General features: G+C 51.5%; 191 protein-coding genes, 1 other RNA gene, 1 pseudogene, 2 riboswitches and 1 other annotated feature (2 of these 196 running past the window's edge). Of the genes and pseudogenes, 173 read left to right on the top strand and 20 right to left on the bottom strand.

All coding sequences use genetic code 11. From position 1 onward, the window contains the following. From ACTQ3K_RS01795 to ACTQ3K_RS01770, 6 genes are all read left to right on the top strand, one after another. On the top strand, positions 1-37 hold the 3' portion of the coding sequence (locus ACTQ3K_RS01795) for an ABC transporter permease subunit (protein ID WP_441565146.1). Its footprint begins 1,004 nt before the window's first position; 37 of the gene's 1,041 nt are visible here — the last part of the coding sequence; its start codon lies off the left edge, out of view; it ends in the stop codon at positions 35-37. Between the two features lie 2 nt (positions 38-39). After that, positions 40-1,314 (top strand): ABC transporter permease subunit, encoded by a 1,275-nt coding sequence (locus ACTQ3K_RS01790; protein WP_441565144.1) that lies wholly within the window; start codon positions 40-42, stop codon positions 1,312-1,314. 83 nt (positions 1,315-1,397) lie between these two features. Further along, positions 1,398-2,507, top strand: a complete 1,110-nt coding sequence (locus ACTQ3K_RS01785) for a M24 family metallopeptidase (RefSeq protein WP_441565142.1) — start codon at positions 1,398-1,400, stop codon at positions 2,505-2,507. 459 nt (positions 2,508-2,966) lie between these two features. Beyond that, on the top strand, positions 2,967-3,845 hold the full coding sequence (locus tag ACTQ3K_RS01780; RefSeq protein WP_441565140.1) for a LysR family transcriptional regulator: 879 nt from the start codon (positions 2,967-2,969) through the stop codon (positions 3,843-3,845). 234 nt (positions 3,846-4,079) lie between these two features. Further along, positions 4,080-5,228, top strand: coding sequence for a trans-sulfuration enzyme family protein (locus tag ACTQ3K_RS01775; RefSeq protein ID WP_441565138.1), 1,149 nt, complete (start codon positions 4,080-4,082; stop codon positions 5,226-5,228). A 32-nt stretch (positions 5,229-5,260) separates the two neighbouring features. After that, a complete protein-coding gene (locus ACTQ3K_RS01770; protein WP_441565136.1) occupies positions 5,261-6,442 on the top strand; it encodes a MalY/PatB family protein in 1,182 nt (393 codons plus the stop codon). 137 nt (positions 6,443-6,579) lie between these two features. Here the strand turns inward: ACTQ3K_RS01770 and ACTQ3K_RS01765 are convergent, their stop codons facing one another. Further along, complete coding sequence (locus ACTQ3K_RS01765; RefSeq protein WP_441565134.1) at positions 6,580-6,933, bottom strand: hypothetical protein; 354 nt, start codon at positions 6,931-6,933, stop codon at positions 6,580-6,582. A 264-nt stretch (positions 6,934-7,197) separates the two neighbouring features. Here ACTQ3K_RS01765 and ACTQ3K_RS01760 point away from each other — a divergent pair, with 264 nt between their 5' ends. From ACTQ3K_RS01760 to ACTQ3K_RS01735, 6 genes are all read left to right on the top strand, one after another. Further along, positions 7,198-7,611 carry an RrF2 family transcriptional regulator gene (locus tag ACTQ3K_RS01760; RefSeq protein ID WP_441565132.1) on the top strand — a complete coding sequence of 138 codons (414 nt, stop codon included), beginning with the start codon at positions 7,198-7,200 and terminating at the stop codon, positions 7,609-7,611. 59 nt (positions 7,612-7,670) lie between these two features. After that, on the top strand, positions 7,671-9,554 hold the full coding sequence (gene cooS, locus ACTQ3K_RS01755; RefSeq protein ID WP_441565130.1) for an anaerobic carbon-monoxide dehydrogenase catalytic subunit: 1,884 nt from the start codon (positions 7,671-7,673) through the stop codon (positions 9,552-9,554). 10 nt (positions 9,555-9,564) lie between these two features. Then, entirely contained in the window at positions 9,565-10,011 is a 447-nt protein-coding gene (locus ACTQ3K_RS01750) for a 4Fe-4S dicluster domain-containing protein (protein WP_441565128.1), read from the top strand. 2 nt (positions 10,012-10,013) lie between these two features. After that, positions 10,014-11,237, top strand: coding sequence for an NAD(P)/FAD-dependent oxidoreductase (locus ACTQ3K_RS01745; RefSeq protein ID WP_441565222.1), 1,224 nt, complete (start codon positions 10,014-10,016; stop codon positions 11,235-11,237). 102 nt (positions 11,238-11,339) lie between these two features. Next, a complete protein-coding gene (locus ACTQ3K_RS01740) occupies positions 11,340-13,841 on the top strand; it encodes a cation-translocating P-type ATPase (protein WP_441565126.1) in 2,502 nt (833 codons plus the stop codon). Between the two features lie 82 nt (positions 13,842-13,923). After that, a complete protein-coding gene (locus ACTQ3K_RS01735; RefSeq protein ID WP_441565124.1) occupies positions 13,924-15,108 on the top strand; it encodes a pyridoxal phosphate-dependent aminotransferase in 1,185 nt (394 codons plus the stop codon). 95 nt (positions 15,109-15,203) lie between these two features. Here the strand turns inward: ACTQ3K_RS01735 and aroA are convergent, their stop codons facing one another. Then, positions 15,204-16,466 (bottom strand): 3-phosphoshikimate 1-carboxyvinyltransferase, encoded by a 1,263-nt coding sequence (gene aroA / locus ACTQ3K_RS01730; RefSeq protein ID WP_441565122.1) that lies wholly within the window; start codon positions 16,464-16,466, stop codon positions 15,204-15,206. A gap of 46 nt (positions 16,467-16,512) precedes the next feature. Further along, positions 16,513-17,610 carry a prephenate dehydrogenase/arogenate dehydrogenase family protein gene (locus ACTQ3K_RS01725; protein ID WP_441565119.1) on the bottom strand — a complete coding sequence of 366 codons (1,098 nt, stop codon included), beginning with the start codon at positions 17,608-17,610 and terminating at the stop codon, positions 16,513-16,515. Positions 17,611-17,935: 325 nt separating this feature from the next. Here ACTQ3K_RS01725 and ACTQ3K_RS01720 point away from each other — a divergent pair, with 325 nt between their 5' ends. Both ACTQ3K_RS01720 and ACTQ3K_RS01715 read left to right on the top strand, forming a co-directional pair. Next, the gene (locus ACTQ3K_RS01720; RefSeq protein ID WP_441565117.1) at positions 17,936-20,014 is read left to right on the top strand and encodes an elongation factor G; all 2,079 of its coding nucleotides are present in this window, start codon (positions 17,936-17,938) and stop codon (positions 20,012-20,014) included. A gap of 147 nt (positions 20,015-20,161) precedes the next feature. Then, positions 20,162-22,198, top strand: coding sequence for a clostripain-related cysteine peptidase (locus ACTQ3K_RS01715; RefSeq protein ID WP_441565115.1), 2,037 nt, complete (start codon positions 20,162-20,164; stop codon positions 22,196-22,198). A 98-nt stretch (positions 22,199-22,296) separates the two neighbouring features. On the opposite strand, the gene ACTQ3K_RS01710 is transcribed toward ACTQ3K_RS01715, so the two are convergent. Beyond that, positions 22,297-23,007 carry a LytR/AlgR family response regulator transcription factor gene (locus ACTQ3K_RS01710; protein ID WP_441565113.1) on the bottom strand — a complete coding sequence of 237 codons (711 nt, stop codon included), beginning with the start codon at positions 23,005-23,007 and terminating at the stop codon, positions 22,297-22,299. A 184-nt stretch (positions 23,008-23,191) separates the two neighbouring features. Between ACTQ3K_RS01710 and sigK the strand changes: the two genes are divergently transcribed. Genes sigK through ACTQ3K_RS01695 form a run of 3 tightly spaced genes read left to right on the top strand, consistent with a single transcriptional unit; the run spans position 23,192 to position 24,976 of the window. Then, complete coding sequence (sigK, locus tag ACTQ3K_RS01705; RefSeq protein ID WP_441565111.1) at positions 23,192-23,833, top strand: RNA polymerase sporulation sigma factor SigK; 642 nt, start codon at positions 23,192-23,194, stop codon at positions 23,831-23,833. 45 nt (positions 23,834-23,878) lie between these two features. After that, complete coding sequence (locus ACTQ3K_RS01700; RefSeq protein WP_441565109.1) at positions 23,879-24,430, top strand: phosphatase PAP2 family protein; 552 nt, start codon at positions 23,879-23,881, stop codon at positions 24,428-24,430. 24 nt (positions 24,431-24,454) lie between these two features. Then, positions 24,455-24,976 carry an NAD(+) diphosphatase gene (locus ACTQ3K_RS01695; RefSeq protein WP_441565107.1) on the top strand — a complete coding sequence of 174 codons (522 nt, stop codon included), beginning with the start codon at positions 24,455-24,457 and terminating at the stop codon, positions 24,974-24,976. Between the two features lie 40 nt (positions 24,977-25,016). Here the strand turns inward: ACTQ3K_RS01695 and ACTQ3K_RS01690 are convergent, their stop codons facing one another. Both ACTQ3K_RS01690 and pyrB read right to left on the bottom strand, forming a co-directional pair. Then, complete coding sequence (locus ACTQ3K_RS01690; RefSeq protein WP_441565105.1) at positions 25,017-25,439, bottom strand: aspartate carbamoyltransferase regulatory subunit; 423 nt, start codon at positions 25,437-25,439, stop codon at positions 25,017-25,019. Between the two features lie 38 nt (positions 25,440-25,477). Beyond that, on the bottom strand, positions 25,478-26,398 hold the full coding sequence (gene pyrB / locus ACTQ3K_RS01685) for an aspartate carbamoyltransferase (protein WP_441565103.1): 921 nt from the start codon (positions 26,396-26,398) through the stop codon (positions 25,478-25,480). Positions 26,399-26,797: 399 nt separating this feature from the next. Between pyrB and ACTQ3K_RS01680 the strand changes: the two genes are divergently transcribed. From ACTQ3K_RS01680 to aspS, 9 genes are all read left to right on the top strand, one after another. Beyond that, complete coding sequence (locus tag ACTQ3K_RS01680) at positions 26,798-28,207, top strand: VanW family protein (protein WP_441565101.1); 1,410 nt, start codon at positions 26,798-26,800, stop codon at positions 28,205-28,207. Positions 28,208-28,247: 40 nt separating this feature from the next. After that, complete coding sequence (locus tag ACTQ3K_RS01675) at positions 28,248-28,811, top strand: TetR/AcrR family transcriptional regulator (RefSeq protein WP_441565099.1); 564 nt, start codon at positions 28,248-28,250, stop codon at positions 28,809-28,811. 170 nt (positions 28,812-28,981) lie between these two features. Continuing rightward, positions 28,982-29,548, top strand: a complete 567-nt coding sequence (locus tag ACTQ3K_RS01670) for an HdeD family acid-resistance protein (RefSeq protein WP_441565097.1) — start codon at positions 28,982-28,984, stop codon at positions 29,546-29,548. Positions 29,549-29,569: 21 nt separating this feature from the next. Further along, positions 29,570-31,651, top strand: coding sequence for an efflux RND transporter permease subunit (locus tag ACTQ3K_RS01665; RefSeq protein ID WP_441565095.1), 2,082 nt, complete (start codon positions 29,570-29,572; stop codon positions 31,649-31,651). Between the two features lie 20 nt (positions 31,652-31,671). Further along, positions 31,672-33,810 (top strand): hypothetical protein, encoded by a 2,139-nt coding sequence (locus tag ACTQ3K_RS01660; protein ID WP_441565093.1) that lies wholly within the window; start codon positions 31,672-31,674, stop codon positions 33,808-33,810. 186 nt (positions 33,811-33,996) lie between these two features. Further along, positions 33,997-34,362 carry a VOC family protein gene (locus ACTQ3K_RS01655; RefSeq protein ID WP_441565091.1) on the top strand — a complete coding sequence of 122 codons (366 nt, stop codon included), beginning with the start codon at positions 33,997-33,999 and terminating at the stop codon, positions 34,360-34,362. Positions 34,363-34,406: 44 nt separating this feature from the next. After that, positions 34,407-34,491, top strand: a riboswitch (ZMP/ZTP riboswitch). 61 nt (positions 34,492-34,552) lie between these two features. Then, positions 34,553-36,109, top strand: coding sequence for a bifunctional phosphoribosylaminoimidazolecarboxamide formyltransferase/IMP cyclohydrolase (gene purH / locus ACTQ3K_RS01650; RefSeq protein ID WP_441565220.1), 1,557 nt, complete (start codon positions 34,553-34,555; stop codon positions 36,107-36,109). A gap of 34 nt (positions 36,110-36,143) precedes the next feature. Beyond that, positions 36,144-37,538 (top strand): alanine/glycine:cation symporter family protein, encoded by a 1,395-nt coding sequence (locus ACTQ3K_RS01645; protein ID WP_441565089.1) that lies wholly within the window; start codon positions 36,144-36,146, stop codon positions 37,536-37,538. Between the two features lie 30 nt (positions 37,539-37,568). Then, positions 37,569-37,797: a binding site (T-box leader), on the top strand. Between the two features lie 231 nt (positions 37,798-38,028). Further along, a complete protein-coding gene (aspS, locus tag ACTQ3K_RS01640; protein ID WP_441565087.1) occupies positions 38,029-39,774 on the top strand; it encodes an aspartate--tRNA ligase in 1,746 nt (581 codons plus the stop codon). Positions 39,775-39,835: 61 nt separating this feature from the next. On the opposite strand, the gene ACTQ3K_RS01635 is transcribed toward aspS, so the two are convergent. After that, positions 39,836-41,212 carry an MATE family efflux transporter gene (locus tag ACTQ3K_RS01635; RefSeq protein ID WP_441565085.1) on the bottom strand — a complete coding sequence of 459 codons (1,377 nt, stop codon included), beginning with the start codon at positions 41,210-41,212 and terminating at the stop codon, positions 39,836-39,838. Between the two features lie 178 nt (positions 41,213-41,390). Between ACTQ3K_RS01635 and ACTQ3K_RS01630 the strand changes: the two genes are divergently transcribed. The 7 genes from ACTQ3K_RS01630 to ACTQ3K_RS01600 all read left to right on the top strand — a co-directional run bounded on the left by ACTQ3K_RS01630 (position 41,391) and on the right by ACTQ3K_RS01600 (position 48,691). Beyond that, positions 41,391-41,798: a hypothetical protein gene (locus ACTQ3K_RS01630; RefSeq protein ID WP_441565083.1), complete on the top strand. Its 408-nt coding sequence runs from the start codon at positions 41,391-41,393 to the stop codon at positions 41,796-41,798. After that, positions 41,786-43,042, top strand: coding sequence for a M16 family metallopeptidase (locus tag ACTQ3K_RS01625; RefSeq protein WP_441565081.1), 1,257 nt, complete (start codon positions 41,786-41,788; stop codon positions 43,040-43,042). The genes ACTQ3K_RS01630 and ACTQ3K_RS01625 overlap by 13 nt, the downstream gene beginning before the upstream one ends. Beyond that, a complete protein-coding gene (locus tag ACTQ3K_RS01620; protein WP_441565079.1) occupies positions 43,039-43,968 on the top strand; it encodes an insulinase family protein in 930 nt (309 codons plus the stop codon). Before ACTQ3K_RS01625 ends, ACTQ3K_RS01620 begins: the two co-directional genes overlap by 4 nt. Positions 43,969-44,171: 203 nt before the next feature. Further along, positions 44,172-45,062 (top strand): YitT family protein, encoded by an 891-nt coding sequence (locus tag ACTQ3K_RS01615; protein ID WP_441565077.1) that lies wholly within the window; start codon positions 44,172-44,174, stop codon positions 45,060-45,062. A gap of 184 nt (positions 45,063-45,246) precedes the next feature. Beyond that, on the top strand, positions 45,247-46,248 hold the full coding sequence (gene dhaK / locus ACTQ3K_RS01610) for a dihydroxyacetone kinase subunit DhaK (protein ID WP_441565075.1): 1,002 nt from the start codon (positions 45,247-45,249) through the stop codon (positions 46,246-46,248). Positions 46,249-46,269: 21 nt separating this feature from the next. Further along, on the top strand, positions 46,270-46,914 hold the full coding sequence (dhaL, locus tag ACTQ3K_RS01605; RefSeq protein ID WP_441565074.1) for a dihydroxyacetone kinase subunit DhaL: 645 nt from the start codon (positions 46,270-46,272) through the stop codon (positions 46,912-46,914). Positions 46,915-46,981: 67 nt separating this feature from the next. Next, a complete protein-coding gene (locus tag ACTQ3K_RS01600) occupies positions 46,982-48,691 on the top strand; it encodes a sigma 54-interacting transcriptional regulator (protein ID WP_441565072.1) in 1,710 nt (569 codons plus the stop codon). Positions 48,692-48,883: 192 nt separating this feature from the next. Here the strand turns inward: ACTQ3K_RS01600 and ACTQ3K_RS01595 are convergent, their stop codons facing one another. Beyond that, a complete protein-coding gene (locus ACTQ3K_RS01595) occupies positions 48,884-49,393 on the bottom strand; it encodes a hypothetical protein (RefSeq protein WP_441565070.1) in 510 nt (169 codons plus the stop codon). Between the two features lie 223 nt (positions 49,394-49,616). Between ACTQ3K_RS01595 and ACTQ3K_RS01590 the strand changes: the two genes are divergently transcribed. The 22 genes from ACTQ3K_RS01590 (at position 49,617) to hflC (ending at position 73,816) form a co-directional block, all read left to right on the top strand. Continuing rightward, on the top strand, positions 49,617-50,621 hold the full coding sequence (locus ACTQ3K_RS01590; protein ID WP_441565068.1) for a deoxyguanosinetriphosphate triphosphohydrolase: 1,005 nt from the start codon (positions 49,617-49,619) through the stop codon (positions 50,619-50,621). A 13-nt stretch (positions 50,622-50,634) separates the two neighbouring features. Further along, a complete protein-coding gene (gene dnaG, locus ACTQ3K_RS01585; protein WP_441565066.1) occupies positions 50,635-52,392 on the top strand; it encodes a DNA primase in 1,758 nt (585 codons plus the stop codon). A gap of 46 nt (positions 52,393-52,438) precedes the next feature. After that, positions 52,439-53,530 carry an RNA polymerase sigma factor RpoD gene (gene rpoD, locus ACTQ3K_RS01580; RefSeq protein ID WP_441565064.1) on the top strand — a complete coding sequence of 364 codons (1,092 nt, stop codon included), beginning with the start codon at positions 52,439-52,441 and terminating at the stop codon, positions 53,528-53,530. 95 nt (positions 53,531-53,625) lie between these two features. Beyond that, on the top strand, positions 53,626-54,366 hold the full coding sequence (locus ACTQ3K_RS01575) for a tRNA (adenine(22)-N(1))-methyltransferase (RefSeq protein ID WP_441565062.1): 741 nt from the start codon (positions 53,626-53,628) through the stop codon (positions 54,364-54,366). After that, positions 54,353-55,153, top strand: a complete 801-nt coding sequence (locus tag ACTQ3K_RS01570; protein WP_441565060.1) for a Nif3-like dinuclear metal center hexameric protein — start codon at positions 54,353-54,355, stop codon at positions 55,151-55,153. Before ACTQ3K_RS01575 ends, ACTQ3K_RS01570 begins: the two co-directional genes overlap by 14 nt. 71 nt (positions 55,154-55,224) lie before the next feature. Next, positions 55,225-56,880, top strand: coding sequence for a nucleoside kinase (locus ACTQ3K_RS01565; protein ID WP_441565058.1), 1,656 nt, complete (start codon positions 55,225-55,227; stop codon positions 56,878-56,880). A 94-nt stretch (positions 56,881-56,974) separates the two neighbouring features. Next, positions 56,975-57,322: RNase P RNA component class A (gene rnpB / locus ACTQ3K_RS01560), an RNA gene on the top strand. Positions 57,323-57,501: 179 nt separating this feature from the next. Further along, positions 57,502-58,179 carry a YkgJ family cysteine cluster protein gene (locus ACTQ3K_RS01555; protein WP_441565056.1) on the top strand — a complete coding sequence of 226 codons (678 nt, stop codon included), beginning with the start codon at positions 57,502-57,504 and terminating at the stop codon, positions 58,177-58,179. 120 nt (positions 58,180-58,299) lie between these two features. Beyond that, positions 58,300-58,812, top strand: a complete 513-nt coding sequence (locus tag ACTQ3K_RS01550) for a deoxyuridine 5'-triphosphate nucleotidohydrolase (RefSeq protein ID WP_441565054.1) — start codon at positions 58,300-58,302, stop codon at positions 58,810-58,812. A 74-nt stretch (positions 58,813-58,886) separates the two neighbouring features. After that, a complete protein-coding gene (locus ACTQ3K_RS01545; protein WP_441565052.1) occupies positions 58,887-59,756 on the top strand; it encodes a DegV family protein in 870 nt (289 codons plus the stop codon). Position 59,757: 1 nt separating this feature from the next. Beyond that, a complete protein-coding gene (locus tag ACTQ3K_RS01540; RefSeq protein ID WP_441565050.1) occupies positions 59,758-60,630 on the top strand; it encodes a tetratricopeptide repeat protein in 873 nt (290 codons plus the stop codon). Between the two features lie 60 nt (positions 60,631-60,690). Beyond that, positions 60,691-61,932 (top strand): GTPase HflX, encoded by a 1,242-nt coding sequence (gene hflX / locus ACTQ3K_RS01535; protein WP_441565048.1) that lies wholly within the window; start codon positions 60,691-60,693, stop codon positions 61,930-61,932. Positions 61,933-61,945: 13 nt separating this feature from the next. Next, positions 61,946-62,776, top strand: coding sequence for a thymidylate synthase (gene thyA, locus ACTQ3K_RS01530; RefSeq protein ID WP_441565046.1), 831 nt, complete (start codon positions 61,946-61,948; stop codon positions 62,774-62,776). 8 nt (positions 62,777-62,784) lie between these two features. Next, positions 62,785-63,276, top strand: coding sequence for a dihydrofolate reductase (locus ACTQ3K_RS01525; RefSeq protein WP_441565044.1), 492 nt, complete (start codon positions 62,785-62,787; stop codon positions 63,274-63,276). Between the two features lie 73 nt (positions 63,277-63,349). Continuing rightward, positions 63,350-64,369 carry a phosphate acyltransferase PlsX gene (gene plsX, locus ACTQ3K_RS01520; RefSeq protein WP_441565042.1) on the top strand — a complete coding sequence of 340 codons (1,020 nt, stop codon included), beginning with the start codon at positions 63,350-63,352 and terminating at the stop codon, positions 64,367-64,369. A 34-nt stretch (positions 64,370-64,403) separates the two neighbouring features. Then, positions 64,404-64,634, top strand: a complete 231-nt coding sequence (gene acpP, locus ACTQ3K_RS01515) for an acyl carrier protein (RefSeq protein ID WP_441565040.1) — start codon at positions 64,404-64,406, stop codon at positions 64,632-64,634. 113 nt (positions 64,635-64,747) lie between these two features. Then, positions 64,748-65,461: a ribonuclease III gene (rnc, locus tag ACTQ3K_RS01510; RefSeq protein WP_441565038.1), complete on the top strand. Its 714-nt coding sequence runs from the start codon at positions 64,748-64,750 to the stop codon at positions 65,459-65,461. Then, the gene (gene smc, locus ACTQ3K_RS01505; protein WP_441565036.1) at positions 65,452-69,006 is read left to right on the top strand and encodes a chromosome segregation protein SMC; all 3,555 of its coding nucleotides are present in this window, start codon (positions 65,452-65,454) and stop codon (positions 69,004-69,006) included. The genes rnc and smc overlap by 10 nt, the downstream gene beginning before the upstream one ends. Positions 69,007-69,170: 164 nt before the next feature. Then, on the top strand, positions 69,171-70,103 hold the full coding sequence (ftsY, locus tag ACTQ3K_RS01500; protein ID WP_441565034.1) for a signal recognition particle-docking protein FtsY: 933 nt from the start codon (positions 69,171-69,173) through the stop codon (positions 70,101-70,103). 90 nt (positions 70,104-70,193) lie between these two features. Further along, on the top strand, positions 70,194-71,420 hold the full coding sequence (gene ilvA / locus ACTQ3K_RS01495; protein WP_441565032.1) for a threonine ammonia-lyase: 1,227 nt from the start codon (positions 70,194-70,196) through the stop codon (positions 71,418-71,420). Between the two features lie 461 nt (positions 71,421-71,881). Further along, entirely contained in the window at positions 71,882-72,862 is a 981-nt protein-coding gene (gene hflK / locus ACTQ3K_RS01490; protein WP_441565030.1) for an FtsH protease activity modulator HflK, read from the top strand. Between the two features lie 87 nt (positions 72,863-72,949). After that, positions 72,950-73,816: a protease modulator HflC gene (gene hflC, locus ACTQ3K_RS01485; protein WP_441565028.1), complete on the top strand. Its 867-nt coding sequence runs from the start codon at positions 72,950-72,952 to the stop codon at positions 73,814-73,816. A gap of 19 nt (positions 73,817-73,835) precedes the next feature. Here the strand turns inward: hflC and ACTQ3K_RS01480 are convergent, their stop codons facing one another. Next, positions 73,836-75,584, bottom strand: a complete 1,749-nt coding sequence (locus ACTQ3K_RS01480) for an Rqc2 family fibronectin-binding protein (RefSeq protein ID WP_441565026.1) — start codon at positions 75,582-75,584, stop codon at positions 73,836-73,838. 222 nt (positions 75,585-75,806) lie between these two features. On the opposite strand from ACTQ3K_RS01480, the gene ACTQ3K_RS01475 reads away from it, so the two are divergent. From ACTQ3K_RS01475 to ACTQ3K_RS01405, 15 genes are all read left to right on the top strand, one after another. Continuing rightward, positions 75,807-76,685, top strand: coding sequence for a YicC/YloC family endoribonuclease (locus ACTQ3K_RS01475; RefSeq protein ID WP_441565024.1), 879 nt, complete (start codon positions 75,807-75,809; stop codon positions 76,683-76,685). A 58-nt stretch (positions 76,686-76,743) separates the two neighbouring features. Then, entirely contained in the window at positions 76,744-77,025 is a 282-nt protein-coding gene (locus tag ACTQ3K_RS01470) for a DUF370 domain-containing protein (RefSeq protein ID WP_441565022.1), read from the top strand. Next, on the top strand, positions 77,018-77,650 hold the full coding sequence (gene gmk, locus ACTQ3K_RS01465) for a guanylate kinase (protein ID WP_441565020.1): 633 nt from the start codon (positions 77,018-77,020) through the stop codon (positions 77,648-77,650). The genes ACTQ3K_RS01470 and gmk overlap by 8 nt, the downstream gene beginning before the upstream one ends. A gap of 4 nt (positions 77,651-77,654) precedes the next feature. Beyond that, a complete protein-coding gene (gene rpoZ, locus ACTQ3K_RS01460) occupies positions 77,655-77,930 on the top strand; it encodes a DNA-directed RNA polymerase subunit omega (RefSeq protein ID WP_441565018.1) in 276 nt (91 codons plus the stop codon). A 90-nt stretch (positions 77,931-78,020) separates the two neighbouring features. Then, positions 78,021-79,361: a 30S ribosomal protein S12 methylthiotransferase RimO gene (gene rimO / locus ACTQ3K_RS01455; protein ID WP_441565016.1), complete on the top strand. Its 1,341-nt coding sequence runs from the start codon at positions 78,021-78,023 to the stop codon at positions 79,359-79,361. Next, entirely contained in the window at positions 79,348-79,887 is a 540-nt protein-coding gene (gene pgsA, locus ACTQ3K_RS01450; RefSeq protein WP_441565218.1) for a CDP-diacylglycerol--glycerol-3-phosphate 3-phosphatidyltransferase, read from the top strand. Before rimO ends, pgsA begins: the two co-directional genes overlap by 14 nt. Continuing rightward, positions 79,888-81,141: a competence/damage-inducible protein A gene (locus tag ACTQ3K_RS01445; protein WP_441565014.1), complete on the top strand. Its 1,254-nt coding sequence runs from the start codon at positions 79,888-79,890 to the stop codon at positions 81,139-81,141. It abuts the gene before it with no gap. Then, entirely contained in the window at positions 81,131-81,499 is a 369-nt protein-coding gene (locus ACTQ3K_RS01440; RefSeq protein WP_441565012.1) for a hypothetical protein, read from the top strand. Before ACTQ3K_RS01445 ends, ACTQ3K_RS01440 begins: the two co-directional genes overlap by 11 nt. A 20-nt stretch (positions 81,500-81,519) precedes the next feature. Further along, a complete protein-coding gene (locus ACTQ3K_RS01435; RefSeq protein ID WP_441565011.1) occupies positions 81,520-82,686 on the top strand; it encodes a DUF2953 domain-containing protein in 1,167 nt (388 codons plus the stop codon). Positions 82,687-82,709: 23 nt separating this feature from the next. Further along, positions 82,710-83,126 carry a GerW family sporulation protein gene (locus tag ACTQ3K_RS01430; RefSeq protein ID WP_441565009.1) on the top strand — a complete coding sequence of 139 codons (417 nt, stop codon included), beginning with the start codon at positions 82,710-82,712 and terminating at the stop codon, positions 83,124-83,126. A gap of 98 nt (positions 83,127-83,224) precedes the next feature. After that, positions 83,225-83,374 carry a hypothetical protein gene (locus ACTQ3K_RS01425; RefSeq protein ID WP_441565007.1) on the top strand — a complete coding sequence of 50 codons (150 nt, stop codon included), beginning with the start codon at positions 83,225-83,227 and terminating at the stop codon, positions 83,372-83,374. A 56-nt stretch (positions 83,375-83,430) separates the two neighbouring features. Further along, entirely contained in the window at positions 83,431-83,622 is a 192-nt protein-coding gene (locus ACTQ3K_RS01420; protein ID WP_441565005.1) for a hypothetical protein, read from the top strand. A gap of 134 nt (positions 83,623-83,756) precedes the next feature. After that, entirely contained in the window at positions 83,757-84,965 is a 1,209-nt protein-coding gene (locus tag ACTQ3K_RS01415) for an NADP-dependent isocitrate dehydrogenase (RefSeq protein WP_441565003.1), read from the top strand. A 123-nt stretch (positions 84,966-85,088) separates the two neighbouring features. After that, positions 85,089-85,994: a S8 family peptidase gene (locus ACTQ3K_RS01410; RefSeq protein WP_441565001.1), complete on the top strand. Its 906-nt coding sequence runs from the start codon at positions 85,089-85,091 to the stop codon at positions 85,992-85,994. Positions 85,995-86,095: 101 nt separating this feature from the next. Next, positions 86,096-87,517, top strand: a complete 1,422-nt coding sequence (locus ACTQ3K_RS01405; RefSeq protein ID WP_441564999.1) for a DUF6612 family protein — start codon at positions 86,096-86,098, stop codon at positions 87,515-87,517. Positions 87,518-87,575: 58 nt separating this feature from the next. Here ACTQ3K_RS01405 and ACTQ3K_RS01400 read toward each other — a convergent pair whose 3' ends face one another. Next, positions 87,576-89,507, bottom strand: a complete 1,932-nt coding sequence (locus tag ACTQ3K_RS01400) for an ABC-F family ATP-binding cassette domain-containing protein (RefSeq protein ID WP_441564997.1) — start codon at positions 89,505-89,507, stop codon at positions 87,576-87,578. Between the two features lie 215 nt (positions 89,508-89,722). Between ACTQ3K_RS01400 and ACTQ3K_RS01395 the strand changes: the two genes are divergently transcribed. The 22 genes and pseudogenes from ACTQ3K_RS01395 (at position 89,723) to feoB (ending at position 114,025) form a co-directional block, all read left to right on the top strand. Then, the gene (locus ACTQ3K_RS01395; RefSeq protein WP_441564995.1) at positions 89,723-90,361 is read left to right on the top strand and encodes a redox-sensing transcriptional repressor Rex; all 639 of its coding nucleotides are present in this window, start codon (positions 89,723-89,725) and stop codon (positions 90,359-90,361) included. Positions 90,362-90,416: 55 nt separating this feature from the next. Then, complete coding sequence (locus ACTQ3K_RS01390) at positions 90,417-91,952, top strand: NAD(P)H-hydrate dehydratase (protein ID WP_441564993.1); 1,536 nt, start codon at positions 90,417-90,419, stop codon at positions 91,950-91,952. Between the two features lies 1 nt (position 91,953). Next, positions 91,954-93,138, top strand: a complete 1,185-nt coding sequence (gene alr / locus ACTQ3K_RS01385) for an alanine racemase (RefSeq protein ID WP_441564991.1) — start codon at positions 91,954-91,956, stop codon at positions 93,136-93,138. Between the two features lie 91 nt (positions 93,139-93,229). Next, complete coding sequence (locus ACTQ3K_RS01380) at positions 93,230-93,580, top strand: type II toxin-antitoxin system PemK/MazF family toxin (RefSeq protein ID WP_441564989.1); 351 nt, start codon at positions 93,230-93,232, stop codon at positions 93,578-93,580. Positions 93,581-93,617: 37 nt separating this feature from the next. Next, entirely contained in the window at positions 93,618-94,988 is a 1,371-nt protein-coding gene (locus ACTQ3K_RS01375) for a hemolysin family protein (RefSeq protein ID WP_441564987.1), read from the top strand. Between the two features lie 90 nt (positions 94,989-95,078). Continuing rightward, entirely contained in the window at positions 95,079-95,807 is a 729-nt protein-coding gene (locus ACTQ3K_RS01370; RefSeq protein WP_441564985.1) for a YebC/PmpR family DNA-binding transcriptional regulator, read from the top strand. Between the two features lie 118 nt (positions 95,808-95,925). Then, positions 95,926-97,380 carry an IMP dehydrogenase gene (gene guaB, locus ACTQ3K_RS01365; protein WP_441564983.1) on the top strand — a complete coding sequence of 485 codons (1,455 nt, stop codon included), beginning with the start codon at positions 95,926-95,928 and terminating at the stop codon, positions 97,378-97,380. 152 nt (positions 97,381-97,532) lie between these two features. Continuing rightward, positions 97,533-98,807, top strand: a complete 1,275-nt coding sequence (locus tag ACTQ3K_RS01360; RefSeq protein WP_441564981.1) for a diaminopimelate decarboxylase — start codon at positions 97,533-97,535, stop codon at positions 98,805-98,807. Next, positions 98,795-99,529, top strand: a complete 735-nt coding sequence (locus tag ACTQ3K_RS01355) for an HAD family hydrolase (RefSeq protein WP_441564979.1) — start codon at positions 98,795-98,797, stop codon at positions 99,527-99,529. Before ACTQ3K_RS01360 ends, ACTQ3K_RS01355 begins: the two co-directional genes overlap by 13 nt. A 147-nt stretch (positions 99,530-99,676) precedes the next feature. Further along, complete coding sequence (locus ACTQ3K_RS01350; protein WP_441564977.1) at positions 99,677-100,939, top strand: AI-2E family transporter; 1,263 nt, start codon at positions 99,677-99,679, stop codon at positions 100,937-100,939. 49 nt (positions 100,940-100,988) lie between these two features. After that, on the top strand, positions 100,989-101,864 hold the full coding sequence (locus ACTQ3K_RS01345; protein WP_441564976.1) for a YARHG domain-containing protein: 876 nt from the start codon (positions 100,989-100,991) through the stop codon (positions 101,862-101,864). A gap of 24 nt (positions 101,865-101,888) precedes the next feature. Then, entirely contained in the window at positions 101,889-102,896 is a 1,008-nt protein-coding gene (locus ACTQ3K_RS01340) for a hypothetical protein (RefSeq protein WP_441564974.1), read from the top strand. Between the two features lie 24 nt (positions 102,897-102,920). Continuing rightward, complete coding sequence (locus tag ACTQ3K_RS01335; RefSeq protein ID WP_441564972.1) at positions 102,921-103,880, top strand: FHA domain-containing protein; 960 nt, start codon at positions 102,921-102,923, stop codon at positions 103,878-103,880. A 67-nt stretch (positions 103,881-103,947) separates the two neighbouring features. Beyond that, on the top strand, positions 103,948-104,904 hold the full coding sequence (locus ACTQ3K_RS01330; protein WP_441564970.1) for a zinc-ribbon domain-containing protein: 957 nt from the start codon (positions 103,948-103,950) through the stop codon (positions 104,902-104,904). Between the two features lie 20 nt (positions 104,905-104,924). Next, entirely contained in the window at positions 104,925-106,112 is a 1,188-nt protein-coding gene (locus ACTQ3K_RS01325) for a hypothetical protein (RefSeq protein WP_441564968.1), read from the top strand. A gap of 368 nt (positions 106,113-106,480) precedes the next feature. Beyond that, positions 106,481-107,368, top strand: a complete 888-nt coding sequence (locus ACTQ3K_RS01320; protein ID WP_441564966.1) for a sulfide/dihydroorotate dehydrogenase-like FAD/NAD-binding protein — start codon at positions 106,481-106,483, stop codon at positions 107,366-107,368. Continuing rightward, entirely contained in the window at positions 107,368-108,750 is a 1,383-nt protein-coding gene (gltA, locus tag ACTQ3K_RS01315; RefSeq protein WP_441564964.1) for an NADPH-dependent glutamate synthase, read from the top strand. Before ACTQ3K_RS01320 ends, gltA begins: the two co-directional genes overlap by 1 nt. Before the next feature lie 9 nt (positions 108,751-108,759). Beyond that, a complete protein-coding gene (locus ACTQ3K_RS01310; RefSeq protein ID WP_441564962.1) occupies positions 108,760-109,065 on the top strand; it encodes a Dabb family protein in 306 nt (101 codons plus the stop codon). A gap of 184 nt (positions 109,066-109,249) precedes the next feature. Then, a complete protein-coding gene (gene araD, locus ACTQ3K_RS01305; RefSeq protein WP_441564960.1) occupies positions 109,250-109,939 on the top strand; it encodes an L-ribulose-5-phosphate 4-epimerase in 690 nt (229 codons plus the stop codon). A 151-nt stretch (positions 109,940-110,090) separates the two neighbouring features. Beyond that, positions 110,091-111,563 (top strand): spore germination protein, encoded by a 1,473-nt coding sequence (locus ACTQ3K_RS01300; protein WP_441564958.1) that lies wholly within the window; start codon positions 110,091-110,093, stop codon positions 111,561-111,563. A 102-nt stretch (positions 111,564-111,665) separates the two neighbouring features. Continuing rightward, positions 111,666-111,875, top strand: a pseudogene (locus ACTQ3K_RS01295) (FeoA family protein); the annotation flags it as partial. 131 nt (positions 111,876-112,006) lie between these two features. After that, on the top strand, positions 112,007-114,025 hold the full coding sequence (gene feoB, locus ACTQ3K_RS01290) for a ferrous iron transport protein B (RefSeq protein ID WP_441565216.1): 2,019 nt from the start codon (positions 112,007-112,009) through the stop codon (positions 114,023-114,025). Between the two features lie 94 nt (positions 114,026-114,119). On the opposite strand, the gene ACTQ3K_RS01285 is transcribed toward feoB, so the two are convergent. After that, positions 114,120-115,175: a PTS transporter subunit IIC gene (locus ACTQ3K_RS01285; RefSeq protein ID WP_441564956.1), complete on the bottom strand. Its 1,056-nt coding sequence runs from the start codon at positions 115,173-115,175 to the stop codon at positions 114,120-114,122. 264 nt (positions 115,176-115,439) lie between these two features. Between ACTQ3K_RS01285 and ACTQ3K_RS01280 the strand changes: the two genes are divergently transcribed. The 28 genes from ACTQ3K_RS01280 to ACTQ3K_RS01145 all read left to right on the top strand — a co-directional run bounded on the left by ACTQ3K_RS01280 (position 115,440) and on the right by ACTQ3K_RS01145 (position 159,365). Beyond that, the gene (locus ACTQ3K_RS01280) at positions 115,440-116,558 is read left to right on the top strand and encodes a DUF3048 domain-containing protein (protein WP_441564954.1); all 1,119 of its coding nucleotides are present in this window, start codon (positions 115,440-115,442) and stop codon (positions 116,556-116,558) included. Between the two features lie 179 nt (positions 116,559-116,737). Then, positions 116,738-117,844, top strand: coding sequence for an alanine racemase (locus tag ACTQ3K_RS01275; RefSeq protein ID WP_441564952.1), 1,107 nt, complete (start codon positions 116,738-116,740; stop codon positions 117,842-117,844). Between the two features lie 10 nt (positions 117,845-117,854). Next, on the top strand, positions 117,855-118,514 hold the full coding sequence (locus tag ACTQ3K_RS01270; RefSeq protein WP_441564950.1) for a helix-turn-helix transcriptional regulator: 660 nt from the start codon (positions 117,855-117,857) through the stop codon (positions 118,512-118,514). Next, a complete protein-coding gene (locus ACTQ3K_RS01265) occupies positions 118,511-118,891 on the top strand; it encodes a RidA family protein (protein WP_441564948.1) in 381 nt (126 codons plus the stop codon). The genes ACTQ3K_RS01270 and ACTQ3K_RS01265 overlap by 4 nt, the downstream gene beginning before the upstream one ends. Positions 118,892-118,901: 10 nt before the next feature. Then, positions 118,902-120,002, top strand: coding sequence for a threonine synthase (locus ACTQ3K_RS01260; protein WP_441564946.1), 1,101 nt, complete (start codon positions 118,902-118,904; stop codon positions 120,000-120,002). Positions 120,003-120,130: 128 nt separating this feature from the next. Further along, positions 120,131-121,603, top strand: coding sequence for a stage IV sporulation protein A (gene spoIVA, locus ACTQ3K_RS01255; protein WP_441564944.1), 1,473 nt, complete (start codon positions 120,131-120,133; stop codon positions 121,601-121,603). Positions 121,604-122,166: 563 nt separating this feature from the next. After that, positions 122,167-123,906, top strand: coding sequence for a MutS-related protein (locus ACTQ3K_RS01250; RefSeq protein ID WP_441564942.1), 1,740 nt, complete (start codon positions 122,167-122,169; stop codon positions 123,904-123,906). Next, positions 123,906-124,379 (top strand): ribonuclease HI, encoded by a 474-nt coding sequence (gene rnhA / locus ACTQ3K_RS01245; protein WP_441565214.1) that lies wholly within the window; start codon positions 123,906-123,908, stop codon positions 124,377-124,379. The genes ACTQ3K_RS01250 and rnhA overlap by 1 nt, the downstream gene beginning before the upstream one ends. A gap of 263 nt (positions 124,380-124,642) precedes the next feature. Continuing rightward, positions 124,643-125,296, top strand: coding sequence for a response regulator transcription factor (locus ACTQ3K_RS01240; RefSeq protein WP_441565212.1), 654 nt, complete (start codon positions 124,643-124,645; stop codon positions 125,294-125,296). 1 nt (position 125,297) lies between these two features. Beyond that, positions 125,298-126,677: a sensor histidine kinase gene (locus tag ACTQ3K_RS01235; RefSeq protein WP_441564941.1), complete on the top strand. Its 1,380-nt coding sequence runs from the start codon at positions 125,298-125,300 to the stop codon at positions 126,675-126,677. A 40-nt stretch (positions 126,678-126,717) separates the two neighbouring features. After that, positions 126,718-127,848 carry a hypothetical protein gene (locus tag ACTQ3K_RS01230; protein ID WP_441564939.1) on the top strand — a complete coding sequence of 377 codons (1,131 nt, stop codon included), beginning with the start codon at positions 126,718-126,720 and terminating at the stop codon, positions 127,846-127,848. A gap of 117 nt (positions 127,849-127,965) precedes the next feature. Beyond that, positions 127,966-128,159: riboswitch (cobalamin riboswitch) on the top strand. A 274-nt stretch (positions 128,160-128,433) separates the two neighbouring features. Then, the gene (locus ACTQ3K_RS01225; RefSeq protein ID WP_441564937.1) at positions 128,434-129,276 is read left to right on the top strand and encodes a leucine-rich repeat domain-containing protein; all 843 of its coding nucleotides are present in this window, start codon (positions 128,434-128,436) and stop codon (positions 129,274-129,276) included. A 296-nt stretch (positions 129,277-129,572) separates the two neighbouring features. Further along, on the top strand, positions 129,573-133,187 hold the full coding sequence (locus ACTQ3K_RS01220) for a cadherin-like beta sandwich domain-containing protein (protein WP_441564935.1): 3,615 nt from the start codon (positions 129,573-129,575) through the stop codon (positions 133,185-133,187). Positions 133,188-133,266: 79 nt separating this feature from the next. Next, a complete protein-coding gene (locus tag ACTQ3K_RS01215; protein ID WP_441564933.1) occupies positions 133,267-136,986 on the top strand; it encodes an outer membrane protein assembly factor BamB family protein in 3,720 nt (1,239 codons plus the stop codon). A gap of 113 nt (positions 136,987-137,099) precedes the next feature. Continuing rightward, the gene (locus tag ACTQ3K_RS01210; protein WP_441564931.1) at positions 137,100-138,401 is read left to right on the top strand and encodes an N-acetylmuramoyl-L-alanine amidase family protein; all 1,302 of its coding nucleotides are present in this window, start codon (positions 137,100-137,102) and stop codon (positions 138,399-138,401) included. Positions 138,402-138,403: 2 nt separating this feature from the next. Then, positions 138,404-139,423 carry a hypothetical protein gene (locus ACTQ3K_RS01205; protein WP_441564929.1) on the top strand — a complete coding sequence of 340 codons (1,020 nt, stop codon included), beginning with the start codon at positions 138,404-138,406 and terminating at the stop codon, positions 139,421-139,423. Positions 139,424-139,533: 110 nt separating this feature from the next. Next, the gene (locus tag ACTQ3K_RS01200) at positions 139,534-141,825 is read left to right on the top strand and encodes a hypothetical protein (RefSeq protein ID WP_441564927.1); all 2,292 of its coding nucleotides are present in this window, start codon (positions 139,534-139,536) and stop codon (positions 141,823-141,825) included. Between the two features lie 55 nt (positions 141,826-141,880). After that, positions 141,881-142,816, top strand: a complete 936-nt coding sequence (locus tag ACTQ3K_RS01195) for an AAA family ATPase (protein WP_441564925.1) — start codon at positions 141,881-141,883, stop codon at positions 142,814-142,816. A 16-nt stretch (positions 142,817-142,832) separates the two neighbouring features. Next, complete coding sequence (locus ACTQ3K_RS01190; protein ID WP_441564923.1) at positions 142,833-144,005, top strand: DUF58 domain-containing protein; 1,173 nt, start codon at positions 142,833-142,835, stop codon at positions 144,003-144,005. A gap of 84 nt (positions 144,006-144,089) precedes the next feature. Then, positions 144,090-146,519: a transglutaminase-like domain-containing protein gene (locus ACTQ3K_RS01185; protein ID WP_441564921.1), complete on the top strand. Its 2,430-nt coding sequence runs from the start codon at positions 144,090-144,092 to the stop codon at positions 146,517-146,519. 48 nt (positions 146,520-146,567) lie between these two features. Then, positions 146,568-151,514 (top strand): hypothetical protein, encoded by a 4,947-nt coding sequence (locus ACTQ3K_RS01180; protein WP_441564919.1) that lies wholly within the window; start codon positions 146,568-146,570, stop codon positions 151,512-151,514. A 24-nt stretch (positions 151,515-151,538) separates the two neighbouring features. Next, positions 151,539-153,011 (top strand): hypothetical protein, encoded by a 1,473-nt coding sequence (locus ACTQ3K_RS01175; protein WP_441564917.1) that lies wholly within the window; start codon positions 151,539-151,541, stop codon positions 153,009-153,011. 6 nt (positions 153,012-153,017) lie between these two features. Next, positions 153,018-153,623 carry a DUF4430 domain-containing protein gene (locus ACTQ3K_RS01170; RefSeq protein ID WP_441564915.1) on the top strand — a complete coding sequence of 202 codons (606 nt, stop codon included), beginning with the start codon at positions 153,018-153,020 and terminating at the stop codon, positions 153,621-153,623. Then, positions 153,620-154,486 carry an energy-coupling factor transporter transmembrane component T gene (locus ACTQ3K_RS01165; protein ID WP_441564913.1) on the top strand — a complete coding sequence of 289 codons (867 nt, stop codon included), beginning with the start codon at positions 153,620-153,622 and terminating at the stop codon, positions 154,484-154,486. Before ACTQ3K_RS01170 ends, ACTQ3K_RS01165 begins: the two co-directional genes overlap by 4 nt. After that, entirely contained in the window at positions 154,474-156,207 is a 1,734-nt protein-coding gene (locus ACTQ3K_RS01160; protein ID WP_441564911.1) for an ABC transporter ATP-binding protein, read from the top strand. Before ACTQ3K_RS01165 ends, ACTQ3K_RS01160 begins: the two co-directional genes overlap by 13 nt. After that, on the top strand, positions 156,200-157,057 hold the full coding sequence (locus ACTQ3K_RS01155) for an ECF transporter S component (RefSeq protein WP_441564909.1): 858 nt from the start codon (positions 156,200-156,202) through the stop codon (positions 157,055-157,057). Before ACTQ3K_RS01160 ends, ACTQ3K_RS01155 begins: the two co-directional genes overlap by 8 nt. 191 nt (positions 157,058-157,248) lie before the next feature. Continuing rightward, on the top strand, positions 157,249-158,226 hold the full coding sequence (locus ACTQ3K_RS01150; RefSeq protein WP_441564907.1) for a sugar phosphate isomerase/epimerase family protein: 978 nt from the start codon (positions 157,249-157,251) through the stop codon (positions 158,224-158,226). Continuing rightward, on the top strand, positions 158,223-159,365 hold the full coding sequence (locus ACTQ3K_RS01145) for an adenosylcobinamide amidohydrolase (protein ID WP_441564905.1): 1,143 nt from the start codon (positions 158,223-158,225) through the stop codon (positions 159,363-159,365). Before ACTQ3K_RS01150 ends, ACTQ3K_RS01145 begins: the two co-directional genes overlap by 4 nt. A 171-nt stretch (positions 159,366-159,536) precedes the next feature. Here the strand turns inward: ACTQ3K_RS01145 and ACTQ3K_RS01140 are convergent, their stop codons facing one another. After that, positions 159,537-159,989, bottom strand: coding sequence for a hypothetical protein (locus ACTQ3K_RS01140; protein WP_441564903.1), 453 nt, complete (start codon positions 159,987-159,989; stop codon positions 159,537-159,539). Between the two features lie 161 nt (positions 159,990-160,150). On the opposite strand from ACTQ3K_RS01140, the gene argS reads away from it, so the two are divergent. The 9 genes from argS to ACTQ3K_RS01095 all read left to right on the top strand — a co-directional run bounded on the left by argS (position 160,151) and on the right by ACTQ3K_RS01095 (position 173,023). Continuing rightward, complete coding sequence (gene argS, locus ACTQ3K_RS01135) at positions 160,151-161,920, top strand: arginine--tRNA ligase (protein ID WP_441564901.1); 1,770 nt, start codon at positions 160,151-160,153, stop codon at positions 161,918-161,920. Between the two features lie 17 nt (positions 161,921-161,937). Then, positions 161,938-165,186: an SNF2-related protein gene (locus ACTQ3K_RS01130; protein ID WP_441564899.1), complete on the top strand. Its 3,249-nt coding sequence runs from the start codon at positions 161,938-161,940 to the stop codon at positions 165,184-165,186. Next, positions 165,161-166,303, top strand: a complete 1,143-nt coding sequence (locus tag ACTQ3K_RS01125; protein WP_441564897.1) for a dipeptidase — start codon at positions 165,161-165,163, stop codon at positions 166,301-166,303. The genes ACTQ3K_RS01130 and ACTQ3K_RS01125 overlap by 26 nt, the downstream gene beginning before the upstream one ends. 74 nt (positions 166,304-166,377) lie before the next feature. Then, positions 166,378-166,758, top strand: coding sequence for a hypothetical protein (locus tag ACTQ3K_RS01120; RefSeq protein WP_441564895.1), 381 nt, complete (start codon positions 166,378-166,380; stop codon positions 166,756-166,758). Between the two features lie 352 nt (positions 166,759-167,110). Then, entirely contained in the window at positions 167,111-168,283 is a 1,173-nt protein-coding gene (locus ACTQ3K_RS01115) for an iron-containing alcohol dehydrogenase (protein ID WP_441564893.1), read from the top strand. Positions 168,284-168,310: 27 nt separating this feature from the next. Next, positions 168,311-169,417, top strand: coding sequence for a hypothetical protein (locus ACTQ3K_RS01110; protein WP_441564891.1), 1,107 nt, complete (start codon positions 168,311-168,313; stop codon positions 169,415-169,417). Between the two features lie 32 nt (positions 169,418-169,449). After that, on the top strand, positions 169,450-170,619 hold the full coding sequence (locus tag ACTQ3K_RS01105; RefSeq protein WP_441564889.1) for an iron-containing alcohol dehydrogenase: 1,170 nt from the start codon (positions 169,450-169,452) through the stop codon (positions 170,617-170,619). Between the two features lie 100 nt (positions 170,620-170,719). Continuing rightward, positions 170,720-172,006 (top strand): O-acetylhomoserine aminocarboxypropyltransferase/cysteine synthase family protein, encoded by a 1,287-nt coding sequence (locus tag ACTQ3K_RS01100; RefSeq protein WP_441565210.1) that lies wholly within the window; start codon positions 170,720-170,722, stop codon positions 172,004-172,006. A 108-nt stretch (positions 172,007-172,114) separates the two neighbouring features. Then, the gene (locus ACTQ3K_RS01095) at positions 172,115-173,023 is read left to right on the top strand and encodes a C40 family peptidase (RefSeq protein WP_441564887.1); all 909 of its coding nucleotides are present in this window, start codon (positions 172,115-172,117) and stop codon (positions 173,021-173,023) included. On the opposite strand, the gene ACTQ3K_RS01090 is transcribed toward ACTQ3K_RS01095, so the two are convergent. Further along, on the bottom strand, positions 173,004-173,588 hold the full coding sequence (locus tag ACTQ3K_RS01090; RefSeq protein ID WP_441564885.1) for a DUF4397 domain-containing protein: 585 nt from the start codon (positions 173,586-173,588) through the stop codon (positions 173,004-173,006). The two genes, ACTQ3K_RS01095 and ACTQ3K_RS01090, sit on opposite strands and share 20 nt — an antisense overlap. A 226-nt stretch (positions 173,589-173,814) precedes the next feature. Here ACTQ3K_RS01090 and fba point away from each other — a divergent pair, with 226 nt between their 5' ends. From fba to ACTQ3K_RS00980, 22 genes are all read left to right on the top strand, one after another. Continuing rightward, on the top strand, positions 173,815-174,753 hold the full coding sequence (gene fba / locus ACTQ3K_RS01085; RefSeq protein ID WP_441564884.1) for a class II fructose-1,6-bisphosphate aldolase: 939 nt from the start codon (positions 173,815-173,817) through the stop codon (positions 174,751-174,753). 101 nt (positions 174,754-174,854) lie between these two features. Continuing rightward, positions 174,855-175,268 carry a hypothetical protein gene (locus tag ACTQ3K_RS01080; protein WP_441564882.1) on the top strand — a complete coding sequence of 138 codons (414 nt, stop codon included), beginning with the start codon at positions 174,855-174,857 and terminating at the stop codon, positions 175,266-175,268. Positions 175,269-175,521: 253 nt separating this feature from the next. Beyond that, positions 175,522-179,106 carry an ABC transporter ATP-binding protein/permease gene (locus ACTQ3K_RS01075; RefSeq protein ID WP_441564880.1) on the top strand — a complete coding sequence of 1,195 codons (3,585 nt, stop codon included), beginning with the start codon at positions 175,522-175,524 and terminating at the stop codon, positions 179,104-179,106. 281 nt (positions 179,107-179,387) lie between these two features. Continuing rightward, on the top strand, positions 179,388-180,536 hold the full coding sequence (cbiD, locus tag ACTQ3K_RS01070; protein ID WP_441564878.1) for a cobalt-precorrin-5B (C(1))-methyltransferase CbiD: 1,149 nt from the start codon (positions 179,388-179,390) through the stop codon (positions 180,534-180,536). 99 nt (positions 180,537-180,635) lie between these two features. Then, positions 180,636-181,331, top strand: a complete 696-nt coding sequence (cobI, locus tag ACTQ3K_RS01065) for a precorrin-2 C(20)-methyltransferase (RefSeq protein ID WP_441564876.1) — start codon at positions 180,636-180,638, stop codon at positions 181,329-181,331. Further along, positions 181,324-182,079: a precorrin-4 C(11)-methyltransferase gene (cobM, locus tag ACTQ3K_RS01060; protein WP_441564874.1), complete on the top strand. Its 756-nt coding sequence runs from the start codon at positions 181,324-181,326 to the stop codon at positions 182,077-182,079. Before cobI ends, cobM begins: the two co-directional genes overlap by 8 nt. 1 nt (position 182,080) lies before the next feature. Further along, on the top strand, positions 182,081-183,232 hold the full coding sequence (locus ACTQ3K_RS01055) for a cobalt-precorrin 5A hydrolase (protein ID WP_441564872.1): 1,152 nt from the start codon (positions 182,081-182,083) through the stop codon (positions 183,230-183,232). Further along, positions 183,225-183,968 (top strand): precorrin-3B C(17)-methyltransferase, encoded by a 744-nt coding sequence (gene cobJ / locus ACTQ3K_RS01050; RefSeq protein WP_441564870.1) that lies wholly within the window; start codon positions 183,225-183,227, stop codon positions 183,966-183,968. Before ACTQ3K_RS01055 ends, cobJ begins: the two co-directional genes overlap by 8 nt. A 15-nt stretch (positions 183,969-183,983) precedes the next feature. After that, a complete protein-coding gene (gene cobK, locus ACTQ3K_RS01045; RefSeq protein ID WP_441564868.1) occupies positions 183,984-185,972 on the top strand; it encodes a precorrin-6A reductase in 1,989 nt (662 codons plus the stop codon). After that, positions 185,969-187,375, top strand: coding sequence for a cobyrinate a,c-diamide synthase (locus ACTQ3K_RS01040; protein WP_441564866.1), 1,407 nt, complete (start codon positions 185,969-185,971; stop codon positions 187,373-187,375). Before cobK ends, ACTQ3K_RS01040 begins: the two co-directional genes overlap by 4 nt. Before the next feature lie 43 nt (positions 187,376-187,418). Then, a complete protein-coding gene (gene cobT, locus ACTQ3K_RS01035) occupies positions 187,419-188,573 on the top strand; it encodes a nicotinate-nucleotide--dimethylbenzimidazole phosphoribosyltransferase (protein ID WP_441564864.1) in 1,155 nt (384 codons plus the stop codon). A gap of 15 nt (positions 188,574-188,588) precedes the next feature. Beyond that, on the top strand, positions 188,589-189,140 hold the full coding sequence (locus ACTQ3K_RS01030; protein ID WP_441564862.1) for a bifunctional adenosylcobinamide kinase/adenosylcobinamide-phosphate guanylyltransferase: 552 nt from the start codon (positions 188,589-188,591) through the stop codon (positions 189,138-189,140). Continuing rightward, positions 189,137-189,889 carry an adenosylcobinamide-GDP ribazoletransferase gene (locus ACTQ3K_RS01025; RefSeq protein WP_441564860.1) on the top strand — a complete coding sequence of 251 codons (753 nt, stop codon included), beginning with the start codon at positions 189,137-189,139 and terminating at the stop codon, positions 189,887-189,889. The genes ACTQ3K_RS01030 and ACTQ3K_RS01025 overlap by 4 nt, the downstream gene beginning before the upstream one ends. A gap of 66 nt (positions 189,890-189,955) precedes the next feature. Continuing rightward, positions 189,956-190,288: a bifunctional adenosylcobinamide kinase/adenosylcobinamide-phosphate guanylyltransferase gene (locus ACTQ3K_RS01020; RefSeq protein WP_441564858.1), complete on the top strand. Its 333-nt coding sequence runs from the start codon at positions 189,956-189,958 to the stop codon at positions 190,286-190,288. Between the two features lie 27 nt (positions 190,289-190,315). Next, positions 190,316-190,915, top strand: a complete 600-nt coding sequence (locus ACTQ3K_RS01015) for a histidine phosphatase family protein (protein WP_441564856.1) — start codon at positions 190,316-190,318, stop codon at positions 190,913-190,915. A 1-nt stretch (position 190,916) separates the two neighbouring features. After that, positions 190,917-191,888, top strand: a complete 972-nt coding sequence (gene cbiB, locus ACTQ3K_RS01010; protein ID WP_441564854.1) for an adenosylcobinamide-phosphate synthase CbiB — start codon at positions 190,917-190,919, stop codon at positions 191,886-191,888. Between the two features lie 93 nt (positions 191,889-191,981). Continuing rightward, a complete protein-coding gene (cobD, locus tag ACTQ3K_RS01005) occupies positions 191,982-193,040 on the top strand; it encodes a threonine-phosphate decarboxylase CobD (protein WP_441564852.1) in 1,059 nt (352 codons plus the stop codon). After that, positions 193,025-194,506, top strand: a complete 1,482-nt coding sequence (locus ACTQ3K_RS01000) for a cobyric acid synthase (RefSeq protein ID WP_441564850.1) — start codon at positions 193,025-193,027, stop codon at positions 194,504-194,506. The genes cobD and ACTQ3K_RS01000 overlap by 16 nt, the downstream gene beginning before the upstream one ends. Positions 194,507-194,588: 82 nt before the next feature. Further along, the gene (locus tag ACTQ3K_RS00995) at positions 194,589-195,122 is read left to right on the top strand and encodes a cob(I)yrinic acid a,c-diamide adenosyltransferase (RefSeq protein WP_441564848.1); all 534 of its coding nucleotides are present in this window, start codon (positions 194,589-194,591) and stop codon (positions 195,120-195,122) included. A 9-nt stretch (positions 195,123-195,131) separates the two neighbouring features. Continuing rightward, entirely contained in the window at positions 195,132-195,776 is a 645-nt protein-coding gene (locus ACTQ3K_RS00990) for a precorrin-8X methylmutase (protein WP_441564846.1), read from the top strand. Positions 195,777-195,797: 21 nt separating this feature from the next. After that, positions 195,798-197,249 (top strand): DUF6612 family protein, encoded by a 1,452-nt coding sequence (locus ACTQ3K_RS00985; RefSeq protein ID WP_441564844.1) that lies wholly within the window; start codon positions 195,798-195,800, stop codon positions 197,247-197,249. Between the two features lie 200 nt (positions 197,250-197,449). Then, entirely contained in the window at positions 197,450-197,662 is a 213-nt protein-coding gene (locus ACTQ3K_RS00980; RefSeq protein ID WP_441564842.1) for a hypothetical protein, read from the top strand. Between the two features lie 48 nt (positions 197,663-197,710). On the opposite strand, the gene ACTQ3K_RS00975 is transcribed toward ACTQ3K_RS00980, so the two are convergent. Together ACTQ3K_RS00975 and ACTQ3K_RS00970 are read right to left on the bottom strand one after the other, a co-directional pair. Continuing rightward, complete coding sequence (locus ACTQ3K_RS00975; RefSeq protein WP_441564840.1) at positions 197,711-198,040, bottom strand: DUF1648 domain-containing protein; 330 nt, start codon at positions 198,038-198,040, stop codon at positions 197,711-197,713. 105 nt (positions 198,041-198,145) lie between these two features. Continuing rightward, the gene (locus ACTQ3K_RS00970; protein ID WP_441564838.1) at positions 198,146-198,931 is read right to left on the bottom strand and encodes a sirohydrochlorin cobaltochelatase; all 786 of its coding nucleotides are present in this window, start codon (positions 198,929-198,931) and stop codon (positions 198,146-198,148) included. 283 nt (positions 198,932-199,214) lie between these two features. Between ACTQ3K_RS00970 and ACTQ3K_RS00965 the strand changes: the two genes are divergently transcribed. From ACTQ3K_RS00965 to rpsA, 16 genes are all read left to right on the top strand, one after another. Then, entirely contained in the window at positions 199,215-200,519 is a 1,305-nt protein-coding gene (locus tag ACTQ3K_RS00965) for a D-alanyl-D-alanine carboxypeptidase family protein (RefSeq protein ID WP_441564836.1), read from the top strand. A gap of 197 nt (positions 200,520-200,716) precedes the next feature. Continuing rightward, the gene (locus ACTQ3K_RS00960) at positions 200,717-201,934 is read left to right on the top strand and encodes a hypothetical protein (protein ID WP_441564834.1); all 1,218 of its coding nucleotides are present in this window, start codon (positions 200,717-200,719) and stop codon (positions 201,932-201,934) included. Positions 201,935-201,965: 31 nt separating this feature from the next. After that, positions 201,966-202,808 (top strand): DUF5685 family protein, encoded by an 843-nt coding sequence (locus ACTQ3K_RS00955; RefSeq protein ID WP_441564833.1) that lies wholly within the window; start codon positions 201,966-201,968, stop codon positions 202,806-202,808. After that, positions 202,795-203,454: a DnaJ domain-containing protein gene (locus ACTQ3K_RS00950; RefSeq protein ID WP_441564831.1), complete on the top strand. Its 660-nt coding sequence runs from the start codon at positions 202,795-202,797 to the stop codon at positions 203,452-203,454. The genes ACTQ3K_RS00955 and ACTQ3K_RS00950 overlap by 14 nt, the downstream gene beginning before the upstream one ends. 332 nt (positions 203,455-203,786) lie before the next feature. Next, positions 203,787-205,241 carry an acyl-CoA carboxylase subunit beta gene (locus ACTQ3K_RS00945; RefSeq protein ID WP_441564829.1) on the top strand — a complete coding sequence of 485 codons (1,455 nt, stop codon included), beginning with the start codon at positions 203,787-203,789 and terminating at the stop codon, positions 205,239-205,241. A gap of 15 nt (positions 205,242-205,256) precedes the next feature. Then, positions 205,257-205,583 (top strand): OadG family transporter subunit, encoded by a 327-nt coding sequence (locus ACTQ3K_RS00940; RefSeq protein WP_441564827.1) that lies wholly within the window; start codon positions 205,257-205,259, stop codon positions 205,581-205,583. 23 nt (positions 205,584-205,606) lie between these two features. Next, positions 205,607-205,978, top strand: coding sequence for a biotin/lipoyl-containing protein (locus ACTQ3K_RS00935; RefSeq protein WP_441564825.1), 372 nt, complete (start codon positions 205,607-205,609; stop codon positions 205,976-205,978). A 62-nt stretch (positions 205,979-206,040) separates the two neighbouring features. Continuing rightward, on the top strand, positions 206,041-207,165 hold the full coding sequence (locus ACTQ3K_RS00930) for a sodium ion-translocating decarboxylase subunit beta (RefSeq protein WP_441564823.1): 1,125 nt from the start codon (positions 206,041-206,043) through the stop codon (positions 207,163-207,165). Positions 207,166-207,188: 23 nt separating this feature from the next. Continuing rightward, the gene (locus ACTQ3K_RS00925) at positions 207,189-208,595 is read left to right on the top strand and encodes an oxaloacetate decarboxylase subunit alpha (RefSeq protein WP_441564821.1); all 1,407 of its coding nucleotides are present in this window, start codon (positions 207,189-207,191) and stop codon (positions 208,593-208,595) included. Between the two features lie 336 nt (positions 208,596-208,931). Continuing rightward, positions 208,932-210,224 (top strand): M16 family metallopeptidase, encoded by a 1,293-nt coding sequence (locus ACTQ3K_RS00920; protein ID WP_441564819.1) that lies wholly within the window; start codon positions 208,932-208,934, stop codon positions 210,222-210,224. Further along, complete coding sequence (locus ACTQ3K_RS00915) at positions 210,206-211,771, top strand: response regulator transcription factor (RefSeq protein ID WP_441564817.1); 1,566 nt, start codon at positions 210,206-210,208, stop codon at positions 211,769-211,771. Before ACTQ3K_RS00920 ends, ACTQ3K_RS00915 begins: the two co-directional genes overlap by 19 nt. A gap of 112 nt (positions 211,772-211,883) precedes the next feature. Next, positions 211,884-217,901: an InlB B-repeat-containing protein gene (locus ACTQ3K_RS00910; RefSeq protein ID WP_441564815.1), complete on the top strand. Its 6,018-nt coding sequence runs from the start codon at positions 211,884-211,886 to the stop codon at positions 217,899-217,901. A gap of 112 nt (positions 217,902-218,013) precedes the next feature. Next, positions 218,014-219,267 (top strand): NAD(P)/FAD-dependent oxidoreductase, encoded by a 1,254-nt coding sequence (locus tag ACTQ3K_RS00905; protein WP_441564813.1) that lies wholly within the window; start codon positions 218,014-218,016, stop codon positions 219,265-219,267. A 29-nt stretch (positions 219,268-219,296) separates the two neighbouring features. Then, positions 219,297-219,968, top strand: coding sequence for a (d)CMP kinase (gene cmk / locus ACTQ3K_RS00900; RefSeq protein WP_441564812.1), 672 nt, complete (start codon positions 219,297-219,299; stop codon positions 219,966-219,968). Between the two features lie 10 nt (positions 219,969-219,978). Beyond that, positions 219,979-220,842 (top strand): 4-hydroxy-3-methylbut-2-enyl diphosphate reductase, encoded by an 864-nt coding sequence (ispH, locus tag ACTQ3K_RS00895; protein WP_441564810.1) that lies wholly within the window; start codon positions 219,979-219,981, stop codon positions 220,840-220,842. Continuing rightward, a complete protein-coding gene (rpsA, locus tag ACTQ3K_RS00890) occupies positions 220,823-221,905 on the top strand; it encodes a 30S ribosomal protein S1 (protein WP_441564808.1) in 1,083 nt (360 codons plus the stop codon). Before ispH ends, rpsA begins: the two co-directional genes overlap by 20 nt. A 109-nt stretch (positions 221,906-222,014) precedes the next feature. Here rpsA and ACTQ3K_RS00885 read toward each other — a convergent pair whose 3' ends face one another. From ACTQ3K_RS00885 to ACTQ3K_RS00875, 3 genes are read right to left on the bottom strand one after another with little or no spacing between them, the layout of a single operon-like run. Next, complete coding sequence (locus ACTQ3K_RS00885) at positions 222,015-222,932, bottom strand: TlpA family protein disulfide reductase (RefSeq protein WP_441564806.1); 918 nt, start codon at positions 222,930-222,932, stop codon at positions 222,015-222,017. A gap of 33 nt (positions 222,933-222,965) precedes the next feature. Beyond that, positions 222,966-223,880, bottom strand: a complete 915-nt coding sequence (locus ACTQ3K_RS00880) for a 4Fe-4S binding protein (RefSeq protein ID WP_441564804.1) — start codon at positions 223,878-223,880, stop codon at positions 222,966-222,968. Further along, positions 223,873-224,013, bottom strand: coding sequence for a CD1871A family CXXC motif-containing protein (locus ACTQ3K_RS00875; protein ID WP_441564802.1), 141 nt, complete (start codon positions 224,011-224,013; stop codon positions 223,873-223,875). Before ACTQ3K_RS00875 ends, ACTQ3K_RS00880 begins: the two co-directional genes overlap by 8 nt. A 92-nt stretch (positions 224,014-224,105) precedes the next feature. Here ACTQ3K_RS00875 and ACTQ3K_RS00870 point away from each other — a divergent pair, with 92 nt between their 5' ends. Then, the gene (locus tag ACTQ3K_RS00870; RefSeq protein ID WP_441564800.1) at positions 224,106-224,795 is read left to right on the top strand and encodes a response regulator transcription factor; all 690 of its coding nucleotides are present in this window, start codon (positions 224,106-224,108) and stop codon (positions 224,793-224,795) included. Between the two features lie 5 nt (positions 224,796-224,800). After that, positions 224,801-225,946 (top strand): sensor histidine kinase, encoded by a 1,146-nt coding sequence (locus ACTQ3K_RS00865; RefSeq protein WP_441565208.1) that lies wholly within the window; start codon positions 224,801-224,803, stop codon positions 225,944-225,946. Between the two features lie 80 nt (positions 225,947-226,026). Here the strand turns inward: ACTQ3K_RS00865 and ACTQ3K_RS00860 are convergent, their stop codons facing one another. Both ACTQ3K_RS00860 and ACTQ3K_RS00855 read right to left on the bottom strand, forming a co-directional pair. Beyond that, entirely contained in the window at positions 226,027-226,506 is a 480-nt protein-coding gene (locus ACTQ3K_RS00860; RefSeq protein WP_441564798.1) for a hypothetical protein, read from the bottom strand. A 139-nt stretch (positions 226,507-226,645) separates the two neighbouring features. Continuing rightward, entirely contained in the window at positions 226,646-227,743 is a 1,098-nt protein-coding gene (locus tag ACTQ3K_RS00855; RefSeq protein WP_441564796.1) for a ribonuclease H-like domain-containing protein, read from the bottom strand. 149 nt (positions 227,744-227,892) lie between these two features. Here ACTQ3K_RS00855 and ruvA point away from each other — a divergent pair, with 149 nt between their 5' ends. The 4 genes from ruvA to ACTQ3K_RS00835 all read left to right on the top strand — a co-directional run. Further along, positions 227,893-228,510 carry a Holliday junction branch migration protein RuvA gene (ruvA, locus tag ACTQ3K_RS00850; protein WP_441564794.1) on the top strand — a complete coding sequence of 206 codons (618 nt, stop codon included), beginning with the start codon at positions 227,893-227,895 and terminating at the stop codon, positions 228,508-228,510. Between the two features lie 19 nt (positions 228,511-228,529). Next, on the top strand, positions 228,530-229,528 hold the full coding sequence (ruvB, locus tag ACTQ3K_RS00845; RefSeq protein WP_441564792.1) for a Holliday junction branch migration DNA helicase RuvB: 999 nt from the start codon (positions 228,530-228,532) through the stop codon (positions 229,526-229,528). Positions 229,529-229,715: 187 nt separating this feature from the next. Then, complete coding sequence (gene zapA / locus ACTQ3K_RS00840) at positions 229,716-230,099, top strand: cell division protein ZapA (protein ID WP_441564790.1); 384 nt, start codon at positions 229,716-229,718, stop codon at positions 230,097-230,099. 163 nt (positions 230,100-230,262) lie between these two features. Continuing rightward, positions 230,263-230,686, top strand: the 5' portion of a protein-coding gene (locus tag ACTQ3K_RS00835) for a peptidase U32 family protein (RefSeq protein WP_441564788.1). The gene runs 1,850 nt beyond the window's last position; the window shows 424 of its 2,274 coding nt (coding positions 1-424); the start codon lies at positions 230,263-230,265; its stop codon lies off the right edge, out of view.

Here is a 230,686-nt window from a genome sequence, read left to right as displayed (position 1 = left end):
CGTCTATGCACTGACGAAAATCAGACGGGAGGTGTAGTCATGGAACAGAAAAAGAAATTAACAGTCGTGGCTGCACTGAAAAAGAATCAGGTCATTCTGTTTTTTGTGGTGTTGGCAGCGGTGTTTTATGTGGTGTCCGGTGTGGCTCCTTCTGTATTCTTACAGGAGATCGCGTCCCGGTTCTGCCGTAATACCTTCCAGGTACTGGCACTGATCATTCCGGTGGCGGCAGGCCTCGGATTAAACTTCAGTATTGTGATCGGAGCCATGGCAGGGCAGATGGCGATCATACATACGGTTGGCTTTGGAATCACAGGCTTTCCGTCGTTCCTGGTAAGCATACTTATCAGTACGCCTCTGGCGATCCTGTTCGGATTTCTGGTGGGCAAGGTGCTCAATAAGACCAAAGGAAATGAGATGATCACCTCCATGATCCTTGGTTATCTGGCAAATGGTATTTATCAGTTTATTTATCTGATCCTCATCGGAACGGTGATCCCTTTTCCCAACAAGGACATGATGAATGATTCCGGAATCGGAATCAAGAGTTCCCTGGGCTTTGAGGGAACCTTTAAGTATTCCCTGACCAATGTCTGGAATATGAACCTGGCAGATTTTGTTCTGGTGGCAGCAGGAGTCATGATTGTTTTCGTGATCGCTTTTGTGATCCGGGCGCTTCTTCGGAACAAAAAGAACGGCGAAGCCATTCAGAAGACCTTCTGGGCAAAAAGCGGTTTTGTGCTTCTGGCGGCGCTGGTGCTGATCTATCTTTCCTGGTTTAGCGCATCAGCAGGGAGAGTCATGCTGGCAGTAACGTTTCCGGTTTCGGCACTGGTGTGCATTCTGCTGTTATGCCTGTTTAATACCTGGATCTTTAAAACGAAGCTGGGGCATGATTTCCGGGCGGTTGGCTTAAACCAGCAGGTAGCCATGGTTTCCGGCATCAATGTGGATAAGACCAGAATCATCGCCATGATCTTTTCTACGGTGTTTGCAGCCTGGGGCCAGATCATCCGTCTTCAGGATATCGGAACCATGAATACGTATTCCGCTCATGAGCAGATCGCGCTTCTCGCGGTTGCAGCGCTCCTGGTAGGCGGTGCATCGGTTACCAGAGCCTCCAATAAAAATGCAATCCTCGGAATCATTTTATTCCATGCCATGTTTGCGGTGTCTCCTCAGGTAGGAACAGCACTGTTCGCGGACAGCCAGATCGGTGAATACTTCCGTGTATTCCTGGCCTACGGAATCATTTTTGTGGCACTTGCCATGAATGCGGTTCAGCAGACAAAAGGCAGGAAAAGCAGGAATTGACCGGAAAACAGCAGTGAATGATGGCCTGTCTGCTCCGCAGAAGAGAGCAGACAGGCCGGTTGAAAAGAAAGGTGGTAACGATTATGAAAGCATCGGTATATTCTTCCCGTGCCGCAAGAATGGAGGAGATCCTGAAAAAAGAGGGAATCGACTGTTTCCTTGTGACACCGTCCTCGGATATGAAATATCTCTGCGGCTATTCAATCCACGGAGATGAGCGCTTTCTGGCACTGGTGCTGGCACCGGGCCATGAGCCGTTCATCATTGCAAATATTCTTTATGAGCTTCAGGTGACAGAGACTCCGGTGGAGGAGTTCACCTACTGGCCGGATGGGGATAATCCCTTTGCATTATTAAAGAAAGAGCTTTCGGCCCGCGGGATTAAAACCGATACGATTGCGGTAGATTCAGCGATGCCGGCGCTTTTTACCATTCAGTTAAAGGATCTTTATCCCGAGGCAAGGCTGGTAAACGGAAGCCCTCTGGTTCAGCCGCTTCGAATCTACAAGGACAGCACGGAGCTGGAGCTGATGCGGGAGGCAACGAAGCGTGCTGACATTGCTCTGAAAAAGTGCATGGACCGGGGAACCTACTGGATCGGAAAGACGGAGTCCGAGTTCCGGGCACAGCTGGTTTATGAGATGACCTGTCTTGGAATTCCGGATTGCGGCGGAATGGCTGCGGTCGGTGCAAACGCGGCAGTTCCTCATCATAACCCCGGTGATACGGTCATTGAAATGGGAAAATGTCTCCTGATCGACTTCGGAGGAACCTACAAAAATTATAACACTGACATGACGAGAACGTATCATTTCGGCGAACCCTCTGACAAGTTCAAGGAGGTCTATCATATCGTTCTGGAAGCAAACCTGGCAGGTGAGGAGGCGGCGAAGGCCGGAAACGCGCTTCAGGATGTGGACCGCGCAGCCCGTGCTGTGATCACAAAGGCAGGCTACGGCGATTACTTTATCCACCGCACCGGCCACGGGATCGGCATTGACTGCCACGAAGGCCCCTCCGCCGGAGAGGGCGAGTTAACTGAGATCCGCCCCGGCATGGCATTCTCCTGTGAACCGGGTATTTATCTTCCCGGTGAGTTTGGTGTCCGGATCGAGGATCAGGTCATGATCGAGCTGGACGGAACAACGACCGTGCTCCATAAGCTGCCGAAGGAATTAACGGTGATCAAATAGGACGGACTTTCCTGTGAAATAAGAGAGCATCGAAAAAGGACGCCTTTCAGCGTCCTTTTTCGATCCAATTCTAATATTATCACAACATGAGATGAGAATATGTCTGTTTCGTGTCCGGGCGGTTATTTATCCAGACCTACGGAGAAACTTGCATAATATTCTTCTAAGAACACGTCTAACTTTTCTAACATCTTCTTCATGATAATTCCTCCTTTTAACAGTTAAGATTGTCTGAAACAGGGCCCGTTCCGTTTTTGGTTTCTGTTTTCTCTTGATGGCTTAAGTATAGCGCAGCGGGGAGAAAATGTGAAATACATATAATGAATGAGAAACAATACCTTAAAGGTATTGAAAAACATCCGGTAATAACATAAAATGGATAAAAAACAAAGTGTTATGTGCTGCAGCTTCTGTAAAACAGAAGAAAGTCAGAAGTAGAAACGGAAAGGAGAGAAGCCTATGGAGCTGCGTCATATCCGCTATTTTCTTACGGTGGCGGATGAACTGAATTTTACCAGAGCGGCAGAAAAGCTCTGCATTGCCCAGCCGCCTCTGAGCCGCCAGATCCAGGCCCTGGAGGAGGAGCTTGGCGTAAAGCTGTTTCTTCGGAAGCCCCATGCACTGCATCTGACGGAGGAAGGCGAAGTATTCCGCCAGTATGCCGTTCAGGTGCTGGAGCTGGTGGACCGGGCGGCAGCCGATGTGCGGGAGCTGGAGCAGGGACTGACCGGAACGATCGATCTTGCTACGGTGGAGGGATATGGTCCCCATCTGTTTGCTCAGTGGATGGCCGGATTTCATAAGAAAAATCCCCATGTGGGATACAATCTCTGGAATGGTAATTCAGACGATGTGGTAAATCGGATCATGAAAGGTTTATGTGATCTTGCCATCATCACAGAGCCCCATAATGCCGAGGGTGTCGAGGCGCTTCCAGTCTACCGTGAGCCGTGGGTGGCAGTGCTTCCGCCGGATCACCCATTGGCAGAGAGTACCGGAGACGAGGTAGAGCTGGGAGCCCTGGCGCCCTACGAGCTGATCATTCCGTCCCGCAAATCCAGGCTTCAGGAAATCGAGGGCTGGTTTGCCACCATCGGACTGCATCCGACGGTACGGTGCCGGATCGCCAGCATGATCAATGCCTATGAGCTGACAGAGCAGGGGCTTGGGATTGCCATTTTCCCCGCATCGGTGGGGCGGATCGGAATCCGCAGGAGAAGCGTGGTGCGGCGGATCGTCAATCCGGAGGTGGAAGCCACCTATATTCTGATCTGGAATAAAAACCGCCAGCTTCCAAAAGCAGCGGCTGAGTTCCTTGCTTATATTCAAGAACAGTAAGATATGTGTGTGTTTGCGGATCCACTGCCCAGACCAGCCAGAGGCAACTTATGTATGTGCCGGTTGGCTGGCCTGGGTGGAGCCGCAAAAGAAGCAAATGTTTGTTCTTGGTTGACAGAGAAAGAAAACAGGTGCTATAATCCTACTAATCAGCTATGAATTATATGCGGACTTATTGCAAAAACAAAAATATGCAGGCTTATTGCAAAAACAAAAGAATCGAGGACAGGAATTATGAATTATTGGGATGATACTCTTTGTTGTCATGGTGTAACGGATCTTGTAGGGGAACATTCCTACGGGTCTGTCAGTGTGCCGATCTACCAGACGGCAACCTTTGCTCATCGTGGAATCGGAGAGTCCACCGGTTATGACTATACAAGACAGAGTAACCCAACCAGAACGGAGCTGGAAACCGTCGTGTCTGCACTGGAGGGTGCGGAGGATACGGTAGCCTGTGCGTCCGGCATGGCGGCAATCTCTCTTTGCCTGGAGCTGTTTGACAGCGGTTCGCATGTTATCTGTACGGAGGATCTTTACGGCGGTTCTGTCCGTGTGTTCAAAGAAGTCGGCGAGCGCCGCGGCATGGAATTTTCCTATATCAATACGGCAGATGCAGATGCCGTTGAGAAAGCCATCAGGAAAAATACAAAAGCACTTTATATCGAGACGCCCAGCAATCCTACCATGCAGGTGACGGATCTGGCAAAAATGCGGGAGCTGGCGGATCAGTATCATCTGCTTCTGATCGTGGATAATACGTTTTTAAGCCCTTATTTCCAGAAGCCGATCAAAGAGGGCGCTGACATTGTGCTTCACAGCGGAACAAAATATCTTGGCGGACATAATGATACCATCGCAGGGTTTGTCTGCACGAAAACACCGGAGCTGGCCGAGCGTGTCCGTTTCCTGTACAAGACCACAGGCGGCTGCCTGTCACCGTTCGACAGCTTTCTGATTCTCCGCGGAATCAAGACCCTGTCTGTCCGTATGGAGCGCCATCAGGAAAATGCCATGAAGATTGCGCCCTGGCTGGAATCCCAGAAGAAGATCAAAAAGGTTTATTATGTGGGACTTCCCGATCATCCCAGCTATGAAGTCAGCAGGCGTCAGACCACCGGTTTCGGCGGTATGATTTCCTTTACGACTGATACGGAGGAGACAGCAAGAAGGATCCTGGAGCGGGTGAAGCTCATCATCTTTGCAGAGAGTCTTGGCGGTGTGGAATCCCTGATTACGTATCCCATGCTTCAGACTCACGGTGATGTGCCGGTGGAAACCAGAGAGCGTCTGGGGATTACAGAAACATTCCTGCGTCTGTCAGTGGGGATTGAGAATTGTGAGGATCTGATCAAAGATCTGGATCAGGCGATCAATGGTTAAAGCTACAGCATATGATACAGGAGGAAAAACCGATGAAGTTTGATTTTGATGCGCCGGTGGATCGTCATGGAACCGGCTGCTTAAAATATGATTTTGCGGTGGAGCGGGGGAAGCCGGCGGATATTCTGCCGCTCTGGGTGGCTGATATGGATTTCCGGACAGCTCCGGGAATCATCGAACGCCTTCAGAAAGCGGTTTCCCATGGGATTTTTGGATACAGCGACAGCAAGCAGGATTATTTTGACGCACTGAACGGCTGGTATCAGAAGCATTTTGATTTTACGCTGGAGCCGCAGTGGCTGGTGAAAACGCCCGGTGTGGTATTTGCACTTGCCATGGCGGTAAAGGCTTATACGAACGAGGGGGATGGCGTGCTGATCCAGCAGCCGGTCTACTATCCGTTCAGTGAGGTGATCGGTGCCAACAACCGCCGCCTCATCAACAGCCCGTTAAAGCTTCTGGACGGTCATTATGAAATGGATTTTGAGGATCTGGAGGAGAAGATTATAAAGGAGAACGTGAAGCTCTTTCTCCTTTGCAGCCCCCATAATCCGGTGGGCCGTGTCTGGACGGAGGAAGAGCTCCGAAAAGCCGGAGAGATCTGCATGAAGCACGGTGTTACCGTGGTCAGCGATGAGATCCATAATGATTTTACATATCCCGGTCATAAGCATCATGTCTTTGCATCCCTGTCACCGGAGTTCGCGAAGCATTGTGTGCTCTGCACAGCTCCCAGCAAGACGTTCAATCTGGCGGGACTGCAGGTGTCCAACATTTTAATTCCCGATGACGGGCTTCGGGAGAGGTTCCTAAAGGAAATTGAGGCAGCAGGCTACAGCCAGGTCAATGCTCTGGGACTGGTGGGCTGCCAGGCGGCATATGAGACCGGTGAAGAATGGCTTACTCAGTTAAAGGAATATCTGGCCGGAAACCGGGATTTTGTCCGAAACTTTTTAAAGGAGCAGCTACCTCAGATCAGGATGATCGAGCCGGAAGGAACCTACCTGTTATGGCTGGACTTCCGGGCGCTGGGACTTCCGGAAGCAGAGCTGGAGAAGCTGATCATCGAGAAAGCCGGTCTGTGGCTGGATTCCGGCGCCATTTTCGGTGTGGACGGCGAGGGCTTTGAACGGTTTAATATTGCCTGCCAGAGATCCACCCTGGAAAAAGCCTTCGGAAAATTAAAAAAAGCAGTTGACAGCTTAAATAAATAAGAATTCTGCCTGCAGGATTCTCTGCTGAGAGAAAAAGAAACGTGCCGCAGGGTCATCAAAGTCGATGACTCTGCGGCACGTTCAATCTATCGCTTTCTCACGTTTCCCCCATGGAAAGTGATATCCTGACCCACCGGCTACTGGCCGATGGTGTTTGATACATCATCCTTGACTGCGGCTACCCAGTCCTTGACACTTCCGAACCATTCGATCATTTCGTCATACTTCTCATCGGAAATTTCGTCTTTGCCGTTTAACAGATCGGAATATTCATTGAGAACAGAGGACATATCCTGGCAGGCAGTGATCACTTCCGCATCCAGGAGATCCTTGTTTTCGTTGATCATGTTCGCCACTTCGTTGAAATCCTTGCTGACAGAGTTGAAGGCGTCAACCGCTTCCTGCTTTTTCTTGTTTCCGCCGCAGCCTGCGAGGCAGAGCAGGGAAAGCACCATCAGGACAGATAACAGAATCGAGAGTTTCTTTTTCATACAAATTCCTCCATAAAGATATAATGATTGCGGATTGATTCTCACAGGGTGCGTCTCAATCAGATCATTATAATATCAGATAATAAGACAAAAAAATGGAATTTTCGCGAAAGGCATGTTTTTCGGAGTGAACTGTGGAAAATGAAGAACGGCATTGAGAAACCGTTTTTCTCCGGGATAATGAAAAAAGATACTCATTTAATCTTGACTAAAATGGTATAGTATGTTAAACTGTTGTCAAGTTGAGAACAGGAGGAAAGCGTCATGCTGATGACAAGGGAATGTGATTATGCTGTTCGGATTCTGCGGGCGCTGGCAGACGGAGAGATGAAAAGTGTGGCTCAGATCTGCCGATCAGAGGATCTGAAAACCGCCATTGCCTATAAGCTGACAAGAAAACTGGAGCAGGCTGGGATCTTAACGAGCTGCAGAGGGGCCGGGGGCGGTTATGCTGCGGTGAAGGATCCGGGAGAGCTTAACCTTTATGAAATCTGCCGGGCGGTGGATAAGGACCTGTTTTTAAACGACTGTATGAAAGAGGGCTACGTATGCAGCAGGAATCCGGCGGATACCCCCTGCATGGTACATAAAGAGCTTTGCCGGATCCAGGCGATCCTGGTGAAGGAATTAAGGAGAAAAACGCTGAAAGATATTCTGACGGCAGAGAACGGTGTATGAACCGGTGTCGGATATGTTCAGCCCGGAAACCAATCAAGGAAGATATAGGAGGAAATGAAATGAATCAGTGTTATGGCTGCAATACCTGCAAAAGCGCGGACAAGCCTCTGGAGGGCTATATTAAGAGCCTGCCTCTGGAGACATCTCATCATCGGGTGGATACTCAGAAAACAAAATGTGCCTTCGGGCTTCAGGGCGTCTGCTGCCGGCTCTGCTCCAACGGCCCCTGCCGGATCACGCCGAAATCTCCCCGCGGGATCTGCGGCGCCAATGCAGATACGATCGTGACAAGAAATTTTCTCCGTGCGGTTGCGTCCGGCTCCGGCTGTTATATCCATGTGGTGGAAAATACGGCTCTGAATTTAAAGAAGACGGCGGAAAGCGGCGGAGAGTTAAAGGGTTTAAAATCTCTGGATCGTCTCTGCAGGATGTTCGGAATCGAAGAGAAGGACGATCATAAGCGTGCAGCGATGGCGGCAGATGCAGTTCTGGCGGATCTCTACAAGCCGGAATATGTGCCCATGGAGCTGACCGAAAAGGTGGCTTATGCACCCCGGATCAAGCGGTGGAAGGAGCTTGGGATCATGCCCGGCGGAGCCAAATCCGAGGTGTTCAAGGGCGTGGTGAAATGTTCCACCAACCTGAATTCCGATCCCGTGGATATGCTGGTGGACTGTCTGCGCCTTGGAATTTCCACCGGTGTTTATGGTCTGACCTTAACCAATCTGTTAAACGATGTACTTCTTGGTGAGCCGGAGCTTCGGCTGGCCCCGGTGGGACTTCGTGTCATCGACCCTGATTATATCAATATCATGATCACCGGCCATCAGCATACGATTTTTGTGGATCTCCAGGAGCGGTTAAAGAGTCCGGAGGCGGTCGCAAAGGCACAGGCAGCCGGAGCAAAGGGCTTCAAGCTGGTGGGCTGCACCTGTGTGGGCCAGGATCTTCAGCTTCGCGGAAGCCATTACACCGAGATTTTTGACGGTCATGCGGGAAACAATTATACCAGTGAAGCAGTTCTGGAGACAGGAGCCATTGATGCGGTACTGTCTGAGTTTAACTGCACGCTGCCCGGAATCGAGCCCATCTGCGATGCGCTGAAGATCAAACAGATCTGCCTGGATGATGTGGCAAAGAAGGCCAATGCAGAGCTGATGAAATTTGATTTTGAGAACCGTGCGGCACAGAGTGAAGAAATCATTGATAAGATCGTGGAAGCCTACAGGGAGCGCCGCGGTCAGGTAGAACTGAACCTCTTCCCTGAGCATGGAAACGACCGGACCCTGACCGGTGTAAGTGAAGGCTCCTTAAAGGATTTCCTGGGCGGAAACTGGAAACCGCTTATTGACCTTCTGGTATCGGGCGATATCAAGGGAATCGCCGGTGTGGTCGGCTGTTCAAACCTGACGGCAGGCGGTCATGATGTACTGACGGTGGATCTGACGAAGGAGCTGATCGCCAGGGATATCCTGGTGCTGACAGCCGGATGCTCCTCAGGAGGAATTGAAAACTGCGGTCTGATGACGCCGGAAGCTGCAAAATACGCCGGACCGAAGCTGCGGGCTGTCTGTGAAAAGCTGGGAATCCCGCCGGTACTGAACTTCGGTCCCTGCCTTGCCATTGGCCGTCTGGAAATCGTGGCAACGGAGCTGGCAGAAGCAGTCGGTGTGGATCTTCCGAAGCTGCCTCTGGTGCTTTCTGCAGCACAGTGGCTGGAGGAGCAGGCGCTGGCAGACGGAGCCTTCGGACTGGCACTCGGACTTCCGCTTCATCTTGGACTGCCGCCGTTCATTACAGGAAGCCCCGTGGCGGTGAAGGTACTGACTGAGAACATGAAGGAGCTGACCGGCGGACAGGTGATCATCAATTCGGATGCAAAGGAAACGGCAGATATCCTGGAGCAGATCATCATGGAGAAGCGTGCTGGTTTAAATATTTAGGAGGTGCGTCATGAAACGGATTATGATCGACGCAGAGAAATGCGACGGCTGCCGGAACTGTGAAGTGGCCTGTATGCAGGCACACCGGAACGATACCGGAACCATTTATGACCTGGATCTGACAGATATCCGAAATGAATCACGGAACCATATCGTGCGGATGGAGGATGGGAGCTACAAGCCCATCTTCTGCCGCCACTGTGATATGCCGGAGTGTGTCATGTCCTGCATGAGCGGGGCGCTGACGAAGGATCCGGAGACCGGGCTTGTTTTGTATGAGGAGAAGCGCTGCGGTTCCTGCTTTATGTGTGTCATGAACTGTCCCTACGGAACCCTGAAGCCGGATACAGCGACCAGAACGAAGGTCATCAAGTGTGATTTCTGCATCGGAAGCGGCGGAGAACCCAGCTGTGTCAAGGCCTGTCCCAAGCAGGCCATCTATGTGGAGGAGGTATGACGATGAAGCATGTGATCATTGGAGTCGGTGCAGCTGGAATTACGGCGGCAAAGACCATTCGGAAGCTTCAGCCGGAGGCAGAGATCGTCATGATCTCCCAGGACGAGGCAGTTCATTCCCGGTGCATGCTCCACAAGGTACTGAGCCATGAGCGGGATGCGGCCGGGATCAATTTTGTGCCGGAGGATTTTTTTGAGAAGAACCGGATTACCTGGATCAAAGGAACAACGGTGGAAAATATCTGGACGGCGGCAAAAAATGTCCAGCTGGCGGATTTTGAGACCGTGTCCTATGACAAGCTTTTAATTGCCACAGGAGCCAACAGCTTTATCCCGCCGGTGGGGGATTTCCCTACAGCAAAAAATGTCTTCGGTCTTCGCCATTTGTCGGATGCCCTTGCCATTGACCGGATGGCAGAGCAGGGAGAGCGCGTGCTTATCGTCGGTTCCGGTCTGGTCGGCATGGATGCGGCATATGCGCTTCTGGAGCGGGGAAAACAGGTAACTGTGGTGGAAATGGCAGACCGGATCCTGCCGATCCAGCTGGATGAGACGGCGGGGGCGGCCTACAAGAGGCTGTTTGAACAGGCCGGCTGCCGGTTTATCCTGGGAAGAAAAGCATCGGAAACAAGGATGGACGAAACTCAGATGATCCGAAGCGTGATCCTCGATGACGGAACCGAGCTTCCCTGCGATCTGGTCATCGTGGCAGCAGGTGTCCGTCCGGCCATCAGTCTCGCCGGAGACGGAAAGATCAAGGCCGACCGCTTCATTGAGACCGGTGTCTATATGCAGACTACTGCGGCAGATGTCTATGCCGCCGGAGATGTGACCGGACGCTCCGGAATCTGGCCCAATGCCATGAAGCAGGGTGAAACTGCCGCTTATAACATGTGCGGACAGCCGATCCAGTACCTGGATACCTATGCCATGAAAAATACCATGAACTTTTACGGCTTAACGACTCTTTCCCTGGGCCGCGGTGTTGCCGAGGAAGGCGACGAGGTTCTGGTGCGCGAGGATCAGAGAAATTACCGGAAAGCGATTCTGCGGAACGGAAGGCTGGACAGTATTCTGTTCCAGGGTGACATTGATTACACCGGGATCTACCAGTATCTCATTAAGAACCAGGTGGATCTGAGTCATAAAAAAGAAAAGATTTTTGATCTGTCCTTTGGGGATTTCTACGGAATCTGGGATGACGGACAGTATGATTATCAGATTTAACATCGGTATTCCATTAAAAGTTTAAGATAATCTTCACAAAATACTTATAGAAGAATGCAGAAGACCATCGTATAATAAAAAAGATACGGAGGTCTTTTGCTTATGAAGGAAATGAATGAGGAATGGATGGAAATACCGGTAAAGCAGACGGACTGGCGGACGGGGCTTTCCCGGGACGAGGTCATGGTACGGATGGAGAACGGCCTCGGCAACGAGCCGGTGGATTCGGCCTCGAAAACCGTGGGACAGATCGTACGGGAAAATGTGCTTACATACTTTAATCTGATCTTTCTGATTTTGTCGGTGCTGCTGATCATTGTGGGATCCTTTCGGAACCTGACGTTTCTTCCGGTGATCCTTGTCAATACAGGAATCGGAATCTTTCAGGAGATCCGGGCACGGAATGTTCTGGAAAAGATGACTATGATGAATGCGCCGAAGGTGACAGCGGTGCGGGACGGAAAGCGCTGGAGCGTTGCCTCGGAGCAGCTCGTGCGGGACGATATCGTGATCTTTCACGGCGGCGGGCAAATTCCGGCAGATGCCGTGGTCGTGGCAGGGGAGGTTCAGGTCAATGAGTCTCTTTTGACCGGGGAATCCGATGAGATCACAAAAAAGCCGGGGGACCGTCTGATCTCCGGCAGTTTTATCGTGTCCGGTGCCTGTCATGCAAGGCTTACGGCGGTGGGAGAGGATTCCTATATTTCCAGGCTGACCCTGGAAGCCAAGGCCATGAAAAACGAGGAGCAGTCGGAGATGATCCGCTCCCTGGACAAGCTGCTTTTGGTGGTCGGCATTGCGCTGATCCCCATAGCGCTGATTTTATTTGTCCAGAGCTTCTGGTTCAATCATGCGTCCTTTGCGGACAGTGTGACGTCTATGGTGGCGGCGGTCATCGGCATGATCCCGGAGGGACTGTACCTGCTGACCAGCGTGGCACTGGCGGTAAGTACCATGCGGCTGGCAAAAAGCGGCGTTCTGCTCCATGACATGAAGAGTATCGAGACCCTGGCGCGGGTGGATGTGCTCTGCGTGGACAAGACGGGAACTATTACAGAGAATACCATGTCGGTTTCCGATGTGATCCCGGTTGCGGGAACGAAGGAGGAGGTTTCCGGAAAGCTGGGTGATTTTGCCCTCGCCATGAGTAAGGATAATATTACCATGGAGGCACTGAAGGAATATTTCAGGGAAGGCACCGGGGCTGCGGTTCAGAAGGTAATTCCCTTTTCGTCCACGGTGAAATACAGCGGTGTGATCCTGTGGGAGCGTTCAGCTGTGCGGCCGGCGGATGCGCAGACAGAAGCGGAGCCGGATCAGAGAATAAAACAGGGAACGGGAGTCTGTTCCTATGTTCTGGGGGCACCGGAGTTTGTGCTCAGAGAGAATTTTCCGGCCCATCGGGAGGAAATCGAGGAGCATACGGCGAGAGGCTATCGTGTCCTGGTATTTGCCTCCTATGACGGGGAGCCGGACGGAAAGCCGCTGACAGAGAAGGCAGAACCGCTGGCCTATGTACTGCTGTCCAATCCCATCCGAAAGGAAGCCCCGGATACCTTTGCTTACTTTGCCGAGCAGGGCGTGGAGGTTAAGGTTATTTCCGGTGATAATCCGCTGACGGTTTCCGAGGCGGCGAAGAAGGCCTGTGTGGCGGGAGCAGAGCGGTATGTGGATGCGGCGACGCTGAAAACCGAAGAGGACATGGCAAAGGCCATGAAGGAATATACGGTATTCGGACGGGTGACGCCGGAGCAGAAACGGAAGTTTGTTCAGGTATTAAAGAGCCAGGGACGGACGGTAGCCATGACCGGAGACGGCGTCAACGATGTGCTGGCCTTAAAGGATGCGGACTGCAGCGTTGCCATGGCGTCAGGGAGTGAAGCTGCGGCACAGGCATCCCAGGTGGTACTGCTGGATTCAGACTTTTCCTGTATGCCGTCGGTGGTACTGGAGGGACGCCGGGTGGTCAATAATATCCAGCGTTCGGCCAGCCTGTTTCTGGTCAAGAATATTTTTTCGTTATTACTGGCACTGTTCTCCGCAGTGCTGATGATCAATTATCCGCTGGAACCGGCGCAGATCTCTCTGATCAGTATGTTTACCATCGGAATTCCGGCGTTTTTCCTGGCCCTTCAGCCAAACAGAGAGCGGATCAGGGGACATTTCCTGTCCAACGTGTTATTGAAAGCGCTGCCGGGCGGACTGACCGATGTGATTGCCGTTGGTGCGCTGGTATTATTTGGACAGGTATTTGAAGTGGAAGCGGAGGACATTGCCACAGCAGCCACAGCGCTTTTAGCTGTCGTGGGCTTCATGCTTCTGTTCCGGATCTGCCGTCCCTTTAATTATCTGCGGATCGCCATCTGGATCGGCTGTGTGATCGGATTCCTGGCGGCAAGCTTTATTATGCCGGAGTTGTTTGCATTGACAAGGATGTCCGGAAAGTGTATCATGCTTCTGGCAGTCTTTTCCATTGCCACAGAACCGGTGTTCCGGTATCTGACCATGCTTCAGGAGTGGCTCCAGGAGAAGTTGAAACGGCTTCGCCTCAAAGCGGCCGCGAAGCGCGCCGAACGAAGCAGGGGATATGGAAGAAGAATGTAAAGGAAAGATCTGTCTGTGGTTTCCACAGGGGGATAGATAAAAGATAAGAGCATGCAAGTAAAGATAAAGAGAGGAACAAGCTATGCCAGCATTAAGTGACCGGGTATCAACCTTTACCGATTCGGTGATCCGCCGAATGACCAGAATCAGCAACCGATACGGAGCCATCAATTTATCCCAGGGATTTCCGGATTTTGATCCGCCGAAGGAAATGCGGGATGCGCTGGCAAGGGCAGCCGATGTCGGACCGCATCAGTATTCCATCACCTTCGGAGCCAAGAATTTCCGTGATGCTCTGGCCAAAAAGCAGGGAAAGACCATTGGGCGCACCATCGACCCGGAGACGGAGATCGTCGTGACCTGCGGCGGAACGGAGGCCATGATGTGTGCCATGATGACGATCTGCAATCCGGGCGACAAGGTTATGGTGTTCTCTCCCTTTTATGAAAATTACGGGGCAGATGCGATCCTTTCCGGGGCAGAGCCCATTTATATCCCGCTGGTTCCGCCGGAATATGATTTTGATCTGTCGCTGGTGGAGCAGGGGTTTCGGGACGGAGCCAGGGCGATCATCGTCTGCAATCCTTCCAACCCATGTGGAAAGGTATTCACCGAGGAGGAGCTTCTCGCCATCGGAAGGCTGGCAGTCCGGTACGATGCCTTTGTGGTGACCGACGAGGTGTATGAGCATATGGTTTATGCGCCGTATCATCATACCGCCATGGCATCGCTTTCGGGCATGTATGAGCATACGATCACCTGTAATTCCCTTTCTAAGACGTATTCCATCACCGGCTGGCGGCTTGGCTGGCTTATCGGGCCTGCACCGGTCATTGAGGCAGCAAAAAAGGTCCATGATTTCCTGACCGTGGGAGCGGCGGCGCCTCTTCAGGAAGCGGCGGTGACCGGCCTGCGCTTCGGGGAAGAATATTATCAGAAGCTTCTGGAAACCTATACGGAGAAGCGTGCCTATTTTCTTGCCGGTCTGGACCGGATCGGATTAAAGCATAACATTCCCCAGGGAACATATTTTGTTCTGGTGGATATCAGTGAATTTCTGGAGCTGCCGCAGTTTAAAGGCTGGAGCGATCTGCAGTTCTGTGAGTGGATGGCGGAGCATATCGGCGTCGCTGCCGTTCCGGGCTCCAGCTTCTTCCGCGAACCGGTCAATAACCTGGTCCGGTTTCACTTTGCCCGGGGAAAAGATGTGCTGGATGAGGCACTTGGGAGACTGGAAAAGCTGAAAGAGCTGAAGGCGGAAGTATAAAGAAGGGATTACTCGGCCCCACCCCTGCTTCCCGGCCGGCACATATCAGAGCTGCCGCCGGGAAGCAGGGGTGGGGCGCGTAGAACAGACCGTTTTTACATACGCTCCAGATCCTCATAGAAGCTGGGGTAGGAGATATCCACGCAGTCCTTCCCCTTGATGTCGGGCATGTCACCGCAGATCAGCCCGGCGATGGTGAAGCTCATGGCGATGCGGTGGTCGAGGCGGCTGTCGATCTTTGCGGCATGGAGCGGTTTTCCGCCGCGGATGATCATGCCGTCGTCAGTTTCTTCGATGTCGGCACCCATGGCGGAGAGGTTTTCCACCATGACGGCGATCCGGTTGGATTCCTTGACCTTTAGCTCAGCTGCATCCCGGATGATGGTGGTTCCCTCGGCGAAGCAGGCAGCCACGGCGATGACAGGGAGCTCATCGATCAGAGTCGGGATCACGGAGCCGCCGATGGTGATACCGTGGAGCGGAGCAGATCTGACGAGAAGATCGGCACTGCGTTCACCGGAATGAAGCACTTCATTTACCAGGGTGATATCGGCCCCCATTTCCCGATAGACACGTATGATTCCGTCTCTGGTGGGATTGATCCCAACGTTTTTAATGAGAAGCTCGGAGCCGGGGATCAGGGCTGCCGCCGTGAGAAAGTAAGCGGCGGAGGAGATATCGCCGGGAACGAGAATATCCTGGGCAAACAGTTCTTCAGGCGGTTCAATGGAAGCAGTGGTTCCTTCGGTGGAAACTGCTGCGCCGAAGCCCTTTAACATGAGCTCGGTATGGTTTCTGGAAACGTAAGGCTCGGTGACGCTGGTGGTTTTGTCGGCATAAAGACCTGCCAGCAGGATTGAGGATTTCACCTGCGCCGAAGCAACGGGAGATTCATAATGAATTCCATGGAGCGGGCCGCCGCAGATCCGCAGAGGCGCACAGCCGTTTCCGGCCAGGCTTTCGATGTCTGCACCCATGAGAGAGAGCGGTTTTATGATCCGGCCCATGGGACGCTTCCGGATCGAGGCATCGCCGGTAAGCTCCGTGGTAAAGGGCTGAGCGGAAAGAATTCCGGAGATCAGCCTGGTGGTGGTTCCGCTGTTTCCGCAGTCGAGGCGGTGGGAGGGAACGGTAAGGCCGTGGAGGCCTTTTCCGTGAACCAGGATTTCCTCCCGGTCTGAATCCACGCGGATTCCCAGGGCGCGGAAGCAGTCGATGGTGGAAAGGCAGTCTGCGCCGCGCAGGAAGCCGCGGACTCTGGTAGTGCCTTTTGCCAGGGCACCGAACATAATACTTCTGTGAGAGATGGATTTATCTCCGGGGACGGTAATTTCCCCGTGTAACGGTTTGATGGTCATAGTCAATTCCTTTTCTTGACTGCGAAAGCAGTCTGTGCGCTGATTTTTATTTCCGGTAAATGGTATAACGGCACTGGGTCAGAAGCTCCACCGCCGCATTGACTGCCGCTTCATCGTAAAATTCAATCTTTAATACACCTTCCTCAAATTCCCGGTTGTGGATGATGCCGATGTTCTTAATACTGATCTGATGAGCGGCAAGGATTGTGGCGATGGTGGCAATCGCACCGGCTTCGTCCACAATGTCACAATAGAACGCATATTCTTTTTTGATGGGACCGGATGAACGGCTGGGAAGGGAATTCCGGTATTCCCTGGAGGTGTCGAACAGGTTATAGATCGCGGCACCGTCACTGGTTTCCACATCGGTCTTTACCTGCCTTAACAGATCAATGTAATCGCCCAGGATCGAAGCAATATTTTCTTTGTTGGTCAGACAGATCTGCTGCCACATGACCGGTGAGGAGGAGGCGATTCTTGTAATATCCTTAAAACCTCCGGCGGCCACCAGCCTCATGATCTGCTCCGGCGTGTCCTTGTCCCGGACCAGGTTTACCAGGCTGGAGGCGATCAGATGGGGCAGATGGCTGATCCCGGCCACGATGTAATCATGCTGATGATAATCCAGGATCAGAGGCAGAGCCGAGAGGGAGAGGGCAATCTCCCGAAGCTCATCGACCTTTCCGGCAGGAGAAGCCTTTGTCGGCGTGATCACATAGTAGGCATTTTCCACCAGATGGTCAGTGGAATACTGATAGCCGCTTTTTTCGGAGCCGGCCATGGGATGTCCGCCGATGAAGTTGGCTTCCATGCCAAGACGCTCCACGGCTTCATGGATATTGGTTTTGACACTTCCCACATCGGTGAGGATTGCATCCTTGCGCAGATAGGGACGGATCGCCGTCAGATATTCTTCATTAAAGGAAACCGGGGTACATAAGAAAATATAATCACAGGCGGAAAGCCGTTCTCCGATTCCGTCCAGTGCTTCGTTGATGGCGCCGTCCGCAAGGGCTGCATCCAGGGTCTCCCGGTGGCGTGCATAAGCCATAATATAGTGGTTTGGATTGGCGCGCTTCAAGCCTTTTGCGATGGAGCCGCCGATGAGTCCGAGCCCGATAAAACCAAAGGTCATGTCTTTCATATCGATTCCCCTTTTGTGTTCGATAAAGTCCTGTTTTTTGTGAAATCTTTATTCAGATAGAAAAAATCCATTGTTATTTTAGGACAGAATGAGCTACTTGTCAACACTTCCCCACTTTAACGCGAAAAAGAATAAAGAATATTATACAATTTTGATATTTTTGTTGCTATTATTGGAATTTTTTAGTACAATATACCTAAGTCATGGAACACCGACATCTTGCTGCCGAGGGTAAAAAGACGAAGAAATCGGAAAAAGAAAGAGAAGGATTGTCTGATTCTGACGGCGGCTGGGAAGACTAATAGCGAAAAGGGAGGAAGTATCTATGAATGTGTTTGAGTCAGAAAGAATTCGTAACGTGGTTTTACTGGGACATGGAGGAGCCGGAAAGACAACTTTAGTTGAAGCTATGGCACATGTGACCGGAATTACCTCCCGTCAGGGAAAGATCACCGATGGAAATACCATCAGCGATTTTGATAAAGAAGAGATCCGCCGTCTGTTTTCTGTTTCCACAACAGTTGTACCGATCATGTGGGAGGGCGTAAAGATCAATTTCTTAGATACCCCCGGTTATTTTGATTTTGTCGGCGAAGCAGAGGAAGCCTTAAGCGTGGCAGACGCCGCTGTGATCGTAGTAAACGGAAAAGCAGGTGTGGAGGTCGGAACCCAGAAGGCATGGGACTTCTGTGAAAAGTACAATCTGCCCCGGATCATGTTTGTCACCAATATGGATGATGATAATGCAAGCTACCGTCAGGTGATCGAGGATCTTCAGGGCTTATACGGAAAACGGATCGCGCCGTTCCATCTTCCCATCCGTGAAAACGAGCGGTTTGTGGGCTTTGTAAATGTTGTAAAGATGAAGGGCAGAAAATTCTTAAGCCTCAGTGATTATGAGGAATGCCCGATTCCTGATTATTCCATGAAAAACCTGGAGATGTGCCGTGAAGCCCTTATGGAGGCTGTGGCAGAAACCAGTGAAGAATATATGGACCGGTATTTTGCCGGTGATGAATTTACTTATGATGAAATCTCTATCGCACTGCGCCAGCACGTTATGGACGGAACAATCGTTCCCGTTCTGATGGGCGCCGGCGTCAACGGCCAGGGCACGACCATGCTCCTGCAGGCGATTGAAAAATATTTTGCTTCTCCCGAAAAGCTGGAGGTTATGGGAACGAATCTGGAAACAGAGGAACCCTTCGAGGCCAATTATCAGGATGCAAATCCGTTAAGCGTCAAGGTATGGAAGACGCTTGTGGATCCCTTTATCGGAAAATATTCCTATGTAAAGGTATGCTCCGGTGTGCTCCGTGCCGACAGTGTGTTATATAATACTTCAAAAGAGGTGGAGGAAAAGATCTCCAAGCTGTATGTGATGCGCGGAAAGGAAGCCATCGAGGTTTCTGCGCTGCGAAGCGGAGATATCGGTGCGATCCCGAAGCTGACCGTAACGGGAACCGGTGACACTCTTTCCACCAAGAAGGTGCCGATCGCCTATGACCGTCCTGAAATTTCCAAGCCCTATACCTATATGGCATACAAGGCAAAGAACAAGGGCGATGAAGATAAGATCGCAAGCTCTCTCAGTAAACTCATGGAAGAGGATCTGACTCTGAAGAGCGTCAATGACAAGGAAAACCGCCAGACCCTCCTTTACGGTATCGGCGATCAGCAGCTGGAGGTGGTTGTAAGCAAGCTGTTAAACCGCTATAAGGTAGAGATTGTTCTGGAGAAGCCCAGAATCGCATTCCGCGAGACCATCCGGGGCAAGGTAAAGGTTCAGGGCAAGCATAAGAAGCAGTCCGGCGGCCATGGCCAGTACGGTGATGTTGTGATGGAATTTGAGCCCTCCGGAGATCTGGATAAGCCTTATGTATTCGAGGAAAAGATCGTTGGCGGCGTGGTTCCGAAGAATTACTTCCCCGCAGTGGAAAAGGGAATCCAGGAATCCGTGCTCAAGGGGCCGCTTGCGGGCTATCCCGTTGTAGGCCTGAAGGCAACTCTGGTTTACGGTTCCTATCACCCGGTAGATTCTTCGGAAATGGCATTCAAGATGGCAACGATTCTTGCCGTAAAGAAAGCCTTTGCGGAGCCGGATGCAAAGCCGGTGCTCTTAGAGCCTATCGCGTCCTTAAAGGTAGTTGTTCCTGATCGGTTTACCGGTGATATCATGGGCGATCTCAACAAGAGAAGAGGCCGTGTTCTTGGCATGAATCCTGATCATAAGGGCAACCAGATCATCGAAGCAGACATTCCCATGTCCTGCCTGATCGGATATTCTACGGATCTGCGTTCCATGACCGGCGGTATTGGTAATTTCTCCTATGAATTCGCCCGCTATGAGCAGGCACCCTCTGATGTTCAGGCAAAGGAGATTGCGGCAAGAGCGGAAGAATAAATAAAACCTGAAATGAAAACAAAAAAGGAGCGTCCGTTTCCGAAGAAGGAAAGACGCTCCTTTCCATGTTCCGGCAGCTGCCAGAGAATGAGCTTCGAAGGCTGTCACTGCCGGAGATGAAATGATGATCCAAGGGGGTAACACAGAATGAGAAAGCAAACGTATGAGAAGCATCAGAAATCGAAGAGAAGCCTGCGGCGGATCGCTTCCGGTCTTCTGGCCGGTGTCCTGGCAGTTTCGCTTTTTACAGGCTGCGGAGGGGCGGATGATTCAGGCGGAACGGCTCCATCGGTGAAGGAAACGGAAGCAGCAGAGACAAAAGAAACAAACCCCGTCGGGGATGAAAGCTGGGCCGTGTACTGGTATCTTTGCGGAAGCGACCTGGAATCCGGCGGAGGATTCGCCACCACTGATCTGCAGGAGCTGATGGAGGTGGAGCTTCCGGAGAACGTGCAGGTGGTCATCGAGACCGGCGGTGCGTCTCAGTGGCAGAATGAAATCGTCGATGCGGAAAAGCTGCAGCGCTGGGTCTATGACAGCAGCGGATTATCTCTGGTGGAAGAACTTCCCTCTGCCAGCATGGGCGAGGCCGATACGCTGGCCGATTTCCTGTCCTTTGCCAGAGAATCCTATCCGGCGGACAAAACGGCAGTGCTGTTCTGGAACCACGGAGGCGGTTCTGTTTCGGGAGCGGCTTTTGATGAGATCTATGGCCTGGATTCTCTGACCGTTGATGAAATGTATGAGGCGTTTACCAGAGTTTGGGATCCGTCCTTCGGCGAGCCGCCCATTGAGCTGGTCGGCTTTGATACCTGCCTCATGGCAACCGTGGATGTAGCCTATACGTTCTCGGATCTGGCACATTATCTGGTAGCATCGGAGGAAACAGAGCCTGCCAACGGCTGGCTGTACTCAGAATGGGTTGGTGCTCTGGCGGAGGATCCCTCCATGGACGGAGAAGAGCTCGGAAAGGTGATCTGCGATGCGTATTACAAGGGCTGTGAAGCCGTGGAGACCCAGGACGACGTAACACTTTCCCTTACGGATCTGTCAAAGATCGGCGAACTTCTGGATGCATATGAAGCCTTTGGTGAGGAAGCACTGTTATCAGCGTGCGAGGATCCGGCGTTTTTCTCCCGGTTCGGCCGTACAGCGGCAAAAAGTGAAAATTACGGAGGAAATACCAGAGAGCAGGGCTACACCAACATGGTGGATCTGGGGCATCTGGCGCGGCAGAATGCCGATACCATGGAAAGTGCCGCGGCAGTGTTGGATGCATTGGAAAGCTGTGTGCTGTACCGGGTAAACGGCCAGTACCGTACAGAGGCTACCGGCCTGTCCTGCTACTATTCCTACAACGGAGATCTGGACGATTATAACAGCTACGCATGGCTGGGTGCAGGAACAGCCTTCAAATATTTTTATGAGTATCAGCTTACCGGAGAACTCAGTGCAGGGGGCATGGATTATCTGGCAGAGAGGAGTGTCACCGAGCTTCCAAAGGTGGAGAATCTCCTGACGGCAGGATGGGAGGGAGCGCCGCTTGATGTCAATGAAGAAGGCTCTTCGTTTATGACTCTTGGGCCGGATGCAGACCGGATCCTGGCCGGGATCGGAATTTCTTTATACTATGTAGATGAAGAAAATGATCGGATGATGTTCCTGGGAACAGACAACGACATGACAGCAGACTGGGAAAACGGCGTGTTTTATGATAACTTCCGCGGTGTATGGGGAAGTCTGGACGGGCATCTGGTTTATATGGAGCTGAGCTTCGAGGGTGAGGATTATAATATCTATTCCGTTCCGATCCTGTTAAACGGAGAGGAATACAATCTTCAGGTTGCCTATGATTTTACGGAAGAAAAATGGAATATTCTCGGCGCCCGCCAGGGAATCGACGACAGCGGTATGGCCGATAAGGAGCTGCGGTTTTTAGAGACGGGAGACACGGTTTCAACGATCTGGTATCTGACCTCCTATTCCAGTGAGGATGAGTTCGAGGCGTATGCGGCAGAGTCCTTTACGGTGACACCGGATACGGCGTTTTATGAATCGGAGCTGCCGGACGGAGAGTTTGCCATGTTCTTTGATATGTGGGACGCCATGGACAATACCGCCAGCTCCGCCCCGGTTTTCTTTACCTGCGAGAACGGAGCGATCACGACAACGGTGTGTGAATAAATACGGATCGGATTGATTAAAAATTCCCCATGACAGGCTCAAAACGGACATGTCATGGGGAATGGTACGTGAGGAAATCCTGATAGATGGAATGGGGTCTAGCGGTTCTGCCGCCGCATGGTGTCAAACCGGAAGTTAAAGTATGCCTCCAGTACCTCCTTGGATTTTCGGCGGCTGATGGGAATAGGACTGCCGTCCGACAGGCGGATCATGTCGGGGGTCAGGGATTCAACCTCATGAAAATTTACGATAATGCCCTTAAAGGGACTGATAAAGCAGGGATAGGCACAGAGCAGTGCTTCCACCTCGGAAAACGGAGAGGCCAGAAGCCGGTTCTCACCATCCTTGCAGTGAAGGGTGACCCGACGGGAGGCAAAATCGGCATAGATGATCTGCCGCAGGACCACGCGGCTTCCGTCGGGGAGCCTGATAGTCCGCATCCGTTCCATTTCCTCCAGGTTCAGCCGGTCTAACATGGACCGCAGCTGATCCGTTCCGTAGGGCTTCTTCAGATAGTAACAGGCGTTCACCTCATAGCTTTCGCTGGCAAAATCGTTGCTGGAGGTGGAAAACACGATCCGCACAGTCTGATCGGATTCACGGATCTTTCTTGCGGCATCCATGCCCGTAATTTCCTTCATAAAAATATCAAGAATGATCAGGTCAAAAAGTCCCGGTCTATAAGAAGCGAGGAACGCCTCGCCGCTGGGAAAGCAGATTATATTCGCATCATCGCCCAAAAGGTCAGACAGGTTTGTGTGAAGCTGCGTGGACATTATGGGGTCATCATCAACAATAGCAATATTCAAAATGATACTCCTTTTCTTTTGTGCTTATTATTTCTAGTTTAGCAGACTGGGGCGATTTTACAAGAGGAATCCGCATTTCTTTTATCGGAGATCGCATTTCTTTTATCGGAGAAAAAATTGTAAAAGCACAGGAAAAGCTGCTTTGGCATAAGGTAATAGAAAGACCTGTCGGAGCAGCTTTTTTATGGAGACTTTCTTGAAACCCCTGACCCTTGCAGAAGAACGGCGCTATGTGGAAATGCTGAGAGCGGGACAGAAAGAGGCCAGGGCTGTTCTGGTGGAGCGGAATATGCGGCTGGTGGCCCATGTGGTGAAGAAATACAGCCAGTCGGAGCGTGATATGGAGGATCTGATCTCTATCGGTACCATTGGCCTGATCAAGGCGGTAGACACCTTTGATCCGGAGCGGGCCAAAAAGCTGGGAACGTATGCAGCCAAGTGCATTGACAATGAGGTGCTGATGTTTCTGCGGGCCGAAAAGAAGCGGGGGCGGGATGTTTCGCTGTACGAACCGATCGGAACGGACAAAGAGGGAAATAAGATCAGTCTGGTGGAGGTGATCGAGGCGGAGACGGCAGACGTGATGGAGAAGATTTCTCTGTTACAGGATATCCGGCGGCTGTATGAGGGATACCGCACGGTGCTCGGCGGGCGGGAAAAGCAGGTGATCGCCATGCGCTACGGACTGTTCGGCAGACGGGAGCATACCCAGCGGGAGGCTGCCGCCATGCTGTCCATCAGCCGTTCCTATGTGAGCCGGATCGAAAAAGGGGCCCTCCGGAAACTCAGAGAGTATCTGGACACTTGCGCAACCCCGGGAAAATAAGGTATAATGATCACATAAAACGGAAAAACACGGGAGGAACTGACGATGGCCTGGGAGCATTCGTTTTTATTGTTTGTTCAGAATCATCTGCGCGCGGGATGGCTGGACGGTATCATGAAGGCGTTTACCTTTCTGGGAAACGGCGGCTGGTTTTTTATTGTTCTGGGAGTTGTGCTTCTGGCATATCCGAAAACGAGAAGATATGGGGCAACGGTATTGCTGTCGCTGCTGGTGAGTTTTCTGATCTTAAATCTTGGGATCAAGCCGATAGTGGCACGGATGCGGCCTTATGACCGGTATTCGGATCTGATCCCGTTAGTGGGACCGGAAAAGGATTTTTCCTTTCCGTCCGGGCATACCGGCTGTGCCTTTGCGGCGGCAGGAGCGCTTTTCTTTTCGCTTCCGAAAAATCGGAAGGGAATCAAAGCAGGAGCACTGTTATTTGCAGCATGGATCGGCTGGACAAGGCTGTATGTGGGAGTGCATTATCCGACCGATGTGCTGACAGGGGCAATTATCGGTTTTTTAAGCTCGGCACTGGCGGCCCGGGGGCTAAACTGGTGGGAAAACCGACGGGATGACAGGAAATCTGAATAAAAATCTGGGGAGGAAACGTGGAATATGAAACACTGTATGGAATGCGGAAGGGAACTGACGGAAAAATATCTGGAAAACGAGGGAATGATCCCTTACTGTGAAAACTGTAAGGCCTTTCGGTTCCCCATGTATAACGTGGCGATCAGCACCATGGTCTACAGTCCGGACGGAAAGAAGATCCTTCTGATCAAGCAGTATGGGCGGGACCGGAATATTCTGGTGGCCGGTTATGTTAATAAGGGAGAAGCGGCGGAGCATGCGCTGGCCAGAGAGGTCATGGAAGAGATCGGCCTGACGGTGACAGAGTGCTGCTTTAATAAGAGCGAGTATTTTGAAAAGAGCAATACCCTTATGTTGAACTTTGCCTGCCGGGCGGATTCCGATGATCTGAGTCATAAAACGGATGAGGTGGACGAAGCAGCATGGTACACGCCGGAGGAGGCCAGAAAAGCAATCTGCCACGACAGCCTGGCAGAGCGGTTTTTACTGGCCTGGCTTGGCAAGCGGGAATATTATGATCCTGTGTTTGATACTTGTCAGTTTTAGAAAAAGTCCCAACGCAGGCCTGCTGCGTTGGGACCGTATTTTATTTGTGTTTTTCTTCGCAGTACAGGCAGCGATAGGTCTGCTGTTCCTCATCGGCCAGGAAGAAAATGTGTGGAAGCTCCTGCTCGATGGAGGTGATACAGCGGGGATTCTTACAGTGGATCACATTGGTGAGACGCTTGGGAAGCTTGACCGTTTTCTTTTCCACGATCTGCTCGTCTTTGATGATGTTAATGGTGATGTTATGGTCGATGTAGCCAAGCACATCCAGATCCACCACATCGAGATCACCCTCGATCTTTAAGATATCCTTTCGTCCCATCTTGTTGCTGCGGGCATTTTTGATGATGGCAACCTGGCAGTCCAGTTTGTCTAACTTCAGATATTTATAAATGTCCATGCTTTTTCCGGCCTGGATATGGTCGAGGACGATTCCGTTTTTCAGTCCGCCGATATTTAACATATTGATTATCCTTTCTATCGAGATCGAATACAGTAGTGTCAGTCTACATGAATATCCAGCAGCGTGAGGATCAGAGCCATGCGGGCATAGACCGCATACTGAACCTGCTTGAAGTATGCCGCTCTGGGATCGTCGTCCACCTCCACGGAGATCTCATTGACACGGGGCAGGGGATGGAGGATATACATGTCCGGCTTTGCAGAGGCAAGCTTGGCCATATCGAGAATGTAATAATCCTTCATGCGGATGTAATCTTCCTCGTTGAAGAAGCGCTCCTTCTGCACACGGGTCATGTAGAGGATATCCAGCTTCGGCATGGCGGTTTCCAGATCGTTGACCTCTTCATAGGGAATATGGTTCTTATCCAGAACTCCCTCCCGGATATAGCTGGGAACACGCAGCTCCTCAGGAGAGATCAGAACGAACTTCACACCGGGATAACGCACCAGGGCATTGATCAGGGAATGGACAGTACGACCGAATTTCAGGTCGCCGCAGAGACCAACAGTGATATCATTCAGGCGTCCCTTCAGGGAACGGATCGTTAAGAGATCTGCCAGGGTCTGGGTCGGATGCTGATGACCGCCGTCACCGGCGTTGATCACGGGAATGCCGGATTTGCTGGCGGCAACCATGGGAGCTCCCTCCTTGGGATGGCGCATGGCACAGATGTCAGCGTAGCAGGAAATAACCCGGATCGTATCAGAAACACTTTCGCCTTTGGAAGCAGAGCTGGAAGAGGCAGAAGAAAAACCAAGAACACTGCCTCCGAGATTCAGCATTGCGGCTTCAAAGCTCAAACGGGTGCGGGTGCTTGGTTCATAAAACAAAGTGGCTATTTTCTTACCCTCGCATGCGTGGGAATATTTTGACGGGTGGGCTTCGATATCATTGGCCAGATCCATAAGCTGATCCAGCTCCTCAACCGAGAAGTCCAGAGGACTAAGCAGATGTCTCATGAAAGAATCCTCCTTTTCGAAATGAGTGATGTAATTGCATAGTTTTGTACAAGTATATACGAAAAAGGAGAAATACGCAACCGAAAAATGCACCAGATTGATCTGCATGCCGTCCCGGCATATCGTTGCTGCGGAAATTCGCATTTCGCGGCTCCACCCAGGCCAGCCAGCCGGCACATATAGAAGTTGCCTCTGTTTGGCCTGGGCAGTGAATCCGCGAAGAAATGTGAATTCTGAACAGAATATATGACCGGGACGGCTGGCAGGCTGTTTGCTAAGCCGCCGATTATAGAATTGACATAAAATTGAAACACAGATGTTATGGACAAAAATCAGAAAATTTTATATGATAAATAGAACAGGGGTTGTTGGTTAATTGGAAATAACAGGGGGAATGACATGATCAGTAAACAGCCTGACTGGAGAAAAAAGAGAAAACGATTTAATTTGTGGGAGCGGGCGCCGATCTTCTGTATGGCGGCAGCTGCAATCCTGGTGGTGCTTCTGGTGATCACTGTGTTTCGGGTAAAAAAATCAGCGGAGCACAGAAAAATTCTGGCCAACCAGGAGACCTTCTGTGAAGGGATTTATGTGGAAGCCATTCCGCTGGGCGGGCTTACCATGACGGAGGCAAAGGCCCGGGTGGAGGAAAGCGTTTCGGCGCGGAATACCTGGGGTATGACCGCAGACTGCGGTGGAGAGATCTATGCGGTGGAAAATATTCTGGAGCATAATATCGATGAGGTTCTGGCAGAAGCCTTCAAGCCAGGCCATGAGGGAAGCGATTCGCAGCGTTTATCCCAGATTTCACAGTTAAAGCGGAAGCCGCAGTATTATACCGTGGCTGACCGGTATGAGGAGAGCGCAGCGCAGACGGCGGTAAAAAAAATTGCGGCTCAGTATGATGTGGAGGCGAAGGACGCGGCGCTTGTCAGATATATCGAAGGCGAAGGCTTTCAGTATTCGGAGGAAGCAAAGGGACGCCGGGTGGACACGGAAGATCTGCTGGCTCAGTTAAAGGCAGCCTTTGAATCAGGCAATTACGGTGCGGTGCTTACCGGAGCTGTTTCCGAGACGGAGCCGCAGAGAAATGTGGAGCAGGCAAAGGAGGCTTATACCTGTCTGGCAAAGTTTCGGACAGAGGCCAGTGTCAACAATGCCGACCGGGATCATAACGTGAAGCTGGCGGCCGATACCATCAATAATACGCTGCTGGCACCGGGAGAAGAGTTTTCCATGAACGGGATCGTCGGTGAGACCAGTGAGGCGCAGGGCTACAGGCAGGCGGCGACCTATGCCAAGGGACAGGTGGTGCCGGAGTTTGGCGGCGGAGTCTGCCAGGTTTCCTCAACCATCTACAATGCGGCGGTAAAGGCTGGCTTACATACTACCGAGCGGAAAAGTCACAGCATGACCGTGGCCTATGTGCCTCTCGGGGAAGATGCCATGATTGCCTATGGCTACTCGGATCTGAAATTTGAAAACAATTCCGATGGTAATATCCTGGTGCTGACGGAGGCAGACGGTGCGGCAGTCACCTGTTACATATATGGGATTCCGATCCTGGAGGATGGAATCACGGTTGCCATGGATTCGGAGATCGAGGAGGTTCTTCCGATTCCCGATCCGGAGTATGTGGACGATGAGACTCTGGCACCGGGGGAAGAGAAATATAAAAGTCACGGAAAGGAAGGCTATCAGGTCAGGACGGATCTGGTAACCTATAAAAACGGAGAGGAGATCAGTCGGGAATTCCTCCATAACAGTCAGTATAATGCCCAGGCACCGGTGATCCGGCGGGGGAAATGAGACATGGAGAGCAGAACGCACAGGCACGAAAGGGAGTAAAATGTCTTCATTTACAAAAAAAGCAATTGTGGAATCATTTTTAAAACTGTTAAAGGAAAAGCCGGTGGAGAAGATCACCATCAAGGACATTGTTGAAGACTGCGGGATCAACCGGAATACCTTTTATTATCATTTCGATGATATTCCTGCCTTAATGGAGGAAATTTTAAGAGAGGAAACAGAGCGTGTCCTGGGAAAGCATCTGGGAGCTGATTCCTGGGAAGAGGGATTTATTGCTGCGGTAGAGTTTGCTCTGGATAATAAGCGGAGTGTGTTCCATTTATATAATTCCGCGAAGCGTGAGGTCTTTGAACAATACTTAAATCAGATCGGACGGGATGTCATCGGCCGGTTTGTAGATCAGCAGGCAGAAGGGCTTTCGGTGAAAGAAGAGGATAAAAGGCTTTTAACTACCTTTTACTGTTCGGCACTCACCGGACTTGTGGTAGAATGGCTGGGGACCGGCATGAAATACGATGCCAGGGAGATGATCCGCCGTCTGGGAAAGATGCTGGATGGGGAGATCCGTAACGCGCTTCTTCGTGTTTCAAAAGCGGATTTTTAGGCATTCGGGCTGATTTGCCTAAATTTTGGATAAAGTTTGAACAGTGCATAAAATTTGTGCACTGTTCTTTTTTTATCCGTGGAAAGGAAAAGAAGAATCGGATAGGATATACCATGTCACAGGAACTGTGGCCTCCGGCGCCGGGCCGGGGATAGAAAAGGAGCGATTTTATGAAAACAATACGTGCGGCAAAGACCGGTTATATGATCACGGCAGCCATCATCCTGGCAGTAGGACTGATCCTGCTTATCTGGCCGAACTTCTCCATGAAGCTGATCTGCTATCTGGCTGGGGCTCTTCTGATCTTCGGCGGAATCTTCCGGATCGTCGGATATTTTTCCAGAGATCTGTATCGTCTGGCTTTTCAGTTTGATCTGGCCTTCGGGATCCTGACCGTTGTAGTCGGACTGATCATGGTACTTCATCCGGACGGTGTTGTTTCCTTTATTCATTTTATTGTCGGGATCCTGGCTCTGATGGACGGACTTCTGAAGGTTCAGACGACCCTGGACGCGAAACGGTTCGGGCTTACGGAATGGTGGCTCATCGGCGTGACTGCCCTGCTTACGGTTCTGTTCGGACTGCTTTTAGTTGTGAATCCCTTCGGAAGCGCGGTGCTGCTTCTCCGGTTCATGGGAATCACCCTGTTGTGTGAAGGAATCTTAAATCTCTGTGTTGCCGGTTATGCCGTCAAGGTAGTAAAGAAGGCAAAGCCGGATATTATAGACATTGATTAATTTTCTAGGAGGAGAATAATTATGAAGTTTGGAAAAAAGGTAGTCAAGTACCGGATTCCGATCCTGATCCTTTCGATCATCCTGTTGATCCCGTCGGTGATCGGCATGATCAAAACAAGGATCAACTACGATATGCTGACCTATCTTCCCTCAGGACTTGATACGGTCGAGGGGCAGGATATCCTGATGGATGACTTTGGCAAAGGTGCATTTTCATTCATTATTGTGGAAGGAATGGAAAACAAAGATGTTTCGAAGCTGAAATCCAGGATCGAGCAGGTGGAGCATGTGGACAGCGTCCTCTGGTATGACAGCTTTTTAGACCTGTCGGTTCCTATGGATATGCTTCCGGAAAAGATTTACAACGCGTTTAATTCCGGGGATGAAACGGTTATGGCCGTGTTCTTTGATACCTCGACATCTGCCGATGAAACAATGAATGCCATTGAAGATATCCGTGCGATTGCCGGTGAGCAGTGCTTTGTATCCGGTATGTCCGCCATGGTTACAGACCTGAAAGAGCTCTGTGAGGAACAGGAGGCCATTTATGTGGCGATTGCCGTGATCCTTGCCTGCATCGCCATGATGATCTTTATGGATAATTTCCTGATTCCCTTTGTGTTCCTGATTAGTATCGGAATGTCGATCCTGTTAAACATGGGAACCAACTATTTCATGGGAGAGATCTCCTACTTAACAAAAGCGCTGGCAGCCGTTCTTCAGCTGGCCGTCACCATGGACTATTCCATCTTCCTGTGGCACAGCTACCGTGAGGAGCTGGAGTATGAGAGTGACCGGAAAGCAGCCATGGGAACTGCGATCAACAAGACGCTGACTTCTGTAATCGGAAGCTCTGTGACAACGGTTGCCGGTTTTGCGGCTCTGTGCTTTATGAGCTTCACACTGGGTAAAGACCTCGGTATTGTTATGGCAAAGGGCGTTATCCTCGGTGTGCTTGGCTGTGTAACGACGCTGCCGTCTATGATCCTGGCACTGGATAAGATCCTTTCCAGAACCATGCACAGGTCCCTGATTCCCAGCACAGAGAAGCTGGCAAAGGGTGTGACAAAGATCTTCCCCTTATTCCTGGTACTGTTTGTAGCTCTTCTTGTTCCGTTTTTCTACGGATATGAGAAGACCAATAATGAGGTTTATTACGATCTGTCCGAGAGTCTTCCCAAGGATATGGCAAACGTGGTGGCAAACACGAAGCTCCAGGAGGACTTCGATATGGGCGCCACCGATATGCTCTTAACCGATGCAAGCCTGGATTCCGATGACATGCGGGCCATGATCAAGGAGCTGGAGCAGGTGAAAGGTGTCAAGACGGTTCTCGGAATGGAAGCTGTCGTGGGACCGCTGGTTCCGGAGGAGATGATACCCGATTCCATTGAAAAGATTTTAAAGAGTGATAACTGGGAACTGACACTGATCGGCTCCGAATATAAAACAGCCACCGATGAGGCCAATGCCCAGGTCGATGAGCTGAACGCCATCATTAAAAAGTATGACAGTAAGGCAATGCTGATCGGGGAAGCACCCTGTACCAAGGATATGATCCAGATCACCGACAAGGACTTCAAGGTTGTCAATAGTATTTCCATCGCAGCTATTTTCCTTATCATCGCACTGGTGGAAAAGAGCCTGATCCTGCCGTTTATCCTGGTGGCCGTAATTGAGTTAGCCATCTTCATCAATCTGGGTCTTGCCCACTTTACCGGTGTGTCGCTGCCGTTCATCGCACCGATCTGTATCAGTACGATCCAGCTTGGCGCCACCGTCGATTATGCGATCTTAATGACGACCCGTTATAAAACGGAGCGCCATGAGGGAAAGACAAAGAGAGAAGCTGTGAATATTGCTCTTGCAACATCGATCCCGTCCATCATCGTAAGTGCCATGGGACTGTTCGCCGCGACCTTCGGTGTGGCCCTGTACTCCGATATCGACATGATCAGTTCCTTATGTAACTTAATGGCAAGAGGCGCGATCATCAGTATGTTCTGCGTCATCCTGATCCTGCCGGCCATGTTCATGCTGTTTGATAAGCTCATCGTGGCAGGAAGCCTTGGATTTAAACCGAATAGGAAAGAAAAAGCTTAAGAAAGCGGAGGTTGTATAAAATGAAGAAGAAAACCGTAAAAATCATGACTGTTGTGCTTTGCACCTCAATGGTATTCGGAACGACCGGAGCTCTGTCCTATGCAGCCGGAAGAAGGAATGCTTCTTATCGGAACGTGCTGGCAGAGCAGACAACCGATACAAATACAGAAGACAGTGATACCGTAGATTTATCCAAAGACGAGACCGTATATGTGATCTCGGATGCCAACGGAAATCCCACAAAAATTGTGGCAAGTGACTGGCTGCGGGACCATGCAAGCGGAACAGATACCTACAGCAAGGAATCTCTGGAAAAGGAGCTTCCTGTAGAAGTAAAGGTAACTTACATGCTGGACGGTAAGGAAATCAAACCGGAGGAGCTTGCCGGAAAGAGCGGTAAGGTGACCATGCGGTTTGAATATACCAACAAGCAGAAGGAAACCGTAACGGTTGATGGTGAGGAGAAGGAGGTTAACGTTCCCTTCGTAATGCTGACCGGTATGATCCTCGACAATAAAAACTTCTCGAATGTTCAGGTGAACAACGGAAAGATCATCAACGACGGAAGCCATTCCATCGTAGTCGGCTTCGGTCTTCCCGGACTGCAGGAGAATCTGGAGATCGACAAGGAGAAGCTGGAGCTTCCCGATTATGTAGAAGTAACGGCAGATACCACAAACTTTGATCTGTCCACCACCATGACACTGGCGACCAATGAGGTGTTCGGTGATCTGGATGTGGACGATGTGAAGAGTCTGGACGATCTTCATGAATCCATGAACAAGCTGACTGATGCCATGAACCAGCTCATGGATGGTTCCTCTCAGCTGTATGACGGTCTGGCAACCCTTCTTGACAAGTCCGGCCAGCTCATTGAAGGTGTTAACAAGTTAAACAGCGGCGCGGGCGATCTGGTAAGCGGCGCAAATCAGTTAAAGACCGGAGCCGGAACTCTGGCGGACGGTGCAGCAACTTTAAATAACGGTGCCTATTCCTTAAAGAGCGGAGCTGCATCTGTGGATGCCGGAGCAGGAGAACTTAAAAATGGGGTAAACAGCCTTGATGAAGGTCTCGGAAAGCTGACCTCCAAGAATGAGGAATTAAACGGTGGTGCAAAGCAGGTATTTGAATCTCTTCTTGCTGCGGCACAGAGCCAGTTAAAGGCAGCGGGACTGGATGTTCCGGCTCTGACCATTGACAATTACAAGACCGTTTTAAACGGTGTGCTGGGTGAGCTGAATGAAGATGCCGTGACTGCAAAGGTGCGTGCAGGCGTGGAAGCACAGGTTCGCTCCGCAGACAATATGACATTGATCTCCGGTGGTGTACAGGCAGCAGTAAAGACACAGGTAGCCAATGGAGTTCTGAAAGAAGTCGGCCTTAACATGACGTATGAACAGTATCTGGCAGCCGTAGAGGCCGGACAGATCTCCGAGGAGGTTCAGGCACAGATCAGTGCTGCCATCGATGCTCAGATGGCTTCAGAGGGAATCCAGGCGACGATCACATCCCAGATCGAATCGGTCGTACAGGAGAAGATCGAAGAAAATATGGCTTCCGCATCGGTTCAGAAGCTTTTGAGCGACTCCCTTGCCAGCGCCAAGAACGGTGCGACCAGCGTAAAGGCTCTGATCGAACAGCTTGACAGCTATAATACCTTCTATGAAGGCTTACAGGAATACACCGCAGGCGTTGCCACCGCAAAGAGCGGTTCTGAGGAGCTTCTTACCGGCGCTGGCAGCCTGAAATCCGGAACAGCCGCTCTTGCAAACGGTGCAAACAGCCTGGCAGACGGAACCGATACCCTGACAAGCGGAGCAAATTCCCTCTATGCAGGAAGCTCCACCCTGGCAAGCGGAACCGGCACGCTCCGGTCCGGAATCGGCCAGCTGGCAAGCGGCGGTGCGGCCTTAACCGATGGCGTAACCCAGTTAAAGGACGGCGCCATGACCCTGTCTGATGGCCTGAAGCAGTTCAATGAAGAAGGCATCGAGAAGCTGGTTGACATCATGGACAACGATGTGGATAAGCTGGCAAAGGATCTGCGTGCAACCGTGTACGCGGCACAGCAGTACAAGACCTTCGCTAATGACAGTGCAGCCGCAAGCAGCTCTGTGAAATTTATCTATAAGACTGCAGGCATCAGCAAAGAAGACTAAGGAAACAAGCTCCAAAACGGCTCTTTTGGAGAGTATTGAATAAAAGAAAGACAGGAAACAGAAGCGCACGCCGATGAGGCGTGCGTTTTTGTCGGTGGGAGATGCATTTATGCTTGCGCACCACCGCCATGTTCTAGTATAATAAAAGAAATGACCTGCACACCCAGTCTGGAAAGGAGAATGCGGATGAACTTTAAGATGATTCATGAAAATTACAATGTTTCGGATCTGAAAAAATCCCTTGCGTTTTATGAGAAGGCGCTGGGCCTTACGGAGAAACGCCGGAAGAACGGCCATGGCTTCATCATTGTTTATGTGGGAAACGAGGAGAATGATTTTGAACTGGAGCTGACGTGGCTGGCGGAGCATCCGCAGCGGTATGATCTGGGAGAATGTGAATTCCATCTGGCGTTCCGGACTGCAGATTTTGAGGCGGCTCATAAGCTTCATGAAGAAATGGGCTGTATCTGCTATGAAAATCCTGACATGGGAATTTATTTTATTACAGATCCTGACGGATACTGGCTGGAAATCGTGCCGGAGAGAAATTAGGTCTTTACAACCGATAAGTTTTAGTGTAGAATTTTTAGTGAAACGAAAGGCCGTGCGACTGGCGGAAAGTAGGAGCACCTACGGGAAGCACGGAACATAGAAAAAGAGCCGACCGCCTGGGCAGCCTGATGGAAACAATGGGTTACCCAGGCGTTTTTGTATGCAGAAATCTGCAGAAAAAGAAAGGAGCATCCTCATGAGAGCATTGATCAGTGTATCGGACAAGACCGGAATCGTGGAGCTGGCAAAGGAACTCACAGGACTTGGTGTGGAGATCATTTCCACCGGAGGAACGTATAAGAAGTTAAAGGACGAGGGCGTAAAGGCCATCGAGATCTCGGAGCTGACCGGTTTCCCGGAGTGCCTGGACGGACGGGTAAAGACTCTTCATCCCATCGTTCATGCAGGACTTCTGGCCATGCGTTCCAATCCGGAGCACATGAAGCAGTTAAAGGAGCTTCACATTGAGCCGATCGACATGGTGATCGTAAATCTCTATCCCTTTAAGGCAACCATCATGAAGGATGGTGTGACAAGAGCAGATGCGGTGGAGAATATCGACATCGGCGGACCGACCATGCTCCGCGCGGCGGCAAAGAATTATCAGGATGTTGCCGTTGTGGTGGATCCTGCAGATTATGCCGTTGTTTTAAAGGAATTAAAGGAGAACGGAAGCGTATCTCTGGATACGAAGTTTTATCTCATGCAGAAGGTGTTCATGCACACCTCCAACTATGATACCATGATTGCCGATTATCTGAAGGCAGAGCGCCATGACGAGAGCCTGCCGGAGACTCTGACCATGACCTTTGAAAAGGTTCAGGACATGCGCTACGGTGAGAATCCTCATCAGAAGGCAGCCTTCTACCGTGAGGTTGGAAAGAAGAAGGGCACCCTCGATATGGCAGAGCAGTTAAACGGCAAGGAGCTGTCCTTCAATAACATCAACGATGCCAACGGTGCTCTGGAGCTTCTGAAGGAATTTGACGAGCCTACGGTAGTTGCCAGCAAGCATGGAAATCCCTGTGGTGTCGGCAGCGCAGACACGATTGAGGAAGCATGGGATAAGGCGTATGCGGCTGATAAAGTGTCGATCTTCGGCGGGATCATAGCCATTAACCGGGAAGTAACGGCTTCCATGGCAGCCAAGATGAAGGAAGTATTCCTGGAAGTGGTTGTGGCACCCTCTTATGAAGAAAAAGCACTTGAGATCTTCCGGGAAAAGAAAAATGTCCGTGTGCTTCGCCTGCCTGACATCACGGTTCCCCAGAGAGCAAATGCGCTTGATTTAAAGAAGGTGAATGGCGGCCTGATTGTTCAGGGCATTGATAACAGGCTGGTTGGTGATGAAGTGACGACCGTAACCAAAAGAAAGCCTACCGATCAGGAGATGGAGGATCTCATGTTTGCCTGGAAGATGGTAAAATATGTGAAATCCAACGGGATTGCTCTGGCGAAAAACAAGCAGTCCGTAGGAATCGGACCCGGACAGGTAAACCGGATCTGGGCAGCAAAGCAGTCCATGGAGCATGCCGCAGAGCTGATCGGACCGGATGCGACAAAGGGTGCGGTACTGGCTTCCGATGCGTTCTTCCCCTTCCCCGACTGTGTGGAAGCAGCGCATGAGGCAGGAATCACCGCGATCATCCAGCCCGGCGGAGCCATGCGTGACCAGCTTTCTATTGACAAGTGCGATGAGTACGGAATTGCCATGGTATTTACCGGAATGAGACATTTCCGTCACTAAGCGTTTTATTTCATAGGATGCACTTTCCTATGAAATGAAAACCGGTTTTTCACGGAACAGGAATAAGATACCTCCTAAGTTCATATCCTGTTCCATGGAAAAGCTGGAAATTCTTCTTACTGCATGCAGTGACTTTGTATGGGGAGTGCCGCTTATGGCACTCCTTTTTGGCAGCCATCTTTTTTTTACGGTGAGGCTTCGGTTTCCCCAGAGAAAGCTGGCGCGGGCAATCCGTCTGTCCGTCACGGAGGAGACAGGCGCGGAGGGGGAGGTAAGTCCCTTTGGCGCACTGGCAACGGCACTGGCGGCGACCCTGGGAACGGGAAATATTGTCGGAGTGGCACTGGCGGTGAGTATTGGCGGGCCGGGCGCAGTGTTCTGGTGCTGGATCACCGGCCTGTTCGGTATGGCAACGAAATATGCGGAATCCTTTCTTGCGGTGAAATACCGGAAACGGACGAAAACGGGCGGTTTCGCGGGCGGACCTATGTATGTGATGGAAAAGCGGTTTTCCACAAAGCTGCCGGCAGTACTGTTTTCGCTGTTTGCCATTGCAGCCTCCTTCGGAACGGGGAGCAGCGTCCAGTCCAATGCCATCGGTGAGGTACTGGGGCATGGCGGAGAAATTCCTTTTTGGATCATTGGTATGGCCATTACGATTCCAGCAGGAGCGGTGATCCTTGGCGGTGCAAAGAAGATCACCAGGGTCTGCCAGGGGCTGATCCCTGCCATGGCGGCTCTGTATCTGGGCGGTGCGGCAGCACTTCTTGTGATCTGTCGAAAAGAGCTTCTTCCGGCGCTTTCCCTGATCCTTAAATCAGCGTTTTCCTTTCGTCCGGCGGCAGGCGGGCTTGCAGCCTCTCTGGGATTTAAAGCAGCACGGGAGGGGATCGCCAGAGGGCTGTTTTCCGATGAATCCGGCCTGGGAACCGCACCAATGGCAGCGGCAGCGGCAAAAACCAGCAGTCCGGTGAGCCAGGCGCTGGCGGCCATGACCGGAACCTTCTGGGATACCGTGGTATTTTGTGCTGTGACCGGCATTTTAGTTGTGGCAGCGATGCTTCACGCACCTCAGATCGTCTCAGTGACAGAACCCGGAAATCTGGCAGAGCAGGCGTTCGGCCTGATGGGAAGGACGGGAAATCTGGTCTTTCTCATCTCCTTGACGGCCTTTGCCTTTGCAACGATCCTTGGCTGGAATTTTTACGGGGAACAGGCAGTACGGTATCTGTTTCCGGAAAGCCGATGCGGAATCCTGATTTACCGGCTTTTCTATCTGGCCTCGGTCTTCTGCGGAGCCATCGTCCCCATGAGGCTTGTCTGGCAGCTGTCAGATCTGTTCAACGGACTGATGGCGGTGCCGAACCTGCTCGTGCTTTTGCTTATGCAGAAGGAGATCAAGGAGGAAACAGCAAACTTCCGGGGTTGACAAAGCAGAAGCAGTAGGCTAAAATATGGAAGAAAAGCGTTGATCGGGAGAAGTAGGTTCCATTATCGTTTCCAGAGAGCGGAGGTAAGGTGGGAGCTTCGTAAAGTGAATGGATCTGAATAACACCCGGGAGCTGCAAACGGAACCCCTGCGGAAGGCAGGGCAGTATGGGCGACGTATCCGGGCGTAAACCGGGAGAAGAGAGACCGAAAACGGTAAATCAGGTGGCACCGCGGACAGGAAACTGTTCGTCCTGAAGAGGACAGGCGGGACTTGATTTGCCGTATTTTTGTATATCAGGGTCTCAAAGTCCAGGAGTTTCGCAGGCTTGCCTGCAGAAACCATGGACCTTGAGACCCGCCGGATCATGAGTAAGAAGCCATTTTTCAAAGAAAAATGAGCGGATTACGAATGAGCCGAGGATTGCGGGAGCGTGCCGCGCGGAGCAATCCGATATACAAAGAAAAAACTTATTTAAAGGAGAAAACAAATGTCACAGTTATATCGTACAAAGAACATCGGCCAGGTAACCGAAGGCGATGTGGGAGCCACCTTAAAGCTGGCAGGCTGGGTAGAAAATATCCGTGACCATGGCGGCGTGTCTTTCATCGATCTGCGGGATATGTACGGCATGATGCAGGTAGTGCTTCGTGATACGGAGCTGTTAAAGGGAATCCGGAAAGAGGAGTGTATTTCCGTTGAGGGACTCATGGAGCACCGGGATGAGGAAACCTACAACCCGAAAATTCCCACCGGAACGATCGAGCTTGAGGCTCATAAGATCACGATTCTCGGAAAAGTATACCGGGATCTGCCCTTTGAGGTTCCGACCTCCAAGGAAATCCGCGAGGATGTGCGGTTAAAGTACCGCTACCTGGATCTGAGAAACCACAAAGTAAAGGACAACATTCTGTTCCGTTCTGAGGTGATCCGGTTCTTACGGGAAAAGATGACGGAGATGGGGTTTGTGGAGATCCAGACTCCGATCCTCTGTGCTTCCTCCCCTGAGGGTGCGAGAGACTATATTGTTCCGTCCAGAAAGTATAAGGGCAAGTTTTATGCGCTGCCCCAGGCACCTCAGCAGTACAAACAGCTTCTGATGGTGTCCGGCATCGACAAGTATTTCCAGATCGCGCCCTGCTTCCGTGATGAGGACGCAAGAGCCGACCGTTCTCCGGGTGAGTTCTATCAGCTGGACTTTGAGATGAGCTTTGCTGATCAGGAGGAAGTATTCCGCGCCGGTGAGGAAGTGCTGACAGCCACCTTTAAGAAATTTGCACCGGAAGGCTATTCCATTACGGAAGCTCCTTACCCGGTGATCAGCTACAAGCAGGCCATGCTGGAGTTCGGCTCCGATAAGCCGGATTTGAGAAACCCGCTCCGGATCATGGATGTGACCGAGTTTTTCCAGCGCTGTACCTTTAAGCCGTTCCATAAGAAGACGGTTCGTGCATTAAAGGTTCATGCACAGCTTTCCAAGGGCTTCCATGAGAAGCTTCTGAAGTTTGCACAGTCCATCGGTATGGGCGGCCTGGGATACCTGGAGGTAAGAGAGGATCTTTCCTACAAGGGCCCCATCGATAAATTCATTCCTGATGAGATGAAGAGCGAGCTGGCTTCCCTGGCTGGACTGACAGCCGGCGATGTGATCTTCTTCATCGCAGACAATGAGGAGCGTGCGTCCAAGTATGCCGGACAGATCCGAAACGAGCTGGGTGAGCGTCTGGATCTCATTGAAAAGAACGCATACCGTTTCTGCTATGTCAACGATTTCCCTATGTATGAGCTGGATGAGGAGACAAAGCAGATCGGCTTTACCCATAATCCGTTCTCTATGCCTCAGGGCGGCCTGGAAGCACTGAATACCAAGGATCCGCTGGACATTCTGGCATATCAGTATGATATTGTCTGCAACGGTGTGGAGCTGTCCTCCGGTGCCGTGCGGAATCACGACATGGATATCATGGTAAAGGCATTCGAGATCGCCGGCTATGATGAAGAGACCTTAAAGAGCAAGTTCGGAGCGCTGTATAATGCATTCCAGTTCGGTGCTCCGCCTCATGCCGGCATGGCACCCGGCGTAGACCGTATGATCATGCTGCTGCGCAACGAGGAGAACATCCGCGAGATCATCGCATTCCCCATGAGCGGAACGGCTCAGGATCTGATGTGCGGCGCACCTAATGAAGTGACCGAACAGCAGCTTCGTGAGGTTCATATTAAGGTAAGAGATTAAAAGAAAGAACGGTGCGCCGGCAATATGCCGGCGCAGATTCGTTCATACAAAAGGACAGCTGTCATGAAACCATGATATCAGTGGGAGCTGTCCGCCGGTCCAGATGCTTCTGGAATACCAGAAGAAAGGTGATGGTCGAGACAGCCGCGCCCAGTCCATCGCAGATGGGCTCCGCGTAAAAGGCATTGGCGGCTCCGAAAAACAGCGGAAGAAACAGAACGGAAAGGACATAAGTTCCTTTTCGCAGCATGGAAAGCGCCAGGGCAGTTTTGGTCCGTCCGATGGCGGTGAAGCCGTCCACGAAGCAGTACTGGAGGCTCAGCGGGATAATGGCCAGCGTTACGGTATGAATTCCGCGGACGGCCATGGAAACCGTATCCGGCTCCCGGGTGAAGATTCCGGCAAAGGGAGCTGGAAAGATCCGGGAAAGAACAAACATGATGGATGTAAAAATCAGGCAGAGTGACAGAATGGTGCGCTCTGCCTTTTTGATGCGCAAGCTATTGGCGGCGCCGTAATTGTAGCTGAGGATCGCCTGGGTTCCGCTGGAAATTCCCAGCATGGTGGAGGTGATCATTAAAAGCCAGCTCTGGATAATGGTAGAGGCAGCAATGAGCAGATCTCCCTGCTCCGGGCCGCCATAGTGCTGGAGGGAGGCATTTAAGATAATGGTGATCACGCTGTCTGTTGCCAGGATCATAAACGGTGAAAAGCCCAGGGAAACGATCCGTTTCATCAGTGCCGGCCGGTAGCTTCCGAAGGAAATCCGAATAGGAACAGATTTCCCGAAGAGAAAGCAGAGGGCAAACAGGCAGGAGAAAAGCTGGGACAGTACTGTCGCAATGGCGGCCCCGGCGACGCCCATGCGGAATACAAAAATGAACACCGGATCCAGAATGATGTTGGAAACGGCGCCGATCAGGACGGTGAACATGCCGACGGCGGCAAAGCCCTGGCAGGTGATGAAGTAGTTCAGACCGATGGCCATAAGGGCAAAAAAGGTTCCCAGGGTATAGATGGTCATATAGGTATTGGCATAGGGAAACGTTTCGCTGCTGGCTCCGAACAGAACAAGAAGCCGGTTTTTAAACAGGAGAAACAGAACCGTCAAAACGGCGGAGACCACGCAGAGCATGAGGAAGCTGTTGGAAAGGATCACCTTCGCTTCTTTATCATTCCCCTCGCCGCGGCGCATGGAAAACAGAATCGAGCCGCCGAGACCGATGAGGGTTCCGAAGGAGGTAAGAAGTGTTACTACCGGTCCGCAGATCCCGGCGCCTGCCAGAGCCAGGCTTCCCACACCGGGAATGTTTCCGATGAACATACGGTCTACGATGTTATAAAGGACATTGACAAAATTTGCGATCATGGCAGGCACTGCCAGATGAAGCACCAGTGAAAAAATGGGGTCCTTCCCCAGATCAGAATGTGTTTTCATGAAAAAACTCCCCTCTGCGGCAAAGCCGCTGAAAGCGAGTATAGCAGAAAACGAAAGAGGGGACAAGATGGAAGAATCAGAATCAAAAAAGACAGAAAAATAGAGAAATAGTATGAAATAGATTGAAATAAATAGGACAGTATGATAGGGTGAAAGAAAGTATGGAGAAGGTGCGGAGATGGAAGAGAAATTGATAATCAAAACGGAAGAGGGACCGTTTGTAATTGGCTGTGTGATATCCATTCTTTTTATAAAAAAGTTTTATTCCTGGGAGGAATACCAGATAAAGAGAAGGGAACGGTTTCATAAAAATAAATGGGGAAGAAAATATATAAAATTGTATGAGGAAGGAGTGATTTTTTCCAGAAAGCCGTTAAGGGTGATAAATATGAAAAAATGCTGGGGAGCTCGTTTTGTCTGGAGACAAAGAGCATTTTCTACAGTCTGGTTCTGTTTCCAAACGGAAGAAAGCATAAAAATAAGCGGGAAAGGGCTAGATTATAATGCAGACAAGGATCTGTTTTTCCAGAAGATGGAGGAATGGGGGATTGAACTGGATCCGGAGGTGGATGAGTGGGTAGGGTGAGAGGAGATAATCGGGAGAAAATCTTGCTGGAAAATCGGCTGTTATTCTGCACGGAACGGCAGGAATATTCCCATAGTGTGACGTTCAGTTTCTATGTGCGGGGCGGAAAAAATTATGAGTGTTACCGTCATCTTGGAATCAGCCATCTGCTGGAGCATATGATATTCCGGGGTGGAAACGGGATCGATCAGCGTATGCTGTATGAACAGATGGAGCGGATGGGGACAAGATTTTTCGGGGAGACCGGAACGGATTATATATGCTGGGGGATCACCTGTGACCGGGAACGGTACTTGGAAAGTCTGCGGCTGTTTTTGAGGGTATTGTCTGTGGAAAGCTGGAGAACTGAGGCATTACGGAAAGAAAGAGAAGTGATCTGGCGGCAGATAGAGCGAACGGAACGGGAAAACACGGTGTATTTCGGTGACTATGTTCGGGAAAAGTGGTATGAAAGCCGGAGAGGCCGGGCGTCGGTCATGGGAACAGATAAGACGCTGGAAGCAATCAGCATGGAAGACCTGAAACAGTGGAAACGGCGTTTGTTCTGTGAGAAGGCGGTGTGGACAGTCCTGACCGGAAATTTTTCGGAAAACGACCGGGAAATGACGAAAATGGAATTATCAAAATTTAAATTGAATCCGCAGAAGCCGTTAGTAAGCAAGGAAATCAGACCAAAGCGGTTTGGACATCGGACAGAGGAAGATATTCAGGTACTGAACATGAAATCGGAGTATTCGGATATTTCATTGCTGTTTGATGTGGACGGGAAAACGTTTCCGAGAAGTGTGGTACATTCGATCTGCCGGGAAATCGGGATCCGGGAAGATTCTTACTTGTGGCGCATGGTGCCGGAAGCGGAAGAACTGGAAGGACGGTGGCATGGCCGGGAAACCCATTCTGTTTTTCAGATCGATTTTTGTGCCGGCCGGGAGGAGGCAGTATCGGTGATCGAACAGGTCATTGGTGCGTTCCGGCGGTTGAAACGGGAGAAAGAACAGATCAGCCGCTGGGAAACGTTTTCTTATTATAAAATTTATGCAGAGAATTGTTCTGAGATCAGAAACCGGGAGTTCGCGGAGGCAGTTCTTTACCCGGAACAGCCGGGAAAGGATGGAGCGCATGAGATGGTGCAGAAGCTTTTTCGGAACCGAAATCTGAGTATTTACATTGCGGGAGATTACACGGAAAGCCAACGGACGAATCTTCGGAAGAGGATATATCAGGTGTGGGAGAAGTTGTCATGAAAGAAAACATGGTATGGAAAGCGGAGCGGGCTGAACATGCGCCTACGGTGGAACTGGGAATATATTATGAATCCGGTGAGCCGGAAAAGCGGCTGTTTTCCAGAGAACAGAAAGCATGCCTGGGGCAGGAAGATCTTCTTATGGAAGAGGTCTGCGGAGAAACCGGCGGAAGAACCGTGCTTTCCTGGAAAACGGAAGATACAGAACGGATCATAACGTTATTGTCGGATAGAATATCGGAGACGGTTTCGGTCAAAAGAGGAATCGCTGTTCTTACGGGTAATTATACCGGGGAACAGGAGAAACGGTTAAAACAGATTGTGAATACCTGGATCAGAATGGCGAATGCGGAGCAGGAAATGCTGATGGACCGAGAAACAGATTGGAACGCGGAACAATCTGATCCGAAAGACGGGTCAGCGTTCTGGAAAATACGGGAAGAAACAGAAAAGTCGGTTCGGATGGAATGGATGCTGTCCATAAAGCAAGAAGAAAACACGGTTTTTCCGGCGATCCTGCTTGGAAGCATTTTGGCGGAGGGAGACGGTTCGTATCTGGGAATAGAGCTGCGGGAAGCCCATGGCTATACCGATGAATTGGAACTGGAACTGCGGAAGCGGGAAGATCAGCTTTTCCTTGGAGTATCATTCTGGGTCAGGCGGGAATGGGCACAGGAGGCGAAAGCCGTTTTTGAGGAAGTGATCCGGACTGCATCGGATCGGATTGCGGAAGAGGATCTTCAGGCGGCAAAGCAAAATTATCTTCAAGTGCTGGAACAGTTGGAAGATGATACCTGGAATTGGAATCAGAAAATCGGAAGTGCCTATCGGACAGAGGCACCGGAGGGAATCGATCGGGCGGAACAGATCCAAGGGCACCGAGCAGTAACGCTGGAACAGGTAAAAGCATTATGCAGAAGGCTTTAAAGACAAAACAGAACCTTGTTTCTTCCGGTGTCGCGGTGAAGTGAAAAAGGTACGGAAAATAAGATCTTCCAATGAAAATAAAGAAATTGTCCCGGAAAAGATAAAAAAACAGGGATTTGGAAACAGGGGTTGACAAAGCTGATAATTTCGTCTAAAAGTGAAAAGGATATATTAGGAAAGAAGTGCAGTTGGAGGAAAAAGCAATGGAATCAGTGGAAGTGTACATGCAGCAGAAGCAGTGGACAAAGTATCTGATGTGTCTGGTGGGGGCAGCGATTTATTCTGTGGGAATGAATTTTTTCGTCACTCCGGCGCAGTGTTACGCCAGCGGCGTCATGGGTGTCAGCCAGATTTTAAATTCCGTGATTGTAGATAAGCTTCATCTGCCGGTGGGGAATTTTAATGTAACATCATTTCTTTATTTGTCCTTAAATTTACCGTTGTTTATTCTGGCATTTAAGAGTATCGGACGGCAGTTTATTCTGAAGACAGGGATCAATGTACTGGCTACCGCACTGATCATGGGAATCCTTCCGGTCCCGGCAGTCCCGTTTCTGGAAGAACGGCTGGCCAATGCCATTATTGGCGGAATCTTCTGCGGTTTTGGAACCGGTGTCACCCTGCAGGCGGGAGGAAGCACCGGAGGTCTGGATATTCTCGGTGTTTATATGGTAAAGAAGCGTCACGATTTCAGCGTCGGGAAGCTTTCGCTCATCGTCAATGGAGTTATTTATGGTGTATGCATCTGGCTGTTTGATGTGTCAGTGGCAATCTACAGTATTATTTATACCGTATTCGTTTCCATGGTAGCTGACCGGGGGTATACTCAGAGCATTAATGTGGAGGCTATGATCTTTACGAAAACGGATGGTGAAGAGATTTCGAATCGGGTGATCAGGGCCTTTAACCGGAGTGCGACCATCTGGAAAGGTATAGGCGGCTATACCGATAAGGATACCGTGATCATTTATGCAGTGCTATCAAAATATGAAGCAACTCTGATGCGGCGTCTGGTGAAGGAGATTGATCCGCACGCATTTATCGTTTTCAATGAAGGATGTCACATCGACGGGAATTTTCCGAGACATCTTTGAGACAGAAGTGTTTCGCTGAAGAAAAATGAAGAGGTTCATTCTGATATAATGTGAAATAATTACAGAAAAAGAAAAAATCTATTGATAAAGCTGGCTAATATGCTATAATAGGTAGAGAATAATAATGTATTATTATGATACAAATATCGCAGGGACGGATGAACGACCGAAAGGAGACGAAACAGTGAAAAAAATTATTAACAATCCGGAAAATGTAGTAGAAGAAATGCTCCATGGACTGGCAATGGCGAATCCTGCTGTGATCCACAGTGAGGGACTCGGAGTAATTTCCAGAAAAGAAAAGAGCGCAAAGGTTGGCCTGGTGTCCGGAGGCGGAAGCGGCCATGAACCCGCACATGCCGGTTATGTCGGAAAGGGTATGCTGGATGCAGCAGTGGCCGGAAATGTATTCTCTTCCCCTGATCCCGAACGGATTCAGGAAGGTATCCGTCAGGCGAACGGCGGCAAGGGCGTTCTGATGATCATCAAGAACTATTCCGGCGACAATATGAACTTCTCCATGGCAGCAGAGCTGGCGGAGATGGATGACGATATCGAAGTGGATTCTGTTGTGGTAAAGGATGATGTTGCTGTTGAGGACAGCACCTACTCTACCGGCCGCCGCGGAATCGCAGGAACCGTTTTTGTTCATAAGATTGCAGGCGCAAAGGCAGAGTCCGGCGCATCGCTTCCGGAGGTAAAGGCTGCTGCAGAAAAGGCAATCAAGAACCTGCGCAGTATGGGGATGTCTATGAGCTCCTGTACGATCCCGGCTGTCGGAAAGCCCGGTTTTGAACTTGGCGAGAATGAGATGGAGATCGGCATGGGGATCCATGGCGAACCCGGAATCGAGAAAACAGAGATCAAGCCTGCAAAAGAAATTGCAAAGATCCTGATCGATAAGATCCTGGATGACTATAAGGCTTCCGGAATCGAGATGGAGGGTGCGGAAGTGGCTCTGATGGTCAACGGCCTTGGCGCAACACCTCTGATGGAGCTTTATATTTTAAATGGCAATGTACAGGCATACCTGGCAGAAAAAGGTGTGAAGATTTATAAGACCTTTGTGGGCAATTATATGACAGCGCTTGAAATGGCAGGCTGCTCCTTGACCCTGTTAAAGCTGGATGATGAGCTGAAAGAGCTTCTCGATGCACCCAGCGAAGCACCTGGATTCAGAGTATAAAGACGGAGGAAATTGGTTATTATGGCATTTGAATTAACAAGCAAGGATTATGTGGAATATCTGAAAAAAGCGTACGTAAAGATTCATGAGAGCGGTGATTATATCACTGAGCTGGATGCGGCTACCGGAGACGGCGACCACTGGGCAAACATCAACAGCGGGTTTGGAAAGCTCAACGAAATGGCAGATGAGCTGGAGCAGTTAAATCTGTTTGAGCTGTTCAAGCAGATCGGGAAAACGATGATGTCTGTTATCGGAGGCTCCTCAGGTGTCCTTTACGGCAGTGCTTATCTGGCTGCTGCAAAGACCTTAAAGGAAAAGGAAACCATCAATAATGAGGCACTGTGCGGTGTGCTGGCTGCCATGCTGGAAGCAATCATGTCCAGAGGAAATGCACAGCCTGGCTGGAAGACCATGATCGATACGCTGTATCCGGCAGTAGAATGCTATAAGAAGTGCATTGCGGATGGCGTATCCGAGGCAGAGACTGCTGACAAGGTAAAGCAGGCAGCCATCGATGGAGCCGAGAGCACAAAGGGAATGGAGGCTGTCCGCGGCCGTGCAACCTATCAGGCAGATAAGGGTGTCGGTCATCTGGATCCCGGTGCGGTAACGATGTCTTACCAGATCGAGATTCTTATGGATTGCGTAAAGGAAAAACTGTAAAGGTTCGGGGCCGGGCGGAGAAATTCGAAGCCCGGCTCTGTGAACAGGACCGGTAAGGAGGGGACAGATGGAACGGGACTTTTTTCTGGTAAATCAGACGCTTTTGGAAACCATCCGGGATACTGCACAGCGGTTTGCTCAGGTGATTGCGAAGACATTGGACGGCGATGTTTTGATCGTGGACAATAATCTGAATGTGATCGGAAAAACCAGTCTTTATTTCCGTCTGAATGCCCATGTGGATATCCATTGTGTGATCGGTCAGATCCTGATCGGTCAGAAACGGGTCATTGTACAGGACAGGCAGGTGCTGGAGAGCTGTAAGCGCTGTCTGTCCTGTTCTGACTGCCGAATCGAGGGAATGATCGGCGTACCGGTGCTTTTTGATGGCAGGGCAGTGGGAGCGATTGCCCTGATTTTTCCGAAAGACCGGATCCAGGAAGCGTTCCGTCAGCCAGAACATACAGCGGATTATCTGGAGAGTATGGCGGAGCTTCTGACAGACGGCTTGTGTCACAATGATGAGTTCAGTCTGGTGAAACGCCAAAGTCTGGAAAAAGAGGAAGTTCTGGACTGCATTGATGAAGGTGTGGTCTATACAGATATAACGGGAAATATTCAATATTACAACCGGGCGTTTGCAGAGATGTTTGGAATTGGAGAGAACGGGCGGGGAGAAAACCTGCTGGCGCTTCTGCCGCATCGGATCCTCCGGGAATATATCCAGACACGTACTCAGATCCGGAGCCTGAAGGTTTCTCTGGAACATGGAACGCATCAGTTTTACGGCTTTTTGTCCTGTAAGGAGATCTGTGTATACGGAGATGTCCGTTATCTGGTCTTTACCTTCCGTTCGGTGAAGAATATCTGGGCGGATGCCAGTGCTGCGGGAAGCGGTTCCATGGTGACGATGGAGTGGTGCCGCGGCTGGCTTCTGTCGGAGGAAAGCATCGACCGGGCGAAAAGTCTGGCCGTAACGGATCATCCCGTCTTAGTGCAGGGAGATCAGCTGGAGGTTTGTGAGATTGCGGCAAAATCCATGTGTAATTATTCCGACCGCAGTGCCATGGGCATGGTGAATGTCTATTGCTGCGGTATATACCGGGAATTTTTTGAACAGTTTCTTTTCAGCCGGTTTGGGGAACTGCAGCGGGCAAATCATGGAACGATCATCTTTTATCAGATTGAAAATCTGCCGTTATATCTTCAGCAACGGCTTTTGGAGTTTATGAAGGTGAAGGAGCTTCTCTTAGATGGAGGAGAGGTTTTACAGTGTAACGTGCGGATTATTGCTACAACGGGAAAAGATCTGAAGACCCTTTCGGAGGAAGGAGTCTTTTTGGAAGAGCTGTATTACCGGTTTGCCGAGAATGTTTTAAAATTACCGCCGGTTCAGAGCGAAAAAACAAGGCTGGCTGCCATGCTGGATTCCGGCCTGGAGTTTTATAAAGCCAAATGGGGAAAAACCCAGGTGGCACTGAGCCGGGAGGCAAGGTTAAAACTTTTAAATCGAAACTGGGAGGCTGAGCCGGGAGAAATTGACCGGGTTCTGGAGCAGATCGTCAAGAACGGCGAGGGTATGGTCGGAGAGAAGGAATTATTATCCATGGAATGCTTCCGTCCTGCCTCGAAAATGTTATCGCCCATCAGTCAGATGGAAAAGGAAAAGATTGAAAAGCTTCTGCATACCGGCTACAGCAAGGTGGAGATTGCGAAGATGCTTGGAATCGGAAGGGCAACGCTGTATCGGAAGATGGCAGAATATCAGCTGAAATAAGAACAGCCTGTCGGGAAGACGGACAGAACGTATCATATACCAATAAAAATCCCCTGTGAGATATCATGAAAACGGATATTTTACAGGGGATAGTCTGTTTTCTACAGCCAAACGCAGGCGGAGAAGCCTGCAGGCAGAAGCTTTTTCTTCATCTTTCTGGCACAGGATTCAGGAGAAGGGCGGTTTGACGGTTTACTCGAACAGTTTCTGATAGATGGTTTCGCCCAGAGCATCTGCATGGTTTTCCGGCAGATCGGGAAACTGAGCTAACAAAGCGGTATGGATGAATTCCAGACGCTTTAAGGAGAGAATTTCGCTTTGAGGAAGCTTCCCTTCCTCCTGTTCGATGGCCTGGTCGATGCGTTCCCCTGTATGGGCAGCGTAGAACCAGTCCAGCACACCTTTTTCCAGCTCCTGTTCACTCTGGATCCCCTGTTTATAGGCTGCTGCATTTTTCAGAGAGACAATCCCGATCACAAAGAAAATCAAGGTGATCAGGCAGAGCCCGAGGAACATGACGGGCTGTTCCGAAAAGGAGATCGGAAGAGGAAGAATCCGGAAGGAAACCAGCAGAAGAAGCAGCAGGATCAGACCGGCTGCTGCCAGAAACGACCAGGCAGAGGAGGATGTTTCCTGATAACGTTCTTTGCTTCCAACGAAGGAGGAGCTGTTTTTCAGATCAGATGACGGATGCTTATTCATGATGAGACTGTCCTTTCTGTATATGGTAGGAATATGTTTGAATCGTTATTAGTGTACAATAAACCGGAGATTTGGACAAGAAAAATCGGAATCTTTCGAAAAGCTGCGGGAAAGAACAAAAAAAGGCGAAGGGATCTGCTTTCCTATCAGCCCGCTTCATGGTATACTATAACGGAGTGCAGGAAGGAGCTTCCTGCGAGGAAAATCAGAAAGGCGGTGTCCCATGAACATACGAGAACAGCTTGAGGCGCTGGAGGAGGCAACCTTAAGTCCTTATGCGTCGCTGAGCAAAAACACCAGAGGACGGGACCGGGAGGAGCCCTTATGTGATATCCGTCCGGCTTATCAGCGGGATCGGGATCGGATTCTGCATTGTAAGGCATTTCGCCGCCTGAAGCATAAAACCCAGGTGTTTTTGTCTCCGGTGGGGGATCATTACCGGACAAGACTGACCCATACCCTGGAGGTTGCCCAGATTGCCCGGACAATTTCCAAATCTCTGCGGCTCAACGAGGAGCTGACGGAGGCCATTGCTCTGGGACATGATTTGGGGCATACACCCTTTGGCCATGCGGGAGAGGATGCGCTGAATTCGGTGTGCTCCGAAGGGTTTGCCCATTATAAGCAGAGTGTCCGCGTGGTGGAACGGCTGGAGAAAAACGGAAAAGGATTAAATCTCACCTGGGAGGTAAGGGACGGGATCAGAAATCATCGTACCTCCGGAACTCCTCATACGCTGGAGGGCAAGGTGGTGCGGCTGTCCGATAAAATCGCCTATATCAATCACGATATTGATGATGCGATCCGTGCCGGAATTCTGACGGAGGAGATGATTCCGGAAGAATATACACAGGTGCTTGGACATACCGTGCGGGAACGGCTGAATACGCTGGTTCACAGTATCATTGAAAACAGCCAGGGGAAGCCGGAGATCCTGATGGCGCCGACGGTGGAAGAAGCCATGAAGAACCTCCGAGCCTTCATGTTTAAGCAGGTATATACCAACAGCGCATCGAAAAAAGAGGATCCAAAAGCACAGCAGCTTCTCATCAACCTCTATTACCACTATATGGATCATGTGGATGAGCTGCCGGAGGAATACCGGATGCTCATGGAGACGGGCGATTCCAGGGAGCGGGTGGTCTGTGATTACATAGCGGGCATGAGCGACGGCTATGCCATTGATAAATTTACGGAGCTGTTTGTTCCGAAAGCATGGAAAAACTGACGGGAGTGGAAGCATGTATTATCCGGAAGAACTGGTGGAGGAAGTACGGACACGGAATGATATCGTGGAGGTGATCTCCTCCTATGTGAAATTACAGAAGCGGGGCAGTACCTATTTTGGTCTCTGCCCGTTTCATAATGAGAAAACCCCGTCGTTTTCGGTGACGCCGGGAAAGCAGATGTACTACTGCTTCGGCTGCGGAGCGGGGGGGAATGTCATTACCTTTTTGATGGAATATGAGCATTATACCTTTCCGGAGGCGCTGCAGGCACTGGCGGACCGTGCCGGGATCGAACTGCCGAAGCAGCAGGAAAGTGCCGAGGCCAGAAAGCAGGCAGATCTTCGCAGCCGGATCCTGGAGGTCAACCGGGAAGCGGGAAAATATTTTTATTATCAGATGAAGCAGTCAAACGGAAAGCGGGCCTATGAGTATCTGACGGGCCGGGGACTTTCTGATGAAACGATCCGTCATTTCGGACTCGGTTATTCCAATCTATACCGGGATGACCTGTACCAGTATCTTCATAAAAAAAAGGGGTACAGCGATGAACTGTTAAAGGAGACCGGACTGGTTAAAATTGAGGAAAAGGAGACCCACGACCGGTTCTGGAACCGGGTCATGTTTCCGATCATGGATGTGAACGGGCGGATCATCGGCTTCGGCGGCCGTGTTATGGGAGACGGAGAACCGAAATATCTGAATTCTCCGGAAACGAAGGCCTTTGATAAAAGCCGGAATCTTTACGGGCTTAATTATGCCAGGACGGCAAGGCGTTCCTATATGCTGATCTGTGAGGGCTATATGGATGTGATCGCCATGCATCAGGCCGGGTTCACCAATGCGGTGGCCTCTCTGGGAACGGCCTTTACCTCCGGACAGGCCAGTCTTCTGCGGCGCTACACAGAGCAGGTGATCTTAACCTATGACAGTGACGGAGCCGGAGTCAAGGCTGCACTTCGGGCGATCCCGATCTTAAAAGAAGCGGGCTTGTCAGCGAAGGTACTGAATTTGAAGCCCTACAAGGATCCTGATGAGTTCATGAAGAACCTGGGGGCAGAAGAGTTTGAAAAACGGATCCGGGATGCACGAAACAGCTTTCTGTTTGAAACCGATGTGCTTCATGATCAGTATGATATGGCGGATCCGGAGCAGAAAACGGCCTTCCATAAGGAGCTGGCAAAAAAGCTTTTGCAGTTTCCGGAGCGGCTGGAGCGGGAAAATTACCTGGAAGCAGCGGCAAGACAGTATCATATCGATCCCCGGGATTTAAAGAGCCTTGTGAATACCATGGGAAACCGGGTAGGATTGACAGCTGAGCGGCCGGTGCGGGTGAGAAACCAGGAAAAGAAAGAAAAGCTGGATGGAATCCGCCAGTCGGAGCGGCTTCTGTTAACCTGGCTCATCGATGATCCGCGGGTCTACAAAGCCGTGAAGGGACTGATCGGCCCTGATGATTTCAGCGAAGAGCTTTACAGGCGGGCGGCGTCCATGGTCTTTGAGGGCCTGGAGGCCGGAAATCTGGAGCCGGCTGGGATCTTAAACCGGTTTATCAACGATCAGGAAGAATATAAGGAGGTGGCGGCACTGTTCAACACCTCTGTGACCGATCTTACAAAGGAGGAGAAGGAGAGAGCATTTTCGGAAACAGTCATGCGGGTAAAGCGCCACAGTCTGGAGGAACAGATCCGGTCAACGGTGGATATCGGATGCCTGCAGGAGCTGATGAAAAAGCAGGCAGAGCTGGGCGGACTGCATATTTCTCTCAATTAGGGTTAGAATATAGCCAGAATACTGGCATCGGAAGGACGGGAGATCTATGGAAGCAGCGAAGCTCCGGAGGGAGGACAAGCTGACACGGCTGATGAAAGCGGCGGTACAGAAGAAGAATACCCTGGATTATCAGGAGATCATGGAGATACTGGGGGAGGACAGTCTGGACCCGGAATGCATCGATCAGGCATTCCAGATGCTGGAGGCAGGCGGTGTGGAGGTAAAAAGCGACCTTTCCGAAGAGGAGATCCTGTTTCTTCCCGGTACGGAGGCAGCGTCTCAAAGTCTGCCGGAGCAGATCATAAATCAGCCGGGCGATCCGGTGCGGATGTATTTAAAGGAGATCGGAAAGATCCCGCTTATCACCGCCGGGGAGGAATTAGAACTGGCAAAGCGGATCGAGGCAGGCGATGAGGAGGCGGCAAGGCGTCTGGCGGAGGCCAATCTCCGTCTGGTGGTAAGCATCGCCAAACGTTACGCCGGCCGCGGCATGCAGCTTCTGGATCTGATCCAGGAGGGAAACCTGGGGCTCATGAAGGCTGTAGAAAAGTTTGATTACCGCAAAGGCTATAAATTCAGTACCTATGCGACCTGGTGGATTCGCCAGGCCATTACGAGGGCCATTGCCGATCAGGGGCGGACCATCCGGATTCCGGTCCATATGGTGGAAAATATCAACCGGATCATTCGGACATCAAGAAAGCTGGCCCAGAAATACGGGCGTGATCCGACCACGGAGGAGCTGGCGAAGGAATTAAAGCTTTCGCCGGAACGGGTGGAGGAGATGCTGCGCTTTTCCATGGAGCCGGTGTCTTTGGAAACGCCGGTAGGAGAAGAGGAGGACAGCCATCTGGCAGATTTTATCCAGGATGAGCGAAGCCAGATCCCGTCGGAGGCAGCGGCGTTCCGTATGCTGCAGGAGCAGCTTGGAGAGGTGCTCCATACGCTGACAGACCGGGAACGACAGGTCTTATGCATGCGGTTTGGACTGCTGGACGGCCAGGGACGGACGCTGGAAGAGGTAGGACAGACCTTTCATGTGACCAGAGAGCGGATCCGCCAGATCGAGGCGAAGGCACTCCGGAAGCTGCGTCATCCCAGCCGCAGCCGGAAGCTGAAGGATTTCCTGATTCCATAAATGTCCGTGCAGTGCAGACGAAATGAAAGTGAAGAAAGCAGGATTCAAAGAAATACAGAAAGAAGAACTGAGAGATACAGAAAGAGGAACCGTCAATGACTGAGTTATCAAAACGTCTGTCTGCCATTGCGGCGATGGTGGACCATGGTGCACGCTTTGCCGACATCGGAACCGATCACGGCTATCTGCCGATTTATCTGACAGAGCAGGGGATCTGTCCGTCCTCCATTGCCATGGATGTGAAGGATGGCCCTTTGAGCCGGGCAAGAACGCATGTGCAGGAGGCCGGGCTGGAGAGACGGATCACCCTCCGAAAAAGCGACGGGTTTGAGGCGCTTAAGCCGGGAGAGGCCGATACTGCGGTGATCGCCGGTATGGGAGGCCTTTTAATGATCCGGCTTCTGGAGAACGGAAAAGAGACTGTCCGTGGAATGAGGCAGCTGCTGTTGTCTCCTCAGTCGGAGATCGGACAGGTGCGCCATTATCTTCTGGAGCATGGGTATCGCATCAGCCGGGAACAGATGATCCTGGAGGACGGAAAATATTATGTGATCCTGGAGGCGAGACCGGGGAGCGAAGAGCCCTGGACCTACATAGAAGAAGAGTTTGGAAGACATCTTCTGGCCTCCGGCGATCCGGTGGTGGGCGCATGGCTGGAAAAGGAGCTGTTTACCCAGAAAACCATAAAACGGACACTGCTTTCGGCGGCCAGCGAACGGGCCGGAGAGCGGCTTGGCAGCATAGAGGAACGGATCCGGCTGCTGGAGCAGGGAATCGCCCGGTTTCAAAGGGAGACAGCGGGACAGGAGGGAGGAACAGGCAATGACGGATTGTAAAACGATCATGAACTGGTTTAACGAACGGTGGCCGGAGCGGCTGGCCTGCAGCTGGGATAACGTGGGACTGCTGGCCGGACGACAGGATAAGCCGGTGAGAACCGTCTATGTGGCACTGGACGCTACCGATGAAGCCGTAGACGCTGCGGTTTCACTGGGTGCAGATCTGCTTTTGACTCATCACCCGCTGATCTTCGGGCCCATGAAACGTGTGACTGATCAGGATGCAGTCGGCAGACGGTTATTAAAGCTTCTCCGGGCAGACATTTCCTATTATGCCGGTCATACCAGCTTTGATATTGCAAGGGGTGGAATGGCGGATCTGGCGGCGGAGCAGTTTGGTGCATACGCAGGTGGCTGGGAGGTCCTGGAGGAGACCGGGGAGCAGGATGGCATACCGGTTGGAGTCGGAACGGTTGGAAATTTACAGAAGCCCATGACGGTGCGGGAGCTGGCACTGCTCATAAAGGAGCAGTTTCAGATTCCGGCGGTGACGGTATACAGCAGAGACCCGGAACAGACGGTCACCAGAGCAGCCATTTCACCGGGATCGGGAAAGGGCATGGCCGGAGTGGCCGGGGAGAAAGGAGCACAGGTGCTGATCACCGGAGATATGGGCCATCACGACGGGCTGGATCTGATGGAGGACGGTCTTTCCCTCATTGATGCCGGACATTACGGACTGGAGCATATCTTTGTGGACGCCGTAACAGAGGCGCTTTCAAAGGCCGGACTCGGTTTGGAGGTACATCGGGCAGTGTTATCTTATCCCAGCAGGGTATATTGACTTATAAAATCAGAGAAGGCATGGTCTGTGGCAGCGCAGATCGAAAGAACGAAAAAGGGGTGTTGTAATTTATGGGAACGATCAGATATCAGGGGAAGGATCTTCCGGTGGAGGCTTCCATGACACTGGAGCAGGTGGCAGAGCAGGTACAGGGGGATTATAAGCACCGGATCATTCTTGCCACGGTGGACGGAAAGCTGACGGAGCTTCGGAAAGAGGTAAAGGAGGGGACAGAGGTGGCCTTTCTTACCTCGGCAGACAAGCCGGGCTTCGGAACATATAAGCGCAGCATGATCTTATTATTCATGCGGGCGGTCTATCTGACGGCAGGACGCCACGTGCTGGAAAAGGTCATTGTGGATTTTGCTATCAGCAAGGGCGTATACATCGAGCTTCGCGGAAAGCTTACTGTGACACCGGAATTTACGGCGCAGGTGGAGCAGTGCATGCGGGATATGGTGGAGCAGAAGCTTCCTCTGGAAAAGCGGAGCGTGTCCACTGACGAAGCCATGGAACGGTTCCGCCGCTATAAAATGTATGACAAGGAACGTCTGTTGAAATACCGGCGCGTTTCCCGCGTCAATCTTTATAACATCGAGGAATTTGAGGGCTATTATTACGGCTACATGGTCCCCGATACGAGTTATCTGAACTATTTTAAACTTTATCCGTATGACGGCGGGATCGTCATGCAGCTTCCGACCCAGAGCCACCCGGAGGAGGTTCCGCCCTTCCTGCCGGGAGAGAAGGTTTATCAGTGCCAGAAGGAAGCCTCCCGCTGGGGTGAGGAGCTCGGAGTGGATACGGTGGGCGATCTCAATGACCGGATCGTGGATGGCTCCGTTCATGAGCTGATCCTGGTTCAGGAGGCGCTGATGGAGCAGAAAATGGGAGAGATTGCGTCAAAGATTGCGGCAGACCGGAAGAAAAAGTTCGTGATGATCGCCGGACCGTCCTCTTCGGGAAAGACAACCTTTTCCCACCGGCTGTCTATTCAGCTTCGGACCCTGGGCTTAAAGCCGCACCCCATCGCCGTGGATAATTACTTCGTGGACCGGGAAAAAACGCCCAGAGACGAGTCCGGAGAATACAACTATGAATGTCTGGAAGCCATCGATGTGGAGCAGTTCAACAGGGATATGAACGATCTGCTGGCAGGAAAGACTGTGAAAATGCCCACCTTCAATTTCAAAAAGGGCAAGCGGGAATACAAGGGAAATACCCTGACGCTGGGCGAGGACGACATTCTGGTGATCGAGGGAATCCATGGCCTCAATGACCGGCTTTCTTACAGCTTGTCGCCGGAATATAAATTCAAGATCTATATCAGTGCACTGACCCAGTTAAACATTGATGAGCATAACCGGATTCCCAGCACCGACGGACGGCTGCTGCGCCGGATCGTGCGCGACGCCCGGACCAGAGGTACATCGGCACAGGAGACCATTGCCATGTGGCCATCGGTACGCCGCGGAGAGGAGGAGAACATCTTCCCCTATCAGGAGTCTGCCGATGTAGTGTTTAATTCGGCACTGATCTATGAACTGGCGGTGCTGAAGCCTTATGCGGAGCCGTTATTGTTCGGAATTCCCAAGAGCGCGCCGGAGTATGTGGAGGCCAAGCGGCTTCTGAAATTCTTTGATTATTTCCTGACGATTGTAAGCGAGGATATTCCGAAAAATTCGCTTTTACGGGAATTTATCGGAGGAAGCTGCTTCCAGGTATAAGGGGCCGGGAAAGATGATTCGCGGAGCAGCAGCTGCGGGAGCGGCGCAGAATCTTCGTGCTTTACTTTCCGACCGTCCTGTGGTATGATACCACAGAGCAGGACGGATGGTCGCGGCTGCAGGTGCCGAAAGGCCGCAGGTGAGGAAAGTCCGGGCTTCGCAGGGCAAGGGTGCCGGATAACGTCCGGCGGAGGCGACTCCAGGGACAGTGCAACAGAAATGTACCGCCAGCTTGTCTGGTAAGGTTGGAAGGGCAGTGTAAGAGACTACCGCCCTCCTGGCAACAGGAGGGGCATATGTAAACCCCACTCGAAGCAAGACCGAACAGAAAGCATAAGACGGCCCGTCTGCTTTCGGGTAGGTCGCTTGAGCCCGTCGGTGACGGCGGGACTAGATAGATGACCATCTAAGACAGAACCCGGCTTACAGTCCTGCTTATTCGGAAAAAACAGGCCGAGCGCCTGAACGATAGAAGAATGAGAAACAGATCCTGCTTTTGCGGAAGGCTCCGCGGCGGGGTCTGTTTCTATATAATCATAACAGAGGTGTCCGGGATGTGCGCGGGGAGAAAGAATGCGGTAAGGCACTTTGTTTAAGAATGTTAGGAAATGGAGATGTGGCATGGAACGGGAAATTCCAGTGGAGGAACTGAAAAAAACCTATGCATCAGGAGATATGGTAAAGGCAGATACGGGAGGCTGCGCGGGCTGCTCTGCCTGCTGCAGAGGTATGGGAAGCTCGGTGGTTCTGGATCCTTATGACGGTTTCCGGCTTTGGATCGGAACCGGACAGTCCTTTGGAGAGCTTTTACAGACGGCCGCAGAGCTTTCGCCCCAGGAGGGGATCGTGCTTCCGAATCTTCGTATGAATGGCCCGGAGGAAGCGTGTGTGTTTTTAAATGAAGAGGGCCGATGCCGGATCCACCAAAGCCGTCCGGGACTCTGCCGATTGTTTCCTCTTGGGCGGATCTATGAGCCGGACGGATTTTCCTATTATCTTCAGACCAGCCAGTGCCCCAGGACCGGGAAAGCTAAGGTAAAGATAAAAAAATGGCTGGATACGCCGGAGCTTCCGAAGTATGAGACCTATATTCTCCGGTGGCATGACCTGCTGAAAGCAATCCGGAGCCATTTCGCCGGGGAGAGCGATGAGAAGCTGAAAGGTGATGTGAACACCTTTTTGCTGCAGCTGTTTTATGTGACCCCATGGGAGAGAGACTGTGATTTTTATGCTCAGGCGGCCGTTCGGTTTGCAAAGATGGAAAAGCTGTTAAAAACAATTTCGTGGAGCAAAGCGTAAAACACAAAGTATGGACGGAAAATAGTTTCACATGCCGTGTGTTTATGATATACTGATACATGCAGTGCCCCGGAGCGGAAAGATGCGAAGGGTCTGAATAAAGAATAACGGAGAATCAATATGAAACGAATTGCCAGATTTGAGAAGGTGAGCCGGGAGCAGTTTGAGGCAGACTTTTTGGATACGTTCGGAACGGACAAGAAAAGCCGGATCCCGGAGGCCTGGGAGGCAGTAACGCTTCCGAAACGGGCCACAGGCGGATCAGCAGGCTATGACTTTGTGACCCCGGTAGCAGTGACACTGCGGCCGGGTGAAACAGTGAAGATCCCCACCGGGATCCGTGCCTGGATGGAAGAAGGCTGGGTACTCCAGATTTATCCCCGGAGCGGTCTGGGCTTCAAATATCGGCTTCAGCTTAACAATACGGTCGGGATCGTGGACAGCGATTACTACGAGTCCGACAATGAGGGACATATTTTTATCAAGATGACCAACGACAGCAACGAGGGAAAGGTTCTGGAGCTTCCGGCAGGAAGCGGGATCGCCCAGGGGCTGTTTACGGAGTTCGGAATCACGGTGGACGATGAAGTATCTGCAAAGCGGAATGGCGGTTTCGGGAGCACCGGTGTGTAAAAATACTGTAAAAAGGGTGGACAAACCCGTAAAACAGCCGTTACAATCATAGAAATGGAAAGGAGAAGAGAAAAATGGGAAAGTATGTGATCATGACCGATTCCTCCTGTGACCTTTCGGAGGAATATATTAAGGAACATGGACTGGATGTGCTGAACCTGTTATATAATATGGACGGGACCATCTATGGCGAAGACAAAACCATGGACATCAAGGAGTTCTACGCGAAGATGCGGGGCGGAAGCATGCCAACGACTATGGCAGTGAATCCCGAGGATGTTGCCAATGCCATGCGGCGCCACCTGGAGCAGGGCGAGGATATTTTATATATAGCTTTTTCTTCCGGTTTAAGTGCAAGCTGCCAGAATGCGGTTCTGGGAGCCAATGATGTGCGGGATGAGTTCCCGGACCGGAAGATCATTGTTGTGGATTCCCTCTGTGCATCCATGGGGCAGGGATTGTTTGTCCATTATGCCTTAAAGCGTCAGGCGGAGGGCATGAGCCTGGAGGAGAATGTCAGATGGCTGGAGGAGCATAAGCTGAATATCTGCCATCAGTTTACGGTGGATGATCTTCATCATCTGCACCGCGGCGGCCGTGTTTCCAAGGCAACGGCAATTCTGGGAACCATGATCAATGTGAAGCCGGTGCTTCATGTGGACGATGAAGGAAAGCTGATCTCCCTGTATAATGTCCGGGGAAGAAAGAAATCGCTGCAGGCGCTGGTTTCCAATATGGAAAAGACCATCGGCGGCTTTGAAAATGAGAATGACGATATCTTCATCAGCCACGGTGACTGCATGGACGATGTATTGTATCTGGAAAAGCTGATCGAGGAGAAGTTCGGGAAGAAGAATTTCTATGTAAACTACGTGGGAGCTGTGATCGGAGCCCATTCCGGCCCCGGAACCATGGCATTATTCTATCTGGGAAATAAACGATAAAATGAAAAAATTACGAGCGGGCGTCATGATACTGGCGCTGTGTCTTTCCCTTACGGCCTGCGGTGCCAAGGGGGAGACGGATAATCAGACTGGACTCTCCCAGTATCAGAAGGGGGCGTACCAGGAGGCACTTGCCTCGTTTGACAAGGCTGTGGAGGTAGCTCCGGACTGTGCTGAGTACCGGCTGAACCGGGGAATGACGAAGATCGCCCTTTCCGATTATGAGGCGGCAGATGCGGATCTGACAGAAGCACTGCGTCTGGCTCCGGAGGAGGCACAGGTGTTTCGTGCCATGGGAATATTACGGCTTTCACAGGAAAATTACAGTGAGGCAGTTACCTATTTCGATTCGGCGCTGAATGCGGCGGAGAAAAATAATCAGACCCTGAAAACCGATCTGAACCTTTACAAGGCGGAGGCACAGTTAAAAAACGGAGACGCGGCAGGAGCTGCCACGACATACGGCGAGGTCATTGCGGCCGACCAGAACGCGGCGGATTATTATCTGCTCCGTGGACGGGCCGAGCTGCAGGCCGGAGATCAGGAAGCGGCGGAAGCAGACTTTGAACAGGCGGCAAAGCGCTCCGGTGAGAGCGGTGAGGAGCTTTCCTATATTCATTACCAGACGGCGGAAACGTATCTGGAGCAGGAAAACTATGAGGAGGCAAAGGCTGAGCTTTCGGCAGCAAGGGACGGTGCCGGGGAGGCGCTGTTAAAGCTGATCGATTATGCGGAGGCGGCAGTTTATGAATATGAGGGCGATTATCAGACGGCCCTCGAGAAATTTACGGCGTATCGTGATGCCTATGGCAGCGATGAGACGCTGGAACATGAGATTACATTTATAAACTCCAGAATCCAGGAGCAGCAGTAAGTCATCGGAATATCTGGATCGGCGGAGACTGGAAACGGAGCATAAATCAGACAGGAAGCTATGATTGAACTGAAGGAATTGGAAGAACGGGTGATCCTGGTGGGGATCAGTACGGGAAAAGATGATACGGAGCGGTCCCTGGCGGAGCTTTCAGAGCTGTGCAAAACAGCAGGTGCGGTGACGGCAGGTACCCTGATCCAGAGCCGGGAAGCGGCTCATCCGGGAACCTATCTGGGAACCGGGAAAATTCAGGAGCTTCGCGTCATGGCGGAGGAGCTGGAGGCCACTGGAATTGTCTGCGATGATGAGCTGTCGCCGGCACAGCTTCGGAATCTGGAGAATCTGCTGGATCTGAAGATCATGGACCGGACGCTGGTGATCCTGGACATTTTTGCGGCGCGGGCGTCTACCAGAGAGGGAAAGATCCAGGTGGAGCTGGCACAGCTTCGGTATCGTGCCGCAAGGCTGGTGGGGATGCGTGCATCGCTGTCCCGTCTTGGCGGCGGGATCGGAACGAGAGGACCGGGCGAGAAAAAGCTGGAGACTGACCGGAGGCTGATCCATGAGCGGATCTCGGTTTTGAAGGCCGAGCTTACGGAGGTGAAGCGCCACCGGGCGACCACAAGGAAACAGAGAGAGCGGAACCATAAGGCGGTGGCGGCTATTGTCGGCTACACCAATGCGGGAAAATCCACGCTTCTGAATACCCTGACCGGAGCCGGGGTGCTTTCGGAGGATAAGCTGTTTGCCACGCTGGATCCCACTACCAGGGAGCTGCCCCTTCCCGACGGAGAGTCGATCCTGCTGACAGATACGGTCGGATTTATCCGGAAGCTGCCTCACCATCTGGTGGAGGCCTTTAAAAGTACCCTGGAGGAAGCCAGGTATGCGGATGTGATCCTTCATGTAGTGGATGCATCCAGCCCGGATATGGAGGTTCAGATGCATACGGTTTATGAAACACTTCAGAGTCTGGAGGTTCTCGGAAAACCGGTATATACGCTGTTTAATAAGGCAGACCGGCTGGAGGAGCCTCCGATCCTCCGCGATTTCAAGGCGGATGAGACTATGATGATCTCGGCAAAGACCGGGCTGGGGCTGGAGCTGTTAAAGGAGAAGCTGACAGCGTTTCTGCGGTCACAGAAGATCTATGTGGAACAGCTTTACCCTTATGCCCAGGCAGGAAAGATCCAGCTGATCCGGACCTGCGGACAGCTTCTTTCGGAAGAATATCGGGAGGATGGGATCGCAGTCACCGGGTATATCCCGGCGGAGCTGTTTGTGAAGATCCTGCCGGAATAGAAAAGGAGAAACCATGAGCTACGCAGATAAGGTGTTTATTGATACCTGTAAGGATATCCTGGAAAACGGAGTCTGGGATACGGATAAGGAGGTACGTCCCCGTTGGGAGGACGGAAGTCCCGCCCATACGATTAAGAAGTTTGGGGTTGTGAACCGCTATGATCTTTCCAGGGAGTTTCCGGTGATCACGATCCGGCGCAGTGCGTTCAAGGGAGCCATCGATGAGCTTCTGTGGATCTGGCAGAAGAAATCAAACCGGGTGGCAGAGTTAAACAGCCATGTCTGGGATTCCTGGGTAGATGAAAACGGAACCATCGGAAAGGCCTACGGCTATCAGCTGGGCGTGAAGCACCAGTATAAGGAAGGCATGTTTGATCAGGTGGACCGGGTGCTGTATGATCTGAAGCATAATCCGGCCAGTCGGCGGATCATGACCAATATTTATAACCATCACGATCTTCATGAAATGATGTTGTATCCCTGTGCCTACAGCATGACCTTTAATGTTTCGGGAAATAAACTCAATGCGATTTTAAATCAGCGGTCTCAGGATATGCTGACAGCAAATAACTGGAATACCTGCCAGTATGCGGTGCTGTTATGTATGTTTGCCCAGGTATCCGGCCTGGAACCCGGCGAGCTGGTCCATGTGATCGCCGATGCCCATATTTATGATCGTCATATTCCCATGGTGGAAGAACTGTTAAAGAGAGAGCCATACGATGCGCCGAAATTTGTCATGGACAGATCCATTACTGATTTTTATCAGTTCACCACTGACAGCTTTGCACTGGAAGACTACCGGTATCATCCGTTTAACTATAAGATCCCGGTGGCAGTATAGGAGGAAGCATGCAGATCATTGTAGCAGCAGATAAACACTGGGCCATCGGAAAAAACGGTGACCTTCTCTGGCATCTGCCGGAGGATATGAAGTTTTTCAGGGAAAAGACCACGGGAAATGTGGTGGTCATGGGAAGAAAGACCCTGGACAGCTGTCCCGGCGGAAAGCCCCTGAAAAACCGGGTAAATCTGGTACTTTCCAGAGATGAGGGCTTTTCCCGCGAGGGTGCCGAGATCGTCCACAGCATGGAAGAAGCCATCGAATATTTAAACCGATATGAGCCGGATCAGATCTTCGTCATCGGCGGAGGTCATATTTACCGGGAGTTTCTGCCGTACTGCGATACGGCCTATGTGACCAGAGTGGAAGAAACCTTTGAGGCGGACACCACCTTCCCGGATCTGGATGAAAGCCCGGAATGGACCTTAACGGAAGAAGGAGAGGAAAAGGAACATAATGGACTTTCCTATCGGTTTACGACTTATAAAAAAGCGCAATAGGGAATTGATTTCCTGATACAGATTGTGTATATTATTGGATAGATTGTACCGAGAGGTATTGGAGGAAAACAACATGCAGGAAACAGTAAGAGTGGCGCTGGATGCCATGGGAGGCGACAATGCTCCCGGCGAGATCATAAAGGGCGCGGTGGATGCAGTCCTTGAAAAGGATAACATCCAGGTGATCCTCGTGGGACAGGAGGATGTGATCCGAAAGGAACTGGGGAATTATTCCTACCCGGACGGACGCATCGAGATCCAGAATGCATCCGAGGTGATCTCCACGGATGAGCCCCCGGTTATGGCAATCCGCCGGAAAAAGGATTCGTCCATCGTGGTAGGACAGACCATGGTGAAGAAGGGCGAGGCAGATGCCTTTGTTTCGGCCGGAAGCACCGGAGCGATCCTGGTAGGCGGCCAGCTTGTGGTCGGCAGAATCCGCGGCGTGGAGCGTCCGCCTCTTGCAACGCTGATCCCGACCGAAAAAGGTGTCAGCCTTCTGGTAGACAGCGGAGCCAATGTGGATGCCAGATCCAGCCATCTGGTTCAGTTTGCAAAGATGGGCTCTGTTTATATGGAGCATGTCATCGGGATCAGGAAGCCGAGAGTGGCCATTGTCAATGTCGGCGTCGAGGAGGAAAAGGGAAATGCGCTGGTAAAAGAAACGTATCCTCTGTTAAAAGAATGTGAGGACATTAACTTTACCGGAAGCATCGAGGCACGGGAGATTCCTCACGGAGGAGCGGACGTGATCGTGGCCGAGGGCTTTACGGGAAATGTGATCCTGAAGCTCTACGAGGGGACTGCGGCGGCACTGGTGAGCCAGATCAAAGCAGGGATGCTTTCGTCATTCCGGGCCAAGATCGGCGCGCTGCTCGTGAAGCCGGCCCTGAAAAAAACGCTGAAGTCCTTTGATGCAACCGAATACGGCGGCGCCCCCATGCTGGGACTGAAGGGGCTGGTGGTTAAGACCCACGGAAGCGCAAAGGCCAAGGAAGTAAAAAACACATTGATCCAGTGTCAGATCTTCAAGGAACAGAAGATCGGGGAAAAGCTGACAGAGCTGTTTGAAAAGAAGCCTGAGGAGGCATAAAACCGAATTCCGGAAAACAGAAAGGGAGAAGATCATGGAATTTGAAAAATTAAAGAAGATTATTGCGGAAGTACTGAACGTAGACGAAGATGACATCACTATGGAGACCACCTTTGTAGATGATCTGGGGGCTGATTCTCTGGATGTATTTCAGATCATCATGGGAATCGAGGAGGAGTTTGACATTGAGATCCCCAATGACGCGGCAGAGCAGATCGTAACCGTTGGCGATGCGGTTGAGCAGATCAAGGCGGCTACCAACTAGGTATCGGTTTCGAGAAAGGAAAACCTGCGGCGGCAAATGAGCTGCCGCAGGATTTTTTCGTATCATCGTCGGAGGAGCGTTCCTCCGGCATGTTTCTATGAAAAGAGGGTTGTATGAAAGAAGAAAATGTAAAGCTGTCCGCGCTGGAACAGGCCATCGGATATGAATTCCGAAACAAGGATCTTCTGCACCATGCCATGATCCACAGTTCCTATACCAACGAACACCGGTTAAACCGCGGGGACAACAATGAACGCCTGGAGTTTTTAGGCGATGCGGTTCTGGAGCTTTCCAGCAGTGATTTCCTTTATAAAGAATACAGTGATAAGCCGGAGGGAGAGCTGACCAAGCTGCGTGCCAGCATTGTCTGTGAGCCGACGCTGGCCTACTGTGCGCGTGATATCAAGCTTGGGCAGTACCTGTTTCTGGGAAAGGGAGAGGACGCTGAGGGCGGACGGACCAGAGATTCGATCCTGTCAGACGCATTTGAAGCACTGATCGGGGCGATTTATTTGGATGGTGGTTTTGCTAATGCAAAGAAGTTTGTGCTGCGGTTTGTTATGAATGATCTGGAGCATAAAACACTTTTTTATGATAGCAAGACTATCCTGCAGGAGATGGTGCAGGCCATGAACGGAAAGAAGCTGTCCTATGAGCTCATCGGTGAGGAAGGCCCGGATCATGCAAAAACCTTCCATGTCCGTGCTCTGATCGGCGGGATCGAGGCCGGTGTCGGAAAGGGACGTACCAAAAAAGCGGCGGAGCAGATGGCAGCCTATAACACCATTCTTGCGCTGAGAGAAAAGGAACCGGAAACATGTTCTTAAAAAGTATAGAAGTCCACGGATTTAAGTCCTTTGCCAACAAGATTCTCTTTGAGTTCAACGATGGCATCACCGGCATTGTCGGGCCAAACGGCAGCGGAAAGAGCAATGTGGCCGATGCTGTGCGCTGGGTGCTTGGCGAGCAGAGCGCCAAGCAGCTTCGAGGTGCCAGCATGCAGGACATTATTTTCGCAGGAACCCAGAACCGGAAACCCCAGGGCTATGCTTATGTGGCGATCACCTTTGATAATGCCGACCACGCGCTGGCCATTGACTATGACGAGGTGACGGTATCGAGGCGGGTTTACCGTTCCGGAGAGAGCGAATATCAGTTAAACGGGACCACCTGTCGTCTCCGTGATATCAACGAGCTGTTTTATGATACCGGTATCGGAAAAGAGGGCTATTCCATCATCGGACAGGGCCAGATTGACAAGATCTTAAGCGGAAAGCCGGAGGACCGGCGGGAGCTGTTTGATGAGGCAGCCGGAATCGTAAAATTTAAAAAGAGAAAGAATATTGCCCAGAAAAAGCTGGACGATGAGCGCCAGAACCTGGTCCGTGTGACGGATATTTTAACGGAGCTGGAGAAGCAGGTCGGTCCTCTGGAGGAACAGTCCAAAAAGGCGAGGGAGTATTTAAAGCTCCGGGAAAGCCTGAAAACTTTGGATCTCCAGAGCTTTTTCATGGAAAACCGGGCAGCAAAGGAGCGCCTTGCCGTGCTGGAGGAGAGCCTGGGGATCGCCGGAGCAGAGCTTGACAAAAAGCGGGCCGAGGCAGAAAAGCTGAAGGAGCAGTATGATGCACTGACGGCTCAGGCTGCGGCTCTGGACGAGAAGCTGGGACAGTCCAGAGAGGCGTTAAATCAGGCGCAGGTTTCGGCAAAGTCCATGGAGGGACAGATCCATGTGCTGGAAGAGCAGATCCATACGGAAAGTGTCCGGGAGGAGCAGCTGACCGGCCGGCTTGCGGCTGTAAAGGAGCAGCTGACCCGTTATGAAAAGGAATTAAACGAGTTCACGGATCAGAAGGGTACGTTAAACGAAGAGCTGGATGCGCTGGATGAAAAGCAGGAAACGATCCGGGAGCAGATCCGGGCTGATGAAGATCGGGTCCGGGAGCTGGATCTGGAGATTTCCGGCCGGCGTAATGCCATGATGAATGCCATGAACGACAAAGCCTCCATCGGTGCAAGAAACCAGCGGTTTGAGACGCTGCTTGAGCAGAACCAGGTGCGGAAAAGCGAGCTGAGTAAGCAGTTATTGCAGATCCGAAGCGAGGAAGAGGTCCAGAACGACGTGATCGGCCGGCTGGAGGCTCAGATCCGGGAAAACAGGGAGATGGAGGAAGCATGCCGGAAAAAGGAAGAGGAGCTTCTTGCACAGGCCAGTGAAAATCAGGAGCTTCTGCGGCGGGAGAACCGGTCCTTAAACCAGACCAGCCAGGAGTATCATACGCAGCGGACCAGACTGGAATCCCTGAGGAACCTGGCAGAGCGCTACGATGGATACGGAAACAGTATCCGCCGGGTCATGGAGGTTCGTTCTTCCGTGCCGGGGATCATCGGTGTGGTGGCAGATCTTCTGGAGACGGAAAAAACCTATGAAACAGCCATTGAGACAGCTCTCGGCGGTGCGATCCAGAATATCGTTACCGATTCGGAAACGACGGCCAAGCAGCTGATCGGTTATCTGAAGAAGAATAAATACGGGCGGGCAACCTTCCTGCCCTTAACCAGCATCACGGCCCGGGGCGGCTTTTCCCGAAGGGAAGCACTGCGGGAGCCCGGGGCGGTGGGACTGGCAAATACCCTGGTGAAGGTAAAGGGCGGCTATGATCATCTGGCCGAATACCTGCTGGGGCGGATCCTGGTGGTGGACAACATTGACCATGCCATTGCCATCGCCAAGAAATATCAGTATTCCCTGCGGATCGTGACCCTGGAGGGAGAACTGTTGTCGGCGGGTGGTTCCATGACCGGCGGAGCCTTTAAAAACAGCAGTAATCTTTTGGGCCGAAAGCGGGAGCTGGACGAGCTGGAGCAGTCTATGACCAGGAGCCTTGCACGATATGATGAGATCAAGGAGCGTGTCCATGCCTGCGAGCAGGAGCAGAAGCGCATCGGCGGCGAGCGGGATAAAAACCGGGAAGCCTACCAGACTGCAAGAGTGAATTTATCGTCCCTGGAGGCCAGCCTTCAGGCAGCAAAACGGAAGGCGGAGGAAATCCGCCTCGGCTACACCGACATTCATGAAGAGGGGCGGGAACTGGCGAAAAAGCGTCAGGAGATCGAGGCCGGAAAGGCTGCCCTAAAGGAAGAAGAACAGAGTCTGGAAATCAGAAACAGGGAGCAGGAGCAGGAGATTACCGCGCTGGAGGCAAAGACCGGAGAAGCCAGAGAAACCCTGGAAAAACGAAGAGAGGCTCTCTCGGCGGTACAGCTGGAATTCTCGGCCATGAGCCAGAAGGACAGCTTCCTGCTGGAAAATATCCGGCGGATCAACGGAGAACTGGAGGCTCTCATCCGGGAGGAGGAAGAACTCACGGAAGCCTTATCGGGAGGCCGGACGGCTGTGACCGAAAAGCAGCAGGAGATCCAGTCGATCCGGGAGCAGATTGCCGGTCTTACGGCACAGGCCGGTACATATCAGAAGCAGATCGAGGCCGATACGGAGAAAAAGGCCGCCTGTACAAAGGAACAGGGCAGCTTTTTTGCGAAGCAGGAGGCCATGAATGCAGAGCTTGGCCGCCTTGATAAAGAACAGTTCCGTCTGGAAAATCAGAAGGAAAAATGCGAGGAGGCCATGGAGGCTCAGATCCAGTATCTCTGGGAGGAATACGAGCTGACACCGTCCCAGGTGGAGGCACCGGATCCTGCCGGCGGGCAGGATGCGTCTCAGATCAGAAAGGAGACGCTTTCCTTAAAGCAGGCTATCCGGGAGCTTGGGCCGGTCAATGTCAATGCCATTGAGGATTATAAGGAAATTTCCGAGCGGTATTTCTTTATGAAAGGGCAGTATGATGATCTGAAAACGGCAGAAGAAAGTCTTTTAGAGGTCATAGAGGAGCTGGACTGCGGTATGCGCCGCCAGTTTGAAGAAAAGTTCAAGGATATCCGCCGGGAGTTTGATCATGTGTTCAAGGAGATGTTCGGCGGCGGACAGGGAACGCTGGAATTGGTGGAAGGCGAGGATCTTCTGGAAGCAGGAATCCAGATCATTGCGCAGCCGCCGGGAAAGAAGCTTCAGAATATGATGCAGCTCTCCGGCGGAGAGAAGGCGCTGACGGCCATCAGCCTGTTGTTTGCCATTCAGAATCTGAAGCCGTCACCGTTCTGTCTGTTGGACGAGATCGAGGCAGCCCTGGATGACAGTAACGTAGGCCGTTATGCGGCGTATCTGGGCAAGTTAAAGAAGCATACGCAGTTTATCGTCATTACTCACCGGCGCGGGACGATGTTAGTAGCAGACCGGCTTTACGGAATCACCATGCAGGAAAAGGGCGTATCCACCCTGGTATCTGTGGATCTGACGGAACAGACGGCGTAATCATAAAGGAAACCTGCTGTCAAAAAGCGGAACACCGGACAGACGGGAGCATATGGCTGTTTCGGTGGATCCATAACCTGAGGATATAACTGATTTCATATATTGTTATTTGACAGAATAGCGGCGGCTGGTGTAGAGTTATAGAGAATAAGGAGGCAGAGTGTATGAGCCAGGAGAAAAAAGGATTTTTTGGACGCCTGGTGGCAGGCTTAAGCAAGACAAGAAATAACATTGTGGCGGGGATCGATTCCATTTTCAGCGGCTTCTCTGCCATTGATGAGGATTTTTACGAGGAGATCGAGGAAACCCTGATCATGGGCGACATCGGGATCCATACCACCGAGGCGATCATTGAGGATCTGAAGGCGAAGGTCAAGGAGCAGCGGATCAAGGAACCCTCGGAGTGCAAGGAGCTTCTCATCGAGACCATCAAGAAGCAGATGGATCTCGGAGAGAATGCCTATGAATTTGAAAACCGGAAATCGGTCGTTCTGGTCATCGGCGTCAACGGCGTGGGAAAGACCACCTCGGCTGGAAAGCTGGCGGGCCAGTTAAAGGATCAGGGAAAGAAAGTCCTGGTGGCGGCAGCCGATACCTTCCGTGCGGGTGCCATCGAGCAGCTGACCGAGTGGGCACACCGTGCAGGCGTGGATATTATTGCCCAGCAGGAGGGCTCCGACCCGGCGGCTGTGGTCTATGACGCAGTCTCGGCGGCAAAGGCCAGAGGAACGGATGTGCTGATCTGTGATACGGCAGGGCGGCTCCACAATAAAAAGAACCTGATGGAGGAACTCCGGAAGATCAACAAGGTTATCGACCGGGAGTATCCGGATGCTTACCGGGAAACGCTGGTGGTGCTGGACGGAACCACCGGACAGAATGCCCTTTCTCAGGCGAGGCAGTTCAAGGAGGTTGCCGATATTACCGGCATTATCCTGACGAAGTTAGACGGAACCGCCAAGGGCGGCATTGCGGTTGCCATTCAGGCGGAGATGGGGATTCCCGTAAAATACATCGGAATCGGAGAGCAGATGGATGACCTTCAGAAGTTTGATCCGGACGAGTTTGTGAACGCCCTGTTTAAGGCAGAAGCCTAAAGAAGAAGCCTTCGGAACAGGCCGGCTTCCGGCGTCCGGAATATGACGGAAATGATAAAACGATACTGACATAAAGGAAGAGTGAAAACAATGCTTACATTGGATAAGTTTGAAGAGGCGGCGGAGACCGTCGGAAGAGTAACCTTAGAGACCAAGCTGGTTTACAGCGAATATTTCAGTGACCAGACCGGAAACAAGGTCTACATTAAGCCGGAGAACATGCAGTACACCGGCGCATACAAGGTACGCGGTGCGTATTATAAGATCAGCACCCTTTCCGAGGAGGAGCGTGCCAAGGGCCTGATCACTGCCTCTGCCGGAAACCATGCCCAGGGTGTGGCCTATGCGGCAAAGAAGTATGGTGCAAAGGCCGTTGTGGTAATGCCTACGACAACCCCGTTAATGAAAGTTAACCGTACAAAGAGCTACGGGGCGGAAGTGGTGCTCTACGGTGATGTTTACGATGAAGCCTGTGAGTATGCCATGAAGCTGGCGGAGGAAAAGGGCTATACCTTCATCCACCCCTTCAATGACCTGACGGTTGCCACCGGCCAGGGAACCATTGCCATGGAGATTATTAAGGAGCTTCCGACTGTGGATTATATCCTCTGCCCCATCGGCGGCGGCGGACTGTGTACCGGCGTTTCCACGCTGGCAAAGCTTTTAAATCCCAACATCAAGGTCATCGGCGTGGAGCCAGCAGGAGCTAACTGTATGCAGGAGTCTCTGCGTCAGGGTAAGGTCGTAACGCTTCCCAGGGTCAACACTATCGCAGACGGCACGGCCGTTAAGACACCGGGAGATCTTCTGCTTCCCTATATCCAGAAGAATGTCGATGAGATCATCACCGTAGATGATTCCGAGCTGATCGTGGCATTCCTGGATCTGGTAGAGAATCATAAGATGGTGGCGGAGAATTCCGGACTTTTGACTATTGCGGCTTTAAAGCATTTAGGTGTCAAGAACAAGAAGGTGGTTTCCATCATCAGCGGCGGAAACATGGACGTGATCACCATGTCATCTGTAGTACAGCATGGCCTGATCCAGAGAGACCGGATCTTTACGGTTTCTGTTCTGCTTCCCGACAAGCCGGGTGCTCTGGTCCATGTATCTCAGGTTATTGCCGACCTGCAGGGCAATGTGATCAAGCTGGAGCATAATCAGTTTGTAAGCATTAACCGAAACGATGCCGTAGAGCTTCGTATCACCATGGAAGCCTTCGGTACGGAGCATAAAAACCAGATTGTTGCGGCACTGGAATCCCATGGTTACCGTCCAAAGCTGGTGAAAAACAAGGGAATTTACCAGGGGGCATAACCTGCGGCCTGTCGCATAAATCCGCAATAAATCCGTAACAGAAAAGAAAGGGTTTCGTCATTGACTTTTTACGCCGGGAACGTTATAATCCCCGTAAAAGAAAGGGAGTAGCTGACATCGGAAGATGTTCTATCCTGCGTCATGACGGTGTAAACACCCGCAGATAGTTTACAGCAAGACTTTTATTGCAGTCCAAGCAGGACTGTAATAAAAGTCTTTTTTGGTTCATAGGAAAATTTCCTATGAACCAAAACGCTTCGCGGGGATCGCACAGCGGCGGACAAGAAAGTTGTCACAGGAGGTCTACGCGCCGCTTCGGTCGTTGCTAAACGAGCGTCACTGGCGCTCAGCAACGCCGCTGGCGCAAGAATGTGCCGAGGCACATTCTTTAACTAAAACGTTCAGAGTCAGTCAGAGTTTTGCTGGACGGCTATTCCCACCATATAACCAAAGGAGGGCAAATGATGAAAAAGTTTTTTAAGGATCACGGAAAGAAAGCAGGCTGGATTATTCTGGCAGCAATCGTCCTGGCGATTCTGGCCAGGGGAGCCATCTATACCATCAATGAGCAGGAACAGGCGGTAGTGACCACCTTTGGGGTGGCAAAAGCTGTTACGGAGCCGGGGCTTCATGTAAAGATCCCCTTTGTCCAGAAGGTGAAAAAGGTTGATACTACGATCCGGGGCTTTGCCGTGGGCTTCGATCAGACGGGACAGGCACTGGAGCAGGAAGCGGTGATGATCACCTCAGATTTTAATTTTGTAGACATTGATTTTTATGTGGAGTATCGGGTATCCGATCCGGTGAAGGCCGTGTTCGCCACCAGAGATCCGGAGCTGGTCCTCAGAAATCTGGCTCAGAGCTGTATCCGTACTGTGGTAAGCAATTATGATGTGGACAGCGTTCTGACTACCGGAAAAAATGAGATCCAGTCCAAGATAAAGGAAATGCTTCTGGCACAGCTGGAAGAACAGGACATCGGAATCCAGCTGGTGAACCTGACGATCCAGGATTCGGAGCCGCCGACCATGGAGGTACTGGAAGCCTTTAAGGATGTGGAAACGGCGAAGCAGGGAAAAGAAACCTCCATCAACAACGCAAACAAATATCGGAATGAAAAGCTTCCCAAGGCGGAGGCCGATGCAGACCAGATCCTTCAGGAAGCAGAATCCACCAAGACGCAGCGGATCAACGAGGCGTATGCCGATGTGGCTATGTTCAATGCCCGGTATGAGGAATATGTGAAGAACCCGCTGATCACCAAGCGGCGGATGTTCTATGAAACCATGGAGGAGGTGCTTCCGAATCTGAAGGTCATCATCGACGGAACGGACAGCACCACGACCATGCTGATGGATCAGCTGACCGAAAACGCCGGTGCAGCGGCGGCCGGAGCCCAGACGGAGACAGGCGGAGCGGCAGGCAGTGCCGGGAATCCGTAACAGCAGGAATATGAACGGAGCCGATGAATGAGGCTTATGATTGGAATCCATGACGGAAAATTCTGATAAATGCAGGAGGAACGGAATATGAAGAAAAAAGTATGGGGCGTATTTGGCGGTATCGCAGTGATCATTCTTGCAGCGGCTTCCATGGTTGTCACAAAGGAAAACGAATACAGTCTGATCCGGAGGTTCGGAAAAGTGGACCGGATCATCGAACAGTCCGGACTGACCTTTAAGATCCCCTTTCTGGAATCAACGGACAAGATCCCGGCACAGACCTTACTATACGATCTCCCGGCGTCCGATGTGATCACCAGGGATAAAAAGACCATGATTGCCGACAGCTTTGTGCTGTGGCGGGTGACAGATCCTCTCCGGTTTGCAAAAACCTTGAATGCATCGGAGACCAGTGCCGAGCAGAGAATCGACGCAGCTGTTTACAATGCAATTAAAAACGTGATCAGCAACATGACCCAGAATGATGTGATCGCGGCCAGAGACGGGGAACTCCAGACGGCGATCATGGAGGAGCTTGGAAGTGCCATGGATTCCTACGGAATCGTTCTTGATCTGCTGGATCTGAAGCAGCTGGACCTTCCGGAGGACAATAAGGAGGCCGTTTACGAGCGGATGATCTCCGAACGCGGTAAGATCGCAGCCACCTATCAGGCAGAGGGCGATTCTGAGGCACAGAAGATCCGCAACACCACTGACAAGGAAGTGGAGATCATGCTTTCCGATGCCAATGCCCAGGCAGCCGGTATCATCGCCGAGGGTGAGTCAGAATACATGAAGATTTTATCTGAGGCCTATGCCGATCAGGAGAAGGCTGATTTTTATAGCTTCGTCCGCTCCCTGGATGCGGCAAAGGCATCGCTGACCGGGACCGGAAATACTTTGATTCTGCCGAAGGATTCTCCCATGGCGGAGATATTTATGAAAGCTGAGTAAGGGAAATAAAATAATGTAGTTACAGTTCTTCCCGCACTCCTTCCAGCGACGGTTCTGCAACCATGGAATAGTTGGTGTGGTAGATCACGAACCCGGGTTTGGCTCCGGCTACTTTTTTTACCTGTTTTTTCTCTACATAGTCGATCTCGACTTTATCGTTTCCGCGGCCTCTGGAGTACCATGCGGCCAGGGCGGCGGCTTCTTCAAAGAGGCGGTCGGGAAGCTGATCGACGGTCTTTCCATCGGTTTTGACGATCACGTGGGAGCCGGGGATTCCTTTGGCATGGAACCATAGGTCGTTTCCGGAGGCAAACTTGAAGGTAAGCTCTTCGTTCTGGAGATTGTTTTTTCCTACATAGATCTGATAGCCGTCGGAGGATACGTAGTGGAAGGGCACGCTGGTGATCTTCGGTTTTTTATCGCGGGGATTCCGTTTCCGGACGAAGCCGGATTCCCGCAGCTCTTCCTTGATCTGAGTTAGATCCTCTTCATTTCGGGCAATGTCCAGCGAAGCGGAGACGCTTTCAAGGTAGTCAATCTCCTCCTTTGTTTCTCTTGTAAGCTCTGTTAAGGCTTCACAGGTTCGTTTCAGCTTTCCGTATTTATCAAAATAGCGTTTGGCATTTTCCTGGGGCGTCATGGTGTCGTCCAGAGGGATTTTTACGGTTTCGTTGGTATAATAATTCAGAGCCTCCAGCGTTTTTGCACCTGGTTCCAGACCGTAGCCGTAGGTGTTGATCAACTCGCCGTAGACCCGGAATTTATCCCGTTTTTCTGTATCCTTCAGCTGACGGAGCTGGAGATCGTATTTCTTCCGGTTTCGTTCCAGGGCGGTCTGGACCGTATGACGAAGCTCTGCGGATTTCTGGCGGATCCTGGTCATGGCCTCTCTGGATGCATAATAAGATTCCAGAACGGTGCTCATATCAGAGTACGGCTTTTTTTCGTAGGACGTCAAATGGGACAGCGGCAGGGCGGAAAACTCCACCGGAAGTGCTCCGTCATAAGCAATGCAGGGAGAAAAGGCTCCGGTTTTTACATCGTCCATGAACTGGGAGAAAATGTGGTACAGGTGAACGGTTTCCATCTCCGAGAGCGCGTTGGCGGAAAGGGAGCTGTCCAGGGAAGCAGTATAGCAGATTTCCTCGGCCATGACCGGGCTTAAACCGGTAAAGCCGGTGTACAGCGCTTTTCCGAGGGGCATGGGCTTTTCGGAAAGAACCTGTGAAAAAACAGCTTCGGAAACTGTTAAAGGATCCTGCTTGTTCATGGTGTCCGGGATAAACCAGGGACGGCCGGGAAGAACCTCACGGACAGAGCTTACTGATGCGGGAATATGCTTGATGCTGTCGATGATGGTGCCGTCCTCCTGACAGAAGATCAGGTTGCTGTGCTTTCCCATGAACTCAGCGATGAGCTTCTTTTTGCAGACATCACCCAGTTCGTTTAAATGTTCGATCTCAAAGATCAGGATCCGTTCCAGTCCGGGCTGGGAAACGCCGGTGATGCGGCCGCCGCCGATGTGCTTGCGCAGCAGCATACAGAAATTGGGGGCGGTCATGGGATTCGGTTTATTGGATTCGGTAAAGTAGACAAGGGGAAGGCTTGCTCCGGCGGAGACAAATAACTTCCAGGTGTCCTTCTGATTCTTTATGGTAAGCATGAGCGCATCGGTTTCCGGCTGGGCGATCCTGGTGATCTTTCCGCCGGTGAGGCGTTCTCTGATTTCCTTTGCCATGCAGGCGATTGCGATTCCGTCAAGTGCCATATTTCTATCTCCATTCTTTTTCTTTTTTCTTCTAAGATGTTGGAGCCAAAAGGTTTTTGGTTCCCTTTGATACCGGATTGCTCCGCACAGAGTGCTCTATCATATTTTAATGGAAACCATAGGAAAATGCAAGTTGACTTGCCTGCTGGAATGAACTATAATAAAATAGATTATGTGAAAATATAAAAATAGGAATTTATGCCTGTTCGGAGGGAATCGAACATGATAAAAAGTATGACAGGCTTCGGCAGATATGAGGCAGTCAACGAAGACTATAAGATTTCGGTGGAGATGAAATCGGTAAACCACCGGTATCTGGATCTGAGTATCAAAATGCCGAAGAAATTCAATGCCTTTGAGGCGGAGATCAGGAACCTTTTGAAAAAGGATGTCCAGAGAGGAAAGGTGGATCTTTATATCACCTGTGAAACCTTCTCGGAAAAAGCGGTAAGCCTGGTCTATAATGAAGCACTTGCGAAAGAATATATGGATATCTTTTCACAGATGAGCAGACAGTTCGGACTGGAAAACGATGTGAAGGTATCGGCTCTTTCCCGTTATCCGGAGGTGATCACCGCCGGACAGGGCGAGGAGGATGAAGAGGAGCTCTGGCAGCTTCTTTCCGAGGCCGTAAACGGCGCCATGGAGAAATTTGTAGAGCAGCGGACAAAAGAGGGCGAACATCTGAAACTGGATCTGATCGGAAAGCTGGATGCCATGACCGGCTGGGTTGGAGAGATTGAGAAACGCTCTCCGGCAATCCTTACAGAATACCGGAAAAAGCTGGAGGATAAGGTGAACGAGCTTCTGGCCGGAAGCGGAATTGATGAAAACCGGATCGCAGCGGAGGTGACACTGTTTGCCGATAAGATTTGTGTGGATGAGGAAACGGTACGGCTTCGCAGCCATATTGGCACCATGAAGTCAGCACTTCTTGCCGGCGGTGCAGTGGGCCGGAAGCTGGATTTCATTGCCCAGGAAATGAACCGGGAGGCCAATACGATCCTCTCCAAGGCCAATGATCTGGAGATTTCCGGAACGGCCATCAATTTGAAGACCGAGATCGAAAAGATCCGGGAGCAGATCCAGAACCTGGAATAAACGAGACAGAAAACAGTGAATTCCGGACTGTGAGGGCGGAGAAAGGATCAGTGGAACGATGGGAAAACTCATCAATATCGGATATGGAAATGTGGTCCATACGGATAAGGTTCTTGCAGTCGTAAGTCCCGATTCGGCTCCGGGAAAGCGGCTGGTCCAGGCGGCCAGAGACGAAGGGCGCAGCATTGATGCGACCCAGGGGCGTAAGACCAAGGGACTGATCATTATGGATAACGGCTATCTTGTGCTTTCGGCGCTTTTGCCGGAAACCATCGCCGGACGGTTTAACGGACCGGAGAGTGCAGAGCGGTTTACAGACAGGGAGGCAGAAGATGAATAAAAAAGGTTTGATCCTTGTGCTGTCGGGATTTTCCGGCGTAGGCAAGGGAACGGTGGTAAAGCGGCTGATGGAGCAGCATGAGGAGTATGCGCTGTCCATCTCCGTCACAACGAGAGAACCCAGAGCGGGTGAGGTACACGGAAGGGAATACTTCTTTATTACGGAAGAAAAATTTGCCGAGCTGGAAGCAAACGGCGGGCTGATGGAATCGGCCGGCTATGTAGGCCATCACTATGGTACCCCCAGGGATTATGTCATGGGGAAGCTGGAGGAAGGCTGCAATATCATTCTGGAGATCGAGATCCAGGGTGCGCTTCAGATTAAAAAGCGTTATCCGGAGGCAGTCCTGATCTTTGTGGTCCCGCCGGATGCGGAGACGTTGAAAAAGCGGCTGACCGGACGCGGTACTGAAACACCGGAGGTCATCGAGGATCGCTTAAAGCGCGCCGTGGAAGAGTCTCAGGGCATGGAGCAGTATGAATATCTCCTGGTCAATGACGATCTGGATACCTGTGTGGAGGAGTTCCATGAGATCGTTCAGGCGGAGCGCCGGAAGGCAGACCGGAATCAGGAGCTTATCAATCATATCAGAACAGACCTCAAGGGGTTTGTGAAAGGAGAATAGAATTATGTTACATCCGTCTTATTCAGATTTAATCAATGTAGTAAACAGTGAGGTAGAGCCCGGTGAGGAGCCGATCATTCAGAGTCGTTATTCCATCGTGATCGCGACGGCAAAGCGTGCAAGACAGATCATTGCCGGGGAGGAACCCATGGCAGACGCGCCTTCCAACAAGCCTCTTTCGATCGCTGTTGAAGAGCTGGACGAAGGAAAGGTAAAGATCGTCAGCGAGAATGACAGCCCCGAGGATGAGATCCCCGAGGATTCTCTTACCAATGAATAAAAATCCTGCGTTGCGGGATAACAACCGGGCAGGCAGTATGGCCTGCCCCTGTGTGTATCATCAGGAAAATATAAAGGAAATCGAGGAAATATGAAGATATTGTTTGTATCCCTGGGATGCGATAAGAATCTGGTGGATTCCGAGCGGATGCTGGGGAGCCTTACAGGAGCCGGGTATGAATTTACGGACGATGAAACTGAGGCGGAGGTGATCGTGGTCAATACCTGCTGCTTTATCGGAGATGCCAAGGAGGAGAGCATTAATACCCTTTTGGAGATGGCAAAGCAGAAGGAGACCGGGAAATGCCGTGTGCTGATCGCGGCCGGCTGCCTGGCACAGAGATATAAAGACGAGGTGCTCAAGGAGATTCCCGAGGTAGACGGAATCCTGGGGACTACCTCCTATGACCGGATCGTTCAGGTGGTGGAAGACACCCTGGGCGGAAAGACCGATGCGGAGTTCGAGGACATTAACATACTTCATGAAAAAGAAGCAAGGCGTGTCCTGACCACCGGCGGCCATTATGCGTATTTAAAGATTGCGGAGGGCTGTAATAAGCATTGTACGTACTGTGTGATCCCCAGCGTCCGCGGAAAATACCGGAGTGTTTCCATGGAAGCACTGGTGGAGGAGGCGAAGGAGCTGGCGTCCGGCGGAGTCCGGGAGCTGATCCTGGTAGCCCAGGAAACGACCCTTTACGGCGTGGATCTCTACGGAGAGAAGAAGCTTCCGGCGTTATTAAGGGAGCTGGCGAAAATCCCGGGAATCCACTGGATCCGTATGTTATACTGTTATCCGGAGGAGATCACCGACGAGCTCATCGAGACCATAAAGACCGAAGAAAAGGTCTGCAATTACATGGATATCCCGATCCAGCATGCCAGTGACCGGATCTTATCCCGCATGGGACGGAAAACCAACCGGAAGGAGATCACCGAGCGGCTCACAAAACTCCGGGAAGAGATTCCGGACATGGCAATCCGGACCACCATGATCACCGGCTTCCCCGGTGAGACCGAGGAGGATGTGGAGGAGCTTCTGGATTTTGTCGATGAGATGGAATTTGAACGACTTGGTGTATTTCCATATTCCCAGGAGGAGGGAACGCCTGCGGCAGTCATGGAGGATCAGGTGTCAGATGAGGTCAAGGAGGAGCGGCGCGACCGCGTGATGGAGCTGCAGCAGGAAATCTCTCTGGATCATGGACAGGATATGATCGGAAGAGAGCTGGAGGTATTTATCGAGGGCCAGGTTGCCGATGAAAATGCCTATGTGGGACGGACTTATATGGATGCCCCCGGTGTGGACGGATATATCTTTGTAAATACAGGGCTGGAGCTCATGAGCGGCATGTTTGTCCGTGTCCGGGTGACAGGAGCTCTGGAATATGATCTGATAGGAGAGCTGTGCGATGAAAATGAATCTGCCTAATAAACTGACGCTGCTTCGTGTACTCATGATTCCGTTTTTTGTGTTCTTCCTTTTATACGATAAGCTTGGCTATACCGGGCGGATCATTGCCCTGGTGCTGTTCTGTGCAGCCAGCTTTACGGATTATCTGGACGGACATATCGCCAGAAAGTATCATCTGGTCACCAACTTTGGAAAGTTTATGGATCCGCTGGCGGACAAGCTGCTGGTCTGCTCGGCGCTGATCTGCTTTGTCGGAAAGGGCGAGCTGGCGGCGTGGATCGTCATCATCATCATTGCCCGGGAATTTATCATCAGCGGCTTCCGGCTGGTGGCTTCCGACAATGGTGTGGTGATCGCAGCCAACTACTGGGGAAAGTTCAAGACCGTATCACAGATGATCATGATCATTCTGATCATTCTGGATCTGGACTTTTTAAACATTCTGACCCAGATCTTTATCTGGATCGCACTTGCCCTGACAGTGATCTCTCTGGAAGAATACATCAGACAGAACATCGGGGTCCTGAGGGAAGGAGACGTATAGATGAACGTAGAGATTCTTGCAGTAGGAACGGAGATTCTTCTCGGAAATATTTCCAATACCAATGCCCAGTATCTTTCCAGAAAGTGTGCGGGTCTCGGCCTCTCGGTTTATCATCAGACCGTTGTGGGTGATAATGAAAAGAGGATGACGGATGCCATCAAGCGGGCGCTGAAGCGTTCAGACATTGTCATTTTGACCGGCGGACTTGGGCCGACCGAGGATGACATGACAAAAGAGGTCTGTGCGAAGGTCATGGGATTTGAACTGGCAGAGGATCCTCATACGAAGGCACGGATCGAGGAATATTTTTCCAATATCCGCCGGAAAAAGATTACAAACAATAACTGGAAGCAGGCGGTAGTACCTGTCGGAGCAAAGGTTCTGGATAACGACAACGGAACGGCTCCGGGCCTGATCCTGGAAAAGGACGGAAAGACGGCAATTCTTCTTCCCGGACCGCCCAATGAATTAAAGCCTCTGTTTGAAAAGCAGGTAACGCCTTATCTGAAGGCAATCCAGCCGGAGACGATCTATTCTCAGATGTTAAAGATCTGCGGGATCGGGGAGAGCGGCGCCGAGACCATGATCCTGGATCTCATTGATGCGCAGACCAATCCGACCATTGCCACCTATGCAAAGACCGGCGAGGTTCATCTTCGAGTGACTGCAAAAGCGGAGAATGAGGAAGAGGCAAAGAAGCTGGTAAAGCCGGTAGTAAAGGAATTAAAGAAGCGGTTCGGAGACAACGTCTATACGACGGATGAGGATGAGGCGCTGGAAGATGTGGTGGTACGACTGTTGAAAAAGTATGAGCTGACTGTCACCACGGCAGAGTCCATGACAGGCGGCATGCTGGCAAGCAGGATTGTCAACGTAGCCGGTGCGTCTGAGTGCTTCAAGGAGGGCGTGATCACCTATTCCAATAAGGCAAAGAGAAAGCTTCTGGATGTCAATAAGGTAACTTTGAAAAAGTACAGTGCAGTCAGTGAGCAGACAGCGAAGGAGATGGCAAAGGGCGGCGTGTTTGCTACGGATGCGGATATCTGCCTGGCGGTTACAGGCTTTGCCGGTCCGGAGGATACGAAAGAGGAGCCGAGAGGGCTTGTATACATCTCCTGCTATATTGAGAATGAGATTGTTGTGAAGGAGTTTCATTTTACCGGAGACCGCATGAAGATCCGCGAGCAGGCGACGACCCAGGCACTGGATCTGCTGCGCAGATGTATCCTGGATAAATATAAACATGAAAAATAAGATCAAGTGGTACCGCAGGATGTATCTGGGAGAACGGGCGGAGAAGAGGCAGATCTGGGAGTGTTTAACCGATGGAAAGCTTCATCCGAGGCTGTTTCTCCTGGTATATCCGGCTAATCGGGATAATGTTCTGGAGATCCTTCCCCAGATCGAGTTATCCAATCCCCATTACAAAGAGCATACGCTTTACGCGGTTGGGGCTGCCTGGGGAAAGCTGGAAGCCATGGAGCTTGCCGGAACAATCGTCACGGAAGTCTACCGGGCGACCGGAACGACTGATGTAGCGGCATATCTCGGCGATGATTTTCTCGACCGACCGGAGGTGGCTGGGGAGAAACTGTATAACGACTGGCAGTAGCCTGTAAGGACGGTGGTGTGGTGCTTTCCATAATTTTTGGAATATTAAAGGGGATCGGAATCCTTTTTCTGGTGATTCTTTTTCTGGTGCTGGCAGCCATACTGGCTGTCCTGTTTGTACCGGTGCGTTACCGTATATCCGGTGAGGGTGCTTATGAGCAGGAGCCGGGGCGCGGGCTTTTTTATGAAGGAAAGGCAAGGGTTTCCTGGCTGATGCGGATCGTGACGATCCGCGCGGCAGCAAAAGACGGAAAGGCCGGTGTTAAGGTCAGGATTTTGGGGATCCGGGTCTTTGGAACGGGAATCTGGGAGAAGAAAAAAAAGCCGGGAAGAAGCCGAGGGAAAACTGTTTCAAACGAAAAAGCATCTGCGGAAGAAAACACAGAGGCGTTTTTATCGGCGCAGTCCATAGAGAAAAAAGCAGATAAGCGGCATTACGAAGAGCAGAGTTTACAGGATGGGATCGGGGCGGAGCAGGAGGTGACCCGTCAGAATTCTCAAAGTGAAACGGAACCGGGACGAAGCGAACAGAATGTAATGTCCAAGAAGCCGGAGATGCAGAATGTAAGACCGGTGGCTGAAAAAGACGAGACTGTCAGAGCAGAGCAAAAAATTCCGGAAAAGCAGAAAAAACGGAAGAGAAAGCAAAAGCGGAAATGTGGAAAGCTCTGGAGAATCTGGAAATCCATAAAAGAATTTCCGGGAAAGGTTATTGCCGGAATCTGCAGCCTGCTTGAAAAAATCCTCGGTTTTTTTAAGAATATCCGGGGAAAACTAAAGATGATCGCACAGAATCTGGATCTGATCCGTACCTTTTTTGAGGCAGAGGAAAACAAAGCAGTTCTGGAGCAGTTAAAAGAGAAAGTCAAAAAGCTTCTTCATCATATTTTACCGGGAAAACGAACCGGGAGTATCACCTTTGGACTGGAGGATCCGGCGGCAACAGGAAAAGTCCTCATGGGACTGTCCATGATCTATCCGTTTCTTGGCGATGGGATCCAGGTGACGCCGGTGTTTGAAAACCGCACCATGGCGGCGGGATCGCTCTTCTCAAAGGGGCGGATCCGTCTGATCGTTCCGCTTTGGACTGCGGGAAGTGTCTGGTTTGATAAAGGCTTCCGCCGTTTCTTAAAGCGGGGAAAGAACCTGCTTGGAACGATTTCATCGTCCGGGCAGAAAGCAGCGTAGAGCAGCAGTAAGGAGGAAAACCAATGGCAGCGGAGAAAGACAAGAATACCTTTGGAAATACGATGGAAAATCTGTTCAAGGGAATGGACGGTTTCATCACAACAAAAACTGTGGTCGGTGACGCCATTCATTTGGACGGAACGATCATTCTTCCCCTGGTGGATGTATCATTTGGCGTCGGAGCAGGCGCTTTTGCCGGAGAGAAGAAAAACAACAGTGCCGGTGGCATGACCGGAAAGATTACTCCCAGCGCAGTGCTGGTGATCCAGAACGGAAGTTCCAAGCTGGTAAGCGTCAAAGGCCAGGATACCGTATCAAAGCTTCTGGATATGGTGCCTGATGTGATCAATAAATTTACCAAGGGCGGAGAGAAAAAGCCGGATGTAGAAATTCCGAAGGATGTCTTTGAAAAGAAAGAGACAGAAGCGGACGAAAAGTAAATATCGGTATCAATTGCCCCGCCCTGGTTTGGTATCCCGGATTCATAGAGCGGCAGGTTCTGTCATAGGATAAAAAAAAGAAAGCCGGGAGAGCGGTCATGAAGCGTCTGGTGGGGCTGTGCCTGTTCTGGCTGGGAATCGGAATGGCATTATATCTGATCCTTCCGAAAAACTTTTTCAGCTTCTGCCTGATGGCGGGAGCTCTTATCAGCGGATATTATCTGTTCTGTGGATGCGATAAAAAATAAATATAAATGGCTGGCTTCCTAACAAACTTTCAGACAGAGCTTAACCAGCCGGAAGCGTGTATATCTGCGACGGATTGATATTTACGGAAACAGATACCGACGATTTCGTGCGGGAGTATGTGAGGCTTCCGTCGGGAATTTCCATGTTAGCAGCCGCCACCGAGCGCCTTTGTCTGAGCCCGAAGGGCGAGTTCCCGCGTGAATGGCGGCGAATCGGCGCATGGGAATTCGCAGGAAACGGAACCTGACTCCCGATAGAAACGTTGGTATCTGAGCAGGAACAGCGTCAAGTATGTCTTTTGGTTGACATGGTTTTTGATTATGCCTATAATGAAAACGAAATACATTCTGAAAAGATAAGACAGCGGGAGAAGGAGGAACCATGGAAAAGATCAAAATGCAGACCCCCATTGTGGAGATGGACGGCGATGAAATGACGAGGATCCTGTGGAGCATGATCAAGGATGAATTGCTGCTGCCCTTTGTGGATCTGAATACAGAATATTATGATCTGGGACTGAAGCACCGGGATGAGACGGATGATCAGGTGACGAAGGATGCGGCGGAGGCTACGAAGAAATACGGCGTAGCTGTAAAGTGTGCCACCATCACACCTAACGCGGCCAGGGTAAAGGAATATGATTTAAAGGAAATGTGGAAGAGCCCCAACGGAACGATCCGTGCGATCCTGGACGGAACTGTGTTCCGCGCTCCCATTATCGTAAAGGGAATCGAGCCTTACGTAAAGACCTGGAAGAAGCCCATCACCATTGCCCGTCATGCATATGGCGATGTTTACAAGGCGTCTGAAATGAAGATTCCGGGGCCGGGAACCTGTGAGCTGGTCTACACCGATGAGGCGGGAAATGAGACAAGAGAGCTGATCCATAAATTCCAGGGTGCGGGAATCGTTCAGGGTATGCACAACCTGAACCGTTCCATCGAAAGCTTTGCTCACTGCTGCTTCAAATACGCGCTGGATACGAAGCAGGATCTGTGGTTTGCCTCCAAGGATACGATTTCTAAAAAGTATGACCATACCTTTAAGGATATTTTCCAGGAGATTTTTGACCGGGATTATAAAACGGCGTTTGAGAAGGCAGGGATCACCTATTTCTACACGCTGATCGATGACGCGGTGGCACGGGTGATCAAGTCCGAGGGCGGCTATATCTGGGCCTGCAAGAATTATGACGGTGATGTCATGAGCGATATGGTGGCAACGGCCTTTGGTTCCCTTGCCATGATGACCTCGGTTCTGGTATCTCCTGATGGCAACTATGAGTACGAGGCGGCTCATGGAACCGTACAGCGTCATTATTATAAATATCAGGCCGGGGAGAAAACATCAACGAACTCGGTGGCAACGATCTTTGCATGGAGCGGTGCGCTCAGAAAGCGCGGCGAACTGGACGGAAACAGGGAGCTTCAGGCCTTTGCAGACAAGCTGGAGCAGGCAACGATTTCTACTATTGAGGGAGGAACTATGACGAAGGATCTGGCACTGATGACCACGATCCAGAATCCTCATGTGGCAGAAAGTCTTGAATTTGTCCAGGCAGTGCGCAGACAGCTGGAAGCACTGATATAAATAAATGTCTGCCGGGCGGCGGAAATATCGTTCCATTTTCTGCGGAGGCTTTGAGGCCTGAGAAAGTCCGGGATCCTGATTCTTTCATACGTTAAAAGAAAGAGGAGAATCAGGAGGCATGTCATGAACCGCGTGAACAGGCTGATTGGCACAGAGGCGGCGAGAAATCGAAATTTGACAGGAAGAGGCGTCGGTATAGCAGTCCTGGATACAGGGGTTTATCCTCATCCGGACTTTGCCGGACGCCTTTGCTGTTTTCAGGATATGGTGGGCGGGCGAAAGCAGCCCTATGATGATAATTCTCATGGAACCCATGTGATGGGCGTTCTTGGAGGAAGCGGAAAACGGTCCGGAGGACGGTACGAGGGTGTGGCTCCGGGAGCGTCCCTTATTGGAATTAAGGTACTGGACCGGGAAGGAAACGGTTCAGTGACGGATCTTCTCCGGGGGCTCTCATGGATCCGGAAGCAGAAAAAGCGGTATGGAATCCGGATCGTCAACATTTCCGTCGGATCGGTTCCCAGGCGGGAAACAGCGGAAACCTCAGCGCTGGTGAGGGGCGTGGAGGCAGCATGGGCAGACGGGCTTGTGGTCATTGTGGCAGCGGGAAACGAGGGGCCGGAGGCCAGAAGTGTGACGACGCCGGGGATCAGCCGGAAGGTGATCACAGTGGGGTGCTCCGATGATCAGCAGTCAGTCCGGGTTGGCGGTATTTCCATGGTGGATTATTCCGGACGCGGTCCGACCGTCTCCTGTATCTGCAAACCAGACGTGGTGGCGCCGGGGGCTGCCGTGGTATCCTGCTGTGTGCCATCAGTGCGGAAAAATCATTATTATGGGATTAAGAGCGGAACCTCCATGGCTACACCGGTGGTCTCCGGTGCGGCGGCGCTTTTGCTGGAGAAGTATCCGTATCTGACGCCTAAGGAGGTAAAGCTGCGGCTTTTGGAGCGAGCCAGGGATCTGGGACTTCCGAGAAATCAGCAGGGGCGCGGCATGGTGGATCTGGCAGCGCTTCTCCGGGAATGAGCTGCGGAAGGCATCCAGGCAGATGCCTGCCGGAAAGGAAAGCTTCGTATAAAGGACGAAGCAGTCGTCAGAATACGAAATGGCAGAAAGGAAAGAAAATTATGAAAAGAAGGAATCATCAGAAAGGCCTCAGAAGCAGAACTGCACAGGCGGCGGCATGGCTCCTGATGGTGCTTTTGGCGGCAGGGATAGCCGGAGGCTGTGGAAAAAAACAGTCGGCACAGGAGACAGATGCCGTATCCGGCAGCGAAGCACTCCCTACGGCCGGAGTCTTACTGGAACAGGCAGAAACAGCATTTTCGAAGGCCTTCTCCGTCAGCGGAACCATGACCATGAATCTGGCCATGGATTACACAGCCCAGGGAGTTACAGCTTCCCTGGAAATGGATGCGGATCAGCAGGTAGAGAATACCAGGGAGCCGGAGTCAGCGCATGTCACCGGAACCATTTCGGTAAATCTTTCCGGGATTTCTGTGGAGACGGAAAGCTATACGGTGAAGGAAGGGGATTCCTATGTAATTTACAGCGGAAGCGATGGTCAATGGCAGAAACGGAAAACAACAGAGCCAGCGGCGGATTACGGCGCTGAGGAGCTTCTGGAGGCGCTCTCAAAGGCAGAGGAGCTTTCCATGCAGGAAACAGAGAGCGGATATCTGGTGGAGGGAATCCTTTCGGGGGCGGATTTTGGAGCCATGCTGGATCCCTTGAATGATCTGTTCCCGGCCGGAGAGAAGGAAACGGCCCTCTCGGCAAAGGCATCGCTTCTGTTTTCCAGAGAAGATCAGACTCTGCAGTCCATGACCCTGGATCTGGCAGATAGCTATGATCAGTTTGTGCAGAGTCATCTGGAGAAGTTTGGCTTTGAACAGGCAAAGGTGAGAAGACTTCAGGTATCTATGGCGGATTATGCCTTGAATACGGTGGAGGAGATTACTGTTCCGGAGGAGGTAAAGACGGCTGCCTGGGATGCGGATGCTCCGGAAGAAACGACGGAGGCAGGTTCGGATCAGAAGACGGAGGATAAAACTCTGGGACAGGATGAGACGGGCAGCTATGTACTGACAGCTGGAAACGGAGCACTTCAGGTGACCATTGGAGTACCGTCCGGGTTCTCCTATGAGGAGAACTCCGATGCATCCTGGCTTCAGTTTAATAAGCAGGATAATACAGATGGCAGAACTGTAACCGTGGTTTATACATTATATGTAACCGGAGAGACCTACAGCGAGGAGGATCTGGCTCAGTCCCAGGCGGACAGCTATGTCTATATGCAAAGCTCCGGAGATTATTCGGCAGTGTCATTTACCGGGACGCAGATCGTTCAGGCAGCAGGAAGGGAGGTTTCCTATACGGAGTTGTCGGATGTTTATCTTGGGAGTGTATATGAAACAGAGTATAATACCTGGACAGTGCTTCCCGGCGGCCTTCTGCAGTGTATTATAAAAGAAAATGGGACTGAGGAGGATCATGGAAAGCTTGATTTTTCGGCTGTGCTGGAGGAGGCGTACCGGGTGGTGAAGTAAAAAAGGAAAATAGAAAAGGAATGTACCGTGAAGTTTGTGCACGGCACATTCCCTGGGCTTATTCAGCCAGCTCTTCCCATCGTTCATAGAGAGAAGCCAGTGTTGTTTCATTGGCTTCTTTTTCTTTTGTCAGCTTTAACAGCTCGCTCATGTTGGTGCAGATCTCCGGGCTGGCGCACAGCTCGTCCAGTTCGTTATTGCGTGCCTCCAGAGCGGCGATGGAGTCTTCCACCTTTTTTAACTCGTTCTGGCGTTTTCGCAGCTCTTTCTGAGCTTCCTTCTGTGCCTGCCAGTCGGCCTTGGTATCACCGGCCGGAGACGGAGAAGCAGTAACAGATGCCGAAGAGGTATCTGTCTCCCGCGCTGCGGCATGGATTGCCGTCAGTTCCTCCCGCTTTTCCAGGTAATAATCATAATTTCCGATATAATTAACAAAGGTCTGTCCCGTCAGCTCCAGGATCCTGGTGGCAGTGCGGTTGATAAAATACCGGTCGTGGGAAACATAGAGGACGGTTCCCGTGTAGTTGTTCAGTGCATCCTCCAGAATCTCCTTGGAGACAATGTCCAGATGGTTGGTTGGCTCGTCCAGGATCAGTAAATTGCTTTCCGACAGCATCAGCTTCGCCAGGGAAACACGGCCCCGCTCGCCGCCGCTTAAATCGCCGACTCTCTTGAACACATCGTCACCGGTGAAGAGAAAGGCTGCCAGAACGCTTCGGATCTTTGTGTTGTCCAGGTTGGGATAAGTATCCTGAAGCTCGTCGAATAAGGTCTTTTCCATATGGAGCACCTGCTGTTCCTGATCGTAATAGCCGATCTGGACGCGGGAACCCAGGCGGATATCGCCGGAGTCGGCGGGAAGCAGGCCGTTAATGATCTTTAACAAAGTCGTTTTTCCCGTTCCGTTGCTTCCGATGACGGCAACCCGTTCCCCTCGTTTGATCTCAAAGGAGACATCCTGGAACAAGGTCTGGGGACCAAAGGATTTTGTCAGATCCCGGACGGTCAGCACATCGTTTCCACTCATGATCTGAGGCTCCAGTTTGATGTGCATGGCAGAAGCAGCCTCAGTAGGCTTTTCCACCCGTTCCATTTTGGAGAGCAGCTTTTCCCGGCTTTCCGCCCGCTTGATGGATTTTTCCCGGTTAAAAGAACGGAGCTTCTGGATCACGGCTTCCTGGTGCTTGATCTGGGCCTGCTGATTTAAATATTCCTTCATCTTGGCATCGCGGAGCATGGCGCGCTTGGCAGCATAATCCGTATAGTTTCCGGAAAAAACGGAAACCTCGCCCCGGTCAATCTCAATGATCTTTGTGACAACGCGGTCCAGAAAATAACGGTCATGGGCAACGATGAGCACGGCGCCGGGATAATTTAACAGATACGTTTCCAGCCAGGAGATGGAAGCCATATCCAGATGGTTGGTAGGCTCATCGAGAAGGATGATATCCGGCTTGGAGAGAAGCAGTCTTCCGAGGTAAACACGGGTTTTCTGGCCGCCGGAGAGGGTGGAAACCTTTTTGGAAAAATCTTCTTCGGAGAATCCAAGACCCTTTAAGACACCGACAATCTCGCTCTTCCAGGCATAGCCGTTTTCCAGCTCAAATTCATGGCTGGTTCTGGTATACAGGTCCATGAGCCGTTCCAGTTCCTCTCCGGAGGTATGCTTCATGGCCTGTTCCATGTCACGGAGCTTTTCTTCCATCTCGATGATGTCCTTTTTGACTTCCAGAAGCGTATCGTAGATGGTCTGGTCGGAGGTGCAGTCCTGGTGCTGGGCCAGATACCCAAGCGTTTTATCTTTGGCAAGGGTCACCGTTCCGGAATCAGCAGGGAGCTCTCCGGTGATGATTTTTAAAAAAGTAGATTTACCGGCGCCGTTGATCCCGACAATGGCGGCTTTTTCCCGGTCTTCTATATGAAAGGAGCCGTTTTTGATAACAGAAACGTCCCCAAAGGCTTTACAGACCTGATGACAGGTTAAAATCATGATAATCCTCCTGTAGCGTATACATAGTATCTCTGTTATTTTAAACGTGTGAAAGAAAATTGTCAAAGTTATTTGACAAGAAACCATGGAAATACTATAATAAATACGATATAGCGATGTTGCAGGCTGTAAATGCATTGTATGCAGAGCAGACCGCTATCGAGATAAAGATGACAGCCAGAAATGTGCATAAACAGAACAGGTGGATAGAATATATGGAACGAAAGGAAATTTCCAATGCAGTCATAAAGCGTCTTCCGCGGTATCACCGTTACCTTGGGGAACTGATGGAGAGCGGTGTCGAACGGATTTCATCCAATGACCTGAGTACAAAGATGAATGTGACAGCCTCCCAGATCCGGCAGGATCTTAATAATTTCGGTGGCTTTGGACAGCAGGGATACGGATATAATGTGGAATATCTTTATCATGAAATTTCCAAGATCCTGGGGATTGACCATGAAAATACCATGATCATCATCGGTGGAGGAAACTTCGGACGGGCGCTGACCAATTATTCCAACTTTGAGCGGCGCGGTTTTATGATCCAGGCCTTGTTTGATACCAATGAGGAGAAGATCGGAAAGATGGTTCGCGGGATCCCAACACTGGATATGAAAGACCTGGAAGCTTATCTGGCATCCCATAACATTGAGATCGCAGTCCTGACGATCCCTAAACAGGCAGCACAGGAAGTAGCAGACCGCCTGATTGCCTGTGGAATCAAGGCAATCTGGAATTTTGCCCATCTGGATCTCAAAGTCCCGGAGGATGTGGTGGTCGAAAACGTTCATCTTTCGGAGAGCCTGATGCAGCTTTCTTACCGGATCTCTGAAAAAAGGGACAACAAATAAACAGAATCATGAAAGTGTGCGCCTGCCGCACACTTTTGTTTGATAAAGGAGCAGTATGCGGACAGTATTGGATGGATGCCGTATGAAGGCCATAGACCGGTATAATATCGAAACCATTGGAATCCCGTCGCTGGTTCTCATGGAACGGGCAGCGCTTGCAGTGGTGCAGGAGGTAGAAATCCGGTGCCCGTCTGGCGGGCAGATCACTGTGTTCTGCGGTTATGGGAACAACGGAGCCGATGGTCTGGCTGCGGCCAGAATGCTTGCGCTTCATGGATATTCCGTTCAGGTAATCCTGGTGGGAGATCCGGAACGGGCAACCGCAGAATGGCAGGTACAGAAGGCAATCCTGGATCGGCTGGGAATTCCTTCCTGCACCGGAGACGAGCTGCCGGAATATCCTGTAAAGGAGAGTGCTTTTCTGATTGATGCGCTCTTTGGAATCGGCCTGACAAGACCGTTGTCTGGTATTCAGGAGGAGATTGTAGGACAAATCAACGAATCCGGCGTACCGGTGGCCGCAGTGGATATTCCATCGGGAATTCATGCGGGAACCGGGCAGGTCCTCGGAACAGCAGTAAAGGCAGATGTTACGGTGACGTTCGGTTATGAAAAGCTGGGACTTCTGCTTTATCCCGGCGCACGGTATGCAGGAGAAGCAGTGACAGCAGACTGTGGGTTTGCACCTTCGCCGGAGCTGTTAAAAGAGGAAGCGGAGGGAAGGCTGTTTCACGTATTTGAGCCGGGAGAGGCAGGGAAAATCCCAAAGCGGCGGCCGGACGGAAACAAAGGAACGTTCGGAAAAGTGCTTCTGATCGCAGGGAGCGTCGGAATGGGCGGGGCTGCTTATCTCAGCGGCCTGGCGGCTTACCGGAGCGGCGCCGGACTGGTGCGGATTGTAACGCCAGAGGAAAACATTCCGATCATCCAGACCCTGCTGCCCCAGGCCATTGTGACCGGTTATGACGGGACAGCAGGCAGGACTGTATCGGAAACGGAGATCCGGGAATGGATCACCTGGGCGGACGCTGTGGTGATCGGTCCGGGGATATCGAAAAGCGCGGCGGCAGAAGCGGTTCTGCGGGCAGTGTTAACGTATCGGAACGGAAAGAAGACGGTGCTGGATGCAGACGCACTGAATCTTCTGTCGGATCATCAGGAACTGATGGAGGAGCTGGACCAGCAGGTGATTTTGACACCTCATCAGGGCGAATTATCCCGGCTTTTAGGTGTATCTATAAAACAATTGAAGGAGGATCCCGTCCGTGCGGCGGAGGCCTTATACCAGAAAACAGGTGCGGTTTGTGTCATAAAAGACGCAAGAACGCTTATCGTATCAGAAAACCGGCGGTATCTGAACCGGTCTGGCAACGATGGGATGGCAGCCGGAGGCGCGGGGGATGTATTGACCGGAATTCTGGGTGCATTTCTGGCGTCCGGTATGGATGTGGCACAGGCGGCAGAGACCGGTGTGTGGCTTCATGGGCTGGCCGGAGACCGGGCGGCGGAGCAGTTCGGTCGTCATGCCATGACGGCAAAAGAGCTGGCAGACAGTATCGGAGAAATTTTAAAAACATGGGAAGAGGAATAGTATGACAGAATATAACCGTGTGGCGGCAGTAGTCGATCTGGACGCCATTTACGAGAACCTGAACGAGTTGAAGAGCCATATCCGGCCGGGAACCAGAGTCTGTGCGGTGATCAAGACTGACGCTTACGGACACGGAGCGGTTCCTGTTGCAAAATGGATCAGGAAGCTGGCAGATTTTTTTGCCGTGGCTACGGTGGAAGAGGGGATGGAGCTTCGGAAGAACGGGATCTGGGAGCCGATCCTGATTCTGGGGCATACACCGGCGTCTTTATACAGGGAGGCCATCGAGCTTGGACTTCGCATGAATGTTTATGAATTATCCCAGGCAGAGGCAATTTCAAACATTGCGGTTTCCCTTGGAAAGACTGCCTATCTTCATATGAAGCTGGAAACGGGAATGAACCGTCTCGGATTTTCACCGGATGAGGAATCGTTACAGGCAGCAGAAACCATGAGCCGTCTGCCGGGCGTCTGTCTGGAGGGACTGTTCAGCCACCTGGCACGGGCAGATGAAGCGGACAAGACGGATGCATACCGCCAGTTTAATATCTTTCAGAAGTTTGATGCAGCGTTAAGAGCGCGGGGCGTAAAAATCCCGATCCGCCATATTGGAAACAGTGCGGCCATGATTGATCTTCCGGAGTTTTCTTATGATATGATGCGGGCCGGTATCGCATTGTACGGCATGTATCCCTCTGAGGACGTATCTATGGATCAGGTGGTATTAAAGCCGGCTCTGCGGCTGGTGTCACGGGTGATTTTTGTGAAAACCATTGAGGTGGGAGAATCTGTGGGCTACGGCGGAACCTTTACGGCAAAGCGGAAGACGACGATTGCCACCATTGGGATCGGTTACGGGGACGGTTATCCGAGAAAGCTTTCGGGAAAGGCTGATGTGCTGCTCCATGGAAAACGGGCTCCCATCTGTGGCCGGGTCTGCATGGATCAGCTTATGGTGGATGTGACGGATATTCCCGACGTAAAGGAAGAGGATGAGGCCGTGCTGATCGGACGGGATGGAAACGAGGTCATCACGGTGGAGGAGCTTTCCGCACTGGCGGATACGTTTAATTATGAGTTTGTATGCGATCTGGGGAAGCGGATTCCACGGATCTATATAAGCGGCGGAAACGTTGTTGAAAAGAAAGATTACTTTGAAGATTTTTACAAAACAGACCTGCCGTAACCGGATAGTATAAACGTTTTTGTATGAACCGAAGAAACATTGGAAATACTGAGACCAGAAAGACCAATGGAGAATCGGGGTGTGCAGGAACATGGAAACCATAAGGCGCGGAGATATTTATTACGCGGATCTGCGGCCGGTCATCGGCTCGGAGCAGGGCGGGATACGTCCGGTGCTGATCATTCAGAATGATACCGGAAACCGGCACAGCCCGACGGTGATCTGCGCGGCAATCACCTCAAGGATGAATAAGGCGAAGCTGCCGACCCACGTGGAGCTGCGGGCAGACCGCTGCCGGATGGTCAAGGATTCGGTGATTTTACTGGAACAGCTCCGTACCATCGATAAACAGCGCTTAAAGGAAAAAATCTGTCATCTGGACGGAACGCTTCTGGGGCGGGTGAATGCAGCACTGCAGGTAAGTCTGGATCTGTTTACATAAGCAGGCTTACAGCAGGGAAAAAAGGAGTGAAAAAGCTATGGGGGATGTACCCCGAAGTATGTTACTGCTGGCCGGGATCCTTTTGATCGAGATCCTGTTCTACGGATTCGGTGCAGCGATCCAGGAGCTGGGAAGCAGTGAACTTTCCAGAAGAAAGGAAGAGGGAGACCGGCGGGCGGCCGGGATCTTAAAGATCCTGGAAAAGCCCTTTTCCTATGCAGGAGTGGTTCAGGCCGTGTCGGGAGTGGGCGGTCTGATCAACGGAGCCGTTTTGTTAAAGACGGCGGAGCGCCTGCTGTTACATAGTTTTTCAAACAAGCAGATCCCGGCAGGTATTCTGACCGGGATAACGGTCGTTTTGGCAGCAGTTCTTCTGCTTACGGTCTTTTTGTCCGTCGGCGTGGCACTTCCGAAACGGCTGGCGGCCCATGCGCCGGAGGCCTGGGCATACCGGCTGTATCCGGCGATCCGGGTATTATCTCTGCTATTTTATCCTCTGGTCTGTCTGGTGAGCGGCGTATCGGCGATTCTTGCGCGTCTGTTCGGTGTCCGTCCCGGTGAAGATGCGGACAGCGTGACTGAGGAAGACATCATGTCCATGGTCAACGAGGGCCATGAGCAGGGGGTCATCAAGGCCGATGAAGCGGAAATGATCACCAATATCTTTGAATTTGACGATAAAGAGGCCGGAGATATTATGACCCATCGGACCAGCATTCAGGCGCTGTCGGCGGATCTGACCCTGGACGAGGCGGTAACGGAAATGCTTTCCGGGAAAAATTCAAGATATCCGGTGTACCGGGAGACCCTGGACGATGTGATCGGGATTCTGCATTTAAAGGATGCTGTGCTCTGGCAGAAGCAGAGGCAGGCCGGAGACAAAACACTTTCGGAGCTTTCCGGACTTCTGCGCACCGCCCGGTTTATTCCGGAAACAAGAAATGTGCGGAAGCTGTTCCAGGTCATGCAGGCATCGAAGCTTCAGATGGTTCTTGTGGTGGATGAATACGGCCAGGTGGCGGGGCTCATCACCATGGAGGATATTCTGGAGGAGATCGTGGGTGATATCCTGGACGAGTATGATGTGGAAGAACGCATGATCCAGCCATCAAAGAACGGGTATCTCATGCGCGGCATGACACCGCTGGAGGATGCCGAGGAGATCCTTGGGATTTCCTTTGGAGACGAGGAGTATGATACGGTCAACGGGTTTCTGATCTCCAGGCTGGACCGGATCCCAGGCGACGGGGAGCGCCCGGTGATCCGGTACGATGGCTGGAGGTTTTCGGTCCTTCGGGTAAAGCATAAGATCATTGATCTGGTACGGGTCGAGCGGACCGGGGAACAGGAGACCGGAGCAGAAGCCGGGGAAGAACAGAAAACGGACAGAATATCAGATGGAAAATAATACTTGCAAGAACAAAAAAAAACTGTTAAGATTATAATTTAGGTGACTATTTTGAATTAAAATACAAAAACGAAAAAGGAGAGGTTCAGAATGTCAGGACATTCCAAATTTGCGAATATCAAACATAAAAAAGAAAAAAATGATGCGGCAAAGGGAAAAATCTTTACCGTCATTGGCCGTGAGATCGCCGTAGCTGTAAAAGAGGGCGGCGCTGATCCCGCAAACAACAGCAAGCTCCGTGATGTGATCGCCAAGGCAAAGGCCAACAACATGCCGAATGATACGATTGACCGCGGAATCAAGAAGGCAGCCGGAGATGCAAACTCTGTAAACTATGAATCGGTCACATACGAAGGCTACGGTCCCAACGGAACCGCAATCATTGTAGATACGCTGACGGATAACCGCAACCGTACTGCATCCAATGTCCGCAATGCGTTTACCAAGGGCGGCGGAAACGTGGGGACTACCGGCTGTGTATCCTTCATGTTCGACAAGAAAGGCCAGATCATCGTTGATAAGGAAGAATGTGAAATGGATCCCGATGATCTGATGATGACGGCGCTGGATGCCGGAGCAGAGGATTTCTCCGAGGAGGACGACTGCTATGAAATTACCACCGATCCCGATGAGTTCAGCCAGGTACGCGAAACGCTGGAAAAAGAGGGAATCCCCATGGCAAGCGCCGAGGTGACCATGATCCCTCAGACCTATGTGACCCTCAGCGATGAGCAGGATATCAAGATGATGAACCGGATCCTGGATATGCTGGACGAGGATGATGACGTTCAGGAAGTATATCACAACTGGGATGAATAACAGAAAGGATTCCACTCCCTGTGGCAGGGAAAAGGGTTTGACAGCAGGGCAGTTTTTTGTTATTGTAATTAACAATTCAATATAGTTTTGCAGCAGGAGGAAGAAAGGAGACAAAAACATGGGCAAGATAATCGGTGAAGGCATTACCTTTGATGATGTGCTGCTGGTTCCGGCATATTCTGAGGTAACACCGAATATGGTGGATCTTTCTACCAATCTGACGAAAACCATCAGACTGAACATTCCGATGATGAGCGCCGGAATGGATACTGTTACAGAGCACCGCATGGCCATTGCCATGGCAAGACAGGGAGGTATCGGTATCATCCATAAGAATATGTCTATCGAGGCACAGGCTGAGGAGGTAGACAAGGTAAAGCGTTCGGAAAACGGGGTTATTACCGATCCCTTCTATTTATCTCCTGAACATACTCTGGCAGATGCCAACGACCTGATGGCGAAGTTCCGGATCTCCGGTGTTCCTATCACCGAGGGCAGAAAGCTGGTCGGTATCATCACAAACCGTGATTTAAAGTTCGAGACAGACTTCACAAAGAAGATCAAGGATTCCATGACCTCTGAGGGTCTTGTGACCGCGCCCGAGGGAATTACCCTGGAGGAAGCAAAGAAGATCCTTGCCAAGGCAAGAAAAGAGAAGCTTCCCATCGTGGACAAGGATTTTAATTTAAAGGGCCTGATCACCATTAAGGATATTGAGAAGCAGATTAAATATCCGCTGTCCGCAAAGGACGCACAGGGCCGCCTGCTCTGCGGCGCTGCGGTCGGAATCACCGCCAATATGTTAGAGCGTGTGGACGCGCTGGTACAGGCGAAGGTTGACTGTATTGTTGTGGATTCGGCGCACGGACATTCCTTAAACATTCTGAATGCAGTCCGTGATATTAAGGCAAATTATCCGGATCTTCCGGTTATTGCCGGAAACGTGGCGACCGGTGCTGCAACCAAGGCACTGATCGAAGCAGGTGTTGATGCCGTTAAGGTAGGAATCGGCCCCGGATCCATCTGTACAACCCGTGTGGTAGCCGGAATCGGTGTTCCGCAGATTACTGCCATCATGAACTGCTACGCTGTCGCAAAGGAATACGGAATTCCGATCATCGCCGATGGCGGTATTAAATACTCCGGAGACATGACGAAGGCGATTGCTGCCGGAGGAAGCGTCTGCATGATGGGCAGCATGTTTGCAGGCTGTGACGAAAGCCCGGGAACCTTTGAACTGTTCCAGGGAAGAAAATATAAGGTATACCGCGGCATGGGATCCATTGCAGCCATGGAAAACGGCAGCAAGGACCGTTACTTCCAGACAGGAGCCAAGAAGCTGGTTCCCGAAGGTGTAGAAGGCCGTGTGGCATATAAGGGAAGCGTTGAGGATACCGTATTCCAGCTGGTAGGCGGAATCCGCTCCGGTATGGGTTACTGCGGCGCAAAGGATATCCCGACCCTGATGGAAAAGGCTGAATTTGTAAAGATTTCCGCTGCCTCCTTAAAGGAGAGCCATCCCCATGATATCCATATTACAAAAGAAGCACCCAACTACAGTGTGGACGAATAAAGATGTTCGGGCCGCTGCCGGGAAACCGGCGGCGGCTTTTGTATAACAGAAAAGGGATCCGTTTAGAGTGATTCTGATAATCATTGACCTTTTTACCCGGCTATGGTATGCTGAAACAGACTTACGAGAACCGAAAGGAGCAGAGTACATCCATGAAAAAAGAACCTTTTGTAACCTTAGGGCAGTTAAAAGAAATCGATAAAACCTATCCGACTCCTTACCATCTGTATGATGAAAAGGGAATCCGTGAAAATGCCAGACGCGTAAAGGAAGCGTTTTCCTGGAACAAGGGCTTTCGTGAATATTTTGCGGTAAAGGCAACGCCCAATCCGTTCCTGATCAATATCCTGAAGGAATACGGCTGTGGATGTGACTGTTCTTCCTTAACAGAGCTGATGCTGGCAGACGCTCTGGGCTTTGACGGAGAGGGAATCATGTTCTCCTCCAATGCCACTCCGGCAGAGGAATTCCAGTTTGCGAGAAAAGTAAATGCAACCATCAACTTAGATGATTTTACCCATATTGATTTTCTGGAAAAATGTGCGGGGATCCCCGAGACCATCAGCTGCCGTTATAATCCCGGCGGTGTGTTCAAGATGAGCAACGGAATTATGGACAACCCCGGTGATGCCAAGTACGGCTTTACCCATGAGCAGATTCTGGAGGGCTTTAAGATCCTGCGGGACAAGGGTGTAAAGCGCTTCGGTCTTCATGCGTTCTTAGCCAGCAACACGGTGACAAATGAGTATTATCCGGCTCTTTCCAAAGTACTGTTTGAGCTGGCTGTGGAAATTAAAGAAAAGCTTGGGATCAGAGTAAGCTTTATCAACCTGTCCGGCGGCGTGGGAATTCCGTACCGTCCTGAGCAGGAGCCCAATGACATCATGGTCATCGGTGATGGTGTAAGAAAGGTTTATGAAGAGGTGCTTGCTCCTGCCGGACTGGACGATATTTCCATTTATACCGAGATGGGGCGGTTTATGATGGGCCCTTACGGATGTCTGGTAACAAAGGCAATCCATCAGAAGCATATCTATAAAGAGTACATTGGCTGCGATGCCTGTGCAGCAAACCTGATGCGTCCGGCCATCTACGGTGCATACCATCATATCACCGTTATGGGAAAGGACAACAGTGTCTGCGACCATAAGTACGATGTGACCGGCTCCTTATGTGAGAACAGCGATAAATTCGCAGTGGACCGGATGCTTCCCAAGGTAGATGTGGGAGATTTCCTGGTGATCCATGATACCGGCGCTCACGGCTATTCCATGGGCTATAACTATAACGGAAAGCTTCGTTCGGCAGAGCTGTTATTAAAAGAGGACGGAAGTGTTCAGATGATCCGCCGTGCCGAGACACCGAAGGATTACTTTGCAACCTTTGATTTCTGTGACATCTTAAAGGATATGAAATGGCAGGCGTAGGAGAGAGCCGTATGGATACGGTGCTCTTTGACCTGGACGGAACCCTGCTTCCCATGGATCAGGATGCCTTTTTAAAGTGCTATATGGCAGCTCTGGCGGAAACCTTCGGACCGCAGGGATACGATCCGAAGGCACTGGTCGGAGCAGTCTGGAAGGGAACGGAGGCCATGGTACAAAATGACGGGACCATGACCAACCGGGAACGGTTCTGGAGCAGTTTTTCGGAGGCCATGGGTGAGGACATGCTTCCGAAGGAGGATTATTTCACCGAGTTTTATAAAAATCAGTTCGGACAGGCAAAAGCAGCCACCGGTGTCCAGGCGCTTGCGGCAAAGGCAGTGAAACTGTTAAAACAAAAGGGCTATGAGGTGATCCTGGCGACCAATCCGTTATTTCCGTCCGTGGCGACAAAGCGGCGCATGAAGTGGGCGGGGCTTGATCCGGAGGATTTTTCGATGGTAACCACCTATGAAGCAGAAACCTACTGTAAACCGAACCTGGACTATTACCGGTCGATTTTGAAACGGTTTGGAAAGAAGCCGGAGCAGTGCATGATGGTGGGCAACGATGTGGACGAGGATATGTGCACGGCTGCCCTTGGCATGAACGGCTATCTGATCACGGACTGCCTGCTGAACCGCCATGAGAAGCCGCTGGAAGGATTCCTGTGCGGGACGTTCCCGGAGTTTTATGAGTATGTAACGCAGCTTCCGGTGATTTAAAGCTTGCGGGAAATCAGGTTCTGTGAAGAATGCGGGAGATGTTAAAAGGGGAAAATCCGCCGGGAAGCCGGCGGGTTTCCCGTATTTTACAGGAAAGTGCGTCCTGTAAAATAAAAAGTTACGGAACAGACCGGAAAGGAGACGGGGATGGAACAAGAACGAAAGGAAGAGGAGAGCAGGCTGGCCGAAGCACGCAGCGGCATGAAAAAATACATGTCCATGGGGCTGATGGCATTTCTTGTCATTGCGGCAAGTATTCTGTTTTTCCTGTTTATTTATAAAATTGATAAAGTGATCAGCGGGATCAAGATGGTTCTGAAGATTCTGGAGCCCATCGTGTTCGGCTTCCTGATTGCCTACATCATGTATCCCATGACGAAGTTTTTTGAAAATGCACTGAAAAATCCTCTTGAAAAGCTGGTAAAAAATCCGGAGCGGGAGGCAAAGCTGCGAAAGGGGCTTGGAATTTTTCTGGCGCTGGTGGTATGGGTCGCTATCGTTGCCGTTTTAATGGTCATGGTTATCCCGGAGCTTTATACCAATATCCGAAATATGGTGGTGACACTGCCGGGCGAGATCCAGGCGACGGCGTCCTGGCTGACAACATTTTTGGAGAGCAAGGGAATTGAGGCCGACATGGTTCAGAATATCAGTGAAAAAGCACTGAATGCGCTCCAGACCTGGATCCAGAGCGGATTTTTAAAGGATTTCAATGTGCTGTTCGGTCGGCTTACCAACGGCATTATCAGCTTTTTCAGTACAACACTGAATATTGTCATCGGCGTGGTTGTTGCGATCTATGTGCTAAATGGACGGAAAACCTTTAAGCGCCAGTCCAAGCAGATCATTTACGCCGTGTTTTCCAGAAAGCATGCGGTGGCAGTCATTGACACGCTGCGGGACAGCAACGAGATCTTTGGCGGTTTCATCGCCGGAAAGCTGGTCGATTCTCTGATCATCGGGATTCTCTGTTTTCTGGTGCTGTCGATCCTGCGTATGCCTTATACAGTGCTGGTAAGCGTGATTGTCGGCGTCACCAATGTGATTCCTTTTTTCGGCCCGTATCTGGGAGCCATTCCCAGTGCGATCCTGATTTTGCTGGCCAGTCCGACCAAGGGTCTGATCTTCATTGTGTTTATTATTATTCTTCAGCAGTTTGACGGGAACATTCTGGGACCGAAGATTCTTGGCCAGTCCACAGGCTTGACGGCGTTCTGGGTTGTGTTTTCAATCCTGTTCTTCGGAGGCCTGTTCGGGATTATTGGCATGCTGATCGGTGTTCCGTTATTTGCTGTAATCTATCGGATCATCGGAAACATTGTGAAATACCGGCTGAACCAGAAAGGCCTGACAGAAATGGCAAAAGAGGGAAATACTGAAAAATCAGCAGAAACTGACAGAAAAATCTGATGCAGGCCTGCTCGGTTTATGGTAAAATAAGAGGAGGCGGAGGTAGCGTATGTTTTGTGAAGAATGTGGGAAAAAGCTTCCGGAGGGTGCAAGGTTCTGTGAAAACTGCGGTGCACCGGTACATCCGGAGGAAACCGTGGACTATGTACCGGAGGAAGCATACAGAGAAAGCCAGCCGGCAGCATGGCAGGAGCAGGGATATCGTGAGCAGGATCAGCGTTATGACTATGAGGGGCAGACGGATGATAGTCAGGTACCATATGGAGACGGGGGACCGGAATATCAGCAGGAACCGTACATGGAGAATCAGCCTGGAAATCCTTATGGCGCTTCTGGCAATCAGCTGTCCGGAAAGCAGAAAAACGGGAAAGGGTCTACGATTGTGATCGTGATCCTCAGTATTGTGACGGTATTACTTCTCGCTGCGTTAGTGGTTCTGGGAATATGGCATTTCGGAGGAAAAAAATCAGCAGATCCGAAAAAACAGACATGGGAAGCTGCTGCAGAAGAAACAACCACGGAGGAAGCTGCAGAAGAAACCTCCGAAACAGAAACATCCGGGCAGGAGAACAGAAAGCCTGAAAATCTTTACGTGGCACCTTCTGTTACCGCAGAGGAAAGCAGTCAGGAAACAACGGCCGGTGTGGCAGAGCAGGAATATATTTTACCGGACAGCAATACTGCCTATTTGACAGAGGCGGATCTTGCAGGGCTGACGAAAGAAGAACTGCGGCTTGCCAGAAACGAGCTGTATGCAAGACATGGAAGAAAATTCAAGGATGAAGGTCTGAACCAGTATTTTTCAGCAAAGTCCTGGTATCATCCGTCCATTGAACCGGACCAGTTCAACGAGAGTGTGTTCAATGAGTACGAGATCGCCAACAGGAAGCTGATTGCCGATTATGAGAAAAAGATGGGGTACTAAGGATCAGGAAGGAAGAACGACAGTATGGAACAGATACGGATTGCAGTGTATGATTCAGATGCTGCATATACAGAACGGTTTTGCGGATATATGGGGGAGGTGCCTGAACGGGCAGAGGTTTTTTACCCGGTGTATGAAAAGCAGGCGCTGGATGACATGATTGCCGGACGTCAGGTGGATGCAGTCCTTGTACCGGAGGAAAGCCGGAAGGAGTATCCTCCGTTTATCGGGGATATTCATGTGGGTTATTTTACCTCACAGCCGGATACCGCAGCGGGAAAGGTGTTCCGCTATCAGTCCAGAAGAAACCTGTTTCAGTCAATTGAGTTATTATTCTCCCAGGAGGATACAGCTGTGAAGATGGTCGTGTTCAGCGGAGCAGGTACTCACACAGGATGTTCTGCCGCAGCAGGCGCCTATGCAGTCCATCTGGCGGCCGGGGAGCAGAAGGTCCTTTATATCAATCTGAACAGCCTGGGCGATGGTACGATGATCTTTCAGGGCGGAAATCCCAGAGATCTTCAGACGCTCTTGGAGCATCTGATCCAGGGGGATGATCCGGAACCGCTGTTTGCATCGATCCTGAACCGTGATGTAAGCGGGGTCTATTTCTTTGATAATGCCAGGATTCCGGCAGGGCTTATGGATGTCGGTGAGGAAACGGCAAAGAGCCTGTTTCGGAAGCTGATCGATGACGGAGAGTTTCGCTACCTTGTGGTGGAGGCAGACTTTGTGCCGACCCATACGGTACTTGCCGCCTGGGAGTGTGCAGACCGCGTGGTGCTTGTCAGCGACGGAACGGCGGCAGCAAACCGGAAATTACAGAAGATCCGCGTACTTCAGGAAGAAAAAGAGCTGGCAGCGGATAAAACGGTATGTTTGTATAACCGGTTCCAGAAACAGACGGGACGGAAGGTTGAAGATCCGGCATTACCCTGTGCCGGGTGTATGGAAGCCCTCCCTCCTGCGGGAACGAGAGCCATTGTGGAAGCACTGGCCGGAAACCCCGTGTGGAACGAGCTTCTCAGGTAACAAGGAAGGGAGCAGAAGGGATAAATGGACAGAATAGAACGACAGGTGGAGACGACCTTTGACGGAATCACCTATCAGATGCTTTTATGTAATGAAATCGAAGGGCTTTTCCGGTTGGAGCTGGACACAGAGGCCGGAGAGGCCAGTTATAATACAGACGGGTTCACGCCTCTTGACCAGATTTTTCCGGGTGATATGCCCAAAAAGGCGGCGGCACAGGTGATCCGCAGTCTGTTAAATGTATGGGTCCATCTGGATGACTACATGATCCCGCGCAATGAGCTGCTTATGAGTATGTCCGACGTCTATGTCAATGACGAGACCGGAGAGATCCGCTGGCTCTGCGGACTCCAGAAGGATTCCAGAAGTGCGGTGGAAAAGCTGCGTCTTCTGATGACTGAGCTTTTGACGGTCATGCAGGGAAATCCGGCACAGAATCAGGAAAACATGAGAATGCTTCTCAACTATGTAAAAGGCGTGAAGCGTGAAACACTGGATCAGTGCAAGGCCATGGCAGATACGTTGCTTTTGCAGGACATTGCAGCAGATTCCATTGAAGCGGCAGCCGCCGAAGAACCGGAGTTTTACGGAGCAGAGCCGGAGGAGCTTGAAGAGCCGGAAACTTCCGGGGAAACCAAAAAGGATGACGGACTGGATATTATGCTTCCCGATGCCTTTGACGCACCGGATGAGGTGGCATATATCATTCAGCTTCGAACCGGTGATGAGATGGCTATCGTTCTGGATGAAACGCTGCTTGGAAAGAGCCAGGATGCGGACTTCTGTATTCCGGACAATCCGGCAGTGAGCCGCCATCATGCCAGTATTTTGATGGACGGAGGCGAGTATTATCTGGTGGATCACAATTCCACCAATGCTACCTATCTAAACGGTATGCGGCTGGATCCCGGCGATGAGTACCGGCTTTGCCACGGAGACGGGTTTGTCCTGGCAGATGAATCCTTTCAGTTTATGATCCGGTAGAAGAATCTGGAAGACAGAACGGAAGCTCCGGTGGATCAGAATATAAAACAAAAGAGGGAGGAAGAGTATGTATTGTAAGTATTGCGGAACCGAGAATGCAGACACATCGAAGTTTTGTAAGGAATGCGGAAAGCTGCTCCGGACGGAGGCACCGAAGCCGGAAGCGGCCGGAGAAGCCCTGGCGCCAGATCAGACGGCGAAAGAGGCCGCACAGGTAAGACCGGGACAGGAGGGGGTACAGCCCAATTTATGCAACCAGAATCCTTATGGACAGAATGTTGGCGGACAGGGTGGACCTCAATCCAATCCTTATCAGCAGAACAGCATTGGACAGAACGGTGCTCAGGTGAATTCACCTAATCAGAATCCATATAATCAGAATTCATACAATCAGAATTCATACAATCAGAATTCATACAATCAGAATCCATATAACCAGAATTCATACAATCAGAATCCATATAACCAGAATCCCTATAACCAGAAGCCGTACGGACAGGCGAATGCCGCTTCGGATGGTCATGGAATGGGAGTTCCGAAGAAAAAGAAGAGTAAGAAGCCGCTGGTTATCACACTTGTGATTGCAGTTCTGGTGGCAGTTATCGGTAGCTTTGTATTTCTTGGAATCCGTGCCGGGAGCACCTCTGCACCGATCAAGCAGTTTGAGCGCAGTATGAAGAGCGGAGACTGGGGAAAGCTGTACAGCAGTATTTACTGGGGCGAAGATATGGACAATTACCAGACAAAGTCAGAGTTCATCGATTCCATGGATGAATCGGTTTCTTCTCTGGTTGCCATGGTATCGACCTTTTCCGGTATGAAATTTGAGATACAGGACGAGGGACTGAGTTATACCGGAAGCGACGGACTTACAAGAAAAGATGTGACGGTGACTATGAAGGTGAGTATTTTTGGAACCGATCAGGAAGAGAACCTTGATCTCACTCTGGTAAAAGCAGGAAAGAAATTTGGAATGTTTCCCACCTGGAAGATTGATGCATCATCTATGGGAGAGTTTTTTTAAAACAAAAGGAGGATATGATTATGGCAAAGTTTTGTAGTCAGTGCGGAAGACCGCTGAAGGACGGTGAGGTATGCACCTGTCAGACGGGTGGAGCGCAGGCACCGGAGCAGGCGGCTGCACCGGAGCAAGTGAAGGAGGCCGGAGCGGCACAGACGCAGGGAAGCTCTTACGGAGCACCGAACGGCCAGGCGCAGGGACATCCTTACGGAGCATCGAACGGCCAGACGCAGGGACATCCTTACGGAGCACCGAACGGCCAGGCACAGGGAAATCCTTACGGAGCATCGAACGGCCAGGCACAGGGAAATCCTTACGGAGCATCGAACGGCCAGGCACAGGGAAATCCTTACGGAGCACCGAGCGGCCAGGCACAGGGACATCCTTACGGAGCACCGAACGGCCAGGCACAGGGGCATCCTTACGGAGCACCAAATGGTCAGGCACAGGGGCATCCTTATGGAGCACCAAATGGTCAGGCACAGGGACATCCTTATGGTCAGGCACCGTATGGACAGCCGGGTAATCAGCCTGGTCAGGCACCGAAAGCGCCCAGTGCTGCCGGTGTTTATATGAAAGGACTCTGGGGAACCATTCTGGATTCCTGGAAAAAACCGGCTGCAACCTTAAGTGAGATGACAAAAGCAGGAAAACCGGCTGTAATCTTCGGAGCACTGGGTGCACAGCTTTTGTTCTTCTGCCTGATTTTCATGTTCTTCGGAATTAAGGTAAACTCTGCTGTCTCAAGAGCGACCGGTGGCTATCTTTCTTATAAGGTTGTAAGTACACCCATGCTGTTTTTTGGTGCACTTCTTGGAGGTGCTGCAGTGCTTGCTGTATGGGGCGCATTGGCGATGGCCTTTGGTAAAAAACCCATGAGTTATATGCAGGGTCTTGGAGTTGCCGCAGCGAAGGCGCTGGCACAGCTTCCCTTTACTGCAGTGACTGCGCTGTTTGTCCTGATCTTCCCGCTGACCAGCGGTTACAGCGTCAATGGAGTTCCCTTTGCTCTGGCATTCCTGATCTACAGTGCCGGAAATCTGCTGTCCTATTTTTTTGTTCCGGCAGCAATGGATCCGTTCCTGCCAGAGGATAAGGATAAGCGAGTATGGAAACTGTTCCTTCTGTTCCTGCTGAACCTGATCGCAACCTATATCATCACGTTCATCTTCGGTCTGATGGTGGGCAGCAGCCTGGCAAGCCTGCTGTAAAGGGCATCAGAACAACCACTGCCCGGAAAAACTGAGTGGACAGACCGGCAGCAGGATTTGATGCGGAATAATTAAAAATTGAATTGAGAATTAACGAAAGCTGTTCTTTGTGCGGAGACGTATGGAGGGCAGCTTTTTGTTATGGAAATTTACGAATAAAAAAGATTGACCGGTATGGAAAAAAAGTAACCTTACATATGGAAAACCGAAAGATAAAGACAGATACGGAAATCTGTGAAAAAAAGAACAATTTCTGCGGATTTCATGGAATTTTCCGGTTGAAATCAAGGGGATAGAGTGTTAGAATAAACTGGATAGCATGTGCGAAAAATGTCGTCATGCGGCAGGAAAGGTAAGGAGGAAAAGACATGTTCAAGATTCTGAGAGCGGAACATCTGACAGAAAATATCATTCTGATGGATGTAGAAGCAAAGCGAGTAGCAAAGTCTTGTCTGCCTGGACAGTTTATTATTGTCAGACTGGATGAGAAGGGGGAAAGAATCCCGTTAACGATCACAGACTATGATAGAGAAAAGGGTACGGTTACGATCGTATTCCAGCCGATCGGCGCCTCTACCCATAAATTTGCGCAGTTAAAGGCCGGAGATTCCTTTATGGATTTCGTTGGTCCTCTGGGACATCCGTCCGAGCTCATCACAGATGATGTGGAAGAGACCAAGAAGAAAAAGATCTTATTTGTTGCCGGCGGTGTGGGAACAGCTCCCGTATATCCCCAGGTAAAATGGCTCCATGAGCATGGCATCGATGCAGATGTAATCGTTGGTGCAAAGACCAAGAGCCTGCTGATCATGGAAGAAGAGTTAAAGAAGGTTGCCGGAAATCTGTATATCACAACCGATGACGGAAGCTATGGCAGAAGCGGTATGGTAACCAAGGTGATCGAGGATCTCGTTGCAGAAGGAAAGCATTACGATGTATGTGTTGCCATCGGACCGATGATCATGATGAAATTCTGCTGCCTGACCACACAGAAGCTGGGAATCCCTACGATTGTCAGCATGAACCCGATCATGGTAGACGGTACCGGTATGTGCGGAGCCTGTCGTCTGACAGTAGGCGATGAAGTGAAGTTCGCCTGTGTAGACGGACCTGAGTTTGATGGCCATAAGATCAACTTTGATGAGGCAATGAAGCGTCAGGCTATGTATAAGACCGCTGAGGGAAGAGCACTTCTTGCATTCCAGGAGGGCGAGACTCATCATGGCGGATGCGGACAGTGCGGAGGTGACAAATAATGGAAGGATTAAAAAGAGTACCGGTAAGGGAGCAGGCTCCCCAGGTAAGAGCAGCCAACTTTGAAGAGGTTTGCTTGGGTTATAATAAAGAAGAAGCGATTGAAGAGGCAAAGCGCTGCTTACAGTGCAAAAAGCCCATGTGTTCTCAGGGATGTCCGGTATCCATTAATATCCCCGGATTTATCCATGAGATCGTAGAGGAGAATTTCGAGGCAGCATATCAGATCCTGTCCGAGTCCTCTTCCCTGCCTGCTGTATGCGGCCGTGTATGCCCGCAGGAGAGCCAGTGTGAGGGAAAATGTATCCGCGGCAAGAAGGGTGATCCGGTTGCCATCGGCAAGCTGGAGCGTTTCGTAGCTGACTGGGCAAGAGAAAACGGAATCAAGCCCAAGAAGGCAGAGAAGTCAAACGGAAAGAAAGTCGCTGTTATCGGTTCCGGTCCGTCCGGACTTTCCTGTGCAGGCGACCTGGCAAAGCTTGGCTATGAAGTGACGATCTTCGAGGCACTCCATGAGGCAGGCGGCGTGCTTACATACGGAATTCCGGAATTCCGTCTTCCCAAGGACAAGGTTGTAAAGCCTGAGGTTGAAAATGTTCAGTCTCTCGGTGTAACCATTGAGAAGGATGTTATCGTCGGCAAGTCCGTAACCATTGACGAGCTGTTAAATGAAGAAGGCTTTGATGCCGTATTCATCGGTTCCGGTGCCGGTCTCCCGATGTTCATGGGAATCCCCGGAGAGAACGCAAACGGCGTATTCTCCGCAAACGAGTACCTGACAAGAAGCAACCTGATGAAAGCAAGACTGGATGACTATGCAACTCCCATGCCGGAGAGCAAGAAGGCAGTCATCGTCGGCGGAGGAAACGTGGCAATGGATGCTGCAAGAACCGCGCTCCGTCTTGGTGCTGAGACTCATATCGTATACAGAAGAAGTGAAGCGGAGCTTCCTGCAAGAGCAGAGGAAGTTCATCATGCAAAAGAAGAAGGAATTATCTTCGATCTTCTGACCAACCCGGTTGAGATCCTCGCAGATGACAAGGGCTGGGTAAGAGCAGTACGCTGCGTAAAGATGGAGCTGGGCGAGCCCGATGCTTCCGGAAGACGTCGTCCTGTACCGATTGAAGGCTCCGAGTTCGAGATTGAGTGTGATGCAGTGATCATGTCCCTCGGTACTTCTCCGAACCCGCTGATCTCCTCTACCACAAAGGGTCTTGAGATCAATAAGAAGAAATGTATCGTTGCTGAGGCAGATACCGGTAAGACAAGCAAAGACGGCGTTTACGCCGGTGGCGATGCCGTAACCGGTGCAGCGACCGTAATCCTGGCGATGGAAGCAGGCCGTGCCGGTGCAAAGGGAATTCATGAATTCCTGTCCAAATAAGGAGGAACTATGGTTAAGCATATCGTAAGCTGGAAATTTAAGCCCGAGGTAACCGAAGAGCAGAGAACAGCCATTGCGGCTGATTTTGAAAAGCGTCTGTTAGAGGTAAAGAAAGCAGCAGCCGGAGTGATTGATGTAAAGGTGATCGCACCGCCTCTGCCGACAAGCTCTGTGGATCTTGTTCTTGACGGAACCTTTGAGACAGCAGAAGCTCTGGCGGCATATCAGGTACATCCCGGTCATGTAGAAGCGGTCGGAGCCTGTGTGAAACCGTATTTGACAGACCGTACCTGCTGTGACTACGAAGTATTATAACCATATGAAACGGAACCTGTGCTTATCAGGTTCCGTTAAGGCGCTCCCGATTATGGAGGCGCCTTTTGTAACAGAAAATCTCGGGGGAGTTTTCTGTTATACAAAGAATATGAATATGTAAGAACATATTTTTCAGGGGAATGAATAAAAAACAAATGGATATAAAACGAAAGGAGAAGAAAGTATGTTAGAACAGTTAAAGGAAGAGGTTTACCGCGCCAATATGGAGCTGCCGGCTCACGGCCTGGTGGTTTATACCTGGGGAAATGTAAGTGCCATCGACCGGGAAAGCGGTCTGGTAGTGATTAAGCCCAGCGGCGTAAACTATGCAACCATGAAGCCCGAAGATATGGTAGTTGTGGATCTGGATGGAAAGGTTGTGGAAGGAAAGCTCCGCCCGTCATCGGATACACCGACCCACGTGGAGCTTTACAAGGCCTTCGAGGGCATCGGCGGTGTGGTTCATACCCATTCTGCATGGGCGACCTCCTGGGCACAGGCCGGAAGAGGCATTCCCTGCTACGGAACGACTCATGCCGATTATTTTTACGGAGAGATCCCCTGTGCCAGGGTTCTGACACCGGAAGAGGTGGAGGAAGCTTATGAGAAGAATACCGGAAAGGTGATCATCGAGGCATTTGAGGGCCGCGATCCGTTATCCTGCCCCGGTGTGCTCTGCACCAGCCATGGACCATTTACCTGGGGAAAAAATGCAGCGGAGGCTGTTCATAATGCAGTTGTCCTGGATGAGGTTGCCAAGATGGCGGCACAGACGGAGATGATCAATCCCAAGATCCGTCCGGCGGTTCAGTATGTTCAGGATAAGCATTATTACCGCAAGCATGGTGCAAACGCATACTACGGTCAGAAGTAAGCATTTACGGAAAACGAAAGCAGGCCGGATAAGACCGAAAATAAAAGCAGGCCGGATAGGCTGAAAACGAAATGAAGGCGGCAGGCTTGCCGGAATAAAGAAACTCCTCTTTGCAGATACTAGGAAAAACTGCAGAGAGGAGTTTTTTTTGATGGAGGATCACAAAAGCCCTTATGGGAAAAACGGAGCAGGATCGCAGAAAGAGTCGAAGCGTCTTTCTCAGAGTCTGGAAGAAAACAGGAGCTGGTTTCATAAACTGTTACGGGTGGATCAGAATTTTGATGTAATCTGCCGCAGCATTACCATCGGAGGACGGCAGGCGTGTGTTTATCTGATTGACGGCTTCACCGAAAATTCAGTTCTTCAGCGTGTGCTGCAGTATCTGGGAAGCGTGGAAGCAGATAGGATGCCGGGAACAGCAGAGGCGTTTGCAAAACGGCACCTTCCCTATGGTCAGGTTGGTGTTCTGCAGGACACGGAGCAGATCATAACGCAGCTCCTGATGGGAATCACGGTTCTGATCATAGACGGCTATGATTCGGCTTTTACGATGGACTGCCGCGATTATCCGGCAAGGAGCGTGGAGGAGCCCGGAAAGGAGAAGGTGCTCCGTGGCTCCAGAGACGGGTTTGTTGAGACGCTGACCCTGAATACAGCAATGATCCGGCGGCGGATCCGAGACCCGAAGCTGACGGTGGAGATCACCCAGGCAGGGAAGACCTCCCATACCGACATTGCCATTTGCTATATGAAAGGGAGAGTCGATGAAGCACTGCTCTGTCAGATCAAGGAGCGGATCGGCGGGATCCGGGCAGATGCACTGACCATGAACCAGGAAAGTCTGGCAGAATGTATTTATCCTCACAAATGGTATAATCCTTTTCCGAAATTTAAATATTCGGAGCGGCCGGATACTGCGGCTGCGCATCTGCTGGAGGGAAACATCATTATTCTGGTGGATACCTCACCGGCGGCTATGATCCTGCCATCTTCGATGTTTGACATTATCGAGGAGGCGGATGACTTTTATTTTCCGCCGCTGACCGGAACATACCTGCGTTTGTCCCGTATGACCATCTCTGTACTTGGTGTATTTCTGACTCCCATATGGCTGCTGCTCATGCAGAATCCGGACTGGATCCCGAATTCTCTGGAATTCATTAAGGTACGGGACACGGTGAATGTTCCGTTGATCTGGCAGCTCCTGATCCTGGAATTTTCCATTGACGGTCTGCGCCTGGCCGCACTCAACACGCCAAGCATGCTCAGTACGCCGTTAAGCGTTATTGCGGCGCTGGTGGTTGGAGAGTTCGCTGCAAACTCAGGCTGGTTTAATTCGGAAACGATGCTTTACATGGCCTTTGTAGCATTATCCAATTATACCCAGTCCAGCTTTGAGCTTGGCTATGCATTAAAATTCATGCGTCTGCTCCTGCTGGTTCTGACTGCGGCGCTGGACCTCTGGGGGTTTCTCATCGGAACACTGATATTCATCTGTTCGATCGTATTTAATAAGACTATTTCAGGAAAAAGCTATATTTATCCGCTGATCCCGTTCAGTCTGAAGGAGCTGAAGCGGCGTCTTTTCCGGGCAAGACTGACACCGAATGAACGGGAAAGCTGATGTCCGAAAGACCAAATGAGAATCAGTCTCAACAGTTATTGACAAACATTATCAACTAAAATACAATAATATCATTATAATATGCTTCAGCAGGAGGAAACCATGACATTAACAGAAGGAAACATCGGAGGGGTTTATCTGGTGACGGGAATGAAATTACAGGAATCCATTACCAGACGGCTGGAAGCCCTTGGTATGAATGAAAAAACGAAGCTGACCATTCTGGAAAAGAAAAAGAAGGGAGCTTCGATCATCCGGCTCCGCGGTACAAGGCTGGCGCTCGGGCGTCCGATCACGGATGGAATTCTTGTAATTCCCCAATCGGAAGGGAACGAATTTCAGAAGCAGAATGGAGCAGAGGCCGGAACATATAGCAGCAAAGCAGCATCAAAGGAGGGCGGGGACTTATGATCAGACGAAGATCCTGCTGTGCACGGCCTGAGATGCAGACACAGGAAATCAGAACAGAGACTCAGAACGGACCGGAGATCACGGTAGCGTTTGTAGGAAATCCCAATTGCGGTAAGACAACCCTGTTTAATGCACTGACGGGGGCAACGCTGAAGGTCGCTAACTGGCCGGGAGTTACCGTGGAACGGGTAGAGGGCGAGGCGAAATACAAGGATCAGAGAATCCGCGTGATTGATCTTCCCGGTATTTACAGCCTGACCTCATACAGCATCGAGGAAAAGGTTTCGAGAAAGTGCGTAATGGATGAGAAGGTGGATGTGATCATCAATGTGGTGGATGCATCCAGTCTGGAACGAAATCTGTATCTGACACTCCAGCTTCTGGAGCTGGGGAAACCATTGATTTTGGCCCTCAATATGATGGATATCGTGGAGGAGCGGGGCATGGAGATCGATCTGCACCGGCTTCCGGAAATGCTGGGAAATATTCCGGCGATTCCGGTGTCCGCCAGAAAACGGACCGGTCTGGAGGTTCTGCTCCATGCAGTTGTCCATCACAGTGAAGAAACACCGGACATTACAGGAATTCGTTATTCCCGTGGATTAGAGGCGAAAATCGGAAAAATCTCAGAGGCGTTGGAGACAACCTATGGGAAGCTTCCCAATGTTCGATGGACTGCAATTAAGGAACTGGATTTTGATGAGGTGATCCGGGAAGAATATCCCCTCGACCTTCCGCAGGTGCTGGATCGTTCCTACGAGAAGCAGATCATCAGTGAAAAATACGATTACATAGAAGAGGTTATGGAAGAATGTATGGTGAATCGGGAGCGGAAAGCAGCTCTGACGGAAAAGGCAGACCGGATCCTGACTCATCCGTTCTGGGGTGTGCCGGTCTTCCTTGTGATCCTGGCGGCTGTATTTTTCCTGACCTTTACGGTAGGTGATTTCCTGAAGGGCTATTTTGAACTGGGGCTGGAGGGGATTTCCGGACTGGTACGGCATGGATTGGAGGCAATCGGGACTGCCGGATGGCTGAAGTCTCTGATCGTAGACGGTATTATCGCCGGCGTAGGAGGGATTTTAACGTTTCTGCCTAACATCTTTATTCTGTTTCTGGCGCTGGCGTTTCTGGAGGATTCCGGCTATATGGCCAGAGTGGCTTATGTCATGGACGGGATCATGGGAAAGGTCGGTCTTTCCGGAAAGGCATTTCTTCCGATGGTTCTGGGCTTCGGCTGTACTGTTCCGGCGGTTATGGCAACGAGAGCGCTGGAAAGTGAGCAGGACCGGAAACGGACGATCCTGATCACGCCGTTTATGTCCTGCTCGGCGAGACTGCCTGTTTATGTGCTGTTTGCCAGTGTGTTTTTCGGAAAATATGCCATGATTGCGGCGTATTCTCTTTATGTGATCGGGGTTCTGGCGGCGATTGTGATTGCACTGGTCGTTAACCGGATCCGTCCCAAGGCCCTGGAGCATGCGCTTTTGATCGAACTGCCGGAGTATAAGACGCCAAATGCCAGAACCATTGCCATCTACGTATGGGAGAAGGTGAAGGATTATCTGACAAAGGCTGGGACAACGATCTTTGTTGCCTCGATCATCCTGTGGTTCTTATTAAACTTCGGAATTCATGGCATGGTGACAGATGTATCGGAAAGCTTCGGTGCGGCGATCGGTCATGCACTTGTTCCGTTCCTTGCACCGGCAGGACTGGGATTCTGGCAGGTGGCAGTGGCACTGATCAGCGGGTTATCCGCAAAAGAAGTGGTGGTTTCCAGCTGTTCGGTTCTGTTCGGAATCAGCAGCATCAACTCTGCGGAAGGAATGACAGCGCTTCACGGTGCGCTGGGAGCGATCGGATTCGGACGGCTCAATGCCTATTGCTTCATGCTGTTCTGCCTGCTGTATACGCCCTGTGTGGCGGCAATCGCCACCATAAAGCGCGAGACCAGATCCTGGAAATGGACCCTTGGGATGGTAGTGTTCCAGCTTCTTGCAGCATGGGGAGCGGCAGTGCTTGTATATCAGGTTGGAAGCTTATTGTAAAAATACCCGTTAAAGTAAAAGAAGAGAAGCTGCGGCAGGAACGATGTTCCCAATGCAGCTTCTCTTTTGTACGGTCTTTTTTGCAGATCGTGTGTTACACTTCCAGCTTCATATCTCCGTCTTTAATCCAGCCCTTTTTCCGCATGAACCAGGAGATGACCCAGGCGAGTACACCAGGCAGGATAAAGTGGAGCAGGACGATCTTTAACAGAACAATGGCCGCGCCCTCGGTGGCTGTCATGGTCTGGAAGGTCATGATCTGACCGACCAGTCCGGCGGTTCCCATACCGGAGCCTACCGGATTATTGGTCATGTGGAAGACCAGGGTGGAAACCGGGCCGAGGATGGCACTGGTAATGATCGCCGGGAGCCAGATGATCGGCTTCCTTACGATATTGGGAACCTGGAGCATGCTGGTGCCGATTCCCTGTGCAAAGAAACCGCCGATTTTATTTTCTTTATAGCTGGCAACGGCAAAGCCGATCATGTTGGCGCAGCAGCCGACGGTGGCGGCTCCGGCGGAGAGACCGGCAAGGCTTAAAGAAACACCCAGAGCAGCAGAGCTGATGGGGAGGGTTAAGATCATGCCCATGAGGACGGATACGATAATACCCATTAAGAACGGCTGCTGTTCGGTTCCCCAGTTGATCAGGGCACCGAGAGAGTTCATGAATGCGGAGATGGGCGGACTGAAGATCAGGCCGACCACGGAACCGGCGATGATGCAGACAATGGGAGTTAAGACAATGTCCAGCTTGGTCTTTCCGGCAATGAGATGTCCGAGTTCAATGCCCACATAAGCGGCGATGAATGCACCGAGAGGCTCACCGGGGCCGGTAAGTACGATACTGCCTTCTACCAGAACCTGTCCGGCAAGGATTTTTCCGGCAAAGGCCCCTACCATACCGGTCGTTGCAGCGGAGAGCACCACCAGGGGGCTTTCCTTGAATTTACAGGCAACGCCGCAGCCAATTCCCGCACCGGTCATTGCTGCCGCCATTTTTCCAAAGAAGAAGAGATAGTTTCCGACTGTTCCGCCGATGAGGGTTCCAATCTGCTGGATGATGGTTCCCACGATCAGGGTGGAGAACAGTCCCGTGGCCATTCCACTCAGGCCGTCAATAAACAGCCGGTTCAGCCATTTTTTCATAAGATACCGCCTTTCCTCTGCATATAGAGTGTAAAATATTTTATATCATCTGTCTTGTCACAAGATAACCAAAACTATAACATAAAATGAAGGAAGGCGCAAGTGTTTTTGATTTTGAAATAGAAGTTCTGTACCGGCTGACTGGCCTGGTGGAGCCGTGCCCGGAATTTGACAGACTTTTCAAATATCTTTTCGTTGACGCCTGTAAAATATCTATGGTATACTTGTAATTATAGAAAAACAGTACGGGAGGGGCTTGAATCTATGAGAAAACAGACGACCAGAAACCTGAGACGTGCCGCAGCCATTGGTCTGGCGGGGCTTATGCTGTTCGTTACAGGATGCGGAAAAAAGAAGGTGGAAGAAACGACCATCGCAGAGACGACAAAGGCACCGGAGACGCTTCCTCCGCCCACAACAGCTGCGGAGACAGAGCCGGAAACAGAGGCACACCCGGAGGGAATGGTGCGAAGCTATCTGACCGGACAGTGGGTTCCGGAGGAGATCGGAACGAGACGTCCGGCGGCGGTCATGATCAGTAACGTAAAGGTGGCGCAGCCCACCTACGGACTCAGTGCGGCGGACGTGGTTTATGAGACGCCGGGAGAGGCCAGTGCCGTCCGGTTTGTAGCATTTTTCGAGCAGTATGATGACTTAAAGGAAATCGGATCGATCCGCAGTGCCAGAACGTACCATGCGGTGATCCAGCAGGAATTTCAGTCGGTGTTTTTCCATTATGGTCAGTGTGAATATGCAAGACCGTACCTGGAGGGCGGGATGTGCGACTGCGTCAACGGTGTGACCGGAGCCAGCGAATGGGCGTTCCACAGCATGTCCGGAAGAGAAAAGCCCCATCATCATTTCACCAGCGGCGACGAGATGAAATATGCCATTGAAAAAATGGGCTATTCCAATGAATATTCGCCGGATTATCAGGGGCATTATCAGTTTGTGGATGACGGAGAGTCCCCGGTCATGAAAGATGCGGCACCGGCCAACAAGGTGTCGGTGGGATATGTGTCTAACAAGCCCTGGTTTGAATACAACGCTGAGAACGGCCTGTATTACCGGTATCAGTTTGAAGCCCCTCATGTGGATGTGGGAAATAATGATGTGCAGCTTGCTTATAAGAACATTCTGATCCAGGTCTGCGATTATGAGCATTACTACGATACCGATTACCTGAACATTAATCTCTGGGGAGAGGGCGTCGGCCAGTATATCACTGACGGAAAGGTAATTCCCGTGACCTGGAGGAAGGATGGCGAATGGGGCATTACCCGTTACTATGATGCGGAAGGAAATGAGATCAAGCTGAACCAGGGACGCACCTGGGTCTGCATCGTGCGGACTGAGCGGGCCAACCGGGTTGTAATCGAGTAAAAGAAAGAAGTACAGAAACGCCAGTTCCGGCAATCCGGTTCCGGCGTTTCTTTATCTCCTGTATATAGAAAAAAATATTTATATATAGAAAAAAATCTATTGACGGCATATAATTTTTTCTATATACTGAACTCAGAAAGAAAAAACGGAAACAGGAATCGGAAAAGGAGGAACTCGTTATGCGGTATACAGAACTGGATACCCCATCGTTACTGGTTGACCGGGAAATTTTACTTCGGAACCTGAAGGAAATGCAGGATTACGCGGATGAGAATCATGTGATGCTCCGGCCTCATACCAAGACCCATAAGATGCCGGAAATCGCGAAGCTTCAGATGGAGCAGGGAGCCTGCGGAATTGCAGTGGCAAAGATCGGGGAAGCAGAGGTTATGGCGGAGTATGGCCTGACGGATATTTTTATCGCCAATGAGCTGATTGGAGTTCAGAAGTTCCGGAGGATCGCAGCGCTGGCAAAAAAGATCCGAATTGCGTTTGGCGTGGATACGCCCTGCCAGGTGACGCAGGCAGAAGAGGTCTTTGCGGCAGAAGGTGTGGACGCAGAGGTCCTCATCGAGATCGAGGTAGGCGAGAACCGCTCCGGAATCATCGGGGAATCCGATTTCCTGGAGCTGCTGGACACGATCAAAGGCTGTGAACATGTGAAATTTAAGGGGATCTTTTCCCATGACGGAAACTGCTACCGGGCGCCCAGCGTGGAGGCCTGTCTGGAGATTTCCAGAAATGCCCAGGCAAGAACCCTTCAGTTTGCGGATCTGGCAAAGCAGCACGGAATGCCCTGTGAGACGGTAAGCTACGGTTCGACTCCGCCCTTTACCTGTCATGGACCGATCCTTCCCGGCATTACAGAGCTCCGCCCCGGAACGTATGCATTCATGGATGCGGCGCAGGCTCATGCGGTGGGAACCTTTGACCACTGTGCGGCAACGGTGCTGGCGTCGGTCATCAGCCGCCCTACGAAGGAGCGTGTGATCCTCGATGTGGGAGCCAAGGGCCTGACCATGCAGCAGCGCACCGAGGGTATCTGCTTCGCACCGGGAAAGGGATTATTATATGAAGATCCGGAAATCTGTATCAGCGGAATGTTTGATGAGCATGCCATAATCTTAAACGAGGCGTTTCGGGAGAAGACTTCGGTTGGCGACAAGGTCCGGGTGATCCCGGTTCATATCTGTCCGGTCTGCAACCTGTATGACAGGGCATATCTGATCTCCGGAGATGAAGTGGTAAAGGAGCTTCCCATCGCCTGCCGCGGAAAGCTTCAGTAAGGAGACAGGTATGAAAGACAGCTTAAGGCCTTATGTACCCATGGCGGATATGCTGGCAGAGACCTTCGGTGCGGACTGTGAGGTGGTACTCCATGACCTGGACGACCCGGAGCATTCGGTGGTCTATGTGGCGAATGGCTCCGTTACCGGACGGCAGGTGGGAGAGAGCTTTGACCAGCTGGTGCGCCAGGTGATCCTGGCAAAAAATTTAAAGGAAAGCTTTGTTTCCAACTATTATTTTACGGCGAAAAACGGAAAGAGGATCCGTTCCTCGACCCTGCTTATCAAGAGTCCGGACGGCGGTCTGGAGGGGGCTCTCTGCATCAACCTGGATACCGGCCGGATCACGGCACAGATGGAGTTTCTTCAGTCCATGATGCCGGGCTGGAACCAGATGAAACCGGTATCGGAGACGGAGGCGGAAAAGGATGAGCATATTTCCGTCATGATCGAGCATCTCATGGACCGGATTCTGGGCGACAGCGACATGGTGCGTCTGACCCGCGAGGAACGGATTGCCAAGATCCGCTTTATGGACAACAAAGGGATTTTTTTGATGAAGGGAAGCGTGGAAAAGGCGGCGGAAAAGCTGGGGGTCAACAAGGTGACCATTTACAGCTATCTGGACGAGGTTCGAGGAAAACGAGGAAAGCAGGAGGAAAAGGAATGAAACCAGTGATCTTACAGACGAAACGGAAAAATCCCGGCCATTATGTGCCCGGCATGATCTCCGGCGGCATGCTTTATGTTTCCGGCCAGCTTCCGGTGAATCCTGATACGGGAGAGATGGCCTGTGGCCTGCGTGAACAGACAAAGCAGGCGCTGGCCAATGTGGAAGCGGTACTGACGGCGGCAGGCTGTACAAAGGAGCAGGTGGTCCAGTGCCGCGTGTATGTGTCCGATGTGACATACTGGGACGAGGTAAATCAGGTTTATGCGGAGTTTTTCGGCGCTCATAAGCCGGCCCGTGTCATTGTTCCCACCAGAGAGCTGCATCACGGCGCGCTGGTAGAGATCGAGGCAATGGCGGAGCTTTCCGGAGAATAAGGAGGTTTTTATGAAGTATCAGTACAGGTGTACGAAATGCGGAAAAGAAGCATCGGTGACAACGAGAAAGGCAGCCTGCGAGTGCGGCGGCCTGTGGAAGCTGGAATATGAGCTTCCGGCTTTCAGCCTGGACGGCATCGACAAGACTCAGTGGAATCTGTTCCGCTACCGGAGGTTCATGGCAGTGGATGAGGACAGCTGGCAGGACATCACCCTGGGAGAGGGCATGACTCCGGTGATACGGTTTGATGAAAACGTGCTGCTTAAAATGGATTATTTCATGCCGACCCTGTCCTTTAAGGACCGCGGCGCTGCGGCACTGGTGGCACACTGCAAGTCGATCGGTGTGAACAGGGTGGTTCAGGACAGCAGCGGAAACGGCGGAAATGCGGTGGCGGCATACTGTGCCAGGGCAGGAATCGACTGTGAGATCTTTGTGCCGGAGGGAACCTCCCCCAAGAAGATCGACCTGGTGCGTGCCTATGGAGCCATTTGTACGGTCGTGCCCGGAAACCGCGACCACTGTGCCGATGTATGCAGGGAAAAGGTGGAAACGGACGGAATTTATTATGCAAACCATGTCTACAACCCGTTCTTCTATGAGGGAACCAAGACGTATATTTATGAGATATACGAGCAGCTGGGACGGATCCCGGAGCATCTGGTGATCCCTGTGGGCAACGGGACCCTGTTCTTAGGCAGCATCTTCGCCCTGGAGCATCTGCTGGAAAGTGGAGTGATCGATCATATGCCTCAGATCATCGCTCTTCAGAGTGAGAAGTGTGATCCGCTTCTTCAGGCGGCCGAGCAGGGACAGGAAGCGCCGGTTTCTGTAAGGCCGGAGCCGACCATTGCCGAGGGAATCGCCATTGGAAAGCCCATGCGCGGAGAACAGATCCTTGCTCTTGCAAGGAAGCATGGCGTGCGTTTTGTCCATGCACCGGAGGATCAGATTCTGGAAGCAAGAAGGACCCTGGCCAGAAGCGGGATTTACTGCGAGCATACCACTGCAGCCAACTATGCGGCTTATCTGGAATACTGCCGCCGGTACGGAACGGCAGAAGACTGTCTCATTACCATGTGCGGCGCCGGCTTAAAGTCCGATCATTAAGCGGTGATGAGGAAATGAAGTACCGGATGGCCGTTTATGATCCGAAAAATCCGGTGCAGATCCAATCTCTGAGGATAGAAAAAGACCCTCCTGCATATACTGTACCAGCAGATGCAGGAGGGATTTTTATGGACCATTTTCAGGTGTACAAGGACATTGAAGCAAGGACCGGAGGGGAAATCTATCTCGGGGTGGTGGGGCCGGTGCGGACAGGAAAGTCCACGTTTATCCGGCGGTTTATGGAGCTTTTGGTCATCCCGCAGATCGCGGATCCTAACGAGCAGGTGAGGGCCAGAGATGAGCTTCCACAGGCGGCGGCCGGAAAAACCATCATGACCACGGAGCCGAAATTTATTCCCAAGGAGGCGGTTCCCGTCCAGGTAGGAGAGGCGGATGTAAAGGTCCGGCTTATCGACTGTGTGGGCTTCATGGCGGAAGGAGCCGCCGGACATATTGAAAATGATGAGGAGCGGCTGGTGAAAACGCCGTGGTTTGATTATGAGATTCCCTTCACCCAGGCGGCGGCCATTGGGACGGAAAAGGTGATCCGGGATCATTCTACCATCGGCATTGTGGTGACCACTGACGGTTCCTTTGGGGAGATCCCGCGAAACGGATACATAGAAGCAGAAACTCAGACTGTGGAGGAGCTGAAGGAGCTTGGAAAGCCATTTGTGGTGCTGTTAAATACGGTGAAGCCCTATTCGGAGGAAGCCAAACGACTGACATCGGAGCTATCGGCTCAGTATCTGGTCCCGGTGCTTCCGGTCAACTGTGAACAGCTGAAAAAAGACGATATTACGAGAATCCTGGGAACGGTACTCGATGAATTTCCGGTTTCTGAGGTGGACTTTTTCCTGCCTAAATGGGCGGAGCTATTGCCTGCTGATCACTGGCTCAAGTCAAAGCTTCTGGACCGGGCCAGGCAGCTGATGGGAGAGCTTACGCTCATGCGGGATCTCCAGACGGCCTTTCCCGGTGAGGAGACGGCTCCGATCCGACAGATGCAGGTGCGCCAGGCAGATTATGCTGACGGAACGGTGACGGTGGATGTGGCCCTGGAGGAATCGGTTTATTATCAGATCCTCAGCGATTATTCCGGCCTTTCCATCGACAGTGAATATACGCTGATGGGTATGCTAAAGGAATACGCCGGAATCCGCGCCGAGTATGAAAAGACCAGCCATGCCATGGACGAAGTCCGCCGGAAGGGCTACGGTGTGCTCATGCCGGGACGGGACGAGATCGTGCTGGACGATCCGGAGGTGATTCGCCACGGAAACAAATTCGGTGTCAAAATCCGTGCCCAGGCGCCCTCGGTGAATCTGATTCGTGCTGTCATCGAGACGGAGCTGGCGCCCATCGTCGGTGACGAGAAGCAGGCGGAGGATCTGATTGCTTATATTAAGGAAAACAGCAGGGAAAGCAAGGAGGGCGTCTGGAGCACCAGCATCTTCGGAAAATCCATTGAACAGATCGTCATGGACGGCATGGAAGCCAAGATCGCCCAGATGACGGATTCCTGCCAGCAAAAGCTCCAGGATACCCTGCAGAAGATCATCAATGATTCCAATGGGGGAATGGTGTGTATTATTATTTGATCCCCCAGGGTGAAAAAGTCGAAGCCCCAAGGCAGGCTTGCCTGCATGAGGGGCTTTGACCTTGGAACCCGCCAAAACATGAGTAGGGAGCCATTTTTCAACGAAAAATGTGCGGAGTACGAATGTTTTTAGGATTGCGGGAGCACGGAGTGCGGAGCAATCCGAGGGGGATCAAAATAAAGGGGATTCCGAAACTTGGCCCCCCCCAGTCTTCTCACCCGGCGCAATTTGGAGAGGTGAAGAATAAGGGACGGAGAATTTAGACTGATTCGGGAGCGGTAAGAATTTTACTATAAGAGTTTAGACAGCCGTCCCGGTCATGTCTGCTGCGTAGGGGACGTCCCGAGCCCCGGCACTTCCCAAGCCGGAGTGAAAGCGACCGGCGAGGGTTATGTGCCGCTGGCCGCGAGGGAAAAGCGAGAGCGGTCTCCCGGAGCAGCGATATGCCGGGACGGCGTGGAAATCCGACTGTGAAAGTCGGTTGGCTGGCCTGGGTGGAGCCGCAATTTGCTTTTCCGCCCCTCTTATGCTATACTGGGCACAGCAAATAAAAGGAGTATGGCATGAACGAACAGACCATGTTTTATATTGTGTTTTTTTCGGCGGCGGTTCTTCTCCTTGCGGTACAGGCGTTTTTGTCTGCCAGACGGCAGCGGGAGCAGCTGGTGCGTCGGATCCGGGAACAGTGGGGAAAACGGCCGGAGCGGGAGTATTCGCTGGAGGAATTCGATAAGATCTCTCATTATTATGAGCGGAAAAGGGGAGAAGAATTTTTTCTGGATGATACCACCTGGAATGACCTGGGAATGGACGAGGTGTTTATGCTGTTAAACACGACCGGATCTGCGGTGGGAGAAGAATATCTGTACCGGGTTCTACGAACGCCGGAGTTTTCGCGGGACGAGCTTTCCCGCCGGTCGGCGCTGGCGGAGTATTTCCGTGCTAATCAGAAAAGCCGGGAAGAATTTTCGGTGGCTTTTGGACTCATGGGACGGAAGAAGCGGACGGCGGTTTCCGATTATATTGAAAAGCTGACACAGATCCCGTCCATGCCGCTCTGGCCTCATGCACTGGCACCGGTGTTATTGATTGCCGGAATCGCGTCCTTTGTGATCCGCCCGTCGGTGGGAATCATCGGTCTGGTGGGAGCCATTGTCATCAATATGGTTTCCTATTATAAAACGAAAAGTGACATTGTGATGTATCGAAAGAGTATGGCGCAGGCGGCCGATCTGGTGGAGTACGGATTTCGGCTGGAAAAGCTCTCTATGGAGGGAGCGGTGCTGGCCCCTTACAAAGAAGCGATTTTTGACTGCTGCCGGGTGCTTTCGCCGGTGCGGCGCCATGCGTGGATCCTGGCAGACGAGTCCATGACCACCGGATCCGTGATGAAGGCAGTCCTGGATTATTTCTGCATGATCACCCACCTGGATCTTCTGCTGTTTCGGAATATGACGGAGCTTCTGGCCGATAAGGAGGAGGTACTGGAACGGCTTCTGGAGATCATGGGACAGCTGGAGCTTGGCCTGGTGATCGGTTCGTTCCGGGACTATCTGGGAACGTTCTGCGAACCGGAGTTTGCAGACGATATGGGATCGAGCATGGCGGTACTCGGAAAACGAAGAACGGGAAGGGGTGAGCTGTCATTTAAAGAGCTGTATCATCCGCTGATCGAACATGCGGTGGCGAATTCCATGACGGTAGAAAAGCCGGTGCTGGTGACCGGCTCCAATGCGTCCGGGAAATCCACATTTTTGAAGACGGTGGGTATTGCCGCAGTGCTGGCGCAGACCATTGACACGGTTCCGGCAAAGCAGTTTCGCAGCAGCTTTTTCCGGGTTTATTCTTCCATGGCCCTTTCGGATAACCTGGAGGGCGGGGAAAGCTATTACATGGTAGAGATCCGGTCGCTGAAGCGGATTCTGGATGCGGTGGAGGAGCCTGGGGTACCGGTGCTGTGCTTTATTGATGAGGTGCTCCGCGGAACCAATACGGTAGAACGGATTGCGGCTTCATCGAAAATCCTGGAGAGCATGGCGCAAAAACGGGTGCTGCCCTTTGCGGCAACCCATGACATTGAACTGACCAGGCTGTTGGACGGGCGCTATGCCAACTGGCATTTTGAAGAACAGATGGAGGAGAATGATATTTTCTTTTCTTATGAATTAAAGAAAGGTCCCGCCGGGACGAGAAATGCGATCCGGCTTCTGGGGATCATGGGCTACGACAGGGAGCTGATCCGCCAGGCATCACAGATGGCAGAACGGTTTGTGGAAACGGGAGAATGGAGGCTGGAATCATGATGGAGGTCACGCTGTATACCGATGGATCGGCCAGAGGAAACCCGGACGGACCGGGAGGCTACGGAGCCGTTCTCCATTACGTGGACGGAAGGGGAAAGCTTCATGTCAAGGAGCTGTCTGCCGGGTATCAGAAAACCACTAATAACCGCATGGAGCTGATGGGAGTCATTGCCGGGCTGGAGGCGCTGAACCGCCCCTGTCTGGTGACGGTGGTTTCCGATTCGGCCTATGTGGTGAAGGCATTTAATGAGCACTGGCTGGAGGGCTGGGTCAAAAAGGGCTGGAAGCGCGGAAAAAACGAGCCGGTGAAAAACCGGGATCTTTGGGAGCGGCTTTTAAAAGCCATGGAGCCCCATCAGGTGCATTACACCTGGGTGAAGGGTCACGCCGGACACCCGGAGAATGAGCGGTGCGATGAGCTGGCTACTTCGGCGGCGGACGGTGACGGGCTTCTGGTGGATCCCGGCGTATAAAAACAGATGAGAAACGGTAAAAGAAAGGAAGAGGCAGGGCGTTGTTGAGGAGCACGCCCTGTTTTTGTATAACAGGAAATTTTGAAGAATTCGTTATTAAACGGTATTCACATATTTACAACTTTGATACATTTCTGTGCTAGAATAAAACCAGAGAAAGATGATAAACCGGCGGACCATCGGTACCGGGATGCCGGTAATAAAATCAGAGGTTTAAAAAGCGGAAAAGGACAGGAAGCGCAGACATGAAGATGGGGGAGCGTATGCAGAAAATACTGATCGTGGAGGATGAGGAGGCCATCGGGATCCTCATGTGCCGGACCTTGCTGGGAGAGGGCTACGGCTGTGACTGGATCCGGGACGGAACGGAAGCGGCAAAGCGCCTGGAGCGGGCCAGCTATGCGCTGGTGCTTCTGGATATCATGCTGCCTGGTCTGGACGGCTATGAGCTTTTGGACTACATTCGTCCCATGGGGATTCCGGTGATCTTTGTGACGGCGAAGAGTCAGGTGAAGGATCGGGTTCAGGGGCTTAAGCTGGGGGCGGATGATTATATTACAAAGCCATTTCAGGTGAGTGAGCTGGCAGCGCGGGTGGAAGCAGTGCTCAGACGCAGCAGCAGGCGCATGGGAACGGTGCAGGTCGATGATGTGAGGATCGATCTGGATGCCAGGAGTGTGACAAAGGCCGGCGTTTCGGTGGAACTGACCGTCAAGGAGTATGAGATTCTGGCGGAGCTGGCGGCTCATAAAAACGTGGCGTTATCCAGAGCACAGCTTTACGAAGCCGTGTGGAATGAGCTTTATACGGGGGAGACAAGAACCCTGGACTGTCATATCCAGAAGCTGCGGAAAAAGCTGGGACTGGAGGAGCGGATCCGTACGGTGTTCCGCGTGGGCTATCGGCTGGAGGTATGAGATGAAGCTGTACGGGAAGATTTTTCTGTCGTCGATTACAGTCCTGATTCTGGCACTGTGCGGCGTAGAATATGTCATGGTATCCGGAAGCTTTAAGCGGGCCATGGAATCGGAGATCGACCATGAGACAGAGCAGTACCGGTTTATCCGCCTGGCCTTTTACCTGGGTGGAAAGGAGTCGGGCATGGAACAGCTGGGTGACCGGTACGGTGTACTGTATTCGGAAACCGGGGAGGTTCTGTTTTCCACCTTTCCGGAGGAACTTCGGCCGGAGTCCGGGGAGGCTGATCCGGAGGTTTTAACCTGCCGCGTGGTGACTGGTGGTGAAAAACGGATTTTGCTGGTTGGCGGTGCAGTTGTGCTGCATGGGACATCCTGCCGCCTGATCACCGGCAAGCAGGTGGATTTTTTGTATGAAGATAAAGCTCTGATGGAGCAGGAATACCGGCGGGCGATTTATCTGGCTGTGGCGGTCTGCGCCCTCGTTCAGGCGGTACTGGCCTATGTGATCGCAAAACCCATTCGCAGGCTCCAGGTACAGGCTGACCGGATCGCGGACGGTCATTACGGGGAACGGGTCCGGGCGCAGGGGCAGGATGAGATCGCGGAGCTGAGCCGCTCGTTTAATCAGATGGCAGAGGCAGTGGAGCAGAAGGTGGAGGAGCTTTCCCTGGAGGCGGAGCGTAAAGAACAGTTCATGGGAGATTTTTCCCATGAGATCAAAACGCCCATGACAGCCATCATCGGCTATGCCGACCGGCTGTACCAGAAGGAATGTTCCAGAGACGAGGTGCGGGAGGCGGCAGGCTATATTTTAAACGAAGGAATGCGGCTGGAGGCTCTGTCCGGAAAAATGCTCCGGTTTATTGCCCTGGGGCAGGAGGTGTTCTGCCGGGAGCAGATTCCGGCGGGAGAGTTTTTCGAGGATCTGAAGGAGACCACAGAGCCGCTGTTTGCGGGAAAGGCAGCGCTTACGGTATCATGGGAGGACGGGATCATGAACATGGAATGGGATCTCATGAAGACCCTGGTCATGAACCTGATGGACAATGCCGGAAAATCGGGGGCTACGCAGGTCGAGGTTCTTGGAATCATACGGGAGTGCGGCTATGAGATCGCAGTGCGGGACAACGGACGGGGAATCCCGGCGGAGAAGCTGCCTCATATCCAGGAAGCGTTTTACATGGTGGACAAGTCCAGAAGCCGGAAGCAGAACGGTGCGGGGCTGGGGCTGGCGCTGTGCCGGAAGATCGCGGCTCTTCATGATACCAGTCTGATGATCGTAAGCCGGGAGAACAGCGGAACCGAGGTTTCCCTGGTGCTCCCGGGAGCAGAAACCGGAACAGAAACAGAAAAAACAGGAACAGATACGGAAACCTGATGGAATCATAAAAAATCAAAGGCAGAAAGGAGGCGTTTGTATGAAAAAGAAAGTCAGGCAGGTCCTGGGCGGACTGGCGGTGTTTGGAATCCTGGTCTTATTGGGAGCGGCCGGCATGGGAATTGCCCATAAGGCACTGGAGCGGCAGACGGAAAGGCTGATGAGTACGACGGTGACGGTGGCAGATCCGTCGGGAAACAGGCTTTTGCAGACGGCAAAGAATCCGGGAGGAACCGATCCTGTTTCATCGGCAGATCCGGAGGCTGCGACAGACAGCGGAAAAACTGCAGGAGCCTCCGATTCGGAAGGCTGGGTGGTTTCGGAAAACGCAGGAGTCACAGCCATGGATGGAAATTCGGAAAACGGCATGGATCCGGGTGAAAGAGGCGATACGAAAACCGACCGGATTTCGGAAGCAGTCCCTGCGGACGGAGCAGACAGTACACAGGCGAGAATCCGTCTGGCAGAACGGTTTCCGGCAGTGACCGATCTTTCACTGGCCGGGCTTCGTCTACTGGGCGGCAGTGTCGAGACAAGGGAGCCGTCAAAGGAAGAACTGAGTGAGGAAGCGGCAGAGGATATCGCACGGATGATCTTCTGGCAGATGGGAAATCTGTGCAGAGAACAGATCGAAGAGAACGATGGGGCTGAGGCACTCCGGGATTCCGAGCTTCCCCTCACCATGTCCTTCCGGGCCAATGAAAGTGCGGCAGTCTGGACGGCTGATTATACCTGGAGCGGCGGATACATGAAGCTTTATCTGGACGCAGAAACCGGGCTTCCCGTCCGGATTTATGTAAACTGCGGGACACCGGGAAAGATGGAGGAGACAGGCGAAGCTATCTGTGCGCTGGCAAGGGAAAAAACAGCCGGCAGCCGGTATCCGTTGCTTGCTCAGGCATTAAATCCCCTATACGAAGCGCTTTTGGGGGAAACGCCGGGAGAAAAGCGGCTGGTCTATGCACCAAGCGAAGAGGACCGGGAGCGGGGCCGGACGGCGTATATCTGGAGCTTTCCAGGTGAGGATTACGCTGTGGTTTTGATCCAGGAATCAGAGAGCCTGATGTTCCAGGGAAATCCACGCCATCACATGGATCTGGTACTGGCAGACATGGCAGATGTAACCAGAATTGCCGACCGGATGATCAAGGCATACTGGACGGTGCAATAAAAAAGGGGGAGAAAAATTCTGGAAATTTCCGTTTGAAAGTTTCAGATTCCCGAAAATATCTGGAATGAATTGACAGGCTCGGAGGAACGTGTTAAACTATACACGAAAACTAGGCAATAGTTTTGCAGAAGTCAGAGTGCCGGAGACTCCTCTGAGCGGAGCGAAGGTTAAAAGGGAATCAGGTGAGAGTCCTGGACAATGCCGTTACTGTATGGGCGGAGTGATCCCCTGAAATGCCACTGGGAAACTGGGAAGGCGGGGAGAACGATGAAACCCGGAGTCAGAAAACCTGCTTTGACTGTATTTCAGTGCTGCGGGTCACGGCGAAAGAAATGTGCAGAAAAAAGAGCAATTCAGGAATTGAGAAATTTCTGTTAAAAGGACACTTTTTTTGGACAGATATTTGCCGCCTGTGGGCGGCTTTTTTATTTCACAGGAAAGTGCATCCTATGAAACAAAAAAAGCAGGAATGATTCCTGCTGAAAGAAAACCCGTATGAAGAAGTCCGGTGCAGGGCTTCCGGAAAAAATTATCCGATGCAGGATTGTTTTGAAACACTGTTCGATATATCAGAGAGAAGACAGTGTGGATAGAAAAAACAAGAAAGCGATGGGAGTGTACGGCATGACGGAGCAGGTTTTAGAGCGGAAGGAGGCACTTCGGCGGGCAGTGCCAGATCTGGAAATTGATGAAAACTACAGAATCGTCGGAAGAGAGGCTCTGAAAAACAATATCAAGGTGCGAACCGTGTTTTTGCCGCAGATAGTTGAGATCCGTGGACAGGCATTTTATAACTGCACAAACCTTAGAAAGGTAGGCGTTCCCAATCTCAGTACAATCCGAAAGGAAGCCTTTTTTGGCTGTTCCAATCTGCGGACTGTGAGTTTTCCGTCAGCGTTTTCGCAAATGGAGGATGCCGCGTTTTACGGCTGCAAGCGTCTTGGAAAAGTAGAATTTGAAAAGAATAATCAGGTGCAGCGGCTGCCGAATCGTGTATTTTCAGAATGTAAGGAATTATCGGCGCTTGTTATGCCGGACAGTTTGGAGGAGATCGGAAGGGAAGCATTTTATAAATGCGGAGAGCTGAAAACCCTGCATCTTCCGGAGCATCTAAAACGGATCGCCGCGAGAGCGTTTTATGCCAGCGGCCTTACGGAGCTGGAGCTTCCCGGAGAGCTTTCAGATATTGGTGAGGGAGCTTTTCTCAAATGCAAGGCGTTAGAATATGTTCGTGTGCCTGAGACCGTGAAAACCATCGGAAAATGGGCATTCCATGGATGTTCCAGACTGAAGGTTCTGGAGGTACCGGGAGATCCGGAAGTGATCGGAGAATGGATTACCAATAAAAACTGTGTGATCCGATGTCCGAAGGGAAGCCGGATGGAGGCTTACGCGAACGAATACGGTATGGAAATAGAATATTTGTAAAATTGAATAATAATACATCGATACAGTTTACGTTGGTAATTGATAGGTGATCCGGTTAGATCCCGGAGCCAGCCGGAAGGAATTTTATGTCCGGAAGTGCGGATAGCCCGTATGACCTGCTGTTTCAAAAAGATCCAGAGGAGCAGGGCGTATTGTATCATGGCGAAATATAAGAGCTTCTCTTCGGAGAAGCTCTTCTTTATTTTATAAAAAAGTGTATGGATCTTGAGTGAGGTCTTAAAGAACCGCTTATGAAGCGTGTTCTTTGACAGATAGAGAAGAAAGGAGAATGAAGTATGAGAAAAACCAAACGATGGCTTGCGTTTCTGTTAAGCCTCAGCATGGTGCTGAGTGTGGGAACAAGCCCGGTTCTGGCTGCCTCCGCGGATAATCCTGCACAGACTGCAGTGGAAGCTTCTGCACAGGCGGTCCAGGATGCAGAGACAGAAGAGCAGACAGAGGCTTCGAAGGAGGAGACCGGAGAAGAAGAAACCAAAGCAGAAGAAAACAAAGCAGCAGAGAGAAAGGCAGAAGAGGCAGCGGGCAAGGCTGCAGAGCCTGCAGCTGAAGCGGCGAAGGATAAGGGGACTGATGCTGATGTAGAGGCAGAACCTCAGGAACCGGAAAATAAGAGCGCGCTTTCTGCACAAGAGGAAACTCACAGCCTGTTACTTGGTCTCGAGACCAATGACAAGGTTGGTTTATCCCCGGATTTTGACGAGAACGGAGAGACGGTTGTTTACTGGGAGGCTTCCAGCACCTACTTCCGGACGAGAGCGAGAATCGCTGCTGCGGCAAGCGGCGTAACACTGACCTACACCTATACGGATATCGACGGTGCGGCAAAGACGGTGAAGGCTACCTCCACCGCCGCCCTTACCTCCCTTCCAAAACTGATCGCAAAGGGTGCAAAGGGAGCAGAAGTTACGTTGACAGCAGCCTCCGGATCTGTATCCGAGACCTATAAGATCCACGTTAAGAGAAAGGCTCTGCTTTCCGGTCTGACTTTGACGGATGCAAATGGGGCTGCGATTGCTTTTACACCTGGATTCAGCAAGCTGGTTACAGACTATTCCGTGAATGTGATCGATGATGTGACAAGCGTAAAGGTAAAGGCATCGGAGCTGGCGGGAGCAGACGGAACAGCCTTCCTGTTCAACGGAACGGAATCGGCGGACGGAACCTATGACTTTCCGATTCAGCCTGGTGAGAACAAGCTGACCGTCTCCGTAAAGAACGGTTCGGATGCTGCCCAGGAGTACACCGTTACTATTAATCAGGTGTCGGCGGTGACCCTGACCGTTGATCTGAAGACCGACGGCGCACTGTTCGCCCTGTACCGCGGTACAAAAGGAAAGACCCGTGTGATCCCGGAGGCAGACGGAACCTATAAGCTGTACCCCAAGGAGGATTACATCTACACCGTAACGGCCAGGGGATACCAGAGCTATAAGGCTCCGAAGAACGAGCAGGACGAAAACGGCAGAAATCTTCTGAATCTTTCCGAGGATACCATAAAGACCTTTACCCTGGAAAAAACTCCGGAATCCGATCCGCTGACCCAGTACAACCCGACCTATCCGGGGGCACGCTGCGGTGAGGATAATAATTCCATCGTAAATGTAAAGACCCCCATCAACCGCAGTGCCATCGAGGTTGTCTGGGAACGGCAGACCGGCGTATCGGTAACTCCCAGCTCCGGAAGCACCCCGATCATTGCAGGCAACTTCATGTATACCTTTTCCAAGAATACCATTTATAAGATGGACAAGGAAACCGGTAATGTAGTCGGCAGCGCCACCACAAAGGACGGTGCAGGCTTTAACTTAATGCCTTCTACATATGGCAACGGTATGATTTTTGTACCGATCAACGGCGGTGTTCAGTGCTTCAATGCAGATACCATGGAATCTCTCTGGGTCTATACCGATCCAAACGGCGGTTCCTCCAACAGCCCGATCCGTTATTCCGATGGCTACATTTATTTCGGACTTCAGGGCAACGGCGCTCTGGTATGCATTTCTGTTGAGGATGAAGATCCGACCGTCGGCGATGAGGCCAAGGATGCAACCTGGAGAAATATGGATTCCAACGGAAACATCTGGTGGAACGATGTATGGAGCAATGAGAAGTATGTATTTGTTGCAGCTTCCGGACCGGCGAACCAGACGGATCAGGGTCGTCTTCTCTGCATTGACAAGGTAACCGGTGAAACCGTTCAGTCGGTGGTGATCGACGGCGGACGAAGCGGTGTGACGTATTACAACAAGAGAATCTATTTTATCAGCGGCCACGGAAAACTGTATTCCTTTAACATTGCGGATGACGGTACCCTGGATCTGGAAAACCTGATCGCGCCTCTGGAGCTGGGCGGTGCATCGGTAAGTACCCCTGTTATTTACAATAACCGTCTGTATATCGGCTGGTCCACCGGCGGATTTGGTTCCAAGGGTGCCCTGAAGGTCATCAAGATCGATCCCGAAAGCGGCGCCATGAGCGAGGCTTACTCCGTAAGCACCAATTCTTACTGCCAGAGCTCCGGTGTCGTAACAACGGCTTACGAAGAAGAGACCGGCTATGTTTATGTATACTTCATGGAGAACAGCTCCAAGGGAAGCATGTACATGATCAAGGACAGCGCAGACATGACCGAGCCAGATCCCGAGTCCGGCGAGTTCTACTGCCCGAGCCATCCTCAGTACTGTATCGCCAGCGTGGCAGTCGATGAAAAGGGTACCATGTACATGAAGAACGACTCCGCATGGCAGTTTGCGATCCGCAATGCGCAGGCGTATGTTACCAATCTGCAGGTAAGCGGCGGAAACGCAGTCATTGACGGCGGCGATACCTTTGACGGTTCCTTAACAGATCACATGATCACGGTGGATCAGGGAACCGAGAACTTTACCCTGCATGTAACGGCAAACGACGGAACGGTCATTACGGTCAATGGAAAGCCCTGCGATTCGGGTGAAGCCGTGATCAGCATGACTGACGGAAAGGCAGATGTTGAAGTTCAGCTTACCAATGGCGACTATATAAAGACGTATCATTTCAGTGCCATGGAGGGTCCGGTAGTAAAGAGCCTTGTCATTACCAACAATCCCAATGCGGGAATAGGACAAATGTACGTTCTGGATAAGGAATTTGACCCCGGAGTTACCGATTACATGGCCGGATTTGAGGATCCGGAAGAGAGCGAGGCAGACTTCTGGATCAAGAAGCTTGGCTCCACCGATACCATCGAAGTGGTAAGCTACGACGGCCTGAGCAGTGAACCGAGAATACGCGAGGATACAAGGACGGGGCAGACCAATGTACGCTGCTATTTCAGTACCCGTACGGCATCCATTGCAAATGTATCTTTAAAAATCAGCAACCAAAGCGGAACCCAGTCCAAGATCTATAATTTTAAGCTCTACACCGGTGACATTCTTCCGCTCCCCGAGATCACAGATGCAAAGCTGTCTGACCGGACGGAGACAACGGCAGATATCACCTTTACGGCGAACAAGGCCTCCAGTGTCTACTATCTGCTGGAGGATCCTGCGGCGGAGGCTCCCGATGCGGACACCATCGCAGCCGGAGAGAAGCTGACAAACGTAAAAGGGGAAAACAAGCTGACCTTCACCGGGCTGGAAAAGACAACGAATAAGGTTGTTTATCTGGTTATGAAGGATTCCACCGGAGCATATTCTGAGGTACGTTCGGTGAAGATTGACGCATATCGGAAGCTTGGTGATCTGGACGGAAACGAGGAGATTTCTCTGACTGACGCCATTATGCTGCTGGATCTTCTGACTGCAGGTAAAGAGGTGGTAAGTCCTCTGGTTGGCGATATCAACGGTGACGGTGTGGTGAATCTGACCGATGCAGTTGCGCTGCTGGATCAGGTTACAGAAAATCTTTAAAAGAAGTTTTTAAAATCCTGGATGCTGCATTGTTTTAATAGCATGAGCTTCAGGCCGGGAAAAGAAAGGCGGGGAAAACATGAGAAACAGGAAATGGAAAAAACGGAGAACAGCGTTTGCTCTTGCAGTGCTGATGCTGGTATCCTCCCTGCCTTTCTCCCGGCATCAGGCGTATGCGGCGGAAGAAACTCTACAAACAGAGCAGACGATGCAGAATATACAGACGCAGTCTGACAGTTCCCTGAAGGGAATCACACTTAATAAAAAAACTCTGATCATGAAAACCGGAGAAACGGCATCTTTGACGGCAGTGCTTCTTCCGGAGGGAACAGATGCTTCACCGGAAATTACCTGGGAATCGGATGATCCGGCGGTGGTGACTGTTTCCGGAAACGGAACCGAGGCAGTTGTCACGGCTCCGGAGGGTACGGGCGGTTCTGCGACGGTGACGGTACGGGCCGGCTCGTTTTCAGCGTCCTGCCGCGTTCTTGTGACGGTGCAGGAGCCTATGCTGGAAAGCCTCTTATTTATGCAGAACAGCTCCGGAAGCCGACGGTATGAGCTGACAGAGCTGGAGGCAGGAAGCCGGGAATATACTCTGCGGATCCCGGAAAGTGCCCTTGCGGTGTTTGTCCGGCCGGTGCTCCGGGACGATCTTCCGGAGACGACCTCCATCGTGGCGTCCTTTGAGGATGCCATGACGGGAAATCCGGTGGAAATCCCGGTGAGTACCGATGTGACGACCTCCCTTTCTTCGAGAACGGCGGGGTATCTGATCCAATCCTATAATACAGAGCCAAGGGAACTGCTGATCACGGTATCGGATGGAACGACGACCGAAGAGTATGTGATCCATGTGGTCCGCGGTTCGTATCTGGGCGGGCTTTCGGTAAAGAGTGCGGCGGGAGAGACGCTTTCCTATACGCCTTTTTTTGCAAAGACGACGTATGCGTACAGTCTCCATGTACCGTCGTCCATGAAAGAACTGGAGCTTGGCTTAACCGGCGCGGAATCCTATCATACGCTCCAGACGGTCAACGGAGAGCCGGCGGAAAACGGAACGTACCGTCTTGCCCTGTCGCAGGGGGTAGTAAAAGCAGTTTTGAAATCCGGGGACGGAGAAAACGCCGTTCCCTATGAGTATGTCTTGACGGTTTATGTGGACGAAGCGTGTTATTTAACGGTGAATCTGGAACCGGAGACGGCCGTATTTGCGCTTTATGATGAGAACGGAGAGCAGATCGATCCGGTTGATGGCCGCTATGAAGTGATCAAAGATGCCTCCTATACCTATACGGTCTCAGCACCCGGCTATCAGAGCCAGAGCGGAAGCCTTATCGGCGGGAAAGAAGAACAGCTCGAATTCCGGCTGGAAAAGAGTGCGGATAATACGCTGGAGGAGCTTGCCTCGGAATGGGGCAGCTACTGGAAAACGGCGGAGAACTTAAATATCGTGTCGGCACCGACGCCGTCTTCGGCCAACAATACGGAAATCCTGTGGAAGCAGAAATACGGGAAAAACTCGGATGCGCTGGGAAGTTTAAGCGACGGAATCCTGGTAGAGGATTATATCTGCTGCTTCTATGGAAATCAGCTGGTGTATCTGAACAAAGAAACCGGAGAAATTGAAAAGAGCGTGACCATGCAGGGGCCGGGGAACAGTACCTTTGTCAAGCCTCTGTATGCAGCTGGTATGATTATTGTCCCTCAGACGGAGGGGAGGCTTCAGTGTTTTCATGCAAAGACACTGGAACCGCTCTGGCGTTACCAGGATACCATCGGCGGCAATGCGGCCACGGCGCTTCGTTATGATTCCGGGTATCTTTACGCCGGGTTTGCCGACGGGAATCTGATCTGCCTTTCGGCGGCCGATGAGGAGCCGGACAAGAGCGACGAGAAGAAAACAGCTATCTGGAGGCGGTACGACAGCGGCGGCTATTATCGTACCGGTGTCTACACCGGAGACACCTGTCTGTATGCGGCAGGCCGTTCCGGAACAGTCTACTGTCTGAATAAAACGACAGGGGCGACCCTCCAGAAATTTTCCCTGCCGGCTGAGCAGGGGATCATTTCCACCGGGATCTGTTACGGCAGCGGGCGGATCTGGTTTGCAACGGACAAAGGATATCTGTGCAGCTATCCGCTGGCGGAGGACGGGACGCTGGATACCGGAAAGGCTTCGGCGTATCCGACCGGAGGAACGGTCTACGGAACGCCGGTGGTTTATAAAAACCGGATCTATGTGGCAAGCGCGTCCGTGGATACCTACCAGGTGGTAACGCCGCCGTATTATCTGAATGTAATAAATCTGGAGAAGGATGGAAGCCTTTCTCTGGCTTACCGGACGGAGCTTACGGCCTGCCCCAAGGGCAGCGGAACGCTTTCAACGGCTTATGAGAAAACCGAGGGCTATGTCTGTCTGTATTATACGACGGACAGCACAGACGGAAGAGTATACCTCATTAAGGATCAGGCGGGAGCCACGGAGCCGGGCCCCGGAAGCGGCGTGCTCTACCAGCAGAACGAGGTGGCCGGAAGCGGCGGCGGAAGTGTCCTGGTGGATTCGGCCGGGCGGCTGTATTTCCGGTATGAATCCTCCTGGATGTATGCCCTGAAGCCATCGGATGTTTATCTGGACCGGGTGGAATTACAGACAGAAGGAGCCGTTCTGGACGGAGGCGCGGCCTTTGACCGCCAGGCGGTGAATCATGAGATCGTGGTGCCTTCTGACTGTGACGAAGCCGTAATCCGGTTTTATGGCAATGAGGGCGCAGAGGTTTTTCTGGACGGCGAAGCGCGGACAGAGAAAACATATCAGCTTGGTGAGGAGCCTCTGGAGACCGAGGTGGTCTTAACGAAAAACGGACAGATCCGAACGTATCAGTTCCGGATCCGCCGCCAGCATACGGACACCTCCCTGGAAAATCTTCAGGTCAGCTATTCGGAGATCCTTGGAATTATGGACATGGAGCTGGAACCGGCCTTTACGCAGGGACGGACCGAATACAGGTCCTCGATCTTCGGAAACGGCGATTATGATTTCTACTATATCTGGCCGGTGCTTCCGGAAAACGCAGGCTCTACCATGAAAGTAACAGTGTTAAGCGGAGCCTTTCAGGTGGAGGACGGAACGGAGCTGGAACCGCTTGCGGCGGTGCTGGACGGAGGAATCCGGACCCGATACAAGGTAAAGGCGGCGGGCGCTGCTCCGGTGGAGCTTCGGATTACGGTGACGGCTGAGGACGGAAAGAAAAAGCAGGATTATCATCTGACACTTTCCAGAAACAATGACCTGCCGAAGGTCACTGCCGGTTTTCCGGCGATGGTGAGCCGTGGAGAGAAAGGAGTCCTTTTACGGATCAACGCTTCTATGGACGGCTATCTTTATTACCTTCCGGATATCAGAGCTTCCAGCAATCCGATTCCAAGCGCGAGCGTCATGAAGCGGGACGGACAGCGGATCGCGGTAAAACAGGGAGAAAATCTGGTCATGCTGGAGGGATTTACGACAGCTGAAAGTGTGGTTTATCTTTATGAGATGAGCTATGCACAGCGCTGGAGCAGCGGAATCCGGGTCGATGTCCCGGCTTATGACGGATCAACGGAGCCGGATCTGCCGGAAGTAAAAAAAGGAGATCTGAACAGAGACGGGAAAATAAACTTGACCGATGTGGTCGTGTTCCTGGACCGTTTAACAGCCGGAGATCAGGTGGACGCTTCCACTGGAGATCTGAACGAAGATGGAACCGTCAGCATGACGGATCTCGTTATGCTCCTGGATCAGGTGACTGGTGGCTAAATGGCGGATCACATACAGAAATTAATGAGCTTTATCAAGCATGAGAAACACCTCTAGTGAAATAAAAAGATAGAATTTACCGAAAATGGTAAGGAGAAAGGAGATTTTCAAACATGAAGATGACAAAAAAATGGCTGGCAGCAGCCGGTGCGGCGCTGATGATGGTTTCCGCACTTCTGTCACCTGGAGTGAAGGAAGTAAAGGCAGCGGCTGAAAAGCCCGTTGTGGAAACCAGCATCGCTGATGTATCCGCGCGGGTTGGAGAGGAATTTACTATTCCAATTTCATTCAGCAGCGAGAGCGACTTACGAGGCGCCCTGGGCAAGCTGAATGACGAAAACGGAGCACTGTATGATTCCAAATCCCTGGAGTATCTGGGGGCATCCACCAGCGTTGGTGGTACGGTGAGCATCGCCGGAGGAAACTTCGGATTTTTCACGACCTCCGCATTCAAGAGCGGAACCATTGATTTAAAGTTTAAGCTGGTACAAGATCCCGACGAAGAACTGAAGGTGACGGTAAAGGATCTGTATTTCGCTACCGCAGGTACTGAAAGCGAAAAAACCACCCTGGTATCCACGGTAAGTGTACGCCGCGGCCCCGGCCTGGTGGTTGTAAAAGGTATTCCTTATGTTTACGATGAGAATGGTGATCTGATTCATGGTGCAACTCCTGTCATCAATGGCAAGAAATATTATGTAAATGAAGATGGTATTGCACAGTCTGGCTGGCTCCGTCTTGCGGACTGGCAGATGTACTTTGATCCGGAAACTTACGAAGCAGCAACCGGAATCACTCATGTAGATGGAAAGGCTTACCTGTTCGATGAGAACGGCGTGGAGATCCTGGAATCCAGAACCGAAGTGATCAACGGTAAGAAGTACTGGTTCCAGCCTGACGGTTCTCTGATGAGCGGCTGGTGCAAGCTTGGCGACTGGACGATGTACTATGATCCAGAGACCTATGTGGGCGCAACCGGACTTACCATGATTGACGGAAAGCCGTATGTATTTGATGAAAACGGTGTTCTGATTAAGAACAATACCCCGGTTATCAACGGCAAGAAGTATTATGTCAATGACGAAGGCATTGCACAGTCCGGCTGGCTCCGTCTTGCAAACTGGCAGATGTACTTTGATCCGGAAACTTACGAAGCAGCAACCGGAATCACTCATGTGGACGGAAAGGCTTACCTGTTCGATGAGAACGGCGTGGAGATCCTGAAATCCAGAACTGAAGTGATCAACGGTAAGAAGTACTGGTTCCAGCCTGACGGTTCTCTGATGAGCGGCTGGTGTAAGCTTGGCGACTGGACGATGTACTATGACCCGGAAACCTATGTGGCTGTTACCGGAACCGTTACCATCGATGGTGTGCAGTATACCTTTGACGCCAATGGAGTATTGATCAAATAGTAATGAAGAAAACAAGAAAATGGCTGGCGGCGCTTGGCTCGGCTTTTTTGCTGGCAGTGGCGCTGCTGGTCCCCGGCATAGGAGAAGTAAAAGCGGCGGAACCGACAATGACGGTCTCCATCGGAGATGTGCCTGACGCAAAGGTTGGAGAGGAGATCGAGATTCCGATCACAATCTCCAGCAGCGACGGGCTGCGCGGCGCTGTCGGAAAACTGAATGATGAGAACGGAGCGCTTTATGATACCGGTGTCCTGGAATATCTTGGCGCTTCCAATTCCCTCGGTGCGGACATGAGTACGGCGGGCGGCAATTATGGATTCATTACCATGAGCGAGTTTCATGAGGTGACCATCAACTTAAAGTTCAAGGTGTTGAAATGCCAGCCGGCGCCGGTGTCTGTGACGACAAAGGATCTGTATGCTTCGACAGCCAGTGCCAGCACCGGGAAGAAAAACCTGACGGCCATTGTAACCATTGCCCATGGTGATCTCCATGAGGAAGTGACGAAGCAGGCCACGAAAACAGCGGCAGGTTCCAAAACCGTCACCTGCGGACTTTGCGGCTATAAAGCCGTGGAGGAGATTCCGGCAGGCGGCGGAATCACAGGAGGAACCAACGGCGGCAGTTCCACAGGCGGACAATCTACCGGAGGAGCGGTCGGACAGTCCGGCGGAAATCAGGCTTCTGGAGGATCCGGTACAGGAAACAGCCAGGTCTCCGGCGGGAGCGGTATGGCGGATGGTTCCGGAGTGCAGGCAGATGGTTCCGGGTCTTCGGACAAAACAGGTACTGGTGAGACACTGGGAACCGGAGCAGATGGAGAGACCATGAAGGCAGGAGAGACGGCAAAGACCGGAGAGACCGCAGATGGGATCGCAGAATCCGGAAAAAATGAACAGGTTGCGGTTTCCGCAAAAAGCAGCGGTACGGCGGTAATCTGGATCGTTGCGGTTCTCGTTATTGTGATCGCCGGCGGCGCTCTTGCAGCCGTTCTGGTAAGAAGAAAGAATTCTGCAAAATAAGAAAATATGCAGATGCGGACTGCGGAACCTGTGGTTTCGTTCGTTTGAGAAAGGAAATGATCCGGCTCTGTCCTCCGGGGCGGGGCCGGTCTAAAAAGGAGTTTTGTTTTATGGGAAATACTTCAGGGTGGAAAAAGAAGCTGAGATCGATCGCAGCGGCGGGAATGGCAGTGCTGTTTCTGGTGTTGATTTTTTTGTTTGGAAGGACCGCTCCGGAAAACCCCATGGAAACAAAGAATTCAGACGCGTCCCACATGTATCTGACCTCCTCCACACTTGCCATGGATCAGGAGAAGCTGGCAGGCGTGGAGAATGCCAATATCCATACGGGAGACACGGAAAACTCTGTGACCGAACAGGAACAGAAGCAGGAAGAGGAGACGGATTCTGAGTCGCAGAACCAGGAGCAGCCGTCGGATCGTGAGCCGGAGCAGACTGATCAGAGCCAGACCCGGCAGACAACGGATAACTCCGGGCTGAACCAGTTCCTTTCGGGCTCATCGACCATTGATGACAGCCTTATGTCACTGATCCATAAGAGCCAGACCTCGGAAAATCCGGGAAATCAGGCAGGGGACAGCGGTAACTCCGGCAATCAGGGAACCGGAGGCGGCAGTCAGCCCGGCGGCAGCTCCGGTCAGGTGCCCAGTGACGGCGGAAATCAGACGACGCTGGATCCCAACGCTTCAGAGGAGCTGTTCACCACGGATATCAAGGACGGAGAAATTGTTCAGACCCCGGAGTACCCGTTCCGTATTACGCTGACGGAAAAGGGAAAACAGCTGACTCTGGTAAGCATGACGGTTTCGTTAAACGGAACCAGCCGTTCCTGTAAGGCCAGCGACAGCCTGACCTTACAGGAGGGGATCGCCAATAAAGTAACGGTGACGCTCCGGTTCCGGGATAAGAAATATAACCAGATCGATGCACCGTCCAAGAGCTATACGCTGTACTATTTACCGGACAATGCGGTGCTTCTGGAGGTTTATAATGCCAGTACCGGGGAGCTGCTTGGAAACGGTTCCACAGTGGAGACTTATGACGGAACGTATCCGATCCGGATCTCAGCAAAGCGCTCGAGGAGCGGGCGGGTAGAGGATATTACCTCCGATGCCATTGTCCGTCTCAATAATAAAAAGGTGTCAGGCTCCGGGGGCGGGCGGTATGATCTGGCGCTGACCGTCGGAAATAAGAATACCCTGAGGGTGACGGCCGGACAGGCTGGCGCCAACCAGCAGGTGTTCCAGTGTACGCTCCACTATAAGGTCGATCATTTTGTTTTAACCTTTGAAAGCCCTGCATTCAGTGAGACCATTTCCGATAACTATACGCAGGCCGAAAAGAAGTTCGGCGGTCGGAGCCGAAAAGAATATTCGTCCCAGTCTAATGAGTTTCGGTTCCGGGTGCGCTGTTCGGTGGAGACGGGGCTGGAGGAGATCACCAGTATCCTTATGACCAACCGGTACGGGACCAATGAAATGAAGAGCCAGGCCGGTGCAGACGGGTATATCACCATCAACCTGGATTCGTCCCAGTCCACTTATATCAAGGTAACCTGTACCGATGCGGAGGGACAGACCAAGTGGTATACCTGGGAACTGGTTTACAAGCGGGAGCCGGGCGGAGGGGACAGTACTCATGCTCCGGTCATTGAACTGTTTTCCGCCGAGACGATTACCAGCAGCAATCCTTATAACCTGGGTGTCAAGGCATATGATTATCACAGAAACGAGTTAAGTATTCAGAATATCAGGGTTTATATCAATGGTGTGGAGCATGAGATCGACAGTACGCTTGATTACTACTGGTATAACCTGGTTCTGACCGAAGGCGAGAATAATGTGCGGGTCGTTGTGACGGACAACGAGCAGTACCCGGCGGAAAAAAACTTTACACTGACCTATTCGCCGACAGGAGATAAAGATGACGATGGAAAGGATCAGGAGCTTCAGATCCACTTTGTTTTGAAAGCCGATAATGTCGGACTTGGAACCCTGATCGATGAGAATATCAAGGTAAAACCGGGAACGAGACTGGGGGAGATGGTGGAAGAGAGGCTGGCGGCCTATGGCTATCAGACGGAGTACTCCGGATCGCCGGCTTCGGGAGATTATTTCCTGAACCAGATCATCCGTCCGGGACTTTTGGATAACTGGTCGATCACGGATGATCTCCGGAAATTTGTGGAGATGGAAGGGCTGATCATCAAGGAGCAGCCGGACAGCTTAAATAAGCTGGGAAATAATTCTTTTGTGGACGGAACCTCCGGCTGGGTTGTATTTAAGAATCATGTGTGGGTCGGAAACAGCATGGGCGTGATCGGACTTGCAAGCGGAGATCTGATTGAAATGAGCTATACGCTGGATAACGGCAATGATCAGTCACTCCAGCCGTCAGAATAAAAGAAATAAACATTGTGAAAACCATGAACAGAAAACAGGGAGGAAATAAGAAGCAATGAACAGACAGACAGAGGCAGTGATCCGGGAAATTGAAAAGGTCATTATCGGAAAACGTTCCGTGGTGGAACGGGTGCTGATGGCAGTGCTTTCCGAGGGGCATATCCTGTTGGACGATGTTCCAGGCGTGGGAAAAACAACCCTTGCGGTGGCATGCTCCAGAGTTATGGGGATGGATTACCACCGGATCCAGTTTACCCCCGATGTGGTACCATCGGATATCATCGGCTTTTCCATTTACAACAAGGCGACGGGAGCCTTTGAATATAAGCCCGGCGTGGTCATGACAAACCTTTTGCTGGCAGATGAGATCAACCGTACCTCCAGTAAGACCCAGTCGGCCCTTCTGGAGGTTATGGAGGAGGGGCAGGTGACCGTAGATGGTCAGACCCATGCCCTTCCGAAGCCCTTTGTCGTGATCGCAACCCAGAACCCGGTTGGCTCTGCCGGAACGCAGCTTCTGCCCCAGGCACAGCTGGACCGTTTCATGATCCGGCTCCAGATGGGATATCCGGATTTTGACAGCCAGGTTAATATCCTCCGTGACCGCCAGACGGAAAACCCGCTGGAGCTGATCCATCAGGTCATTATGGGAACAGATATTCTTTCCATGCAGGAGGAGGTTCGACAGATCCATGTGGAGGATTCCATTCTGGAATATGTGACCCGCCTGGCAACGGAGACGAGAGACGATGAGATGATCCGTCTTGGCGTGAGCCCCAGAGGAGCCCTGGCCGTGGTTCGTATGGCAAAGGCCCATGCGTACCTGGAGGGCCGGGATTATGTGACGCCGGAGGATGTTCAGCAGGTATTTATTGATGTCTGCGGCCACAGACTGATCCTGAATCCCAGGGCGAGAGTGGCAGATCTGTCGGCGGAGGATATCTTAAAGGGTGTATTGAAGCGGACAAAATCACCGGACAGCGGACGGTAAAAGGAGACAGGAATAAATGGTAAGATCCAGGATTCTCTGGGGACTGTGGCTGGTATTCTGCCTGGTTCTCTGTATGGCCTCTGATTCGGAGGCAGCATATCTGCTTTTGATCGTTTCGGTCGTTCTTCCGGTGGGGAGTATGCTCCTTTCAGGGATCCCGGCGGGAAAAATCACCTGCGAGCTGTCTTTTTCGGCCTACGGGCAGAAAGGGCAGGCAGTATCCGGAACGGTGACGGCAGAGAATAAAAGCCTGCTTCCGGCAGACCGGCTGATGGTCAGGGTGCAGTGTGAAAACCTGCTGACCGGGGAAAAGGTGACGGTACCGGTAAGGCTGTCGCTTCCGGCAAAGGGAAGAGTACAGGCACCGGTAAAGCTGCGGAGTATCCACTGCGGGGAAATCCGCCTTTCAACAGAGCGGCTGGTTCTGTTTGACTGGTTTGGTCTCCGGAAGATCCGCCGGAGTATCCGGGGCGCACAGCCGTGTTATTTATTGACAGCTCCGGAGCCGTTTCCGGTGGAGACGGAGGTGGCCTACGGCGAGAATGCCGATATGGACAGTGATGAATATTCCATGAAGCAGGCAGGGTATGATCCTTCGGAAACCTTTGCGATCCGGGAGTATCAGCCCGGAGACCGGATCCGCCAGATTCACTGGAAGCTGACGGAAAAGATGGATACACTCATGGTACGGGATTATGGGCTTCCGATCCAGAATACCATTTTACTGCTTCTGGAGACTGGATACAGCGAACAGACAAAAGTCGCACCGGCGTGCCTGGATACGCTGGCGGAGGCGGTCATTTCCGTATCCCAGAGCCTTTTGGACCGTCAGATGGTCCACAGCCTGGGCTGGCAGAACCATGAGGAGCATCTGTTTTCCATGGAAGAGATAGAGACGGAGGAGGAGCTTCAGGGAATCCTTCCGGGCCTTTTGAGTGCCGTTCCGGGGGAAGATCCGGTTTCGGTGCTGGAGCATTATCTGGAAACCAGGGAGCAGTTAGAATTTGCCCATGTGGTCTTATTTACGACGGAGCATCGTCCGTCCTTGTCTTATCTGGCAGATCAGTGCCTGATCACCGAAGTGATCTGCGGGCCGGGAAGAGCCGGTTATGACAAAGAGGACGGGATCTCCATTGTGGGCATCGATCCGGAAAACCCGCAGGAGCTGCTGGCTTACCTGGAATTATAAATAAAAAAGGTGTTTCGGCGGCACAGGCTATAAAAATCAGACGTTTAAGCAGAGCAGACAGAAAAAGACGAGGAACATGCTATCATGAAAAAACAAAAATCCGGCAAACTGAATACCGAAGCGCTGCAGCTTGTTTCTGTACAGACGAAGCGTTCGATCCCCCAGGCGGCTGCGTCCGGCGTTCTGCTGGGGATTTTTCTGGCGGGCAGTCTTTGCTGGCTGATTCAGAGTCTTTCTCTTGAGCTGTTTACATGGGCGCCTGCGATGGCCGCAGTAGTTTTTGCGGCGCTGCAGTGCAGTGTGGGAACGGGAAGGAAGCAGGGAATCCGTTCGCTTATCTGGGCGGCGGTTCTTGGCGTTCTGGCTCTGATCTTTCAGCGCTGGTTCCGGGACGGAATCTATCAGATCAGCAACGCGGTCATGGAGGTACTTGGAAACCGATACCCCTATGTACTGCCTCATTATGCAGTGACACTGGAGGGGCGGGACGCAGTCCTGGCATTGACCGGAACGGTGGTCTGGCTTATGGGAGTCTGCGCCCTGGCAGGAGGTTTTCTGATTCGCTCGGAAAACCGGTTTTTACTGGGAACGCTGGTGGTTTTGACATTGCTTTTATACCGGGTGACCGGGATCGGCCCGGCCTTTTCCGGGTGGATCGTCTGGCTGACCGGTCTGGTGGCGCTCTGGCTTCACAGCCATGGGGAGCGCAGTGCGGGAGGAACGGGCCGTCTGGCGGCGCTGGAGGGTCTGGTTCTTTTTGTGGTTCTGGCGGCGCTGGTTTCCGCCGCGGCGGGAAGCATCGGACAGGTTCTTGCTCCAAACGGAATCCGGATATTTTCCGGCCTGCGGATGGGACTTACGGAAAGCCTGGACAAAGTGAGATACTGCGGCAGTGACGAGGTGCTTCCGAACGGAGCGTTTACCGGCCTGGATTCGTTTAAGACGGAGGGGAAGACGGTCCTGGAGGTCACCATGAGCAGTCCGGATTCTTATTACCTCAGAGGGTTTACGGGAACGGATTACACGGGAAGCGGCTGGACGGACTGTGAAAATCAGACCATGTGGAAAAACAGGGATCTCTTTTACTGGCTCCACGAGGAGGGGCTGTTCGGGCAGGAGCTTCTGGGAAGCGCGGCGCAGGCTCTCGGAACGACAAAAACCGGAGCGTCCGGCTCTGGACAGGATTCTTCAAATGGTTCTGCGCTGGAAATCAACCGGATTACTGTGAAGAACGTGGCAGGAAATTCGAAATATCTTTATGTGCCCTATGAACTTTTGACAGACCCCAATGGTTCAGTGGGGACTCTTTTAACGAAGCAGAGGATCGGGGATACGGCAGTGCGTTCCGGCGGCTTTCTGGGAAGCCGGGAATATTCCTATGAAGCATTGTCAAACCAGATCCTTCAGTATCCGGCGCTTACCGCGGCCCTTTTAGATACGGAGTCCCTTTCTCCGGCAGGGGAGGCTTACGCAAAGCTGGAGGGTTATTATAATCAGTTTGCCTATGAAACCTGTCTGTCTGTTCCGGAGCTCGTTAACAGTACCCTGTCAGGGCTTCTGGGGGAAAAGAACATCGGTGCGGGCCAGAAGCATACGGATTATGCCACGGCAAAACAGAATATCTTATATGTATTAACCGGAGATTACAAGGACACCCATACCCTGTCGGCACCTTTTTCGGGAGGCGATCTGGTTTATGATTTCCTTGAGAATACAAAAGAAGGATATTCGGTGCATTTCGCCAGTGCGGCGGTACTGATGTTCCGATATTACGGAATTCCGGCCCGTTATGTGGAGGGGTATCTGATCACGCCGGAGGACGCGAAAGCCATGACAGCGGGAGAAGCCTATGCGCTGGACGATACCCATGCCCATGCCTGGGCGGAGTATTACCAGGACGGCGTCGGCTGGCTGCCGTTTGAGGTGACCCCCTCCTATCTCAATGTGATGGGACAGGCGGAGCAGTTCCAGGATATTTCCGGCGTGGACGGTTCCTCGGCACCTGACGAACAGCAGAATGAGGATCAGGCGGAGGAATCGCCGGAGGAGCAGGAAGAAGACAACTCCATCGACTGGCTCCGGGTACTGACAGTTCTGCTGATCATCGGCATTATCCTGCTGATTCTGACGCTGCTGGCGTTCTTAATCTGGATCCTGATCCAGAGGAGAAGGAGCCGGAAGCTGAAGGCACAGTTTTCGGATCCGGACAACCGGATTGCGGTGCGGGCACTGTTTTCTTATCTGATGAACCTTCTTTCAGTGGCGGGGCTTCCGATCCGGAATGTGTCCCTTTACCGGTATGAGACGGCTCTTCGAAAGAACTTCGGGGAGGAGCTCGCTGAGACTTATCATCAGGCGGTTGCGATCCGGCAGAAGGCCGTATACAGTACCCTGCCGGTTTCAGACGGGGAGCGGAGGATACTGGAGGACTTAAAAAATGAGCTATGGAAGCAGATCTTTGAAAGCGGAACGATGCTCCAGAGACTGCGGTTGAACTATATTTTCTTCTTATAAATGCAAGAGGAAGGCAGAAGTAAGCAGAAACGAGAACGGAGGCAGTACATGGAACGAAACTGGAAATGGAAACAAAAGGCCGGAAAACGGCTGGGGCGGCGTCTGACTGCTCTGTTTCTTGCCGCCCTTCTGGTGGGGACACCGGTATTCAGCCTGTGCAGTGAGGTAAAGGCGGCATCGGTGGAAAATCCCTGGGACGGGAAGACGCTTACCATGCCGGAGCTGGACGAAAACGGAACCTATCTGATCCGGACCGGAGCAGAGCTTGCCTGGTTTGCCGCCGAGGTCAATCGGGGAAACGGCGAGATCAACGGCCGGCTGGAGCAGGATATTTACCTGAACAGTTATCATACGTCTTACCGGTGGATCATGATCGGTGACACACAGGAGCATCCCTATAAGGGGGTATTTGACGGAAACGGCCAGCGGGTAGTCTATCTGCGGACCGAGATCAGTCTGAAGGATCCGGATCGGCGGTATGCGGGACTGTTTGGTGTCATCGACGGTGGCACGGTCAAGAACGTGACTGTTCTCGGAAAAGTGTTCCAGAACTATGGCAATTATGAGACGGACAGTGCCAGAGAAGAGCTGTATGCAGGCAGCGGCGGCATTGCCGGTTATTTAAAAAGCGGCCAGATCACCGGCTGTGTGAACTATGCGCGGACCACCATGGAGGGGAATGCCATGTACCGCAACAGCGGCGGTGTGGTCGGCATCTGCAGCGGTCTGGTGACCAATTGTGAGAACTACGGAAAGCTGTCAACGACCATCAGCTTTGCCCAGAACCATACGGGCGGAATTGCCGGTCTGGTTTATGGAATCCACGGGCAGGTGACCAACTGCGTAAACCATGCCACGGTACAGGGCTATCTTTATGTGGGCGGAATCGCCGGAGCCGTGAAGAGCGGTGCGGAGGTTTTGACCAGTGCCAATTACGGAAGCGTAAGAGGAAACGGCGGTATTGGAGGTATCGCGGGACGCTTGTCCTCTGCGGGCGTTTACAGCGACGGAACGGCGAAGCAGGCCGTGATCCGGAATGTCTATAACCTGGGAAATGTGGATGGGTTCGGTACCAGCATCGGTCATGAGATCGGCGGCATTGTCGGGGAGATGGGGTATGACCAGTGGAAGCAGGAAGTCCTTCCGCCCATGCCGGTTCTGGAGCATGCATATTCTGCCGTAGTATTCAATCGCAGCGATTACAGCTACTGGGGAGGCACCGTCGGTTATCTGAAAAGCGGTGCTTACGGAACCATTTATGCTCTCGCGGATGCCAAAGGCTCTCTGCGGCCGGTGGGAGCAGTTACCAACCGGGGGACTACGATCCTGGGAGAATCCCGTATGGTGAAGGAGGACGAGTTAAAGAGTGCGGCACTGCTGGAAAAGCTGGGAAGCGCCTTTGTCATGTCCGGAAAGCATGATACGGAAAACAACGGATATCCGAAGCTGGCATGGCAGAGTCTGCCGGAGGATCTTCTGGCGGCGGCAGCGGAGGCAAAGGCGGAATTAAACGGCTGGCTGACGGAAAGCAACCGAAATCAGTACGGAAAGACCTATGCCGTCATCGAGGGTCTGGTAAAGACTTATATCGATCAGATTGATGCGTCCCAGTCCCTTGCTCAGATCGAGACGATCATGACAGAGGCGAGAGAGAAGCTTTCGGAGGTGAAGCCGGGCGAGATCACCGATACGGATCTGGCGGAGGCCATTGACAATGCGGTGATCGCATTAAATGAATATTATAAAAAGATTCTGTCCCAGAATGAAGGACTTTCGAGAAATCAGCTTGATGAGCTGGAAGCATTAAAGACAAAGTGGTCGGATACCATTGAACATTCTTCTGCGGAAGAGGAGGTACGGCTGAACCTGCGGGATGGCAGGGACGCCCTGGACGAAAAGCTGTTGTCCTATGAGGCGGACAAACGACTGGAGGAGGTGCGCCAGAGTGCGATCCAGACGGTGAGCGAGTACCGGGCCGAGGAGCAGTATGAGGTGACCTGGATGTTCCGGATCCGCCAGATACGGGAAAAGGCGCTGGAGAACATTACAAAGGCCAAAACCACAGCGGATATCACATCGCTTATGGAGCAGGCAAAGTTTGATATGGATGCCATCATCGACCAGATCCCGGAGACAGGGGCCTGGGACGGCGTGACCTGTACAGTTCCGGATCAGAATGCTGACGGGATCTATCAGATCACAAGCGGTGCGGAGCTTGCCTGGTTTGCAAAAACGGTAAATGACGGGGAGACGGACATCAGCGCGGAGCTGTGCAATGACATCAGCCTGGGTGCAAAGAGCTGGACGCCCATCGGCGCAGAGAAGCCCTTTATCGGAAGCTTTGACGGAGGCGGGCATACCGTCCGGAGCTTATATATCAATACGTATTATACCTACGATGGCCTGTTCGGCTATGTGGCCGGAGGAAACGGCCAGAGGATCCAGAATGTGACTGTCACCGGAACCATCAAGGCAGACGGACGGACGGCTTATGTGGGCGGAATCGCCGGGTATGCGCAAGGAAACGGAAGCGAAAACCGGTACGAGATCTTAAACTGTAAAAGCCTGGTAAGCATCAGCGTGGAGAACATCCGGCCTCTGGACGCCGGAGTGGCCGGCATCGTCGGAAAGACCAGATATGTGCGGGTATCCGGCTGCGGCAACGAGGGAAGCATTTCCATTCCCTCTGAGGGCAGAGGCGGAATCACTTACTTTGCCGGAGGCCTCATCGGAAGCATGTCAACAGGAAGTATTCTGGAGCTGTCCTACAATATCGGACAGATCTCTTCCTGCCATACGGCAGGCGGCCTGGTGGGCAGCGTGATCCAGAGAGACTGCCAGATCCGTTCCTGCTATAATACCGGCGATGTGACGGGTTATAACCACGCCGGAGGAATCGGCGGCTGGGTTCAGGATTCCAGTACGCAGGTGGACTGGTGTTATACCTCCGGTCCGGTGAATCTGAAACATTCGGGTCTTTCCATCGGAGCTGTGTTCGGGACCATTTCCAGCGGCTCTTTCGGAACCATTTATGCCCTGAAGCGCAGCGACCTGGTGAATCGGGCGCTGGTGGGAACCTCAGCGGACTTTACGGCAGCCGGAAAGTTCCTGACGGAAAAGGAGCTTCAGAGCGATGACATTCTGAATGCGTTAAACGGCGGCGGATCGGTCTTTATCCATGATTATCTCGGTTATCAGAATGGCTATCCGATCCTCAGCTGGCAGATGACGCTGGAACAGTTTAAGACGGGAGCCATTTCAGAGCTTCAGACCTTTGTGTCGGAAACGGATTACACCGCGGAAAACTGGGCGGCAATCCAGGCGGTTGTTTCGTCTGCGGCGGAAAAAATCCGGGCAGCAGAGGATATGGAAGGCATCAATGCGGTGCTGACATCGGCCAAGACAGAGATCCTTGCCGTTGAGACAAAGGACGGAACGGCGGAGCGGCAGCTGAACGAAGCGAAAGACGCAGCCATTGAGACGCTGGAAAATTATGTGGATCTGACCAATTACCGGGAAGAGGAACAGGCAAAGATCCGAAACCTGGTGGCCAATGCCAGGAAGAATATTCTTCTGGCGGACGAGATTGAAGAAGTACAGCGATTGTTAGATGAAGCAAGACAGGCTATTGACCGTCTGCCGGACGCATGGCAGGTGGAGAACCAGCGGGATATGGCAGCAGCGGCCCAGGTGGACGGTTATATCATGAGTATCGGCGAGGTGGTCTATACAGCTTATGTAAAGACCTCGATCGAACTGGCAAGGCTGGCATATGACAACCTGACGGAAAAACAACGGGGACTGGTATCGGTTTATCAGACACTTCTCGATGCGGAAGCGGAATGGGAGCGGCTGGCGGCGCTTTATGAGCCCACCGAGGAGGATACGGAGCGGGCGGCACAGGTGGATCTGCTCATCGGGGCCATCGGTACGGTCGGTGAGGAGAGTGGTGATGCGATCCGGAAGGCAAGACTGGCCTTTGATGCGCTCACCGAGAAGCAGAAAACACTGGTGGAACGGGCCGGAGAGCTGGATGTAGCGGAACAGGCTTATAATAAGCTGAAAGCAGATGGCGTTTCGGCGGCCATTGCAGCCATCGGCGAGGTGACACTTGAAAAAGAAGAGACGATTTTTGCGGCACAGCGGGCCTATGATGCGCTGACCGATGTCCAGAAGGCTCTGGTGACAACGTATCCGGTGCTTCAAAGGGCGCTGGAAATGCTTCAGGATTTAACGGCAGTCCGGCCGGTGCTCGAGCTGATCGATGCCATCGGCGAGGTGACGCTGGAGAGCAAAAATGCCATTGATGCGGCAGTGAAGAGCTATAACGGGCTGACGGGAAATCAGCAGGCGCTGGTATCCAACTATGAGGTACTGGAGCAGGCGGTGGACCGGTATCAGTTCTTATACGGAATTCAGCATACGATTGATCTGATCGGCCGGATCGGGACCGTAAGCCGGGAGAGCGGTTCCCAGATCGCAGAGGCAAGAGCGGCCTACAATGCACTGAGCCCGGCGCAGCAGAGCCAGATTACCAACTTTGAGGTGCTGGAGCATGCAGAGGCGGCCTATGCGGCACTGGAGACACCGGTGGTTGATCCGGGAACAGAGACAACGCCGATCCGGGGCGGCGGCCGGGAAGGTACGGTGCAGACCGGAGGAAACGGCAAAGCCGGAGCTGCGGGACAGCTTCCCGCTGCAGATCTTCCCGCAGAAGACGGAATGGCAACGGATCTTCCCGGAGATACTGCGGAGGAAACCGAAGCCGCGGCAGAGACAGGGCTTCCCGACTGGCTGGAAGCGCAGCTGACCCCGGAGCAGGCCGTTCAGGCGGAGTCGAAGATCCTGGAACAGCTCCGAGAGACCGGGAAGGAAAGGAGAAGGGTTCTGATCCTTGGTGTGATCTTCGGAGCCCTGGCCCTGGTGACTGCGGCGGCCGGAGCAGCCCTTCTGGCGGCATCGAAAAAGCGCCGGTCTAAGCATGTCCGGTTTTAATAAAACGAAAAAGAGAGGCAGATTATGAAAAAAACGTGGAAAACAACGCTGTTTGCCGTGATCCTGGCAGCAGCCCTCCTGTTCCAGACACCGGGAACCGCATATGCGGAGGGAACACCTCCTGCCGGAAACCGCTGCTTTGCATCGGCAGAAACGGATGCCGGAGCGGCAGGAACCGGAGGGAGCACCGATGCAGCTTCCCAGGGACATTCCTATACGGCGGACGAGATCCGGGGAATTGAAGACGGGATCATAGACTGGAAGAAGAGCCTCATCGGAGAAAAGGAATTATTTGCCGGTGCCTTCGTAGACAAGGCCGGTGATCCGGCCAGCGACTGGTTCGCTTTTAGTGCAAGCCGAATGGGAATCGAGGGAGACAGGGCCTCCTATCTGGCGAGAATGCAGGAGACGGTGGAAGCTATTTATGCAGACCCGGAGAAGTATCAGGGAAGCCTTCTGGTTTCCGATATCTATCGTATGATCCTGACCATTAAAGCCTGCGGCGGCAATCCGGAGCAGTTCGGAACCGATCCGGAGGGAAATCCCATCAACCTGTTAAAGGATCATCTGTGGCATACCAGTGTATTCGGCGAGCCTGGAAAGCAGGGGATCAACGGCTATATCTGGGCACTTCTGACGGCCGATGCCGGAAACTGGAACGTGCCTGCGGACGCCGAATGGAACCAGGAGGCGTTTATCACGGCGCTTCTGGAGCGCCAGCTGGCAGACGGCGGCTTCGGACTGATCTTAACCGATGATTCCGATGTGGATTTAACCTCCATGACTCTGACGGCTCTGGCGCCCTACGGGGATTCCGATAAGACGTATACCTTTACCAGTGCGGTCACGAAAGAAGAGGTGACGACAACCGTAAAGGAAGCGTCTGAAAAGGCCTTTGCCTGCCTGGCAGAGCTGGAAAGCGAGGACGGCACCATGCTGACCTATGATACGCCGACTTCGGAGAGCACCAGCTGGGCGATCATGGCACTGTGCGCCTGGGGACGGGATCCGGAGACAGACGGGCAGTTCATGAAGAACGGAAAGACCCTGGTGGACGGGCAGATTTCCTTCCGGCTTGCAGACGGCAGCATCGTCCATACAGACAGCGGCGAGTATGCGGAGACCGAGGGAAATAATATGGCCAGCTATCAGGCGCTGTACGCTCTGGAGGCTCTGTACCGGTTAAAGACCGGTGGAAGCCGGATTTTTGATATGAAGAACGATGTGGCATATTCTGTGGATCAGACACAGATCGATGCGGCGGCAGAGAAGCTTCCGGAACAGACAGAGCCGGAGACGGAAAAAAGCGGGGAGCAGGCAGAGGCGGACAGCGGAAACCGCGCGGTGCTTTTGACAGTCTGTATCGCGGCTGCGGTTGTGATCCTGGCAGTCCTCTTCTTATTCTTCCTGTTAAAGGATAAGAAAAAGGGGACGAAGAAAAAAGGCAGCGGATCAGCAGAGCTGGAAAACGATGACGATGAGGACGATGACTGGTAAGAGCCAATGAAGAAAAAAGTACTGTTTGCCGGACTGATCGTGGTTCTGATCCTCTTTTTAGCCAAGGGGATCAGGATCCAGTCAGTTGATGAATATTATATGACGCACATGGAGGACATCGGCCCCGATTCGGAGACGGTGACCTTAAGCATCAACTGCTCTACCGTGCGGGAGGAGCAGAACTGGAGGAAGCTGAGCAGGCAGCTCCAGGACGAAAAATATGTACCGAAGGACGGCTGGATCCTTCCGGAGACAACCTTTGTCCTGCGGAAAGGCGATACCGTCTATGATGTTCTGAACCGTGCCTGCCGCTATAAGGGGATCCAGATGGAGCACCAGGGGGCTGATGCCAATGTCTATGGCACCATTTTTATCCGCGGCATCAATCATTTATACGACCGGGCCTGCGGCGAGCTTTCCGGCTGGATGTATAAGGTCAACGGAGAATTTCCGGGGAAGGGCTGCGGTGCCTATAAGCTGGAGAATGGCGATGTTATTGAATGGGTCTATACCTGCGATCTGGGAAAAGATGTGGGGGACGATTACATGACAAAAAAGAAGCAGGGAATCGAGGAGACAGAAGGCGAAACAGAAAAGGAGGATGTGCCATGAAGGGATACGAGAGCTATCACCCGGCGCTCCTCTTTCTGGGATACGGGCTGGCGCTTGTGTTTTCCATGATCAGCCTTCATCCCTTTGTGATCGCAGCGTCTCTCATCGGCAGCTTTTTATTGTTTCTGGCCATGTTCGGCTGGAAAAAGTTTTTTTCGGAACTATTATTCTGTCTTGGGATTTTTGTGCTCCTGTCCCTGGCCAATCCGCTGTTTGTCCATGACGGGGAAACGCTCCTGTTTTTCTTAAATGACAATCCGGTAACGCTGGAGTCCATGATCTATGGCGGCATGTCTTCCCTGATGATCATCAGTGTGCTTTTGTGGTGTAAATGCTATGGGTCGATCTTAACCACCGATAAATTTCTGTATCTGTTCGGAAAGACCATTCCGAAGCTGGGGCTGATCCTGTCTATGACCTTCCGGTTTATTCCGTTATTTAAGCTTCAGATCCGGAAGATCAGCCAGACTCAGAAAACCATGGGGCTGTATCCGTCGGACGGGATTACTGACAAGATGAGAAGCGGCATGCGGGTCTTTGACAGTCTGGTGGCCTGGTCTATGGAGAATTCCATCGACACGGCGGATGCCATGAAGGCGCGGGGGTATGGGCATCCCGGGCGTACCAGCTTTTCGCTGTTCCGATTCCGGACAAGGGACGGAATTCTGCTGGCGGTATTCGGCGGGCTTGCCGCAGCAATCTTTACCTGCTTTTCGGCAGGCGGCTATTCGTTTTTTTATTACCCGTATGTGATGAAGCTTGTCATCGGCTGGAAGGAGGGGATCAGTGCAGTCATGATCCTCGTATTCTTTTGTATACCCGGAATCATTGAACTGGAGGAGAAACGAAAATGGAGTTATTAAGCGTCCGAGATCTGACCTTTACATACCCGAAGCAGCGAGCCATGACGGGAGAAGCGGGACCGGCGCTGGAGCATGTGTCCTTTTCGGTGGAGGAGGGGGAATTTATTGTACTCTGCGGGGAATCCGGCTGCGGAAAAACAACGCTTTTAAAGCTCTTAAAACGGGAGCTTTCTCCTCACGGAGAGAAAAGCGGAGAGATTTTCTTTCATGGAATCCGCCAGGAGGAGCTTTCGGAGGCGGAGGCGGCCTGTCAGATCGGCTACGTGCTCCAGAACCCGGAAAATCAGATCGTGACCGACAAGGTCTGGCATGAGCTGGCCTTTGGTCTGGAAAACATGGGGGTACCGACCCAGGTGATCCGCCGCCGTGTGGCAGAGATGGCCTGCTTTTTTGGAATCGATGACTGGTTCCGCAAAAAGACCACGGAGCTTTCCGGCGGCCAGAAGCAGCTTTTAAACCTGGCGTCCATCATGGTCATGCAGCCGAAGCTTCTGATCCTGGACGAGCCCACCAGCCAGCTGGATCCCATTGCGGCATCGGATTTCATCAATACGCTGCAAAAGATCAATAAGGATCTTGGTCTGACGATCCTTATGACGGAGCACCGGCTGGAAGAGGTCTTTCCGGCAGCTGACCGTGTACTTGTAATGGATCACGGGAAGCTTCTTTTAGCGGAGCCTCCGGCTCAGGCGGGCAGAGATCTAAAGCGGATCGATCAGAATCACAAAATGCTCTGCGGGCTTCCCAGTGCGGTTCGGATTTATCACGGACTGGACGCAGAGGAAGATGGCTGTCCACTGACGGTGCGGGAGGGACGGGCCTTTCTGGAAAAGAATTATGAGAACCGGATCCGAAGTCTTTCCGGGCTGAAGGAAAAAAACGGCGGAAGTCCTGTGACAGACCGTCCGATTGCCATGCGCATGAAGGAGGTCTGTTTCCGCTACGAAAAGGATTCTCCCGATGTGCTGGAGGGGGCAGCTTTGACTTTATATGAGGGCGAGATCATCAGCCTTCTTGGCGGAAACGGTGCCGGAAAGACGACGCTTCTCAGTGTCATTGCCGGAACCAACAGGCCGTACCATGGAAAGATTGAAATCTTCGGAAAGCGGATCGGAAAGTATAAGGGAAATGAACTGTATGTCCGAACCCTGGCATCCCTGCCCCAGAATCCCCAGACGGTCTTTTTAAAGATGACGGTGCGGGAGGATTATGAGGAGATCGGAACGGTTATGGGCTACGGGAAAGAGGAGCTGGAGCGGGAGATCCAAGCTATGGCTGAGCTTCTCGGAATCACTCATCTGCTGGATCATCATCCCTACGATCTTTCCGGCGGAGAGCAGCAGAAGGCGGCTATCGGTAAGGTGCTGTTACTGAAGCCCAGACTGCTTCTTCTGGACGAGCCTACAAAAGGAATCGATGCCTGGTCGAAAAAGCAGCTTGGAAAGCTGCTGAATCAGCTAAAGGCGCAGGGGCTGACGGTGCTCATGGTGACCCATGATGTAGAATTTGCGGCGGAGGTATCGGACCGCTGCGGTCTGTTTTTTGATCATGAAATCACTTCGCTGGATACGCCCGATGAATTTTTCGGAAGTAATCAGTATTACACCACGGCGGCGAACCGGATTTCCCGAAGCCTGTATGACAATGCGGTGACCTGCGATGAGGTGATTGCCTTGTGCAAGGCCAACGGCAGAAAGAATAAGGAGGAGACAGGTGCATAAGACAAAGGAAACCGAACCGACACCGGGCAGGCTCCTGAAAAAGTCGGAAGCAACACCGGAAAACGGAAGTGTGCGGAAGACAGAGGCGAAAAAGCGCCTGAAAGAGGAAGAAAACCGGCGCCTGGAAGAAAAAACAGCGCTTGCCATGGAACGAAGCGAGGCTTATACAGGAAAGCGGGCGCTGCGCTGGGTAATGTTACTTCTGGCGGTGGCGGCATGCATCGTGGTGGGGGTAAAGCTTCTGGCGGAACGGCGTTACAACCTGATCTCCGCCATCATTATGTTCCTGGCCTGTCTGCCGTTTTATTTTGCCTACGAAAAGCGGGAGGGCAGTATCCGCCGCATGGTTATGATCGCAGTTATGACGGCAATCGCCGTTGTGGGGCGTCTGATCTTCGGCGCTGTTCCGGCGGTAAAGCCGCTGACGGCGACCGTTATCATGACTGGGATTTATATGGGACCAGAGTCCGGTTTTCTGGTTGGATCGCTGTCTGCAGTGGTCTCCAATATTTTTTTCGGGCAGGGTCCGTGGACTCCGTTCCAGATGTTCACCCTGGGGCTCCAGGGGCTCATCGCCGGACTTCCTTTTATGCGCAGACTGCTGCGAAAACGGGTGCCGTTAATCCTTTACGGCCTGTTTGCCGGAGCACTTTATTCCTGGATCATGGACATCTGGACGGTTATCAGTCTGATTGGGAAATGGAGCTTTAAGCGGTATCTGATCGCTCTTGGTACGGCGATTCCCTATACCGTTACCTACATGATTTCCAATGTGATCTTTCTGCTGCTGATGCGAAAGCCCATCGGGGAAAAACTGGAGCGGATTCAGATCAAACATGGAATCTTTTAATCCTGCAGAACCAAGCAGATTTCCAAAAAAAAGGCGAATGTGCCTGCACAAATGGGCACTTTTCTTTGGAAATCTATTTGGCGAGCAGCCAAAGCGAGAGGAAGCGAAGCGGAATCGAGCCTGGTTCTGCGGGAAGACAGTATCGGGAAGACAGTATTCTGGATAAGGTAAGATAAGAGGGAGATGTTCACATGCGGATAAATACCATTAATATTACCGACTGTGATATGGATGAGGAACGCTACCGGGACTGTGTCGATCTGGAGGCGATGATCCGGAGCATCGGCTTTGACGGGATTGAGTTTATGCATATTGAGGGCGGAAAGGAAGCTTTCTTTGATCCGTCTCTGGTTTTCGGTGTCCACCTGCGCTACTTTAATGAGTGGGTAGATCTCTGGCGGGGAGATCTGAACGGATTAAAAAAAGAGTATGACAGTCTGGAGACGGCGAAGAAGATCTTCGGAGGCCTGGATCCGTCGGGTATGATGGCCATGTTCCGGGAGGATCTGGAGCGGGCGAAGCGTCTGGATGCACGGTATGTGGTGTTCCATGTGAGCAATGTCAAGATTCCGGAATATTTTTCCGGCCGGTGTGCATACAGTGATGAAGAGGTGGTCGATGCAGCGGCAGAGCTGATCAACGAGCTGCTGGACGGTCATGAGTATGAATTTGAGTTTCTGCTGGAAAATCTGTGGTGGCCGGGGCTTACCATGACCCGACCGGAGATCACAGGGCGGCTTCTGGATCAGATCCATTATCCGAAGACCGGGATCATGCTGGACACGGGTCATCTGCTCCACACCAATCTGGAATTGCAGACCCAGGAGGAGGGCATCGCCTATATAAAAGAGATGATCCGAAAGCACGGAGATCTGGCGAAGCGGATCCGCGGCATTCATCTGAACCAGAGTCTGACCGGCGCCTATGTGAAGGAGCTGTACGCGAAGCATCTGGCTATGCCCAAGACCTATGAGGAGCGGATTTCCCTCTGCTATCAGCATGTGTTCCAGATCGACCGTCATGAGCCGTTTACAACACGGGCTGTCCGGGAGCTGTTTGAGGTCATCGATCCGGCTTATGTGACCTTTGAGCTGATCAGCGTAAGCCGGGAAGCTCATGAGCGGGCATTAAAGCTCCAGTGGGAGGCTCTTTACGGGGAGGAGGCATGAATGAAACCATGAAGCTTTGTGAACTGTCGGACGGGGATACCCTTCACCGCTATAAGCAGTCCCTGGTGGTCTGTTTTCATGGAAAACGGAAGGTCTTAAGCACCGGTCCCAATAACGGCGGCCTGCGGTATGATCTGCAGGCTGTCTTTAATTATGATGGAAATCCTGGAAGCGGGATGCAGGCCTCCATGCGGGCAGATACCTATGAGGAGCATATGAACCTGGTGGCCGGAGAGGATCTTGGGCTGGATCCCGGGAAATGCACCGGACTCTGCACCGCGGCGAGCATGTATCATGCCGCCATTGTGCGAAACGATTATGACGATTTTTCCGTGACTGCCATTGTCACCGGAGGAATTTATCACAATGCCGGACGGATCGGAGATCCGGCGTTCTGGCATGAGCAGGCCGGGATTTTTCATCAGGTACCTCTGGGAACCATCAATATTCTCCTGCTCATCGACGCGGATCTGACTGACGGCGCGCTGGTCCGTGCGCTGGTATCCTGCACCGAGGCGAAAACGGCGGCCATCCAGGAGCTTCTCGCGCCCAGCCGGTATTCCAGAGGGCTTGCCACCGGCTCCGGCACCGACGGAACCATTGTGTTCTGCAATATGGAATCGGACACGCATCTTACGGATGCGGGCAAGCATTCCAAGCTGGGAGAATTGATCGGCCGTACCGTGAAGCAGGCTGTGAAGCAGGCATTGAAGAAGCAGACCGGTCTTTGCCCGAACTTCCAGCACGATATCTTAAACCGCATGGACCGGTTCGGCGTCACAGAGGATGCCCTCTGGAACCGCTACAAAAAGCAGGGCGGAAGCATGCGGCGGGCCGAGTTTACCGACCGTCTGGATGCACGGAAAACAGGAAACCGACTGGTAACCGGTTCCTCCCTGTATGCGCATTTATTAGATCAGCTGGACTGGGGATTGCTCACATCCGGAGAGGCGGAAGAAGCCGGGGCGGCGCTGTTAAAGCAGATGGGATTTCCGGGTAAGCGTGAGAAAGCTTTCGATAGGGAGGAAGAATCCTGGCAGGAGCCGGAACAGGAAGAGCGCGAAGCCGGGATCAGACGAATGACGGAATGGTATCTGGACGGACTGATCGGGTATCTTGCGGAAGAGGGACGGTGGTAATGCTCCTTTCGCAATCGATACGCCGTCCCGGCCACCGACTGTAAGGCTTGTCTGTAACCGGTCGAAGGGCCGGTTACTTTTCTTCATAGGACGAACTTTCCTATAAAAAAACAGATCTCCGGGCCGGTTATCCCACGCAGAGATCTGTCTTTTACTGATTAACAATTTCAATTATTCTCCGATTACCTCTTCAGCCAGATCCATTCTGGGAGCTTCCTGTACGGGAGAGACAACGATTGCCTTAAAGGTATCGCCTTCTGCTACAGCTACGAAATGACCCTTGCCTGCAGCAATATCAAGCTGGGTTCCGGCAGGGATCCGGACGATCTGTGCGGTGTCCATAGCAGGCTTTCCGTCTGCGATGTCGATGAAGAGCATTAATGCAGTACCCTCGGTGAAGTAGAACTGCTCAGCGTCCTCATGATACTCGATGGCGGTGAAGTTGGGAGTATGATGCCAGCCCTGAAGCACACCGGCCATGATCTTATTGGTTTTGAATTCCGTTACTACGGGGAATGCGGTCCACTCAAAGAAATCCTCTTTGTAAGCCTCGCAGGTATCGGTGAACTTTACGTTTACGCCCTTAATGGTTACGTCCTTAATGTCCTGAATCTTTACGTTCATGATAAATGGTATCCTCCTTTTATGTACTTTGTTCGTTGTCGTACGATTTCCAGTATAGCACGATGCCTTCCGAAAGGAAAGAAGAAATGCTGGATTTTTCCATGAAAGCATATTATAATAGTTCAGATAGACTGTGTGAAAAAAAAGTTGGAGATAAGATTATGAAAAAACTCATTGATCAGATTGGAGAACTGATGGCCCGGGGCTTTGAGGCCTGCGGCTATGACCGGAAGCTTGGAAAGGTAACGCTGTCCAACCGTCCGGATCTTTGTGAATTTCAGTGCAACGGCGCCATGGCCGGTGCGAAGCTTTATAAAAAAGCGCCCATCATGATCGCAAACGATGTGGTGGAGAAGCTTGAGGGGGAGGCCGCCTTTGCGGAGATCACGGCAGTAAATCCCGGATTTATCAACATCAGGCTGTCCGGCGCTTATGCGGCAGATTACTTAAATGCCATGAATGCCGATGAAAAGCTGGGTGTTTCCTATGAAGGAAAGAAAGAGACCATTGTGATCGATTACGGCGGACCCAATGTGGCGAAGCCTCTTCATGTGGGACATCTTCGTTCTGCCATCATCGGAGAGAGCATGAAGCGCCTTTACCGGTTCCTGGGCCATGAGGTCATCGGCGATGTCCATCTGGGTGACTGGGGTCTGCAGATGGGACTGATCATCGAGGAGTTAAAGGAGCGGAAGCCCAACCTCCCGTATTTCGATGAGAGCTATACCGGAGAATATCCTGCCGAAGCGCCCTTTACCATTGCGGAGCTGGAGGAGATTTATCCGGCGGCCAGCGCCAAGGCAAAGGAGGATGAAGCGTTCGCGAAGAAGGCACACGATGCGACCTTTAAGCTTCAGAACGGTGATAAGGGCTATATGGCGATCTGGAATCATATCCTGAATGTATCGGTTTCGGATCTGAAGAAGAATTATGCGAAGTTAAATGTAACCTTTGATATCTGGAAAAAGGAGAGCGATGCTCAGCCCTATATTCCGGCCATGATCGAAGATATGAAGAAGAAGGGGCTGGCCCATGAAAGCCAGGGTGCGCTGGTAGTTGATGTAAAGGAAGACAGCGATACCAAGGAGATCCCGCCCTGTATTCTGTTAAAATCCGATGGCGCGACCCTGTACTCCACCACCGATCTTGCAACGCTGGTGGAGCGGGAAAAACTGTTCCATCCCGATCGTGTTCTTTACGTGGTCGACAAGCGCCAGGAGCTTCATTTCACCCAGGTGTTCCGCTGTGCAAAGAAGGCCGGGATCGTGCGTCCGGAGACGGAGCTCAATTTCTTAGGCTTCGGCACCATGAACGGCAAGGACGGAAAGCCCTTTAAGACAAGAGACGGCGGAGTGATGCGGCTGGAATATCTCATTAAAGAGATCAGCGATGCGGTTTATGAAAAGATCATGGAGAACCGTACCGTGGAGGAGAGCGAGGCCAGAACGACTGCGCAGATCGTGGGGCTGGCGGCTCTGAAATACGGAGATCTGTCCAACCAGGCGTCCAAGGATTATGTGTTTGATGTGGATCGGTTCATTTCCTTTGAGGGAGATACCGGCCCCTATCTTCTTTATACCATTGTCCGGATCAAGTCGATCCAGGGCAAGTATGCGGCTCTTCCGGAGAAGTTTGCCGGAGAGGCCAAGATCCTTCCGGCTGCATCTGAGAGCGAGAAGGCGCTTCAGCTTTCCGTAAGCCGGATGTCTGATGCGCTGACGGCGGCCTTTGAGGAGCGTGCGCCTCATAAGATCTGCCAGTATGTTTATGAACTGTCCAATGCCTTTAACCGGTTCTACCATGAGACAAAGATCATGGCAGAGGAGGATAAGGAGCGCCAGGCATCCTACATCTGTCTTCTGGAGCTTACCAGACGGGTGTTAGAGACCTGCATCGATCTTCTTGGATTTGAGGCACCGGACAGAATGTAAAAAGCAGGTGAACAGGTATGTCATTCTCCAGTGAGACCATTCGGAAAAAGACCAGAAGCAGCGAGGAATATGAAAAGGGCAGGGCGCTGTTCCGCGAGGGCAGGGTGCGCCTGCTTTCCAGTGAAAGCTTCTGGAAGGGAGAAGAAACTTTAAAAGTGCTTGTGGACGAGGACGGACAGGAATACCGGGTGTCGCTGCTCATCAAGGGCGGCTATATCTACCAGGCCTCCTGCCAGTGTCCTTCCCACCGCGAATATAAAGGGCTGTGCTGCCATGAGGCGGCAGCAGCCTTTTATGCAATGGAGAAAAAGGAAGAGGAAAGTACGCCTCATGTGCCCACCGGCGGCGCGGTCAAGCATATGCTTCAGAGCTATGTTGGCCATGAAATGACGAAGGTTCTCGTATCCAAAATGGAGGAACCGGTCTGCCTGATCCCGGTTTTCCGGAATGTCCGCCAGACACTGGCCCTGTCGTTCCGGATCGGAACCGGGCGGCTGTATCAGCTTCGGGATCTGGAGGCGTTTGCGGACGCCCTGGAGGAAGAGGCCTATGTAGAATACGGAAAGCAGCTGGGATTTTATCACACGCTCGATGCCTTTGAGGAGACCTCGGCAAGGCTGGCAGAGGAAACAGCAAGAACGGTGGCAGAGAGCCGGTATCTGGAGGAACGGCTGAATCCTTTGCGGACCGAAACGCGGAGCGTCATGCGGGAGCTGGAGCTTTCTCCGGCCGGCTGTGACAATTTCCTGAAGCTTCTGTACGGAAAAGAAGCGCTGTTTTCCTTTGATGGACGGGAGGAGCTTCCCCTTCTCATCAAAAAAGAAAATCCCAGACTTTACGGTGTGATCCGAGCCTGCGGACGGGACGGCTTTCGTGTCTCGTTTCCGGAGAATTTCCGGGTTATTTACGGAAAAAAAAGGCTCTATGTGGCCATGGGAACGACCCTTTACTGCTGTGACCGGTCGGCAAGCCGGGCACTGTGGGAGTTTTTCCGTGCCATGACGAAGGATCCGGCCATGGAGGAGTGGTCGATACAGCTAAATGCCAAGGATATGCCCTCGTTCTGCGACTATGTGATTCCGGAGCTTTCGCCCTTTGTGGATCTGGAACCGCTGGGAGTGGACCTGGAGCAGTACCATCTGGAGCCCTTAAAGCCCCGGTTTTATTTTGACTGTCCGGGAGAGAACGAGGTGACGCTGCGGGCAGAGTTCTGGTATGGAAAGGAATGTTTTACGCCGTTTGACCACCCGGGATTTTCCGAAATCTCCAGAGATCAGGTTGGAGAACTGATGGTGGGAACGGTCATCAAGAAGTATTTTACGGGCCGTTATGCCGACAAGAGCCGGTTTGTGATCTGGGACGATGACAGCGCCGTTTACCGGCTTCTCACGGAAGGTCTGGAGGAATTTTCCGGTTATGGCGAGGTGACGCTTTCTCCGTCCATGAAAAATCTGACGGTGCTTCCGAAGCGGGAGCTTTCCTTCGGGGTCACCATGGGAAATGGCTGGCTGGAGCTTAATGTGGACGCGGGGGAGCTGTCTCCGGCGGAGCTTTCCGGCGCGCTGGCGGCATACCGCATGAAGCAGAGCTTTTACCGGACTAGATCCGGCGCGTTTCTGCCGGTGAACGGGGTGGGCTTCGGAACGCTGGAGGAGCTTTCCAGACTGACGGAGCAGCGGATGTCTGCTTCGGTACGGCTTCCGTCCTACCGGAGCTTCTTTGTGGATCATGTGCTGCGGGACGGAAAGCACATTTCCTTCCGTGGGGATGACGGCTTCCGAAATCTGGTGCGGGCGGTGAGCCACCCGGAGGAGCAGGAGGCCATTGAGGTGCCGAAGACCCTTCACGGAACGCTCAGGGAGTATCAGCGGCAGGGATATGTGTGGCTGCGGACGCTGGACCGGTACGGACTCGGCGGGATCCTGGCTGATGAGATGGGACTTGGAAAGACGATTCAGGTCATTGCCCTGCTGGCGGACGAGGCAGAGAAACATCCGGAGATGGAGGCGCTGATCGTGTGTCCGTCATCGCTGATCTACAACTGGGAGAGCGAGCTTCATAAGTTTGCTCCCGGGCTGTCGGTCCAGGTCATTGCGGGGACAGCGGAGGAACGGAAGGCGCTTCTGGAGCAGGAGCATGCGCAGGTGTCCATCACGTCCTATGATCTGCTGCGGCGGGATATTGCCCTTTATGAAGAACGGGAATTCCGGTTCCAGATTTTAGACGAAGCCCAGTATATTAAAAATCACTTGACCCAGAACGCCAGGGCGGTGAAAAAGATCCGGGCGAGAGGCCGGTTTGCCCTGACCGGAACCCCCATGGAGAACCGGTTAAGTGATTTGTGGAGCATTTTTGATTTTCTGATGCCAGGATTTTTGTTCAGCTGCAGCCGGTTTCGCCGGGAGTTTGAGATTCCCATCGTAAAGGACGGCGATAAGGCAGCGTTAAAGCGGCTCCATCGTATGACCGGGCCGTTTCTGCTGCGGCGCTATAAAAAAGAGGTGCTTCGGGATCTGCCCGACAAGCTGGAAGAGGTGGTTTATTCCGGCATGGAACCGGAGCAGCGGAAGCTTTATGCGGCGCATGCTCTGCGGTTAAAGGAGGAACTGGAGTCCGGCGGCGATGCCGGATACCAGAAGGATCGGATAAAATTTTTATCGGAGCTTCTGCGTCTGCGCCAGATCTGCTGTGATCCTTCCCTGTGCTATGAGGGCTACAGGGGCGGCTCCGGAAAGCTGGATACCTGTATGGAGCTCATTGAGAGTGCGGTGGCAGCCGGACATAAGATCCTGGTATTTTCTCAGTTTACGTCCATGCTGGAGATCCTTGGAAAACGGCTGGAAAAGGCGAAGCTGTCCTATCATCTGCTGACCGGGCAGACCGGCAAGGAGGAGCGGATCGCACTGGTGCGGTCCTTTAACCAGGATCAGGTTCCGCTGTTCCTCATTTCCTTAAAGGCCGGAGGCACAGGGTTAAACCTGACAGCGGCGGATCTGGTGATCCATTATGATCCCTGGTGGAATCTGGCGGCGGAGAATCAGGCGACTGACCGGGCACACCGGATCGGCCAGAAAAAGAAGGTTTCCGTGTTCCGGCTCATCGCACGGGATACCATTGAAGAGGGTGTGTTAAAGCTTCAGAATCAGAAGCGGGAGCTGGAAAAGCAGGTAACGGAAGGTGCTTCCTCGGTGGCTGACATGAGCCGGGAGGAGCTGTTATCCATCTTAACGGAGGAATCAGATGGCATACATGGATCTTCACTGTGATACCTTACAGGTATTCGCCGGAGTGGGCGGCAGCCTTTATGAAAATCATATGACGGTGGATGTAAAGCGCCTCCGGAGCGCCGGCTGCCTGGCTCAGTTCTTTGCGGTCTGGCTGCCGGATCCGGAAACAAAGGACAGATTGCTCGGAAGGAAATACAGAGAAACGGAGCCGGAATCCGGAGCAAGCTATGGCGCCGGAACGGAAAAATCGGAACTGTCTAAGAGCAAATCCGAAAATGGGGACCGCCGCAGTTCCAACTTGTCCTGCGGCCCGGAGCCGGGGGCGGAGATCCATCTGGAGCTTTTAGAGGAACTTTCCAATGAAGAATGGGATGACCGGTATTTTGATTTGCTGACCGATGGCTTTTATGAAACGATCCGGGAGCACGGAGAGGAAGTGGCGTTTGCCGGAAACGGAACGGATCTTTTGGAAAATCGGAAAGCCGGGAAGCTTTCGGCGTTTCTTTCCCTGGAGGACGGGCGGCTGGTGCGGGGCAGCCATGAGCGGCTGCGCCACCTTTATGACAAGGGCGTGCGCCTTATCACCCTGACCTGGAATCATGATAACTGCTTCGGACGGGCCAATTATCGGGAGGAGCCGTTCGGAAACCGGGAAAGCGGACTGACAGCCTTCGGAAAAGAGGCCGTCACCCAGATGGAAGCGCTGGGTATACTGACAGATGTATCCCATTTATCGGATGAGGGCTTTTTCGATGCAGCGGACTGCATTCACGGCCCCTTTGTAGCGTCCCATTCCAACGCCAGAGCGCTCTGTAACTGTTCCAGGAATCTGACCGATGAGATGCTTCATATTCTCGGGGATCACGGCGGCGCAGCCGGTTTGAACTTTGCGCCCTCGTTTCTGCGGGAAAATTCTCTGGAAAGCCGCGTTTCCGATCTGGCGCGTCACGCCGCCCATATGGTGAAAAAGGGAGGGGAAGAGGTCCTCTGCCTCGGAACCGATTTTGACGGCATCGGCGGAGATCTGGAAATCGACGGGCCGGAGAAGATGGCGCTTCTGTGGGACGCACTGAAAAGAGCCGGATTTACCGAGCGGCAGATCGAACTGGTGCAGTGGGGAAATGCACAGCGGGTGATCCGGGAGGCGCTTAAATAGACAAATGAAATTGTTTAGAACCTGGTCCCGCGCCTTTAGAACCTCTCTCTGAGATTTGTGAAGGAGGATACAACATGAAGAAAATCAGCTTAGTGGTTTTACCGGCTTTAGCAATCGTGTTAGAAACATTGCCATTGGGAGCAGTTTGTATGTTTGCCTTATCTCCGACAGAAAGAGTAAAAGAAACGTTCTCGTATTTTAGCCCCATACCATTTGGCTATGCAAATTTTCCTCCACTTATTACAGCCATATGTACGGTCGTCATTTTGTTACTTTCCTTGGTATCATTAAAGAACAGTAGCGTTCTTAAGGCTTTACTTGTTCTCTCAATTATTACGGCAGTTGTTTCACTTTTACCGTTGATGTATGGATTAAACTATTACACCCTCGTAGGAGCTTTCATAACGACAGCACTTGCAGCAGAATGTATTCTGATCTGGACACAACAGAGGTAAAGTGACAACTTCCGGTTTTGTGCTTTGCTTTTCTCTTGAGGACTGCGCTTGCGAAGGAAGCGGACAGTGAAAGATATCAAACTATACCGAGGTTTTAATCGCATTTGCGTGTTGGAGTCTGAAAAATTAAAGATAATTTAACGTTTGAAGAACTGACTGACAGGTTAATATCATCCGATTCTCTCTTCATATCTGTGAAAAATTTCCGGGATTGGTCTGTTGTTTCCGGACGTCTTATGGTATGATAGAAAACAGGTAGTGACGCAGGACCGGCGCGGCAGAGGCGGAGGGATTGTTCCGGTTTTTGTGCCCGGTGTACTGCACTTATATAAAAGGAGAAGGAGAAGAAACCATGGATAATTTTACATTTTACAGCCCCACGTATTTTGCATTCGGAAAAGGAACGGAGAATGAGGCAGGCCATTATGTGAAGCGGTTTGGCGGACATAAGGTGCTGATCCATTACGGCGGCGGCAGTGCGGTCCGCTCCGGACTGATCGACCGGGTGAAGGCGTCTCTGGAAAAAGAGGGACTTTCCTATGTCGTATTGGGCGGCGTAAAGCCCAACCCCAGAAGCGGCCTGGTTTATGAGGGCATTGAGCTGTGCAGGAAAGAGGGCGTGGACTTTATTCTGGCCGTCGGCGGCGGAAGCACCATTGATTCCTCCAAGGCAATTGCCGTAGGAACGGTATATGACGGTGATTTCTGGGATTTCTATTCCGGAAAGGCACAGGCGGAAAAATCCCTTCCTGTCGGTTCGGTTCTGACGATTGCGGCAGCCGGCAGCGAGGGCAGTGACGGATCCGTGATCACCAATGAAAACGGTATGTATAAGCGTGCATACGGCTGTGAGCTGATGCGTCCGGTATTTGCCATCATGAACCCGGAGCTTACCATGTCCCTGCCGCCGTATCAGACAGCAAGCGGCTGTACGGATATTATGGCCCATGTGTTCGAACGCTATTTTACCAATACCAAGGAGGTAGAGATCACCGACCGTCTCTGCGAGGGCGTGTTAAAGACCATCATCAAGGAGCTTCCGAAGGTTCTGGAGAATCCAAATGATTACGAGGCAAGAGCCAATATCATGTGGGCGGGTACCATGGCACACAATGACATCTGCGGTGTCGGAAGAGAGCAGGACTGGGCCAGCCATAACCTGGAGCATGAATTGTCCGCTCTGTATGACTGTGCACACGGTGCCGGTCTGGCTGTGATGTTCCCGGCATGGATGACTTATGTGATGCATCATGATGTGAACCGGTTTGCTCAGTTTGCCGTTCGTGTATGGGGCTGCGAGATGAACTATCAGAATCCGGAGGAAACCGCAAAGGAAGGCATTGCGAGAACGAAGGCATTCTTCCATTCCGTCGGCATGCCGACCTCCTTTGAAGAGCTGGGAGCAAAGAAAGAGGATATCCCGAAGCTTCTGGAAACCCTTCAGATCGACGGACGGACCGAGGGCTTCTTTGTGAAGCTGGGACGGAAGGAATGTGAAGCAGTATACCGTCTCGCATGCAGATAAACGAATCCCCATTCGGAGGGCAGAAGTATGAAAACAAGATATCTTTGTCCGGTATGTGAGCAGGAACTGAACGCTGTGGGGTACTGTTCCGAGTGCCATCGGTTCCGGAAGGAGCCCATTGTCTATACGGGAGGCTGTCTCCCCAATGAGCGGGACCCGGGAGCATATACCCAGTTTAAGCAGGGAACCTATCATGAATCGTCTTATAAAACCGGTGACTCCGTGAAAAAGACGGCCGGGCGGACGGTACAGACCGGAACGGGCAATACGAGAACCTCAGCCTCATCGAAATCCCGGCCGAAGCCGGAAGAGTCTCCTTATTATGATACCTGCGGAACGGATCATAAGCATACTTATGGGATTCCCAATACAGATCCCCACAGGAAAGCGGCAGAAGATCAGAAGCGTCAGAAGCGTCTCACGAAGGTCGTGGTATTCTTTATCGTCCTGATCTGGGCGGTGATCCTGTTTGCCGGTCCGCTTTTGGGGTTTGTCCGCGACATCATCGACCACTGGGACGGCTACGATACCATAACGGAGAGTAGTGAGGCCTCTGCCTATCAGGAACTGGATCCGGAGAAGGTTTTACAGGCGGGAGAGCCATGCAATGGCTATGCACATTATGCGTCTGATGCCGGGGAAGTTCTTTCCAGACTTCGGGAGTATGTCTCCACGGTCTGGAATATTCCGGAGGACTCCATGGATCAGTGGGAGACGGAGCCGGACTGCTGGGAGTACACAGATGAGGAAGGAACAGCGACTTTTTATATCGTGACAAGTTACCTGACCTTTGACACCGAAGATACCGGCATGTCGATCAATGTGCGGAGCGACTATGTGACGGGGGAAGTTCTGGAGATTGAATATTACGGGGAAACCGTGGATGAGATGGAGCGGCTGACGTTAATTACCGCCTGCGCTCTGGAGCCGGAACGCGACCGGAACGAATTATGGAATGAGATCCAGACGGCGTTTCAGAATGCTGATGAAGACGGCTATTTCTTCTCAACGGTCGGACAAAGCAGGGTATATGTAAGTATTCCGGATGAAACAGGCAGCTGGAATGGATCCGGAGAGTTTACGTGTCTTCCGGAATACGGAAAATATGAGACGCAGGATAACCTCTCTGAATAAATACGGAGACTGGGGGAGAACAGAAAAACATTATGGAGAATTTTGATTTTTATGCGCCGACAAAAATGCTGTTCGGAAAGGGAAAGCTTTCCGGACTGGCAGCGGAGATGGCGCCTTATGGGAAACGGGTGCTCCTCGTTTACGGAGGCGGGAGCATCAAGCGGAACGGGATCTATGACCGGGTATGTGCCCTCCTTTCGGAGAACGGCTTTACCTGGGAGGAGCTTTCCGGTGTGACACCGAATCCGAAGATTGAATCGGTCCGGGCCGGAGCTGCGCTTGCGAAACAGATGAGCGCAGATATGGTGCTGGCTGTGGGTGGCGGAAGCTGCGTGGACTGCGGAAAGATCATTGCAGCGGCTGCTGTTACGGAGCAGGAACCGTGGGAGCTGGTAACTGATACGGCAAAGATAACGGCAGCCCTCCCGGTGTTTGCGGTGCTGACGATGTCCGCTACCGGATCGGAAATGAATAATACAGCGGTTATTACCAATGAAGCTGTCAGGGAAAAACGGGGAGTCCATAACAACTGTCTGTTCCCGAAGGCTTCCGTGCTGGATCCGACCTATCTTTACAGCCTGCCCTCCGCGCAGACGGCAGCAGGCGTGGCAGATATCATGTCCCATATTTTTGAGGGGTATTTTAAGCAGACAGAAGACGCCTATGTGCAGGACAAGTTTTCCGAGGGAATTTTAAAAACCTGTATCAAATGGGGGCCGGTGGCGCTCATGGAGCCGGAAAATTATTCGGCCCGTGCCAATATCATGTGGGCAGCGTCCATGGCCTTAAACGGACTGTGCGGCTGCGGAAAGGCCGGAAAGTGGTCCTGCCATGCCATGGGACATCAGCTTGGTGCCTACTATGATATTACCCACGGCGTTTCCCTTGCTATCGTGACGCCGGCGTGGATGCGCTACATCTTATCGGAGGATACGGTCGGAAAGTTCGTGGACTATGCCATCAACGTCTGGGGATTTCCAAGGAGCACTGACCGGTTTGCGCTTGCAAACATGGGAATTGATGCCACAGAGCAGTTTTTCCTGGATTGCGGACTCCCGTCCCATCTTTCGGAGCTGGGAATCGGCGAGGAGCATTTTAAGGAAATGGCGGCGGCGGCCGTGCCGTATGCCAATCTGGATACCCAGGCGTATGTACCGCTCCACGAAGCAGATGTGGAGGCCATTTACCGGGCCTGTCTGTAGCAGATAAAAGATATTGTATGACCTGCAGCAGAAATGCGGTATGGAAAGAAAAAAGGAAACGATCCGTGCAGAAGCAGGATCGGAAGGAGAGGAGATTATTATGGAAAAGCAGTACAAACCGGAAACCATCTGTATTCAGAGCGGCTGGAAGCCGAAAAAGGGAGAACCCCGTGTGCTTCCGATCTATCAGAGCACCACATTCAAATATGATGACAGTGAGCAGATGGCCAGACTGTTCGATCTGGAAGAGGAAGGTTATTTTTACACCAGACTTCAGAATCCCACCAATGATGCGGTGGCACAGAAGATCTGTGAGCTGGAGGGCGGCGCGGCAGCCATGCTGACCTCCTCCGGGCAGGCAGCTACCTTTTATGCGATCTTCAATGTGGCAGGAGCCGGGGATCATGTGATCAGCTCCGCAACCATCTACGGCGGATCCTCCAATTTATTTACAGTCACCTTAAAGAAGCTTGGAATTGACTTTACGCTTGTTGATCCGGAGATTTCCCCGGAGGATCTGGCAAAGGAGTTCCGTCCAAATACCAAGGCAGTGTTCGGAGAGACCATTTCCAATCCGTCTCTGGTGGTGCTGGATATTGAGAAGTTTGCGAAGGCTGCTCATGACCACGGCGTTCCGCTGATTCTGGATAATACCTTTGCAACCCCCATCAACTGTCGTCCCTTCGAGTTCGGGGCGGATATCGTGACCCATTCCACCACAAAGTATATGGACGGTCATGCCATGAGTGTCGGCGGCTGCATTGTGGACAGCGGAAATTTTGACTGGATGGCCCATAAGGAAAAATTCCCGGGACTGACCGAGCCCGATCCGTCCTACCACGGACTGGTTTATGCGGAAGCCTTTGGAAAGAAAGCGTACATTACAAAAGCAACGGCACAGCTTATGAGAGATCTTGGCGCAGTTCCGTCTCCGATGAATTCGTTCTTACTGAATATCGGTCTGGAGACCCTTCATCTTCGTGTGCCCTGTCATTGTGAGAATGCCCAGAAGGTGGCAGAGTATCTGGAGGCCAATGAGGAAGTGGCATGGGTAAACTACCCCGGATTAAAGAGCAGCCCCTATTATGAGCGGGCAAAGAAATATATGCCCAACGGTACCAGCGGCGTGATCGCTTTCGGTTTAAAGGGCGGAAGAGAACGTGCGATCAAGTTCATGGACAGCTTAAAGCTGGCCTGCATCGTGACCCATGTGGCTGATGCCAGAACCTCGGTGCTCCATCCGGCCAGCCATACGCACCGCCAGCTTTCTGATGAGCAGCTTATTGAGGCAGGTGTAAAGCCGGATCTGATCCGTCTTTCCGTGGGAATCGAGAATGTAGATGATATCATCGCGGATCTGGAGCAGGCCATGGAGGCAGTAAAGTAGAAACTGCGGATAAAAATACATGTCTGGATAAGCTTACAAGGACTGTTTCCCGAAGCGTCTGCATAGACTGTTTCAAAAAGATTCCCGGACAGGGAAAGAGGAGCAGATATGCGGCTTCGGGAAGGTGTGGTAACATGTCCCATTCTGCGGTTGAAGGAATATCCGTCGGCACAGGCGGAAACAACCGATGAGGTGCTGTACGGAATGACGGTGCAGCTTCTGGACCGGACGCTGACGGACTGGGCCTATGTGGAGACAGAATATGGATACTGTGGCTATGCAAAGCTGTCGGGACTGGAGTTCCGGCGCTTTGCGGTACGCAGGTGGAGCCGTGCGGAAAAGCTGGTGATCTGCGCGTCGGCTGCCGATGTATTTGAAGTTGCCGGATATAAAAATCCCTTTGTCTGTACGCTGCCGAAGGGAAGTCTGGTAGAAAAAGACGGATACATGGCTCAGGCTGGCTGGACACGGATCAGGCTGGTGAAGGGCGGCTCTTTTTATATTCGGGAAAGCATGGCAGAGCCTGTGCTTCATGAACCGGCTTCGGACGAACCGGAGGAGCTCCTGCGGGAGAAGCTGGTTAAAACGGCCATGTCTTATCTGAATGTGCCGTACCGCTGGGGAGGAAAAACTCCCTGGGGCATTGACTGCTCCGGCCTGTGCTCCATGACCTATCTGCTTCATGGGATCCGGATCTGGAGAGATGCACAGATTCAGGCGGGGTATCCGGTCCGGGAGATCCCGGTCTGCCAGGTGAAGCCGGGAGATCTTCTGTATTTTCCGGGGCATATGGCCCTTTATATCGGAGAACTGCGTTATGTTCATGCCACCGGACGTACAGGAGATGACCGGGTTGTGATCGGCAGCCTGGATCCGAAGGACCCGGCGTACCGGGAGGATCTGGCAGAAACGATTCTGACGGCGGGAACCGTTTTTCCGCGGAACCGGAACCGGCCGGACAGATCCAAAAGCCGGGACGAGACGGAGGATCAGCCGGTCAGTTCGGAAGCATCATAACGTCCAGCGCTTCCGGCTGCCAGCTTCCGTTTAAGATACAGAGAGTCTGCTGGCTGCCGGCTTCCAGGCTGATCAGAACAGACAGAAGCGGTGAATCCATATCCTGCTCCGGCGTCAGGTAAAGACCGTATTCCCCCGCCGGGATCGGCTTGAAGCAGGTGGCTTCCTTAAAGCTGATGGATGGAAATAACAGTCGGTTTCCGAACAGATACAGGTCAAGGGGCGGAGCACCGAAGGCCAGAGAGACGGCGCGCAGGACACCGGAATCCTCCGGAAATTCCGGACAGGATGCATCGCATAGTAAAAGCAGATCCGGTCCGTGTCCGGTCTGGATTATGGCGGCTGTATAGGGAACAGAACAGAATAACGACAGGGTCTTTTTTAAGTAGATCCGTTTTGATCGTGCACCGGCGAGTGTCACCGTGACAAATCCGGGTAATACGGGAAATCGGCCGGTAAGCCCGCGGTAGGAGACGGAACCGGTCTCATTATTTATGGAAACAAGTAGCTCTTCGGTGTCGGCGGCAGCATGAAACACGCGCAGAGAACAGGAGGATTCATTCATGGAAGCCGTCCTTTCTGAGAAAACTGCTTTCTCTTTAAGGTATGGCTTTTTTTTCTGTTTGTGCGCGTTGATGAGAATGATTTGATCGATTTTTACAAAAAAGAGTGCAAAAATCCGGGATTTTTGCACAGTTTTTCATGTAAAAAATGACTGTTCAATTAAAAAGTTTATGTTATAATAAAGACAAAGCGCGACAGCGCAATAACACAGAAAGGAAGATAAAACAATGCCCTTAGTTACAACTACTGAAATGTTTAAGAAAGCATACGAAGGCGGATACGCAATCGGCGCATTCAACGTAAACAACATGGAGATCGTTCAGGGTATCACCGAGGCTGCTGCTGAGGAGAAATCCCCCATTATCCTGCAGGCTTCCGCAGGTGCAAGAAAGTACGCAAACGCTGCATACTTAAAGCATCTGGTAGAAGCTGCTCTTGATATCCATCCGGAGCTTCCCATCGCTCTTCATCTGGATCACGGCGCAGACTTTGAAATCTGCAAGTCCTGCATCGACGGCGGATTCACTTCCGTTATGATCGATGGTTCCTCCAAGCCCTTCGAAGAGAACATCGCTCTTGCAAAGAAGGTTGCTGAGTACGCTCATGAGAGAGGCGTAGTCGTAGAGGCTGAGCTTGGTACTCTGGCAGGTATCGAAGATGATGTTAAGGTTTCCGCTGAGGATTCTTCCTACACAAGACCGGAAGAGGTTGAAGAGTTCGTTGACCGTACAGGCGTTGATTCCCTGGCAATCGCTATCGGAACAAGCCACGGTGCTTATAAGTTCAAGCCCGGTACAAACCCTCAGTTAAGATTCGACATTCTGGAAGAGGTTGGCAAGAGACTGCCCGGATTCCCCATCGTTCTTCACGGTGCTTCCTCCGTTCCTCAGGAATACGTTAAGATCATTAACGCTAACGGCGGTGCATTAAAGGATGCGATCGGTGTTCCCGAAGATCAGCTTCGCCAGGCAGCAAAGATGGCTGTATGCAAGATCAATATCGACTCCGATCTTCGTCTTGCTCTGACTGCTGGTATCAGAGAGCATATGGTTGCTCATCCGGATCATTTTGATCCCAGACAGTACCTGAGCCCCGCAAGAGATTATGTAAAGGCTGTTGTTAAGCATAAGATTGCTGAGGTTCTTGGTTCTTCCAATATGATCTAAGGACGGTTCAGACCGACTGAATATCAGTCGTATATCAAACAGGCCCGATGGGATTCACGAGAGTCCCGTGCGGGTCTGTTTTCGTATTGGGAGGCGGTGTCATGAAGAAGAAATACGGGATCATAGCGGGAATCCTGGTCTGTCTGGCAATCTGGATCCTTTACCGGATCCGGGAGCCGGTTCTTCGGGGAACCGAGTATTCGAGGGTGGTATTTACCGTGGTCAATGCAGATGGAAGCGGACGGGCAGAAACGTATTCTGTGACCGGTGAAGAGCTCATAAAAGAACTCTGCGATCTGCTGAATGACCGAAAAAAGACACCGGCATTTAATTCCTTTACCGGGGCTGGAGGCTGGTCGGTCCATCTGACCTTTTATGCAGGAACGCTAGAACGGTATCAGATAACGGTTTGTGGAAACAAGATCGAATATAAGGGAACGGTTCTGCGGAAAACCTTTCGGATCGACGAGCCGGAAAACTTGAAAGAGGAGTTGGGAAAGATTGGGAAAAAGTAGATGATAGAAAGCAGACTAATTATGAACATATAGTGAAGGTCATTAGAAAATTGAAAACTAATATTCTTCGTGGGTTCCATAGTTTATGTAAATTTAAGAACCCCTCTGATTGTTTTTTGCATGGAATGAGACTATAATAAAAGTCTGTCGGCTGTAAAAGAACGGGATCGAGGTTTGTTTTGCACCGAATGGAGTTGCCTGCGGAACGGTATCGCTTTGCAGGCTGTGTGCAAAAAAGAACAGGGGAGACTACATGCTTCAGATCAAAGACATACACAAGGAATATAAGACCGGGCCGTTAGTCCAGCGGGCGCTGGATGGCGTGAGCCTGAATCTGCGGGACAATGAGTTCGTGGCGATCCTGGGGCCAAGCGGATCCGGGAAAACGACGCTATTGAATGTCATCGGCGGGCTGGACCGCTATGACAGCGGGGATCTGGTGATCAACGGGATCTCCACGAAGAAGTACAAGGACCGGGACTGGGATTCCTATCGGAACCATACCATCGGCTTTGTGTTTCAGAGCTATAACCTGATTCCGCACCAGACGGTGCTGGCAAACGTGGAGCTGGCACTGACCATCTCCGGGATCGGAAAGCAGGAACGGAAAAAACGGGCGGCTGAGGCTCTTGCAAGGGTGGGACTGGGAGATCAGCTTCATAAAAAGCCAAGCCAGATGTCCGGCGGACAGATGCAGCGGGTGGCCATTGCCAGAGCCCTGGTCAATGATCCCGATATCGTGCTGGCAGATGAGCCCACCGGCGCCCTGGACAGCAGTACCAGTATCCAGGTCATGGAGCTGTTAAAAGAGGTGGCGAAGGACCGGCTGGTGGTCATGGTAACCCACAATCCGGAGCTGGCGCAGGATTATGCCAGCCGGATCGTGACGCTGAAGGATGGGAAGATCCTATCGGATACGAACCCGTATGAGCCGAAGGCGGAAACCATTGCTCTGTCGCAGCATAAAAACATGGGGCGTTCGTCCATGTCCTTTTTAACGGCACTGTCTCTGAGCTTTCATAATTTAAGGACCAAGAAGGCAAGAACGATCCTGACCTCCTTTGCCGGGTCCATCGGAATCATCGGAATCGCCCTGATCCTTGCTATTTCCAACGGGGTCAACGCGTACATCAAGAGCCTGGAGGAGGAAACATTGTCGGAGTATCCGCTCCAGATCACCAGTACCGGGTTTGATATTTCTTCCATGCTGGTGGCCGGAAGCGGCGGGAATGATAAGGCTGCCGGGGAAGACGGAACGGTTCATGTCATGGAGATCGTGACGAACTTCTTTCATTCTATGGAATCCAACGATCTGAAATCGCTGAAAACGTATCTGGACAGCAAAGAGAGCGGCATGGAGCCTTATACCAATGCCATGGAATACAGCTATTCGGTGGAGCCGCAGATCTATAAGGAGGAGGACGACGGTTCGGTGCGCCAGGTGAATCCGGATCATTCCTTTGATAAAATGGGAATCGGATCCTCGGCATCGGCCAGCAGCATGATGTCCTCCATGATGAGCACCAATGTCTTTTACCAGATGCCGGCAAACAGTCGTTTATATGAAAATCAGTATGAGGTAAAAGCGGGACGGTGGCCGGAAGCAGAGAGCGAGTGTGTACTGGTGCTGTCAAACAGCGGCGGAGTAAGTGACTTTGTCCTTTATACCATGGGACTTCGTGATCCGCTGGAGCTGGACGAAATGGTGGATCAGTTTTTAAAGGAAGAGGATGTAAAGGCTCCGGAGAAGCCGGAGACCTATTCCTATGAGGATTTTCTGGGTGTGGATTTTAAGCTGGTGAGCAACACCGATTATTATCAGTATGACAGCCAGTATGATCTCTGGAGGGATAAGAGCGGCGATCCGGATTATATGAAAAAGCTGGTCGCCGACGGCGAGACGCTGACGGTGGTTGGTGTGGTACAGCCGGCAAAGGGCGCGGTCGCATCAGCTCTGACTCCGGGGATCAATTATCCGGCATCGCTGGTGACGCATGTAGCGGAGCTGACAGGGGATACTCAGATCGTACAGGATCAGCTTGCCGATAAAACTACCGATGTTTTTACCGGATCGACGTTTGGGAAAACGCAGGAGAATAGCTTTGATATGGAATCCCTGTTTACGGTAGACGCCGATGCCATAAAAAATGCGATCAGGTTTGATGAGAGTGCCATGACGGGCGGATTAAGCGGCGGAATGGATGTTTCCGATGCCTTTTCCATGGATCCTTCGGTGCTGGATTTTAGCAGCATGGATCTTTCCGGGATTTCCATTGACCTGCCTCAGAACGGTATGAACCTGGATCTTTCAGAGCTTCTTTCCGGCCTGGAGCCTTCGGTTTCCGAGGATGGCTTAAAATCCATGGCGTCCAGCCTGCTGGAGGGATACAATGTCTATGCAAAGACCCATCCGGAGGCAGACTATTCCGGGCTTATGGATCAGTTCCTGAACTATCTCGGATCAGAGGAGGCAAGGACGATCCTTTCCGATCATATCAAAAAGATTATCTCCGATGCCGGCGGGATCAGGATTCCCACCGATGCGCTGCAGCAGATGATGGAGGAGCTTTTAACGGATTTCAGGCGGTTTGCCGATGAAAAGGGCTATACCGATCCGGAAAAATTTCAGGAGTATCTGCTGGAATATCTTCAGACGGATGAAGCGAGAACAATTCTGAAAAAATGGGCGGATCAGATTTTTCAGATCTCCGGGGATATCACGATTTCCGCAGATCAGATCAAAGCGCTGGCATCGGATCTCATAACCGGATACAGTGCGTATGCGAAAAAGAACGGATTTGCCGATCCTGCGGATATGGGAAATCAGTTTGCAGCTTATTTAAAGACTGCGGACGGACAGAAACGGCTGATGGAGGGGATTTCCGGGACTGTGGATCTGAACGGCCTGCAAAGCCAGATCGGATCGGCGGTGGAGCGGTCCATGGCCTCTGTCATGGAATCCTATACGGGAGCGCTGTCAAGGGCTGTTGAAACGCAGATCTCCAGTGCCATGAGCCAGCTTGTCACAAGGCTTTCCAACGGAATCGCACAGACTATGCAGACGGCGATGACGCAGATGGGCAGGCAGCTTCAGGAGGCGTTAGGCACTGCCATGACTGTGGATACGGAGGCCTTTGCGTCTGCCTTTCAGGTCAATCTGGACCAGAATGATCTGAAGGAGTTATTGATGTCCATGGCCTCCTCCGGAAATGCCAGCTATGAGGGCAATTTACAGAAGCTCGGCTATGTGGATTTTGCGGAACCGGCGACCATCTCCATTTATCCGAAGGATTTCAAAAGCAAGGAGCAGGTTATTGCCATTCTGGATGCCTATAATGACCGCATGGAAGCGGAGGGAAAGGAAGAACAGGTTATCAGCTACACCGATGTGGTGGGAACCTTAATGTCGTCGGTGACGGATATCGTGGATATTGTAAGCTATGTGCTGATCGCATTTGTGGCAATCTCCCTGATCGTTTCCTCCATCATGATCGGTGTTATTACCTATATCAGTGTTCTGGAGCGGCGCAAGGAGATCGGAATCCTTCGTGCCATCGGCGCGTCCAAACGGAATGTTTCCCAGGTATTCAATGCAGAGACCTTTATCATTGGGCTTCTGGCAGGACTGATCGGTATCGGAGTTACCCTGCTGGTGCTGATACCCGGAAATATCCTGCTGCATCATCTGACAGGGACCGGTGAGGTATCCGCTAGCCTGCCGGCGCTTCCGGCACTGATCCTGATTCTGTTAAGCATCGGGTTAACCCTGCTGGGCGGACTGATCCCGTCGAAAAAAGCGGCGAAGAGCGATCCAGTGACAGCGCTGCGGGTGGACTAAGCCGTAATAAGTTACATTTCATGACGCCGGTGTATGGTACTGCTTCGGGTGATTGTTCACGTAAAGCCTCGCAGCCCCACTTCCCCGGCCAGACAGAGGCAACTCATATATGTGCCGGTTGGCTGGCCAGGGTGGAGTCGCGAAAGGAACCCTATTACATTGACAAAATAGAGACAAGCTGATAAAATGTTGTGTTAGGAAAATCCTACGAAATATAGAAGGGCCACAGCTTCCTGTGGCCTTTTCCACTGTATAGAGACCGGAAAAGAAGGAATGGGATTATGCTGGAGCGGTATGTGGTAAAACAGAATAAACGGCTGCGGTGCGGCTATACGACCGGCTCCTGTGCGGCGGCTGCGGCAAAGGCGGCTGCGGAGCTTCTTCTGGGGGGAGAAAACCCGGAGCAGGTGGAGCTTCTGACACCGAAGGGAATCCTTTTGACGCTGACGCCGGAGGACTGCCGGAGGGGAGAAACCTGGGCAGGCTGTGCGATTCGAAAGGATGGCGGCGATGATCCGGATGCCACAAACGGGATTCTGGTGTATGCCAGGGTGGAACAGGACAACGGCTCTGAGATTTTGATCGACGGCGGAACCGGAGTGGGGCGGATCACGCTCCCCGGTCTGGAGCAGCCGGTGGGAGCAGCGGCCATCAATCGGGTGCCCCGTGCCATGATCCGGAACGCGGTGGAAGAGATCTGTGAAGCGTATGATTACCGCGGCGGTCTGAGGGTTGTGATTTCCGTTCCGCAGGGAGAGGAGATCGCCAAAAAGACCTTTAATCCGAGACTGGGCATCCAGGGCGGGATCTCCATTCTCGGCACAACCGGAATTGTGGAGCCTATGAGCGAAGCAGCCCTGATTAAATCCATTGAAGTGGAGATGGGTGTCCGATTATCTCAGGGAAACGGATATGTGGTGGTGATTCCGGGGAATTATGGAACCGTATTTTCCCAAAAAGAATTTGCCTTGGATACAAGCAGGACCATGAAATGCAGCAATTTTATCGGTGAGACCATTGACTTTGCGGTGAACGGAGGAGCAAAGGGGATTCTTCTGATCGGCCATATCGGGAAATTTATTAAGCTTTCCGGAGGGATCATGAACACACATTCCCGTAATGCGGACAGCCGCATGGAGCTGTTATGTACGGCGGCGCTCCGGGCGGGTGCCCCGGTTCCGGTTTTAAAGGAAATTCTGGAAGCAGCGACTACCGATGAGGGGTTAAAAATCCTGGCGGATCATGGATATCTGGAGGCATCCATGAGAATCGTCATGGAGAAGATCGCTTTTTATCTGAACCATCGCTGTCTCGGAGCTATCGAGACGGAAGCCATGATGTTTTCCAACCGATACGGACTGCTGGGGGAAACTCCGGGAGCCCGTGCCATGCTGGAAAAATTCCGGGACGGGACCGGGAAAACCGTCTGACGGAGCTGCTGTTTTAAGAGAAGACAAAAGCAGTTGAAATAAAAGCGTATCAGAAGAAGAACGCTGGAAATGCTGACAGAGAAGGAGCTTTATGGATCTATGAAAAAAGGAATATTATACGGGATCGGCGTCGGGCCGGGTGATCCGGAGCTGATGACCTTAAAGGCGGTGCGTCTTTGCCGGGAGGCAGATGTGATCGCCATTCCGGCGGAGAAAAAAGATGGCTGTGTTGCTTATGAGATCGCTGCAGGGGCCGTGCCGGAGCTGGAGGAAAAGGAAATCCTTCCGATCCCCATGCCCATGACCAAGGACCCGGCAGTTTTGAAAAAGAATCATGATGACGGAGCGGAGAAGCTTATGGCTGTTCTGGATCAGGGAAAAACCGTGGTGTTTTTGACCCTGGGTGATGTGACGGTATATTCCACCTATCTGTATGTTCATAAGCGTGTGACAGCGGCCGGCTATGAGGCTCAGCTTGTGAGCGGGATCCCGTCATTCTGTGCGGCGGCAGCCAGACTGGGAATCGGTCTTACCGAAACCAGTGATCAGCTTCATGTAATTCCGGCAACCTATGGGGTGGAGGAGACGCTGTCCTTACCCGGAACCAAGATTTTCATGAAGGCCGGAAAGAAGCTGGGGCAGGTAAAGAAAGCTCTGGTGGAGGGCGGCTTTGAGGCATACATGGTGGAAAACTGCGGCATGGAAACCGAACGGGTATTTCGAAGCGCAGAAGAGATTGATGAAACAGCAGGCTACTATTCCCTGCTGATCGTAAAGGAGGAGCAGCATGATTGATTTTGTTGGAGCCGGTTCCGGTGCGGCGGATCTGATCACAGTCCGCGGAAAGAGGCTTTTAGAGGAGGCGGATGTGATCATCTATGCCGGTTCACTGGTAAATCCGGAGCTTCTGAATTACAAAAAAGAGGGCTGTGAGGTATACAACAGTGCCTATATGACACTGGAGGAGGTCCTGGAGGTCATGAAAAAGGCAGAAGCGGAGGGGAAGCATACGGTCCGTCTTCATACGGGAGATCCCTGTCTTTACGGTGCGATACGGGAACAGATGGACGAGCTGGACAGGCTGGGGATTTCCTATGAATACTGTCCCGGCGTAAGTTCCTTCTGCGGTGCGGCGTCAGCTTTAAAGGCAGAGTACACGCTTCCTGATGTGTCCCAGACGGTAATCATCACCAGAATGGCCGGACGGACTCCGGTTCCGGAAAAGGAAGAAATCGCAAAGCTGGCATCTCATCAGGCGACCATGGTGATCTTTTTAAGCACCGGAATGCTGGCAGCTCTGGAGGAGCGGCTTCAGGCGGGCGGTTATCCGGCGGATACTCCGGCGGCCATTGTTTATAAGGCAACCTGGCCCGATGAGAAGACCTTTCCCTGTACCGTGTCCACGCTGGCAGAGACCGCGAAGAAAAACAAGATCACAAAAACTGCGCTGATCGTTGTGGGTCATGTGCTGGACTGCACCTACAACCGGTCAGAGCTTTACAATCCTGCCTTTACGACAGAGTTCCGAAAGGCGACAGAATAACATGCGGATCGCAGTGCTGAGCTTTACCGGCCGGGGTGCCGGAGTAAACAAACGGCTCTGTGAGGAGCTTGCAAAGCCGGAGAGGATCCGGCGTCCGGAGGAACCGGAAGAACAAGCCGGAAGAACCGGATCGGAAGCGGAATACCGGAGCGAGGTACACGGATTTGAAAAACGGAAAAACGGTGACGGAAGCCTGACACCGGTTTCCGAGTCCCTTCAGGAATTTACCGGAAAGGTATTTCAAAGCTACGATGCGCTGATCGTTGTGGGGGCCTGCGGAATCGCAGTCCGGGCCATTGCTCCCTGGGTAAGGGATAAATTTACCGATCCGGCCGTGCTGGCGGTGGATGAGGGCGGACAGTTTGTGGTCTCCCTGCTTTCCGGTCATGTGGGCGGAGCCAATGAGCTGACGCTTCGAACTGCGGAGGCTCTCGGTGCGGTTCCTGTAATTTCAACGGCAACGGATGTCAACGGACTGTTTGCTGTGGATGTATTTGCCAGGGAAAACGAGCTGGTGATCGGTGACCGGCGGCTGGCAAAGGAATATTCGGCAGCATTGCTTGCAGGCCGGAGACTGCCGGTTTACAGTATGCTTCCGGTGGTGGGAGCGATCCCGCCGGAGCTGGAGCTGATTTCCGATCCGGATGAGTTTTTACGGAGACCTGGAATCAAGGCGGCCATAAGCTGGAAACAATTGGGTCGGAGCGTTCAAAACCAGCGGATTTTATATTTGATTCCCCGGGATCTCACACTGGGGCTTGGCTGCAAAAAGGGAGCGGATCCGGAGCAGTTTCAGGCGCAGGCAGAGGAGATCTTAACGAAGGAGGGAATCTTTCCGGAGGCACTGCGTTCGGCCGCAAGTATTGATCTGAAGAAAAACGAGGAGGCCATCTGCCGGTTTGTGAAGGCGTATGGACTGTCTTATCATTGTTATACAAAAGAGGAACTGAACGCGGTTCCCGGATCCTTTTCGGAATCGGAGTTTGTGAAAAAGACCGTCGGGGTTGGCTGTGTCTGTGAGCGGGCGGCAGTCCGGGAGGCGGGAGAAAACGCTGCTTTGATCCTCCCGAAAACGGCCGGCGGGGGGATGACTCTGGCGGCGGCAGCTGCCAGCCGGACCATATACTGGAAAAAGGAGAAAACCATTGAATAAAATCTATGTAATTGGAATCGGGCCGGGCGCCTATGAAAAAATGACCATTGAGGCAGCAGAGGCCCTGCGGGAATGTGATGTGATCGTCGGCTATACGGTCTATGTAGATCTGGTGAAGGAGCATTTCCCCGGAAAGGTCTTTTTGACCACGCCCATGCGCCAGGAGGTAAAGCGGTGTGAGCTGGCCTTTGAGGAGGCCATGAAGGGACAGACGGTTGCCATGATCTGCAGCGGAGATGCTGGTGTTTACGGCATGACCGGACTGATGTATGAGATCGGCACACGTTATCCGGAGGTGGAGCTGAAGCTGATCGGCGGACTGACGGCGGCCATCAGCGGCGCGGCGGTGCTCGGAGCACCTCTGATCCATGATTTTGCAGTCATCAGTTTAAGTGATCTTTTGACTCCCTGGGAGAAGATCGAAAAGCGGGTGTCCAATGCAGCGGAGGCAGATCTGATCATCTGCCTGTATAATCCGTCCAGTAAAAAGCGTCACGACTATTTACAGCGAGCCTGCGACCTGGTTCTGAAGCATCAGAGTCCGGAGACTGTCTGCGGGTATGTGAAAAATATCGGACGGGACGGTGAGGAAGGCCATGTCCTGACCCTGGGAGAGCTTCGGGATACTCAGGTGGATATGTTTACCACCGTCTGGATCGGCAACTCCCAGACGAAGAATCTGGACGGAAAAATGGTAACGCCGAGAGGCTACCGGGTACCTGGCGAAAAAGAATAAAGAAGAGGGATAACCATGGAACAGGTTCTGATTTTTGCGGGAACAACGGAGGGACGCCGTCTGGCAGAGTGTCTTTCGGAGGCGGAGATCCCGTCCCTTGTCTGCGTGGCAACGGAATACGGAGAGACACTTCTGCCTGAGGGACAGTTTGCCAGACATCATGCCGGAAGGCTTTCGGAGGCGGAGATGGAGGTGCTTATGAAGGAGCAGGCTTTCCATACGGTCATCGATGCGACCCACCCCTATGCGGTGGAGGTTTCAGCCAATATCCGGAAGGCGGCGGAGCTGGCCGGTCTTTCTTACCGGCGGCTTTTGCGGGAACAGGAGCAGGTGGAGCTTTCGGAGGATACGGTGTTTGTGGATTCCGTAAAGGAAGCCGTTTCATATCTGGAGCATACAACGGGGAAAATTCTTGCATCCACCGGAAGCAAGGAGCTTTCCGCGTATACGGCGCTTCCGGATTATAAGGAGCGTGTCTTTGCCCGTGTTCTTTCCACGGAGGAATCGGTCCGGATCGGAACGAGCCTTGGCTTTGTCGGACGGAACCTGATCTGTATGCAGGGACCTTTTTCCGAAGAGATGAATACGGCGACCATGAAGCAGTTCGGGATTTCCTGGCTGGTAACAAAGGCCTCCGGAAAGGCGGGCGGCTACGGAGAGAAGATCCGGGCGGCAAAGCAGGCGGGAGCCAGAGTTCTTGTGGTGGGACGGCCGGAGGAGGTGCAGGGAGAGTCCTTTGAGGCGGTGCTTTCGGAGCTTCTTAAGGAAGCCGGAAAAGAGCTTCCACGGATCATCGAGCTTGTTTCCATCGGAACCGGATCAAAGGCACTGATGACCGGCGAGGCAGATCAGGCGTTTCGGGAGTGTGATGCCGTGGTCGGAGCAGGGCGCATGGTGGAGGCTCTGGATTCTTATGGAAAGCCATCCTTTGCTTCCTATAAGAATCAGGAGATCCTGGACTGGATCATAAAGCATCCACAGTACCGGAGGATCGCCGTGGCATTTTCCGGTGATCTTGGCTTTTACAGTGGGGCCAAGACACTGGTTCCCCTTTTGAAAAAACAGAACTGGACCATCCATTGTCTTCCCGGTATTTCATCGCTCATTTATCTGGCAGACCGCCTTTGCATTTCCTGGGACGATGCAAGGCTCATGAGCATTCACGGCCGGCGGGAAAATCTGATCCGTGCCGTACGGGAGCAGAAAAAAGTGCTGACGCTCCTCGGCGGCGCCGGAAGTGTGGCAGAGCTTTGCCGGGAATTACAGGAGTATGGGCTGGAGAAGATCCGTCTCACGGTGGGCGAAAATCTTTCCTATGAGGACGAGCGGATTACATCCGGAACGGCAGAGGAGCTGAAAGACAAAACCTTTGCACCTCTGGCTGTGCTGTTATTGGAAAATCCGGACGGCGGGCAGGAAATCGTAACCCACGGAATTCCCGATGAGGAGTTTTTGCGGGATCAGGTTCCCATGACCAAGTTTGAGGTGCGGGCCGTATCCTTATCCAGGCTGGAGCTGAAACGGGATTCGATCGTTTATGATGTGGGAGCCGGAACAGGATCTGTTTCGGTGGAAGCGGCCAGACAGGCGGCAGAGGGGATGGTTTATGCCATCGAGCGGAAGCCGGAGGCAGTGGCGCTGATTGAAAAAAATAAACGGAAATTCGGGGTGTCCAATCTGGAGGTCATTGCCGGGCTGGCACCGGAGGCTATGGAGGAGCTCCCGGCACCGACTCATGTGTTCATCGGCGGATCGGCCGGAAATATGCGGGAGATCCTGGAACTGGTATTTCATAAAAATCCGGCGGCAAGGGTGGTCGTCAATGCCATTGCTCTGGAAACCGTGGCGGAGACCATGACACTGGTGAGGGAGCTTCCCGTCACAGACCTTTCGGTTTCGCAGGTTATGGCGGCGCGCGGGAAGCAGCTGGGATCCTATGAGATGATGATGGGCATGAATCCGGTCTATATCATCAGCTTTACCGGAAGTGAGGAGATCCAATGAGCGGGACACCGAGATTCCTTCTGGGTGCGGCCGGAAGCGGAAGCGGAAAGACCCTGTTAACCTGCGGGATCCTGGCGGCGTTTCAGAAGCGGGGCATGGCCCTTACCTCGTTTAAATGCGGGCCGGATTATATCGATCCCATGTTCCATCGCAGTGTGCTGGGCCTGGAATCCAGGAACCTGGACAGCTTTTTTACGGATCGGGAAACTCTCCGGTATCTGCTTGAACGCGGTGCGGAGGGTTCGGAGCTTTCGGTGATCGAGGGCGTCATGGGATATTTTGACGGGCTTGGAGGCATAAGCATGGATGCCAGCACCAGCCAGGTGGCGGCATGGACGGATACCCCGTCGGTGCTTATCGTAAACGGAAAGGGCATGAGTCTTTCCATGGTGCCGCTGATCAGGGGATTTCTGGACTATGAGCCAAAGAAGCAGATACGCGGTGTGATCCTGAATCAGGTGTCTCCCATGATCTATCCCCGGTTAAAGGAGATCATCGAAGAGGAGCTTTCGGTAACGGTGTACGGCTATGTGCCCCGTCTCACGGACTGTGTGCTGGAAAGCCGTCATCTTGGGTTAAAGCGCCCGGAGGAGATCGCGGATCTAAGGGAACGGCTGGACAAGCTGGCAGCCGTTCTGGAGGAAACGCTGGATCTTGACGGACTGTATGAGCTGGCAAAAACGGCACCTGCGCTTTATGGACGGGCTCCGGAGCTTTCCGGAAAGACCTATCCGGTGAAAATCGCGGTGGCAAGAGATGAAGCCTTTGATTTTTATTATGCCGATAATCTGAGGCTTCTTACCGATCTGGGAGCAGAGCTGGTGTCCTTCAGTCCTCTGCGTGATCGGGAAATTCCGGAAGTGGACGGTCTGCTTCTTGGAGGCGGTTATCCGGAGATTTATGCAGGAGAGTTGTCGGAGAACCAGGCCATGCGCCGGTCGGTGAAGCAGGCGATTGAAGCCGGGCTTCCCACACTGGCCGAGTGCGGAGGGTTTCTGTATCTTCAGGAAACGCTGGAGGACGAACACGGAACGCACTGGCCCATGGCCGGTGTGTTGAAGGCAGAGGGCTTTCGGACACCGAAGCTGTCCCGCTTCGGTTATGTGACATTAACTGCCGGGGAAGACAGTCTGCTCGGGCCGGCGGGAACGAAGCTTCCGGCCCATGAGTTCCATTACTGGGACTGCACGGAAAACGGAACGGCGTTTCTGGCGAAAAAGCCTGCGGGTACAAGAAGCTGGCACTGTATGGTAAACCGCGGAACGCTTCTGGCGGGTTTCCCACATATATATTATTACGGAAATCCGTCGGCGGCAGAGCACTATCTTTCCGCCTGTCTGAACTACCGCAGACAGCGGGAAGCAGGCGGCGGGACCGGAAGGATGGCAGAAAGAGTACGATAACGATATAGATATACAAGAAGAACATGGTCTTATGGAGGCAGATATGACACGGGAAACACACATGGAAAACGAAGCGGAGAACAAAGAGCCTGCGGTACTGGAGGAACGGCTTCACAGCCGCCTGTCCACAGTCCGGCCGTTAAATCAGGAAACCATGGATCTTGCCTGGAAGCGTTGGGACAACATCGGAAAGCCCTTACGCAGTCTGGGGCTTCTGGAAAAAAATCTGGTAAAAATTGCCGGAATTCAGGAGACGGCAAGACCATCGATAAAAAAACGGGCGCTGATCGCTATGTGTGCAGACAACGGCGTGGTAGCGGAGGGCGTTACCCAGACCGGCTGGGAGGTAACGGCGGCGGTTGCACAGAATATGGCAGCGGACGCATCGTCGGTAGCGGTCATGTCTGATGTGGCCGGCGTGAAGGTGTTTCCGGTAGATATCGGCATGGTAACGGAGGGAGAGATTCTGACCGGTGTTCCCGAAGAGGAGGAACCGGTGCCTTACCGTACACTGCTTTCCAGAAAGATCCGCCGAGCCACCAGAAATTTTGCCAGGGAGCCTGCCATGACAAAGGAGGAGACGCTCCGGGCGATCCTGGTTGGTATGGAGCTGGCCGGAAATTTAAAACGCCAGGGATATGAGATCCTTGCCACCGGCGAGATGGGGATCGGAAATACGACAACCTCCAGTGCCGTTGCGGCGGCGCTTTTAAAGGAGCCTGTGGAGAAGATGACCGGAAAAGGTGCGGGGCTTTCCAATGAAGGCTTAAAGACCAAGATCCGTGTCATTGAGGAGGCCCTTGACCGATATGCAAAAGAAATGACCGATCCGCTGGAAATCCTTCGCCATGTGGGCGGCTATGACATTGCCGGACTGACGGGTGTCTTTTTAGGCGGTGCGGTTTATCGGATTCCCGTGCTCATTGACGGATTCATCTCCAGTACAGCGGCCCTTCTGGCGAAAGAAATTCTTCCGGCGGCAGTTGATTTCATGATTGCCAGCCATGTGTCAAAGGAACCGGCCGGAAAGCTGGTACTGGATACGCTGGGACTTTCTCCCATGCTCTGCTGCGAGATGTGTCTCGGGGAAGGGACCGGAGCAGTGGCATCGCTGCCGGTACTGGACATGGGCTTTACCGTTTATGAAAAAATGGCAACCTTTGAGGATATTCAGGTGGAACAGTACAAACCCTTGTAATGGAGGAACAGGATTATGTTGGTTACGGTGACCGGCGGCAGCGGAAGCGGGAAGTCGGAATACAGTGAAAATCTCCTGCTTTCCCTGGATGGGAAGCGCCATGGCGGGCGGGCCTATATTGCTACCATGTATCCCTACGATAAAGAAAGCTTTAAGCGTATTGACCGCCATCGGGAAATGCGGAAGAACAAGGGCTTTACCACGGTGGAATGCTATACGGGACTGAAGCAGCTGATGCTTCCGGAGGGCTGCCGTTCGGCTCTTCTGGAGTGTATGTCCAACCTGGCGGCAAATGAATGCTTTATGGAAAACGGTGCAGGTGCAGATACGGTACCGGAGATCCTCGCGGGGGTCCGGCATCTGTATAAACAGCTGGACAATCTGGTCATTGTGACCAATGAGATCAGCTCCGACGGGACGTTATATGAACGGGAGACCAGAAATTATCAGAAGATCCTGGGGGATATCAACCGCGGCCTTGCCGGTCTTTCCGACGGCTTTGTGGAAGTGGTTTACGGAATCCCGGTGATCTATAAGGCGTTTAACGCACAGGGAGGTACACAATGATCAACTCGTTTTTGCTGGCCTTTGCCATGTATTCCAAGATCCCCATGCCGCGGGCGGACTGGAGCAGGGAAAAAATGAAATATGTGATGGTGTTTTTTCCGCTGATCGGTGCGGTGATCGGGCTTTTCCTGTGGGGATTCGGCCTTCTCTGTAAAACCCTGGAGGCACCGGATTTATTCCGGTCGGCAGGCTTTACGCTGATCCCGCTTCTGATCACCGGCGGGATCCATATGGACGGCTTTCTTGATACTACCGATGCGTTATCCTCCTACCAGACCAGAGAGAAAAAGCTGGAGATTTTAAAGGATTCCCATACCGGAGCCTTTGCCATTATCTTCTGCGGAATCTATCTGGTTGCTGATCTTGGGATCTGGAGCGCCATACCAGAGACACTCCTTCCGGTCATGGCCCTGTCCTTTGTATTTTCCAGAAGCCTTTCCGGGCTTTCGGTTGTCACCTTTAAAAATGCCCGAAAGGACGGGCTTCTTGCAACCTTTTCCAGCAGTGCGGAGCGCATCGTGACCAGAGTGCTTCTGGTCTTATACCTGATTTTTTCCGCGGCCGGCATGATCGTCTTAAACTGGAAAGCAGGACTGTTTGCCGTCCTCGCAGGACTGCTGGTGTTCGTTTATTACCGCTACCGCTCCTATAAAGAATTTGGCGGGATCACCGGGGATCTGGCCGGGTGGTTTTTACAGATCTGTGAACTGTGTATGGCGCTGGCGGTGGCGTTGGCAGGAATGCTTTAACCGAGGGGCGAATAACTCAATCTATACACCGCAGACATTCTATGATAGAATAGGAGAACAGCTATTATGATTTTGATCATCGGCGGCGCTTATCAGGGAAAGGCCGATTTTGCGAAGACCCTGGCGGCGGAAGAACATCTGCTTTTGAATGTACATGAAAGGATCCGGGCCGATCTGGCAGAGGGAAAATCAAGAGATGAGGCGGAGACAGCGCTCTGGGGACAGATTGACGGGGAGTCTGTGCTGACTGCCGATGAGGTGGGCTGCGGCGTGGTGCCCATGGAGGCTTTTGAACGGCAGTACCGGGAAATCACTGGCCGGATCCTCTGTGGGATCGCAAAGAAAGCAGATACGGTTTACCGGGTTATGGCCGGAATTCCGGTAAAGATCAAGGGATAAGACGTTTGGATCATAAGAGGAGATGCGATGGAAATATATCTGATCCGTCACGGAAAAACGGCAGGAAACGGAGAGGGACGTTATATCGGAACCACTGATGAGCCCTTATGTTCTGCCGGAATCGAAGAGCTGAATACCCGCTGGCAGGCAGGACTGCCGGAGGCGGAGATTGTTTATACCAGTGATCTCATCCGTACCAGACAGACCGCAGTTCTGTTGTTTCCGGATGCAGAAAAACGGGTGCGGACCGGGCTTCGGGAAACGGATTTCGGAGCCTTTGAGGGAAAAAATTATCAGGAACTGAACGGCCGGGCCGATTATCAGGCCTGGATCGATGCGGCAGCAGAAGCGGCACCGCCGGACGGAGAAGCGCGGGAAGCCTTTACAGAGAGAACGAAAGAAGCCTTTGAAGCGGCGGTTAAGGAGCTTTATTCCGAGAAAACCGGCCGGGCAGCGTTTGTAGTGCATGGCGGAAGCATCATGGCGCTTCTGTCCTCCTACGGGGATCCGGCGGGAAGCTTTTATGACTGGCAGGCCAGGAACGGCTGCGGCTTTCTGGTGCACCTTGATGAGGCAGCGTGGCAGGCAGGAGAGAAGAAATTAACGAACATCAGGAGCATTCCGTAAGATGAAAACGATAGTATTTGCATCGGGCATCGGCTTTGTCCTTGACGCCCTGTTCGGGGATCCCCACTGGCTTCCCCATCCGGTCGTACTGATCGGAAAATGGATTTCCTTTCTGGAAAAACAGCTCCGGCGGCTGTTTCCGAAAACGCCGGGCGGTGAACGGGCAGGCGGGACAGTTCTGGTGCTTCTGGTGCTTCTGGCCTCTGCGGCTGTGCCATGGGGAGTTTTATGGCTGGCGGGGCTTGTCCACCCGTATCTGCGGTTTGCAGTGGAATGCTTTATGTGTTATCAGATCCTTGCGGCCCGGTCGTTGAAAACCGAAAGCATGCGGGTCTATCGGAAGTTACAGGAAGGAAATCTGGAGGAATCCAGAAAGGCGGTCTCCTGGATCGTGGGACGGGATACAGAGAACCTGACCATGGAAGGCGTTTCCAGGGCGGCAGTGGAGACCGTGGCGGAAAATACTTCTGACGGTGTGATCGCGCCCATGCTTTATCTGGCGCTTGGAGGACCGGTGCTGGGCTTTTTTTATAAGGCAGTCAATACCATGGATTCCATGATTGCCTATAAAAATGACAGATATCTGTATTTCGGTCGAACGGCGGCCCACCTGGATGATGTTTTTAATTATATTCCGGCAAGACTGTCCGGACTTTTCATGATCCTGGCAAGTGCGATTCTCGGATTTGACGGAAAAAACGCCTGGAGGATCTTTAAGCGGGACCGGTATAATCATGCCAGCCCCAATTCGGCTCAGACAGAGGCAGTCTGTGCCGGTGCGCTGGATGTTCAGCTTGCGGGCGATGCCTGGTATTTTGGTGTGCTTCATAAAAAGAAGACCATCGGGGATCCGATCCGTCCGGTGGAACCGGAGGATATCCGGCGGGCAAACCGACTCATGTACGGAACGGCGGTGATCGGGCTGATCCTGTTTTCCGGTCTGTCTTTTCTCCTATACTGGGTGATCCTGTAGGAGCTCTTTGTAAGAACAAAACAGAAATGAAATCCATCGGATTCTGCCGGGAACCGACGGCAGAATGATCGATCAGAAAAATGAGGTAATCCATTGAAGCATACACATGGCGGAAATATTTATCCATATGACCATATTTTGGATTTTTCGGCAAATTTAAACCCTCTCGGCATGCCAGGTCCGGTGCGGATCGCGGCTATGGACGCAGTGATCCGTTCCGATTATTATCCTGATCCGGACTGTACGGCGTTAAAGGAAGCCATCAGCCGTCGGGAACAGGTTTCGGCAGATCAGATCATCTGCGGCTGCGGGGCGGCAGAGATCATTTATCTTGTTTTTCAGGCGCTGCGGCCGTGCCGGGTGCTTTTAATCAGTCCATCCTTTGCAGAGTATGAAGAAGCTGCCTGTGCGACGGACTCCGAGCTTTGTTATTATGAGACGGGGCCGGAGCTGACCATAAAAGAGGATTATCTGGACGCGCTTGGTGGTGGAATTGATGTGGCATTTCTCTGTAATCCCAATAATCCGACCGGACTGACATGCAGCCGGGAGTTTTTGATGCGGGTACTGGAAAAATGCCGGGAATCCAAGACGCTTCTCGTCCTGGATGAATGCTTTCTGGATTTCCTGCCTGATAAAGAAGCTTATGAAATGACAGGAGAGCTGGAGGGAGGTTCGCTGCTGATCCTGAAGGCGTTTACGAAAAGCTATGCCATGCCGGGGCTTCGGCTCGGTTATGGCATGACGGCTGACCGAGAGCTCCTGATGCGCATGGAAGAGGTCCGACAGCCCTGGAGCGTGTCGGTTCCGGCGCAGGCAGCCGGTGTGGCTGCTCTGGAGGAGGTTGATCCGAAGTTCCTGGAAGAAACGGTCCGGGTTGTCACAAAAGAACGGAAGCGTCTGGAGGAAGGACTGAAACGCTTCGGATTTGCGGTGTTTCCCGGAAAGGCCAATTACCTGTTTTTCCGCAGCTGCCGGACGGATTTAAAGGAAGCGCTTTTAAAGCGTGGGATCCTGATCCGTGACTGCAGCAACTACCGGCATTTAAAGCCCGGTGATTATCGGATTGCAGTCCGCACGGAAGCAGAAAACACCCGGCTTCTGGAGGCACTGAAATCAGAAATGGAGGATACCTCATGGCAAAAGCGTTAATGATACAGGGAACCATGTCCAATGCGGGAAAAAGTCTTCTGGTGGGAGGGCTTTTACGTGTCATGAAGCAGGACGGCTATCGGGTCGCTCCGTTCAAATCCCAGAACATGGCGCTGAATTCCTTCATTACCTCTGAGGGACTGGAAATGGGCCGGGCTCAGGTCATGCAGGCGGAAGCGGCCGGTGTGGAGCCCTCGGTGCTTATGAATCCGATCTTGTTAAAACCCACCAATGACACCGGCTCCCAGGTCATTGTCAACGGTGAAGTCCGCGGGAACATGGCGGCGCGGGATTATTTTAAATACAAACGGGCATTGATCCCGGACATCATGAAGGCCTACCATGCGCTGGAGGAGCAGTATGATATCATCGTGCTGGAGGGTGCGGGAAGCCCGGCGGAGATCAATCTGAAAGCCGATGATATTGTCAACATGGGCATGGCCAAGCTGGCAAAAGCACCGGTACTTCTTGCGGGAGATATTGACCGGGGCGGTGTCTTTGCCCAGCTTGTGGGAACGGTCATACTGCTCAGTGAAGAGGAGCGCGCCATGGTGAAGGGCACCATCATCAATAAATTCCGCGGGGATAAGACAATCCTGGATCCCGGAATCGAAATGCTGGAGGAACGGATCGGTATTCCGACGGTGGGTGTGATCCCGTATATGCATGTGGATATCGACGATGAGGACAGTCTGACGGAACGGTTTGACCGGAAGGAGACCGGCGGACTTGCAGATATTGCGGTGGTCCGTGTACCGCGGATCTCCAACTTTACAGATTTTAGGCCGCTGGAGGCCATGGATGGCGTGACGGTGCGGTATGTGGACCGGGCAGGAGCGCTTGGAAATCCGGATCTGATCCTGCTTCCGGGGACAAAAAATACCATGGAGGACCTGCTCTGGATGCGTCAGACCGGTCTGGAGGCAGCAGTGTTAAAGGCAGCGTCCGGCGGATGTCCGGTCATGGGAATCTGCGGCGGCTATCAGATGCTGGGGGACACGCTTTCTGATCCGCATCATGTGGAAGCCGGCGGGGAGATCCGCGGCATGGGGCTTCTTCCCATGGATACGGTTTTTGAACAGCAGAAAACAAGAACCCAGATGACCGGAAGCTTTCTTCCGACGCCGGATATCTCGGGGATTTCCTTTACCGGATATGAGATCCATATGGGAATCACCACATTAAAGGACGGCGCAGTGCCTCTTACCCGCCTGTCTGACGGACGGTTTGACGGGGCGAGAGCAGGAAACGTATGCGGAACCTATATCCACGGAATCTTCGATGAGGAGGCTGTCTGCAAGGCTCTGGTGGGCGGACTGCTGGAAAAGAAGGGGCTTTCAGCCGATGCGGTCCATGCCTTTGATATGAATGCCTATAAGGAACAGCAGTATGATCTTCTGGCGGACGGAATCCGCAGGAATATGGATATGGATGCGGTTTACCGGATTCTGGAGGCGGGGGTTTAGAGAAGAAAAACGGCCGAAAAGAGACTGACAGAATCGGAAAAAGCTGATAAAATATAGCATAGGGAAAGGAAGGAAACAATCGATGAAGGGATTGATTCAGATTTACTGCGGGGAAGGAAAAGGAAAAACAACGGCAGCCATCGGGCAGGCCGTCCGGAGCGCCGGCTGCGGACTTTCGGTGGTATTTGTACGTTTTTTGAAGACAGACTGCTCCGGAGAGCTGACTTCACTGGAACGGATTCCGGGAATCCGGCTGATTCCCTGCGAAAGAAATTTTGGATTCTTCTGGAATATGACCGAAGAGGAAAAAAAAGAGGCGGCGTCTGTTTATCAGGCAATGCTTGAACAGGCAGAACGGGCGGCTGTGAGATCAGCAGAGACAAAAGACACGGTGCTTGTCATGGACGAGATCATTGCCACATACGGACATGGGCTGGTTGACCGGGAAAAATTCCTGGAATTTTTAAAGAACCGGCCTGAAAATCTGGAGGTGGTCATGACCGGACGGGATCCGGCTCCTGAGCTTACCGAGCTGGCAGACTATGTGTCGGAGATCCGGAAGGTAAAGCATCCCTTTGACCGGGGAATCCATGCAAGAAAAGGCATCGAATTTTAGGAGGACAGCATGAAAGTAGAACTGGAAGAGGTGCTTCCGGGTGAGATTGAAAAGCGCAGCTTTGAGATCATCACCAGGGAACTTGGAGACAGAATCCTTGATGAGGAAAAAGCACCGCTTATCAAGCGGGTCATACATACATCAGCAGATTTTGAGTATGCCGATACGCTATGTTTTTCAGACGATGTGATTGCGAAGGCTTTGAAAGCCATCAGAAGCGGCGCTTCGATCGTGACGGACACCCAGATGGGCCGTGCCGGGATCAACAAACGGAGCCTGGCAAAATACGGCGGTCAGGTATACTGCTTTATGAGCGATGAGGATGTAGCGGCAGAAGCAAAGAAAAACGGTACAACACGGGCGGTCGCCAGCATTGATAAGGCAGCGGCCATGGATCAGCCTCTGATCTTTGCCATCGGAAATGCACCGACGGCCCTGATCCGGATTTATGAGCTGGTGAAGGAGGGAAAGCTTTCTCCGGCACTTGTTATCGGCGTGCCGGTGGGCTTTGTCAACGTGGTTCAGTCTAAAGAACTGATCATGGAAACAGAGGTACCCTATATTGTCGCAAGAGGCAGAAAGGGCGGAAGCAATGTGGCGGCTGCCATCTGCAATGCGTTATTATATATGATCGATGAAAAACGGGGAAACTAAAAAGACAGGGAGGATTAAACTATGAGAGAAATGAAAAAGTCAGTCCGGTTCCTGCTTGCAGCGCTGCTTCTTTTTGCAGTGGCGGTGCTCGGGGGCTGCGGAAAAGAAAAGGTGACGGCAGAAAGCCTGATCAAAACTGCGTCCAGACGGTCGGAAAAAGCGAAGTCGATGTCTGTGGATATGAATCTTGATATGAGAATGAACATCAAGCAGAGTGGAGTCAGCGCAGATTTTAATATCGGAGCAGATTTTAACATTGAGACCGTGAAAGAACCGGCTTCTGCGCATATGAACGGAACCATGAGTGTAGACATGGCCGGAAACAGCCAGAAGGGCAGCTTTGAGAGTTATGTTGTTGAAGAAGACGGAACGACCGTGACTTACATGGGAACCGACGGAGCCTGGACCAGAACCGAGGATGAGGATTCTGATGATAATGAAATGCTCAGCGGACTGAACAGTATGCTGAATGACTCAATGAAATATGAGCTTCAGAAAGAAACGGAAGAGGTAAACGGAAAAGAAGCCTATGTACTTACCAGCAAGGTTTCCGGCGAGCTGATGAATGAGCTGATGGGCGGGCTTGGAAGCGATATGGGAGATTTATCCGATGGCATCGACTGGAGCAAGTTTGAAGCATCTGTGACGGTGAAGCTGGATAAGGACAGCAAGCAGATCGCAGAAGTGATCATGGACTGCACCGATGGCCTTTCAGCTGTTATGAAGGATGCAATGGCACAGTCCGGTGTTTCCGATGCCGGTGTTACGGTTGCCAAATATGCGCTGACTATGACAAACTTTTCCTATGATTCTGTAGATGAAATTACGGTTCCTGATGAAGTGAGAAAATCCGCTGTTTCTGATGATGAGAACAGCCTGAAGGAATTTCTGGGCGGCGAGGAGGATCCGGATGATGAGGAGGAGACAGATCCCATCGATGAAGGCTTCACAATTCCGGATACGGATGATGATACACAGCTGACGCCCAATGCGGATGGGACCTATACCTTAAAGAGCTACAGCGATGATGCCTCTGTGAATCTGGCGGTTCCGGAAGGCTTCAGCATCACACCTTATTCTGACCCCAATTATCTGTATTTCGATTCAGATGCAAACGAGACCTTTGATGAGCTGTCGCTTTATTATACCATGAACAGCTATGATACGGATGAAGATCTGGTGGACGAACATAACTCCATGGTGGAATATTATAATGGAGACAGCGATTATACGGATGTTCAGCTGCAGGATAAGCAGACTCTTCAGGTTGGAAATTTGGAAGTGCATTATATGAAGATTTCCTATACCTTTGATGAATCCGCAAAGTATATTGATCTCTATGGCTGGACATTCCTTCCCGATGGAAGCGTGCTGATGTGCCAGATCGAGGAATATGCGTACGAGACTGACCTGAAGCTTCTGGGAAGCGATGAAGAAATGCTGCAGAAGGCATTTTCGGTGGTGCAGAACTAAAAACGGGACTGGCGGCTGGGAACTCTGAAAGAAACAGAAAATGCCGGGCAATTGTATCTGGCGGCTAAAAATTTTGAAATTGTATTTTGAGTAAGTTCAGACTGAGCAGTGTGATCTTTCGTAACTGGTTGACCGGGAGAGTGCACTGCTCGGTTTGTCTTTAAGGATCATGGATCATAGGGCTATTGGGAAAAATAGGGATGGCGGAGGTAACGGAAGTCTCTGGTAAACAAACTGAGATGGGAAAGGAGGGTTTGGATTATGAGGAAAAAGCGGAAGTGGTTATGGGGATTGGGAATTATCGGCTGTCTTGTGATCGGTGTGGTTATGTTTCTGGCGGTGATCCGGAATTCTTCTTTTTATCTGGATGCTTCCAAAGTAAAAAAATTGTGGGGATTTTTGAGGAAAGATAGGAGGATGGGCCGGATAAAGCGTGTCGATCGGCGGGATAATCGTTGTATTTAATGAAACGACGCATAAACAATATAAACTTCCACAGCCAGAACAAGCGCCAGCACTCCGTCGATCATCAAGTTATACTGAATATCGTTTAAAAACAGTTTGGAATGGGTTAAGGTGTATTTAACACCTTCGATTCCGGTTAAGAGCGTGATGACCAAGGACAGGAACGGAAACAGAAAGATGGAAAACTTGGTTCCGAAATCGTTTGCGGTCCCGTTTGCAAAATGAACGGGGATCATTTGCGGCAGAAAAAACACACTGATGACTGCCAGCAGGATACTGACGGCACAAATCGCCCAGGTTAATTTTCGGCTTCCGATCAGATTCATAAAACTGCCTTCTTTCTGCTAAATGTAAGGATTGCACTGATTATAGCACAAGCTTTTTGTTTTGCAAGCACAAGTTTTTTTGGGGGGTTCATTTAGCTGTTTCGTTTATAGCATTTTTGCGTTTTTTAAATGCTCCAGGAACAAAGCTCGGATTTCCGGGTATTCCCCAAGTCCCTCCAGGCGGCAGGAAACAGAAAAGCCTTCGTGTTCGAGCTGGCTTTTCCAGGAATCGTCATTATCTCCGGCCATATCGTTTGCGGCGTGATCACCGGCAACCAGCATGAGCGGCGCCAGGATCACCTGTTTCGGTTTCTGGATCCGGAGTGAGGCTTTGACTTCTTCCAGTGTAGGATAGCCTTCAACAGTGGCAATGTGGATATTGGCGTGGCCGGAGGCCTTGCACATATAGTCCAGGGCAGGATAAGCAAAATCGGCATGATGCGCCGTTCCGTGCCCCATGAAAACCAGAGCGTTCTGTGAGCCAAGACCGTCATAATGTCCGGTCAAGGCATCGATGACCTGCTGGCAGTCTTCTTTGCCGGAAAGCAGCGGGGCTCCGACGCGGATATTTGTAAAACGGCTTCGGTAGGAGCACAGGGTTTCCAGCATGGAATCATTTTCGTTTCCGTTAATGATATGGGTCGGCTGAACGAGAAGCTCGGTGCAGCCGTCGTTCAAAAAGCCCTCCAGTGCTTCCGAAACGGTATCCACATGAAACTGATCCCTGGCGGCAAGCTTTTTTATGATCATGCGGCTGGTAAAAGCACGGCGGACACAGGCCGATGGATAAGCATTCTGAATTTCACGCTCCACCGATACAATATTTTTCTCAAAAGCCTCGCGGTAGCTTGTTCCGAAGCTGACCACAAGAATTCCCTGTTTCTGGTTCATCGGTTTTCCTCCCGGATCGGTTAAAACTGTTGTCTGCCTTCGGACAGACCGGTTCCATTCCCGGTGATTTTAACATGAATGAAAAGAGGATGTCAACTGGAGAGGAGTCCGTGTTGTGATCATGGCTGCTTCAATTTACAGTCCTGTTTCCTTGCACCGATTCTCACAGTGATTTGTTTTAGATTGCACAAAACATGTTTTGTCTAACAGAAGGGAGTGAAACATAGTTTCCGAATTCCAGCATAAACTTAAATCGATGGATTCCCCGGAGGTTTGCTGTCCTTTGTATCTGAAACAGCTGAAAATCCGAATTTTTTTCGCGCTGGCTATGTTTATATTGTCTGCAAGTAACCATATATGGATTGCTGCGGCTGCGCCGCTTTATGAAAAAACGGCTCTGTCTGTGCAGACGGAAAGCCGTCCGGTTCTGCAGGCCACCGCGCCATCGCCGTCCTCCCTTCACGCCCTATCGGCGGTGCTTATGGACGGGGAGACCGGACGGATCTTATATGAAAAGAACGGGGATGAGGTGCGCCCCATGGCCAGTACCACCAAGATCATGACGGGGATCCTGGCGCTGGAGCTGGGAGAGCCGGAACAGGAGATTCCGGTGTCGAAGCTGGCGGCTGTCCAGCCAAAGGTCCATCTGGGTATGAACGAGGGGGAAACGTATCGGCTGGAGGATCTTCTGTATTCCCTCCTTCTGGAGTCTCATAATGATTCGGCGGTGGCTGTGGCGGAGGCCATTGGCGGCAGTGTAGAGGGCTTTGCGGCGCTGATGAATGAAAAAGCAGAGGCGATCGGGTGTCATAACACCTGTTTTCTGACGCCCAACGGATTAGATGAAACCATGGAAACGGAAACCGGAATCAAGATCCATTCCACGACAGCAAAGGATCTGGCACGGATCATGCGCTACTGCGTCATGGAGTCGCCGAAGCGGGAAGCGTTCCGGACGATTACCAAAACTTCAGGCTATCGATTTACGGCAAATGGACGGAGCTTTTCCTGCCAGAATCATAATGCCTTTCTGCAGATGATGGACGGAGCCTTTTCCGGAAAGACGGGATTCACCGGAGAGGCGGGATATTGTTATGTGGGAGCGCTGGAACGGGAGGGAAGGACGTTTATTGTATCACTGCTTGCCTGCGGCTGGCCAAACAACAAGAGCTACAAGTGGAGTGATACAAAAGCGCTTATGAGCTATGGTCTGGAAGAGTTTGAAAACAAGACGTTTCCGGAGCCTGCGGAAGCCTTTTTCTGTCCGGTGGAAGGAGGAATTCCGGAAAGCGGAGATCTTTCGGATCAGGCACAGATACGGATCACGGAACAGCGCCCGGCAGATTTTCCGGAAGAAATCCTGCTGGGAAGCCATGAATCCATCACCCGCAGGATCACGGCGGCAAAAACACTGACCGCGCCGGTCACTCCGTTCCAGGTCGTGGGACAGGTGGAATACCGGATTGGAGATCAGGTGACCGCTGAAGCCGAACTGCATCCGGAAACATCGGTGGAGGCACTGACCTTTTCCTGGTGCGCAGAAAAGACAGTGGATCTGTTTCTGCTTCATGGCGGCCCTGGATCATAGCTATATTTTTCGCGGATCCATTGCCCAGGCCAGACAGAGGCAACTAGAGTATGTGCCGGTTGGCTGGCCTGGGTGGGCCGCGAAAAGTAAGCCGGATTTCCGTTTACAAAGCTCCTCTGTTTATGGTATGATGAAAAAAAGAAATCACCGAGAGAAATCCACAGGCGGCTTTTTAAGCGCCGGATAGGAGGGTGCTGATGAGAAAACGGAAATCCTGTTTATTCCCGATGCTCGTTGTTCTTTGTCTGCTGTTTTCCGGTCTGGCCGGATGCGGAAAAAGCACATCGGATTCTCCGAACGGATCGGAGGCTGTGATGATGACGCCCTGGTATACCGACACCGGAAGCTCGGTTTTGTTTTATACAAATACGGATCAGATGATCCGTTATGATAAGAAAACCGGAAAGACGGACCCGTTCTGTGAGGTGAAAAACTGTGACCATCAGGGCGATGACTGCCCGGCGGTGCGCCTTGCGGGAACTGTGATCGGGGCCTATTATCAAGGTGCATTTTATGATATTCGTTATAACGAAGGAAACGCAGAACTCCGGCGGACAGCACTGGACGGAAGTAATTCCCAGGTGATTGGAACCATGAGCCAGTACTTGGACGTTTATCCGGTGCTTACCGGGGGAAAGCTGTTTTATTCCGACAGTGAGGTTCAGAGTAATGAAGATCATACCAGATCTCTTGGCGGTGTCTTGACTCTTCGAGCCATGGATCTGGAAACGGGAGAGGTTTCGGATCTCTGGAGCCTGGAATACGGCGAGGACGAGCTTGCATTCAGTCAGACCGAAGCCGTTTACGGAGAGAACCTGTATCAGTGGTGGTATACGATGGACGTGAACACCGGAGAGATCGGCCACGGCTGCTGGCAGGAGATCAATACAAAAACAAATAAACTGAGACAGCTTACGATTCCGGCATGCTTACGAAGCATGGACTGGGTGGCCGGATCGGGCGTGTTTTATGTGGACAGCTTGGATATTCCCATGCCGGAGCAGGAAGAATATGAGAACAGCTTCTGGTGGGGCAATCCGGAGAATGGATATCTGGAAAAGCTTGTTGATGTTTCCAAAATCGGTCCCGCGATCTGGATCGAGGGAGGACTTCTGTATGTGGACTGGGATCAGATCTATGATTCCATGACCGGAACCTGGAAGTTTTATTCGGCGGAAAGCCAGGAGAATACGGTGATCCGGGAGGTTAAGCTTTCGGAAGAGACCATGTTTTATCCGGAGCTTGCCTTTGAACAGAACGGAACGGAAATGCTGATGGGACGAAAGACCATGGATGGCGTAAAAGGCCATTATCAGATCTCCTGGGAGGATTTCCAGGCAGGAAACGAGACGTATGAGCTGATCTGTCCCGTGGAGGCAGACAACTGGGCACAAGTCGTTGACCGTCCAAGGTAAGCACATTTGATGACCGGAAAAAGGAGGAACCATGTTCGGATATATTACGATCCAGAAACCGGAACTGAAAATCAGAGAGTTTACCAGATATCAGGGCTATTACTGCGGGCTGTGCCGCAGTCTCAGGCTTCGTTACGGGCTGAAGGGTTCTCTGGCGCTGAATTATGACATGGTGTTTCTGGCAGCACTCCTGACCGGTCTGTATGAAGGAAAGGAGCAGGCAGCCATGCGCCGCTGCGTGCTTCACCCGTATGGAAAGCATCTGTCATTGTCCAGCGAGTATGTGGATTATGCGGCAGACATGACGATCCTTCTGGCATACCATAACCTGATGGACGACTGGCTGGATGAAAAAAAACTGAAAAGTCTTCTGGCTGCGGGGCTTCTGAAGGGGGACTGCCGGAGGCTGAAGGACTGCTATCCGCGTCAATGGCGGTCGGTCACAGCATATCTGGAAAAGCTCCATGCCTATGAGCAGAGCGGCGGAGAAAGCCTGGATGCGGCGGCCGGATTCACCGGAGACATGTTAGGAGAGCTGTTTGTCTATCAGGAGGACTGCTGGGCGGGAGCCATGCGGCGGTTCGGCTTTTATCTGGGAAAATTCGTGTATCTTATGGATGCCTATGAGGATCTGGAAAAGGACCGGGCGGACGGAACCTATAATCCGCTGCTGTCCAGAAGCAGCCGGCCGGACTTTGAGGACTGGATGAAGAAGATTCTGACTATGATGATGGCGGAGTGCGCGGCAGAGTTTGAACGGCTTCCCGTTCTAAAGGACCTTGCTATTTTGCGAAATATATTGTATGCTGGTGTCTGGACAAAATATGATCTGATCCATCAGAAAAGAACGGGAGAGAATCATGGACCCTTATAAAGTACTTGAAATAGATCCTTCTGCCTCCGATGAGGAGGTTAAAAAAGCATACCGGCGTCTGAGCCGGAAGTATCATCCGGACTCCAACATGAACAGTGCCCATCCGGAGATCGCGGAGGCAAAGTTTAAGGAAGTTCAGCAGGCCTATGAGATCATTATGAAGCAGCGCCAGGGCGGCGGAAGCTATGGTACCGGAGGTTCCGCGCAGGGAGGCTACGGCGGATATGAAGATATTTTCCGGAATTTCGGAGGCTTCGGCGGCCAGCAGCAGAGCACCTATCAGAATGAAAGCGACAGCCATCTGCGGGCAGCGGCAAACTATATCAATTCGGGCCACTATAAAGAAGCGCTCAATGTATTAAACGGGATCAGTAACCGGAACGGAACCTGGTATTATTACCATGCAGCCGCCAATGCGGGACTGAGGAATAATATCGAGGCGCAGGAGTCTGCAAGGCGGGCAGTGGAGCTGGAGCCGGATAATTATCAGTTCCAGGCGCTTTTAAATCGTCTGGAATCCGGTGGAGGCTGGTATCAGTCCATGGGAGAGAGCTACGGAAGAGACTTCTCCGGCATGAACAGCTGGTGCTGCCAGATGCTGGCGTTAAACGCGATACTCAATTTATGCTGCTGCCGGCCGTTTTAAAAATGTCATGCTCACGGAAGAACTGCCGGGCAGAAGAAAGCGGCTCGCGTATGCGCAGCCGGTTTTGTGTCCGGGTAATTTCGTGCTCAGAACGAATCAGTTTCCCCTGAATCAGGCAAGCTCCTGAAGGGGGGACTTTTTTTGCCTTTTTTATCAGAGAAAATTTCCGGGAATGAGGATCTTTGTTTATGTTAAATAAAGGGCTTGATATATTTTTTTCATTTTCCGACAAAACCCTTAAAATTTTCTTGATAATTTATTCCCTTTAAGCTATAATTATACTCGGCAGAAAATGGTTTTACTTTTAATAAATGAAAATGGAGGACTGCAAAATGAGTAATGTATCTACAGGAAAAGCAAGCGAGAGAATCGCAGGCTTACTTGATGCTCAGAGCTTTGTGGAAATCGGCAGCTATGTCACAGCACGAAGCACTGACTTTAACCTGCCGGAAAAAGAAACCCCGGCAGACGGTGTGATCACCGGTTACGGCACCATTGATGGAAATCTGGTGTACGTATACAGCCAGGACGCTGCCGTTCTTGGCGGATCCATGGGTGAGATGCACGCAAAGAAGATCTCCGCGGTTTACAGCCTGGCTATGAAGATGGGCGCTCCCGTAATCGGCCTGATCGACTGTGCAGGTCTGAGACTTCAGGAAGGCACCGATGCGCTTCAGGCATTCGGCGGTCTTTATATGAATCAGGTAGAGGCTTCCGGCGTGATCCCTCAGATCACCGCGGTATTCGGAACCTGTGGCGGCGGTATGGGAATCGTTCCCGCGCTGACCGATTTTACCTTTATGGAAAAGGATCATGCAAAGCTTTTTGTCAATGCACCCAATGCCCTTGACGGAAACACGGCTGCAAAGTGTGATACTGCTTCCGCTGCTTACCAGAGCGAATCCGTTGGCTCCGTTGATGCGACCGGCACCGAGGCTGAGATCTTCGAGGAGATCCGGAACCTGATTTCCGTTCTTCCCGCAAATAACGAAGATGATATGTCCTATGAAGAATGCACCGATGATCTGAACCGTGTATGTGCAGATCTGGAAAATTGTGCAGGAGATACCTCCATTGCCCTGTCCATGATTTCCGATGACAATTTCTTCTTTGAGACGAAGAGAGATTTCGCAAAGGAAATGGTTACCGGCTTTATCCGTCTGAACGGCAATACCGTAGGCGCTGTTGCAAACCGCAGCGAGCTGGTTGATGAAGACGGAAATACATCTGAGACCTTTGACGGTGTTCTGACTGCAGCCGGCTGCGAGAAGGCTGCAAAGTTCGTGGAATTCTGTGACGCATTCAGCATTCCCGTACTGACCCTGACCAACGTAAAGGGCTACAAGGCAGACAAGCATCAGGAGCGCAAGATTGCAAAGGCTGTCGCTTCTATGACTTATGCGTTCGCAAACGCAACCGTTCCGAAGGTAAACGTACTGGTAGGTGCTGCTTACGGCAGTGCATACGTTGCCATGAACAGCAAATCGATCGGCGCAGATCTGGTATTTGCATGGCCTCAGGCTTCCGTCGGCATGATGGATGCAAAGAGCGCTGCAAGGATCATCTACGCAGACGAGCTTGCCAAGGCAGAGAACAGTGCGGCTCTGTTAAATGAAAAGACCAGGGCTTATGCTGAGCTTCAGTCCAGTGCGCTGTCCGCAGCCAAGAGAGGCTATGTTGACAACATTATTGACGCACAGGATACCAGAAAATATGTGATCGGCGCCTTTGAGATGCTCTATACCAAGAGAGAAGAGCGTCCTGCAAAGAAGCATGGCACAGTTTAAAAATGAGGTGAGCATATGAGCTTGAGTAATATTTTCTTAGACGCTCTTTCCAATACTCTGCTTGGCATGGGCATGGTATTTGTGATCCTGATCATCATTATCTTTGCTATCAAGATCATGAGTGCCATTGTCAGGGCCATTGAGGAAAAAGGAAAGAAGAATGAGGCTCCGAAGGCAGCAGCACCTGCTCCTGCTCCGGCAGCACCCGTTGTAGAAGAAGAGGTTGACGATCTGGAGCTGGTTGCAGTTATCACAGCAGCCGTTGCCGCAGCCATGGGAGAGACATCCACAGACGGCTTCCAGGTACGTTCCATTAAGAGAGCAAAGAACAGAAATTGGTAATCGAATAATCAGGAGGAAAGATCATGAAAAATTATACAATCACAGTGAATGGCGTAGCGTATGATGTAACCGTTGAAGAGGGCGGCGCAGGCAGTGTTGCTGCAGCAGCTCCCAAGGCAGCACCGAAGGCTGCTCCCAAGGCCGCTCCCGCAAAGGCAGCAGCTCCCGCAGGTGGTGCAGGCAGCATTCAGGTTAAGGCCGGTGCAGCAGGAAAGGTATTCAAGATCGAGGCATCTGTAGGCCAGGCTGTTAAGGCTGGTGATCCTGTTGTGATCATCGAGGCTATGAAGATGGAGATCCCGGTTGTTGCTCCCGAAGACGGTACTGTGGCAAGCATCGATGTTGCTGTCGGCGATGAGATCCCTGCTGGCGGCGTATTAGCTACCCTGAACTAATCACTCATTTCCATTGTTTTTGGAAACGAATCAACTTACAATGAGAAATGGGAGGTAACACAATGAATATTTTAGATACGTTAGGGAACCTGCTTGGTCAGACTGCGTTTTTCAGCCTTACCTGGGGCAACTACCTGATGATCCTGGTTGCCTGTGTGTTCCTTTACCTGGCAATCGCCAAGGGCTTTGAGCCGCTTCTGCTTACCCCGATTGCCTTTGGTATGTTACTTGTAAACATTTACCCGCCGATCATGGAAGAGGGCGGTGTTCTTTACTACTTCTTTAAGCTGGATGAATGGGCGATCCTCCCCTGTCTGATCTTCATGGGCGTCGGTGCCCAGACAGACTTCGGTCCCCTGATTGCAAACCCCAAGAGCTTTTTACTTGGCGCGGCTGCACAGTTTGGTATCTATGCAGCGTATATTGGTGCAATGCTCCTTAACTTTAACGGAAAAGAAGCAGCAGCCATTGCGATTATCGGTGGTGCAGACGGCCCGACATCCATCTTCCTTGCCAACAAGCTCGGACAGCAGCAGATCCTCGGCCCGATTGCCGTTGCTGCATATTCCTATATGTCTCTGGTTCCGATCATCCAGCCTCCGATCATGAAGCTGCTTACCACGGAAAAAGAGAGAAAGATCAAGATGGAACAGCTTCGTCCGGTTTCCAAGCTGGAGAAGATCCTCTTCCCCGTTATCGTAACCATCGTTGTCTGCATGATCCTGCCTTCAACCGCTCCGCTGGTTGGTATGTTAATGCTTGGTAACCTGTTCAAGGAGTCCGGCGTGGTAAGACAGCTCACTGAGACAGCTTCCAATGCAATGATGTATATCGTTGTTATCCTGCTGGGAACTTCCGTAGGTGCAACCACCAGCGCAGAGGCATTTTTAAATGTAGCTACTCTGAAGATTGTTGCTCTTGGTCTGGTCGCATTTGCGTTCGGTACAGCCATGGGTGTTCTCTTCGGAAAGCTCATGTGCAAGCTTTCCGGCGGAAAGATCAACCCGCTCATCGGTTCCGCCGGTGTATCGGCTGTTCCCATGGCTGCCCGTGTATCCCAGAAGGTCGGTGCGGAAGCAGATCCCACCAACTTCCTGCTTATGCATGCAATGGGTCCCAACGTAGCAGGTGTTATCGGTACCGCTGTTGCGGCAGGTACCTTCATGGCTGTGTTTGGTGTTAAATAAGAGAGAGGACAGGAGGAATTAACATGTCAGAAGTTGCAAAAAAACCGGTAAAGATTACCGAAACCATACTGCGTGATGCTCACCAGAGTCTGATCGCAACCAGAATGACAACCGAGCAGATGCTCCCGATCATCGGAAAGATGGATGAAGTCGGCTACCATGCCGTAGAGTGCTGGGGCGGCGCTACCTTCGACAGCTGCCTTCGTTTCTTAAAGGAAGATCCCTGGGAGAGACTGAGAAAGCTTCGTGCAGGCTTTAAGAAGACAAAGCTGCAGATGCTGTTCCGCGGCCAGAACATCTTAGGCTACAATCATTATCCCGATGATGTGGTAGAATATTTCGTTCAGAAGTCTATCGCAAACGGTATTGATATTATCCGTATCTTCGACTGCCTGAATGATATGAGAAACCTTGAGTGCGCCGTTAAGGCAACCAAGAAAGAGGGCGGTCATGCTCAGATCGCACTGTCCTATACCCTGGGGGATGCCTATACCCTGGATTACTGGATGAACATTGCAAAAGAAATCGAGTCCATGGGAGCTGATTCCATCTGTATCAAGGATATGGCAGGCCTTCTGCTTCCCGCAGAGGCTACCAAGCTGGTAACCGCACTGAAGTCTGCGACAACCCTTCCCATTGACCTTCATACCCATTATACCTCCGGCGTAGCTTCCATGACTTACATGAAGGCGGTAGAGGCAGGCTGTGACATCATCGATACCGCAATGTCGCCTCTGGCTCTGGGAACCAGCCAGCCCGCAACCGAGGTTATGGTTGAGGCATTCAAGAATACTCCTTACGATACCGGTCTTGACATCGACAAGCTGGTTGAGATCGCTGAGTACTTCACACCGATCCGTGAGGAAGCATTAAAGACCGGCCTGTTAAATCCCAAGGTTCTTGGCGTAAACATCAAGACCCTTCAGTATCAGGTGCCCGGCGGTATGCTTTCCAACCTGCTGTCCCAGTTAAAGGATCAGGGCGCAGAGGATAAGTTCCAGGCTGTTCTGGAAGAAGTACCGAGAGTAAGAAAAGACTTCGGTGAGCCGCCGCTGGTAACTCCGTCCAGCCAGATCGTCGGAACTCAGGCTGTTCTGAACGTCCTGATGGGCGAGCGTTACAAGGTTGTTTCTCAGGAGTCCAAGAAGCTGCTCCGCGGTGAGTTCGGCCAGACTGTAAAGCCTATGAATCCCGATGTGATCAAGAAGTGCATCGGTGATGAGAAGCGGATTACCTGCCGTCCCGCAGACCTGTTACAGCCCAAGCTCAAAGAGTATGAGGCTGAGATGTCCCAGTGGAAAGAGCAGGATGAGGATGTTCTGTCTTATGCACTGTTCCCTCAGGTAGCAGTTGACTTCTTCAAGTACAGAGAAGCACAGAAAACCAAGGTAGATCCCTCCATCGCAACCGATAAGTCATACCCTGTTTAAGCTACGAGCCATGCAAATCCACGTCCAGACAGACATTCTGCCTGCAGAAATGGCTGGAAGGACGTGGATTTATACGGCGACAGCCGTCAGCGAAAAAGCCGCAGGCTTTTGAGATGGCATGGAGCGTGAAACCGTGCATGATCACGTGGCGACGGCCGTCAGCGAAAAAGCCGCAGGCTTTTGAGATGGCATGGAGAGTGAAGCCATGCATGATCACGTGGCGACAGCCGTCAGCGAAAAAGCCGCAGGCTTTTGAGATGGCATGGAGAGTAATATAAAAATTTTGAGCCTGGCAGTCTGCCAGGCTCTTTTTTCCGGTATCGGAGAGAGTGTGTTATGAAAGAACAGTGCGTCATCACCGAAAGCGGCATTCCGGTGTATTCTTATGTGAACCCCTATCTTCACAGCTTCTGCCTCTGTCTTTATGTAAAAGCCGGAGCAATATATGAATCAGAATCAGAAAACGGGATCACTCATTTCTTTGAGCATCTTGCGATTCGAAACATCGACTGTGCGATGAATGGAGGCTTGTACCCGTTGCTGGACCGGCTGGGTCTGAGCCTCGGAGGAGCGACCTATAAGGAGTTTGTCCAATTTTCCATCAGCGGCGCTCAGACTCATTGGCAGGAAGCCGTGGAATTATTCTGCCGTCTGTTTGATCCGATCTGTCTTTCCGAGCGAGAAATTGCCATTGAACGGAAACGAATCAAGGCTGAGATACGGGAGTGTGACAATCCCGTTACCATTGCCCGGAAAACAGAGGTTAAAGTCTGGAAAGAAACTTCATTGGAAAATCGGATTACCGGAAAACGAAAGGCATTGGATCAGATCGGCCGGCCAAGACTGGAACAGTTTCGAACAGAGTTCTTTTCCAAAGAAAACCTGTTTTTCTATGTGACTGGATGTGTTGATGAAGAACAGATGAATCTTCTGAAAGAACGGCTGGATCGCTGTCAATTTTTCTCCGGTGCTCCCCTGCGCACCAACCATGCGCCCCGGCCGGAGGCTTTTTTTCATCGGAACGGAATGCCGCGTTTCTATCAGGCAAAGTCCACCGAGGTTTCTTTTGCGTATGATGTGGATACGTCCCGTTATAGTGAGGCGGCACTCTGTCTGTTTTATAACCTTCTGTTCACCGGTGATTACTGCCCGGTCTATCAGGAGCTTTCTGAAAAGACCGGCTATATTTACAGCTACGATGAACTGTTTGAGCGGTATAAAAACCTTGGTTCTCTGCAGTTGAATTATGAGGTGGCGCCTGGAAAGCTGCTGCGTGCAGTGAAGCGGACGCTGGAAATTTTTGAACGGATGAAAATGGATCCGGGGAGCCTGGCCTATGTGCGGGCCATATATCTGGACAATGGAGAAATGGAGCTGGATGATGCTGACAGCTTTAACTGGAACCGGGCATATGACTGCCATATATTAGATGTGGATTATCCGGATATTGAAGCCAAGAAGGAGGAGTTCCTCCGGGTGACAGAGGAACAGATGTCCGAGATGGCAAGGGAGATTTTCAGACCGGAAAACCGTACAGTGATTGTGAGGGGGGATCTGAAGCACCTGCCGAAAAAGAAGCTGAGAAGGCTTCTGAAGGAAGGAGTGTATGCATGGAACAACAGGAAGTAAGAATGTTTGAACAGAAGCCGGTACGGATGGTAAAAACCGAGACCGGAATCTACTATTCCATGGTCGATGTGATCGCGGCCTTACAGATAAGTCCCAATCCGACACGGTACTGGAGCGACTGGAAGCGGTCACAGAAAAAAGCAGCGGAAAAACAGAAAAGCACATACGATCCGGCACAATCTATATCGAAAAAGTCCGGCTTTGAGCAGAAGGATCGTGTGATGCATGTGAATTATACGAATATCGTATCAGTGGATTCTGGTATAGAGAACAGGCTGCTTTCGAACATCACTTCCATGAAGCTGACAGGAAAAGACGGAAAGCGTCACGCTGCCGATGTGATGGAGGAAAAGATGCTGCGCGAACTGATCCCGCTCTTTCGTAGTCCTTTGACAGAACGGTGTCTTTCCTGGCTGGAAACGGCGCCTGCGTTTGGATCGGAAGGAAATCCTTCGGAATATCACGCTGCAATGCAGAACCGGAGTGGAACAGAGCAGAATAGAAGCAGTCAGAAGAAAACAAACCGGGATCAGGCAAATTCGGAGATCAGTTCTTCCTGTCATGTTCTGCCTTTGATGAATACGGCATTCTTTCCGGGAACGGCGCAGAAAACCGTAGATCAGATGGAGAATCCTGATATTCGTTCCATTGCCCAGGCGGAGCTTTATTATTTTTCAGGGAGAGCAGAGAAATGCCGGAATCTGGCAGAACTTTATCTGGGCAGTTCGGATTTGTCGCTGCGTCTGTCTGCCTGGATGCTGTATACCTATTCCAGCCTCCCCCTGGGAGATGCCGGAAAGGCGCGTATGGGATTGAAGGGAATCCGGGAGTGTCTGGAAGAACATACGGAAATACAAAGTCCGGAGCTGCGGGCATCCTGTGTGTTTGCGGCCCACGTAGGTTCTGTGCTTCTTCATCTGCCATCAGATCTGCTTCCCGACGTGACCTCCGGTATCCCGCTTCTGCCGGAGGGACTGCGTCTGTTTGCCCTTTATGTGCTGGCACACGCGGTCTATCTGGAGCAGGATTATCGGAGAGCTCTGGGAATTGCTCAGGCTGCACTGCTCGGAAGTCGGAACTGTTATCCCATCCCCACAATCTATCTTTCCTGTATTGTCTCTATGTGTGAGATCAATTTGAAGAAAGCGGCGTCTGCCGCCGCTCATCTGGAAAAAGCCTGGGAGCTGGCAAAGCCGGATCATCTGATCGAAGCCATTGTGGAGCATCATGGACTTTTACAGGGGCTTGTCGAGTCTCTACTTCGGAAATCTCAGCCGGACATGTACCGGGATATTTCTGAAAAGGTGCTGGCATTCAGCCGCGGCTGGATGAAGGTCCACAATCCGGAAACCGGCATGAAAGTCACTGCAGAGCTGTCCCCTATGGAGTTTTCCATCGCCATGCTGGCCTGCCGGGGCTGGACCAACCGGGAGATCGCCGACCATCTCGGGCTTTCGCCCAATACCATCAAGCATTATATTTCAAACATTTTGGCAACCCTTCATGTGGAAAGGAGAGAAGATCTGAAACCGTATGTCAATCAGTAAATCATAGCCCATATCCGCTTTCCAATGGGCATTAAATTCGCCTCGCTTTTCGTTTATAATAATTACAGATATTAAGGTCAAAAGGTCCGGATTTACAGGAGGGGAGTTGCTTATGAAAGCTGTAAAAAGGAGAGCGTTATCGTTTATTCTGGCGGTGGTCACACTGGCGACAGCCGTTCCGTTCCAGTCGTTTTCCGTGCAGGCGGCGGAGACGGTTTATGGAGATGCCAACGGCGATGGACGGGTGGATTTAAAAGATGTGCTTCTGATCGAGGAATATCTGAAAGATCCGAATACATCAATTGAAAAAATCTGTGCCGATGTTAACGGAAACGGACAGATTGAGGAAGATGATGCCCAGGCGATCCGTGATTATCTGGTCGGAAACCGGGAGTCGTTAAAACCGGAGCTTTGTACGGTATCCTTTGATGCCGGTGAGGGCGGAAGTTTTCCGTCTGTGACGGTCGGCAGAGGCTATACACTGCCGGGAGAACTTCCGGTTCCGGCGATGGACGGCATGATTTTCAGCGGCTGGCTTCTTCCAGATGGAAGTCCGTTTTATCAGGATACGACGGTGATCGAAGAGGATCTTGTTTTGACTGCTGATTATGAACCCATGGAGCAGCAGTTGGAAGAGACTCTTTCCATTGACAGCTTTACCTTAAATGATCAGGCGGCAGACCTGGCAATTCTTGTGGAAGCAGGAGAGGGAGCACCGGCGAATCTGGTCTCCGGAATCACACTGGTGGCTACAGACGGACGTGATCCGGTCGCCCTTTCAATCATTCCAAACGGTGACGGTACCTGTACCGTGACTGCGGCGGAAGGATTCACGCCGGGCGGCAGCTATGAGCTTACGCTGGCAGACGGGATCAATTTTTACGGAAAAGATCCCATGTACCGCACCCTGTATTTCAATATTGCAAAACCGGCGGAGGATGGGCTGGTGTTTGCTTCGAACCTTCAGTTTATTCAGGATACGGAAGAGATGGATTACACAGTGAACGGAACGGTGCTTCCGATGCTCCAGACTGCCTTGATCTCCGCCGGGGACTCCTCCCAGGAGATAATACGCGGAACCTTTACCATGCCTGCTGCCACGGCAGAGCTGGAAACCGGAGATAAAATCTGTATTTATGAGACGGTAAGTCCCAGGGAGCGGGATTATACCGTTTCCGATTATGAGGGAGATGACTACGCCTATTTAAAGATCACAGCAGCGGATAAAAGTGGTTCCGTTCCGGTCTATACCTTTGAAAGCATTGATGAGACCGGAGCAGAGGAAGTTCTGGCGGCGCCGGATACGATCCCTTATCAGGTGGAAACGCTTCCTTCCGGTTCGGTCGGAACCGTGGATAAAAACGAGTATGACCATTATGGCCGCGCCATGCTGGGCATGGAGGAAGAACCGGAATTTGCAGTCTATGACATTCTGGTATTTTATACAGAGCCTTACGAGACTTTGACCGAAGAAAGTCCCCGCGTTTACGGACAGATCACAGATGTTCAGGAGGATCTGGTGACTTATAAGCTTGTATCCATGGAGGAGATTGAAGACTTCAACTCCATGTATGTGAAGCAGCATGTGTCCGGTGAGGAATTACTTTCCCAGGCAGATGAACAGACGCTTCTTGCCAGTGTCATGCAGCAGACCGAGGAAAGCGGGTTTACCGAAGAATCGGTTCATTCCATGGTGGCCTCTTATCTGGAAAATGAGGAAGGACAAAAACAGCTTCTTACATATGGCATGACCGAGGAGGAGATCCAGGCGATCCAGGCGCAGAGTGCAGAGCTTACCGCCATCGGCATGTATGCGGCGGCAGGCGGTGTGAAAGTGAATGTGGAGGATCTGACAGTGATCCCGAACATTGGAAAAAGTACGTATGTAAAGGATGGCGTGAAGCTGACGCTGGATGTCACTCTGACACTTTCGGTGGAAAAGAAGATCAAGACTGCGGGAAAAAGCAGCCAGCTGAAAATTGAATTGTATGCCACCTTTGAACAGGAAGTCGGTTTTGATATCAAGGTTGATGTGAGCACCAAATGGAAGAAAATCCTGTTTATTCCAATCTTAAAGGAAATTTACTGCGGCGTTCAGGTAGACATCGGTGATTACTCGTATGTACATCTGGGAGCCAAGGCTTATACCGTTTCCGAGGGCCTGAAAGCGAAAAAGTGGAAAGCCCTTGCCGACTGCTACAGAGGGCAGCCCATTACCAGAATGCTGGTGCGCCAGGTAGACCGCTATGCGGCGAAGCTTCAAAAGCTGGACAAAAAGACGCCGGAATATACCGAGGTGGAAACGCAGCTGAAGGAGTTGAAAGATCAGCTTAACAATGAGGCAAAGATTGTTGTGGAGGATCAGACCTATACCATCGAAATGCTGGAGGCTGATCTGGAGGCACAGGGAATTTCCACACAGTTTGCGGATATTCTGGGGGCAGACAGTTCAGAGGAGACAAAAATCGGCGTGCAGCAGCTGGTAGACCGGTATACGGAGCTGATGGACCAGGACAGCGACTGGGTGGAGTTATTTGAGCAGCAGATCGTGGATCAGGAGATCCATATCAAGGTGGTTGCCATAAGCCTGGAGGTTTCTGTAGTGGCACGGGCCAATGTGAATATTTCCATCGGCGCCGAAGTGGAATACCAGGTAGGAAAGCGATACAATTTCTGGGTGAAATGCTTTGAGAAAACATCCGGATCCAGCGAGCAGGACATTCTGGATGAGCGGTTCGGTTTTCAGTTTTATGCCATGGGCAAGCTGGGGATCCGGGTCGGCATCAAGGCACAGATCGGTGTGGGCATCATCAGCACCAAGATTGCCAGCGTCGGTGCCAGTGTGGAATTTGGCCTTTATCTGAAGGTTTACGGTTATTTCTTCTATGTATTCAACCGTGTCCGGCCACAGAATACCAACCGATGGAATGAGACGGAGGAATGCCAGGGAGCCATGTGCCTGGAATTCGGAATCTATCTGACCGTGAAATTTAAGGCGCAGGCACTGAAAAACACCTTTAAATATGAACCGACCCTTTATGACCATGAATTCCCGCTTCTGACCGTCGGAGAAAAGGAAAACGTGTATCAGATGGTGGTGGATCCGGGGGAGGATGATATCCTTTACATCAATGATGAGGATGCAAATGCAGGAAACGGCATCACCATGCAGCTTCCCAAGTTTTACCGGTACATGAAGGTATTAAACTTATCTACCGGTGTTCAGTCCTTGAAGCTTTGCGACCTGAGCAAGTTTAAGATCCGGTTCTCCAATCCGAATTTCAGAATCGATGAAAACGGAACCATTACGGTGACGCCGCCCCTGGGCAGCCGCTATGAAAAAACCGATATGCACATCACCTACAAATGCGGGAAGCTGGCCTTCAGCCTGTTTGATATTGATATCACGGCGCCGGTAGTATGGACGGATCTTTCCGATGCGGAGATTGCTGACCGCTTTACCATTACGGTGGCCGCCGGAAGTGCGGGACAGGGGTATACACCGGTATGGACAACCCAGGCAAACCGGGTAGAACCGTTTGACCTGCCCTCGGAGGAAGAGATCCTGACCCTGTGCGGCTACGATAACTTTGATGACGGAACCAGTTATAATCTGAAATATGCCTCCAAAGGCAGCTATACAAACGATGCCACTACCGGGCTTTATGCTACAGCGGACATGACATATTATTATGAGCTTCCCGAGCGTGTATACAGTCTGACGGTAAACGGAATCAAAAACCCGGACGGTTCGGAGCGGACGGCGTCCTATACGGCGCTTTACGGCGGAGACTTTGATCTTTCGGATCTTTCGGGCACCGGTTCAGACACCGATACGGAGAATCTTGCCTTTGACGGAGTCTCTGATTCTGCGGACGAGAAGCTGAGTCTTACCCAGACGGTGGACTGGGGCTATGCGTCCAGATACGGGACAAGTGCGGAGGTGACGGCACAGTACCGTGATACCAGAAAAACAGCCACCTTTGTATTCCAGGGCGTAAGCGGGATTTCGGATCTGAAGGTATCCTTTAAGAGCGGGGAAGCGCCCTCCGGCGCCGGCCTTCAGAACCATGTGGGAGATTCGTATCTGATTAAGAGTGTTGAACCGGCTATTGAAAAGTCCCTGTATGACGTGACCTATACGGTTACCTGCGTTCCCAGGGATCCGGCAAGGCCCATCGCCTCCCATCAGGTTTCCTTTGACCGGAATGACGGAACGTCGAAGGTGTCCTCGTACCGCTATGCGGAGGGCAGTGTGATCTATCCGCCGTCGGTGCCGTCCAGAGGCGGCTATACATTCCTGGGATGGTATTATGATAAGGAGTGTACCGTTCCTTTTGCAGACGGAACCGTGATGGGAGAAACCGATCTTACGCTATATGCCGGATGGACGGAAAAGGAATTTCAGGTAACGTTAAAATCCGGTACAGAAACCGTGGAGGTCAAAACGGTGCGCTTCGGTGATGTTTACGGCACGCTGACCGCTCCGGAAAAGCAGGCGGCAGTCCGGTTTGTGGGGTACTACACCGGACCGAACGGGACGGGAACGAGGATTACGGAAGCCACCAGGTTCACGGGATTTTCTGATCAGACGCTTTATGCGGCCTGGGAGGCCAAGAAAAGCTCTGCGTCCATGAACGAGCTGAATTTCGGATACGGAAATAATACGTATGAGTATGGTGACTGTCCCTGGACATTCCGGTTCACCATATCGTCGGAGGATGGATTTGGCAGCATCAATCCGGAAACGGATTTCACGATCTGGTATCGGAGCGCAGGAAGCAATGGCAACTATACGACTGAGGCACCGTCTGAGGTCGGAACCTATACGATGAAGGTGAAATTCAACGGAAACGATGAGTTCCTGCCCGGAAATGAAATTGTGATCAATCATGCACAGCTTACCATCGAACGAGGCCGGATCATCATGGGAAAACCGAAATTTTCCGTTTATATGACAAACCTTGATTTCTGGAGCACCATTGATCTGCCGGAAGAGGCTGTCTGGGCCTCCTCCAGGAAGAGTGCGACAGCGTATCTGGAACAAAATCGTGAGCTGGCAGTGCTTTCCTATAAACTGAAGGATGCACCGGAAAACACCTGGAAAACCATTACAAGATCGAATACGGATTACTACAGCTATATTAATCTGGATCTGTATGAAACACTTCCGGATCTTCAGATAAAAGCGGGGCAGGATCGGAACGGAACGTATTATGCCATGAGGGTGACGTATGAAGATGACCGTGTGCAGCCGGTCACGTCAGAGCTTCTGATCATGCGCCGCTATCAGAACCTGCCAGAGGAAAGTACGGAAGAGGATTCTGTGTCCTATAATTATAAAAAATATGATTTCGCAACCGGAAAGATCACAGATCTTCAATATGAAACCGGAGATACCAATCCGGATCATCAGGTTGGCATGGCAGTGCCGGAGACCGGCACGAAGCCCTTGGTCCAGTTTGTTTCCGTGGCTGGAGGTTCGATAAAGAAAGCGGTCCTTACCGCAGAAGCCGTACAGGCAGCCAGAGGGAAGACTATTGAGCTGCCGGTAAATCTTACGGAAAATGACGGAGTCTGGGGGCTGCTTGGCTGTATTTCCTACGATTCGGATGTCTTTACCTTAACAGGGATCAAAACCGGAAACGGAACGGTCTTTACTCCGGAGGAATATACACTCCAGAAGGATGACGAAGCCAATCCGTACCGGTTCCTGGCCACGAGACAGGCTCTTTCTGATACCGGGCAGACCGGAACCTTCCTGGTTCTTCAGTTTGCAGTAAACGAAAAAGCCCGGGAACAGTCGTACACGATGGAATTAAAGGTACTTCAGGCCATCGGCTCGGACGCAGAGGAAGTCATTGCTTCTTCCGGAAACGGAATGGTGACGGTGGCTGCCTCCGGCGAAGGACCGGGAAGCGGCGGAACAAAGCCCGGAACCGGTTCGGAAGATCCGGGCTCCGGTACAAAACCCGGAAGCGGAAGCACTGGCGTATCGGCGTCTCCGACCGGCGATCCGCTGACCCCGCTCCTCTGGTTCGGGATCATGCTCCTGGCAGCAGTGGGAGCTGCTTATTACTGGATTTTGTGGAGATGCAGGAATCATTGGAAGAGGAGAAAGCCTCGATAACGAAAAATGGAAGGAGCCATTCGGACGTCGGATGGCTCCTGTTCCATTTAAAGGATTTGACGCACAGCCGTTTTTGCCCTATAATGAAAAACGGTTATAAGGAGCGTGGAAGATGAAAAAGATCGTAGTGATCGGCGGAGGAGCCGCCGGAATGATGGCGGCGGCCGCGGCGGCAGGGCAGGAAACCCAGGTGATCCTTCTGGAGAAAAATGAAAAGCTTGGAAAGAAGCTGTTTATCACCGGAAAGGGACGGTGCAATGTGACAAACGACAGCGATGTGGAATCGCTGCTGGCTCATGTGGTGACAAACCGGAAATTTCTTTACAGTGCTTTTTATGGATTTTCCAGTGACGATACCAGGCACTTTTTTGAGGAACGTGGTCTGAAGCTGAAAACGGAACGCGGGAACCGTGTCTTTCCGGTATCGGATCATTCGTCCGATGTGATCGCCTGTCTGACGAAGGAACTGTCGAGAAAACAGGTGGAGGTACGGCTCCATGCCGAAGTAAAAGCACTTTTGACGGAGGCAGATCCGTCTGATCCGGCGAAAAAACGGGTGGCCGGAGTGAAGCTGACAGACGGATCAACCATAAGGGCAGATGCTGTCGTTGTGGCAACCGGAGGAAAATCGTATCCCTCCACCGGCTCTACCGGTGACGGATACCGGTTTGCAGAAAGCACCGGTCATACGGTGACAGAGCTTTCACCGGCGCTGGTTCCTTTTGAAGCGGCAGAACCCTTTGTGAAAGAATTGCAGGGGCTTTCCCTGCGGAATGTGGAGATCCGGATCTGTGACGGAAAGAAACAGCTCTATCAGGAGTTCGGTGAGATGCTGTTTACCCATTATGGAGTCAGCGGACCGGCAGTGTTAAGCGGAAGCAGTATGGTGGCAGGAAAGCTGAAAAAGAAACCGCTTACGCTTCATATTGACCTGAAACCGGCGCTGACAGCAGAACAGCTTGATCATCGGATCCTCCGGGATTTTGAGGAGGAAAAGAACCGGCAGTTCAAAAATTCTCTTGGCGGATTATATCCGGCAAAGCTGATTCCGGTCATGATTGCACGAAGCGGCATTGTGCCGGAAAAGAGGGTCAATGAGATTTCCAGGGAAGAACGTCAGCGTCTTGGCATGCTTACCAAGGATTTTACGGTAACTCTGACTTCTCTTCGGGATTACAATGAAGCAATCATTACGCAGGGCGGCGTAAGTGTTCGCCAGGTGGATCCGGCGACAATGGAATCCAAACTGGTTTCCGGCCTTTATTTTGCCGGAGAGGTTCTGGATCTGGATGCAGTAACCGGCGGCTATAACCTGCAGATCGCCTGGGCAACCGGCTGGGAAGCCGGACAGAGTGCAGGAAAATAAACGATCACGTTTTAAAGGAGAATACAGCTATGAGTATCAATATTGCCATTGACGGACCGGCGGGAGCCGGGAAAAGTACCATCGCCAAACGCGTGGCCGGAAAGCTGGGATATATCTATATCGACACCGGTGCCATGTACCGTGCGATGGGCCTGTACTTTTCCAGAAAGGGGATTGCACCGGAGAATGAAGCTGCAATCAGGAAACAGGTGAAGGAAGCAGATATTTCCATTGTCTATCAGGAAGGTGCCCAGCAGGTGTTGTTAAATGGAGAAAATGTTACGGCATATCTTCGGACGGAGGAGGCCGGAAATATGGCCTCTGCCACCTCCGGTTATCCCTGTGTGCGGGAAAAGCTGGTTGAGCTTCAGCGAAAGCTGGCGGCGGCCGAAAATGTAGTTATGGACGGCCGTGACATCGGAACCGTTGTACTTCCGGATGCCGATTTGAAAATCTATCTGACAGCCAGTGTGAAAACAAGGGCAAAAAGAAGATTTCTGGAATTGACAGGAAAGGGGATTCCCTGTAAGATAGAAGAAATTGAAAAAGATATTGAAGAGCGGGATTATCGGGATATGCACCGGGAATATTCTCCTCTTTGCCAGGCAGCAGATGCTGTTTACCTGGATTCCTCCGATCTGGACGTGGAGGATGTCACTGCAAAGATCCTGGAAGAATTAAAAAACAAACTAAAGGATTAAACGGAAAAAGATGAAAGTAGTAGTTGCAAAAACTGCCGGGTTTTGTTTTGGTGTGAAGCGTGCAGTGGATACCGTATACGATCAGGCAGAAGCGGCCCTGGCGGATCCGGGCCCTGGTCCGATCTATACCTATGGTCCCATTATCCATAATGAGGAGGTCGTAAGGGATCTGGAAGAAAAGGGCGTTCGCGTCATCGGAGAAGCGGATCTGGAAACGCTTCATCATGGGACTGTGATCATCCGTTCCCATGGTACGACACGGGAGGTCTGTGAAAAGCTGGAACGAGGGGGCTTTCGGATTGTGGATGCGACCTGTCCCTTTGTGAAAAAGATCCACAAGATCGTCAGTGAGGAATCGGAGAAGGGACGGACCATAGTGATCGTCGGAAACGCCTCTCACCCGGAGGTGGAGGGGATCCGCGGCTGGTGTCATGGCATCTCTTATGTGGTGGAGACACCGGAAGAAGCCGGGAAACTGAAATTCCCGGACGGCGCAAGGCTTTGTATCGTCTCGCAGACGACATTTAATTACAATAAATTTCAACTTCTTGTTGAAATAATATTGAAAAAGAGTTATGATAGTATTGTTGTGAATACTATATGCAGTGCTACCCATGAACGGCAGGCGGAAGCCAGAGAGCTCGCCTCCAAGGTTGATGTGATGCTTGTGATCGGCGGAAAGAACAGTTCTAATACACAGAAACTCTGTGAGATCTGCCGAAAGGAATGCAGCAATACTTATTACATTCAGACTGTCCGTGATATGCAGGAAGAATGGCTGGAGGGCAAACGAAGCGTAGGTATTACAGCAGGGGCATCAACCCCGAATCATATCATAGAGGAGGTTCATACCAATGTCAGAATTAAGTTTTGAGCAGATGCTTGAAGAATCATTGAAAACAATCAGAACAGGAGAGGTAGTCACTGGCACGGTTATCGGTGTTAAGGAAGATGAGATCATCTTAAATATAGGTTACAAGTCAGACGGCATCATCACAAAGAATGAGTACACCAATGATTCCTCTGTTGATCTTACTCAGGTTGTTCATGTTGGTGACGAGATGGAAGCCAAGGTTCTGAAAGTAAACGACGGAGAAGGCCAGGTGCTTCTTTCCTATAAGAGACTGGCTGTTGATCGCGGAAATAAGCGTCTGGAAGAGGCATTCAACAGCGGTGAAGTCCTGAAAGCCAAGGTTGTTCAGGTACTGGACGGTGGTTTAAGTGTAAATGTAGATGGTGCAAGAGTATTTATTCCTGCAAGTCTTGTATCGGATTCCTATGAGAGAAATCTGGAGAAGTATGCAGATCAGGAAATTGAATTCGTAATCACAGAGTTCAACCCCAGAAAGAGAAGAATTATCGGTAACCGTAAGCAGCTTCTGTTAGCAAAGAAGGCTGAGCTGCAGAAGGAGCTGTTCGAGCGTATCGAGGTTGGTCAGACGGTTGATGGTATTGTAAAGAATATCACCGACTTTGGTGCATTCATCGACCTGGGCGGTGCAGATGGTCTGCTTCATATTTCCGAGATGTCCTGGGGCCGTGTTGAGAATCCCAAGAAGGTATTCAAGGTTGGCGAAGAGATCCGCGCATTCATTAAGAACATTGATGGCGATAAGATTGCATTAAGCTTAAAGTTCCCCGAAGAGAACCCTTGGGTAAGAGCTGCTGAGAATTATGCCGTAGGCAATATCGTAAGCGGCCGCGTAGCAAGAATGACCGACTTTGGCGCATTCGTTGAGCTGGAGCCCGGAATTGACGCTCTGCTTCATGTATCCCAGATCTCCAGACAGCATGTAGAGAAGCCCTCCGATGTACTTTCCATCGGTCAAGAAATCGAAGCGAAGGTTGTTGATTTCAACGGCGAAGACAAGAAGATCAGCCTTAGCATGAAGGTTCTGGAAGCTCCTGCAGATGCAGAGGAAGAGACAGAAGAATAATTGAAATGGATTTGATTAAAAAAGACGGGAAGAAATTCCCGTCTTTTACAGTTATAGAAATTGTATGTCTGTAAGATGTTGCTGCGAACGTCAGGAAACACGAAGGAAACTATTTATTCACGCTGTCAGCCTCAATTACAGATTGGATCTGCTTCATCAAAGTATCGTAGTTCTCCTGATTATCAATTCCACCGAGCATAGGATCTCCCACAATATTGCCATTTCGATCGACTAAAATGGTTGTGGGAAAAGCCATAATATTGGAGGCATATTTACCTGCCTCGGAATCAGAGTCAATAGAAAGATTCCGGTATTTAACGCCCTGGCTTTCAAGGATAGCGGCGGCTTCTTTAATGGCAGCTTCGTTTCCATCGAAGGTTTCCGTATTGATACCTACAACTTCTCCGCCCATGGATTTGATGGTATCATTTAATTCGTTGAGCTTAGATAACTCAGCAACACAGGGCTTACATCCGGTAAACCAGAAATTCACAACGGTGACTGCATTTCCGGAAAACAGGCTTTCATCAACAGCGTTGCCGTTAAAATCCTGTCCGGAGAAATTTTTAAAGGGAGAAATATCTCCGGAATCATCTGTCGGGTCAGATGCATCGGAGGATGCATTTTTATTTTCGAGTTCTGTGATCTGTTCTTCGATTTTACGGATGGTTTCAATATCATTAATCAGAGTTTTATACTCATCATCTGTAAAAGCGTCCTTATTTGATTCAATGGTACCGGCAAGGAAATCAGCATAATTTCCGTTTGGATCAATGGTGCCTTTATTTGTCATACCGAACGCTTTATTCCATACATCTTCATGTTCAGCGAAAAGCTGATTCTCCTGCTGGTATAAATCATCGAGTGCAGAATCGGAAGTCCCTGCAGACTGCTCGGTCTCTGATGCCGTTGTTGTATTTGGCGTATTTGTTGTTTCGGTGGCTTTTTTTTCGTTTCCGCCGCATGAAGCAAGCAATAACGCGATACAGAAGGTAAAAATTGTGAGAATGGTGTTTCTTTTTTTCATGATGACATGCTCCTTTAAATAATAGTATTAAGATTAATGGTTACCAATTGATTCCTGCCGGTTTTTGGTGTCTGGTTTTTCTCCTGTTTTTCCCATAAACTGGTAGTGGATTGCGTCTGTGGGACAAGTCTTTATGCAGGCGCCGCATCGGATACATTCCAGATGATTTGGCGTCTTTCGCACATCAACATCCATTTTGCATACCTTTGAACACTGATTACATCCGACACATTTATGATGTTCAACCTTGATGCTTAAAAAAGATATCTTATTAAACAGGGAATAAATGGCACCAAGAGGACAAATCCATTTGCAGAAGGGTCTGTAGAATAAAATGCTTAAGATGATAACCGTGATCAAAATAAGACATTTGAAGGAAAACAGCTTTCCTAATGCAGAAACGATGGCTGTGTTTCTGAGCGACAGCGGTATCGCCCCTTCTAAAACTCCCTGCGGACAAAGGTATTTGCAGAAAAACGGATCGCCCATTCCTATGGAATTCGTTACAAGCATCGGCAGAAGGATAACGAAAACAATAAGGATGACATATTTCAGGTATCTCAGCGGTTTAAGTCTGGCTGTGGAAAATTTCTTCCCGGGGATTTTATGAAGCAAATCCTGAAACCATCCAAACGGACACAAAAATCCACATATAAATCTCCCCAGTGTTACGCCAAGTAAAATGAAAAAGCCGGTTATGTAGTATGAAAATTTAAACCTGGATGAACCGACGACGGCCTGAAAAGCGCCGATGGGACATGCTCCCGTTGCAGCAGGACAGGAATAGCAGTTCAGTCCCGGGACACAGACGGTTTTAGCGTTACCCTGATATATTTTTCCTTTAAAGAAATTTGGAATATGGATATTGGTAAGCAGCGTGGCGGCAGCCTGTATCCATCCACGTATGTTAGCTGTTTTTTTTGATCGTATCGTTGTTTTTTTATCCAATTCCCACACACTCCAGACATAATTTTATTGCTTTACCAAGCACGGTAGCAGCTTCCCCTCTGATTGCTCCATAGCCAATCATGGCGATGCCTGCGATGAGCAAAACAAATTGCACGATGTTTCTGCATTTCAAGATCTCATAACTCCCTTCCTTTTTGGTATTTGATTGACCGGCTGACGTTTATATTATACAATAGTTGCTGTAAAATCTTTGTTAAGGAAAAGATGAAAATTTTGAGATTATTAATAGTGGAAGATGAGAAAAAACTGTGTGATACAGTCGCCAGACATCTATATGATGCGGGGTATGAGGTAGATACCTGTTATGATGGTGAAGAGGCTCTTGAATATATCCTGACAGAGAATTATGATCTGATCGTTCTTGATCTGAATCTGCCCGGTATGGATGGTATGGATATTTTAAGGGAACTCCGGCAGAAAAATGAGGATACGAAGGTTCTTATATTATCAGCAAGAAGTCAGATAGCCGATAAGGTCGAGGGCCTGGATGCCGGGGCAAATGATTATATGGAAAAGCCTTTTCATTTGCAGGAGCTTGAAGCACGGATCAGAAGTCTTACAAGACGCAGATTTGTACAGAGGGATGTCTGTCTGACTGCCGGAGAGATAAGGTTTGATACGAGAAAGCGTGAGGCGTATGCAAAAGAAGAACATGTGCATTTAACCAGAAAGGAAAATGGGATTCTGGAATATCTGCTTCTTAACCAGGGAAGACCAATTAGCCAGGAAGAGCTGATGGAGCATGTATGGGACGCATCTGTGGACAGCTTCAGCGGAGCCATCAGGGTACATATGTCTTCTCTTAGAAAAAAACTGAAGGCAGTACTTGGATATGATCCAATCGTCAATAAGGTTGGGGAAGGCTATAAGCTGCGAGAGGAATCGGAACAATGAGAAAAATGAGAAAACTGTCGCTCCAGTGGAGGATTACGATTATAACCACATTGTTTATTGCAGTCATCTGCGGGTGTCTTACCATGTTTGTCTACAAGAATGGTGTGCATTATATTGATTTGCTGCAGGATACGGTTGATGCCAAAAGTGATGAGGATCATGGTAAGGAGCCGGATGAGATCTATATTAATATTCCCGATGATAAGTGGAACGATTTTGCAAAAGATTTTTCCATTCAGGTTTACAACAACAAGGCTGATTATAAAAGAAGAAGTCTGATGTTTTCAACGCTTCTGGCACTTCTGGGAGGTGTTGTTACTTATTATATAATCGGTCATGCACTGAAACCGCTCAAAAAGTTTTCAGATAAAATTGAGAAAGTGCAGGTACAAAATCTGGCTGATTCGAGGATCGAAGAAAATGACGTTAAGGAATTGAACCAGCTCAGTGTTTCGTATAATAAGATGCTGGAACGTCTCTCAGAAGCGTTTGAGGCGCAGAGACAATTTACTGCAAACGCAGCACATGAGCTTCGTACACCCTTGTCCCTGATGCAGGTACAGCTCGATTTATATAATTCGACCGGACATCCGGGCAATGATGAATGCGCGGAACAGACAATCACTATGATCACGGAGCAGAATGAAAGACTCAGTAAAATGGTAAAGACTCTTTTAGATATGAGTGAGCTTCAAAGCGTGGTACGTGATGAAAAAATCATGGTTGATGCACTTGTTGAAGAGGTTTTCGCAGATCTGGAACCGCTTGCCATGGAAAAGAATATCAAACTGATCGGAAAATGCAGGCATGTGACGATGATGGGAAGCGATATTCTTATTTACAGACTGGTATATAATCTTGTTGAAAATGCGATAAAATATAACCATGCGGGAGGACAGGTTACCGTAACGGTATATCAGAAAGAAAAACATACCTGTCTTTCCGTAGAGGATACAGGAAGCGGAATTCCGGAGGAGCTCAGGGAGCGGGTATTTGAGCCATTCTTTCGTGTGGATAAATCCAGAAGCCGGGAGCTTGGCGGGGTAGGGCTTGGTCTTGCTTTGGTTCATGAAATCGTGCGGGTACATGATGGCATGATCACGGTTAAGAACAATCCATCAGGAGGAACGGTTTTTGAAGTGAGGTTCTAAGCGTTTTACAGGAACCGAGCTCTGGACACCGGAAAGTGTGGCATTCTGCTCCAAAGCAGACAACACAATGAATGAGTCTGTCACCCTAAGATTTCCCGGTATTCTTCCATGAGATCCTTTGCTGCAGGGCTGCACACCACCGAGCCGCGTTCCAGATCGAACGCCGCAATCCTTGCCTGGCAATAGCCGCTTCGGTAATATCCGTATCCCTTGTAATAACGGAAATGCCGGATTGCCCGGCATACATCGTTAGACAGCTTCCGCTCACTGATGAATACCCCGGTTACGTAGGTGTAGATATGATTCAGGCCGGGGGAGGATTTTCCACGACGGATCAGCCATGGTTCGATATAGGTGGTAAGCTGCTCGCGAAAGCGGAGAAGATCCGTTTTAGATAAGGTTAAGGTACTGCGGATAAAGGCATGTTCGGTACAGTCAAACTGACTGTAATGCGCATAGGTATCATAAATTGTCCCATCCAGATGGTAGGGACAAAACAGTTCGTGGTTTCTGGAATAATATTCTAATAGTCTCTGATGGAGACCTGCAGCATCTAACATTAATCAAACACTCCTAATGAATCGTTTTCATTATGCAAAAAGTCTCTGTTCCGCACAGGAGCCCCAAATGCTTCAGAGGCGGAAAGAGACTTGAGATGTTCAGTTCATAAAGTCATAAGGTCGAACGTTATCTATAATATCATGAAAACGGCAGCTTCGCAAGAAGAATCGTCTGGAAAAGAGTGGTATTTTCTCCGATCCCAGGCGTGTATTCCAGATATGCAGGCTTTTTTTTGTATTCCCGATAAAACAGGGGCGGAAGAGATCCAGATAAATCAGGAATCGGGAAAAAGACGCCGGTCCGGTTCTGATAACAGGTCTTTGCAGTTGCCTTTTTTTTATGGGCAGGATCCACAAAGACGGCGACACTTTTATGGATCGCCTGATCCTCCTCCGGCAGATAATAATAATTCTTGTAATCCGGGAAAAAATAGCGGAGCGTCATATGCTCCAGCGGCAGGCGGAGAATGAGGCGGTTTTTCCGGCAGGAAATCCGGAGTTCGTCTGCGTCGTAAGTAAAGGGAACCGGGAGTGTTATGCTTGGATGCTCAAAGGTCAAAAAAAGCTCCTGCTCCGTGCTTCCGGAAAGCGTGAGATATTCCTGAACCTGTTCGGAACAGAGGCTAAATGGACCGGAAAAAAAGTCTTTATAATGAAATAGGGTAAAAAGCTCTGGAAGTCCCATAATATCTTCGGCATTATGAAGAAGCAGCGCATCATAAAACCGTTTTTCACCGGTTTGAAGATAATCCCAGTAAAACCGGATCAATTCTCCGCCGTTATAGGGATCCTCCCTGCCGGTTCCGAGAAAGGTCTCCAGCGTTTTTTGCTTACAGTCGGAAAGACCGAGAAGCTGTTTCATCGGGCGCAGCTTCCGATATAGATCAAAGCTTTCCGGTTCTCTGGAGGGAAGCGTCAGGCGATGCTTTGATGCACGCTCTTTCAGAAACGGAAGATCGAAGGTCGTACCGTTAAAATGGATCAGCATGGAAAAACGGGAGGCAAACAGGAAAAAATGCAGGAGGACTTCTTTTTCAGCCTCAGTGCTGTCGCTGAACCACTGGCGCAGGTGCCAGCCGCCGTCGCGGAAATAGACGCAGCCGATCAGATAGACCATATCCCGTTTCGCAGAAAGCCCGGTGGTCTCAATATCAAAAAACAGAAGGCGTTCCGGATCCATCAGTCTGTTTAAATCATATGGACAAGTATAGTTATAATCTTTTGTAATCGTAATCATGGATTCATTATAAAACGCTAAAACCGTTCTGTCAAGAAAATAGAACGTATGTTTGAATAGGGTTGATTTTATAGAGAATCTGTATTATACTAAGAAATCATTATCCAGTGTCAACGAAGCTCAGTTTTAGTTTAGAAAGGATCGAGACTATGATTTCATATATCAAAGGCCGTCTTCTTGAACGTTATGAGGACAGTATCATTCTGGAAAACAATGGGATCGGTTATCAGATCCAGGTTCCGGTATCTTTTTTGTCGCATGTGCGGACGGGAGAGGAGCTTCAGGTTTATACATATCTTTATGTCCGCGAGGACGCTCTGAATCTGTACGGTTTTCAGAGCCGGGAGGATCTGGAGGTCTTCCGCCTGCTGATCGGGGTGAGCGGAATCGGTCCAAAAGGGGCGCTTGGAATCCTGTCGGTGATTCAGCCGGATGATCTGCGGTTTGCGGTTCTGGCGGAGGATGCGAAAGCCATCTCGGCCGCGCCGGGAATCGGACTGAAAACAGCAAGAAAGCTGATCCTGGAATTGAAGGATAAATTCAGTCTGGAGGACGCCTTTGAGCTGAAAAGCGCCCATGAGGCAGCGCTTGGTACAGCCGGAAACAGCGAGTACGAGGATAAGAAGTCGGAAACCGTTCAGGCACTGGCTGCGCTGGGCTATCGTGCATCGGAAGCCATGAAGGCGGTCAATCGCGTGCCGGACGGCGAGACACTCAGTGTCGAAGCGCTGTTAAAGGCAGCATTAAAGCAGATGGCTTTGTTATAAGAGCGGGAAGGAACAGCAGATGGAAAAGCGGATTATCAATACCGAATTTACCAGGGAGGATATGGGAATCGAGAATCATCTCCGTCCGCAGACCCTGGATGAATATATCGGACAGGAAAAAGCAAAGGAAATGCTCCGGGTTTATATTGATGCGGCAAGATCACGGGGAGAGGCGCTGGATCATGTGCTGTTTTACGGTCCTCCCGGACTGGGAAAAACAACACTGGCGGGAATCCTTGCCAATGAGATGGGATCGGAGTTAAAGATCACGGCAGGACCGGCCATTGAAAAGCCGGGTGAGATGGCGGCTATCTTAAATAATTTAAACGATGGAGATATTTTATTCGTAGATGAGATCCACAGGCTGAACCGCCAGGTAGAAGAGGTCCTTTATCCGGCTATGGAGGATTATGCTATTGATATTGTGATCGGGAAGGGAGCTTCGGCCAGGTCGATCCGACTGGATCTTCCCCATTTCACCTTAGTCGGTGCAACGACCAGAGCCGGTCTTCTGACGGCACCTCTGCGGGACCGGTTCGGCGTAGTCCATCATCTGGAATTTTATACGGAGGATGAGCTTCTGACCATTATTCTCCGGTCAGCCAGAGTCTTAAATGTGGGAATTGAGGAGGCCGGCGCAAGACAGATTGCCTCCCGCTCCAGAGGAACGCCGAGACTGGCCAACCGTCTGTTAAAACGAGTGAGAGATTTTGCCCAGGTGCGCCATGATGGTGTGATCACCGAAGCAGTCGCTGCAGAAGCACTGGATCTTCTTGATGTGGATAAAATGGGACTGGATGCCACCGATCGGCGGATCCTTTTGACCGTGATCGAAAAGTTTGGCGGCGGACCGGTGGGACTGGAGACCCTGGCCGCGGCCCTTTCCGAGGATGTGGGCACACTGGAAGATGTTTATGAGCCGTATCTGTTAAAGAACGGCTTGCTGAACCGGACGCCAAGAGGACGTATGGCGACGGAGCTGGCTTACCATCATCTCGGCCTGGCGTCCCCGTTCTGATCATCGGAATGTCGGTATTTCTTCACGTTCTACGGCCAGGGCAGACCTGGGCTGCAGATGTATGTGCCGGCTGGCTGATCCGGGGAATCTGCGAAAGATCTCTCTCTTTTCAGTTGTCTTTTAGGAGTTTACCCTTTATAATAAAAAGAAAGATCGGCACAGGCCGAGAACATGAGGAGAAAACGGAATGGATTCCAGGAATTATACAGATGTGATCATTGCCGGAAAAGTCTATACGCTGGGCGGCTATGAAAGTGAAGAATATCTGCAAAGGATCGCCGGATATCTGAACGGAAAGAACAGCGAGCTTCGTAAGATCGATGGCTTTCTGCGCCAGACACCGGATTATCAGAATATTTTAATGCAGCTTAACGTGGCGGACGATTATTTTAAGGCAGCAGAAGAGCTGGCAGAGGTGAAGGAAACCGCAGAGGCACAGGAAAAAGAGCTGTATGCACTGAAGCACCAGCTTGTCACGGTTCAGATGAAGCTGGAAAAGCTCCGCAGTAAAATGGATCAGATTGAAGAAGCCAGTCGAGGGAACCATACGGACGGAACCAATACAGACTGAAACGAAGGATACACGGGAATGGGGCAGCAGGCAGCGCAGCCCCGTTTTCTATGTTTCATGGAAAAATCCGTCCGGTGAAACGAAAAGCGCTCCACCGGAGCCGCACTGTGGCGGAAGGGGAGGAAATGTTTCAGAGAAGCTCAGAATGGTGAGGGAGAACGGAATGGTGGAACACAAAAAAAATATGCGAAAACAGGAGATTGAAGTGCTGGCGCCGGCAGGTTCCTTTGAAAGCCTGAAGGCAGCCGTGAATGCCGGTGCGGATGCCGTCTATATGGGCGGAGCCCGGTTCGGAGCCCGCGCTTATGCAGAAAGCACCGGACAGGATATGCTGCTTCCGTCTCTGGACTATGTCCATCTTCATGGCCGGAAGCTGTATCTGACTGTCAATACTTTGTTAAAGGAAACGGAGATGGAGCGGGAGCTGTATGATTATCTTCTTCCCGCGTATGAGGCGGGAGTGGATGCACTGATCATTCAGGATCTTGGTGTCTGGAATTTTGTACGGAGGGAATTTCCAAAGTTCCGGCTTCATGCCAGCACTCAGATGACCATTACCGGTGTAAACGGAGCGCAGACAGCAAAGC

This window comes from Candidatus Paralachnospira sp. LCP21S3_A2 (genome assembly GCF_052118925.1).
GTDB lineage: Bacteria > Bacillota > Clostridia > Lachnospirales > Lachnospiraceae > Lientehia.
This window is presented reverse-complemented; position numbering and strand designations above follow the sequence as displayed.

Coding starts and splice junctions, on each gene's coding strand:
- ACTQ3K_RS01280 (WP_441564954.1), top strand. CDS start 115,440: ATGAGAAAACAGACGACCAGAAACCTGAGACGTGCCGCAGCCATTGGT.
- ACTQ3K_RS01620 (WP_441565079.1), top strand. CDS start 43,039: ATGAAAGAAAACATGGTATGGAAAGCGGAGCGGGCTGAACATGCGCCT.
- ACTQ3K_RS01470 (WP_441565022.1), top strand. CDS start 76,744: ATGGGAAAACTCATCAATATCGGATATGGAAATGTGGTCCATACGGAT.
- ACTQ3K_RS01525 (WP_441565044.1), top strand. CDS start 62,785: ATGCAGATCATTGTAGCAGCAGATAAACACTGGGCCATCGGAAAAAAC.
- ACTQ3K_RS01565 (WP_441565058.1), top strand. CDS start 55,225: ATGGGAACGATCAGATATCAGGGGAAGGATCTTCCGGTGGAGGCTTCC.
- ACTQ3K_RS01670 (WP_441565097.1), top strand. CDS start 28,982: ATGAAAACAATACGTGCGGCAAAGACCGGTTATATGATCACGGCAGCC.
- ACTQ3K_RS00870 (WP_441564800.1), top strand. CDS start 224,106: ATGAAAATTTTGAGATTATTAATAGTGGAAGATGAGAAAAAACTGTGT.
- ACTQ3K_RS00920 (WP_441564819.1), top strand. CDS start 208,932: ATGAAAGAACAGTGCGTCATCACCGAAAGCGGCATTCCGGTGTATTCT.
- ftsY (WP_441565034.1), top strand. CDS start 69,171: ATGAGCCAGGAGAAAAAAGGATTTTTTGGACGCCTGGTGGCAGGCTTA.
- cobT (WP_441564864.1), top strand. CDS start 187,419: ATGACACGGGAAACACACATGGAAAACGAAGCGGAGAACAAAGAGCCT.
- ACTQ3K_RS01410 (WP_441565001.1), top strand. CDS start 85,089: ATGAACCGCGTGAACAGGCTGATTGGCACAGAGGCGGCGAGAAATCGA.
- ACTQ3K_RS00955 (WP_441564833.1), top strand. CDS start 201,966: ATGTTCGGATATATTACGATCCAGAAACCGGAACTGAAAATCAGAGAG.
- alr (WP_441564991.1), top strand. CDS start 91,954: ATGACAGAATATAACCGTGTGGCGGCAGTAGTCGATCTGGACGCCATT.
- ACTQ3K_RS01765 (WP_441565134.1), bottom strand. CDS start 6,933: ATGAAAAAGAAACTCTCGATTCTGTTATCTGTCCTGATGGTGCTTTCC.
- ACTQ3K_RS01645 (WP_441565089.1), top strand. CDS start 36,144: ATGAAAACCGGTTTTTCACGGAACAGGAATAAGATACCTCCTAAGTTC.
- argS (WP_441564901.1), top strand. CDS start 160,151: ATGAAAAAACTCATTGATCAGATTGGAGAACTGATGGCCCGGGGCTTT.
- ACTQ3K_RS01655 (WP_441565091.1), top strand. CDS start 33,997: ATGAACTTTAAGATGATTCATGAAAATTACAATGTTTCGGATCTGAAA.
- ACTQ3K_RS01740 (WP_441565126.1), top strand. CDS start 11,340: ATGAAGGAAATGAATGAGGAATGGATGGAAATACCGGTAAAGCAGACG.
- aspS (WP_441565087.1), top strand. CDS start 38,029: ATGTCACAGTTATATCGTACAAAGAACATCGGCCAGGTAACCGAAGGC.
- ACTQ3K_RS01635 (WP_441565085.1), bottom strand. CDS start 41,212: ATGAAAACACATTCTGATCTGGGGAAGGACCCCATTTTTTCACTGGTG.
- rpoD (WP_441565064.1), top strand. CDS start 52,439: ATGGAAGCAGCGAAGCTCCGGAGGGAGGACAAGCTGACACGGCTGATG.
- ACTQ3K_RS01180 (WP_441564919.1), top strand. CDS start 146,568: ATGGAACGAAACTGGAAATGGAAACAAAAGGCCGGAAAACGGCTGGGG.
- ACTQ3K_RS01220 (WP_441564935.1), top strand. CDS start 129,573: ATGAGAAAAACCAAACGATGGCTTGCGTTTCTGTTAAGCCTCAGCATG.
- hflK (WP_441565030.1), top strand. CDS start 71,882: ATGATGAAAAAGTTTTTTAAGGATCACGGAAAGAAAGCAGGCTGGATT.
- ACTQ3K_RS01745 (WP_441565222.1), top strand. CDS start 10,014: ATGAAGCATGTGATCATTGGAGTCGGTGCAGCTGGAATTACGGCGGCA.
- gmk (WP_441565020.1), top strand. CDS start 77,018: ATGAATAAAAAAGGTTTGATCCTTGTGCTGTCGGGATTTTCCGGCGTA.
- ACTQ3K_RS00885 (WP_441564806.1), bottom strand. CDS start 222,932: ATGAAAAAAAGAAACACCATTCTCACAATTTTTACCTTCTGTATCGCG.
- ACTQ3K_RS01760 (WP_441565132.1), top strand. CDS start 7,198: ATGCTGATGACAAGGGAATGTGATTATGCTGTTCGGATTCTGCGGGCG.
- araD (WP_441564960.1), top strand. CDS start 109,250: ATGTTAGAACAGTTAAAGGAAGAGGTTTACCGCGCCAATATGGAGCTG.
- ACTQ3K_RS01550 (WP_441565054.1), top strand. CDS start 58,300: ATGAAACGAATTGCCAGATTTGAGAAGGTGAGCCGGGAGCAGTTTGAG.
- ACTQ3K_RS01075 (WP_441564880.1), top strand. CDS start 175,522: ATGCTTCAGATCAAAGACATACACAAGGAATATAAGACCGGGCCGTTA.
- ACTQ3K_RS01000 (WP_441564850.1), top strand. CDS start 193,025: ATGGCAAAAGCGTTAATGATACAGGGAACCATGTCCAATGCGGGAAAA.
- ACTQ3K_RS01475 (WP_441565024.1), top strand. CDS start 75,807: ATGATAAAAAGTATGACAGGCTTCGGCAGATATGAGGCAGTCAACGAA.
- ACTQ3K_RS01545 (WP_441565052.1), top strand. CDS start 58,887: ATGGGAAAGTATGTGATCATGACCGATTCCTCCTGTGACCTTTCGGAG.
- pgsA (WP_441565218.1), top strand. CDS start 79,348: ATGAATCTGCCTAATAAACTGACGCTGCTTCGTGTACTCATGATTCCG.
- ACTQ3K_RS01400 (WP_441564997.1), bottom strand. CDS start 89,507: ATGATTTTAACCTGTCATCAGGTCTGTAAAGCCTTTGGGGACGTTTCT.
- ACTQ3K_RS00960 (WP_441564834.1), top strand. CDS start 200,717: ATGAGAAAACGGAAATCCTGTTTATTCCCGATGCTCGTTGTTCTTTGT.
- aroA (WP_441565122.1), bottom strand. CDS start 16,466: ATGACCATCAAACCGTTACACGGGGAAATTACCGTCCCCGGAGATAAA.
- spoIVA (WP_441564944.1), top strand. CDS start 120,131: ATGGACCATTTTCAGGTGTACAAGGACATTGAAGCAAGGACCGGAGGG.
- ACTQ3K_RS01750 (WP_441565128.1), top strand. CDS start 9,565: ATGAAACGGATTATGATCGACGCAGAGAAATGCGACGGCTGCCGGAAC.
- ACTQ3K_RS01265 (WP_441564948.1), top strand. CDS start 118,511: ATGAAACCAGTGATCTTACAGACGAAACGGAAAAATCCCGGCCATTAT.
- cobM (WP_441564874.1), top strand. CDS start 181,324: ATGATTGATTTTGTTGGAGCCGGTTCCGGTGCGGCGGATCTGATCACA.
- ACTQ3K_RS01615 (WP_441565077.1), top strand. CDS start 44,172: ATGGAATCAGTGGAAGTGTACATGCAGCAGAAGCAGTGGACAAAGTAT.
- feoB (WP_441565216.1), top strand. CDS start 112,007: ATGCAGACACAGGAAATCAGAACAGAGACTCAGAACGGACCGGAGATC.
- ACTQ3K_RS01570 (WP_441565060.1), top strand. CDS start 54,353: ATGACGGATTGTAAAACGATCATGAACTGGTTTAACGAACGGTGGCCG.
- thyA (WP_441565046.1), top strand. CDS start 61,946: ATGAGCTACGCAGATAAGGTGTTTATTGATACCTGTAAGGATATCCTG.
- ACTQ3K_RS01185 (WP_441564921.1), top strand. CDS start 144,090: ATGAAAAAACAAAAATCCGGCAAACTGAATACCGAAGCGCTGCAGCTT.
- ACTQ3K_RS01170 (WP_441564915.1), top strand. CDS start 153,018: ATGAAGAAAAAAGTACTGTTTGCCGGACTGATCGTGGTTCTGATCCTC.
- ACTQ3K_RS01095 (WP_441564887.1), top strand. CDS start 172,115: ATGCGGCTTCGGGAAGGTGTGGTAACATGTCCCATTCTGCGGTTGAAG.
- ACTQ3K_RS01660 (WP_441565093.1), top strand. CDS start 31,672: ATGAAGAAGAAAACCGTAAAAATCATGACTGTTGTGCTTTGCACCTCA.
- ACTQ3K_RS01125 (WP_441564897.1), top strand. CDS start 165,161: ATGGCATACATGGATCTTCACTGTGATACCTTACAGGTATTCGCCGGA.
- ACTQ3K_RS01690 (WP_441565105.1), bottom strand. CDS start 25,439: ATGTTAAATATCGGCGGACTGAAAAACGGAATCGTCCTCGACCATATC.
- ACTQ3K_RS00990 (WP_441564846.1), top strand. CDS start 195,132: ATGAAAGTAGAACTGGAAGAGGTGCTTCCGGGTGAGATTGAAAAGCGC.
- ACTQ3K_RS01595 (WP_441565070.1), bottom strand. CDS start 49,393: ATGAATAAGCATCCGTCATCTGATCTGAAAAACAGCTCCTCCTTCGTT.
- ACTQ3K_RS01700 (WP_441565109.1), top strand. CDS start 23,879: ATGGCCTGGGAGCATTCGTTTTTATTGTTTGTTCAGAATCATCTGCGC.
- ACTQ3K_RS01430 (WP_441565009.1), top strand. CDS start 82,710: ATGGCAGCGGAGAAAGACAAGAATACCTTTGGAAATACGATGGAAAAT.
- ilvA (WP_441565032.1), top strand. CDS start 70,194: ATGCTTACATTGGATAAGTTTGAAGAGGCGGCGGAGACCGTCGGAAGA.
- ACTQ3K_RS00985 (WP_441564844.1), top strand. CDS start 195,798: ATGAGAGAAATGAAAAAGTCAGTCCGGTTCCTGCTTGCAGCGCTGCTT.
- ACTQ3K_RS01665 (WP_441565095.1), top strand. CDS start 29,570: ATGAAGTTTGGAAAAAAGGTAGTCAAGTACCGGATTCCGATCCTGATC.
- ACTQ3K_RS00945 (WP_441564829.1), top strand. CDS start 203,787: ATGAGTAATGTATCTACAGGAAAAGCAAGCGAGAGAATCGCAGGCTTA.
- dhaL (WP_441565074.1), top strand. CDS start 46,270: ATGGCATTTGAATTAACAAGCAAGGATTATGTGGAATATCTGAAAAAA.
- ACTQ3K_RS01735 (WP_441565124.1), top strand. CDS start 13,924: ATGCCAGCATTAAGTGACCGGGTATCAACCTTTACCGATTCGGTGATC.
- hflC (WP_441565028.1), top strand. CDS start 72,950: ATGAAGAAAAAAGTATGGGGCGTATTTGGCGGTATCGCAGTGATCATT.
- ACTQ3K_RS01300 (WP_441564958.1), top strand. CDS start 110,091: ATGGAGGATCACAAAAGCCCTTATGGGAAAAACGGAGCAGGATCGCAG.
- ACTQ3K_RS01335 (WP_441564972.1), top strand. CDS start 102,921: ATGGACAGAATAGAACGACAGGTGGAGACGACCTTTGACGGAATCACC.
- ACTQ3K_RS01115 (WP_441564893.1), top strand. CDS start 167,111: ATGGATAATTTTACATTTTACAGCCCCACGTATTTTGCATTCGGAAAA.
- ACTQ3K_RS01165 (WP_441564913.1), top strand. CDS start 153,620: ATGAAGGGATACGAGAGCTATCACCCGGCGCTCCTCTTTCTGGGATAC.
- smc (WP_441565036.1), top strand. CDS start 65,452: ATGTTCTTAAAAAGTATAGAAGTCCACGGATTTAAGTCCTTTGCCAAC.
- ACTQ3K_RS01360 (WP_441564981.1), top strand. CDS start 97,533: ATGAAAAAAGAACCTTTTGTAACCTTAGGGCAGTTAAAAGAAATCGAT.
- ACTQ3K_RS01355 (WP_441564979.1), top strand. CDS start 98,795: ATGGCAGGCGTAGGAGAGAGCCGTATGGATACGGTGCTCTTTGACCTG.
- ACTQ3K_RS00855 (WP_441564796.1), bottom strand. CDS start 227,743: ATGATTACGATTACAAAAGATTATAACTATACTTGTCCATATGATTTA.
- ACTQ3K_RS01320 (WP_441564966.1), top strand. CDS start 106,481: ATGTTCAAGATTCTGAGAGCGGAACATCTGACAGAAAATATCATTCTG.
- ACTQ3K_RS01110 (WP_441564891.1), top strand. CDS start 168,311: ATGAAAACAAGATATCTTTGTCCGGTATGTGAGCAGGAACTGAACGCT.
- ACTQ3K_RS01190 (WP_441564923.1), top strand. CDS start 142,833: ATGGTAAGATCCAGGATTCTCTGGGGACTGTGGCTGGTATTCTGCCTG.
- ACTQ3K_RS01405 (WP_441564999.1), top strand. CDS start 86,096: ATGAAAAGAAGGAATCATCAGAAAGGCCTCAGAAGCAGAACTGCACAG.
- ACTQ3K_RS01275 (WP_441564952.1), top strand. CDS start 116,738: ATGCGGTATACAGAACTGGATACCCCATCGTTACTGGTTGACCGGGAA.
- rpsA (WP_441564808.1), top strand. CDS start 220,823: ATGTCAGAATTAAGTTTTGAGCAGATGCTTGAAGAATCATTGAAAACA.
- rnc (WP_441565038.1), top strand. CDS start 64,748: ATGAAAGAAGAAAATGTAAAGCTGTCCGCGCTGGAACAGGCCATCGGA.
- ACTQ3K_RS01030 (WP_441564862.1), top strand. CDS start 188,589: ATGTTGGTTACGGTGACCGGCGGCAGCGGAAGCGGGAAGTCGGAATAC.
- cooS (WP_441565130.1), top strand. CDS start 7,671: ATGAATCAGTGTTATGGCTGCAATACCTGCAAAAGCGCGGACAAGCCT.
- ACTQ3K_RS00860 (WP_441564798.1), bottom strand. CDS start 226,506: ATGTTAGATGCTGCAGGTCTCCATCAGAGACTATTAGAATATTATTCC.
- cbiD (WP_441564878.1), top strand. CDS start 179,388: ATGCTGGAGCGGTATGTGGTAAAACAGAATAAACGGCTGCGGTGCGGC.
- sigK (WP_441565111.1), top strand. CDS start 23,192: ATGGAGACTTTCTTGAAACCCCTGACCCTTGCAGAAGAACGGCGCTAT.
- hflX (WP_441565048.1), top strand. CDS start 60,691: ATGATTGAACTGAAGGAATTGGAAGAACGGGTGATCCTGGTGGGGATC.
- ACTQ3K_RS01025 (WP_441564860.1), top strand. CDS start 189,137: ATGATCAACTCGTTTTTGCTGGCCTTTGCCATGTATTCCAAGATCCCC.
- pyrB (WP_441565103.1), bottom strand. CDS start 26,398: ATGAGACATCTGCTTAGTCCTCTGGACTTCTCGGTTGAGGAGCTGGAT.
- rimO (WP_441565016.1), top strand. CDS start 78,021: ATGAAGATATTGTTTGTATCCCTGGGATGCGATAAGAATCTGGTGGAT.
- plsX (WP_441565042.1), top strand. CDS start 63,350: ATGCAGGAAACAGTAAGAGTGGCGCTGGATGCCATGGGAGGCGACAAT.
- ACTQ3K_RS01695 (WP_441565107.1), top strand. CDS start 24,455: ATGAAACACTGTATGGAATGCGGAAGGGAACTGACGGAAAAATATCTG.
- ispH (WP_441564810.1), top strand. CDS start 219,979: ATGAAAGTAGTAGTTGCAAAAACTGCCGGGTTTTGTTTTGGTGTGAAG.
- rpoZ (WP_441565018.1), top strand. CDS start 77,655: ATGTTACATCCGTCTTATTCAGATTTAATCAATGTAGTAAACAGTGAG.
- ACTQ3K_RS00925 (WP_441564821.1), top strand. CDS start 207,189: ATGTCAGAAGTTGCAAAAAAACCGGTAAAGATTACCGAAACCATACTG.
- ACTQ3K_RS01590 (WP_441565068.1), top strand. CDS start 49,617: ATGAACATACGAGAACAGCTTGAGGCGCTGGAGGAGGCAACCTTAAGT.
- ACTQ3K_RS01770 (WP_441565136.1), top strand. CDS start 5,261: ATGAAGTTTGATTTTGATGCGCCGGTGGATCGTCATGGAACCGGCTGC.
- ACTQ3K_RS01340 (WP_441564974.1), top strand. CDS start 101,889: ATGGAACAGATACGGATTGCAGTGTATGATTCAGATGCTGCATATACA.
- ACTQ3K_RS00980 (WP_441564842.1), top strand. CDS start 197,450: ATGGCGGAGGTAACGGAAGTCTCTGGTAAACAAACTGAGATGGGAAAG.
- ACTQ3K_RS01130 (WP_441564899.1), top strand. CDS start 161,938: ATGTCATTCTCCAGTGAGACCATTCGGAAAAAGACCAGAAGCAGCGAG.
- cobI (WP_441564876.1), top strand. CDS start 180,636: ATGAAAAAAGGAATATTATACGGGATCGGCGTCGGGCCGGGTGATCCG.
- ACTQ3K_RS01345 (WP_441564976.1), top strand. CDS start 100,989: ATGTTTTGTGAAGAATGTGGGAAAAAGCTTCCGGAGGGTGCAAGGTTC.
- acpP (WP_441565040.1), top strand. CDS start 64,404: ATGGAATTTGAAAAATTAAAGAAGATTATTGCGGAAGTACTGAACGTA.
- ACTQ3K_RS01090 (WP_441564885.1), bottom strand. CDS start 173,588: ATGAATGAATCCTCCTGTTCTCTGCGCGTGTTTCATGCTGCCGCCGAC.
- ACTQ3K_RS00935 (WP_441564825.1), top strand. CDS start 205,607: ATGAAAAATTATACAATCACAGTGAATGGCGTAGCGTATGATGTAACC.
- ACTQ3K_RS01285 (WP_441564956.1), bottom strand. CDS start 115,175: ATGAAAAAATGGCTGAACCGGCTGTTTATTGACGGCCTGAGTGGAATG.
- ACTQ3K_RS01390 (WP_441564993.1), top strand. CDS start 90,417: ATGCGGACAGTATTGGATGGATGCCGTATGAAGGCCATAGACCGGTAT.
- ACTQ3K_RS01215 (WP_441564933.1), top strand. CDS start 133,267: ATGAGAAACAGGAAATGGAAAAAACGGAGAACAGCGTTTGCTCTTGCA.
- ACTQ3K_RS00915 (WP_441564817.1), top strand. CDS start 210,206: ATGGAACAACAGGAAGTAAGAATGTTTGAACAGAAGCCGGTACGGATG.
- ACTQ3K_RS00950 (WP_441564831.1), top strand. CDS start 202,795: ATGGACCCTTATAAAGTACTTGAAATAGATCCTTCTGCCTCCGATGAG.
- ACTQ3K_RS01240 (WP_441565212.1), top strand. CDS start 124,643: ATGCAGAAAATACTGATCGTGGAGGATGAGGAGGCCATCGGGATCCTC.
- ACTQ3K_RS00905 (WP_441564813.1), top strand. CDS start 218,014: ATGAAAAAGATCGTAGTGATCGGCGGAGGAGCCGCCGGAATGATGGCG.
- ACTQ3K_RS01310 (WP_441564962.1), top strand. CDS start 108,760: ATGGTTAAGCATATCGTAAGCTGGAAATTTAAGCCCGAGGTAACCGAA.
- ACTQ3K_RS01675 (WP_441565099.1), top strand. CDS start 28,248: ATGTCTTCATTTACAAAAAAAGCAATTGTGGAATCATTTTTAAAACTG.
- ACTQ3K_RS01680 (WP_441565101.1), top strand. CDS start 26,798: ATGATCAGTAAACAGCCTGACTGGAGAAAAAAGAGAAAACGATTTAAT.
- ACTQ3K_RS01195 (WP_441564925.1), top strand. CDS start 141,881: ATGAACAGACAGACAGAGGCAGTGATCCGGGAAATTGAAAAGGTCATT.
- ACTQ3K_RS01790 (WP_441565144.1), top strand. CDS start 40: ATGGAACAGAAAAAGAAATTAACAGTCGTGGCTGCACTGAAAAAGAAT.
- ACTQ3K_RS01725 (WP_441565119.1), bottom strand. CDS start 17,610: ATGAAAGACATGACCTTTGGTTTTATCGGGCTCGGACTCATCGGCGGC.
- ACTQ3K_RS01205 (WP_441564929.1), top strand. CDS start 138,404: ATGAAGAAAACAAGAAAATGGCTGGCGGCGCTTGGCTCGGCTTTTTTG.
- ACTQ3K_RS01480 (WP_441565026.1), bottom strand. CDS start 75,584: ATGGCACTTGACGGAATCGCAATCGCCTGCATGGCAAAGGAAATCAGA.
- ACTQ3K_RS01600 (WP_441565072.1), top strand. CDS start 46,982: ATGGAACGGGACTTTTTTCTGGTAAATCAGACGCTTTTGGAAACCATC.
- ACTQ3K_RS01230 (WP_441564939.1), top strand. CDS start 126,718: ATGAAAAAGAAAGTCAGGCAGGTCCTGGGCGGACTGGCGGTGTTTGGA.
- ACTQ3K_RS01150 (WP_441564907.1), top strand. CDS start 157,249: ATGCGGATAAATACCATTAATATTACCGACTGTGATATGGATGAGGAA.
- ACTQ3K_RS00995 (WP_441564848.1), top strand. CDS start 194,589: ATGAAGGGATTGATTCAGATTTACTGCGGGGAAGGAAAAGGAAAAACA.
- ACTQ3K_RS01775 (WP_441565138.1), top strand. CDS start 4,080: ATGAATTATTGGGATGATACTCTTTGTTGTCATGGTGTAACGGATCTT.
- ACTQ3K_RS01200 (WP_441564927.1), top strand. CDS start 139,534: ATGGGAAATACTTCAGGGTGGAAAAAGAAGCTGAGATCGATCGCAGCG.
- fba (WP_441564884.1), top strand. CDS start 173,815: ATGCCCTTAGTTACAACTACTGAAATGTTTAAGAAAGCATACGAAGGC.
- ACTQ3K_RS01040 (WP_441564866.1), top strand. CDS start 185,969: ATGAGCGGGACACCGAGATTCCTTCTGGGTGCGGCCGGAAGCGGAAGC.
- ACTQ3K_RS01540 (WP_441565050.1), top strand. CDS start 59,758: ATGAAAAAATTACGAGCGGGCGTCATGATACTGGCGCTGTGTCTTTCC.
- ACTQ3K_RS01140 (WP_441564903.1), bottom strand. CDS start 159,989: ATGAACGTAAAGATTCAGGACATTAAGGACGTAACCATTAAGGGCGTA.
- ACTQ3K_RS01350 (WP_441564977.1), top strand. CDS start 99,677: ATGGAACAAGAACGAAAGGAAGAGGAGAGCAGGCTGGCCGAAGCACGC.
- ACTQ3K_RS01145 (WP_441564905.1), top strand. CDS start 158,223: ATGAATGAAACCATGAAGCTTTGTGAACTGTCGGACGGGGATACCCTT.
- ACTQ3K_RS01720 (WP_441565117.1), top strand. CDS start 17,936: ATGAATGTGTTTGAGTCAGAAAGAATTCGTAACGTGGTTTTACTGGGA.
- ACTQ3K_RS01330 (WP_441564970.1), top strand. CDS start 103,948: ATGTATTGTAAGTATTGCGGAACCGAGAATGCAGACACATCGAAGTTT.
- ACTQ3K_RS01425 (WP_441565007.1), top strand. CDS start 83,225: ATGAAGCGTCTGGTGGGGCTGTGCCTGTTCTGGCTGGGAATCGGAATG.
- ACTQ3K_RS00975 (WP_441564840.1), bottom strand. CDS start 198,040: ATGAATCTGATCGGAAGCCGAAAATTAACCTGGGCGATTTGTGCCGTC.
- ACTQ3K_RS01415 (WP_441565003.1), top strand. CDS start 83,757: ATGGAAAAGATCAAAATGCAGACCCCCATTGTGGAGATGGACGGCGAT.
- ACTQ3K_RS01375 (WP_441564987.1), top strand. CDS start 93,618: ATGGGGGATGTACCCCGAAGTATGTTACTGCTGGCCGGGATCCTTTTG.
- ACTQ3K_RS01080 (WP_441564882.1), top strand. CDS start 174,855: ATGAAGAAGAAATACGGGATCATAGCGGGAATCCTGGTCTGTCTGGCA.
- ACTQ3K_RS00970 (WP_441564838.1), bottom strand. CDS start 198,931: ATGAACCAGAAACAGGGAATTCTTGTGGTCAGCTTCGGAACAAGCTAC.
- ACTQ3K_RS01210 (WP_441564931.1), top strand. CDS start 137,100: ATGAAGATGACAAAAAAATGGCTGGCAGCAGCCGGTGCGGCGCTGATG.
- ACTQ3K_RS01370 (WP_441564985.1), top strand. CDS start 95,079: ATGTCAGGACATTCCAAATTTGCGAATATCAAACATAAAAAAGAAAAA.
- ruvB (WP_441564792.1), top strand. CDS start 228,530: ATGGAAAAGCGGATTATCAATACCGAATTTACCAGGGAGGATATGGGA.
- dnaG (WP_441565066.1), top strand. CDS start 50,635: ATGTATTATCCGGAAGAACTGGTGGAGGAAGTACGGACACGGAATGAT.
- ACTQ3K_RS00865 (WP_441565208.1), top strand. CDS start 224,801: ATGAGAAAACTGTCGCTCCAGTGGAGGATTACGATTATAACCACATTG.
- ACTQ3K_RS01780 (WP_441565140.1), top strand. CDS start 2,967: ATGGAGCTGCGTCATATCCGCTATTTTCTTACGGTGGCGGATGAACTG.
- ACTQ3K_RS00940 (WP_441564827.1), top strand. CDS start 205,257: ATGAGCTTGAGTAATATTTTCTTAGACGCTCTTTCCAATACTCTGCTT.
- gltA (WP_441564964.1), top strand. CDS start 107,368: ATGGAAGGATTAAAAAGAGTACCGGTAAGGGAGCAGGCTCCCCAGGTA.
- ACTQ3K_RS01270 (WP_441564950.1), top strand. CDS start 117,855: ATGAAAGACAGCTTAAGGCCTTATGTACCCATGGCGGATATGCTGGCA.
- ACTQ3K_RS01575 (WP_441565062.1), top strand. CDS start 53,626: ATGACTGAGTTATCAAAACGTCTGTCTGCCATTGCGGCGATGGTGGAC.
- ruvA (WP_441564794.1), top strand. CDS start 227,893: ATGATTTCATATATCAAAGGCCGTCTTCTTGAACGTTATGAGGACAGT.
- ACTQ3K_RS01785 (WP_441565142.1), top strand. CDS start 1,398: ATGAAAGCATCGGTATATTCTTCCCGTGCCGCAAGAATGGAGGAGATC.
- ACTQ3K_RS01235 (WP_441564941.1), top strand. CDS start 125,298: ATGAAGCTGTACGGGAAGATTTTTCTGTCGTCGATTACAGTCCTGATT.
- cobK (WP_441564868.1), top strand. CDS start 183,984: ATGGAACAGGTTCTGATTTTTGCGGGAACAACGGAGGGACGCCGTCTG.
- ACTQ3K_RS01395 (WP_441564995.1), top strand. CDS start 89,723: ATGGAACGAAAGGAAATTTCCAATGCAGTCATAAAGCGTCTTCCGCGG.
- ACTQ3K_RS01020 (WP_441564858.1), top strand. CDS start 189,956: ATGATTTTGATCATCGGCGGCGCTTATCAGGGAAAGGCCGATTTTGCG.
- ACTQ3K_RS01715 (WP_441565115.1), top strand. CDS start 20,162: ATGAGAAAGCAAACGTATGAGAAGCATCAGAAATCGAAGAGAAGCCTG.
- zapA (WP_441564790.1), top strand. CDS start 229,716: ATGGATTCCAGGAATTATACAGATGTGATCATTGCCGGAAAAGTCTAT.
- cbiB (WP_441564854.1), top strand. CDS start 190,917: ATGAAAACGATAGTATTTGCATCGGGCATCGGCTTTGTCCTTGACGCC.
- ACTQ3K_RS00910 (WP_441564815.1), top strand. CDS start 211,884: ATGAAAGCTGTAAAAAGGAGAGCGTTATCGTTTATTCTGGCGGTGGTC.
- ACTQ3K_RS01175 (WP_441564917.1), top strand. CDS start 151,539: ATGAAAAAAACGTGGAAAACAACGCTGTTTGCCGTGATCCTGGCAGCA.
- ACTQ3K_RS01250 (WP_441564942.1), top strand. CDS start 122,167: ATGAACGAACAGACCATGTTTTATATTGTGTTTTTTTCGGCGGCGGTT.
- ACTQ3K_RS01105 (WP_441564889.1), top strand. CDS start 169,450: ATGGAGAATTTTGATTTTTATGCGCCGACAAAAATGCTGTTCGGAAAG.
- ACTQ3K_RS01160 (WP_441564911.1), top strand. CDS start 154,474: ATGGAGTTATTAAGCGTCCGAGATCTGACCTTTACATACCCGAAGCAG.
- cmk (WP_441564812.1), top strand. CDS start 219,297: ATGAGTATCAATATTGCCATTGACGGACCGGCGGGAGCCGGGAAAAGT.
- ACTQ3K_RS01055 (WP_441564872.1), top strand. CDS start 182,081: ATGCGGATCGCAGTGCTGAGCTTTACCGGCCGGGGTGCCGGAGTAAAC.
- rnhA (WP_441565214.1), top strand. CDS start 123,906: ATGGAGGTCACGCTGTATACCGATGGATCGGCCAGAGGAAACCCGGAC.
- ACTQ3K_RS01555 (WP_441565056.1), top strand. CDS start 57,502: ATGGAACGGGAAATTCCAGTGGAGGAACTGAAAAAAACCTATGCATCA.
- ACTQ3K_RS01630 (WP_441565083.1), top strand. CDS start 41,391: ATGGAAGAGAAATTGATAATCAAAACGGAAGAGGGACCGTTTGTAATT.
- ACTQ3K_RS00930 (WP_441564823.1), top strand. CDS start 206,041: ATGAATATTTTAGATACGTTAGGGAACCTGCTTGGTCAGACTGCGTTT.
- ACTQ3K_RS01380 (WP_441564989.1), top strand. CDS start 93,230: ATGGAAACCATAAGGCGCGGAGATATTTATTACGCGGATCTGCGGCCG.
- ACTQ3K_RS01100 (WP_441565210.1), top strand. CDS start 170,720: ATGGAAAAGCAGTACAAACCGGAAACCATCTGTATTCAGAGCGGCTGG.
- ACTQ3K_RS01440 (WP_441565012.1), top strand. CDS start 81,131: ATGAAAAATAAGATCAAGTGGTACCGCAGGATGTATCTGGGAGAACGG.
- ACTQ3K_RS01325 (WP_441564968.1), top strand. CDS start 104,925: ATGGCAAAGTTTTGTAGTCAGTGCGGAAGACCGCTGAAGGACGGTGAG.
- ACTQ3K_RS01120 (WP_441564895.1), top strand. CDS start 166,378: ATGAAGAAAATCAGCTTAGTGGTTTTACCGGCTTTAGCAATCGTGTTA.
- guaB (WP_441564983.1), top strand. CDS start 95,926: ATGGGCAAGATAATCGGTGAAGGCATTACCTTTGATGATGTGCTGCTG.
- ACTQ3K_RS01015 (WP_441564856.1), top strand. CDS start 190,316: ATGGAAATATATCTGATCCGTCACGGAAAAACGGCAGGAAACGGAGAG.
- ACTQ3K_RS01260 (WP_441564946.1), top strand. CDS start 118,902: ATGAAGTATCAGTACAGGTGTACGAAATGCGGAAAAGAAGCATCGGTG.
- ACTQ3K_RS01445 (WP_441565014.1), top strand. CDS start 79,888: ATGAACGTAGAGATTCTTGCAGTAGGAACGGAGATTCTTCTCGGAAAT.